This window comes from Ruegeria lacuscaerulensis, from assembly GCF_013033355.1.
GTDB classification, from domain to species: domain Bacteria; phylum Pseudomonadota; class Alphaproteobacteria; order Rhodobacterales; family Rhodobacteraceae; genus Ruegeria; species Ruegeria lacuscaerulensis_A.
Genome location: NZ_WQDY01000001.1, coordinates 225,466 through 454,228 on the forward strand (window position 1 = coordinate 225,466; position 228,763 = coordinate 454,228).

The 228,763-nt window shown below is 57.1% G+C and carries 216 protein-coding genes and 1 tRNA gene (2 of these 217 running past the window's edge); 103 read left to right on the plus strand and 114 right to left on the minus strand.

Annotated features, from left to right (window positions below; all coding sequences use genetic code 11):
* A protein-coding gene (locus tag GOW48_RS01110; RefSeq protein WP_170750696.1) for an alpha/beta fold hydrolase crosses the window boundary here: on the minus strand, positions 1–589 show its 5' portion. The gene continues 377 nt to the left of window position 1, outside the view; 589 of the gene's 966 nt are visible here — the first part of the coding sequence; it begins with the start codon at positions 587–589; its stop codon lies beyond the left edge, outside the window.
* Positions 589–879 carry an SCP2 sterol-binding domain-containing protein gene (locus GOW48_RS01115; protein ID WP_170750697.1) on the minus strand — a complete coding sequence of 97 codons (291 nt, stop codon included), beginning with the start codon at positions 877–879 and terminating at the stop codon, positions 589–591. The genes GOW48_RS01110 and GOW48_RS01115 overlap by 1 nt, the downstream gene beginning before the upstream one ends.
* Before the next feature lie 31 nt (positions 880–910).
* Between GOW48_RS01115 and GOW48_RS01120 the strand changes: the two genes are divergently transcribed.
* From GOW48_RS01120 to GOW48_RS01145, 6 genes are all read left to right on the plus strand, one after another.
* Entirely contained in the window at positions 911–1,519 is a 609-nt protein-coding gene (locus tag GOW48_RS01120) for a tetratricopeptide repeat protein (RefSeq protein WP_170750699.1), read from the plus strand.
* Between the two features lie 16 nt (positions 1,520–1,535).
* A complete protein-coding gene (locus tag GOW48_RS01125; protein WP_170750701.1) occupies positions 1,536–4,346 on the plus strand; it encodes a helicase-related protein in 2,811 nt (936 codons plus the stop codon).
* Between the two features lie 6 nt (positions 4,347–4,352).
* Complete coding sequence (locus GOW48_RS01130) at positions 4,353–4,718, plus strand: RNA-binding S4 domain-containing protein (RefSeq protein WP_170750703.1); 366 nt, start codon at positions 4,353–4,355, stop codon at positions 4,716–4,718.
* Between the two features lie 66 nt (positions 4,719–4,784).
* A complete protein-coding gene (fdxA, locus tag GOW48_RS01135; RefSeq protein ID WP_170352843.1) occupies positions 4,785–5,123 on the plus strand; it encodes a ferredoxin FdxA in 339 nt (112 codons plus the stop codon).
* A gap of 283 nt (positions 5,124–5,406) precedes the next feature.
* On the plus strand, positions 5,407–5,916 hold the full coding sequence (locus GOW48_RS01140; protein WP_170750705.1) for a CarD family transcriptional regulator: 510 nt from the start codon (positions 5,407–5,409) through the stop codon (positions 5,914–5,916).
* 114 nt (positions 5,917–6,030) lie between these two features.
* Entirely contained in the window at positions 6,031–6,801 is a 771-nt protein-coding gene (locus GOW48_RS01145) for an ion channel (protein ID WP_170750707.1), read from the plus strand.
* Here GOW48_RS01145 and cobS read toward each other — a convergent pair.
* Complete coding sequence (gene cobS / locus GOW48_RS01150) at positions 6,798–7,562, minus strand: adenosylcobinamide-GDP ribazoletransferase (protein ID WP_170750709.1); 765 nt, start codon at positions 7,560–7,562, stop codon at positions 6,798–6,800. The two genes, GOW48_RS01145 and cobS, sit on opposite strands and share 4 nt — an antisense overlap.
* Positions 7,563–7,641: 79 nt before the next feature.
* Between cobS and cobT the strand changes: the two genes are divergently transcribed.
* Positions 7,642–8,655, plus strand: a complete 1,014-nt coding sequence (gene cobT, locus GOW48_RS01155; RefSeq protein WP_170750711.1) for a nicotinate-nucleotide--dimethylbenzimidazole phosphoribosyltransferase — start codon at positions 7,642–7,644, stop codon at positions 8,653–8,655.
* Positions 8,656–8,677: 22 nt separating this feature from the next.
* Here cobT and GOW48_RS01160 read toward each other — a convergent pair whose 3' ends face one another.
* Both GOW48_RS01160 and GOW48_RS01165 read right to left on the minus strand, forming a co-directional pair.
* Entirely contained in the window at positions 8,678–10,558 is a 1,881-nt protein-coding gene (locus GOW48_RS01160; protein ID WP_170352848.1) for a monovalent cation:proton antiporter-2 (CPA2) family protein, read from the minus strand.
* Between the two features lie 15 nt (positions 10,559–10,573).
* Complete coding sequence (locus GOW48_RS01165) at positions 10,574–11,029, minus strand: Lrp/AsnC family transcriptional regulator (RefSeq protein WP_170352849.1); 456 nt, start codon at positions 11,027–11,029, stop codon at positions 10,574–10,576.
* A 146-nt stretch (positions 11,030–11,175) separates the two neighbouring features.
* Here GOW48_RS01165 and hppD point away from each other — a divergent pair, with 146 nt between their 5' ends.
* Positions 11,176–12,273 (plus strand): 4-hydroxyphenylpyruvate dioxygenase, encoded by a 1,098-nt coding sequence (gene hppD, locus GOW48_RS01170; protein ID WP_170750713.1) that lies wholly within the window; start codon positions 11,176–11,178, stop codon positions 12,271–12,273.
* 48 nt (positions 12,274–12,321) lie between these two features.
* Here hppD and GOW48_RS01175 read toward each other — a convergent pair whose 3' ends face one another.
* Positions 12,322–14,220 (minus strand): hypothetical protein, encoded by a 1,899-nt coding sequence (locus tag GOW48_RS01175; protein ID WP_170750715.1) that lies wholly within the window; start codon positions 14,218–14,220, stop codon positions 12,322–12,324.
* Between the two features lie 165 nt (positions 14,221–14,385).
* Between GOW48_RS01175 and GOW48_RS01180 the strand changes: the two genes are divergently transcribed.
* Positions 14,386–15,081, plus strand: a complete 696-nt coding sequence (locus GOW48_RS01180) for an SIMPL domain-containing protein (protein WP_170750718.1) — start codon at positions 14,386–14,388, stop codon at positions 15,079–15,081.
* A 3-nt stretch (positions 15,082–15,084) separates the two neighbouring features.
* Here GOW48_RS01180 and GOW48_RS01185 read toward each other — a convergent pair whose 3' ends face one another.
* The 3 genes from GOW48_RS01185 to GOW48_RS01195 all read right to left on the minus strand — a co-directional run bounded on the left by GOW48_RS01185 (position 15,085) and on the right by GOW48_RS01195 (position 18,159).
* On the minus strand, positions 15,085–15,795 hold the full coding sequence (locus GOW48_RS01185) for a GNAT family N-acetyltransferase (RefSeq protein WP_170750720.1): 711 nt from the start codon (positions 15,793–15,795) through the stop codon (positions 15,085–15,087).
* Between the two features lie 3 nt (positions 15,796–15,798).
* Positions 15,799–17,091, minus strand: coding sequence for an O-acetylhomoserine aminocarboxypropyltransferase/cysteine synthase family protein (locus GOW48_RS01190; RefSeq protein WP_170750722.1), 1,293 nt, complete (start codon positions 17,089–17,091; stop codon positions 15,799–15,801).
* 72 nt (positions 17,092–17,163) lie between these two features.
* Entirely contained in the window at positions 17,164–18,159 is a 996-nt protein-coding gene (locus tag GOW48_RS01195) for a hypothetical protein (protein WP_170750724.1), read from the minus strand.
* 152 nt (positions 18,160–18,311) lie between these two features.
* Here GOW48_RS01195 and GOW48_RS01200 point away from each other — a divergent pair, with 152 nt between their 5' ends.
* The 3 genes from GOW48_RS01200 to preA all read left to right on the plus strand — a co-directional run bounded on the left by GOW48_RS01200 (position 18,312) and on the right by preA (position 21,788).
* Entirely contained in the window at positions 18,312–18,944 is a 633-nt protein-coding gene (locus tag GOW48_RS01200; RefSeq protein WP_170750726.1) for a cupin domain-containing protein, read from the plus strand.
* A gap of 160 nt (positions 18,945–19,104) precedes the next feature.
* On the plus strand, positions 19,105–20,439 hold the full coding sequence (locus GOW48_RS01205) for an NAD(P)-dependent oxidoreductase (RefSeq protein WP_170750729.1): 1,335 nt from the start codon (positions 19,105–19,107) through the stop codon (positions 20,437–20,439).
* Positions 20,440–20,483: 44 nt separating this feature from the next.
* Positions 20,484–21,788 (plus strand): NAD-dependent dihydropyrimidine dehydrogenase subunit PreA, encoded by a 1,305-nt coding sequence (gene preA / locus GOW48_RS01210; protein ID WP_170750731.1) that lies wholly within the window; start codon positions 20,484–20,486, stop codon positions 21,786–21,788.
* Positions 21,789–21,822: 34 nt separating this feature from the next.
* Here preA and GOW48_RS01215 read toward each other — a convergent pair whose 3' ends face one another.
* Positions 21,823–22,431, minus strand: coding sequence for a TetR family transcriptional regulator C-terminal domain-containing protein (locus GOW48_RS01215; RefSeq protein WP_170750733.1), 609 nt, complete (start codon positions 22,429–22,431; stop codon positions 21,823–21,825).
* Between the two features lie 171 nt (positions 22,432–22,602).
* Here GOW48_RS01215 and GOW48_RS01220 point away from each other — a divergent pair, with 171 nt between their 5' ends.
* The 9 genes from GOW48_RS01220 (at position 22,603) to GOW48_RS01260 (ending at position 31,899) form a co-directional block, all read left to right on the plus strand.
* Positions 22,603–23,853: a Zn-dependent hydrolase gene (locus tag GOW48_RS01220; protein ID WP_170750735.1), complete on the plus strand. Its 1,251-nt coding sequence runs from the start codon at positions 22,603–22,605 to the stop codon at positions 23,851–23,853.
* Between the two features lie 92 nt (positions 23,854–23,945).
* A complete protein-coding gene (hydA, locus tag GOW48_RS01225; RefSeq protein WP_170352863.1) occupies positions 23,946–25,400 on the plus strand; it encodes a dihydropyrimidinase in 1,455 nt (484 codons plus the stop codon).
* Positions 25,401–25,862: 462 nt separating this feature from the next.
* Positions 25,863–26,660 (plus strand): ABC transporter ATP-binding protein, encoded by a 798-nt coding sequence (locus GOW48_RS01230; protein ID WP_170750737.1) that lies wholly within the window; start codon positions 25,863–25,865, stop codon positions 26,658–26,660.
* Between the two features lie 4 nt (positions 26,661–26,664).
* The gene (locus tag GOW48_RS01235) at positions 26,665–27,582 is read left to right on the plus strand and encodes an ABC transporter permease (RefSeq protein ID WP_170751378.1); all 918 of its coding nucleotides are present in this window, start codon (positions 26,665–26,667) and stop codon (positions 27,580–27,582) included.
* Positions 27,579–28,424 carry an ABC transporter permease gene (locus GOW48_RS01240; protein WP_170750739.1) on the plus strand — a complete coding sequence of 282 codons (846 nt, stop codon included), beginning with the start codon at positions 27,579–27,581 and terminating at the stop codon, positions 28,422–28,424. The genes GOW48_RS01235 and GOW48_RS01240 overlap by 4 nt, the downstream gene beginning before the upstream one ends.
* A gap of 53 nt (positions 28,425–28,477) precedes the next feature.
* Entirely contained in the window at positions 28,478–29,467 is a 990-nt protein-coding gene (locus GOW48_RS01245; protein ID WP_170750741.1) for an ABC transporter substrate-binding protein, read from the plus strand.
* A gap of 152 nt (positions 29,468–29,619) precedes the next feature.
* Positions 29,620–30,333 (plus strand): ABC transporter permease, encoded by a 714-nt coding sequence (locus GOW48_RS01250; RefSeq protein WP_170750743.1) that lies wholly within the window; start codon positions 29,620–29,622, stop codon positions 30,331–30,333.
* Positions 30,326–31,060, plus strand: a complete 735-nt coding sequence (locus GOW48_RS01255; RefSeq protein ID WP_170750745.1) for an ATP-binding cassette domain-containing protein — start codon at positions 30,326–30,328, stop codon at positions 31,058–31,060. The genes GOW48_RS01250 and GOW48_RS01255 overlap by 8 nt, the downstream gene beginning before the upstream one ends.
* A gap of 20 nt (positions 31,061–31,080) precedes the next feature.
* Complete coding sequence (locus GOW48_RS01260) at positions 31,081–31,899, plus strand: ABC transporter substrate-binding protein (protein WP_170750748.1); 819 nt, start codon at positions 31,081–31,083, stop codon at positions 31,897–31,899.
* Here the strand turns inward: GOW48_RS01260 and GOW48_RS01265 are convergent.
* From GOW48_RS01265 to GOW48_RS01305, 10 genes are all read right to left on the minus strand, one after another.
* The gene (locus tag GOW48_RS01265) at positions 31,896–32,768 is read right to left on the minus strand and encodes a helix-turn-helix transcriptional regulator (RefSeq protein ID WP_170750750.1); all 873 of its coding nucleotides are present in this window, start codon (positions 32,766–32,768) and stop codon (positions 31,896–31,898) included. The two genes, GOW48_RS01260 and GOW48_RS01265, sit on opposite strands and share 4 nt — an antisense overlap.
* A complete protein-coding gene (locus tag GOW48_RS22600) occupies positions 32,769–32,894 on the minus strand; it encodes a hypothetical protein (protein ID WP_269149587.1) in 126 nt (41 codons plus the stop codon).
* A gap of 17 nt (positions 32,895–32,911) precedes the next feature.
* The gene (locus tag GOW48_RS01270; RefSeq protein WP_170750752.1) at positions 32,912–34,171 is read right to left on the minus strand and encodes a c-type cytochrome; all 1,260 of its coding nucleotides are present in this window, start codon (positions 34,169–34,171) and stop codon (positions 32,912–32,914) included.
* Positions 34,172–35,377, minus strand: coding sequence for a formate dehydrogenase subunit gamma (locus GOW48_RS01275; protein WP_170750753.1), 1,206 nt, complete (start codon positions 35,375–35,377; stop codon positions 34,172–34,174). It lies immediately after the preceding gene.
* A 73-nt stretch (positions 35,378–35,450) separates the two neighbouring features.
* Positions 35,451–36,044 carry a formate dehydrogenase FDH3 subunit beta gene (fdh3B, locus tag GOW48_RS01280; protein ID WP_037307340.1) on the minus strand — a complete coding sequence of 198 codons (594 nt, stop codon included), beginning with the start codon at positions 36,042–36,044 and terminating at the stop codon, positions 35,451–35,453.
* Between the two features lie 12 nt (positions 36,045–36,056).
* Positions 36,057–38,951: a formate dehydrogenase subunit alpha gene (locus GOW48_RS01285; RefSeq protein ID WP_170352881.1), complete on the minus strand. Its 2,895-nt coding sequence runs from the start codon at positions 38,949–38,951 to the stop codon at positions 36,057–36,059.
* Positions 38,952–39,057: 106 nt separating this feature from the next.
* Complete coding sequence (locus GOW48_RS01290; protein ID WP_170750755.1) at positions 39,058–39,246, minus strand: ubiquinol-cytochrome c reductase iron-sulfur subunit N-terminal domain-containing protein; 189 nt, start codon at positions 39,244–39,246, stop codon at positions 39,058–39,060.
* Between the two features lie 63 nt (positions 39,247–39,309).
* Complete coding sequence (locus GOW48_RS01295) at positions 39,310–39,921, minus strand: TorD/DmsD family molecular chaperone (RefSeq protein ID WP_170750757.1); 612 nt, start codon at positions 39,919–39,921, stop codon at positions 39,310–39,312.
* Between the two features lie 4 nt (positions 39,922–39,925).
* Positions 39,926–40,510 carry a DUF3306 domain-containing protein gene (locus tag GOW48_RS01300; RefSeq protein WP_170750759.1) on the minus strand — a complete coding sequence of 195 codons (585 nt, stop codon included), beginning with the start codon at positions 40,508–40,510 and terminating at the stop codon, positions 39,926–39,928.
* The gene (locus GOW48_RS01305) at positions 40,507–41,061 is read right to left on the minus strand and encodes a DUF3305 domain-containing protein (protein ID WP_170352885.1); all 555 of its coding nucleotides are present in this window, start codon (positions 41,059–41,061) and stop codon (positions 40,507–40,509) included. The genes GOW48_RS01300 and GOW48_RS01305 overlap by 4 nt, the downstream gene beginning before the upstream one ends.
* A gap of 264 nt (positions 41,062–41,325) precedes the next feature.
* Between GOW48_RS01305 and GOW48_RS01310 the strand changes: the two genes are divergently transcribed.
* The gene (locus GOW48_RS01310; protein WP_170750761.1) at positions 41,326–43,278 is read left to right on the plus strand and encodes a 4Fe-4S binding protein; all 1,953 of its coding nucleotides are present in this window, start codon (positions 41,326–41,328) and stop codon (positions 43,276–43,278) included.
* Here the strand turns inward: GOW48_RS01310 and GOW48_RS01315 are convergent.
* Positions 43,272–44,000 (minus strand): hypothetical protein, encoded by a 729-nt coding sequence (locus GOW48_RS01315; protein ID WP_170750763.1) that lies wholly within the window; start codon positions 43,998–44,000, stop codon positions 43,272–43,274. The genes GOW48_RS01310 and GOW48_RS01315 overlap by 7 nt on opposite strands.
* Before the next feature lie 109 nt (positions 44,001–44,109).
* On the opposite strand from GOW48_RS01315, the gene GOW48_RS01320 reads away from it, so the two are divergent.
* Genes GOW48_RS01320 through GOW48_RS01330 form a run of 3 tightly spaced genes read left to right on the plus strand, consistent with a single transcriptional unit; the run spans position 44,110 to position 46,339 of the window.
* Positions 44,110–45,171 carry an Mrp/NBP35 family ATP-binding protein gene (locus GOW48_RS01320; protein ID WP_170750764.1) on the plus strand — a complete coding sequence of 354 codons (1,062 nt, stop codon included), beginning with the start codon at positions 44,110–44,112 and terminating at the stop codon, positions 45,169–45,171.
* A complete protein-coding gene (locus GOW48_RS01325; RefSeq protein ID WP_170750766.1) occupies positions 45,168–45,857 on the plus strand; it encodes a biotin/lipoate--protein ligase family protein in 690 nt (229 codons plus the stop codon). Before GOW48_RS01320 ends, GOW48_RS01325 begins: the two co-directional genes overlap by 4 nt.
* 2 nt (positions 45,858–45,859) lie before the next feature.
* The gene (locus GOW48_RS01330) at positions 45,860–46,339 is read left to right on the plus strand and encodes a DUF6505 family protein (RefSeq protein WP_170750768.1); all 480 of its coding nucleotides are present in this window, start codon (positions 45,860–45,862) and stop codon (positions 46,337–46,339) included.
* Here the strand turns inward: GOW48_RS01330 and GOW48_RS01335 are convergent, their stop codons facing one another.
* The 9 genes from GOW48_RS01335 to acs all read right to left on the minus strand — a co-directional run bounded on the left by GOW48_RS01335 (position 46,340) and on the right by acs (position 56,488).
* Positions 46,340–47,041 carry a sulfotransferase family 2 domain-containing protein gene (locus GOW48_RS01335; protein ID WP_170750770.1) on the minus strand — a complete coding sequence of 234 codons (702 nt, stop codon included), beginning with the start codon at positions 47,039–47,041 and terminating at the stop codon, positions 46,340–46,342.
* A 54-nt stretch (positions 47,042–47,095) separates the two neighbouring features.
* Positions 47,096–47,596, minus strand: a complete 501-nt coding sequence (locus GOW48_RS01340) for a flavin reductase family protein (protein ID WP_170750772.1) — start codon at positions 47,594–47,596, stop codon at positions 47,096–47,098.
* Between the two features lie 88 nt (positions 47,597–47,684).
* Positions 47,685–49,097, minus strand: a complete 1,413-nt coding sequence (locus GOW48_RS01345; protein WP_170750774.1) for a 3'-5' exonuclease — start codon at positions 49,095–49,097, stop codon at positions 47,685–47,687.
* Position 49,098: 1 nt separating this feature from the next.
* On the minus strand, positions 49,099–49,617 hold the full coding sequence (locus GOW48_RS01350; protein ID WP_170750776.1) for a hypothetical protein: 519 nt from the start codon (positions 49,615–49,617) through the stop codon (positions 49,099–49,101).
* A gap of 25 nt (positions 49,618–49,642) precedes the next feature.
* Positions 49,643–51,466, minus strand: a complete 1,824-nt coding sequence (locus GOW48_RS01355; protein ID WP_170750778.1) for a DUF294 nucleotidyltransferase-like domain-containing protein — start codon at positions 51,464–51,466, stop codon at positions 49,643–49,645.
* Between the two features lie 110 nt (positions 51,467–51,576).
* Complete coding sequence (locus tag GOW48_RS01360) at positions 51,577–53,361, minus strand: sodium:solute symporter family protein (RefSeq protein WP_170750780.1); 1,785 nt, start codon at positions 53,359–53,361, stop codon at positions 51,577–51,579.
* A gap of 5 nt (positions 53,362–53,366) precedes the next feature.
* Positions 53,367–53,651 (minus strand): DUF4212 domain-containing protein, encoded by a 285-nt coding sequence (locus GOW48_RS01365; RefSeq protein ID WP_170352909.1) that lies wholly within the window; start codon positions 53,649–53,651, stop codon positions 53,367–53,369.
* A gap of 181 nt (positions 53,652–53,832) precedes the next feature.
* Entirely contained in the window at positions 53,833–54,516 is a 684-nt protein-coding gene (locus GOW48_RS01370) for an adenylate kinase (protein WP_170750782.1), read from the minus strand.
* A 7-nt stretch (positions 54,517–54,523) separates the two neighbouring features.
* Entirely contained in the window at positions 54,524–56,488 is a 1,965-nt protein-coding gene (gene acs, locus GOW48_RS01375) for an acetate--CoA ligase (RefSeq protein WP_170750784.1), read from the minus strand.
* A gap of 428 nt (positions 56,489–56,916) precedes the next feature.
* Here acs and dctP point away from each other — a divergent pair, with 428 nt between their 5' ends.
* The 3 genes from dctP to GOW48_RS01390 all read left to right on the plus strand — a co-directional run bounded on the left by dctP (position 56,917) and on the right by GOW48_RS01390 (position 60,030).
* The gene (gene dctP / locus GOW48_RS01380; protein WP_170352915.1) at positions 56,917–57,933 is read left to right on the plus strand and encodes a TRAP transporter substrate-binding protein DctP; all 1,017 of its coding nucleotides are present in this window, start codon (positions 56,917–56,919) and stop codon (positions 57,931–57,933) included.
* A 63-nt stretch (positions 57,934–57,996) separates the two neighbouring features.
* Positions 57,997–58,626, plus strand: a complete 630-nt coding sequence (locus GOW48_RS01385; RefSeq protein WP_170750786.1) for a TRAP transporter small permease — start codon at positions 57,997–57,999, stop codon at positions 58,624–58,626.
* A complete protein-coding gene (locus GOW48_RS01390; RefSeq protein ID WP_170750788.1) occupies positions 58,627–60,030 on the plus strand; it encodes a TRAP transporter large permease in 1,404 nt (467 codons plus the stop codon).
* A 132-nt stretch (positions 60,031–60,162) separates the two neighbouring features.
* Here GOW48_RS01390 and GOW48_RS01395 read toward each other — a convergent pair whose 3' ends face one another.
* Entirely contained in the window at positions 60,163–61,206 is a 1,044-nt protein-coding gene (locus GOW48_RS01395) for an ornithine cyclodeaminase (RefSeq protein WP_170352920.1), read from the minus strand.
* Complete coding sequence (gene rocF, locus GOW48_RS01400) at positions 61,206–62,126, minus strand: arginase (RefSeq protein ID WP_170750790.1); 921 nt, start codon at positions 62,124–62,126, stop codon at positions 61,206–61,208. Before rocF ends, GOW48_RS01395 begins: the two co-directional genes overlap by 1 nt.
* A gap of 86 nt (positions 62,127–62,212) precedes the next feature.
* On the opposite strand from rocF, the gene GOW48_RS01405 reads away from it, so the two are divergent.
* Entirely contained in the window at positions 62,213–62,641 is a 429-nt protein-coding gene (locus GOW48_RS01405; protein WP_170751380.1) for an Lrp/AsnC family transcriptional regulator, read from the plus strand.
* 86 nt (positions 62,642–62,727) lie between these two features.
* Positions 62,728–65,337 carry a bifunctional lysylphosphatidylglycerol flippase/synthetase MprF gene (mprF, locus tag GOW48_RS01410; RefSeq protein ID WP_170750792.1) on the plus strand — a complete coding sequence of 870 codons (2,610 nt, stop codon included), beginning with the start codon at positions 62,728–62,730 and terminating at the stop codon, positions 65,335–65,337.
* A gap of 3 nt (positions 65,338–65,340) precedes the next feature.
* Here mprF and GOW48_RS01415 read toward each other — a convergent pair whose 3' ends face one another.
* The 6 genes from GOW48_RS01415 to GOW48_RS01440 all read right to left on the minus strand — a co-directional run bounded on the left by GOW48_RS01415 (position 65,341) and on the right by GOW48_RS01440 (position 70,079).
* On the minus strand, positions 65,341–66,903 hold the full coding sequence (locus GOW48_RS01415; RefSeq protein WP_170750794.1) for an efflux transporter outer membrane subunit: 1,563 nt from the start codon (positions 66,901–66,903) through the stop codon (positions 65,341–65,343).
* Between the two features lie 11 nt (positions 66,904–66,914).
* Positions 66,915–68,060, minus strand: coding sequence for an HlyD family secretion protein (locus GOW48_RS01420; protein WP_170750796.1), 1,146 nt, complete (start codon positions 68,058–68,060; stop codon positions 66,915–66,917).
* 21 nt (positions 68,061–68,081) lie between these two features.
* Positions 68,082–68,444, minus strand: coding sequence for a DUF3302 domain-containing protein (locus GOW48_RS01425; RefSeq protein ID WP_170750798.1), 363 nt, complete (start codon positions 68,442–68,444; stop codon positions 68,082–68,084).
* A 34-nt stretch (positions 68,445–68,478) separates the two neighbouring features.
* Positions 68,479–69,048: a disulfide bond formation protein B gene (locus GOW48_RS01430; RefSeq protein WP_170750800.1), complete on the minus strand. Its 570-nt coding sequence runs from the start codon at positions 69,046–69,048 to the stop codon at positions 68,479–68,481.
* Between the two features lie 9 nt (positions 69,049–69,057).
* On the minus strand, positions 69,058–69,213 hold the full coding sequence (locus GOW48_RS01435) for a DUF5993 family protein (protein WP_170750802.1): 156 nt from the start codon (positions 69,211–69,213) through the stop codon (positions 69,058–69,060).
* Between the two features lie 104 nt (positions 69,214–69,317).
* Complete coding sequence (locus GOW48_RS01440; protein ID WP_170750804.1) at positions 69,318–70,079, minus strand: DeoR/GlpR family DNA-binding transcription regulator; 762 nt, start codon at positions 70,077–70,079, stop codon at positions 69,318–69,320.
* Between the two features lie 202 nt (positions 70,080–70,281).
* Between GOW48_RS01440 and glpD the strand changes: the two genes are divergently transcribed.
* Positions 70,282–71,850 (plus strand): glycerol-3-phosphate dehydrogenase, encoded by a 1,569-nt coding sequence (glpD, locus tag GOW48_RS01445; protein ID WP_170750806.1) that lies wholly within the window; start codon positions 70,282–70,284, stop codon positions 71,848–71,850.
* Between the two features lie 36 nt (positions 71,851–71,886).
* Here glpD and GOW48_RS01450 read toward each other — a convergent pair whose 3' ends face one another.
* From GOW48_RS01450 to GOW48_RS01500, 11 genes are all read right to left on the minus strand, one after another.
* Entirely contained in the window at positions 71,887–75,024 is a 3,138-nt protein-coding gene (locus GOW48_RS01450) for an efflux RND transporter permease subunit (protein ID WP_170352941.1), read from the minus strand.
* A gap of 3 nt (positions 75,025–75,027) precedes the next feature.
* Positions 75,028–76,206 carry an efflux RND transporter periplasmic adaptor subunit gene (locus tag GOW48_RS01455; RefSeq protein ID WP_170750808.1) on the minus strand — a complete coding sequence of 393 codons (1,179 nt, stop codon included), beginning with the start codon at positions 76,204–76,206 and terminating at the stop codon, positions 75,028–75,030.
* A 250-nt stretch (positions 76,207–76,456) separates the two neighbouring features.
* The gene (gene metG / locus GOW48_RS01460; RefSeq protein WP_170750810.1) at positions 76,457–78,175 is read right to left on the minus strand and encodes a methionine--tRNA ligase; all 1,719 of its coding nucleotides are present in this window, start codon (positions 78,173–78,175) and stop codon (positions 76,457–76,459) included.
* A 106-nt stretch (positions 78,176–78,281) separates the two neighbouring features.
* On the minus strand, positions 78,282–79,517 hold the full coding sequence (locus GOW48_RS01465) for an MFS transporter (RefSeq protein ID WP_170750812.1): 1,236 nt from the start codon (positions 79,515–79,517) through the stop codon (positions 78,282–78,284).
* Between the two features lie 70 nt (positions 79,518–79,587).
* Entirely contained in the window at positions 79,588–80,184 is a 597-nt protein-coding gene (locus GOW48_RS01470) for a YceI family protein (RefSeq protein WP_170750814.1), read from the minus strand.
* The gene (locus tag GOW48_RS01475; protein ID WP_170750816.1) at positions 80,181–81,395 is read right to left on the minus strand and encodes an MFS transporter; all 1,215 of its coding nucleotides are present in this window, start codon (positions 81,393–81,395) and stop codon (positions 80,181–80,183) included. The genes GOW48_RS01470 and GOW48_RS01475 overlap by 4 nt, the downstream gene beginning before the upstream one ends.
* 65 nt (positions 81,396–81,460) lie before the next feature.
* Complete coding sequence (locus GOW48_RS01480) at positions 81,461–82,081, minus strand: ImuA family protein (RefSeq protein WP_170750818.1); 621 nt, start codon at positions 82,079–82,081, stop codon at positions 81,461–81,463.
* A gap of 48 nt (positions 82,082–82,129) precedes the next feature.
* Positions 82,130–82,711 carry a retropepsin-like aspartic protease family protein gene (locus GOW48_RS01485; protein ID WP_170352955.1) on the minus strand — a complete coding sequence of 194 codons (582 nt, stop codon included), beginning with the start codon at positions 82,709–82,711 and terminating at the stop codon, positions 82,130–82,132.
* Between the two features lie 40 nt (positions 82,712–82,751).
* A complete protein-coding gene (locus tag GOW48_RS01490) occupies positions 82,752–83,372 on the minus strand; it encodes a MarC family protein (protein ID WP_170352956.1) in 621 nt (206 codons plus the stop codon).
* Positions 83,369–83,761: an ACT domain-containing protein gene (locus tag GOW48_RS01495; RefSeq protein ID WP_170750820.1), complete on the minus strand. Its 393-nt coding sequence runs from the start codon at positions 83,759–83,761 to the stop codon at positions 83,369–83,371. Before GOW48_RS01495 ends, GOW48_RS01490 begins: the two co-directional genes overlap by 4 nt.
* Positions 83,758–85,608 (minus strand): ABC-F family ATP-binding cassette domain-containing protein, encoded by a 1,851-nt coding sequence (locus GOW48_RS01500; protein WP_170750822.1) that lies wholly within the window; start codon positions 85,606–85,608, stop codon positions 83,758–83,760. Before GOW48_RS01500 ends, GOW48_RS01495 begins: the two co-directional genes overlap by 4 nt.
* A 104-nt stretch (positions 85,609–85,712) precedes the next feature.
* Here GOW48_RS01500 and GOW48_RS01505 point away from each other — a divergent pair, with 104 nt between their 5' ends.
* Both GOW48_RS01505 and ndk read left to right on the plus strand, forming a co-directional pair.
* Entirely contained in the window at positions 85,713–86,915 is a 1,203-nt protein-coding gene (locus GOW48_RS01505) for a multidrug effflux MFS transporter (RefSeq protein ID WP_170750824.1), read from the plus strand.
* 102 nt (positions 86,916–87,017) lie between these two features.
* Positions 87,018–87,440: a nucleoside-diphosphate kinase gene (gene ndk, locus GOW48_RS01510; protein WP_170352964.1), complete on the plus strand. Its 423-nt coding sequence runs from the start codon at positions 87,018–87,020 to the stop codon at positions 87,438–87,440.
* 53 nt (positions 87,441–87,493) lie between these two features.
* Here ndk and GOW48_RS01515 read toward each other — a convergent pair whose 3' ends face one another.
* Entirely contained in the window at positions 87,494–87,841 is a 348-nt protein-coding gene (locus tag GOW48_RS01515; RefSeq protein WP_170750826.1) for a TfoX/Sxy family protein, read from the minus strand.
* A 140-nt stretch (positions 87,842–87,981) separates the two neighbouring features.
* Between GOW48_RS01515 and GOW48_RS01520 the strand changes: the two genes are divergently transcribed.
* Genes GOW48_RS01520 through GOW48_RS01530 form a run of 3 tightly spaced genes read left to right on the plus strand, consistent with a single transcriptional unit; the run spans position 87,982 to position 90,713 of the window.
* A complete protein-coding gene (locus tag GOW48_RS01520) occupies positions 87,982–89,490 on the plus strand; it encodes a CHAD domain-containing protein (RefSeq protein ID WP_170750828.1) in 1,509 nt (502 codons plus the stop codon).
* Positions 89,491–89,493: 3 nt separating this feature from the next.
* Positions 89,494–90,249 (plus strand): ParA family protein, encoded by a 756-nt coding sequence (locus GOW48_RS01525; protein WP_170750830.1) that lies wholly within the window; start codon positions 89,494–89,496, stop codon positions 90,247–90,249.
* Positions 90,246–90,713, plus strand: a complete 468-nt coding sequence (locus GOW48_RS01530) for a CYTH domain-containing protein (protein ID WP_170750832.1) — start codon at positions 90,246–90,248, stop codon at positions 90,711–90,713. Before GOW48_RS01525 ends, GOW48_RS01530 begins: the two co-directional genes overlap by 4 nt.
* On the opposite strand, the gene GOW48_RS01535 is transcribed toward GOW48_RS01530, so the two are convergent.
* The 9 genes from GOW48_RS01535 to GOW48_RS01575 form a co-directional block, all read right to left on the minus strand.
* Positions 90,694–92,004: a sensor histidine kinase gene (locus GOW48_RS01535; RefSeq protein ID WP_234899405.1), complete on the minus strand. Its 1,311-nt coding sequence runs from the start codon at positions 92,002–92,004 to the stop codon at positions 90,694–90,696. The genes GOW48_RS01530 and GOW48_RS01535 overlap by 20 nt on opposite strands.
* Before the next feature lie 49 nt (positions 92,005–92,053).
* A complete protein-coding gene (locus GOW48_RS01540) occupies positions 92,054–92,734 on the minus strand; it encodes a response regulator transcription factor (RefSeq protein WP_170352976.1) in 681 nt (226 codons plus the stop codon).
* 182 nt (positions 92,735–92,916) lie between these two features.
* Positions 92,917–94,353 carry a Do family serine endopeptidase gene (locus GOW48_RS01545; protein ID WP_170750836.1) on the minus strand — a complete coding sequence of 479 codons (1,437 nt, stop codon included), beginning with the start codon at positions 94,351–94,353 and terminating at the stop codon, positions 92,917–92,919.
* A gap of 758 nt (positions 94,354–95,111) precedes the next feature.
* Complete coding sequence (locus tag GOW48_RS01550) at positions 95,112–95,705, minus strand: nucleotidyltransferase family protein (protein ID WP_170750838.1); 594 nt, start codon at positions 95,703–95,705, stop codon at positions 95,112–95,114.
* A 31-nt stretch (positions 95,706–95,736) separates the two neighbouring features.
* Positions 95,737–98,154 (minus strand): GcvT family protein, encoded by a 2,418-nt coding sequence (locus tag GOW48_RS01555; protein ID WP_170750840.1) that lies wholly within the window; start codon positions 98,152–98,154, stop codon positions 95,737–95,739.
* A 91-nt stretch (positions 98,155–98,245) separates the two neighbouring features.
* Positions 98,246–99,553 carry an HlyC/CorC family transporter gene (locus tag GOW48_RS01560; protein ID WP_170352984.1) on the minus strand — a complete coding sequence of 436 codons (1,308 nt, stop codon included), beginning with the start codon at positions 99,551–99,553 and terminating at the stop codon, positions 98,246–98,248.
* A gap of 63 nt (positions 99,554–99,616) precedes the next feature.
* On the minus strand, positions 99,617–100,570 hold the full coding sequence (locus tag GOW48_RS01565) for a tyrosine recombinase (protein WP_170750842.1): 954 nt from the start codon (positions 100,568–100,570) through the stop codon (positions 99,617–99,619).
* 2 nt (positions 100,571–100,572) lie between these two features.
* Positions 100,573–102,096, minus strand: coding sequence for a hypothetical protein (locus tag GOW48_RS01570; RefSeq protein ID WP_170750844.1), 1,524 nt, complete (start codon positions 102,094–102,096; stop codon positions 100,573–100,575).
* Positions 102,086–102,235: a hypothetical protein gene (locus tag GOW48_RS01575; protein ID WP_170352987.1), complete on the minus strand. Its 150-nt coding sequence runs from the start codon at positions 102,233–102,235 to the stop codon at positions 102,086–102,088. Before GOW48_RS01575 ends, GOW48_RS01570 begins: the two co-directional genes overlap by 11 nt.
* A gap of 79 nt (positions 102,236–102,314) precedes the next feature.
* On the opposite strand from GOW48_RS01575, the gene GOW48_RS01580 reads away from it, so the two are divergent.
* Complete coding sequence (locus tag GOW48_RS01580; protein WP_170352989.1) at positions 102,315–102,902, plus strand: shikimate kinase; 588 nt, start codon at positions 102,315–102,317, stop codon at positions 102,900–102,902.
* Positions 102,903–104,015, plus strand: coding sequence for a 3-dehydroquinate synthase (aroB, locus tag GOW48_RS01585; protein WP_170750846.1), 1,113 nt, complete (start codon positions 102,903–102,905; stop codon positions 104,013–104,015).
* Here the strand turns inward: aroB and GOW48_RS01590 are convergent, their stop codons facing one another.
* The gene (locus tag GOW48_RS01590) at positions 104,016–105,086 is read right to left on the minus strand and encodes a site-2 protease family protein (protein ID WP_170750848.1); all 1,071 of its coding nucleotides are present in this window, start codon (positions 105,084–105,086) and stop codon (positions 104,016–104,018) included.
* 18 nt (positions 105,087–105,104) lie between these two features.
* On the minus strand, positions 105,105–105,611 hold the full coding sequence (ssb, locus tag GOW48_RS01595) for a single-stranded DNA-binding protein (RefSeq protein ID WP_170750850.1): 507 nt from the start codon (positions 105,609–105,611) through the stop codon (positions 105,105–105,107).
* A 207-nt stretch (positions 105,612–105,818) separates the two neighbouring features.
* On the opposite strand from ssb, the gene GOW48_RS01600 reads away from it, so the two are divergent.
* Positions 105,819–106,397, plus strand: coding sequence for a lytic transglycosylase domain-containing protein (locus GOW48_RS01600; protein ID WP_170750852.1), 579 nt, complete (start codon positions 105,819–105,821; stop codon positions 106,395–106,397).
* A 59-nt stretch (positions 106,398–106,456) separates the two neighbouring features.
* On the opposite strand, the gene GOW48_RS01605 is transcribed toward GOW48_RS01600, so the two are convergent.
* From GOW48_RS01605 to miaA, 5 genes are all read right to left on the minus strand, one after another.
* A complete protein-coding gene (locus GOW48_RS01605; RefSeq protein WP_170750854.1) occupies positions 106,457–108,544 on the minus strand; it encodes a dipeptide ABC transporter ATP-binding protein in 2,088 nt (695 codons plus the stop codon).
* Positions 108,545–108,638: 94 nt separating this feature from the next.
* On the minus strand, positions 108,639–110,102 hold the full coding sequence (locus GOW48_RS01610; RefSeq protein WP_170750856.1) for an ABC transporter permease: 1,464 nt from the start codon (positions 110,100–110,102) through the stop codon (positions 108,639–108,641).
* Positions 110,103–110,115: 13 nt separating this feature from the next.
* The gene (locus GOW48_RS01615) at positions 110,116–111,162 is read right to left on the minus strand and encodes an ABC transporter permease (RefSeq protein ID WP_170353001.1); all 1,047 of its coding nucleotides are present in this window, start codon (positions 111,160–111,162) and stop codon (positions 110,116–110,118) included.
* A gap of 121 nt (positions 111,163–111,283) precedes the next feature.
* Positions 111,284–112,954 (minus strand): ABC transporter substrate-binding protein, encoded by a 1,671-nt coding sequence (locus GOW48_RS01620; RefSeq protein WP_170750858.1) that lies wholly within the window; start codon positions 112,952–112,954, stop codon positions 111,284–111,286.
* A gap of 324 nt (positions 112,955–113,278) precedes the next feature.
* Positions 113,279–114,172 (minus strand): tRNA (adenosine(37)-N6)-dimethylallyltransferase MiaA, encoded by an 894-nt coding sequence (miaA, locus tag GOW48_RS01625; protein WP_170750860.1) that lies wholly within the window; start codon positions 114,170–114,172, stop codon positions 113,279–113,281.
* Between the two features lie 96 nt (positions 114,173–114,268).
* On the opposite strand from miaA, the gene pyrH reads away from it, so the two are divergent.
* The 9 genes from pyrH to GOW48_RS01670 all read left to right on the plus strand — a co-directional run bounded on the left by pyrH (position 114,269) and on the right by GOW48_RS01670 (position 124,509).
* Positions 114,269–115,012 carry a UMP kinase gene (gene pyrH, locus GOW48_RS01630; RefSeq protein ID WP_170353007.1) on the plus strand — a complete coding sequence of 248 codons (744 nt, stop codon included), beginning with the start codon at positions 114,269–114,271 and terminating at the stop codon, positions 115,010–115,012.
* 209 nt (positions 115,013–115,221) lie between these two features.
* The gene (locus GOW48_RS01635) at positions 115,222–116,448 is read left to right on the plus strand and encodes an aminotransferase class V-fold PLP-dependent enzyme (RefSeq protein ID WP_170750862.1); all 1,227 of its coding nucleotides are present in this window, start codon (positions 115,222–115,224) and stop codon (positions 116,446–116,448) included.
* A 47-nt stretch (positions 116,449–116,495) separates the two neighbouring features.
* The gene (locus GOW48_RS01640; protein ID WP_170750864.1) at positions 116,496–117,920 is read left to right on the plus strand and encodes a cryptochrome/photolyase family protein; all 1,425 of its coding nucleotides are present in this window, start codon (positions 116,496–116,498) and stop codon (positions 117,918–117,920) included.
* 69 nt (positions 117,921–117,989) lie between these two features.
* Positions 117,990–119,198 (plus strand): SAM-dependent methyltransferase, encoded by a 1,209-nt coding sequence (locus GOW48_RS01645; protein WP_170750866.1) that lies wholly within the window; start codon positions 117,990–117,992, stop codon positions 119,196–119,198.
* A 16-nt stretch (positions 119,199–119,214) separates the two neighbouring features.
* Positions 119,215–119,655 carry a TrgA family protein gene (locus GOW48_RS01650; protein ID WP_170353015.1) on the plus strand — a complete coding sequence of 147 codons (441 nt, stop codon included), beginning with the start codon at positions 119,215–119,217 and terminating at the stop codon, positions 119,653–119,655.
* Positions 119,656–119,683: 28 nt separating this feature from the next.
* A complete protein-coding gene (locus tag GOW48_RS01655) occupies positions 119,684–120,799 on the plus strand; it encodes an NUDIX domain-containing protein (RefSeq protein WP_170750868.1) in 1,116 nt (371 codons plus the stop codon).
* Positions 120,800–120,868: 69 nt separating this feature from the next.
* On the plus strand, positions 120,869–121,903 hold the full coding sequence (locus tag GOW48_RS01660; protein WP_170353019.1) for a cysteine synthase A: 1,035 nt from the start codon (positions 120,869–120,871) through the stop codon (positions 121,901–121,903).
* Positions 121,903–124,329, plus strand: coding sequence for a DUF3772 domain-containing protein (locus GOW48_RS01665; protein WP_170750870.1), 2,427 nt, complete (start codon positions 121,903–121,905; stop codon positions 124,327–124,329). Before GOW48_RS01660 ends, GOW48_RS01665 begins: the two co-directional genes overlap by 1 nt.
* A 90-nt stretch (positions 124,330–124,419) precedes the next feature.
* Positions 124,420–124,509: transfer RNA gene (locus GOW48_RS01670), tRNA-Ser, on the plus strand.
* A 41-nt stretch (positions 124,510–124,550) separates the two neighbouring features.
* Here GOW48_RS01670 and GOW48_RS01675 read toward each other — a convergent pair.
* From GOW48_RS01675 to GOW48_RS01695, 5 genes are read right to left on the minus strand one after another with little or no spacing between them, the layout of a single operon-like run.
* On the minus strand, positions 124,551–125,237 hold the full coding sequence (locus tag GOW48_RS01675) for an ABC transporter ATP-binding protein (protein ID WP_170750872.1): 687 nt from the start codon (positions 125,235–125,237) through the stop codon (positions 124,551–124,553).
* Positions 125,234–125,983, minus strand: coding sequence for an ABC transporter ATP-binding protein (locus GOW48_RS01680; protein WP_170750873.1), 750 nt, complete (start codon positions 125,981–125,983; stop codon positions 125,234–125,236). The genes GOW48_RS01675 and GOW48_RS01680 overlap by 4 nt, the downstream gene beginning before the upstream one ends.
* Complete coding sequence (locus tag GOW48_RS01685; RefSeq protein ID WP_170750875.1) at positions 125,976–126,962, minus strand: branched-chain amino acid ABC transporter permease; 987 nt, start codon at positions 126,960–126,962, stop codon at positions 125,976–125,978. The genes GOW48_RS01680 and GOW48_RS01685 overlap by 8 nt, the downstream gene beginning before the upstream one ends.
* Positions 126,959–127,879 (minus strand): branched-chain amino acid ABC transporter permease, encoded by a 921-nt coding sequence (locus GOW48_RS01690; RefSeq protein ID WP_170750877.1) that lies wholly within the window; start codon positions 127,877–127,879, stop codon positions 126,959–126,961. The genes GOW48_RS01685 and GOW48_RS01690 overlap by 4 nt, the downstream gene beginning before the upstream one ends.
* Positions 127,880–127,933: 54 nt before the next feature.
* Positions 127,934–129,064: an ABC transporter substrate-binding protein gene (locus tag GOW48_RS01695; protein ID WP_170750879.1), complete on the minus strand. Its 1,131-nt coding sequence runs from the start codon at positions 129,062–129,064 to the stop codon at positions 127,934–127,936.
* A 400-nt stretch (positions 129,065–129,464) separates the two neighbouring features.
* Between GOW48_RS01695 and GOW48_RS01700 the strand changes: the two genes are divergently transcribed.
* The 6 genes from GOW48_RS01700 (at position 129,465) to GOW48_RS01725 (ending at position 134,818) form a co-directional block, all read left to right on the plus strand.
* On the plus strand, positions 129,465–130,424 hold the full coding sequence (locus GOW48_RS01700) for a glycosyltransferase family 2 protein (protein ID WP_170750881.1): 960 nt from the start codon (positions 129,465–129,467) through the stop codon (positions 130,422–130,424).
* On the plus strand, positions 130,421–130,807 hold the full coding sequence (locus GOW48_RS01705; protein ID WP_170750884.1) for a GtrA family protein: 387 nt from the start codon (positions 130,421–130,423) through the stop codon (positions 130,805–130,807). Before GOW48_RS01700 ends, GOW48_RS01705 begins: the two co-directional genes overlap by 4 nt.
* Positions 130,808–130,816: 9 nt before the next feature.
* A complete protein-coding gene (locus GOW48_RS01710; protein ID WP_170750886.1) occupies positions 130,817–131,563 on the plus strand; it encodes a methyltransferase domain-containing protein in 747 nt (248 codons plus the stop codon).
* Complete coding sequence (locus GOW48_RS01715) at positions 131,563–132,972, plus strand: hypothetical protein (protein WP_170750888.1); 1,410 nt, start codon at positions 131,563–131,565, stop codon at positions 132,970–132,972. Before GOW48_RS01710 ends, GOW48_RS01715 begins: the two co-directional genes overlap by 1 nt.
* A 170-nt stretch (positions 132,973–133,142) precedes the next feature.
* Positions 133,143–133,745: a YrbL family protein gene (locus GOW48_RS01720; RefSeq protein WP_170353040.1), complete on the plus strand. Its 603-nt coding sequence runs from the start codon at positions 133,143–133,145 to the stop codon at positions 133,743–133,745.
* Between the two features lie 68 nt (positions 133,746–133,813).
* Entirely contained in the window at positions 133,814–134,818 is a 1,005-nt protein-coding gene (locus GOW48_RS01725) for a GlxA family transcriptional regulator (protein ID WP_170750890.1), read from the plus strand.
* Here GOW48_RS01725 and GOW48_RS01730 read toward each other — a convergent pair.
* From GOW48_RS01730 to GOW48_RS01750, 5 genes are all read right to left on the minus strand, one after another.
* Complete coding sequence (locus GOW48_RS01730; protein ID WP_170750892.1) at positions 134,815–135,375, minus strand: sarcosine oxidase subunit gamma; 561 nt, start codon at positions 135,373–135,375, stop codon at positions 134,815–134,817. The two genes, GOW48_RS01725 and GOW48_RS01730, sit on opposite strands and share 4 nt — an antisense overlap.
* A complete protein-coding gene (locus GOW48_RS01735) occupies positions 135,368–138,310 on the minus strand; it encodes a sarcosine oxidase subunit alpha family protein (protein WP_170750894.1) in 2,943 nt (980 codons plus the stop codon). Before GOW48_RS01735 ends, GOW48_RS01730 begins: the two co-directional genes overlap by 8 nt.
* Positions 138,307–138,594, minus strand: coding sequence for a sarcosine oxidase subunit delta (locus GOW48_RS01740; protein ID WP_170750896.1), 288 nt, complete (start codon positions 138,592–138,594; stop codon positions 138,307–138,309). Before GOW48_RS01740 ends, GOW48_RS01735 begins: the two co-directional genes overlap by 4 nt.
* A 15-nt stretch (positions 138,595–138,609) precedes the next feature.
* The gene (locus GOW48_RS01745; protein ID WP_170750898.1) at positions 138,610–139,860 is read right to left on the minus strand and encodes a sarcosine oxidase subunit beta family protein; all 1,251 of its coding nucleotides are present in this window, start codon (positions 139,858–139,860) and stop codon (positions 138,610–138,612) included.
* A 77-nt stretch (positions 139,861–139,937) separates the two neighbouring features.
* A complete protein-coding gene (locus GOW48_RS01750) occupies positions 139,938–140,777 on the minus strand; it encodes a LysR family transcriptional regulator (RefSeq protein WP_170750900.1) in 840 nt (279 codons plus the stop codon).
* 105 nt (positions 140,778–140,882) lie between these two features.
* Here GOW48_RS01750 and GOW48_RS01755 point away from each other — a divergent pair, with 105 nt between their 5' ends.
* From GOW48_RS01755 to GOW48_RS01780, 6 genes are read left to right on the plus strand one after another with little or no spacing between them, the layout of a single operon-like run.
* On the plus strand, positions 140,883–141,482 hold the full coding sequence (locus GOW48_RS01755; protein ID WP_170750902.1) for an amino acid synthesis family protein: 600 nt from the start codon (positions 140,883–140,885) through the stop codon (positions 141,480–141,482).
* Complete coding sequence (locus GOW48_RS01760; RefSeq protein WP_170750903.1) at positions 141,454–142,230, plus strand: alpha/beta fold hydrolase; 777 nt, start codon at positions 141,454–141,456, stop codon at positions 142,228–142,230. Before GOW48_RS01755 ends, GOW48_RS01760 begins: the two co-directional genes overlap by 29 nt.
* Entirely contained in the window at positions 142,227–143,144 is a 918-nt protein-coding gene (locus GOW48_RS01765) for a flavin reductase family protein (protein ID WP_170750904.1), read from the plus strand. Before GOW48_RS01760 ends, GOW48_RS01765 begins: the two co-directional genes overlap by 4 nt.
* On the plus strand, positions 143,144–144,178 hold the full coding sequence (locus GOW48_RS01770; RefSeq protein WP_170750905.1) for an LLM class flavin-dependent oxidoreductase: 1,035 nt from the start codon (positions 143,144–143,146) through the stop codon (positions 144,176–144,178). The genes GOW48_RS01765 and GOW48_RS01770 overlap by 1 nt, the downstream gene beginning before the upstream one ends.
* A gap of 8 nt (positions 144,179–144,186) precedes the next feature.
* The gene (locus tag GOW48_RS01775; RefSeq protein WP_170750906.1) at positions 144,187–145,665 is read left to right on the plus strand and encodes an aldehyde dehydrogenase; all 1,479 of its coding nucleotides are present in this window, start codon (positions 144,187–144,189) and stop codon (positions 145,663–145,665) included.
* Positions 145,666–145,692: 27 nt separating this feature from the next.
* Complete coding sequence (locus tag GOW48_RS01780; RefSeq protein ID WP_170750907.1) at positions 145,693–146,559, plus strand: urea carboxylase-associated family protein; 867 nt, start codon at positions 145,693–145,695, stop codon at positions 146,557–146,559.
* Here GOW48_RS01780 and argE read toward each other — a convergent pair.
* Entirely contained in the window at positions 146,556–147,713 is a 1,158-nt protein-coding gene (gene argE / locus GOW48_RS01785) for an acetylornithine deacetylase (RefSeq protein WP_170750908.1), read from the minus strand. The two genes, GOW48_RS01780 and argE, sit on opposite strands and share 4 nt — an antisense overlap.
* Positions 147,710–148,894, minus strand: a complete 1,185-nt coding sequence (locus GOW48_RS01790) for a M24 family metallopeptidase (protein WP_170751382.1) — start codon at positions 148,892–148,894, stop codon at positions 147,710–147,712. The genes argE and GOW48_RS01790 overlap by 4 nt, the downstream gene beginning before the upstream one ends.
* Positions 148,895–148,978: 84 nt before the next feature.
* On the opposite strand from GOW48_RS01790, the gene GOW48_RS01795 reads away from it, so the two are divergent.
* The 8 genes from GOW48_RS01795 (at position 148,979) to GOW48_RS01830 (ending at position 158,230) form a co-directional block, all read left to right on the plus strand.
* Complete coding sequence (locus tag GOW48_RS01795) at positions 148,979–150,022, plus strand: pyridoxal-phosphate dependent enzyme (protein ID WP_170750909.1); 1,044 nt, start codon at positions 148,979–148,981, stop codon at positions 150,020–150,022.
* Positions 150,019–151,164, plus strand: coding sequence for a M24 family metallopeptidase (locus GOW48_RS01800; protein WP_170750910.1), 1,146 nt, complete (start codon positions 150,019–150,021; stop codon positions 151,162–151,164). Before GOW48_RS01795 ends, GOW48_RS01800 begins: the two co-directional genes overlap by 4 nt.
* Positions 151,161–151,868 (plus strand): maleate cis-trans isomerase family protein, encoded by a 708-nt coding sequence (locus GOW48_RS01805; RefSeq protein ID WP_170750911.1) that lies wholly within the window; start codon positions 151,161–151,163, stop codon positions 151,866–151,868. Before GOW48_RS01800 ends, GOW48_RS01805 begins: the two co-directional genes overlap by 4 nt.
* A 148-nt stretch (positions 151,869–152,016) precedes the next feature.
* Entirely contained in the window at positions 152,017–153,108 is a 1,092-nt protein-coding gene (locus GOW48_RS01810) for an ABC transporter ATP-binding protein (protein ID WP_170750912.1), read from the plus strand.
* Between the two features lie 99 nt (positions 153,109–153,207).
* The gene (locus GOW48_RS01815; RefSeq protein ID WP_170353070.1) at positions 153,208–154,296 is read left to right on the plus strand and encodes an extracellular solute-binding protein; all 1,089 of its coding nucleotides are present in this window, start codon (positions 153,208–153,210) and stop codon (positions 154,294–154,296) included.
* Positions 154,297–154,361: 65 nt separating this feature from the next.
* Positions 154,362–155,633 (plus strand): ABC transporter permease, encoded by a 1,272-nt coding sequence (locus tag GOW48_RS01820; RefSeq protein ID WP_170750914.1) that lies wholly within the window; start codon positions 154,362–154,364, stop codon positions 155,631–155,633.
* Positions 155,634–155,638: 5 nt separating this feature from the next.
* Complete coding sequence (locus tag GOW48_RS01825) at positions 155,639–156,850, plus strand: ABC transporter permease (protein ID WP_170750916.1); 1,212 nt, start codon at positions 155,639–155,641, stop codon at positions 156,848–156,850.
* Between the two features lie 162 nt (positions 156,851–157,012).
* Positions 157,013–158,230, plus strand: coding sequence for an aminopeptidase P family protein (locus GOW48_RS01830; RefSeq protein WP_170750918.1), 1,218 nt, complete (start codon positions 157,013–157,015; stop codon positions 158,228–158,230).
* Between the two features lie 21 nt (positions 158,231–158,251).
* On the opposite strand, the gene speB is transcribed toward GOW48_RS01830, so the two are convergent.
* Positions 158,252–159,226 (minus strand): agmatinase, encoded by a 975-nt coding sequence (speB, locus tag GOW48_RS01835; protein WP_170750920.1) that lies wholly within the window; start codon positions 159,224–159,226, stop codon positions 158,252–158,254.
* A gap of 139 nt (positions 159,227–159,365) precedes the next feature.
* On the opposite strand from speB, the gene GOW48_RS01840 reads away from it, so the two are divergent.
* The 3 genes from GOW48_RS01840 to GOW48_RS01850 all read left to right on the plus strand — a co-directional run bounded on the left by GOW48_RS01840 (position 159,366) and on the right by GOW48_RS01850 (position 161,753).
* Positions 159,366–160,208 (plus strand): glycosyltransferase family 25 protein, encoded by an 843-nt coding sequence (locus GOW48_RS01840; RefSeq protein WP_170750922.1) that lies wholly within the window; start codon positions 159,366–159,368, stop codon positions 160,206–160,208.
* A 121-nt stretch (positions 160,209–160,329) separates the two neighbouring features.
* A complete protein-coding gene (locus tag GOW48_RS01845; RefSeq protein WP_170750924.1) occupies positions 160,330–160,698 on the plus strand; it encodes a group I truncated hemoglobin in 369 nt (122 codons plus the stop codon).
* Positions 160,695–161,753: an adenylate/guanylate cyclase domain-containing protein gene (locus tag GOW48_RS01850; RefSeq protein ID WP_170353077.1), complete on the plus strand. Its 1,059-nt coding sequence runs from the start codon at positions 160,695–160,697 to the stop codon at positions 161,751–161,753. The genes GOW48_RS01845 and GOW48_RS01850 overlap by 4 nt, the downstream gene beginning before the upstream one ends.
* 6 nt (positions 161,754–161,759) lie before the next feature.
* Here the strand turns inward: GOW48_RS01850 and GOW48_RS01855 are convergent, their stop codons facing one another.
* The 9 genes from GOW48_RS01855 to guaA all read right to left on the minus strand — a co-directional run bounded on the left by GOW48_RS01855 (position 161,760) and on the right by guaA (position 171,022).
* Complete coding sequence (locus tag GOW48_RS01855) at positions 161,760–162,374, minus strand: TetR/AcrR family transcriptional regulator (protein WP_170750925.1); 615 nt, start codon at positions 162,372–162,374, stop codon at positions 161,760–161,762.
* Between the two features lie 89 nt (positions 162,375–162,463).
* A complete protein-coding gene (ppk2, locus tag GOW48_RS01860; protein WP_170750927.1) occupies positions 162,464–163,333 on the minus strand; it encodes a polyphosphate kinase 2 in 870 nt (289 codons plus the stop codon).
* A 49-nt stretch (positions 163,334–163,382) separates the two neighbouring features.
* A complete protein-coding gene (locus tag GOW48_RS01865) occupies positions 163,383–164,336 on the minus strand; it encodes an alpha/beta fold hydrolase (RefSeq protein ID WP_234899392.1) in 954 nt (317 codons plus the stop codon).
* Entirely contained in the window at positions 164,326–165,243 is a 918-nt protein-coding gene (metA, locus tag GOW48_RS01870; protein WP_170353081.1) for a homoserine O-acetyltransferase MetA, read from the minus strand. Before metA ends, GOW48_RS01865 begins: the two co-directional genes overlap by 11 nt.
* A gap of 38 nt (positions 165,244–165,281) precedes the next feature.
* On the minus strand, positions 165,282–166,154 hold the full coding sequence (locus GOW48_RS01875) for an ATPase (protein ID WP_170750931.1): 873 nt from the start codon (positions 166,152–166,154) through the stop codon (positions 165,282–165,284).
* A gap of 49 nt (positions 166,155–166,203) precedes the next feature.
* The gene (locus tag GOW48_RS01880) at positions 166,204–167,100 is read right to left on the minus strand and encodes a DMT family transporter (protein ID WP_170750933.1); all 897 of its coding nucleotides are present in this window, start codon (positions 167,098–167,100) and stop codon (positions 166,204–166,206) included.
* Between the two features lie 99 nt (positions 167,101–167,199).
* The gene (locus tag GOW48_RS01885) at positions 167,200–168,330 is read right to left on the minus strand and encodes an OmpP1/FadL family transporter (protein ID WP_170750935.1); all 1,131 of its coding nucleotides are present in this window, start codon (positions 168,328–168,330) and stop codon (positions 167,200–167,202) included.
* Between the two features lie 128 nt (positions 168,331–168,458).
* A complete protein-coding gene (locus GOW48_RS01890) occupies positions 168,459–169,364 on the minus strand; it encodes a DMT family transporter (RefSeq protein ID WP_170353085.1) in 906 nt (301 codons plus the stop codon).
* Positions 169,365–169,462: 98 nt separating this feature from the next.
* Complete coding sequence (gene guaA, locus GOW48_RS01895) at positions 169,463–171,022, minus strand: glutamine-hydrolyzing GMP synthase (protein WP_170750937.1); 1,560 nt, start codon at positions 171,020–171,022, stop codon at positions 169,463–169,465.
* Positions 171,023–171,103: 81 nt separating this feature from the next.
* Between guaA and GOW48_RS01900 the strand changes: the two genes are divergently transcribed.
* Positions 171,104–171,550, plus strand: a complete 447-nt coding sequence (locus tag GOW48_RS01900) for a GNAT family N-acetyltransferase (RefSeq protein WP_170750939.1) — start codon at positions 171,104–171,106, stop codon at positions 171,548–171,550.
* On the opposite strand, the gene GOW48_RS01905 is transcribed toward GOW48_RS01900, so the two are convergent.
* Entirely contained in the window at positions 171,547–172,248 is a 702-nt protein-coding gene (locus tag GOW48_RS01905) for a DUF2270 domain-containing protein (protein WP_170750941.1), read from the minus strand. The genes GOW48_RS01900 and GOW48_RS01905 overlap by 4 nt on opposite strands.
* Before the next feature lie 155 nt (positions 172,249–172,403).
* On the opposite strand from GOW48_RS01905, the gene GOW48_RS01910 reads away from it, so the two are divergent.
* Complete coding sequence (locus GOW48_RS01910) at positions 172,404–173,948, plus strand: trimethylamine methyltransferase family protein (protein ID WP_170750943.1); 1,545 nt, start codon at positions 172,404–172,406, stop codon at positions 173,946–173,948.
* On the opposite strand, the gene GOW48_RS01915 is transcribed toward GOW48_RS01910, so the two are convergent.
* The gene (locus GOW48_RS01915; RefSeq protein ID WP_170750946.1) at positions 173,949–174,248 is read right to left on the minus strand and encodes a DUF6477 family protein; all 300 of its coding nucleotides are present in this window, start codon (positions 174,246–174,248) and stop codon (positions 173,949–173,951) included.
* 242 nt (positions 174,249–174,490) lie between these two features.
* On the opposite strand from GOW48_RS01915, the gene GOW48_RS01920 reads away from it, so the two are divergent.
* Both GOW48_RS01920 and GOW48_RS01925 read left to right on the plus strand, forming a co-directional pair.
* On the plus strand, positions 174,491–175,597 hold the full coding sequence (locus GOW48_RS01920) for a DUF6456 domain-containing protein (RefSeq protein ID WP_170750948.1): 1,107 nt from the start codon (positions 174,491–174,493) through the stop codon (positions 175,595–175,597).
* Between the two features lie 49 nt (positions 175,598–175,646).
* Positions 175,647–176,570 carry a hydrogen peroxide-inducible genes activator gene (locus tag GOW48_RS01925; RefSeq protein WP_170353092.1) on the plus strand — a complete coding sequence of 308 codons (924 nt, stop codon included), beginning with the start codon at positions 175,647–175,649 and terminating at the stop codon, positions 176,568–176,570.
* 48 nt (positions 176,571–176,618) lie between these two features.
* On the opposite strand, the gene GOW48_RS01930 is transcribed toward GOW48_RS01925, so the two are convergent.
* A complete protein-coding gene (locus GOW48_RS01930; RefSeq protein ID WP_170750950.1) occupies positions 176,619–177,167 on the minus strand; it encodes a peroxiredoxin in 549 nt (182 codons plus the stop codon).
* A gap of 264 nt (positions 177,168–177,431) precedes the next feature.
* On the opposite strand from GOW48_RS01930, the gene lipA reads away from it, so the two are divergent.
* Both lipA and GOW48_RS01940 read left to right on the plus strand, forming a co-directional pair.
* Complete coding sequence (gene lipA / locus GOW48_RS01935; RefSeq protein WP_170353094.1) at positions 177,432–178,382, plus strand: lipoyl synthase; 951 nt, start codon at positions 177,432–177,434, stop codon at positions 178,380–178,382.
* The gene (locus GOW48_RS01940) at positions 178,379–179,521 is read left to right on the plus strand and encodes an amidohydrolase (protein WP_170750951.1); all 1,143 of its coding nucleotides are present in this window, start codon (positions 178,379–178,381) and stop codon (positions 179,519–179,521) included. The genes lipA and GOW48_RS01940 overlap by 4 nt, the downstream gene beginning before the upstream one ends.
* A gap of 4 nt (positions 179,522–179,525) precedes the next feature.
* Here GOW48_RS01940 and GOW48_RS01945 read toward each other — a convergent pair whose 3' ends face one another.
* Positions 179,526–179,885, minus strand: coding sequence for a hypothetical protein (locus GOW48_RS01945; RefSeq protein WP_170353096.1), 360 nt, complete (start codon positions 179,883–179,885; stop codon positions 179,526–179,528).
* A gap of 133 nt (positions 179,886–180,018) precedes the next feature.
* On the minus strand, positions 180,019–180,561 hold the full coding sequence (gene hpt / locus GOW48_RS01950) for a hypoxanthine phosphoribosyltransferase (RefSeq protein WP_170353097.1): 543 nt from the start codon (positions 180,559–180,561) through the stop codon (positions 180,019–180,021).
* A gap of 73 nt (positions 180,562–180,634) precedes the next feature.
* Here hpt and GOW48_RS01955 point away from each other — a divergent pair, with 73 nt between their 5' ends.
* Positions 180,635–181,081, plus strand: a complete 447-nt coding sequence (locus tag GOW48_RS01955) for a type II toxin-antitoxin system RatA family toxin (RefSeq protein WP_170750955.1) — start codon at positions 180,635–180,637, stop codon at positions 181,079–181,081.
* Between the two features lie 38 nt (positions 181,082–181,119).
* Complete coding sequence (locus GOW48_RS01960) at positions 181,120–182,415, plus strand: MmgE/PrpD family protein (RefSeq protein WP_170750957.1); 1,296 nt, start codon at positions 181,120–181,122, stop codon at positions 182,413–182,415.
* Here the strand turns inward: GOW48_RS01960 and pyrC are convergent.
* Positions 182,412–183,449, minus strand: a complete 1,038-nt coding sequence (gene pyrC / locus GOW48_RS01965) for a dihydroorotase (protein WP_170750959.1) — start codon at positions 183,447–183,449, stop codon at positions 182,412–182,414. The two genes, GOW48_RS01960 and pyrC, sit on opposite strands and share 4 nt — an antisense overlap.
* Before the next feature lie 151 nt (positions 183,450–183,600).
* On the opposite strand from pyrC, the gene GOW48_RS01970 reads away from it, so the two are divergent.
* Together GOW48_RS01970 and GOW48_RS01975 are read left to right on the plus strand one after the other, a co-directional pair.
* Positions 183,601–184,509, plus strand: a complete 909-nt coding sequence (locus GOW48_RS01970) for an AAA family ATPase (protein ID WP_170750961.1) — start codon at positions 183,601–183,603, stop codon at positions 184,507–184,509.
* On the plus strand, positions 184,509–185,765 hold the full coding sequence (locus GOW48_RS01975; RefSeq protein WP_170750963.1) for a vWA domain-containing protein: 1,257 nt from the start codon (positions 184,509–184,511) through the stop codon (positions 185,763–185,765). The genes GOW48_RS01970 and GOW48_RS01975 overlap by 1 nt, the downstream gene beginning before the upstream one ends.
* A gap of 2 nt (positions 185,766–185,767) precedes the next feature.
* Here the strand turns inward: GOW48_RS01975 and GOW48_RS01980 are convergent, their stop codons facing one another.
* Complete coding sequence (locus GOW48_RS01980) at positions 185,768–186,268, minus strand: hypothetical protein (RefSeq protein WP_170353103.1); 501 nt, start codon at positions 186,266–186,268, stop codon at positions 185,768–185,770.
* 224 nt (positions 186,269–186,492) lie between these two features.
* Between GOW48_RS01980 and GOW48_RS01985 the strand changes: the two genes are divergently transcribed.
* From GOW48_RS01985 to GOW48_RS02005, 5 genes are all read left to right on the plus strand, one after another.
* Positions 186,493–187,461 (plus strand): XdhC family protein, encoded by a 969-nt coding sequence (locus GOW48_RS01985; protein WP_170353104.1) that lies wholly within the window; start codon positions 186,493–186,495, stop codon positions 187,459–187,461.
* Entirely contained in the window at positions 187,458–188,459 is a 1,002-nt protein-coding gene (locus GOW48_RS01990) for a molybdopterin-binding protein (protein WP_170750965.1), read from the plus strand. The genes GOW48_RS01985 and GOW48_RS01990 overlap by 4 nt, the downstream gene beginning before the upstream one ends.
* Positions 188,460–188,568: 109 nt before the next feature.
* Positions 188,569–189,054, plus strand: a complete 486-nt coding sequence (locus tag GOW48_RS01995) for a (2Fe-2S)-binding protein (RefSeq protein WP_170750967.1) — start codon at positions 188,569–188,571, stop codon at positions 189,052–189,054.
* A 75-nt stretch (positions 189,055–189,129) separates the two neighbouring features.
* Entirely contained in the window at positions 189,130–191,490 is a 2,361-nt protein-coding gene (locus GOW48_RS02000; RefSeq protein ID WP_170750969.1) for a xanthine dehydrogenase family protein molybdopterin-binding subunit, read from the plus strand.
* A gap of 95 nt (positions 191,491–191,585) precedes the next feature.
* A complete protein-coding gene (locus GOW48_RS02005; protein WP_170356923.1) occupies positions 191,586–192,377 on the plus strand; it encodes an FAD binding domain-containing protein in 792 nt (263 codons plus the stop codon).
* Between the two features lie 35 nt (positions 192,378–192,412).
* On the opposite strand, the gene GOW48_RS02010 is transcribed toward GOW48_RS02005, so the two are convergent.
* Positions 192,413–193,312, minus strand: a complete 900-nt coding sequence (locus tag GOW48_RS02010) for a MurR/RpiR family transcriptional regulator (protein WP_170750971.1) — start codon at positions 193,310–193,312, stop codon at positions 192,413–192,415.
* An 89-nt stretch (positions 193,313–193,401) separates the two neighbouring features.
* Between GOW48_RS02010 and GOW48_RS02015 the strand changes: the two genes are divergently transcribed.
* From GOW48_RS02015 to GOW48_RS02025, 3 genes are all read left to right on the plus strand, one after another.
* Positions 193,402–194,160, plus strand: coding sequence for a beta-keto acid cleavage family enzyme (locus tag GOW48_RS02015; RefSeq protein WP_170750973.1), 759 nt, complete (start codon positions 193,402–193,404; stop codon positions 194,158–194,160).
* Entirely contained in the window at positions 194,157–195,473 is a 1,317-nt protein-coding gene (locus GOW48_RS02020; RefSeq protein ID WP_170750975.1) for an aspartate aminotransferase family protein, read from the plus strand. Before GOW48_RS02015 ends, GOW48_RS02020 begins: the two co-directional genes overlap by 4 nt.
* Positions 195,474–195,544: 71 nt before the next feature.
* On the plus strand, positions 195,545–195,946 hold the full coding sequence (locus GOW48_RS02025; RefSeq protein WP_170750977.1) for a hypothetical protein: 402 nt from the start codon (positions 195,545–195,547) through the stop codon (positions 195,944–195,946).
* Between the two features lie 35 nt (positions 195,947–195,981).
* On the opposite strand, the gene infC is transcribed toward GOW48_RS02025, so the two are convergent.
* The 7 genes from infC to cobA form a co-directional block, all read right to left on the minus strand.
* Positions 195,982–196,572: a translation initiation factor IF-3 gene (gene infC, locus GOW48_RS02030; protein WP_331251861.1), complete on the minus strand. Its 591-nt coding sequence runs from the start codon at positions 196,570–196,572 to the stop codon at positions 195,982–195,984.
* 117 nt (positions 196,573–196,689) lie between these two features.
* Positions 196,690–197,523, minus strand: a complete 834-nt coding sequence (locus GOW48_RS02035) for a ferredoxin--NADP reductase (RefSeq protein WP_170750979.1) — start codon at positions 197,521–197,523, stop codon at positions 196,690–196,692.
* Between the two features lie 105 nt (positions 197,524–197,628).
* Positions 197,629–198,036 carry a DUF934 domain-containing protein gene (locus tag GOW48_RS02040; RefSeq protein WP_170750981.1) on the minus strand — a complete coding sequence of 136 codons (408 nt, stop codon included), beginning with the start codon at positions 198,034–198,036 and terminating at the stop codon, positions 197,629–197,631.
* Entirely contained in the window at positions 198,033–198,794 is a 762-nt protein-coding gene (locus tag GOW48_RS02045; protein WP_170750983.1) for a phosphoadenylyl-sulfate reductase, read from the minus strand. The genes GOW48_RS02040 and GOW48_RS02045 overlap by 4 nt, the downstream gene beginning before the upstream one ends.
* On the minus strand, positions 198,784–200,448 hold the full coding sequence (locus GOW48_RS02050; protein ID WP_170750985.1) for a nitrite/sulfite reductase: 1,665 nt from the start codon (positions 200,446–200,448) through the stop codon (positions 198,784–198,786). Before GOW48_RS02050 ends, GOW48_RS02045 begins: the two co-directional genes overlap by 11 nt.
* 65 nt (positions 200,449–200,513) lie before the next feature.
* Positions 200,514–200,828, minus strand: a complete 315-nt coding sequence (locus GOW48_RS02055) for a DUF2849 domain-containing protein (protein WP_170354009.1) — start codon at positions 200,826–200,828, stop codon at positions 200,514–200,516.
* Positions 200,828–201,604, minus strand: a complete 777-nt coding sequence (gene cobA, locus GOW48_RS02060; protein WP_170750987.1) for a uroporphyrinogen-III C-methyltransferase — start codon at positions 201,602–201,604, stop codon at positions 200,828–200,830. Before cobA ends, GOW48_RS02055 begins: the two co-directional genes overlap by 1 nt.
* A 141-nt stretch (positions 201,605–201,745) precedes the next feature.
* On the opposite strand from cobA, the gene GOW48_RS02065 reads away from it, so the two are divergent.
* Complete coding sequence (locus GOW48_RS02065) at positions 201,746–202,225, plus strand: Lrp/AsnC family transcriptional regulator (protein ID WP_170354013.1); 480 nt, start codon at positions 201,746–201,748, stop codon at positions 202,223–202,225.
* Between the two features lie 4 nt (positions 202,226–202,229).
* Here GOW48_RS02065 and GOW48_RS02070 read toward each other — a convergent pair whose 3' ends face one another.
* Positions 202,230–203,411: a cytochrome P450 gene (locus tag GOW48_RS02070; RefSeq protein ID WP_170750989.1), complete on the minus strand. Its 1,182-nt coding sequence runs from the start codon at positions 203,409–203,411 to the stop codon at positions 202,230–202,232.
* Positions 203,412–203,458: 47 nt separating this feature from the next.
* Here GOW48_RS02070 and GOW48_RS02075 point away from each other — a divergent pair, with 47 nt between their 5' ends.
* The 5 genes from GOW48_RS02075 (at position 203,459) to GOW48_RS02095 (ending at position 209,944) form a co-directional block, all read left to right on the plus strand.
* Positions 203,459–205,192: a sensor histidine kinase gene (locus tag GOW48_RS02075; RefSeq protein ID WP_170750991.1), complete on the plus strand. Its 1,734-nt coding sequence runs from the start codon at positions 203,459–203,461 to the stop codon at positions 205,190–205,192.
* On the plus strand, positions 205,189–206,418 hold the full coding sequence (locus tag GOW48_RS02080; protein ID WP_170354019.1) for a sigma-54-dependent transcriptional regulator: 1,230 nt from the start codon (positions 205,189–205,191) through the stop codon (positions 206,416–206,418). Before GOW48_RS02075 ends, GOW48_RS02080 begins: the two co-directional genes overlap by 4 nt.
* Positions 206,419–206,781: 363 nt before the next feature.
* Entirely contained in the window at positions 206,782–207,783 is a 1,002-nt protein-coding gene (locus GOW48_RS02085) for a DctP family TRAP transporter solute-binding subunit (RefSeq protein ID WP_170354021.1), read from the plus strand.
* Positions 207,784–207,890: 107 nt separating this feature from the next.
* Complete coding sequence (locus GOW48_RS02090; RefSeq protein ID WP_170750993.1) at positions 207,891–208,568, plus strand: TRAP transporter small permease; 678 nt, start codon at positions 207,891–207,893, stop codon at positions 208,566–208,568.
* A complete protein-coding gene (locus GOW48_RS02095) occupies positions 208,568–209,944 on the plus strand; it encodes a TRAP transporter large permease (RefSeq protein ID WP_170354025.1) in 1,377 nt (458 codons plus the stop codon). The genes GOW48_RS02090 and GOW48_RS02095 overlap by 1 nt, the downstream gene beginning before the upstream one ends.
* Positions 209,945–209,982: 38 nt before the next feature.
* Here the strand turns inward: GOW48_RS02095 and GOW48_RS02100 are convergent, their stop codons facing one another.
* Entirely contained in the window at positions 209,983–210,798 is an 816-nt protein-coding gene (locus GOW48_RS02100) for a hypothetical protein (protein ID WP_170756476.1), read from the minus strand.
* A gap of 224 nt (positions 210,799–211,022) precedes the next feature.
* Here GOW48_RS02100 and GOW48_RS02105 point away from each other — a divergent pair, with 224 nt between their 5' ends.
* The gene (locus tag GOW48_RS02105) at positions 211,023–211,334 is read left to right on the plus strand and encodes a DMT family transporter (protein ID WP_170750997.1); all 312 of its coding nucleotides are present in this window, start codon (positions 211,023–211,025) and stop codon (positions 211,332–211,334) included.
* Between the two features lie 2 nt (positions 211,335–211,336).
* Here GOW48_RS02105 and tpiA read toward each other — a convergent pair whose 3' ends face one another.
* On the minus strand, positions 211,337–212,086 hold the full coding sequence (gene tpiA, locus GOW48_RS02110) for a triose-phosphate isomerase (RefSeq protein WP_170750999.1): 750 nt from the start codon (positions 212,084–212,086) through the stop codon (positions 211,337–211,339).
* A 123-nt stretch (positions 212,087–212,209) separates the two neighbouring features.
* Between tpiA and GOW48_RS02115 the strand changes: the two genes are divergently transcribed.
* Entirely contained in the window at positions 212,210–213,124 is a 915-nt protein-coding gene (locus tag GOW48_RS02115; protein WP_170751001.1) for an isopenicillin N synthase family dioxygenase, read from the plus strand.
* Here the strand turns inward: GOW48_RS02115 and GOW48_RS02120 are convergent.
* Positions 213,121–213,486 carry a HesB/IscA family protein gene (locus tag GOW48_RS02120; protein ID WP_170354037.1) on the minus strand — a complete coding sequence of 122 codons (366 nt, stop codon included), beginning with the start codon at positions 213,484–213,486 and terminating at the stop codon, positions 213,121–213,123. The genes GOW48_RS02115 and GOW48_RS02120 overlap by 4 nt on opposite strands.
* Before the next feature lie 190 nt (positions 213,487–213,676).
* Between GOW48_RS02120 and GOW48_RS02125 the strand changes: the two genes are divergently transcribed.
* Complete coding sequence (locus GOW48_RS02125) at positions 213,677–214,003, plus strand: hypothetical protein (RefSeq protein ID WP_234899467.1); 327 nt, start codon at positions 213,677–213,679, stop codon at positions 214,001–214,003.
* A gap of 50 nt (positions 214,004–214,053) precedes the next feature.
* Here GOW48_RS02125 and GOW48_RS02130 read toward each other — a convergent pair whose 3' ends face one another.
* From GOW48_RS02130 to GOW48_RS02140, 3 genes are all read right to left on the minus strand, one after another.
* Complete coding sequence (locus tag GOW48_RS02130) at positions 214,054–214,416, minus strand: SUF system Fe-S cluster assembly protein (protein WP_170354039.1); 363 nt, start codon at positions 214,414–214,416, stop codon at positions 214,054–214,056.
* 94 nt (positions 214,417–214,510) lie between these two features.
* Positions 214,511–214,789: an NfeD family protein gene (locus GOW48_RS02135; protein ID WP_170354040.1), complete on the minus strand. Its 279-nt coding sequence runs from the start codon at positions 214,787–214,789 to the stop codon at positions 214,511–214,513.
* A complete protein-coding gene (locus GOW48_RS02140; RefSeq protein ID WP_170751003.1) occupies positions 214,789–215,679 on the minus strand; it encodes an SPFH domain-containing protein in 891 nt (296 codons plus the stop codon). Before GOW48_RS02140 ends, GOW48_RS02135 begins: the two co-directional genes overlap by 1 nt.
* A gap of 176 nt (positions 215,680–215,855) precedes the next feature.
* Here GOW48_RS02140 and GOW48_RS02145 point away from each other — a divergent pair, with 176 nt between their 5' ends.
* From GOW48_RS02145 to GOW48_RS02165, 5 genes are all read left to right on the plus strand, one after another.
* Positions 215,856–216,767, plus strand: a complete 912-nt coding sequence (locus GOW48_RS02145) for a nucleoside hydrolase (protein WP_170751005.1) — start codon at positions 215,856–215,858, stop codon at positions 216,765–216,767.
* Between the two features lie 63 nt (positions 216,768–216,830).
* On the plus strand, positions 216,831–217,961 hold the full coding sequence (gene tgt, locus GOW48_RS02150; RefSeq protein ID WP_170751007.1) for a tRNA guanosine(34) transglycosylase Tgt: 1,131 nt from the start codon (positions 216,831–216,833) through the stop codon (positions 217,959–217,961).
* Between the two features lie 211 nt (positions 217,962–218,172).
* Complete coding sequence (gene lon, locus GOW48_RS02155) at positions 218,173–220,581, plus strand: endopeptidase La (RefSeq protein WP_170751009.1); 2,409 nt, start codon at positions 218,173–218,175, stop codon at positions 220,579–220,581.
* A gap of 597 nt (positions 220,582–221,178) precedes the next feature.
* A complete protein-coding gene (locus tag GOW48_RS02160; RefSeq protein WP_170751011.1) occupies positions 221,179–222,633 on the plus strand; it encodes a hypothetical protein in 1,455 nt (484 codons plus the stop codon).
* Between the two features lie 437 nt (positions 222,634–223,070).
* Complete coding sequence (locus GOW48_RS02165; RefSeq protein WP_170751013.1) at positions 223,071–223,616, plus strand: hypothetical protein; 546 nt, start codon at positions 223,071–223,073, stop codon at positions 223,614–223,616.
* Between the two features lie 230 nt (positions 223,617–223,846).
* Here GOW48_RS02165 and GOW48_RS02170 read toward each other — a convergent pair whose 3' ends face one another.
* From GOW48_RS02170 to GOW48_RS22370, 4 genes are all read right to left on the minus strand, one after another.
* Positions 223,847–225,631, minus strand: coding sequence for a Na/Pi cotransporter family protein (locus GOW48_RS02170; protein ID WP_170751015.1), 1,785 nt, complete (start codon positions 225,629–225,631; stop codon positions 223,847–223,849).
* Between the two features lie 328 nt (positions 225,632–225,959).
* Positions 225,960–227,399 carry an arylsulfatase gene (locus tag GOW48_RS02175; RefSeq protein WP_170354048.1) on the minus strand — a complete coding sequence of 480 codons (1,440 nt, stop codon included), beginning with the start codon at positions 227,397–227,399 and terminating at the stop codon, positions 225,960–225,962.
* Between the two features lie 43 nt (positions 227,400–227,442).
* On the minus strand, positions 227,443–228,264 hold the full coding sequence (locus tag GOW48_RS02180; RefSeq protein WP_170354049.1) for a hypothetical protein: 822 nt from the start codon (positions 228,262–228,264) through the stop codon (positions 227,443–227,445).
* A gap of 283 nt (positions 228,265–228,547) precedes the next feature.
* A protein-coding gene (locus tag GOW48_RS22370) for an alpha/beta hydrolase (RefSeq protein ID WP_414478960.1) crosses the window boundary here: on the minus strand, positions 228,548–228,763 show its 3' end. It continues 648 nt past the right edge of the window; only the last 216 of its 864 coding nucleotides appear in the window; its start codon lies off the right edge, out of view — the gene reads right to left on this strand; the stop codon is at positions 228,548–228,550.

Below are 228,763 nucleotides of genomic sequence, written 5' to 3' on the forward strand. Positions count from 1 at the left end.
GTTGCGACAGGACGTAGCTTTCCAAAGATGTCGTGGGCGGGGTTTTCTCACCCAGCCCGAACCGAGGGCCCCAATAGGCGGTCAACCTGCTCAGCGGTTTCATCAATGGGGTGAAGAATATTCCCCACATGGGCCCGGTAAACGCGCAGGTGGCAAAATTGTCAGTTTCAAGTACAGCCCGCAGGCCAATGGCACCGCCCATCGAGTGACCGATGACGTGCCACGGTTTGGGTAGGTCCAGCTCTGTGGCCAGCGCAAAAGCGGCCTGAGCATCCATCTGATAATCCGGTATCGTATCGACATGTCCGACACGCGGGTCGTCCAGAGGGCGATCGGCCAGCCCCTGACCACGCCAGTCGATCGCCAGAAATGCAAATCCACGCCCGACAAACTCAGTCGCGGCATTGCCGTACTTCTCAATATATTCTGTACGGCCAGGAAACATGAACACTGTCCCGACCGCATCACCCTGTGGCAGCCAGTGAGCCACTCGGATGCGAACCCCGTCAGAGGTCGTCAGCCAATGGGCCTGTCCACCGGCGGGTGCGCCGGCCACGTCTTCGAACAAAGGGGCCGACGACATTTCCATCAGGCCAGCGCCGATGCCAGTTGCATGGCGACACCCATGTCACCATCGACGGTCAGCTTGCCGGACATGAAAGCACCGGTCGGGTTCAGCTCACCGCTCAGGATTTGTTCGAACGTGTCGACATCCGCGTTCATGGTGACGTCAGCTTCTTCGTCGCTGACACGCGCGCCGCTGCCGTCCAGAACAATCGAACCCACACCTTCAATGGCGAACTTGGCGGATGCGCCAAAGCCGCTGTCGGCCAGTTTTTCGTTCAGCGCCGCTGCGGCTTTTTCCAGAGTGTCGCTCATGGTTCTCCTCACTTTGATTTGAGCACAGGGAATGGACATCCTCCTGCGCTACGCTACACTGACCGTTGTTATGAGCATTGCAAGCACCAATCTCAAAGGTATCGTCGCGGCAACCGCGCTGCTAGTCACGTTTTCCATCCCTTGTCTTGCACAGCAGGCAGATTCACGGGATGAAGCCGAGCTATTGCAGCAACTGGCGCAATCAACACCCGATCAAGCGATTGGCATTGATCGTCAACTCAAGTCTCTGTGGTCGCTGTCGGGTTCAGCCTCGGCTGATCTTTTGCTGGAACGGGGACGTGAGGCGCTGGATGACGGTGATACAAAGGCGGCTATCGAACATCTGACGGCGCTGACCGATCATGCGCCTGACTTTGCAGAAGGGTGGCACGTACGCGCGTCGGCATTTTTCGGGGTTGAACGGTTTGGCTTGGCCGCCGCTGATCTGGAATATGCGCTGACACTTAACCCGAACCATTACGAAGCGATCTACGGTCTTGGCCTGATCTTTGAGATTGTTGGCCAACCGGACAAAGCGCTGGCTGTCTACGAGCGTGCATTGGCTATACATCCCCATCATGAAGAAGTAACCAATGCGGTGAACCGACTGAAGCCTCAGGTCGAGGGCTCGTCCCTCTAAGGGGCAGGGGGCAAGAGTGAGCGGGTCATCCCGAATCGTGGCCGTACTGGGCCCAACCAATACAGGCAAAACTCATTACGCGATCGAGCGGATGCTGGGCCACCGGACAGGTGTTATCGGCCTGCCGCTGCGTCTGCTGGCGCGCGAGGTTTATGACAAGATCGTCGCCATTCGCGGGCCGTCCGTCGTGGCGCTTGTTACGGGCGAAGAACGGATCGTGCCGCCGCGCACCCAATACTGGGTCTGCACGGTCGAGGCGATGCCCGAAGGCATGGGTGCCGATTTCGTGGCAATCGACGAAATCCAGCTCTGTACCGACCCCGAGCGCGGCCATGTTTTCACCGACCGTCTGCTGCGGTCTCGCGGTACAAGCGAGACGCTGTTCCTAGGCTCGGACACCATGCGTGGTCCCATATCAGCGCTGGTGCCCGAGGCACAGTTTGTGCGGCGCGAACGGATGTCTCAACTGGTCTATGCCGGGTCGAAAAAGATCAGCCGGATGCCTCCACGCAGCGCCATCGTCGGGTTCTCGGTTGATAACGTCTATGCCATCGCCGAACTGCTGCGTCGTCAAAAGGGCGGGGCGGCCGTGGTCATGGGGGCACTCAGCCCGCGCACGCGGAATGCGCAGGTGGATCTCTATCAGAATGGCGAGGTGGATTATCTGGTCGCCACCGACGCCATCGGTATGGGCTTGAATCTGGACGTGAATCACGTGGCGTTTTCTTCGCTGACCAAGTTTGACGGTCGGCGGATGCGGCCCTTGGCCCCAAACGAACTGGCCCAGATCGCGGGCCGGGCCGGGCGTGGGATGTCGGATGGCACGTTTGGCGTCACGGGCGAGGCCCCGCCGTTGGACGAAGGCACAGCACAAGCGATCATGGACAGCCGCTTCACGCCGATGAAAAAGCTGAACTGGCGGAATGCTGCCTTGCGGTTCGGATCCATCGAGGCGCTGATCGACTCGCTAGAAGTCAGTCCCGACAACGAAAACCTGCTCAAAGCACGGCCCGCCGACGATCTGAACGTGCTGAAATCGCTGTCACAAGTGACTGAGGTCATGGCCCGCGCCAGCGATCCTCAATCCGTGCGCTTGCTGTGGGATGTGTGCCGAATCCCCGATTTTCGCGGCATCAGCCATTCGGAACATGCCAGCCTGCTCGAGGTGATCTACGGGCATCTGCACGAACGCCAGTCGATCCCCGATGACTTTATGGCGCGGCAAATCCGCCGGATTGATCGGACGGACGGAGATATTGATGCGCTCTCCAAACGGCTAGCATATATTCGCACCTGGACATATGTTGCGCAACGAAACGGATGGGTGCGTGACGAATCCCATTGGCGTGAGGAAACGCGCACTGTAGAAGACAGGCTGTCAGATGCATTACATGACCGTCTGACCCAACGATTTGTGGACCGGCGCACATCCGTTTTGCTGCGGCGGCTCAAACAGAAGGAGGCCCTTTTGGCCGAAGTAAATGACAAGGGTGAAGTGACCGTCGAAGGCGAATTCGTCGGTCGTTTGGAAGGGTTCCGGTTTAGCCCGGACAAGGCTGCGCAGGGGACCGAGGCGAAAGCTTTGAAATCGGCGTCCTTGCAGGCCCTCGCGCCGCAATTCCATCTGCGCGCCGATCGCTTTTACAACGCGCCCGATACCGAAATTGATTTCACCGAACAAGGTGGCCTTATGTGGGGCGAATATGCCGTCGGCAAGCTGGTTGCCGGGGCAGAACCGCTCAAGCCCATGGTCGAGGTCTTCGTGGATGAAGCCGCAGGCCCCGACGTCGAACAAAAAGTGCAGCGCCGCTTGCAGCACTTCATCGACCGCAAGGTGGCCGCGCTGTTTGAACCGCTGCTGAACTTGTCACGGGACGAGGAGCTGAGCGGTCTGGCCAAGGGCTTCGCCTTCCGCATGGTCGAGGCATTGGGCATTCTGCCTCGCGCGCAGGTCGCGCAAGACGTGAAGGATCTGGATCAGGACGCCCGCGGCGCGCTGCGCAAGCACGGTATCCGGTTTGGCCAGTTCACCATCTTCATGCCGCTGCTGTTGAAACCTGCGCCGACGCGCCTTCGTCTTGTTTTGTGGGCGCTTGCGGGTGGCTTGCAGGAATTTCCCGAAGCGCCACCTCCGGGCCTGGTCACCGTGCCCGTCGCCAAGGACGCGCCGCGGGGCTATGACACAATGTGCGGTTACCGCGATGCCGGTGAGCGTTCGATCCGTATCGATATGCTGGAACGTCTGGCCGACATGCTGCGGTCTGAGGACAGCCGTGGTGGGTTCGAAGCCAAGCCCGACATGCTCTCGATCACCGGTATGACGCTCGAGCAATTCGCCGACCTGATGCAAGGCTTGGGTTACAAGGCCGAGCGTGGCGAGCGTCAAAAGGTCAAAGCCGCTCCTGCTGAACAACCTGCGGCAGAAGCGTCCGAGCAACCTGTGATTGAGGAAACCTCGGCCGACGCAGGTGCGACGGATGAGGCCGCCGCACCCGCCGAGGCGCCAGCCGAGGCCACCGAAAGCACCGAGGCGGCAGCCAAGGCTCCGGTCGCAGGACCCGCAACTGATGAGCCCGAGGTTGAGGTGTTCTACACCTTCACATGGGGCCGCCAGCGCCAGCAAAACCGCGGTCCGCGCCGCGAACAGGGGCAGGGCAAGGGCAAGCCGCGTGGCAAACCTCTGGACAACCGCCGCCCGCAGGGCAAAAAGGGTGGCAAGCCGCAAGGCGCGAAATCCTTCTCGGCCCGTCCGCCCAAGAAAGAGAAAGCCATTGATCCCGACAACCCCTTCGCCGCTGCGTTGATGGGTCTGAAGGACGGCAACTAAACGCGCATGTCCGAGGCCAAGCTGCGGATCGACAAATGGCTGTGGCAGGCGCGGTTCTTCAAGACCCGCAGCCTGTCGGCCAAACAGGTCAGCGGCGGCCTTGTGCGCTTGAACGGCAACCGGGTGCTGAAACCGGCGACAGCCATCAGCCCCGGAGCCGTTCTGACCTTTCCGCAGGGCCGCATTGTGCGTGTTGTGCGGGTGGAAAAACTGGGTGACCGCCGCGGCCCGGCCCCCGAGGCACAAACGCTATATACGGATTTGACCGAAAAGCAGGACAAGCCGCCGCGAAATCCAAGCTTTGAAGGAAAAGGTCGTCCAACCAAGAAAGATCGGCGCGCGCTTGATCTTTCTCGCAATCTCGATAGCTGATCCTATCTTGAAGCTGACGCCATACTGATTTAGCTAGACGTCCAAAGCGCAAACGGGAATCCGAACATGACCTACGTTGTCACTGAAAACTGCATTGGCTGCAAATACACCGACTGTGTCGAAGTGTGCCCGGTGGATTGTTTCTATGAAGGTGAAAACACGCTGGTCATTCATCCGGACGAATGCATTGACTGTGGCGTTTGCGAACCCGAATGCCCCGCCGACGCCATCCGCCCCGACACCGAGCCGGGCATGGACCAATGGGTCGAGTTCAACCGGAAATACTCGGAAATGTGGCCGGTTATCATTACCAAAAAAGACCCGCTGCCCGAAGCCGAAGAACGCGACGGTGAAGAGGGTAAAATGGAGAAGTATTTCTCGGAAGCACCGGGTGAAGGCGGTTAAGCGATTCGCCGCCTAAACTCTTTAGTTTAAGAGCAAGAAATCCTCTTAACATTTTGTTTTTAGTTAAATTTAATGCTTTGTCTATCCACGCTGCTTTCGTGTGTCGCATTTTTGTGATATACTTGGTAGCTGAATGATGACTGAGCTGGGGATGACTCCGTAAGTATGTACGCTTTGGAGTTTTGATTTTTAGACAAACAAACCGCCTGACCGGGCCAGAGTGGCGCGGGTTGGGGCGTATTGTTGTCTGTTGTCCAGCTCATTTAACCAAGGATGAACCTGTATGTCTAAGTCGAAAAAGCTTGAGTTCCGCCCGAACGATTATGTTGTCTACCCAGCCCATGGCGTGGGACAGATCATCTCGATCGAGGAGCAGGAAGTCGCGGGATATTCGCTCGAGCTGTTCGTGATTTCTTTTGAAAAAGACAAGATGACCTTGCGCGTTCCGACCAACAAGGCAACAGAATCTGGCCTTCGGTCGCTGAGTTCACCGGACGTCATTAGCCAAGCGATGAAAACCTTGAAGGGTAAGGCCAAGGTCAAGCGCGCAATGTGGTCGCGTCGGGCGCAGGAATATGAACAGAAAATCAACTCAGGCGACCTGATCTCGATCGCCGAAGTTGTCCGCGATCTGCACCGCACCGATGATCAGCGCGAACAAAGCTATTCCGAACGTCAGCTGTACGAGGCTGCGCTTGAGCGTCTGACCCGTGAAGTTGCCGCCGTTTCAGGGGCAGGCGAGGTGTCTGCGGCCCAACAAGTGGACGAAGTCCTGACATCGCGCGCCGCCTAATCGACCTACTACAAATTTCGATGGGCCGCCTGTATCACAGGCGGCCTTTTCCGTTTGACGGGCTTGGTGAACTGAGGAAAATCCGCTAATTTCCGTTTTGGTAGAGGCGGATAGATGGCAAGGATAAAGAAAACTCTCAGGTATCTATATATCGGCCACGATCCGGTGTCGGTCTGGTTCCGATATTGTCTGATCCTGTTCGACGCCGGAACTATCGTTTTCTTTATTGCCACGGCGCATATTCCTCATGGTCCCGGAATTTCAGCCGCCAGCATGATCGTGGGCTTTTTGATCCTGTTGGATTTTTCTGCCCGTCTGTGGATCGCAAAGAAACCCTGGCAGCTTTTCTTCAAGGTTTACACACTGGCGGATGTGGTAGTCATTCTGTCTTTGATGCTTGACCCCCTGATCACTGGTAATCTGGCGTTTTTGCGTATTCTCAGGGCTTTGCGCTTGATTCATTCGTATCACTTGCTGCGAGACCTGCGCCGTGACAGCTCGTTTTTCCGCACACATGAAGATGCGGTGATCGCGGCGATCAACCTTTTGGTTTTTGTGTTCGTGACCTCGACAGCTGTTTTGGTATTCTTCATCCCTGAGAACAGCCAGACAGCCTATATCGACGCGCTGTATTTTACGATGGCAACGCTGACCACCACTGGCTTCGGGGACATCACATTGGCCACTCCGGGTGGTAAACTCTTTTCAGTTTTCATTATGGTGGTCGGTGTTGCGCTATTTGTGCGTCTCGCGCAGGCAATTTTCATGCCGCAGAAGGTGCGCTACAAATGTCCGAGTTGCGGACTTTTCCGTCACGACCCCGATGCAGTTCATTGCAAACACTGCGGCGAGGTGCTGCGGATTGAGACAGGTGGCTCGTCCTAAAGCAAAGTAACCAATGTCAGCAGCATAGCGATTTCAGAGATTTGCTGAGTCGCGCCCAGTACGTCGCCTGTCTGACCGCCGATCTTGGACCTTGCGACCATTGCCAGAGCCAAAACTGCCAGAGCGCTCAACAGAACGGCTGCTAACGCGGAAATCCCGATCAGAACTGCGCAAATGCCAAACGCCAATCCGACGCCGCCTGCGACAATAGATATCTTTGGGGCGCCAACCGATTGGCTCAGCCCCGATCCTCGTGCATTCGGTAAGCTGGCCATAACAGGAGGCATCATCGCGCGCGACCAGACACTTGCGGCCAAAATTGCCGAGAAATACTGGGCCGCGAGCAGCGTCTCGATCAAGGTGACGCGTAAGAACAGCGATAGGATCAACGCCAAAACGCCATACGTGCCAATGTGGCTGTCCTTCATAATCTCCAGCCGACGTTCGGGGGTGAAGCCGCCCCAAAACCCGTCAACTGTATCTGCCAGGCCATCCTCGTGCATGGCGCCAGTGGACAGAATTAGTGCGGTTACCACCAAAATGGCGCTGGCCGTGGCGTTCAGCCCGATCGACATCGCAGCCCAACCTACACAGCAGGCCAAAGCGCCAAGAATGGTTCCGACGAAAGGAAAGGCCCATGCAGCGTTGGCCTGTCGCGCAAATACCTGCGAAGGCAGTTTGGGGACGGGCAAACGCGTCAACAGGACAAAAGCCAGCGGAATATCCCACAAGGAAATGGGCACCGTGTCGTTTTTTGCCATTTCCACGCCTTTCAGGGTCTTGTTGGATGGATAGCTTCGGTTAAACACACAGGACCACTCTGATGCAACGAGGCTTTGGATGCTGCCTGAACTTAAAGACCTAAATTCCTTTCGAGATGCCCTTCTTCGTGCGCCGGGCCCTGATCAGGACGCTGTGAACGGAGCCGCAGACCGAAATGGGCAACTGACCAAGCCACCCGGCGCATTGGGGCGGCTTGAGGATCTGGCCATCTGGTATGCGGGTTGGCGCGGGGATGCGCGGCCACAGATTTCGGCACCGCAGGTGATTGTTTTCGCCGGAAACCATGGCGTAACGGCGCAGGGTGTGTCTGCATTTCCACCGGAAGTCACCGTTCAGATGGTGATGAACTTTGAGCATGGCGGAGCGGCCATCAACCAGCTTGCCAAGTCGGCTGGAGCGACCATGGATGTACATGCGCTTGAGTTGGACCGTCCAACAGCGGATTTCACCGCGGGTCCTGCGATGTCTGAGGCCGAGGTGTTGGCCGCGCTTCGCACAGGGTGGGACGCGGTAGACGCAACCGCCGATCTGTTGGTGGTTGGCGAGATGGGAATTGGCAACACCACCCCGGCTGCCGCAATTGCCTGCGCCTTGTTTGGCGGTGACGCTGCGGACTGGACGGGCAGGGGCACCGGTGTAGACGACGCTGGTCTTGCGAATAAAACCCGTGTTGTGGCCGAGGGCGTTGCGCTGCATGGCGGCACGGGTGATGGGATCGAAATTTTGCGCCGTCTCGGCGGACGCGAGATCGCCGCCATGGCTGGAGCGATCGCGGCAGCGCGGGTACTGCGCATCCCGGTCATCTTGGATGGTTTCATCTGCTCCTCCGCCGCTGCGTGCTTGGCGGATATCGCCGATGGCGCGTTGGATCATTCCGTCGCTGGACATCAAAGTGCCGAAGGCGCCCATGGCGCGGTTTTGGCAAAGCTGGGCAAACGGCCGCTGCTGAACCTTGGTCTGCGACTGGGCGAAGGATCGGGTGGTGCTCTGGCGATCAATATCCTCAAAAGCGCAGTGGCCTGTCATTCCGGCATGGCAACTTTTGCCGAGGCGGGCGTATCAGACGGTTGATCTTATGGCCTGACCCTTTGGGTCAGGCTGACTTTTTGGCGTGTTTTTCCGCCAGTTCCAACAGCTCGGTTTCGAGATCCTTTTCGAACTGGCGGGCCCGTTCGATGTATTTCTTGTTCTCGGCTGTCGGCATTCCGGGAATCCAAAGCTCGGCCAACTCGCGTACCGACATCCTGTCGTGATGATAGAAAGTCTGTTCGGCCTGCGCGGCCTCGTATTCGCTCAGGCCGATGTTTTCCAGAACATACCGACCAGCACGCAGTGATCCGTCAAACATTTCGCGCACGATATCATTGGCGCCAGCCTGATACAGTTCATAGACATGGGTTCTGTCTCGGGCGCGGGCGATAATGTGCAAATCGGGTCGCTGACGACGTGCGAACCCCACCAGACGAGTAACCTGTTTGGGATCGTCCATTGCAGCCACCAAAACAGCAGCTTTTTCTAGGCCAGCGGCGCGCAGCAGTTCAGGACGGGTGGGGTCGCCCAGAAACCCTTTGACGCCGAACCGACGCATCAGTTGGACCGTCTCAATGTCGTGGTCCAGAACGACCGTCTTGGTTCCACTGGCCTGAACCAGCCGGTTGACGATCTGACCGAAACGGCCAATCCCGGCAATGATCACAGGACCTTTTTCATCTATCTCATCGGGTTCGGGTGTCGGAGCGCCGTCGCTCATCCGGCGCGACAACAGGTCATAGATGATGAACAGAAGCGGCGTGATCAACATGGTCAAAGCGATGATCATCAGCAGCTTTTGTGACAAATCAGGAGGGATGACGTTCTGCTGGGTCGAAAAGGCAAGTAGAACAAACCCGAACTCGCCCGCTTGCGCCAGCCCCAGCGTGAACAGCCAATGATCGCGACCACGTAATTTAAACGCGCGGCCGACCAGAAACAGAATGATCCCTTTGACGAGGATGACTAAAAGGGCCAGCCCGATCAGATCGAACGGATCATTGAAGAAATAGGCGACGTCAATTCCGGCCCCGACGGTGATGAAGAACAGGCCCAGAAACAAACCCTTAAAGGGTTCCAGATCGCTTTCCATCTCATGCCGGAATTCCGAGCTGGCCAGCACTACCCCCGCCAGAAACGCACCGAGGGCCGGGGAAAGGCCAACCAACGTCATCAAAAAGGAAATCCCGACAACGATCATCAATGCCAATGCCGTATACATCTCGCGTAGGCGCGTGGCGTGGATAAAGCGGAATAGGGGGCGGGTCAGGTAGACACCAGCCAGAATAACAAAGGCAATGGCACCGATAGTGACCAATGTGACGGCCCAGCCCGGCAGGCCTTCGACCAGTGACAAGCTGTGATGCGCCTTGTCGTGAAGGTCCGTTGCGGCCCTGTTTATGGAACCGTCATTCTGAATTTGCGGAATCGCCGGCAGGGCCAGCAACGGTAGCAGCGCAAGGATCGGGATCACTGCAATGTCTTGCGTCAAAAGCACCGAGAAAGTCGCGCGCCCTCCGTTCGTTTGCATCAAGCCTTTTTCGGACAAGGTTTGCAAAACGATCGCTGTTGAGGACAAAGACAAGGTCAAACCGACTGCCAGTGCCACGGACCACGGATGATTGGCGTAGATGGCAACGCCCGCGATCACTCCGGTAGACAGCAAAACCTGAAGGCCACCCAATCCCAGCAAGCGCTCGCGCATGTCCCACAAAGCGCGGGGTTCCAGTTCCAGCCCAATCAGGAACAGCATCATGACCACGCCGAACTCGGCCACATGCTGCAGGCTTTCGGTTTCGGCGCCGACCAGTCCAAACATGGGCCCTATGACGATCCCTGCAGCTAGGTATCCCAAGACCGAACCAAGCCCCAGGCGCGCCGACAGCGGCACAGCGATCACGGCGGCAGCCAGATAGATCGAAGCCTGGTAAAGGAAATCGTCCATATTATCCTCTTTGGGTCAGGTAGGCAGGGGCGCGTCGCGCTTGAGTTGGTCCATAACGATCTGGCTTTGCACACGTGCTACCGCAGGATGCGGCAGTATCACCTGATGAAGCAAGCGATTGAGGGCGGATAGATCGTCGCAATAGACATGAAGCAGGTAATCTGCCTCACCTGTCATCGTCCAAGCGCTGGTGATTTCGGGCCGGGTGTCGACCATGCGGGCAAAGCTTTCGGATTGTTCCGGACCGTGAGTGCCGAGATGGACCTGAACAAAGCCTTGTACCTGCAGCCCCAGCTTCAGCGGGTCCAGGCGCGCGGCGTAGCCGGTGATGTATCCTTCAGCCTCCAGCCTTTGACGACGGCGGCCGGCTTGACTGGGCGACAGGTTCAGCATCTCACCCAGCTGATGCGCCGTCAGATGCGCATTTGTCTGAAGTGCTGATAAGAGTCGCGTATCGGTGGAATCCAGCATATGCGGACTTCTTTCGTAAAAATCTGTTTTGGTGCGGACATCGCGCGTTTCCACCTAGTTTACTCGAAAACAATGCGCAGAAACAGCGCCGAATAAGGCGTATTTTGGAATCAGCAAAGAAATTCCTGTTTTCACGGAGACGCGCCATGGGACCCTTCCCGCATAACGCCCCGAAATCTGCCATCAGCAACGAAAACCCCGCCGGAACCGACGGTTTCGAATTTGTCGAATTTGCCCATCCCAACCCGCAAGAGCTGCGTGATCTTTTCACCAAGATGGGATTTGAGTTGGTCGGTCACCATAAGACGAAGCCATCGGTCGAGCTTTGGCAGCAAGGCGATGTGACTTACATCCTCAATGCGGATGCGGACAGTTTTGCAGCTAAGTTTGTTACAGAACATGGCCCTTGTGCACCGGCGATGGGGTGGCGCGTCGTGGATGCGCAAAAAGCCTATGAACACGCGGTCAGCAAGGGCGCCGAGCCCTATGATGCTGCGGACAAAACGATGGACGTACCTGCGATCAAAGGGATCGGCGGGTCTTTGATCTATTTCATCGACCAATATTATGAGACGTCTCCCTACAACCAAGAGTTCAAGTGGACCGAACAGTCCAAGCCGCGGGGTGACGGGTTTTATTACCTCGATCACCTCACCCACAACGTCTACAAGGGAAATATGGACAAGTGGTTCAAGTTTTACGGCGATTTGTTCAACTTCCGTGAGATCCGCTTTTTCGATATTCAGGGTAAGTTCACAGGGCTTTACAGCCGCGCGCTGACATCGCCCTGTGGCCGTATTCGCATCCCGATCAACGAAGATCGCGGCGAGACCGGGCAGATCGTCTCTTATCTGAAAAAGTACAAGGGTGAAGGCATCCAGCATATCGCCGTCGGCAGCGAGGATATCTATGCGTCGACGGATGCGATTGCCGAAAAGGGTTTGAAATTCATGCCCGGCCCAAACGAAGCGTATTACCATATGTCCAAAGACCGCGTGGTCGACCACGAAGAGCCACTGGATCGGATGATGAAACACGGCATTCTGATCGACGGCGAAGGCGTTCTGGACGGTGGCGAAACGCGGATCTTGCTTCAGATTTTCTCAAAAACAGTGATTGGGCCGATATTCTTCGAGTTCATCCAGCGCAAAGGTGACGATGGATTTGGCGAGGGCAACTTTCAGGCGCTGTTCGAATCCATCGAGCGCGAGCAGATCGAAAGTGGTGAAATATCAGCGGCTTGAGCTGGTTATCAAATGCGTAAATTGGGCGGCGCATCACCTGTGCCGCCTTTAACTTCTGGGCATTTTCAGCGTAACGTTCTGACCGCGTTTTTGATATCGCAATTCGCTGTCACTGATCGCGACAACGTTGCCGCCATCAAGACGATCCCCAACCTTCAGCTTTTTGTAGCGCCCGCTGGGCAACCGCACCAACGCTCGACGGTTTGCTGGGGTGCCATACACGCCTATGAGATTCAGTTTTCGCAGGTTGATTGCGTTGTCGATGGTTGCCTGCCGCGCAACCGACGCCGATGACGGAATTTTCGGGGCCACCGCCCGCGGTTGGAAAGTGTCAGGTTCGTTGGTGCTGCGCTCTATCGCGGCGGTCGACCCAAGACTGACTGCGGTGGTGCTTGCAGGTCGGTTAACACCGGCAGGGCGCGGTTTCGGGCGTGGGACGCGAACAACCGCCAGCGCGGTTGGTGTTTCGTCTACCTGTGGGCTTTGTTGCAACGACGCCGGACGTAGCTTGGGCCGAAGAACCGCCAATTCGGCAAGAGTTCGACCGCCAAGTTGCTGCCGTTCGAACCGTTCTATCAGATCGGATGGACGAGGGTTGGGCCGCAGCTCTGCCAGTCTGGTCGTTGGGTCTTCTTCAATTGGTTCCTGTTCGAAACGGACTGGTACTTCTGGCGGGACTTTTGACGGTCGGCCAAGGAAAACTAGAACACCGTCCGGATTCAGCGTGCCTTCTGCTGTTGCGCTCACAAGTCCGCGTTCGTCCAGATCAAACCGCGTCCCTGAGGCGCTGGGTTCGCTCGGTTGGGAGTATACGTCTCCCATCGCAAAGCTGGCCACCAATGGCGGAGCCACGGCATCGCGCGACAGGTCTGATCGATCGGTTGACGCTATAAATTGGGCATCAGGCGATTCCGACGCAGGACCAGACAGAGGCTCAACCGAGCCTATTTGCGCGCCAGCATGCAGCTGCTCTGGTTCGGGGGTTGTTTCAATCGGCTCGACTTCGGTGGGTGCAATCTTCAAAGCCTCAAGAATGGCGGCATCGGTCGGAGAAACCTTGGGCGCTTTGGGATCGGTGTCTTCAACTGAGGTTTCTGGTGCCGGTTCGACAACGGTCAATTCCGTTGGCTTTTCAGCTGGTTCGGGTTCGGCTGTGATTGGGGACGATTCCGGGGTTTCTGCCTCAGACACGGCGGTTTTGGGTGGTGTCTCCTGCGTTGCTTCTTCGACAAGTGCCGTTTCCGGTAGAGTGGCATCATCATCACCCGACCCAAAGAAGGCCCACATCAAAACGGCGGCGATACCCAGAGCAGCCGCGGCGCCGATAGGTATACCGTATCCTTCAAGACGGTTTGAAAGTGACACCTCATGGTGCTCTGCGGCCGCCGCTGCGCGGAATTCCATTGGCTTTTCTTCGGCCGCGATCGCGTGCACCGGAAGCGCCGAAACGGGAGTCTCTTCTGAGGGGGCCGGGTTTCTTGGTGCCAGGAATTCAGGCTCGGATGGGTAGTCCTGTCCGTCGGTGTTGGTCGTGACTTGGGTCGGAACAAAGCCGTAGTCGTTGGCGAATGCCAATGCCTCATCCAGCGTCTGCCGGGCGATCGCTGCCACATGTATCAGCGCGCCGTCGGTTGCGGTGTCGAATCTCAGGTCTTCAAGCGTATAGGGCGTCGCATCCGTTAACGCGGTCTGAACCAATAGGCTCTGTCCTTCGGCATCTTCATCGCCGGTTCCAAGGCTAAGGAACCGAACCTGATCGGCCGGCAGGACCAGCTTGCAATTCAGGTCATTTTCCAGCGCGAATCCTTTGTCGCGCAGTGTTTTGACCTGATCCGAAAAATCCGGGGCATCCAGCGAAACATCACCAACGCAGAACCAGTCACCATCCGAAAAGTGGTGCAAAGAAATTCCGGCAGTAGAAAAAGACAGCGCAAAAGCGGGTTTCATAATCCGGAAGAACCATAATTGTCATCGTCTAAGCAGACAGTCATTCTGTCCGCAGACTGACATTAAAGCAGGATCTTGCCGAGGGAAAGAAAAAGCCGGGTTTCCCCCTTGTTCGGCAGACCGTTGCCACCCCATGTTTATGACAAAGAGATCGGAGGGAAGACCTTGAAGAAATACGCTTTTTTAGCGGCTTTGATGGCTGCAACGGCGGCAGGGATGGCCCATGCGGAAGAACGTCGCATTACTGTCGATGCCCTTGGGACCGCTCTGGCGGTGCCCGATATGGCGACCATAACACTAGGAGTGACACATGAGGATGCCGAGGCCGCGGACGCGATGCAGGCGACGTCCGACGCGGTGTCGGCAATATTGGCGCGTCTGGAGCAGATGGGCATTGAAGCACGGGATGTCCAGACAAGGGATCTGTCGCTCTCGCCGGTTTGGTCGGGCCGAAATAACCCCAATGGCGACCGACCCGAGATTTCGGGCTTTTCGGCTTCAAACCGAGTATTCGTACGGGTTCGTGACCTAACACAACTGGGTGCCGTAATGGATGCCGTCATCCAAGATGGCGCAAATGATTTCGGGGGGCTAAGCTTTGGTGTTCAGGACCCTAAACCGCTTGAGGCGCAAGCCCGCGCCAAAGCTGTGGCAGAAGCAACTGCCAAGGCAGAGCAATTGGCGCAGGCTGCCTCGCTGACTTTGGGACCTGTGCAACAAATCAACGAGCATGTCGGAGGTATCCGCCCTGCCGCGCAGATGCGCGAATTCAAAGTTGCGGATTCGGCGGGGGTTCCGGTGGCAGGCGGTGAGATTTCAGTCTCGGTCAATGTCACGATGGAATTTGCGATATCCGAATAAATACTACTCAGCCGCTCGGGCCTGCAGTGTGTGACGCTGCTGGCCCGATTGGTCGAAGTTTTCTGGCGATAGCCATGTTTCGAACGCACTCTGGATGCGTGGCCATTCACTATCCAGAATTGAATACCACGCGGTGTCCCGGTTGCGCCCCTTGTAGTGGGTTGCCTGGCGAAAAACACCTTCGAAGGTAAAGCCCAACCGCTCGGCCGCACTACGTGAGGGGGCATTCAGGGCGTCGCATTTCCACTCATAGCGCCGATAGCCAAGCTCATCAAAGACGCGGCGCATCATCAGATACATGGCCTCGGTGGCCAGAGGGGTGCGCTGCAACAAGGGTGAGAAATGAATGTATCCCACCTCGATGACCCCTGCGTCGGGCTGAATGCGCAGATATGTGGCATGCCCAACCGGAGCTCCATCGCCGTCAAGCACCGTGTGAAACAACGGGTCTGCGCTGTTCTCAGCCCAAACCATCCAATCTGCGAAAGCCACTTCAGATGTTATTGGTTCTTCGGGCAGATAGGTCCAGTTTCGACCGTCCTTGTCTTCGGCAAACGCCCGGTACAGACCTGACGTATGCTGTTTCGCGTCCAAAGGCACCACTGAACAGAACCGACCCTGCATGCCCGTGCGAGCCGGCGTCGGGCGAGGAAACTCACCCGAGACCGGCATGCCCACGGGTTGGCCAAGTGCGTTCACCGTGTGCTGCGGCATGATTTAGGCATTCGCCTTTGCCAAAGCCTGGTCCAGATCCGCGATCAGGTCATTGACGTCTTCGATCCCGATCGAAACGCGAACAACCCCCGGACCGGCCCCTGCGGCCTCTTGCTGTTCGGGTGTCAGCTGACGGTGCGTGGTCGAGGCCGAGTGGATGATCAGCGACCGCGCATCGCCAAGGTTCGCGACGTGGCTGAAGATTTCTAGTGCGTTCACAAGTTTGACGCAGGCGTCATAGCCGCCCTTTACAGCAAAGGTGAACAGGGCACCGGCACCCTTGGTGTATTGTGCCTTGACCCGGTCGTGATAGGGCGACGAGGGCAGGCCCGCATAGGTCACATAATCGACGCGGTCGTCCGCCTCGAGCCAGGCCGCGATCTTTTGTGCGTTCTCGACATGACGCTCCATCCGCAGCGACAGGGTCTCGATCCCCATCAGCGTGTAGTGGGCGGCTTGCGGGTTCATGGTCATGCCCAGATCGCGCAGACCGATTGCTATGCCGTGGAAGGTAAAGGCGAGCGGGCCAAAGGTCTCGTGGAATTTCAACCCGTGATAGGCTGGCTCGGGCTCGCTGAGCGAGGGGAACTTGTCATTCGCTGACCAGTCGAATTTGCCCGAATCCACGATGCAGCCGCCGGTGACGGTGCCGTTCCCGGTCAGGTATTTGGTGGTCGAGTGCACCACCAGTGTCGCGCCCTGTTCGATGGGGCGGCACAGGTAAGGTGTTGCCGAAGTGTTGTCGACAATCAGCGGTACGCCGGCTTCGTCGGCGATGTCAGCCATCGCCCGAATATCGGTCACATAGCCGCCGGGGTTCGAAATGGATTCACAAAACACAGCACGGGTGTTGTCATCAATCGCGGCTTTTACCGCCTCGGGATCGTCCATGTCGACGAATTTGGCGGACCAGCCAAAGCGTTTGATGGTCTGGCTGAACTGAGTGACCGTGCCGCCATAAAGGCGGGTCGAGGCAATGACGTTACACCCCGGTCCCATCAGCGGGAACAGCGCCATGATCTGCGCGGCGTGACCCGAGGAACAACACACAGCCCCAACGCCGCCTTCCAGCGTGGCGACGCGTTCTTGCAGAACGGCCACGGTCGGGTTGGTCAGGCGGGAGTATATGAAGCCCACTTCTTGCAGGTTGAACAGCGCAGCGGCGTGATCGGCGTCGCGGAACACGTAAGCGGTGGTTTGGTAGATTGGCGTTTGGCGCGCACCTGTCGCCGGATCGGGACGTGCGCCCGCATGAATCTGAAGCGTGTCGAAACCGTAGCTTGGGCCGTCAGACATTCTGGAAATCTCCCGTTGATTTTTTGGTTGCAGACTCTGTAGGCGATTGACGGGCTGCGCACAACAATCCTGTCAGCGCATCCATAGGCCCTTTGCCTTGATTTTGTTACGTATAGCCTGCTCGCGTTGGGGCAGGTTGTCTCGGTCGAACATCTCGCGGATCTTGTGACCCTTGCGCTGAATGACCAGCTTTCGGATCGGCTCATACCCTTTGAGCACTTTTTTGATGCGGTTTGGCGCTACCACCGTCTCCAGCAGCTCGACCACATGGTCGCTTTCACGTGCGTAAAGCAGTGGGAACAGGCGATAGTGACAGCTCACGGTACCATCCAACAGGCCGTGGGGCAGGGCGTCTCGCCCCCCGCCAAGGGAATGGATCACCAAGGGCAGAGCGATCTGGTCAAGCCAGGGGTCCAATGTCTGGCCCGCCAGCTCTGGGATATCTTCATCACGGATAGTGCGCGCATAGTCACGGAACCTGTCGCCAAAGATGCGAGGGCAGGAATGGAAGAAATAGCCAGCGTTAAAGTACAAATACCGCCGCCAATAATCATGCGGTTGGCTTGTGTCGACCGAACTTTCGAAATCAAGATTGAACCTGTGATAAAGCGCCTTCCAGATACCATCATAACCGGGCCCATAAAGCGTTGGGCGTGGCCATGTCCCCTCGACTTTCAGCGATGCACCGGGGTGGGCAAAGTCGAAGGGAACGGCGTTCAAATCTCCGGTGATCAGCGTGTCACTGTCGAAGAACACAAACGGCTCGCCTTCTGGCAAAGCCGACAACGCCTCAATCTTGTTCCCATGCGGGTAAGTCTGGCCAAAGACCTGATTTTCAAAAGGCAGCAGCTCGGCATCCAATTGGCGCAGCGCTTTAAGGATATCTTCGTCCTGGATGCTGGGATCTTGTGACCAACGTTGGCTGGGTTGTGGAACAGCGATAAACAGGCGGCCGGCGAAATTGGGGCTGCTGTGGCGCAAAGAGGCGGCAAACAGCAATGCCTCGTATTGCAGCCGGTTGTTCTGGCCAATGATGACAATATTGAATTTCGAAGGGGTGGCCTGCATCGGTCGGTGGTCGTCGCTCGTATTATCTATTGGCGGCACAGTACGCAGGGTATGCAGACAAAACCAGATGTGAAGACGATCGCATGATGCAAAAATTGAAAACCGGCGTGATGCCCCCATCTTAGGCTGAGATGTCCAGAAGGAGATACCGCATGAGGGTCAACGCAGATTTCACAAAGCGCGTCGCCGTCCACTTTGATCAGAACGAATGGGTCGCGTCCCCCGCAGCCGGGGTCGAGCGAAAAATGCTGGACCGTATCGGTGAAGAAGTTGCCCGCGCCACTACAATCGTACGATTTGCGCCGGGCAGCGCGTTCGCTGCGCATACCCATGATGGCGGCGAGGAATACCTGGTTCTGGATGGAGTGTTTCAGGACGAAACAGGCGACTTTCCGGTCGGCAGCTATGTGCGCAACCCGCCGACGTCCTCTCATACGCCCTCGGCCAAGGACGGCGCGACGATTCTGGTCAAGCTGCATCAGTTCGACCCTGCAGACAGAACCGAAGTGCGCCGGTCAATCGAGGGGGCAGAAAAACTCCAGCTGTTCAAGGACGACCTTGAGGACGTACGGGTTCTCAGTTTGGCGCCGAATGAAGCGCTGGATTTGAATGCCGAAAAGGGGCTCGAGTTGTTTGTCATCGAAGGCACTGTTCGGGAATCGGATGAGGCGTTTTCCGATTGGGATTGGCTTCGCTTGCCGCCCGGCACCCACTCCGTCGCCACGGCAGGAGAGGCCGGCGCACGGGTCTGGATCAAGTCTGGGCATCTATCGCAGATGGTTTGAATTTCGCTGCTGCATCAAAAACAGGCATATTTTTCCGAAAACCGGGCCGCTGAGCCCGGTTTTTTGATTTTTTGACCATTTGGCAAATTTTACCAATTGATAAAATTTCAGACTGTGGCAAGCTGATCCCATAACAACCATATCTACAGGGAGTAGAGCGATGGCACAGGGCCAGATGGCCCCCGGCATTGTCTCCGGGCGGCTTTCCAGCGATGAGCTGACCTCGAATTTCACGGATCTGCATCCACCACTGGCCCCGCACGAGGCTGCCGTGGCTGCTGATCGGTGCTATTTCTGCTATGACGCGCCGTGTGTGGCGGCTTGTCCGACCGAGATCGATATCCCGCTGTTCATGCGGCATATTCAGGCCGGGCAGCCCGAAGCAGCGGGCGAGACCATTTTGGCGCAAAACATTCTGGGCGGTATGTGCGCCCGCGTATGTCCGACCGAGACACTGTGTGAAGAAGCCTGTGTACGCGAGGCTGCCGAAGGGGCTCCGGTCGAGATTGGGCGCTTGCAGCGTTATGCGACCGATAGTGTAATGGCGGGCGGGGCGCATCCGTTCGACCGTGCCGCGCCGACCGGAAAGACCGTCGCGGTGATCGGGGCAGGGCCCGCTGGGCTGGCCTGCGCGCATCGGCTGGCGATGCTCGGGCATGACGTTGTCATTCACGAAAGCAAGCCCAAGCCCGGCGGCCTGAACGAGTACGGGATCGCAGCCTATAAATCGACCAACAACTTCGCGCAGGCCGAGGTGGATTGGCTGATGCAGATCGGTGGTATCACGATTGAGACGGGATCGGTTCTGGGCGAGACGATCTCGCTGGATGGGCTGTCCACTAATTACGACGCGGTGTTCCTGTCGATCGGTCTGGCAGGGGTGAATGCCCTGCGCGCCGGTGGCATCGACAAAGACGGCGTGCGCCCGGCGGTCGAGTTCATCTCGGACGTGCGGCAGGCCAGTGATCTGGCGGCATTGCCCGTGGGGCGCAATGTCGTTGTCATCGGTGGTGGCATGACCGCTGTTGACGCGGCGGTAAAGTCCAAGCTGCTGGGGGCCGAGCATGTAACCATTGCCTATCGCCGGGGGCGCGACGCTATGGGCGCCAGCCGGTACGAGCAGGACTTGGCGGCCTCGCATGGGGTCAAGATCATGACCAATGTGCAACCCGTGGCTGTGCACGGAAACGGCGCAGCGGCTGAGATTGAGCTGGAGTATACATCTAGCGAAGGTGGGCAACTGACCGGCACGGGCGAGGTAATCCGCCTGCCAGCAGATCAGGTGTTGAAAGCGATTGGTCAGACGCTGGAGGGCGCGCCCGAAGGGCTGAAACTCGACGGTAACAAGATCGCTGTCACGGGCGCGGGGCGTACCTCGATCACGGGTGTCTGGGCCGGAGGCGACTGCGCTGCCGGCGGCGAAGACCTGACCGTGACCGCTGTAGCCGAGGGCCGCGATGCGGCAATGGATATCCACGCAAATCTGACCGCGTGAAAACTGGATTTGGGATGCTGAGTGGCATCAGGAGGGCCGGATAAATGGCTGATTTAAAAACGAACTTTCTGGGAATCGAAAGCCCGAACCCGTACTGGCTGGCCTCGGCGCCGCCGACCGACAAGGAATACAATGTCCGCCGCGCGTTCGAGGCCGGATGGGGCGGTGTGGTCTGGAAAACGCTGGGGTCCGAGGGGCCTCCGGTGGTGAACGTAAACGGGCCTCGGTACGGCGCGATCTATGGCGCGGATCGGCGGTTGCTGGGTCTGAACAATATCGAGTTGATCACCGATCGTCCGCTTGAGGTGAACCTTGAAGAGATGGCGCGGGTCAAGGCCGATTACCCGGATCGCGCGCTGATCGCTTCGATCATGGTTCCGTGCGAGGAAGAGGCGTGGAAAGCTATTCTACCACGGGTCGCCGAAACCGGGGCAGATGGGATCGAGCTGAACTTTGGCTGTCCGCACGGCATGAGCGAGCGTGGCATGGGATCTGCTGTCGGGCAGGTGCCGGAATATATCGAGATGGTCACGCGGTGGTGCAAAAAATACTATGACCGCCCGGTGATCGTGAAGCTGACGCCTAACATAACGGATATTCGCAAACCTGCCGAAGCCGCAAAGAATGGCGGCGCTGATGCCGTGTCGCTGATCAACACGATTAACTCGATCACCAGCGTCAATCTGGATACGTTCAGCCCTGAACCGTCGATCGACGGCAAAGGCAGCCACGGAGGGTATTGCGGCCCGGCGGTGAAACCGATTGCTCTGTCGATGGTGTCCGAGATTTCGCGGGCTCAAGCGACGCATGGCCTGCCGATTTCCGGCATCGGGGGCGTGACTACATGGCGCGATGCGGCCGAGTTTATGGCGTTGGGTTGTGGTACAGTTCAGGTCTGCACTGCTGCGATGACCTATGGCTTTAAAATCATCGACGAACTGACCGCCGGGCTGTCGAAATGGATGGATGAAAAGGGGTACAAAGACGTCTCTGAAATTGTCGGTCTGGCTGTGCCAAACGTGACGGATTGGCAGTATTTGAACCTCAACTACGTCGCAAAAGCAAAGATCGATCAGGACCAGTGCATCAAATGCGGCCGTTGCTACGCTGCGTGCGAAGACACCAGCCATCAGGCGATTTCAATGTCTGAAGACCGTGTTTTTGAGGTGATGGACGATGAATGCGTTGCCTGCAACCTGTGTGTGGATGTGTGTCCTGTAGATGGGTGTATTTCCATGGAGCCGATGGCCGCGGGAGAGGTAGACCCACGCACTGGCCGCGAAGTGCAGCCCAACTATGCGAACTGGACGACGCACCCGAACAACCCGATGGCCAAAGCGGCTGAGTAATCACAAAAAAGGGGCCGGCAATCGGCCCCTTTTATCAGGGCGTCAGAAGTTTGCGATAAAGTGTATCGATAAAGGGTTCAGCGCCTTCGAACGGGTCTTCATCAGCTAGTATCGCACGGACCTGAACATCAAAATCCGCATAGTGCTGAGTCAGTGCCCAGATCGAAAAGATCAGGTGATAAGGATGCAGTTTTGCAATTTTACCCTGCTCCATCCATCTGATCAGAATAGCGGTCTTTTCATCGACCAGCGACTTGAGGTCACTCGACAGAGCCGCATGAATTCTGGGGGCACCCTGAACCAGTTCGTTGGCAAACAAGCGGCTTTCTCGCGGCAGGTCGCGGCTCATTTCCAGCTTGCGGTGGATGTACGAGAGCATCTCTTGCATCGGATCGCCCGCTTCGTCCAAATCGTGCAAAGGGGCCAGCCAGACGTCTAGCAGGCCGGACAGCAGGGCGGTATGAATCGCTTCTTTCGACGGGAAGTAATATAGCAGGTTTGGCTTGCTCAGACCCGCTTCGGCCGCGATTTGATCCACGGTTGCACCCCGGAATCCGTGCGCTGAAAACACGTTTAATGCGGCCTCGAGAATCGCGGCGCGGTTCTTTTTCTGAATACGGGTCGGGGCGCGGTCTTTAGGCATGTTTTCAGGCTGTCTCTTTTTCCGGCATTCGGGCGTGAAATAGGTCAAAAAATCTGGCGGTGTCCTGCAATTTCTTGACTGATCTCGAACCCGTGATAGCGTGAGTTTGACCAGATGGTCAAATCAAGACACCAAAAGCGAGCCAAATCGCAAGCGACAGGGAAGAACAAGATGGCAGCTCCGGCGCAGAACCTACGGATTAATGGCGACAGGTTGTGGGACAGCCTGATGGAGATGGCCAAAATCGGCCCCGGCGTAGCAGGTGGCAACAATCGTCAAACCTTGACGGATGAGGATGCCGAAGGCCGCGCCTTGTTTCAAAAATGGTGCGAGGATGCGGGCTGTTCGATGGGGCTCGATCAGATGGGCAACATGTTCGCCCGGCGCGAAGGGACAGACCCGGACGCGCTGCCGGTTTACGTAGGCTCGCACCTGGATACGCAGCCGACGGGCGGCAAGTATGACGGTGTGCTGGGGGTTCTGGGCGGACTGGAGGTCATCCGCACGCTGAATGATTTGGGGATCAAGACGAAACACCCCATTGTTGCAACCAACTGGACCAATGAAGAGGGTACCCGGTACGCGCCAGCCATGCTGTCATCGGGCGTGTTTGCCGGAGTGCATACGCAGGATTGGGCGTATGCGCGCGAAGATGCCGAAGGCAAGGCTTTTGGTGATGAGCTTCAACGGATTGGCTGGCGTGGAGACGAAGAGGTAGGCGCGCGCAGGATGCATGCGTTCTTTGAGCTGCATATCGAACAGGGCCCGATCCTTGAGGCCGAGGGTAAGGATATCGGTGTGGTCACTCATGGTCAGGGCCTCAGCTGGACGCAGATCACGGTGACGGGCAAGGATGCACATACCGGTTCGACTCCGATGCCCATGCGCAAGAATGCCGGGCTGGCGATGGCGCGCATACTTGAGAAAGTGGATGAGATCGCGTGGTCCCATGCGCCTCATGCCGTTGGGGCGGCGGGGCATATCGATGTCTTCCCGAACTCGCGCAATGTGATTCCGGGCAAGGTTGTTTTTACTGTAGATTTCCGCTCGCCCGATCTGGAGGTGATCAAGGATATGGAGGCGCGTCTGCGGGTCGCGGCTGAGGATATTGTGGATGAAATGGGCCTGCAGATCGAGTTCGAGAAGGTGGGTGGGTTCGATCCGGTGCAATTCGACGAAGGGTGCGTGGCCGCAGTGCGCGATGCGGCTGAGCGGCTGGGCTATTCGCACACGGATATCATCTCGGGCGCCGGGCATGATGCGTGTTGGATCAATCGTGTGGCACCGACGGCCATGGTGATGTGTCCGTGCGTGGATGGGTTGAGCCATAACGAGGCCGAAGAGATCAGCAAGGACTGGGCAGCAGCCGGGACGGATGTTCTGTTTCATGCGGTCGTTGAGACGGCGGAGATCGTGGAGTAGGGGGCGCTGCCCCCGTCGCCCGCTGGGCGACTCCCCCGAGGTATTTTTTGCCAGATGAAGCAAGCGGCGCAGACCGCGTCAGGGAGATTAGAATGAGCACTGTTATCAAGAATGGGACCGTCGTAACCGCGGATCTTTCCTATAAAGCAGACGTCATGGTCGAGGACGGGGTGATCACCGAAATCGGCTTGGATCTGAAGGGCGACAAAGAGCTTGATGCGACTGGCTGCTATGTCATGCCGGGTGGGATTGATCCGCATACCCATCTTGAGATGCCGTTCATGGGCACCTATTCCAGCGACGACTTCGAAAGCGGGACGCGGGCGGCTTTGGCCGGAGGCACCACGATGGTGGTGGATTTCGCGCTGCCCAACCCGGGTGAAAGCCTGCTGGATGCGTTGAAGCGTTGGGACAACAAGTCGACGCGGGCGAATTGTGATTACTCGTTCCACATGGCGGTGACCTGGTGGGGCGAGCAGGTGTTTGACGACATCAAGACCGTGATCGAGACGCGCGGGATCAACACGTTCAAGCATTTCATGGCCTATAAGGGTGCGTTGATGGTGAATGATGATGAGCTGTTTGCCTCGTTCAAACGTCTGGCTGAGCTGGGCGGGATCGCCATGGTTCATGCTGAAAATGGCGATGTGGTGGCTGAGCTCAGTGCCAAGCTGCTGGCCGAAGGCAATACAGGGCCCGAGGCGCATGCCTATTCCCGCCCGCCTCAAGTTGAGGGCGAGGCCACGAACAGGGCCATCATGATCGCCGACATGGCAGGTGTGCCTTTGTATGTAGTGCATACCTCTTGTGAAGAGGCGCATGAGGCCATTCGTAGGGCCAAGATGAATGGCAAGCGGGTGTGGGGCGAGCCTCTGATCCAGCACCTGACCTTGGATGAAAGCGAGTATTTCCATCAGGATTGGGACCACGCGGCGCGTCGGGTCATGAGCCCTCCGTTCCGGAACAAGCAGCATCAGGACAGCCTGTGGAACGGGCTGCATTCAGGAACGCTGAGCGTGGTGGCCACCGACCATTGCGCCTTTACGACCGATCAGAAACGCTATGGCGTGGGTGATTTCACCAAGATCCCCAACGGGACCGGCGGGTTGGAAGATCGGATGCCAATGCTGTGGACCTATGGTGTAAACACCGGGCGTCTGACGATGAACGAATTCGTGGCTGTCACTTCAACAAACATCGCTAAGATTATGAATTGTTATCCGAAAAAGGGTGCGATTCTGGTTGGGGCTGACGCGGATATCGTTGTTTGGGATCCCGAAAAAACCAAGACGATCAGCGCCGAGACGCAGCAGTCCTCGATCGACTACAACGTGTTCGAAGGCAAAGAGGTCAAGGGCTTGCCTCGCTTTACTCTGACACGCGGTCAGGTGGCCGTGCATGATGGGGAAATCCGTACGCAGGAAGGTCATGGCGACTTCGTAGCGCGCGAGCCGAACGGGCATGTGAACCGGGCGCTGAGCACTTGGAAAGAGTTGACCGCACCGCGTCCGGTCGAGCGGACGGGTATTCCGGCGACGGGGGTTTAAGAGTTGACGCAAAGCACAGAATACCCAACTGCGATTCAGTTTATTGCGTTCGCGGTTCTCGCCACGCTAATCGCTGTGCTCGCGTTTTGGGTAATTGGTGCAATGTTCGCACCGCCCGAAATTGGGCTAGCGAACTTGCTTCCCAGCCTGCCGTCCGTGTTAACTCTTACTTTGCTGCTCGGATGGCCAATATGGGGTCCGATACTGCTTTGCGCGCTATTCCCGGGTTGCGTTGTTTTTGTGGCGATGCGTCGCGTCGCCACCAGACTTCCAATCGGTCGCCGCGGGCCTACACTGATCGCGGCAGCAGCTGTATCCGTGTTTTCCTGGACTGGCGCTGGCATACTGTTTTGGGCTTTCAGTTCAGCTAGTCAGCCCTTTGGGAATGCCTTCCTGTTAATTTTCGGAGTCCCTGCCGCAATGATTGCGGCGTGTGTCACACTGCCTATTCCTGAGTAAGAAATGCCAACCGATCCAAACAACAATTCCGCAGTCGTAGAAGCTGCCAATCTCGACCTCACCTTCCAAACCAATGATGGCCCGGTTCACGCGTTGAAAGATGTGAACCTGACCATCGACAAGGGCGATTTCGTCAGTTTTATCGGCCCCTCGGGCTGTGGCAAGACCACTTTCCTGCGCTGTATTGCGGCGCTTGAGACGCCAACCGGGGGAACACTGACCGTCAACGGCATGACCCCGGATGAGGCGCGGCGGAAGCGGGCCTATGGCTATGTGTTTCAGGCCGCTGGGCTGTATCCGTGGCGGACCATCGCCAAGAACATCAAACTGCCGCTTGAGATCATGGGCTATTCGGCGGCCGAACAGGAAGAACGGGTCAGCAAGGTTTTGGAACTGGTCGATCTGGCGGGCTTTGGTGGCAAATTCCCGTGGCAGCTGTCGGGCGGGATGCAGCAGCGGGCCAGTATCGCGCGAGCGCTGGCCTTTGACGCCGATATCCTGCTGATGGATGAACCCTTTGGCGCGCTCGACGAAATTGTGCGCGATCACTTGAATGAACAGCTTTTGGCGCTGTGGGCGCGGACGGGCAAGACCATCGGATTCGTGACGCATTCGATCCCCGAGGCGGTCTATCTCAGCACCAAGATCGTGGTGATGAGCCCGCGGCCGGGGCGGATTACGGATGTGATCGACAGTCCTCTGCCCAAGGAACGCCCCTTGGATATCCGCGACACGCCCGAGTTTATTGAGGTCGCTCATCGCGTGCGTGAAGGGCTGCGGGCGGGGCATTCGGATGACTAGCGGCCTGAAAGCCTTTTGGGCGGTGCTGACCGTCCTGACCGTGATCGTTGCGTTCTGGTACGCGGCCTGCGTGCCGATGAACATCAAGGGCGTGTTGACCGAACAAGAGCGGGCAGGGGCCAAGGTGCAGCCGCCCTCGGCTAAGGATCGGCGCGACATGTCCGAGTTCGGCCTGGTGCTGAACAACAGCTTTGCCATCCCCGCCACGTGGGAGCAGGACCGCCCCCGTCTTCCTGCGCCACATCAGGTCGCCATTGAGATGTGGGAGACGACGGTGCAGAAAAAGATCACCTCGAAACGGTCGCTGATCTATCATGGCTGGGTGACGCTGAGTGCGACGATGCTGGGATTTGCCATCGGCACCGGGTTGGGCATTTTGCTGGCGGTGGGGATTGTGCATAGCCGGGTGATGGACCTGTCGGTGATGCCATGGGCCATTGTCAGCCAGACCATCCCGATCATCGCGCTGGCGCCCATGATTATCGTGGTGCTGTATTCGGTGGGCATTCAGGGCATCATTCCCAAGGCGGTGATCTCGGCCTATCTCAGCTTTTTCCCGGTGGTCGTAGGTATGGTCAAAGGTCTGCGCAGCCCCGACGCGATGCAGCTGGACCTGCTCCGCACCTATGGTGCCAGTCGGTCGCAAGGCTTCTGGAAACTGCGCCTGCCAGCCTCGATGCCGTATCTGTTCACTTCGCTGAAAATCGGCATCGCTGCTTCGCTGGTCGGGGCCATCGTTGGTGAGCTGCCGACCGGGGCCGTCGCTGGCCTGGGCGCGCGTCTGCTGGCGGGCAGTTATTATGGTCAGACGGTACAAATCTGGTCGGCCCTGTTTGCAGCGGCCATTCTGGCGGCCGGTCTTGTGGCGCTGCTGGGCTTGATCGAACGGACGGTGCTGAAACGAATGGGAATGGCGCAATGATCTTGGTTATTGGTGCAATCCTTCTGTGGCTGCTGGGCTGGTGGGTGAATGGCCGTCTGGCCAGCGGGCCTTATGCTGACACGCGCATTGTGGGCGTCGTGGCCCCGCTGATCTTTGGCCTTACGATCATCGGTATGTGGGAGCTGCTGGTGCGTGGGCTCGAAGTGCCGCTGGTCATCCTGCCCGCACCCTCGGTGATTGCGGTGCGCTTTGTGGACAGTCTGCCGATCCTGTGGGCGGACTTCGTGCAGACAATAGTCAAAGGGGCGCTTAGCGGTTACATCATCGGGTGTGGTGCCGCGTTTCTGATGGCGATCGCCGTGGACCGCTGGGATTTCCTGCGTCTGGGTCTGCTGCCCGTGGGGAATTTCGTTGCCGCTCTGCCCATCGTCGGCACGGCCCCCATTCTTGTGATGTGGTTTGGGTTCGACTGGCATTCCAAGGCCGCAGTCGTCGTTGTGATGGTGTTCTTTCCGATGCTGGTGAACACCGTGGCCGGCCTGCGCGAGGCCACGGCGATGCAGCGCGACCTGATGGAGACCTATGCCGCAACCTATTTGCAGAGCTTTCTGAAACTGCGCCTGCCTGCGGCGATGCCGTTTGTGTTCAACGGGTTGAAGATTTCCACCACATTGGCGCTGATCGGCGCTATCGTGGCCGAGTTCTTTGGCTCTCCGACCCTTGGTATGGGCTTTCGGATTTCCACCAGCGTCGGTCAGCTTTCGCTGGATATGGTCTGGGCCGAGATCGTGGTAGCCGCACTAGCCGGAACCGCATTCTATGGCGCGGTCGCGATGATCGAAAAGGCGATGACCTTCTGGCACCCGTCACAAAGAGGATAACACTTCAACAGACCCCGAAAACGGGGCACCAACAGCAACTAGGAGACATGAAGATGAATAAGCTACTTAGCGGGGCGCTTGCTGCCTTTGGACTTACAGCCGGTGCGGCATGGTCGGCGGATGAGGTGACATTGCAGCTGAAATGGGTCACGCAGGCGCAGTTTGCGGGTTACTACGTGGCGGCAGACAAAGGGTTCTACGAGGAAGAGGGGCTGGACGTCACCATCCTGCCCGGCGGCCCCGATATCGCACCCACGCAGGTGATCGCAGGGGGCGGCGCGGATGTAACCGTTGAATGGATGCCCGCCGCGCTGGCCGCGCGCGAAAAGGGGCTTCCGCTGGTCAATATCGCCCAGCCCTTCAAAAGCTCGGGCATGATGCTGACCTGCTGGAAGGATGCGGGGATCACTTCGCCCGAGGATCTGAAGAACCGTACGCTAGGTGTCTGGTTCTTTGGCAACGAATTTCCGTTCATGAGCTGGATGAGCCAGCTGGGCATCGACACCAGTGGCAAGAGCGAAAGCGGAGTTGAGGTTCTGAAACAGGGCTTTAACGTGGACCCTCTGTTGCAGCGTCAGGCCGATTGCATCAGCACCATGACCTACAACGAGTATTGGCAGGTGATCGACGCAGGCGTTAGCCCTGATGAGCTGGTGACGTTCAAATACGAAGATCAGGGCGTCGCCACGTTGGAAGACGGTCTCTATGTGCTTGAGGAAAACCTCAGTGATGCGGCCTTTACGGACAAGATGGAACGCTTTGTGCGCGCATCGATGAAAGGCTGGAAATACGCCGAGGAAAACCCGGATGAGGCGGCCGAAATCGTGCTGGAAAACGACGCGACCGGTGCCCAGACTGAAGAGCACCAAAAGCGCATGATGGGTGAAATCGCCAAGCTGACCGCTGGTTCGAACGGTGCGCTGGACCCTGCGGATTTTGAACGCACGGTGGGCACACTGCTGGCTGGCGGGTCGGATCCAGTGATCACCAAGCAGCCTGAGGGCGCTTGGACACATCAGATCACGGATGCAGCCCTGAACTAAGTCGTCTGTCAGACGCATTTGACGCGGTCCCTTCGGGGGCCGCGTTTTGCGTTTGAGATGCCGGAAAAGTGTGTGCCATTCGTTGAAAAATGCCTTAGTATTACTATGAAATTAAACGCATTTGGTTCCGATTGCGTGGGTATGGGGAGATTATGCAAGGATTTGCAGCAGAATTTACATCGGCTTTGGCTCTGATCCTGAACGGGGATGCCGAGTTGTGGGCGATTGTTCTGTTGTCCCTGAAAGTTTCGATTTTTGCCGTGCTGATCGCTGCATTGATCGGGATGCCTGTTGGGGCAGCGCTGGCCGTTGCGCGCTTTCCGGGGCGGAGGGCGATGATCGTGTTGATGAATGCTTTGATGGGGTTCCCTCCGGTCGTTGTGGGGCTGTTGGTTTATCTGATGCTGTCGCGCTCAGGGCCATTGGGTGTGCTGGAACTGCTGTATACGCCCACGGCCATGATCATCGCACAGGTCGTGCTGGTGACACCGATCGTAGCTGCTCTGACACGACAGGTGATTGAGATGCTAGCCGAGGAATATTCGGAACAGTTGCGATCGCTGGGCGTGTCGCGTCTGGCCTCGGTCCCGGTGCTGCTATGGGACGCGCGGCTGGCGTTGATCACGGCGCTGCTGGCCGGGTTTGGCCGCGCTATCGCCGAGGTGGGCGCGGTGATCATCGTGGGCGGCAACATCAATCACGTGACGCGGGTGATGACCACGACCATCGCGCTTGAGACCTCCAAGGGCAATCTGGCGCTGGCATTGGCGTTGGGCGCGATCCTGATCGGAATTGCAATCGCTGTAAACGCTATGGTCAGCGCAGTCAGCCTACGCGCTGAACAGGAGGGGCTGCGTCATGCGTGATATGCTATGTGATACAGCCAGCAGCCTGTTTGTGCGAAATTTGCGCGTTGTTCGAAACGGCAAAGCGCTGCTTAATGTTTCGCGCCTTTCGCTGGACGGGCCGGGTCCGACACTGATCCTAGGGCCGAACGGGGCTGGTAAAAGCCTACTTTTACGTTGTTTGCATGGCTTGATCGAACCGGATCAGGGACGGGTTGAGCAGGACGGGACTCCGCTGACCGATAGGCACAAAGCGCAACAGGCGATGGTGTTTCAACAACCTGTGCTGCTGCGCCGCTCGGTTGCGGCCAATCTTGATTTCGTTCTGAAACGTCAGGGGCTGCCGCGCGGTGCCCGCAAGCTACGGATCGAAAGCCTGTTGGCTGAGGGCGGGCTGGAAGGCAAGGCGCGTCAGCCCGCGCGATCCTTGTCCGGGGGCGAGGCTCAGCGGCTGGCCATCCTGCGCGCGCTGGCGCTGGACCCCGAGACGCTGTTTCTGGACGAACCCACCAGCGCGCTGGACCCAAACGCGACCCAGATGATCGAGCGGATGATCCTGCGAGCATCAAGTCGCGGCGTGCGGATTGTCATGGTGACCCATGACATTGGGCAGGCTCGCAGACTGGCTGCGGATATCGTCATGATGCAGGGTGGGCATGTGGTTGAACATGGGTTGGCTAAACAGGTCTTAAACGCGCCTCAAAGTGATGCCGCACGCCGCTATCTGGCGGGCGGGCTTGTGACTTAATCAATAAGACGGAGATCGAAATGATCCGGAATTTTCTTCGGGCAGCATTGCTTTCGCTTGGCCTGGCCGCACCTGCGTTCGCCGAGGAGCCCTTTATTGTCGTGCAATCGACCACGTCCACGCAGAACTCGGGGCTTCTGGACTATATCCTGCCGGGGTTCGAGGCCGAAACTGGGATAGACGTGCGTGTGGTGGCTGTGGGCACCGGGCAGGCGATCCGCAATGCGGTCAACGGGGACGGAGACGTTCTGCTGGTCCATGCCAAACAGGCCGAGGATCAGTTCGTCGCCGATGGTTGGGGCGTCGAACGCTTTGACGTCATGTATAACGATTTTGTTCTGGTTGGGCCGAAATCCGACCCGGCCAAGGTGAAAGGCGGCGCGGATATCGTGGCGGCTTTGACCGCTGTGGCCGAGGCCGAGGCCCCCTTTGCCTCGCGCGGGGATGACAGCGGCACGCATAAGGCCGAGATGCGCCATTGGACTGCGGCCGAGGTTGATCCCACGGCTGCATCGGGCGCATGGTATCGCGAGACGGGCTCGGGCATGGGGGCGACGCTGAATGTGGCCAGCGGGATGGATGCCTACGTGCTGACCGACCGCGCCACGTGGCAATCCTTTGGCAACAGGGGCAATCTTGAGGTGATGGTCGAGGGCGACCCGCGTTTGTTCAACCAATATGGCGTCATTCTGGTGAATCCGGACAAGCATCCACGTGTTCGGGCTGCAGCGGGCCAGCGGTTCATCGATTGGCTGACCGGGCCAGACGGGCAGGCGGCGATTGCGTCTTACAAGCTGGACGGCCAGCAGTTATTCTTTCCCAATGCCAGCGGGTCTTAACCGCTGGCACCGTTGTGATGGATCGTGCCCAGATGGCTTAGGTCATAGCCACCAAACTCGGCAGCGCGGGCGGCAAATCGGTCGGATTGCACAAAGGCCAGCAGTTTGAGCATTGGTTCGTCGAAATAGGTCCGCCGCCAGATGGCCAGGTCCAACCGTTCAGCATGGGTCGGACAGAAGCCCAGATCATACAGCCCGGCCAGCGCGCCCAGACCAAACCCGGCCTCTGCTTTGCCGTCATGCAGCGCGATGGCCAGCTCTTCCTCGGTACGGGCGCAGGTGGGCAGGGCGTCCAGATCCGCGCGGGTGAGGCCATGTGCCTCCAGTTGCCCGTCAAACAGGCGCTGGCTGGCGGCCGACTCCTGCCGCAGGATCACGCGGCGGCCTTTCAGGTCGGCAAATCCTGAGATGTCACTCACACCCGGAGCCAACAGCAATCCACGCTGACGATGCGCAACTTCATACAAAACCACCGGCGCCTCGCCCAACGCACCGCGCAGAGCCCCAAGATTGAACCCGCCGTCTTCGTGAATATGCAGCGCGGCGGCCTGCGCAGTCCGGTCTTTCAACCGGTTCAGGCCATCGAACGAGCCGTCATAGTACGTCGCCAACCCCGAACCGCTTTCGCGCAGCGCCCAGTCCAGAAGTGGATCATGGCTACCCGCGACAATCGGAGGCAAGGGCGGTTCTGCCACCTGCGGGCCACTGCGCGACGCGTTCAGCCAGGCGATGACCTCGGCGCGGGGAAACAGCAGCTTTCCCATGGCGCGTACGCAGGGCACCTCGCCCGACGAGGCCAGATCATAGGCTTTACGCTCGCCGATACGCAGCAGGTCGGCCAGTTCCTTTGTGGTCAGGAATTCAGGCATTCAGTCGAGGCGCACCGCTGAACCGGTTCCAGCATCGGCGGCACTGAATCCGATCTGATTCAGCACAAAAGGCGCCGCTATTGCAATGACGACCATGGCGGCCACGGCGGCAAGGAAGGCTTTCATCTGTCTCCTCCGGTCTTTCAGTTTTCCGGTGCCGTGGCGCGGCGCAGAAAGGCGATCAAATCGTCCCGGTCGCTGGGCTGCGTGATCCGCTGCATCGGCATCTTCGACCCCGGAATGTAGTGGTCTGGCCCCTCGTCGAAAAGGGCATTTATGGTCTCGTCATTCCAAATGATATCAGAGTCTTGCAGCGTGTCCGAGTAGAAATATCCCGGCAGTGACCCGGCCTTGCGTCCGAACACCCCATGCAGCGTCGGCCCGGCGCGGCGCTGGCCGTCTGGTGTCAGGCTATGACAGATTGAGCATTTACGGGCAAACTGCCGCTCACCATTGCTCATCTGATCGGGGTTTTTCAGGAAACTGGGCTCTGCGGCGGCCATCTGTTCCTGTTCGCGGAGGGTGGTGATGGGCCAGCTATACATAGCCTCGTCAATCCCGCCTGCATGGATGTTCTGGCCGTCCGGCGAAAAGGCCAGCGCCCAAACTGGCCCGCGCAACGTCGCGCGGAAATCCTGTGCGATGCGCCAATCGACCGTGTCGATGAGCATGATATAGCCTTCGCCATCCCCGACCGCCAACAAGCTGCGATCCGGGCTGAGCGCCAGCGCCAGAATAGGACGGCGGTCGAGGGTGAAATCTCGTTCCTCACCCGTGGTCAGATCGCGAATGCGGGTCACGCCATCGACCGCGCCATAGGCGATCCAGTTGTCTTGCGCGTTCAGGACCAGCTCATTGATGCCAAAGCCATGCTCGACCACACGCAGAGTTTCCTGCCCGCTTGCGACATCCCACAGGCGCAACGCCCCGTCGACCCCGGCGGAATAGAGCTGTGATCCGTCGGGCGTAAACACAACCGCATTGACGCCGCCGCCCGCAGACAGAACCGTGGGGTCCGACCCATCCGCCGGCCAAAGGCCAATTGTGCCGTCCCAACTGGCCGTCGCCACATGGGTTTTCGACGCTGCGATGTGGACGATCTTGCCCTTGTGCTGGCCCACAACCTCTCCGCCCGGCCAGCGGCGCAGGGTGAAATCATCACCTGCGGAATAGATCGCGGTGCCGTTGAAGGCGACTGCGTTTACCGCCGCCTCGTGGCCTTCCAGCCATTCGGGCATCTGGTCGAACCAGAGGCCGACCGAGTTGTCGAAGCTTGCCGTGGCGATCCGCCCATCCGGGGCCGTCGCGATCCCCATGATCGGCCCGCCATGGCCTTTTAGCGTAAAGAACTCGGACCACGCGGGCAGGGGGATCAGCGCAAGGATCAGCGCCAGTACGCGCATCTATTCGGCAGGCGAGGCTGCGCCCTTGGCAGCCTCTTTTTCCTGCACCTCTGCCAGCCACAGCGAATGGTGTTCACGCGCCCACTGTTCTTCGACCTCGCCGGTTCCCATGGCGTCGAACGCGCCCTCCATCCCCACCGAGCCCAGATAGATATGCGCGATAATGATGGCGATAAAGACATAGGCGATCATCACGTGCCAGACTTGGGCGTATTGCATTTCCTCTTGCGGCGACATTTGCACCGGCAGATTCAGTCCCATTGCCTGAGGCAAACCGGTTGCATTGGCGATCTGGAAAGTTTTGGCAAACAGGGGCATCTCGAACGGAAACAACAGGGACAAACCCGACAGGCTGATCGACACGCCCAGTAAAATGCAGGCCCAGAAAATGACCTTTTGCCCTGCATTGAATTTCTTGGCTGGAGGATGACTGTTTTTGGTGAAAAGCCCACCGCCAGCGGCCAACCACTTTAGGTCAGTACGGTTTGGGATGTTATGGGCGATCCAGTTTACAGTGACGATGACGAGGCCCAGCATGAAGGCCCATGCCAAGTTGTTATGAAGCCATTTGCAGGCTTGCGCGATCGTCGCAAAGCCTTCTTTTCCAAAGATTGGGATTAGAAAGTCTCGACCGTAAAGCGTCAGCAATCCAGTGAGCCCGAGGATCAAAAACGATCCGGCGAAAAGCCAGTGGCCAAACCGTTCGAAACCGTTGAAACGCGTGACTGTGCGGCCTGTTTTTTCGCCATCAATGCGGATTTTTCCGCGGATCAGGAAAAACAACAAGATTACTGCAGCCATGCCTGCGATGATGTAAGTGCCGTATTCGCGCAGAGGTCCGGTGCGGAAAGCCCACCACCACATGCCACCGTCTTGGATCAAGACGCTTGCAGCAGGTCCTTTTGACGAAACGGTCACATCCGCCGAACCGTATCGAAGAGCGCGATAGACGTCACTGTCGGACGCCACGCCGCGTGTTCCAAACTGGCCCAACAACCCTTCGACGTTACCCTGTCCAGTGTTTTCAGACCGATAGGTATTGTCGATTTTCTCACCACGTTGACGGGCAAGAATGTCTTCAAGCGTTGTCGCTCCACCGGTCGACGTGCGCTCGTGCGCGGCAGGAGCGTCGGCGTCACTTGATTGTGCAATGGCTATGTTTGCCATCGTAAAAGTTAGCAACAATGCGGTGAGTAAGCGGAACATCTGAACCTCGGTCATAAATCCAGTTCAGACGACCCACGCATGCGGGTCGTCTGTTTGGTTCAATAAGACGAACTTAGCCGTCTTTCTGGTCGTAGGCGGTGCCCCAACCCCACGCGCCCGAGCCAAAGCCGCGCGCCACAACGCGTTCGCGGTAGATGGCCGAGACCACGTCGCCGTCACCGGCCAGCAGGGCTTTGGTGGAACACATCTCGGCGCAGATGGGCAGTTTGCCCTCGGCGATCCGATTGCGACCATATTTGGCGAACTCTGCGGTCGAGTGCGTTTCCTCGGGACCGCCGGCGCAGAAGGTACATTTGTCCATCTTGCCGCGTGACCCAAAGTTGCCCGCCTGCGGGTATTGCGGCGCGCCGAACGGGCACGCGTAGAAGCAATAGCCGCAGCCAATGCACAGGTCCTTGGAGTGCAGGACGACACCTTCTTCGTTTTGATAGAAGCAGTCGACCGGGCACACCGCCATGCAAGGCGCATCCGAACAATGCATACAGGCCACCGAGATCGAGCGTTCGCCCGGGTTGCCGTCATTGATCGTCACCACCCTGCGGCGGTTGATGCCCCATGGCACCTCGTGTTCGTTCTTACACGCGGTGACACAGGCGTTGCACTCGATGCAGCGTTCAGCGTCGCAGAGAAACTTTGCTCTAGCCATTTTCGTCCTCCTTTACGCTGCCGAGATCTTGCAGAGAGTACACTTGGTCTCCTGCATCTGGGTTACTGAGTCGTAGCCATAGGTCTGGGCGGTGTTAGAACTTTCACCCAAGACATAGGGGTCTGCACCTGCGGGGTATTTGTGCCGCTGGTCCTCGCCCTGGAAATGGCCGCCAAAGTGGAACGGCATAAAGGCCACGCCGGCGCCAACCCTGTTGGTCAGCATCGCCATCACCTTGACCTTTCCGCCCTCAGGACCTTCGACCCAGACCTGTGATCCGTCACGAATACCAAGGTTGTTGGCATCGCGGGGGTTGATCTCGACGAACATGTCCTGCTGAAGCTCGGCCAGCCACGGGTTCGACCGGGTTTCATCACCACCACCTTCATATTCGACCAGACGACCTGACGTCAGGATTATCGGATAATCCTTTGAAAAGTCGTTCTTTTGGATCGAAGCATAAAGGGTGGGTAGACGATAAGCCTGACGGTCCTCGTAGGTCGGATAGTCCTCCACCAGATCGCGCCGGTTGGTATATAGCGGCTCGCGGTGCAGTGGGATCGGATCCGGGAAGGTCCAGACGACCGCGCGGGCTTTGGCGTTCCCGAAGGGCGCACAGCCATGCTTGATCGCAACCCGCTGGATACCGCCGGAGAGGTCGGTCTTCCAATTGGTTTCAGGACCCGCAACAGCGTCAATCGCCGCGCGTTCCTCGGCTGTCAGATCGCCATCCCAGCCAAGATCCATCAGCATCTGCATCGTGAATTCCGGATAACCATCCTGAATTTCCGATCCAACGCTATAGACCCCTTCGGCCAGCAGGTTGTCACCATCGCGTTCCACACCGAAACGGGCGCGGAAAGTCAGGCCGCCTTCGGCCACCGGTTTGGACATGTCATAGAGGTTCGGTGTCCCCGTATGACCCATCTCCGGCGTGCCCCAGCAGGGCCACGGCAGTCCGTAATACTCGCCGTCGTTGGGTCCACCGATGGCTTGCAGCGTGGTTCTGTCGAACGTGTGCTGGTTGGCCATGTGGCTTTTCAGACGTTCCGGCGACTGCCCGGTATAGCCGATGGTCCAGAGGCCCGAGTTGAATTCACGCGTGATGCTTTCAACATTCGGGGTCTCGGCATCTTCCATCTCGATATTACGGAAGAAGCGGTCCGCCCAGCCGAACTTGTTGGCGAACTTGGCCATGATGACCTCGTCCGGCAAGCTTTCGAACAGCGGATCAACCACCTTGTCGCGCCACTGCAGCGACCGGTTCGATGCCGTGGCCGAGCCACGTGTTTCGAACTGCGTACAGGCAGGCAACAGGTAGACGCCGTCGGTGCGGTCATGCAGCACGGCCGAGACGGTGGGGTACGGGTCGATCACGACCAGCATGTCCAGCTTCTCCATCGCCGTCTTCATTTCCGTCATCCGGGTCTGCGAGTTGGGCGCGTGGCCCCACAGAACCATGGCACGGACATTATTGTCCTGATCCATGTTGGCTGGGTCTTCCAGAACACCATCGATCCAACGGGAGACCGGGATGCCGCGCTCGTTCTGAAGCGGCTTGTCCTTGCCTTCCTTGTCCTTGATCGTGGCGAACTGACCCGCGAGCCATTCAGGGTCTTCACCCCAGACACGCGCCCAGTGGCCCCAAGCACCCTTGGACAGGCCATAGTAGCCGGGCAGGGTGTGGGACAGAACACCAAGGTCTGTTGCGCCCTGCACGTTGTCGTGGCCGCGGAAGATGTTGGTGCCACCACCCGATGTGCCCATGTTGCCAAGCGCAAGCTGAAGCACGCAGTACGCGCGGGTGTTGTTGTTGCCGTTGGTGTGCTGTGTACCACCCATGCACCATACGACGGTTCCAGGGCGGTTGTTCACCATGGTCCGGGCGACGCGGCGCAGCTGCGAGCCGGGCGTACCGGTGACGCGCTCAACCTCATCCGGGTTCCACTTGGCAACCTCTTCGCGGATCTGGTCCATACCCCAGACACGGGTGCGGATGAACTCTTTGTCCTCCCAGCCGTTGTCGAAGATGTGCCACAGGATGCCCCAGACCAGTGCAACGTCGGTGCCAGGGCGGAAACGGACATATTCATCCGCGTGGGCCGCGGTGCGCGTAAAGCGCGGGTCGCAGACGATCAGGGGCGCGTTGTTTTGCTCTTTCGCACGCAGGATATGCAGCAACGAGACGGGGTGCGCCTCGGCCGGGTTACCACCGATGATAAAGATGGCCCGGCTGTTGTGCATGTCGTTGTACGAGTTGGTCATGGCGCCATAGCCCCATGTGTTCGCAACGCCCGCAACAGTGGTCGAATGGCAGATACGGGCCTGATGGTCCACGTTGTTCGTGCCCCAGTAGGCGGCGAACTTGCGGAACAGATAGGCCTGTTCGTTATTGTGTTTCGCAGAACCCAGCCAGTACACGCTGTCCGGCCCGGATTCCTGGCGGATGTTCATCATGCCGTCGCCGATCTCGTCGATCGCCTGTTCCCAGCTGATGCGCTTCCACTCTCCGCCTTCCTTTTTCATCGGGTACTTCAGGCGGCGCTCACCATGGGCGTGCTCGCGGACCGAGGCTCCCTTGGCGCAGTGTGCGCCCAGGTTGAACGGGCTGTCCCAGCCGGGTTCCTGCCCGACCCAGACGCCGTTTTGCACTTCGGCAACGACGGTACAGCCAACCGAGCAGTGGGTGCATACGGATTTGATGTTTTCAACGGCCGTGTTCGCCGCTGTTTGGGCACTGGCTGGCGTCACGGTTCCACCCGTGGCGCTGATCGCGGCAAGGCCGCCGATCGTCAGGCCCGAGCCACGCAGGAATGCGCGGCGATCGACGGTTTTCTCGCCGACCTGGGACAGGATACTTGTCCGCTGGGGGCGTCTCGCAACCCCGTTGGTCTTTTTCCTAAGCATTACTTTCCTCCCTTGCGTGCCGTGTCAGCCACGGCTGCTTGGTACTTCGCAAAACCGACGTCAGGGCCAATCGCAACCGTCTGTCGGGTGGTGAAAACGTCCGATCCTAGAACCGGGTGCTTTCCAGATATGCGCGTGTATGCGCGGTGTCCTGCATCCGGGTTTCGTCCGTGGGCAGCGCGGCTGCTTCGGCCTGTCCGGTCAGGCTGGCTGCGGCGACAGCAGCGGGTGCTGCGGTTCCGGCCAGTTTGAGGAAGTCGCGGCGCGTTGCACCTTCTTCCTTGGTCTTGCTCATGGGGTTCTCCTTTCCCATTTGCAGTTTAACGCCCCGCAAGGGACGCTGGCGAATGACAACGTCTCACGCTGCCGACATTCGGAAAGCTTCGCGCTCGATCTCCATGAAGACCCGACCGGCAGTGCCGACCGAGGCATAGAGGACCGAGTTCTCGGCGCCTTCCAAATCCGAATAGAAATGCGTGGCCCAAGGGCCGATATGTTTGTTCCAGAACGCTTTCTGGTCTTCCAAAGACGCGGGCGTGCCGAACCGGCCGACGATCATCCCCGCCATCATCTCCATCAACGAGGCGATGTTGTCTTCAGGTTCATAGACGTTTTGCGCCCGGGTAATACCGCGCACGGCCATGTCATTGCGCAGCTGAGCCAATGGTTTCTCGTTCAGGAATCCGGTCAGGTAAAAGCTGGCATAGGGCAGAAGCTCTCCGCGTCCCAGCCCAATGAACAGTGCGTTGAACTCACGTTCAGCAGCCGCAGGTTTGGTGACTTTGGCCACCCGCGCCATCGCTTGGATGGCCTGACCCAGATCGCTGTCATCGCCACTGAGGCCCACCATCTGGTCCAGCAGCATCTGACCTGGCGGACCGGCCAGCAGCAGGCCCAGAAAGTTGTAGAAATCCGCGCGCAGGCGATCCTCGGCCGAGACATCCATCTGTTGCGCTTCACTTGCTGTCATTCGGTTATCCTTCGAATTCAAATTTCATGCGGCGCGGGGCAGGGGCGGCTTCCGCCTCCTCCGGCGCGTCTGGTTCTATTTCAGCCAAGAGAACGGGCTCTGGGTCGGGGGTGTCGATCTCTTCGGGTTCAGGCTGAGGCTCCTCGGCCTCGACCTCGATATCGGAGTCTTCCGCCTCGACTTCGGCCTTGGCGGCCAGCGCTTCGACATGAGCCAACATGCCCTTGCCGACCTGATAGGCGGTCTGCAGGTTTTCGATCACACAGGCCGCGTCGGTATAGTCTTCGCCATAATCGACCAGCCCATCGACATTGGCCAACACCGGGTTAAGCCGCCACAACCTGCGCAGGGCGCGGCGGCGCAGACGATCGGGAACGGCTTTGGCCATAAAGCCCGAGACGTCATCGCCCGCTTGTAACTGATCGGGATCGGGGAGGTTAAGCTCGGCCAGAATCTCGACGTCGGTCTTTTCCTCAAGCTCGGCGCGCTGGTCTGCGATCACCTGTTCTTCGGCTGCGATTACTTCGGCCTGAGCCTCGGCCTGAACGGCGGCTTTGCGGCGGGACCAGAAATCGCGGGCTTCAGTCATTGGATGATCCTCCGCGGGGCGCGGTAAACATCGGACTCTTGCCGTATGCGCGCATCGCCTTTGCCATCTTCGACCAGATCAGTGCGTTTCTTGTCGCGCTTGCGTTTAACGAAGACTTCATCGCGGTGATGTTCCAACGCAAAATCCCGTACCCAGGCGATCAGCCCGTCGGTCATTGGAATTTTCTCGACAATCTCTTCACCGGTATCCGCGTAATCCTGCCCTTCATAGGGTGAGGCAGTAACCAGCACAGCATCCATCGGGCGCTGCCCGTCCAGCGCATCGCGCAGCACAAGGTATATCGAGGGCGTGCCGTCGGACAGGTTGACCATATACGCCTCGGTCTCATCCGCCCACAATGTGAGGGGGAGGGTTGCAGCGTGGTATTCCACAGCTTCGCCTTCCCGGCGCATTTCGTGCCAATCGGCAGGGCCCGCACCGGGCAACACCGCAATCGCACGCCAGTTCCATTTCGCCCAGCGAGTGACACCGGGTGTTTTGCGCACAACAACGCCTATCGGCATTTCAATCTGAGTAGCGGCCTTCGCCACGTAGATCCTCCCCGGAAGGCTCTCCCCTGCCTTCCCCGTGTCCACTATGGTACACAAAATGATCTTCTGCCAAGTCCAAGCACTACGACTTTAGTCGCATACGTCGATAGCGAGTTCGTGAGGGGCCTTGTTCCCGGGTAGAAAAACAGGGTTGTGTAGCGCGTCCGGGGGTTGGATTTGGCGTGTTTGCGATGGGGTTTACATTGCCGTCCCCCGAATACAGCCTACTGTGCTGTGAGATGGCGCGACATCCGGGGAGGGGATATGAGCACCAAACTACTATTATGCGACTGCGCGGGCACTCAGCGCGTGGACGCAGACAAGATGGCATCCGCCTGCGATGCGACATGTTCCAAGGTCCACACAGCGCTGTGTACGCGCGAGTTGGAGACAGCTGCGAAGCTTATGCAAGACGGTGATGTGATCGTCGCCTGTGGGCAAGAGCAGGAAGTTTTTCGCAACTTGGCCGATGAGCTTGGGGTCGAGGCACCGGGTTTCGTCGATCTACGTGACCGCGCGGGATGGTCGGATGAGGGCGCGGATGCCGCCCCCAAGATGGCAGCGCTGGCGGCCGAGGCGCTGTTGCCGCAGCCGATCACGCCCAGCGTGGATGTCGTCAGCGAAGGCACGTGTTTCATCATCGGCCCCGGCGCGGTGGCGTTTGATCTAGCCGAGCGTCTTTCGTCGACCTTGGCCGTCACGGTCCTGAGCATCGACGATAGCGAGCCGATGTCGCGCGCCTATGATGTGGTGCGCGGGCGCGTTCGGTCGCTGACTGGTGCTTTGGGCGGATTTTCTCTGCGGCTGGATGCACTACAACAGTTAGAACCCGGCGGGCGCGGAGCCTTTGCATGGTCGGAACCGCGCGACGGGGCGGGCTCCTCCTGCGATATCGTGCTGGACCTGGCCGGGGATACGCCGTTCGTGCAGGCCCCCGCCAAGCGCGAGGGGTATCTGAGAGCCGATCCCAAGGATACGGTTGCCATAGAACGTCTGGCCTTTGAGGCCGCGCAACTGGTCGGCACCTTTGAAAAACCTCTCTATGTGCGGATGGAGGAAACCCTCTGCGCCCATTCCCGCGCCGAACAGGTAGGGTGTTCGAACTGTCTGGACATCTGCCCGACTGGTGCGATCACCTCTGCGGGTGAACATGTGGCGATCGATCCTATGATCTGCGCCGGATGCGGAGAATGCGCGGCGGTTTGCCCCTCGACGGCGATCACCTACGAAGACCCGCCGGTTGCAGCACTTTTGTCCCGGATGCACATTCTGGCGCGTACTTATCGACGGGCCGAAGGACAAGCGCCCCGGCTGCTGGTTCATGATGCCCACGGGGCTGAAATGATCCGACTGTCCGCCCGCTTTGGCCGCGGTTTGCCTGCCGATGTGATCCCATTGGAACTGAACGTGATCTCGGGGTTTGGCCATTCCGAAATGCTGGCCGCTCTGGCCCATGGATTTGCTCGGGTTGATGTATTGCTGGCGCCAACGACCGAGCGGGATGCGCTGGATCGTGAACTGGCACTGGCCGAGGCCATCGCAGGCGCTGGGAAGCTGGGCCTGATTGATCAGGCCGATCCGGATGCGATGTCTGACGAACTATACGCACAGCACGTACCAGAGCCTTTGGCTGATCCGGTGCTGCCCTTGGGAAACCGGCGTCAAATCGCACGCTTGGCCGCGCAGGCGCTCAACCCTCAGGCCGAAGCTCCGTTGCCATTGCCCGAAGATGCGCCTTACGGAGCGGTGGCGGTGAACACAGACAGTTGCACGCTGTGTCTGAGTTGCGTGTCGCTCTGCCCGTCGGGGGCGTTGATCGACAACCCCGACATGCCGCAGTTGAACTTCCAGCAGGATGCCTGCCTGCAATGCGGTATGTGCCGAACAATCTGCCCCGAGGACGCGATCACGCTGATCCCGCAACTGGACCTGAGCGATGCGGCCCTGTCTCAGCAGGTGTTGAACGAAGAAGAACCCTTTGCATGCGTCGAATGTGGCGCGCTGTTCGGTGTGAAATCCACAGTTGAAAGGATCATGGAGAAGCTGTCGGGCACGCATCCGATGTTTGCCACCTCGGACAAGGCGCGGATGATCCAGATGTGTGACAATTGCCGTGTGAACGCGCAGTTCCAGCAACAGGACAACCCGTTCCAGTCTGCGCCGCGTCCCAAGGTTGTTACGACCGAGGATTATTTCTCAAAGCGCAAAGATCATTGAAGCTGCAACGGTGCGCCCAGATCCGCGGCTTTGATGACCGATACAAAGGCCAGTATCGCCTCCAACTCGTCCAGCGTCATCTGGACGGGGTGGATGGGCGAGGGGCGTTCGGGGTCAAAGGGCAATGTCAGCCCGTCGATCTGGGTAAAGGCGGGGTGTGGGTTAAGGGCAAAGAACGCCTCGAATCGTTCCGACCAGTCGGGCATGGCGCGCAGGACTGCAAAGGATGGCGTCGAGCCCAGCCCATTCATGCGGTTTTGCGGGCCGATCACGTGACACCGCCCGCAATGAGTCATCGACAGTTCTTCGCCCCATGCGGCGTCGCCATCAACCACGACCTCTTCCTGCAGCGCCGCAACTTCGAATTCGGCCGAGAAGGGCGCGCCGGTTTCCGGAGCAAACCCTTCAACCGTGCGCTTGCCGATATCGGACAGCAGCCAGTCGCGGAAACGTTCGTGTTTGGCATCCTCGCCGATCCTGAGGTGATAGATCACACCGTCGCGGGCAAAGACCGGATCACCCGGCGGGCCGCTTTCCAAAACCAAAACGCCGGTATCATCCGCAATAACGCGTATCCCGGTCTTGAGTGAGAAGCGCGGAAGAATATGTTGCAACAGACCAGAGTCGGCAACCTCGGGCGGGGCAGCCAGTCCCAGCGCCTCTTGCGACCAAGAGGGGGTGGCGGAGAGCGTCAGGCTCAGGCACAAAAGGATAACGCGCATGGGGTCAGCCTAACGGCAGCGCCCCGATTGCGTCAAATAAACTGAATGAGACGGAGACACATGCAATGAAAATCAACCACTTGGTTGGATCGACACACGGAGAAAAGGCATGAGTGTTCGTGACGCAGTTCTGGCGAACCTGAAGAAAATCACCGATCCCATGTCCGGACAAGACATTGTCAGCGCCGGGATCGTGCGTGCCCTGAATGTCGAAGGTGACACCGTACGCTTCGTGATGGAGATCGACCCTAAGAACGCCGAAAAGATGGAACCCGTGCGCGCGGCGGCCGAGCAGGCTGCTCAGATGGTTGATGGTGTGTTCAAGGTCTCGGCCATGCTGACGGCGCATTCCGACAAGGCGCCGCCGGATCTGAAGCCGAAACCCAAACCCTCGCAAACCGGCCCGCAACCGGTGGCGGGCGTGGATCGCATCATCGCCGTGGCCTCGGGTAAGGGGGGTGTCGGTAAATCGACCGTGTCCGCGAACCTCGCCTGTGCGCTGGCCGCCGAGGGGCGGCGCGTGGGTCTGTTGGATGCGGATGTGTACGGCCCTTCGCAGCCCCGGATGCTGGGTGTCTCGGGGCGTCCGGCCAGCCCGGATGGCAAGACCATTCTGCCGCTGCGCAATCACGGCGTCACCATGATGTCCATGGGGCTGATGACCAACGAAGGGCAGGCGGTTGTCTGGCGAGGTCCGATGCTGATGGGCGCGTTGCAGCAGATGATGAACCAGGTGCAATGGGGCGCGCTGGATGTGCTGATCGTCGACCTGCCGCCCGGCACAGGTGATGTGCAACTGACGCTCAGCCAGAAGTTCCAGGTGGATGGCGCGATTGTTGTGTCGACCCCGCAGGACGTAGCCCTGATCGATGCCCGCAAGGGGATCGACATGTTCAACCAGTTGAAAACGCCCATCGTCGGCATGATCGAGAACATGTCCACCCATATCTGTTCGAATTGCGGGCATGAGGAACATGTGTTCGGCCATGGTGGCGTGAAATCCGAGGCTGAATCTCTGGGTGTGCCGCTGCTGGGGGAAATCCCTCTGCATCTGGACATTCGCGTGGCCGCTGATGGGGGTGCGCCCATCGTGGTCAGCAAACCCGACAGCCCGCAGGCCGACGCGTTCCGCAAAATCGCCCGCGACTTGATCGCCAAGGGCAACGCATGAGCGAGCCGGTTTTTCCCCCTCTGTTGGTCGGTCACCCGGTGCAGGGGGGACAAGATCCGTTTCAGCGCGCGCAGGCCATGGCCGCGCTGGGATGTGATGCGGGCACCGTGGTTTACAACATTCAGGCTGACCGCTTACGCGTGGCTATCGTCTTTGCACCCGAAGTTCCGCTGCAGGACGCGATGGCGATGTTGCCGCTCTGCGCCGTGGGGTTTCAGAACGCTCTGGGCGCGCTGGCCCCGCCCGAGGTGGCGGTCCATCTGGACTGGGACGGCCCGATCTGTGTGAACGGGGCTAAATGTGGGATGTTTCAGGTCGCGGCCTCAAGCACCGCGCCCGAGGAAGAGCCCGATTGGCTGATCGTCGGCTGGGAACTGGCACTGCTGCAAACCAGCGATGCGCCCGGCGAAAACCCAGATATTACAGCGCTTTACGATGAAGGTTGCGCTGAGGTGTCGCCGACTCAAATGGTTGAAAGCTGGTCAAGGCATATGCTGACATGGCTCAACCGCTGGCAAGAGGACGGAAATGCGCCGCTTCATGCCGAATGGATGGGGCTGCTACGCGGGGTGGGCGAACCCTATGACACAGGTGTCTTTCTGGGCGCCGACGAGCGGTTCGGAATGCTGATCCGCGACGGTGCCGAAACAACCCTGCGCCCCTTGACGGATCTACTGGAGAACTAAAGATGAAACTGGCCCGCGCGATCCATTTCGACGAAAGCGACATGAACGTATTTCATTCCCCGGCCCGCACGGGCGAGTGGTGCATCTCGGGCGGGTTCGAGTTTTCGAACTGGGGCGAGGGCGATCTTGAGGGCAAGGCCCGGCAGGCTTTCGCGAACGGATGGCTGGGTGTCGAGACCTTTGGCCGGGTGACATTCGTGGCAGTGACGCAAGTGGAACCAGCCGAGATCGACCAGATTGCGCAGAACCTGGCCGAGCATTTCGTACAAATCTACGGCGCGCCTTCGGTTGAGGCGGCGATGGGCGTCGCGCAAGCCGAAATCACTCATATGTCCGAGCTATGCGAAGAACATGCGCCAAACACCCTGCTGACCGTCGCGCGTGAACTATCCGAGACGGGTGTGCATGAGGCTTTCCGCATCATCACCCCGCAGGAAACCCAACTTGAGGCACTGGCCGTGCATGGGTCGCTGGACGAGTGACTAAATTGGTTTCAGCTTAGGGTGCTTCAGCAACTCCATCTGGTCTATGGATTGGTTATTCGGATCAGTGCTGTAGCCTAGTAAGTTGAAATCCGAGCGGAACGTTTCGACGACAATATCTATCATCTCGGAGTTGTAGTGATCCGCAACTACCCTTGATCTATTGGACTTGTTTTGGTGGCTTAAACTGGCTTGGATGTCGACTTTCGCACAAAAACTCTGGAAGTTGGTGCCTAGGTTTTCCATTCGGCCAACATAGCTGACAAGACATCGGTTCTGTTCGTCCAACAGAAAACTTGTTTGTCTGTAAGGTGAAAGCTCGCCTCCGCAGCGCGTCAATATAAACTCTTCAAAAGAAATACCTTTGACCGCCTGGTGGTCATGATGAATTTCGGTTTGTTGGATGTAGCTATAAAGTGAAATCAACAAGTCGAATGGATTACGAACGAATGCAACCGAGCGCATTGTCCAATACACTGGGCCCAAGCGTTCCAGATAGTCTATCGCCTTGGCATGATCTGGAAGCGGCTGGAACCGCGACTTTTGGTAGATGCCCCTGTTTATCGTTCGACCGTCCAAGCTTTTTAACATCCGCTGCAACGGATTCGGCCGATCAAATTCCTTACGTAACGCCCATGCGACCGAGCTTCCGCCGGTTTTGGGTATGTGGACGAAGACTATTTTATTCCTGGTGCCGATCATCGCACTACATTGCTATATTATTCAGATATAGCAATGTAATTTGGGCTTATTGATCTATATTAGATCGGCAAATCCCCCAAATTGTCCACGCTTGAAAATCAACCCCTTGCCTGTGCGGTACATCACCTTTTCGACCTGGCCAATCAGGATAAGGTGATCTCCGGCATCGTGTTGGGCGTTTAGCGTGCAATCAAACCGAGCAAGGCAATCAGACAGGTGCGGACGCTTGGCATGGTCAGCTATCCAATCTGCGTGCGAGAAGTCTTCGCCATTTTCGGCAAACTTCAGTGCTTGATCCTGCTGATCTTCGGCCATGACATGGATCGAATAATGCTGGCAGTTATGGAACGCGCCGAACCGGTTTGAGTTCTTTGCAAGGCACCAAAGAACCAGAGGTGGGTCCAGCGAGACCGACGAAAACGAATTCACCGTGATCGCCCGCGGCCCCATTTCGGTATGTGTTGTCACAACGGTGACCCCTGTTCCGAAACAGCCCAAGGCTTCGCGGAAAGCGATGCTTTGGTCGGGGGATGGGGTGAAAGTGGTCTCGGTCATCACGCGCTCATTCAGTGGCCGCGCCTCAGGTGCCACGGCCCAGTGAAATTGTCCACGAAAAGCTGCGCTTGAAACTGTATTTTTCAGCCTAGTTCAGATCTTCCAGTAAGCGTCCGTGCTGACGGGTCGCCTCGATCACCGCGCCAAAGGTGGTCATGCCGCGCGCCTCAAGCATCGGTAACATACGAACCAGCGCCTCGGCCGTTGCGACCGCATCCCCCAGCGCCGTATGGCGCAACTCTGGCGGGATAGTGATGTCGAGCCTGTCGCACACGGCGTCCAGCGTGTGTGTGTCACTGGCACCGAACAGAACGGCGGACAGCAGGACAGTATCCAAAATTGGGTGGTTCCATTCAACACCCATCCGGTTCGCATGACGGCGCAGAAAGGCCATGTCGAATGGCGCATTATGGGCCACGATCACCGCGTCCTGCGCAAATTGATGAAAGACCCTGCCAGCCTCGGCGATTCCAGGCGCGCCCGAGACCATATTGTCTGTGATCTTGTGAACCTTGGTCGAGGCAGCAGGGATTGGCATACCGGGGTTGACCAATATATCCAGCCGTTCGCCTTCAATGATCCGGCCATTTACGACACGCACTGCTCCGATCTGCACAATTTCGTCCTTGTGTGGCAGCAGCCCCGTGGTTTCGGTATCGAACACAACAAAGCAAAGCTCGCGCAGGTCAAGTGTACGCAGTTCCTTATTGGCAGCCGAGTTCAATAGGGCAAAGTCATAGACCAGCGGCCGCGCGGCCTCGGGCGCGATGTTTGTGGCACTGTCGTCAAAAATCAGCATGTAACCTGGTGCGTCGCCCAAGGGTTTCATACGCGTCATATAGTTTTGTGTGCCGTCGATACTTGTAAGAGTGCAACCGACCTCAAGCCCTGTTTTGGTAAGTTTGGCAAAGGCTTGTTCCAAGGGACCAATCTGAAAATACTCGGACATCGACGCATTCAGGCGGGGATGTGAAATCTGCGCCAGAACTTCGGCCGCCTGACCATCATAGAGCACGATCTTATGCGTCGGGCTGGCCAGCAGCATGGCCACCGGAATGTCGGTCAGCAAGGCTGTCAGCTTCTGCTTTTCGGCAGCCAGATGGGCGGTTTCAGCAGCGACGGCTTCGGCTACGCTCATAGTCTTCTCTGACAGTTGGTCGGCCAGACCAGCCGCAGCAGGGGCTAGATCACCCAGGTAACGCGCGGCCTGAACATCCATTTCCCGGTTGACGCCTGCGTGCGCGCGCGCGCGCAGCTCAGCCGAAAGACGCTCGATCGGCTTGGCGACGTTGTCATCAAACAGCAACCAAACGGCGGCTATCAGCGCCACAAAGCCAAAAGCCATAAGGATTTCAGCAAAGATGAAGGCGTTGACCAATTCAGGATCTGCAACGCGCCGATAACTGATCCACAAGGCGAGAGAACTGACAGCTAACCCGCCAACAGCCAGCAGGCAAAAAAACAGGAAGATGCGTAAGCGCAGGCTTAACCGGGTCAGCATGTTACACTCCGCAGGTGGCCTCGATGATGGGGTCGTTGGTTTCTGCGTTGATCCAGTCGGCGTTCAGCAGCTGACCTTCGGATCCGAATTCGGCCCCGTCCGCCAGATTGGCGCGCTGGTTTCGTGCGCAATCCACAGCGACCGGCAGCTTGGAAACCGGGGACCAGCGCCCAAAAAAGTAAAGGTCTACCAACCGTTGCTCGGGCACCTGTTCGTTGGTCCGAACCGAGGCTGTGTCAATCGCGGCAAAACGTTCAACAAAGGGGACCGCATAGGTCCAGGGGCGATAAAACGCGCGACTTTCGATTTCTTGAATAATCGCCATGCCTTCAGGCAGCGTATCTTTGGTGCGGTCATACCAGGAATACTCACTGGAAATGGTCATTCCGATCATCCCCAAACCGGCTGCAACAGGTGCAGCCCACCTTGGCAAGCGACCGCCCGTCACCTTGTTCACCAGCATCACGACGCCTGCAAATGCGACGCCTGCGAAGAGTGTGGCGATCAGTTCCAGGAACATTGCGTTTCTCCCAATTTCGGCTGGTTCAACCCAGCATACCTTTTCCGTGGCCCACCGCCGATTGCATCGTCTTGACCACGACGAACGCGTCCCGAAGATGGCTGCGTTCGAAATCGGACAGGGCCGTGGGTGGCATGAAGTTGTCCGGCTTTTCGCCACTTTTTACAAGCCGCACCTGGTGTTCCAGACGGGTTTCAGCAATCAGATCATATGCATCCAGCAGATCCCGCGCTCCTGACTCGCTTAGGATACCAGCCGCTCCAGCCGCCCGTAAACGCGCGCGCGTGTTCGCCTCGGGAAGCTCGCCCTGCAAACTGTAAATCCGGGCCAGATCGACGACGGGAACGACACCGTTGTGCTTTAAATCCAGTGTATTGCGGTGCTCACCTGACCGGATCGTCGCAAATCCCCGTAACAAGCCAAGCGGAGGCGTATGTTTCAATGAGTTTGAAATCATGTGCGCCACAAAGATCGAATTCGCCCGGGCTACAGCCAGCGTATCGGCTTGCAGCTTGTCGAACAGCTCGAATGCGCCACCGATCGGGCGTAGGTCAAACATGACTGATGCCAGCATTTGTGCTTCGGGGTTCGGCTTGGCGATCCAACCTTTGAAATAGTCGCGCCACACCTGTACCGGTTGGCACCAGCGCGGGTTTGTCGCCATCATGTCGCCGGGGCAATAGAAGTATCCGCATGTGTCCAACCCGTCCGATACAAACTGTGCCATCGCATGGAAATAGGGCATGTCACCGTCGGTCACGTTGTCGTCCAGCATCAAGCAATTGTCCTGATCAGAGACACCAGTCTGTTCCTGCCGCCCTTGCGATCCGCAGGCCAGCCACAGATAGGGCACGGGGGGCGGGCCAAGCTTGGCTTCGGCCAAGGCTAACAGTCGACGGGTGGCTGTGTCAGCGATATCCGTGATCAGGCGCGTGACGATCTCGTGCCGGTTTCCAGCGGCAACAAGCTGTACCAGAAGCTGTGGAATTTCATCGGTCACAGTAGCCATTTGTTCCGCTGTCTGCGCGGCTGCAATCTGGCGCACAAGTTCGGCCGAATTGACGGCCTGATAATGGGTCAGGTCGGTTTGAGTAACGATACCGACTAACCGTCCACCTTCGGAGATTGGAACATGGCCAATCCCTCGTTCCATCATGATATGCAGAACATCCGAGCCGATATCGGAAGGTGACAGGGTAATCGGGTTAGCGGTCATGATTGAGGCAACGGGCGTGTCCGCTGGCATTTCGTCCGCGACAAACTTGCCAGACACGTCGCGCAGGGTCGCGATGCCAAGAAGAGTTTCCTGATCCGTCACGCACAGCGATGAGATATGCTTGTCACGCATCAGCTGCGCGGCTTCGCGGACCGGTGTATCAGGCGGGCAGGTGGCTGGGTTGCGCGCCATCAGAACGTCGATCGAACTGGTGGCCAGACTCTGTGGGCCCGCGCGTGTGGTACGGCTGCGGTTGAAGAACTTTGCGACGACTTCATGTCCGGCGATCAATTCGCGCACCAGATCCGGAGGCAAAAGCAACAGCACCGATGAGGCGTCGGCGCGTGCCTTGGTGATTGCCTTGCCATCCTTCAAAAGCCCGCGTTCACCGAATGAGTTTCGTAGACCAAGATGCGAAACGACGACATCGTTCCGGTCTTTGATCTCAATCTGTCCCTCATAGATCACAAAAACACCGGGTAAAGAATGACCCAATTTGTAGACTGTGAAGTCCTCTTCGACCTCCCACACCTCGATCTGGTCTGCGATGGCATCCAAGACATTAGCTGGCAGGGCGTCATAAGGGTGTACGGATTTCAGAAACCGGGTGATCTCATCATGGGACAGGGGCATGGAATACTCCTCGGTTTCCGGTTTAAAAATCCCGCCCGGTGGAGTGCCGGGCGGGAGTAGTCAGTCGAAAGACGCGGCCTTTGGCAAGTAGGCTTTGGGCCGCATCGTGCTCATTTATTCTGAGCTGCACCCGCGCCACGGGGAATGCGGACGCTTTCGACCAGATCTTTGATCTCCTGCGGAGTTTCCTTGGTCGCACCGGCCACGAAGTAGGCGACGGCAAAGTTGACCATGGCACCGATCGCCCCGAACGAGGTCGACTTGATCGGACCAAGCAGCGGATCAGCATCAGTGAAAGAGTTGGTGCCCGGAATGAACAGCCAGCCCTTGTGCAGGAAGATGTAGATCAGTGTTACAACCAGACCAGCCAGCATACCCGCGACCGCACCGGTGTTGTTGATGCGGGTCGAGAAGATACCCATCATCAGCGCCGGGAAGATCGAGGCTGCCGCCAAGCCAAAGGCCAAGGCCACCGTCTGCGCCGCGAAGCCCGGAGGATTCAGGCCCAGCCACGTTGCTACAGCGATGGCTACAGCCATTGCAATACGCGCCGACAAAAGCTCGCCTTTTTCCGAGATCTGCGGGTTGATCGCACCCTTGATCAGGTCGTGGGACACCGCCGACGAGATCGCCAGCAACAGACCCGCGGCGGTCGACAGCGCGGCCGCAAGACCACCAGCCGCGACCAGACCGATCACCCAACCCGGCAGGTTGGCAATTTCGGGGTTGGCCAGAACCAGGATGTCACGGTTGAACTTGGTCAGCTCGTTTCCAACCCAGCCTTTTTCCTCGGCAATTGCCTGCAAGTCGGCGTTTGCGTCGTTGTAGTACTGGATTTTACCGTCACCGTTCTTGTCTTCCCAGTCCAGCAGACCGGTTTTCTGCCACGTGGCCATCCAGTCGTAGCGCGGGTCGGTGTCGATTGCTTCGACAGAAACAGCGCCGCCCTCGATACCACCATTAGGCCACATCATGTCGGTGATGTTCAGACGGGCCATTGCGCCAACCGCAGGGGCGGTCAGGTACAGCAGTGCGATGAACACCAGCGTCCAGCCAGCGGACCAGCGGGCGTCAGACACTTTGGGAACGGTGAAGAAGCGCATGATGACGTGCGGCAGACCCGCAGTACCGATCATCAGCGACAGGGTGAACAGAACCATGTTCAGCGTATTCGAGTGGTGGGCTGTATATTCGTTAAAGCCCAGCTCGGTCACGATGGCATCCAGCTTGGTCAGCAGGGGTTCACCGCTTGCGGTGTCACCAAACAAACCCAGCGCCGGAACAGGGGTGCCGGTCAGCTGCAGCGAGATGAAGATGGCCGGGATGGTGTAGGCGGTGATCAGCACGCAGTACTGAGCAACCTGAGTGTAGGTCACACCCTTCATCCCACCAAACACCGCGTAGGCGAACACCACACAGGCACCGATCAGCAGACCGGATGTGTTCGACACCTCAAGGAAACGACCAAAGGCCACGCCAACGCCGGTCATCTGACCGATCACGTAGGTCACAGACGCAACGATCAGACAGATCACCGCAACGATACGGGCAGTCTGGCTGTAGAAGCGGTCGCCGATGAACTCGGACACGGTGAACTTGCCGAACTTACGCAGATAGGGCGCAAGCAGCAGAGCCAGCAGCACATAGCCACCGGTCCAACCCATCAGGAAGGTCGAGTTGTCATAGCCGGTAAAGGCAATCAGGCCCGCCATCGAGATGAACGAGGCCGCGGACATCCAGTCCGCCGCTGTCGCCATACCATTGGTGACCGGGTGAACGCCGCGACCGGCGGCGTAGAATTCCGATGTGGAACCCGCACGGGCCCAGATCGCGATGCCGATGTATAGCGCGAAGGACGCGCCAACAAACAGCAGGTTGATGGTAAACTGGTCCATGGGGTTTACTCCTCATCCACGCCGTATTCGGCGTCCAGCTTGTTCATGCGCCAGGCGTAGTTGAAGATCAGCACCAAGAAGACCAGGATCGAACCCTGCTGAGCGAACCAAAAGCCCAGATCGGTGCCGCCAACGGAAATGCCCGACAGCAGCGGACGCAGCAGAATGCCGAATCCAAACGACACCAGCGCCCAGATCACAAGGCTGATGTAAATTAGGCGCAGGTTGGCCTGCCAATAGCCCTTGTCGGACTCGGCAGCCTGCGCGGAGTTTGATGATTGATCCGCCATTGCGGGTTCCTCCTTCGCTTTTTCGCCGTACGGCCTGGCACACAACTCCTCATGCGCGTCAGGTCGCTTTGCGATTGTGCCCAACGCCCCGTGACGTCAGGTAAAACTTCTCGGTTCTGCCAAGGCAGTTCCTTCGAAGTATTCTGATTTAGGATTAAAGCCCTGCGCTTTGATCCACCCTTTAAGTCATGACCTCTTGCACATACCCTTGCAGGTCGATTGAGATGTCATCTATCTGGCCCATTGCGTCGATACCCTTCAGCACTCCCTGGGCCTGATAGTAGTCAATCAGCGGTGCCGTCTGCGCGTGATAGGCCGTCAGCCGGGACGCAACAGTTTCAGCGTTATCATCTGCGCGCCGTTTGAACTCTGAGCTGCCGCATTTGTCGCATTTTCCTTCAACCGCGGGCAGCTTGAACGTGTCGTGGTAGCCTTCACCGCACATGCCGCAGGTGTAGCGACCCGAAATCCGGATCACCATTTCAGCGTCTTCTACCTCGAGGCTGATGGCCGAATTGATCTTTTGCCCAGATTCGGCCAACAAAGTGTCCAGCGCCTGTGCCTGAACCGTGGTGCGGGGAAAGCCGTCAAGGATGATTCCTTTCGCGCAGTCCGGCTCGGCCAGTCGATCGCGCAGGATCGCGATGACAATATCGTCGCTGACCAGATCTCCGGCCTCCATCACGGCTTTGGCGGCCAAACCTGCTTCAGTCCCGGCCGCGACGGCGGCACGCAGCAAGTCTCCGGTGCTGAGTTGAACCAACCCGAACTTCTGTTCAAGCATACGAGCCTGTGTACCCTTCCCGGCACCCGGAGGGCCGAGAAGGATCAGGACGACGGGTGTGGTGATCGTGGCAGCGTCCATCACATCCTCACTTGTTCGCGCGGTTTTCAATCAGGTCTTCGACCACCGACGGATCGGCAAGCGTCGAAGTGTCCCCTAGCGCGCCAAAGTCATCCTCGGCGATTTTGCGCAGGATGCGGCGCATGATCTTGCCCGAGCGCGTTTTCGGCAAGCCCGGTGCCCACTGGATCACATCCGGCGAGGCAATCGGTCCAATCTCGGTCCGCACCCAGGTGCGCAGTTCTTTCAGCAGCTCATCCGAGGGGGTGCGATCATTCATCAAGGTGACATAACAATAGATGCCTTGTCCTTTGATTTCATGCGGATATCCCACCACGGCGGCTTCGGCCACAGCGGCGTGGGCAACCAGCGCGCTTTCAACCTCGGCGGTGCCCATGCGGTGGCCCGAGACGTTGATCACGTCATCGACGCGGCCTGTGATCCAGTAATCGCCATCTTCATCCCGACGGCACCCATCACCTGTGAAGTAGTAGCCTTTGTAATCCGAGAAATAGGTCTTTTCGAACCGCTCATGATCACCCCAAACGGTACGCATCTGACCGGGCCAGCTATCCTTGATGCACAGCACGCCTTCGACCCCGTTGCCGCTGATTTCCACACCCGATTGCGGGTCCAGAACCACTGGCTGAATGCCAAAGAACGGCTTCATTGCCGCGCCGGGCTTCATAGCGTGCGCACCGGGCAGGGGGGTCATCAGATGACCGCCGGTTTCGGTTTGCCACCAAGTGTCCACGATAGGGCATTTGCCCTTGCCGATCACCTCATTATACCAGTTCCAGGCTTCTGGGTTGATCGGTTCGCCGACAGTGCCCAGAAGGCGCAGGTCGCTCAGGTCGTGCTTCTCGACAAACTCGTTGCCCTGACCCATCAGCGCGCGGATCGCGGTGGGGGCTGTATAGAATTGGTTGACCTTGTGCTTCGCGCAAACCTCCCAGAAACGGCCTGCATCGGGGTATGTTGGGACGCCTTCAAACATCAGCGTTGTAGCGCCGTTGGCCAGCGGACCGTAAACGATGTAGCTGTGGCCTGTGACCCAGCCGACGTCCGCAGTACACCAGTAAACATCACCCTCGTGATAGTCGAATGTTACCTCATGGGTCAGCGCGGCGTAGACCAGATAACCGCCGGTCGTGTGAACGACGCCTTTGGGCTGGCCGGTCGAGCCAGAGGTGTAAAGAATGAACAGCGGGTCTTCGGCATTCATCTCGGTGGGGGCGCAATAGTCGTCGGCCTCCAGCGCCATTTCGTTGTAGTCGTAGTCGCGACCGTTGATCCATGTGGTTTGACCGTTAGTCCGCTTGACGACGAGGCATTTCACCGTGTCCTTACAATGCAGCAGCGCCGCATCTGCGTTGGATTTCAGCGGGGTCTTGCGGCCGCCACGCGGGGCTTCGTCCGCTGTGATGATGACCTTGGCGTCACAGCCATTGACCCGTGCCGCCAGCGCATCGGGCGAGAAGCCGGCAAACACGATCGAATGAATTGCGCCGATACGGGCACAGGCCAGCATTGCGTAAGCAGCCTCGGGGATCATCGGGAGGTAGATGACAACTCGATCACCTTTGCGCACACCCATTGATTCCAGGATGTTGGCCATTCGGCAGGTGCGACGGTGCAGTTCGGCATATGTAATGTGCTGAGCGGGATCAGTTGGATCATCCGGCTCCCAGATGATCGCGGTTTGATCTCCACGGGTTTTCAGATGGCGATCCAGGCAGTTGGACGAAACATTCAGAGTGCCGTCGGCGTACCAGTTAATACCGACCGAGCCGAAATCGAAGCTGACGTCCTTGACTTGGGTATAGGGTTTGATCCAGTCGATACGCTTGCCCTGTTGGTCCCAGAAGGCAACAGGATCGTTGACGGAGGCTGCATACATCTCGTTGTATTTGTCGGCATCGACATGTGCACGGGCAACAGTGTCTGCTGATGGCGGATAGGTTTTGGCATCTGCCTGGGCAGCGGTTGTCATTCTGAGGCTCCTCCCTCTGGACTAAATTTCGTGGGGCCGAATTTTGCCTGCTAAACTGACAATGTCGACCCGCTTCCTCCCCATACCGAATAATACGGAGAACAGAAAACAAGGGAATAAATTACCGGAAACTATGGATTAGTTTGTAAAAAAATTTCTCTAAATGCCGTTGCGGTGAAAACATTTTTGGAAAAAGGTGGTAATTATATATTAATATCAATACGATAATTGTAACGGATTTCGATCCTCGTGTTTGCGTTGGTTCGGCCCAAAAATGGCATCGGAAATTCATCTTTAGCGTGTTAGCGGTCACTTGATCTGATGATCTTGGTTCCGTGAAATCTTCCGGGGGTTGGCACACTCAGATGTTGGCGCTAGCTTTGGCATCAAGCGCTTCGACAAGGGGCGCAGATAAGGGAGAGATCATAATGAAAAAGATGCTGAGCGGTGCCGCTGTCGCCGCCCTGACCGTTGCCTTCGTATCCGAGGCCGCGGCAACCGAATGGAGCGCCTCGGTCTGGGGTAAACGCCGCGCCTTTACCGAGCACGTTGAAAAGCTGGCCGAGCTGGTCAGTGAAAAAACCGGCGGTGAATTCACTATCAATGTAAGCTACGGGGGCTTGTCCAAACCGCGCGAGAATCTGGACGGCATTGAAATCGGTGCGTTCGAGATGGCGCAGTTCTGCGCGGGCTATCACCGGGACAAAAACCGCGCCATCACTGTGCTCGAACTCCCATTTCTGGGTGTAAGTAACCTTGAAGAAGAGGTTGCTGTTAGCCACGCGGTTTACGATCACCCGGCGGTGAAAGATGAGATGGCACAGTGGAATGCGCGCATCATCATGACCTCACCCATGCCACAGTACAATCTTGTCGGCACAGGTGACCCGCGCGACGAGCTGGCCGATTTTGACGGTATGCGTGTGCGCGCCACCGGCGGTCTGGGGCAGGCGTTTGAAGCGGTTGGGGGTGTCCCGACCTCGGTTCCTGCGACTGAGGCGTTCAATGCGATGGAATCGGGTGTTGTGGATACTGTGGCTTTCGCCCAGCACGCTCATCTGTCCTTCGGCACCATCAACGAGGCGGATTGGTGGACCGCGAACCTCAATCCCGGCACGGTGAACTGCCCGGTCGTGGTTAATATCGACGCTTATGAAGCGCTGCCTGCCGAGCACCGCGAGGCGCTGAACAGCTCGATTGATGAGGCGATTGACCATTACCTCGCCAACTATGGCGGCCTACTGGAGCAATGGGACAGCGTCCTGTCCGAGAAAGGCGTCGCCAAAGTTGAAATCGACGATGCCGTAATCGAGGAGTTCCGCACAAAAGCCGCGGATCCGATCCGCGAGCAGTGGATTGCGGATATGTCAGCACAGGGTCTGCCTGCGCAAGACCTCTATGATCTGGTTCAGGCAACGCTGAAGCAACAGCGCGGCGGTAACTGATCACTAAGTCCGGGTGCCTGTTCGGCGCCCGGACACCTATAAAGACAACAGGGGAACACCGGCATGGCAGGACAGGCCACGGTGCTTGAAGACGGCAGCCGTCTCAGCCGTCTGGATCATCATCTATTGCGATTGGAGAAGCTCCTAGCGCTCATCAGCGGGATTGCTGTCTTTGGGCTGATGGTTCTGGCGGTGGTATCCGTCAGTGGGCGCAATGCGTTAAACGCGCCTTTGCCGGGCTATGTGGATTGGATCGAACAAGCCATGCCGCTGATCGCGTTCCTTGGCATTTCCTTTGTCCAACGGGATGGAGGTCACATCCGAATGGATATCGTCATCTCACGCCTGCACGGGCGTGCGCTGTGGCTGTTTGAGCTGATCTCGGTCGTGTTGATCCTTGTGCTTATGCTGGCGCTGGTTTGGGGCAGCTGGTCCCATTTCGACCGCTCATTCGATTTCGGCGCACCGTTGTGGAGCCGCGACAGCTCAATCGACATCGGTATCCCGCTTTGGCCTGCGAAACTGTTGGCTCCGGTTGCGTTTTCGGTCCTGTGTCTGCGGCTGATCCTACAAATCTGGGGCTATGGTCGCGCTTTTGTATTGGGGCTGGAAAACCCCGTAGCTGTTCCTCTGATACAGGATGTCGCCGCCCAGGCGGCTGCCGAGGCCGAGCAATTCGAAGGGCAGGACTAGATGGACACGATTGATATCGGCCTGTGGGTCACAGGCGGCCTTCTGGTTCTGGTCGTCACTGGAATGCGCGTGGCCTTTGCAGCAGGTTTGGCAGGTCTGGTTGGGTTGGTTTGGATTTTCTGGGCCAAGTTCGGCTATGACCCCGACCGCTTTGGCAAAGCACTGACCGTGGCGGTCAAAACGGCAGGGCAGGTGCCGCATTCCAAGGTTGCAGCCCATACGCTCAGCCTGATTCCGACCTTTATCCTGATCGGATATCTGGCCTATTACGCAGGCCTGACCCGCGCGCTGTTCGAGGCTGCCAAGCGCTGGGTCGCGTGGGTGCCGGGCGGGTTGGCCGTGTCCACCGTCTTTGCCACGGCTGGCTTTGCGGCAGTGTCGGGCGCTTCGGTCGCCACTTCTGCCGTGTTTGCGCGCATCGCCATCCCCGAGATGCTGAAGGTCGGCTACAACAAGCAATTCGCGGCAGGCGTCGTCGCTGCTGGCGGAACGCTGGCCTCGCTGATCCCGCCCTCTGCGATTCTGGTGATCTACGCGATCATCGTCGAACAGGATGTGGGGAAATTGCTGTTGGCGGGTTTCATTCCGGGCGCATTCTCGGCAGTCATATACGGCCTGTTGATTGTGGGTATCGCGGTTGTTTTCAAATCTGTCGGTCCGCCCGTAACCGGGTTCACCTGGAAACAGCGCTTTGCCGCTTTGCCCGGCGCGTTCCCCATCGTCGCCGTGATCCTCATCATCATCTGCTTCGTCTACAACCCGTTCGGAGATAAGGCTTGGGGCACCCCCACCGAAGGCGGCGCTATCGGAGCCTTCATCGTCTTCTGTTTTGCCCTGTTTCACGGAATGCGTTGGACTGAACTGAAATCCGCTCTGCTGGAAACAGCCAAACTGACGGCGATGATCTTCTCGATCATCTGGGGGGTTCTGATCTACGTGCGGTTCCTTGGTTTCGCTGATCTGCCCGGCGCATTCTCGGATTGGATCACATCGCTTGAGATGTCGCCCATGCTGATCCTAATCTGCATCCTGTTGGCCTATGCGGTTTTGGGAATGTTCATGGACGCCATAGGGATGCTTCTGTTGACCTTGCCGGTGGTTTACCCTGCGGTGATGGCCTTGAACGGGGGCGAGACAGTCAGCGCGGCTGACAGCGCTTTTGGTATGTCTGGTCCAATGTGCGCGATCTGGTTCGGGATACTGGTTGTAAAAATGGCAGAGTTCTGTCTGATCACGCCGCCCATTGGTCTCAACTGTTTTGTTGTCGCCGGAGTACGTCCAGATTTAAGCGTTCAGGATGTATTCAAGGGCGTGACACCGTTTTTTATCGCGGACGCAGTCACTATCGCGCTTCTGGTCGCGTTTCCCGGTATCGTGCTCTACTTACCATCGTTGGCGGGATAGAGAGCTCTTTGCGAGGCTCTGCCTCGCGCTTCGGGATATTTGCTGCCAGATGAAAATAGGATCCCTAGCTTCATCTGGCGAAAAATATCTCGGGGGAGTCGCCCGCAGGGCGGCGGGGGCAGCGCCCCCGGTTTAGCCGGCACGCATCAACATGCCGAACAGATCTCTGGGGTCGTCCGGGTCCGCCAACATGTCCAACGGTTCATAGAAATTCGTGCCTTCGATGGCTGTTTTGATAAACCTTAGCGCCGAGAAATCCTCGATTGCGAAGCCGACACTGTCAAACAGGGTAATCTGCCGGTCGTCTTTACGGCCTGTGGCTTGACCGGTCATGACCTGCCACATCTCTGTCACGGGATGATCCGAGGCCAAGGCCTGAATTTCTCCTTCTATCCTTGTCTGCTCAGGATACTCGACAAAAATCTCCGAGCGGAGAAGGATATCCCGGTGGAGTTCGGTTTTTCCGGGGCAATCTCCTCCGATTGCGTTTATGTGAACGCCGGGCCCAACCATGTTATCTGTAAGTATGGTTGCGTATTTCTTGTCTGCTGTGCAGGTCGTAATAATCTGCGCGCCTTCGATGGCATCCTCGGGCGTTTTGCAGAGAACAACGGTCAGTCCTGAATTCTTGAGGTTCGCGGCGCATTTTTCGGTGGCGTTGGCGTCAGTGTCGTACAGGCGAACGGTGTTGATGTTGCACATCGCCTTGAAGGCGAGGCATTGGAACTCGGATTGCGCACCGTTTCCAATCATGGCCATCGTTGTGGCGGATTTGGGGGCAAGGTAACGACCCACAAGGGCCGACGTGGCCGCTGTTCGCAAGGCTGTCAGCAATGTCATTTCCGTCAGCAGGGTAGGGTACCCGGTGTAGACATCTGCCAGCAGTCCAAATGCTGTGACGGTCTGAAGGCCCTCAGATGTGTTTTTGGGATGGCCGTTGACGTATTTGAACCCATACGCCTCGCCGTCAGAGGTGGGCATCAACTCAATAACCCCATGCGGAGAATGGGCGGGAATGCGTGGGGTCTTGTCGAAGCTTTCCCACCTTTTGAAATCAGCTTCGATCTGCGCCGCGATCTGAGTGATCATGTGTTCCACTCCGATGTGGTGCACCAGTCGCATCATGTTGTCGACAGATACAAATGGAACGAGGGCTTTATCGGACGGTTGGGTCATCAGAAACTCCGGGTCGGTCGGTCGAAGATGCGCCGCCCCAGAAGGGACGCGGCCAGATCGACCATCAATTTTGCAGTGCGGCCGCGCTCATCAAGAAACGGGTTGAGCTCGACCAGATCAAGCGAACAGACAAGGCCGCTTTCGTGCAGCAGCTCCATGACCAGATGCGCTTCGCGTTCGGTCGCTCCGCCGGGTACGGTCGTTCCGACAGCCGGCGCGATGGAGGGGTCCAGAAAGTCGACGTCTAGTGACACGTGCAGCATCCCGTTTGCGGCGCGAACGCGTTCGAGAAAGGCCATAAGTGGTGCTTTGATGCCGTGTTCGTCGATGCTGCGCATGTCTGCCAACATGACGTGATCTTTTTCCAGCTGGGCCCGTTCGGCAGGGTCGACCGAGCGCAGCCCAATCATGCCAACTCGGTCCGTCGGGACTGGTGCAGTGATCGGTGGGAAAGCCTCAAAACCCGATTGGCCGGTGAAATAGGCAACAGGTGTTCCGTGCAGGTTGCCACTGTCGGTACTCTGCGGCGTGTGAAAATCGCTGTGTGCGTCAAGCCACAGCACGAATAGGGGGCGGCCAAGCTTCTGTGCGTGTTCGGCCATACCAGAAACGGTCCCCATCGACAGGGCGTGATCTCCGCCCATGAATATCGGCATGCCCTTTTGCGCCGCCGCCTGAGCGGCCCGGGTCAATGCACGGGTCCAACCGATACATTCAGGCAGCGCGAATAGGTGCGAGTGTTCAGCCACATCCAATTGGTCGGGGACGACGTCGCCAATATCCTGTACAGCATGCCCAAGACTGTTGAGAGCGGTCTGCAACCCTGCGACCCGATAGGCGTCGGGGCCCATCCGACAGCCCTGTCGGCGTTTGCCCGAATCCATGGGGCTGCCAACCAGTATGATATTTGTGTTTTTCATGTGCTTATTTACGCAGTCATAGTGGGTTGCGAAAAGTCATCAAAATGCTCAAAAAGAACTTTGATATCTCGAAATGGGAAGTTGATATGGACGAACTGGACAATCGGTTGTTAAGTGCACTGCATCGCGATGCGCGCGCATCCTTGTCTGAACTTGCTGAAACGCTTGGGGTAACACGCACGACTGTTCGCAGTCGATTGCAGCGGCTCAAGCAATCGGGCGAGATCGTGGGTTTCACAGTCCTGACCCGACAGGATGTGGCCCAAAGTCCGGTTCGCGGGTTAATGATGCTTGAGATCGAGGGCCGCGGCACCGAGCGTACGATGGCCCGTATATCAGCCATGCCCGAAGTGCGCGCCGTTCATTCAACCAACGGTAGCTGGGACCTCATAGCTGAGATCAGCACAGATACGTTGGCCGAGTTGGACGAAGTCCTGTTTCAAATCCGCCGGATGGAGGGGATCACCCGATCGGAAACCAATCTGCTTTTGTCCACACGTAAGGGCCGGATGTAAGAGCCGTAGTGCTTTGAGGTTCAACGAATTTGTGTAAAACTGCTACAGCACGCAAGCAACCAAAACCTCAAGAGCAGAGAACAGATATGACCGATCAGGATACCGGCCACGACCTCTGGGCTGTTCGTTTGGCTGAACGTGTGGCCGGGTTTCTGGAACGTCCCTGGATTAAAATCCTGGTCCCCGTTCTGGTTATGCTGGTGGCTTTGACTGTCCTGCACGAGTTGTCTTCGCACGTAAAATGGTCCGATGTGCAGTCGGATGTAGCTAACACTTCTTGGAAATTGATGTTTTTTGCGCTGTGCTGGACGATGGTCAGCTTCCTGTCGCTGTCGCTCTATGACGTGTTTGCTGTGCAAAGCGTAGCGGATGGCGAAGTGCCGTTGCCAGTGGCGGGAATGGCCGGGGCTTGCGGATACGCAGTGTCGAACTGCCTAGGGTTCTCTTATATTACAGGGACCGCGATCCGGTATAGGATTTATGCATCTTTGGGTCTGGATCTGAGCAGGGTTGCGGGGGTCATCGCGACCTCGTGGATCGCCTTCTGGTCAGGCATGGTGCTTCTTCTGGGCATCCTTTTGACACTGCATCCTGATGGGATATCCAAGGTTATTCCGATAAGTGACACAACCGAAACGGTGATCGGCCTGTGTATGCTTGCCGCATTGCTGGGTCTGTTCCTGTGGCTTGCCAATGGTGGGCGACGTCTGGCCTATGGGGGCGTAGGCTTCAACCTGCCCAACGGCAAATTGGCCAGTCTTCTGACGCTTGCTGCGCTGGGGGATTTGTTTGGTGCGTCGATGGTGCTTTATTCGTTGATGCCCAGTGATCTGGGCGTCGGTTTTCCGTATTTTTTCACCATATTCATTGCGGCAATCGCAGTCGGGATTGTCAGCCACGCTCCCGGCGGTATCGGCGCGTTTGAGGCCACCATGATCGCGGGTTTGGGGGCCTCGGGTCGTTCGGATGTGATCGCCGCATTGCTGCTGTACCGTCTGGTTTACACGTTTCTGCCCTTCGTGATCGCCAGCCTCTCGATTGCGGTCGCCTCGGCGCTGAGCCACCGGCACCACATCACAGGTGCCGCCACGTGGGTGTATCGCGTTATCCGACCCATCGTTCCAATGGTCGCAGCCGGCGTTGCTGCGGTTGCAGGTGTCATTTTGCTGGTGTCTGGTGCTCTGCCAGCCAGCAGTGAGAACCTTGGGGTTTTGCGGGATGTCCTGCCGCTGTCATTTGTTGAGGCATCGCATCTGGTCGGTAGCGCGGTGGGCGTATTGCTTTTGCTGGTGTCGCGCGGCCTGTTCCGCAAGCTGTACCGCGCGTGGGTGGTTGCGATGTTGCTTATGGTGGCCGGCTTTGGGGCCTCGATTGCGAAAGGGTTGGATACGCATGAAGCGATCAGCATGTTGGCCACGATTGGGCTGCTGGCCATGTTCCGCGATGCCTTTTATCGGGTAAGCGGCGCGTCGATTTTTCGTTTGAATATTCCGTGGCTGGTCAGCGTCGTGGCCCTGTTGGCCGTGATTTTCTGGATCGGTCTGTTTGCCTATTCCCATGTCGAATATCAGAATGCCCTATGGTGGGAATTCGCGTGGAACGGCGACGCCTCGCGGTTTTTGCGCTCTAGTCTTGTGGTGGCATTAATCCTTGGGGTCGTGGCCGTGACCTCTCTGTTCGGACGCGAAATTCCTGTGCCGGAACGCACCGAGATCCCCGCAGTTGTTGAACGGTTGGTGATGGAGAGCGAGGATACCGAGGCGCAGATTTCCCTGACCGGGGACAAGCAGTTCCTGATCGCCCCCGATGACAGCGCGTTTCTGGCCTATGCCGATACCGGCAACGCACTGATAACCAAGGGCGAGCCGGTGGGCGATGAAAAAGCCGGACAGCAACTGATCTGGCAGTTGCGCGAAATGGCCGACCGCGAGGGCAAGCTGTGCGCATTTTACAGTGTGTCCACGAAATACCTGCCGACCTTTCTGGACCTTGGCCTGTCGATCCTGAAAATAGGTGAGGTCGCGCGCGTCCCGCTCAAGGATTTCTCGCTGGATGGTAAATCGCGCAAACGGTTCCGGCAGGCGAAAAACCGAGCTGAGCGTGAGGGCTGTGTCTTTGAGATCATTCACAAGGAAAACCTTGCGCCGATTCTGCCAGAGCTGCGGAAAATCTCGGATGACTGGCTGGCCCAGAAGGCCGGAGAGGAGAAGGGGTTCGCGCTTGGGGGATTCGATGACGACTATCTGTCCTATTTCGACCACGCCGTGCTGCGTGAAAGCGGAGGCGGGCGGATCGTGGCCTTTGCCAACCTGTTTCAGGGCGGCCATAAATCGGAGCTGTCACTGGACCTGATGCGATATGAACCTGACAGCGCCAGCTTCGTCATGGACGCGCTATTTGCCGAGATGATGGCATGGGGTGCCGAGCAGGGGTTCCAGTGGTTCTCATTGGGGGCTGCACCGTTTTCAGGGATCGAGAACCGGCAACTGGCGTCATTCTGGAATCGCGTCGGTGGGTTTGTCTATGAACATGGTGAGCAATTCTATCACTTCGAAGGGTTGCGCAGTTTCAAACAGAAATTTGACCCGGAATGGAGCCCGAATTATCTGGCCAGCCCCGGTGGGCTGGCGGCTCCGCGCATCTTGTACGAAGTGAACATCCTGATCTCGGGCGGGTTGCGAGGGCTGACGAAATAGCCCTTAGTTCAGGCTGGCGCGCGTGGGGTCTTGTTCCAACAGGTCGCCCCAATCGGTGCGATAGGCCATTTCAGCTAGTACCGTTTCAGGCAGGAATTCCTGAGTTTGCCGGATCTGCCAGCCGCCGCCCAGACCTTTGTAAACAGCGACCAGATTGCTGGACACCTGCTGGCGTGCCTCGATCAGATTGGCTTGCGAATTCAGCAATGCCGTCTGCGTGTTCAGGATGCGGGAATAATCCACGATGCCGTCCCGGTATTGGTCGACCGCAATCTCGGCCGCGCGGCGCGAGGCGGCGACGCTGTTTTCAAAAAACCCTACCTGCTTGCGCGATTGGGTATAAGCGACCATGGCGCTTTCAACCTCGGAATAGGCGGTCAGGACGGTGTTCTGATAATTCGCGATCAACGCTTGATAGGCGGCGTCCTGCGCGCGGACATTATTCTTGATCCGCCCATAGTTTAGCACGTTCCACACCACGCCCGCATTGGCCAGACCGGTTGAACTGGCTGATGTGAACAGGTCACGCCCACCGGACGCCTGCACGCCGATCGAGCCTGACAGGATAAATTGCGGATACAGGTCTGCGATCGCGATCCCAACCTGCGCCGATTGTGTGGCTGCGGCCAGTTCCGCTGCGCGCACATCGGGACGGCGGCGTAGCAGTTCGGCAGGAACACCCACAGCGACGTTTGACCGGGCCGAGGGGATACGCCCGGAATTGCCCAACAGACTGGTCATGCGCGATGGTGTCGTGCCCAGCAGAACCGCCAGCGCATTCTTGGTCTGTTGCAGATCGCTTTCCAGCGCGGGCACCAGCGCTTTGGTGTTGTTCAAAAGGGCCGTGGATTCCTGGACGTCCAATTCGGTCGTGACGCCATTGTTGAAGCGCAATTGGGTCAGGTCGGCCGATTCCTGTTGAAGCTGGAGATTGTCCCGTGCGACCGCCAACGACTCCTGCAGGGCGCGAATATTGACATAGAGCGCGGCCACATCGCCCGTCAGCGTCACCAGCGCATCATCATAATTGGCCACCTGCAACGCAAGATTGGACCGCGCCGCCTGCACGCCGCGCCGTTGCTGGCCCCAGACGTCCAGTTCCCACTGCGCGTCAAACCCGGCTTGCGATGTTGAAAATTCGGTGTCCAGCGGGATGATCTCGCGAATATCGGCAATCGGGCCGAGGTTTTCGCTGACCTGACGCCGCTCGATCGAGGCGCCGATGGCTTGTGATTGCGGGTACAACTCGCCAAATGCGATGCCCAACTGCGCTCGGGCTTGCAACACGCGAGCCCCGGCAACCTGCAGGTCGAGGTTTTGGGCATAGGCCTCGTTGATCAACCTGTTGAGAGTGGGGTCATTGAATGTCTCCCACCATTTGACCACGGGCGCGCTGCGCGAGGTCAAACCGCTGGGGCCGACTCTGGGGCTGTTAACCTCGATCCATTCCTTCACGACCGGAGAGTTCGGGCGCACAAAATCCGGCCCCACCGGTGCGCATCCGACCAAAAGGGCGGCGCATAGCGCGGTGCCCATCATCTGGCGGGTCAGGCGGGTTCGTTTCATGCGCTATGTCCTCAGATATCCAGCGGGCGAATGAAGTTCGCAAATGAGTATAGGCGAATGTTGATGCGCCGCAGGAACTCAAAGCTTTTGCCCTGACCGGTATAGATCGCGACCGCCGCGTGGCCGCCTGCGGGGAAGGTGTGACCATCAGGAATATCGACCGAGATTTGCACCGCAATGCGACCCGGCAGCTTGGGCAGCTCAAAGCCGGGCAGGCGGCCCGAAGGTAGGTATTGCCCCTGACGAGTGGCCCACCAGATCGCCTCGACCTTGCCGGTGAGGATTTCACCGGGATAAAGGTCCAGTGCCACCTCAACCTCTTGCCCCGGTTCAACGAATTTCAGGTTCTGTTGGCGGTAAGTGGCCAAAATATAAGGATTATCCGTGGTGACGAAACTGGCAATAGCGCCCAGCCGGATTTCCCCCACAACCATGCCAGGACGTGCCTGCTGCGAGACGATCATGCCGTCTTCAGGGGCGTAAATCGTCGTGTTGTCCAAGAAATACTGCGCTTTGTCCAGCTGCGCTTGCGCTTGCAGAATGCCTGTGTTGACCCCGTTAATTTGGGAATCCAGCGCCAGTTGGGCTTTTTCCAGATTGGCCTCGGCCTCTTTGATCTGGGCCTGATCCTCGGTCACCTGTTCATTCCAGCGGTCCAGCTCATCCTGCCGTGCGCCACCTGCGGGCACCAGGTTTTCATAGCGGGTCTGCTGCGTCAGTGCATAAGCCAGCTGCGCATTTGCGCGCTCGACATTTTCGGCGGCGACGATCACGTCCTGTTCCAAAATTTTCGCGTTTTGCTGGGCAGCGACCAACTGCGCTTTGGCTTCATCGACCTCAAGCGAAAAGACAGTATCGTCAAAGCGATAGAGTGGATCGCCTTTTTTGACCTGCGTATTCGGCTCGACCAGTACCTCGGTCAGGATGGTCGGTTGCGTCAGGCGGGGGACGATCTGAATGGTCGAGCGGATCACATGGCTGTCGATGGAAAACGGCTGAAAGAACCGCAGGGCCACCAGAAAGATCAACAGCAGATGCGCCCCTACCCAGAACGAGACGATGCCCCAGGCGATATTGAATTTGAGCCATTGCAGTTTGAAAAAGATCAGCCAAACAAAAATGAGGTAAAAAAGCGTAATGCCCAGGGCGACAAACATAGTGTGAGAGTTCCTTTGGCCTTAGCTTTTCTGACTGTCTTCAGGATCCAGCGTGTCGCGGTATTCTTCGGTCAGAGTTCCGCCTAACCGTTTGATTTCCTTGCGCACCGCATCGCGTTCGTCGTCGGGCATACGGCGGATATCGACGGTGGTGCCATCGTGGAACGCCCAGATAAACGCGTGAACCCAAGGCACGATGGCCAGAAACCCCATCCACCCCATGATCTTAACGGCCTCGGCATGGGGGTGGTTGCGCTTGATAGCAATGCGCCCTGGCAGTCCCATGATGAACAAAAACAGTGCCATCACTGCAGCCAGCAGCAAAATGAGCGCGACAAATGTCAGGTAGTCATAGTAGCCTAGTGGCTGCCCCAATAATCCCATGCTCGAGCCTCCTTATGGGAAGGTTGACCCATCCTCATTTGTTAGCATCCACTTCGTCAATCAATTTATAGCTTGTCGGAGGGTCAGCGCAGATACCGGGACCACATTCCAGCAGGGCCGACACTGTGTTTAGAGCTCCGAGGCCCAATAGGGTAAAGAATGCGACTTTCGCCAGTATATTGCCGCCAAATCGGGGTTGCTCATTCGGCACGTCGGTGTATTGGCGCGAAAACAACAGCATAATGGCGGTTCCCAGCAGGATCAGGAAAAAGCAGACCGCGGCCCATGTGTAGTAGTGGTAGCCGAGAACCGGCGACCCGTAATGGCCGGTTCCCGGCACGATGTGCAGAAAGATCTGTCGGATCGAAACACTGATTCCAAACAGCGCCGAGATCAGCATTAGCGCATAGTGTTGCGGTTGCGCGCCGTATATCAGGTTTAGCGCCAAGCCGACCCCGACCGCCATGAATCCCACGCGCTGCAACAGGCATAAAGGGCAGGGCAGTTCGTACAAGGCTAACTGATAAACGAAAGCCAGCAACAGTATCAGGCTAACCGCTAAGGCCCCAATCGCGTTTAGGCTGCGAGACAGTTCGGGTGTCACTGCCGTCTCCTAAAGCTGAATGGTCAGTTGACTGGTCGCGTGATAACGAAACCAGTAGACGCTTAGCGCCAGGGTTAAGAAAAAAACCGCGTTGGCAGCCTTTTTCATCCGGTAGTAGATCAGCCCCATAGCGGTTGTAAGCAGCGCGAATAGTAGTGCGATCATGTCTCGCACCCCTCTAATCATAAGAATTGCAATATGTTTAAATATTGTCAGCTTAGCTCGCGTCTGGCAAGAACTTGACGGTCAAAGTTCGCCTAAAGTGGAAGTCAGGCGCAGATTTCCAATCGCGTGCCCCAGTCAGCGCATTTCTGGACCAAGCTGCGTTGCAGCTGAGCATCGGTATAGAAGACATCCACGTCAGACAGGGATGCGATGCGCGCTGGTGCTGAGCGCTGGAATTTCGAACTGTCTGCCGCAAGCATGACATGCCGCGCCTGTGCTATGATCGTTTGACTGACATGGACCTCTTGAAAGTCGAAATCCAGCAAGTCGCCCTCGGCGTCAAGCGCAGAGCAACTGATCACAGCGTAGTCAAATTTGAATTGCTCGATCGTCGAGGTCGTAAGGTTGCCAATCAGCCCTCCGTCCGACCGGCGCAGCACGCCACCTGCAACCACGATCTGACAGTGCGCGTTTTCGACAAGTATGTTTGCTACGTTCATGTTGTTCGTCACCACCATGAGGTCTTTGTGAGACAAAAGTTGGCGCGCGACCGCCTCGGTCGAGGTTCCGATGTTCATGAATACCGATGCACCGTCTGGAATGTCACGCGCGCAGGCCTGCGCGATCCGGGTCTTGATCTCGGCATTTAGGGCGCGTCGATCCTCGTAGCCGATGTTTGACACGCCGGACCGCAACACGGCGCCACCGTGAACGCGGTCCAATTTCCCCATGTCCGCAAGATCGGACAGGTCGCGTCGGATGGTCTGAACAGTGACCTCAAAACGCGCGGCAAGGTCTTCAACCGCGACACGGCCATCTTGCTTGGCGATTTCCAGAATATCGGATTGTCGAAACGAAAGGGACACGTGATCCTCCGGTTGGAATGCTTTTTCGGTTTTCTTCTCTTTTTGAAAAATATCAACCTTTGAAACAGGCCAGTGTGCAATTTGTACAGAAATGCGACAAATAAGAACGAGCCAAAACGAACATAAACGACAAATATCGTTGACGACCCAAGGTCACACCGGGTTAATGGCGGCAGATTTTCAACATCGGGACTCACCGGGTATGACAGTGCAAACAGACGATGTGGCCGACCTTTTCATTATCGGCGGAGGGATCAATGGTTGTGGCATTGCCCGCGACGCGGCCGGGCGCGGATTGTCGGTTACTTTGGCCGAGATGAACGATCTGGCGTCGGCCACTTCGTCAGCCTCGACCAAGTTGTTTCATGGTGGTTTGCGATATTTGGAGTACTTCGAATTCCGCCTTGTACGCGAGGCGCTGATTGAACGCGAAACACTGCTGCGTGCGATGCCGCATATCAGTTGGCCGATGCGCTTCGTCCTGCCGTATCACGAGGACATGCGGTTCGACTCGGATACGCCGACTTCGCGGCTGTTAAGCACTGTAATGCCATGGATGCGGGGGCGTCGTCCGGCCTGGCTGATCCGGCTAGGCTTGTTCATGTATGATCACCTTGGAGGGCGCAAGATTTTGCCCGGCACCTCCTCCTTGGATCTGCGATCTGCGCCTGAAGGTGCCCCGCTGAAAAGCAAGTTTGAAATGGCCTATGAATACTCGGACTGCTGGATCGAAGATTCCCGGCTGGTTGTATTGAACGCCCGCGACGCCGAAGCCCGAGGTGCAAATTTCATGGTGCGGACCGAGGTTCTTTCGGCCGAACGTGTTGCGGACCTCTGGCACGTCACGATCCGCAATAAGGGAACCGATGAAACCCGCGTCGTCCGCGCGAAGATGTTGATCAATGCGGGCGGGCCGTGGGTCGGGGATATCATACAGACCAAGATACGTGTGAACTCTCGCGAGGGGGTTCGTCTGGTCCGAGGCAGTCATATTGTAACGCGCAGGCTGTTTGACCACGATAAGTGTTACTTTTTTCAGGGCGAAGATGGCCGCATCATCTTTGCCATACCGTATGAGAGAGATTTTACCCTGATTGGAACCACTGATCAGGACCACCCCAATCCATCAGAGCCGCCAGTCTGCACCGAGGTCGAGCAAGAATACCTCTGCACCTTTGCGACGAAGTATTTCGAGCAGCCGATCACGCGTGACGACATCGTCTGGACCTATTCCGGCGTGCGACCTTTGTATGACGATGGGGCCAGCAGCGCCACTGCTGCGACCCGTGATTATACGCTTAAGGTCGATGCGACAGGTGGTGCCCCGGTTTTGAACGTGTTCGGGGGAAAAATCACCACCTATCGACGGCTGGCTGAAAGCGCGATGGAGAAGGTGGCAGAGCATTTCTCTGATCTGCCGGGGCCATGGACGGCTGGTGTGTCCCTGCCAGGAGGTGACTTTCCCGTTGATGGTGTGCAGGATGTGATAGCAGGTTTGGAAGCTGATTATGCCTTTCTAGACAGGGCATGGGCAGAACGCTTGGTTCGCGCGTATGGCACTGAGGCTCGTACAATTCTGGGTGACGCGCAAATCGCCGAGGATTTGGGAGAAGATTTCGGCGCGAATCTGACCTCGAAAGAGTTGGAGTGGCTGGTCGAGAAGGAATACGCGCGCAGCGCCGAAGACATCGTCTGGCGGCGCAATAAACTGGGCCTAAGACTGACGCAGGATCAGATCGCCCATATCCAAGACTGGATCGAAAACCGCTAGAAAAAAAGCCCCGCTCAAATGGCGGGGCTTTTGGGTTCAGGCGGTTTCCTCAGCGGGGCCAGGATCATCCTTGGTGCCCTTTAACCATTCTCGCAAGCCTTGCAGCAGGGCGTAGAGAACTGGAACGAGGATCACGCCGATCAGGGTAGCGGCCAGCATTCCGCCGAACACAGCCACACCAATCGCTTTCTGGCTGGCTGCACCTGCTCCGTTAGCGGCCAAGAGTGGAACGACCCCCAAAAGGAAGGACAGCGCTGTCATCATCACCGCGCGGAAACGCTGATGGGCAGCTTCGGCGGCGGCTTCTTTGACTGATAGTCCTTTGGCGCGCTGTTCCATCGCGAATTCCACGATGAGGATGCCGTTCTTAGACGCCAGCCCCACAAGCATGATCATCCCGATCTGCGTATATAAGTTGATGTCGCTGCCAACGATAGCTACGGCAGCAACCGCTCCGAAAAGCGCGACAATCACAGACAGCAGAATGGAAACTGGAAGCGACCAGCTTTCGTATTGTCCGACAAGGAACAGGTATCCGAACAAGATCGCCAGTCCAAGGATCACGATCACCAGACCGCCCGAGGCCAGCTGCTGCTGGGCCGTGCCGGTCCATTCAAACGCGTATCCAGGGGGCAGGGCGCTCGCAGATTCTTCGGTCATGACAGAGATGGCGTCGCCGGTCGATAGCCCCTCGGCGGGGACAGCCGTGACCGTGGCCGAACGGAACAGGTTGTGACGTTTCAGCAAAACCGGGCCCAGAACGTTTTCAACGTCGATCAGAGTGCCCAGAGGAACCATTTCACCCTTTTGCGACCGCACATACAGGTTCGAGATATCGTCGACATTGTCCCGATACGTCCCGTCCGCCTGGATCATCACACGATACACCCGTCCGAACAGGTTGAAGTCATTGACGTAGTAGGATCCCAATTGCGCTTGCATGGTCTGGAACACTTCGGCGACTGACACTTGCAGTGTCTTGGCCTTTTCACGGTCCAGATCGACGAACAGCTGCGGCACGTTTGCCCGGAAGGTCGTGTAAGCTTGCCCAATCTCGGGGCGCTGGTTCGCGGCATAGACGAAAGAGCCAACGGCCGAGGCTAGGTCCTGAGGAGTACCCCCACCGGTTTGCTGGACTTCCATCTCGACCCCGGCCGAGTTGCCAAGGCCCTGAATGGGGGGTGGGTTAAAGGCCACGATGGATGCAGCGGTCTCGCCATATGCAATGGCCAGCACCTTCTCCAGAATGGCATTTGCGCTCAGGTCGTCTTCCTGACGTTCGTCCCAGTTGTCGAGGTTCACAAAGATCGCAGCACCGTTGGTCGACGTCCCGTTCAGGATCGAGAAGCCGTTAATCAGAACCGTGTTGGCCACACCCGGAATTTCCCGGATTTGGTCATCCACGCGCTTGGTGACAACTTCGGTACGTTCCAGAGTTGCCGCATCGGGCAATTGCACATCGACGAACAAATAGCCGTTATCTTCAAGCGGCAGGAACCCGCTGGAGGTTTTGGACATGATTGTCCCGGTCCCCATCGCCAAAGCTACGATGATCCCCAGCGCAACGATCGGCAGGATCAGCAACCGGCGTACGATGGCGACATAGCCCGAACGTACCGAACCGATGAACCGCTCGAACACAGCCAGCAACCCTGTCGGTGGGCCAGATCGTGCGCGCAGCACAAGACCACAAAGCGCTGGCGACAGCGTCAATGCGTTGATCGATGAGATCACAACCGCAGTCGAGATCGTAACGGCGAACTGCGAGTAGAGCCGCCCCGAGATGCCGGGCATGAAGGTCACGGGGACGAAAACCGCCAAAAGAACCAGCGTTGTCGCGATGACGGGACCGGTGATCTGGCCCATCGCCTTGCGGGTCGCCTCGGCCGGAGGCAGGCCTTCTTCTGCGATGATACGCTCGACGTTTTCGACCACCACAATGGCGTCATCGACCACGATCCCGATGGCCAAAACCAAGGCGAACAGCGAAATCGTGTTCAGGGACATTCCAAATAGCAGCAAGAAGGCAAAGGTCCCGATCAAAGACACGGGGATTGCGACCGCTGGAATGATGGTTGCTCGCCAACTGCCAAGAAATACAAACACCACCGAGATCACCAAAATGAATGTCAGGATCAGGGTGGAGACCACATCGTTCAGCGATTGTTCAACAAAGTCGGTGGTATTGAACGGCACAGCATATTCTACATCCGTCGGGAATGACCGAGACAGCCGGTCAAGTTCAGCCTGCACCCGTTCCGAAACAGCCAGCGCATTCGCGCCGGGGGCCTGATAGATGCCTATTACGGTCGCAGGAACGCTTTGGAAATAGCCCGAAGCGGCGTAGTACTGTGCCCCAAGCTCGACCCGGGCGATGTCTTTGACACGCACGATGGCGCCAGCGTCTCCGGTGCGAATGACAATCTCACCGAATTCGTTGGCGGATGTCAGGCGTCCCTTGGTTTTGATGGTATATTGAAACGTTTGCCCTTCAGGCACCGGAGGTGCGCCGATTGAGCCTGCCGAAACCTCGACGTTTTGTTCACGAATGGCGCTGATCACATCGCCGGGTGTGATGGACAGGCCGGCCATTTTGTCAGGGTCCATCCAGATCCGCATCGCGTATTCCAGATTGGTCAGAACATCCGCCTTACCGACCCCCTGAACCCGCGCCAGCGCGTCTTTGAGATTGATTGAGGCATAGTTGGAGAGGAAAACACTGTCATATGTCCCGTTTGGCGACGTTAGCGTCACCAACAGCAGCATATTGGTGGATGCTTTTTGGGTCACCACACCGGACGCGGTCACTTCCGTCGGCAACGACGACATCGCTTGCGCCACGCGGTTCTGCACGTTGACAGATGCGATATCGGGGTCGGTGCCGACCTCGAATGTGACATTCAACGAGTAGGAGCCGTTATCCGATGAAGTCGACGTCATATAGATCATGTCGTCCACACCATTGACCTGAGCCTCGATTGGCGCGGCGACGGTGTTTTCTACGGTTTCGGCATTGGCGCCGGTGTACGTGGTCGAAACGCTGACCACAGGCGGTGTGATGTCAGGAAATTGCGCAACCGGCAGAACCAGATAGCCGATACCGCCCATGATGGTCAGCACCAACGAAATAACAAGTGCCAGCTTGGGCCGGCTAATGAACAGGGCAGAGAACATTCTTTATTCTCCCGGCTGCTGAGAGGCGACTACAGCATCTACAGCCACGCCGGGACGCACGCGCTGGAGGCCCTCAACGATCACGCTTTCACCTTCACGCAGACCATCCTTTACAATGATCGCTGTCTCTACGGTCGTGCCTGTGGTGATGTAGCGCTGTTCAACCATCTGCTGGTCATTCACCACCAGAACAAAGTCACCACGCTGATCGCGCTGCAAAGCGGCTTGCGGGATCAACACCTCAGTCGTTGGTTTCAATGCCTCGATCTGTACGCTTAAGAATGCACCATCGACGATCAGACGCTTGGCGTTGTCGAATTGAGCGCGCACCCTGATCGCCCCGGTCAGCGGGTCTATTCGGTTGTCGACAAAGACGATTGTACCTTCCTCATCCAGTTCGGTCCCGTTGGGCAGGACAACTTTCACCACTGGGCTTTTATTGCTTTCCGCAAGCGAGGCGGCGTTTTCACCCACCGCTTGCAGAACCGACGTGAATTCCTTTTCGTTCAGCGAAAAATTCACATAGATCGGGGCTTCGCTGACGATATTAACTAGCGGCGGGTTATTCGGCCCAACAACATCCCCGACACTTGTCGTAGCGCGACCGATACGTCCGTCAAAGGGAGCGTGGATTTCCGTATAGCTGAGATCAAGTTTGGCTTGTTTAATCGCGGCCTGCGCGGACTTGACCTCGGCTTCGGCCACCAGTTCGTTGGCGCGGGCAATGTCGCGTTCAGATTCCGGGGTCGCGTCACGCTCGTACAATTCCTGTTTACGTGCGAGCTCCACCTTGGCCAGTTCCAGATTGGCCTGCGCCCGGTCCAGATCGGCATTTCTGGCATCCAATGTCGCTTGGTAAAGGTCGGGTTCAATAGTGAACAGCAGATCGCCTTCGTTTACCAAAGCCCCGTCTTCGACGTTCTGGCTGTCCAGAAAACCACCGACGCGGGCAACAATATCGGCTTTGTCCAGCGCCTCGGCGCGGCCGATAAACGTCGCTTCCTCGGTTATTTCCTGAGTGTAAGCCGCAGCAATAGAAACCTTAGGCGGCGGGGCTTCGCTTTGGTCTTGCGCCGTGGCTGTTGATGCCACCCCGATCAAAGCCGCCGCTGTCGCGCGCCGCACGAAAGCCGGCGTCACGCTGGATAGGCAGAGTCTGGAAATCGTCTGTGAAAGGGGCATTGCAATCGCCTCACTGAAGTAAACTTTACGCGCCTCGGCACTTGCAGGGCGGCCGAGTCGACTAAACTCTCTGTGAGGATGGCGGTTTTAAGTTGATTTCTCAAGCATGTTGAACGCTGCGACCCGGCTTTTGGTTGCGGAAATTATGCTGATGATCCTTATATTTACTCACTGATGCGCCGAATTGAGGCGACCCTAAACGAAAAAGGGGCCATCAAGGCCCCCTGTGTTCTTGTGATGTCGTGAACCGTCAGTCGCGGGTGCCAGCAAAACGAGTTTGCCAGTCTTCGCGCTGTTCATCCGTAATCTTGGCGAAAAGAACATCTGGAACAGCAAATTCATGACCAGCGGGCAGGGCGTTCAACGCGGCTGCGATGTCTTCTGGCCAATCGGTGTCCAGCGTGTTCATCGCGCTCAGCATCCGAGCCGAGGTGATCGGGATGAACGGTGCGCTTAACACGGAGTACAGTCGGATCAGGTTCAGACCAAGGCGTACTTGTGCGGCAGCCTGTGCCGGGTCTTCCTTGAAGGTTGCCCACGGTGCGGCGGATTGCAGGTATTCGTTGCCTGCGACCCAAATCGCACGCAGTTCTTGCGCTGATTTGCGGACCTCCATCGATTCCATAAAGCCTTCATAGGCGCGCACCCGGCGGGTAAGCTCTGCGATAAGCTCCTGTTCACGCTCACCAAAAACGCCACCCTCAGGCACGGCCTCACCGAATTTCGAACGGCAGAACTTGGTGATCCGGCTGACAAAGTTGCCCAGCACGTCGGCCAGGTCCTTGTTCACCGACTGCTGGAAGTTTTCCCATGTGAATTCGCTGTCGCTGCTTTCGGGCGCATGGCTCAGCAGCCACCAGCGCCAGTAATCGGCGGGCAGGATCTCAAGCGCCTGATCCATGAACACGCCACGACCCTGAGAGGTCGAGAACTGGCCGCCATCATAGTTCAGATAGTTGAAGGATTTCAGGTGATCGACCATCTTCCACGGCTCGCCTGATCCCAGAATGGTGGCCGGGAAGCTGAGCGTATGGAAGGGCACGTTATCTTTGCCCATGAACTGCACATAGCGAACGTTATCTGCGCCTTTGTCGGTGCGCCACCAGCGTTCCCACTCGGCATCCGGTTTTCCACAGGCATCGGCCCATTCCTTGGCACAGGCGATATATTCGATCGGCGCGTCGAACCAGACATAGAAGACTTTGCCTTCCATTCCCGGCCAGTCCTGATCGCCTTTCTTGACCGGAACGCCCCAGTCCAGATCGCGGGTGATACCACGATCCTGCAGGCCGTCTCCGTCATGCAACCATTTCTTGGCAATCGAGGTGGTCAGGATTGGCCAGTCAGCTTTGCTGTCGATCCACGCATCCAGCTGATCTTTCATCGCGGATTGACGCAGATACAGGTGCTTAGTCTCGCGGACTTCAAGATCAGTCGAGCCGCTGATCGCGCTGTGTGGCTCGATCAGGTCGGTGGGGTCCAACTGTTTGGTACAGTTCTCACACTGATCGCCTCGTGCGCGGTCATAGCCGCAATTGGGGCAGGTGCCCTCGATATAGCGGTCGGGCAGGAACCGGCCATCGGCGTTGGAATAGACCTGTTTTTCGCTAACCTCACGGATCAGCCCGGCCTCGTCCAGTTTGCCCGCGAAATGCTGGGTCAGGTGCTTGTTCTGATCGCTGGACGACCGGCCAAAGTGATCAAAGCTCAGTCCGAACCGGTTCGCGATATCGGCCTGAACGCCATGCATCTCGGCGCAGTATTCGGCCACAGGCTTACCCGCCTTGGCGGCCGCGAGTTCCGCCGGGGTGCCGTGTTCGTCGGTGGCGCACAGGAACATCACCTCATTTCCGCGGCCACGCTGATAGCGCGCGTACAGATCAGCCGGCAGCTGCGAGCCGATCAGGTTGCCGAGGTGCTTGATCCCGTTGATGTAGGGGATCGCCGAGGTGATGAGAATCCGAGCCATTTTGCGTGTCCACGTAACTGTCTGCGCGCCCGTCTACCTTATGTAACCGGGCAGCAAAAGCCCGGCTTTTGCGTGTGGTGTTATTTGTTAACTCAATTCGACCGGTTCAGCGGCTGTTTTTATCGGCCTCACGTGACCGTTTCAGCAGTCGCCCAATCGTGAAGGATGTTCGTGGAGCGTAGACATAGTTTGTTCGCTCATCCGGTGTCGGACGCGACCGCATTCGTGCCAGGCCAAATACGATCAGGAAGACATGACCCAAAGCAACAAAAGCAAACAACGCGCCGGGGCCGAACTGCTGAATCAGGTTAGACGATACATAGGGTGAGGCAATCGCACCCAGCGCAAACCAGAACATCAATGCGGCTGAAAGCTCGACCCGTTCTTCGGTTGTGGCAAAGTCGTTTGCGTGCGCAGACGAGACGGAAAAGATCGGGAAAGTCGTCAATCCAAAGATACCCGCAGCCAACATCACGCCTATTGTTCCCGCCCCGCCGGCTGCCATTGTGATGCCGCAACTCAGGACCGCTGCGGCAGACAGCCAGATCAACACCCAGCGACGGTCATACTTGTCTGCCAACCAACCTACCGGGTATTGCGCCAGTGCCCCGCCCAGAACGAAGGACGCCAGAAAGAAAGCAATCTGGTCGACGCCAAGTCCGACCTCTTGTCCATAGACCGGTCCGACCATACGGAAGGATGCCGAACTGAGCGCCGCGACGATCACGCCCGCCACAGCCAGCGGCGAACTGCGCCATGCCAATTTAGGACGCAGCCGAGGGGCGTCGGGCGTTTTAGGTTGGCTGGCCTTGGTCAAGGTCAGCGGCAACAGCGAGGCACAGCATAAAATGGCCAGCAAGTTGTATGAGACATAAGATGCGGGCGGCAGCACGGCGATGATCAACTGGGCACAGAGCGACGCGCCCAGATCGGCGATGCGGTAACTGCCCATGACACGGCCACGCGACTCGTTGGTGACCTTGGCGTTCAGCCAGGCCTCGATCACTGTATAGCACCCAGCGACACAGGTGCCTGACGCGATCCGTAGCACGGCCCAGACGTTCGGGTTTTCTGTCAGAGTATGCCCCAGCAGCCCCATGGCGCCCAATGCCGTACAGACAGCAAAGGCGCGGGAATGCCCCACGCTGCCCATAAGACGAGGCGCCCACCAGCAACCCACAAAAAAGCCAATGAAATGAGCCGATCCGAGCATACCAATCTGCTCGGTTGAAAAGTCCAGCGTCAGTCCCGAGATGGCGTCAAGCGGCCCCACGCCGCCGGTCGACAACTGCAGCAGAATAACCGAAAGAAACAGGGCGGCAAAAGAAATCATCGTGCGCATAACGACACCACCTTGGGACATCCGCAGCTAGATGCGCGCAGCTTATCGACCTTGACGCGTCGTTTTTCGGCTATTGTGAGCTTTGGATTTCCGCCCGGATGTCCAAGCCTACGGTGTCCTGTACAAGATCAGCATAGCCTGACGCTCCGAAATCGTGCCGGTTCAACTCTCCGGTCAGGCGGATGGACAGATCGTTCAGATTGTCAGCGGCACTGCCGGGTGGGCGAAACAGATCGGCTTTCAACTCGATCGGGCGGGTGACCCCACGAACGGTCAAATCCCCGCTGATCTTGGCACCCTGAGAGATGCGGCCGCTTTCACCAAGTTGTATGCTTGTTGACACAAAATGGATGGTTGGAAACCCTTCGGCATCCAGGACGCTCTCGCTCAGCATGGGTTTGCGGGCGAATGGCAGCTTGGTCCGCGCTTTGGCGACGTTCAGGATCACGTCCACACGGCTGTTCAGCAGGTCGTTCAGGTCGATCCGAATGTCGGCGGATTCGATGGGCATGGTGCCGGATTGTGAGATGCCGGAAAGGTCAAAGGTGAAATCGACCGATGTTCCATCCGGCACCAATTGGTACGTGCGTGGCGCAGCCAGTGCTGAACCCGCAAGGGTCAGTACAGCCAAGCCTGCCAGGACGGCGCGTCGTGTTACTTGGGTCATGCCATGACCTCCTGCCTGCGGGGGCGCGAGCGCTTCAGCAACATCAGCAGGATTGCGATGTTCAGCCCGTTCCAGAGAATGCCGTTGATAAAGGCCAATTGATAATTTCCGGTTACGTCGTAAATCCAACCTGACATCCAGCCGCCCAGAGCCATCCCCATGATGGTCATCATCATCACAAAGCCCACGCGGGCTCCGGCCTCATGCGGGGGCATGTATTCGCGCACAACCAGCGCATAGCTGGGCACGATCCCGCCCTGTGCCAGTCCGAACATGAGGCTGATGATGTAAAGCGAAACCATCCCGTCATAGGGCAGGAACAGAAACAGGGCGATGCATTGCAGTATTGACCCGATCAGCAGGGTCATCAGCCCGCCCAGCTTGTCGGCCACCATCCCGGAAATCACGCGGCTGACCACGCCACCTAGCAACATAAGTGACAGCATCTCGGCCCCGACGGCGGGCCCATAGCCCAGCCCGACGCAGTATGAGACGATGTGAACCTGCGGCATCGACATCGCCACGCAGCACCCGATACCAGCCAGACCCAGTATGTACTGCAACGCGCGTGGTGAGATCCCGACGCTGCTTGCCTTGATGCTGGCGCTCGCGGCTGCGGTTTGATGCGCCTCGGCCGGAACCTGACGTCGCAGCAAAAGGGACAGGGGGATGACGATCACCGGAGTTATTAGAGCCAGCGTCAGATAGACCTGCTGCCAGCCGTCGCGCGCAAGAATATCGGACAGAAGGGTGGGCCAGATCGCGCCCGACAAGTAGTTGCCGCTGGCCACCAGTGCCACGGCAATGCCGCGCCGCTTCATGAACCAGTGCGAGATATCGGCGATTAGCGGACCAAACCCGATCGAGGTGCCTAGTCCCACTAACAGATGTGCCAGCGACAGCATGACCATGTTCGGCGCTAGGGTTGCCAGCACATAGCTGACGGTGCTGAGCACGGCCGCTCCGATCAACGCTTTGGTCACACCCAGCCGATCGACCAGTTGCCCCAGCCACATGTTCCCCAGCGCAAAGCCGATCATGGTCAGAACGTAAGGCAGCGAGGCTTCGGCCCGCCCCGCATCGAACTGTGTCTCAATCGCGGGCATGACCACGATGACCGCCCACATGCCCACATTCGCCACCATCGCGATGGCAAGCGTGATTGCAAGGCGTAGCCAAGAATAGCGGCTGTCGTGGATTGCGTGGCTCATTCCCGGAACGCTAGGGCGCAGGTTAGGGGTTGGCTAGTCACTTCTTTCGTGATCACGCTGTGGTGTCATGTTGATACCTCGTCGGTTGCCGTTCTTTGCAGGTTCAATCCGGCGCGCGGTTTGGTCTGGGTGGCCTGCCATGTGACCGGGGGCAGGGCGCGGGCACGGCGGCGGGTTAGGGTCCAGCGGCGGGCCTCTTGAGTATGGTTCGCGGCCATGTGCCAGCGCGTCTCAACCCCCTGCGCGCCGCCATCACCCGGTGTCAGCAACAGCCCCAGCGGAGCCCGCCCCAGCGTGCCCCCCTGTTCGGCGGCCAGATGCATTCGGCGCACGGGCGTCAGGCTGGGCGCACCAGGCAGGTCACCGATGATCAGCGGGATCGCCCCGCTGCGCAGGGCCTCTTCCAGACACCATAAAATATCCTCGGCGCGGGTTGGGTGGACAAAGATGAAGCGGCCGGGATCGACAAAGGGCATCATGCCGTCAGGGTTTAACTGGCCCGGCTCCCACGCGGGGGAAATCCACAGCACGGGACCTTGCGTCTGACCGGCCAGCCAGGTGGCGAAACTGCGTCGAGCAGGGCCACAGGCTTCGTGCACGCGGCCCAGTTGTAAGGTGATCTGAGGATGCAGTGCAAGGCCCGCTGCTGTGCGTTTGGCTTTACGATCAAGAAGATGTGCAGACATGCATTCATGTTAGCATGTTCTTATTTTGTTCTCAATGGTGGATTGAAGTCAGCGAGACAGGATCATGCGCCCATCCGCAAACTGGATGTTCGAGAAAAGATGCAGATAGTCCATGCCCAGCAGCGACTGGAACAGCTCTCCTTCATTTACCCAGGCCGAGACATTGCGATCTGTAACCGGGCCCAGCGTCAGCGTATCCAGACGCACCGGTGCCGTCCGGACCTCGCCATTCGCCGTTGCGGCGCGGCCGATATAGTTCAACTGATCAGTATCAATGCCCAGACGTTCGGCGTCGCGCTGGGCCAGCACAATCTGGCTGGCTCCTGTATCAACAAGAAAGGTGATCGACTGGCCGTTAACCTCGACCGGCAGATAGTAGTGACCATCATACGCACGGGGGACCTCGATCACCTCGCCGGTTACGGTCATCTGAGGAGACGGACCAACAGTTGAGCGGATATCTTCCCATAGGCCGACCACGGCGATAACGCCAATGAAAATGAACACCCAGGCCATCGCCTGTTGCAAGGTTTTGTTCAGGGATTGCCGGTTTTGCGAAAAAAACCACGCCACAACAGCCGCGCCAAGCAGGCTCAAATATGCCAAACGTGCAAAGCTGTCGCCGTCCATACCATCATCCTATCCAATTCTATTGAAAGATATATGGGGGTCAGGACGCAAAACCAAAGGCTTTGAGACCATCCAATATGAACTGAACAGACAGAGCCGCCAGCAGCATTCCCAACAAACGGGTCAGCACGTTCAAACCGGTTTTGCCCAGAATGCGCGCGATCACGCCACCCGACAGGAAAAAAATGAAAACAACGGCCATGACGGCCAGCATGACGATGCAAGCCTCGACGATACCCAAAACGCCGGGGTGCTGCCCGGCCAGCAGAATGATCGTGGCAATCGAGCCTGGCCCCGCGATCAACGGAATGGCCAACGGGAACACGGACGGGTCGGGGTGTTCCTCTTCCTCGGCCCGGTCCTCGCGCCGTTTGGTACGGCGGTCAAACAGCATGTCCAGCGCGGTCAGGAACAGCAATGCGCCACCAGCGACGCGGAACGCCTCCATCGAGATGCCAACAAAGCCCAGCACCGCCTCGCCAAAGGCCGCAAAGGCGATCAGGATGCAAACGGCGGTCAGGCAGCTACGGATCGCGGTTTTGCGGCGGGTTGCGGCATCCATATCCTGTGTCAGCGCCACGAAGATGGGCGTGGTGCCAAAGGGGTCGATCACCACGAACAGGGTGGTGAATGCGGTGACGAAAAAGGCTAGGTCGATCATTCTGTGGCACCGCCCTGAAGTTCTGTCAGGATTGCCACGGCCTTATCGGCCTGATCGCTGGGAACATAAACATGGTCATGGTGATACCCCGCAACCATGTTTGCCGGAATGTCAGCTTGCGCAAGCGCACTTGAGACGGCAGCGGTTAGGCCGACACCTTCAAGCGAGGAATGCACCTGCAGGGTAATGCAGCGCATAGGTACAGCGCCGTTCTGCGCTGCCTCGAAGGGAACGATCAGCGAAAGGCCCTCGGCCTCGATACAGCTGGCCCGTGTGCCCCTTGGCCATTCTGCGTCGGGCGGCCAGACAACAAAGGCATATTCACCGGGCTGAAGCGCGGGGCGCATACCGGCAATCATATCTTTAGTTTCGGTGACTGGGGAAGTCATGACGCTTCGGCTTCCTCCAGACGTTCTGCGGCGGACACCCAAAGGGCTTCGGCTTTTTGCATCGCTTCAACCACCTCGGCGAATTTGCGATTCCAGGTTTCCAGATCGTTGATCCGATCGTCTTCATACAAGGCCGGATCGGCAAGTTTTGCAGACAGCTTTTCATGCATATCCGTCAGCTTCTCAATCCGGTCTTCGCATTTGCGCAGATCGGCGCGAAGGGCCAGCATAGCATCCCGCGAGGGGCGTTTTGGTTTCGCGGCGGCAGGCTTTTCCTTGACCGGCTTGTCGCGGGCCAGCAGCAGGGCACGATAGGATTCCAGATCGCCCTCGAACGGCTTGACGGACCCGTCCGAGACCAGCCACAGCCGATCCGCAACCAGCGACAGCAGGTGCATGTCGTGGCTGACCAGAACCACCGCGCCGGAATAGGCAGTCAGCGCCTCGACCAGTGCCTCGCGGCTTTCGATATCCAGATGGTTGGTCGGCTCGTCCAGGATCAGCATGTGCGGCGCGTCGATGGTGGCCAGCAGCAGCGACAGGCGTGCTTTCTGGCCGCCCGACAGACGCCCGACCTCTGTATCCGCCTGGTCGGCATTCAGGCCAAACCCGGCCAGACGGGATCGCCACTTGCCCGGTGCTTCATCCGGGCGCAGGCGGCGCAGGTGGTCCAGAGGAGTTTCGTCCACATACAGCTCATGCACCTGATGCTGCGCGAAATAGCCGATCCGCAGCTTTGAACTGCGGGTCATCTTGCCCGCCATCAGGGGTAGGCGATCGGACAGCAGTTTGGAGAGCGTCGATTTACCCTGACCGTTCTTGCCCAGCAGGGCGATGCGATCATCCTGATCGATGCGCAGGTTCAGGCGGCGCAGCACTTCGGTGTCGCCATAGCCTGTGATACCGCCCTCAAGGTGAATGATCGGGGGCGACAGCTCCTCGGGCTCAGGGAAAGAGAACGCGCGCAGGGCGGCCTCTTGCGGGGTCGAAACAAGCTGAATACGCTCGATCATCTTCAGGCGCGACTGGGCCTGCACCGCCTTGGTCGCCTTGGCGCGGAAGCGATCCACGAAGCTTTGCAGATGGGCGATGCGGGCCTTGGCCTTGGCGTTCTCCGATTCCGCCTGAGCAATGCGTTCGGCGCGGCGTTCGGCGAATTTGTCGTAAGGCACCGCGTAGTAGGTCAGCTTGCGATCTTCCAGATGCAAGATCGACCCCACCGCGCGGTTCAACAGCCCGCGATCGTGGCTGATGATGATGACCGTGTGCGGGTATTTGGCCAGATAGCTCTCCAGCCACAGAGCGCCTTCGAGGTCCAGATAGTTGGTCGGTTCGTCCAGCAGCAGCAGGTCGGGCTGCGAAAAAAGCACCGCTGCCAGCGCAACCCGCATCCGCCAGCCGCCCGAGAAATCCGAGCAGGGTTTCAGCTGATCCTCATCATCAAACCCCAGGCCCTTCAGGATCGAGGCTGCGCGGGCTTCGGCGGACCAGGCGTCGATATCGGCAAGGCGAGTCTGAATCTCGGCAATTCGCGAGGGGTCGGTGGCGCTGTCGGCCTCGGCCATCAGGGAACTACGCTCGGTATCAGCCGCCAGAACGGTATTGATCAGCGAGACATCGGACGAGGGCACCTCTTGCGCCACACCGCCGATCCGCGCGCGTTTGGGCAGCACGATATTGCCCGATTCCAACGCCAGTTCCCCTCGGATCAGGCGGAACAGAGTTGTCTTGCCGGTGCCATTTCGGCCCACAAGCCCAACCTTGTGCCCATCGGGAATGGTTGCACTGGCCCCATCGAACAAAGGGCGGCCTTCGACGGCGTAATTGATGTCTTCGATCCGTAGCATGGGCCGCTCTTAGCAGAGCCGTGATGCCGCCGCCAGCGGCTTGGCATGTTCATCATGCGATCAGTGTGATAGCGCTGACATGTTTGAGTGAACTGGAACCCTCGATGAAGCCCGCGCAGACACCACCGTCGATGATCACACTGGTCCTGTTGACCGGGTTGTCAGTGCTGTCACTGAACATGTTCCTGCCGTCTCTGCCCGCCATAGGCGTATCGCTTGAGGCGGACTATGCGTTGGTGAACTTGTCGGTCGCGGGTTATCTGGCGCTGTCGGCGGTGCTGCAGTTGATCATGGGACCTTTGTCCGACCGCTTCGGGCGCAGGCCGGTTTTGCTGGTCTGCATGGTTATCTTCGTGGTGGCCTCAATCGGCTGTGCGCTGGCAAATTCGATCTGGGTGTTTCTTGGGTTCCGAATGCTGCAGGGCGCGGTGATCGCGGGGCAGGTGCTGGCCCGCGCCGCGATCCGCGACATGCACCCACCTAATGAGGCTGCCGCCAAACTAGGCTATGTCTCAATGGCCATGGCGCTGGCCCCCATGCTGGGGCCGATGCTGGGCGGTCTGCTCGAGATGCTGTTTGGCTGGCGCGCGGGGTTTGTTTTGTATGTTCTTCTGGGCACGGGCCTCTTGGCGTTGATCTGGGTCGATCTGGGCGAGACCAACACAAACACAACTGCCACTTTCGCCGCGCAGATGAGGCTTTATCCGCAGCTCTTCAACTCACGCCGGTTCTGGGGCTATTCCTTCTGCGCCGCGTTTTCGATTGGCGGGTTCTACGCCTTCATCACCGGCGCGCCCTTAGTTGCGGCGACGTGGTTCGACCTGAACCCCGCGCTGCTGGGATTGGGGATTGGGATCATCACGCTGGGGTTCATGGCGGGCAGCTACCTGACCGGGCGTCTAGCGGCGCGGATCCGGTTGAACTCCATGATTTTGACGGGGCGGGTGATAGCCTCGGTCGGGCCATTGATGGGGTTCGTGGTTTTCGCGGCCGAAGGCGGCAGCGTTTGGACCTTTTTCGGCTCGGCTATTCTAGTGGGGTTCGGCAACGGGTTGACGGTGGCCAATGCGACTGCCGGGCTGATGTCAGTGCGTCCGCAACTGGCGGGCAGCGCGGCGGGATTGTCGGGCGCGATGACCGTGGCGTTGGGAGCCGTCCTGACCATGGCCACTGGGGCCTTGGTTACTGCCGAGAATGGTCCTTATCTCGTTCTCGGCATGATGTGTCTCAGCAGTTTCGCCGGGCTTCTGTCCATCCTCTATGTTCGCAGGGTCGACCAGTTGGACCCATTGCCGGACACGATCTGAGTGCCGCGCCATATAACACTTTTCTTGGGCCACATACCGTGCTAGGCGGCGCGCGATGGATTTCGGCGCACACCACGCGCCACATTGTAAGGAGAGGCCGATATGGCACTGGAACGCACATTCTCGATCATCAAACCCGATGCAACCCGCCGCAACCTGACTGGCAAGATCAACGCCAAGTTTGAAGACGCAGGCCTGCGCATCGTTGCGCAAAAGCGCATCCACATGACCAAAGAGCAAGCTGGCAAGTTCTACGAAGTTCACGCCGAGCGTCCGTTCTATGACGAGCTGTGCGAATTCATGTCGTCGGCTCCGGTCGTTGTTCAGGTTCTGGAAGGCGAAGGCGCCATTGCCAAGAACCGCGAAGTCATGGGCGCAACCAACCCTGCAGACGCAGCGGCCGGCACCATCCGTGCCGAGTTTGCTGAATCGGTTGGCGAAAACTCTGTCCACGGTTCCGACGCACCTGAGACCGCAGCGGTAGAAATCGCCTATTTCTTCTCGGGCATTGAACTGGTCGGCTAAACCTTAGCCACAGTAGAATTCAGGGCCGCTCCCGTCACCGGGGGCGGCCATTTTCATTCGGGTTTGAGGTCCGCAGCCGAGACCCGCACGCCGATCACATCCAGATCAGCGATGATCTGCATCTCAGGCGCGGTACTGACCCCGGCCTTGATCGCATCGAACCGTTTGCGCAGCGCCTTCTTCTCCTCGCCTTTGCAGTCGTTCCATGGACGCCCCTGCAGCCCCATCACCAGCACGTAATAGCCGATGAAATGTGGGCGCGAGCCATTGCGCAGCAGGCGCGTATAAGCTGCATCCGCACCCAGATCGCGCAACTGCTGTGCCGAATGGATGCCGGCGCGGGCACAGGCTTGTTCGAATGCAGGGCCAAGGTTTCGGATCGAGGAAACAGGATCAGACATAGTCTCGTCTTAGCCCGATGCGCCCGCTCTGTCATCGGCAAGTTCTTCAAGCCCAGTGCAGTCGTGAGAAAGGGTTGATTTCGGGGCGGAATCGCCATCTCCTGACAGTGTCTTGTCTCATCGGGCAGGGGTTGTTTGCGATGACGGATACTGACGCTGTTTTCATTTTGGCAGGCGGCTTCGACGCGCGGCGTATTTCGTCACGCCTAAAAGGGTATGTTTTATCGGTCGAAAAAGGGCTTTCGCACCAGACTTTTCATGTCTTGGATTGTCACGACCAGTCAATCCGGGCCTCGGGTCGCGTACTTTTCCAGATATCCGATGAACTGAAATTGGTCGGCGACGGTATGGTCTTGGCGCAGAAAGGTCGGGCAGAAGGCTGTTTTCTAAGCGATCTTACTGCTGGCCCCGTTCGCGATGCACTGGGTGATTTTCCGAAACTGCGAGCGTTTATGCGCATCGGATCAGGTGTGATGTCGACCCAAGATTTATCTGTCTTAGACGACCTGCAAAAAACGCAGGTGCGGGGGGTGTTGACAACGTTGACGTCGGAGCGCGGCCAAGCCTGTATTCTGACATTTGGGCGCATGAAAGGCTATGATCGAACATTTAAATTATTGCGTAATAACATAGATTTGGACGTGAATGTTGGACTGAAAACTCTGTGCGTTACCCTCTTTCCAGACGCTGTTCCTTACCGGGCAAAGCCAGAAATAAGACTGGGAAAGACCGAGCCTTCGGTCGAGGTGGCGACTGACCTGATCCATACCTTCCTGACCGTCGCGCGGCAGAATGAGGCGGGGTTGCTTGCGAACATCGACACCGAGTTTCTTCACGACTACCGCGTATCCCTGCGGCGCGTGCGGTCAGTTCTCAGCCTGTTTAAAGGCGTGTTTTCCGAGCGGCAAACCATCAAGTTGAAACGAACGTTTTCTGATCTTATGGCGCCAACCGGACGGGTGCGGGATCTGGATGTCTATCTGCTAGAGAAATATAATTATTTCAAATTGTTACCGCCAAGTCTTCATGAGGGTGCGGGTATCATGTTTACAATGCTCGAAGACGAGAGAAAGCAGGTACAGGCCGCGTTGTGTAGGCGTTTGCGATCGGCGAAATACAATAAACACGTCAGCGCGACTTTGAAGCTGTTTTCAGATGCATCCAACTTCGAGCTCGGCCCCAACGCGCAGCTCGGCGCTTACGATTACGCCTGTGCGTTGATTTGGAAGCGTTATCGCAAAGTCTGTAAACGCGCACGCATGATCACTGGGGAAACACCAGACGCTTTGGTTCATGATCTTAGGATTGACTGCAAAAAGTTACGCTACCTGATGGAGTTTTTTGGCCCGCTCTTTGATCAAATTGCTTTCAAAAGAATCCTCAAGCCTCTGAAAAAATTGCAAGATAACCTAGGGTTTTTCAATGACGCCGCGGTTCAGCAAGAGGCGTTAATTGACTTTATCCAGCAGCGGACAAACACCCAGCACCGAGCGGATGCGCAATTGGCGATGGCAGTCGGAGGCCTTATTGCGGTCTTGGATCAAAGGCAAAAAGTCGAGCGCGCGCGTGTGATTGCTAACTTCCAGAACTTCGATAGCCCACAAGTCAGAAACACGTTTCGCAGCCTGTTTCACCAAAAGGAGGATTAGGGCGTGAAAATCATTGCCTGTTACAGCAACAAGGGCGGGGTTGGTAAGACCGCGACGTCAGTTAACCTAGCTTACGCTTTTGCCAAGGACGGGAACACTGTTCTTTTGTGTGATCTTGATCCGCAGGGCGCATCCAGCTTTTATCTGCGCGTAAAACCGTCCAAAAAGCTGACTGAGGCCACGTTCTTCGAAGACGTTGAGAGGTTTACAAAATCCATCCGTGCCAGCGACTTCGACGGGCTTGATGTTCTGCCTGCCAACATGACTTTTAGAGACTTCGACGTGTTTCTGTCGCGTATGCGCAACAAGCGCTCGCGGTTGAAAAAGGCCTTGGTTGGTGCAGGGAGCGACTACGACGTAATCATACTGGATTGCCCACCGAACCTTTCGACCCTGTCCGAGAACATTTTCAAGGCAGCGGATCAGATCGTCGTGCCCGTTATACCCACTACTTTGTCTGAACGAACTTTCGATCAGTTGGTTGGCTTCTTTGAGCAAAAGAAGTTGCCCAGAAAGAAGATAAAGGCTTTCTTTTCGATGGTTCAGCAACGCAAGTCCTTGCACCAAGAAACGATGGAAAGCATGCGCAAACAGTACCGTAAAAGGTTTTTGCAGACCGTAATTCCGTTTGCCGCAGATATTGAACGCATGGGCCAGAACCGCGCACCGATCAGTATCTACGCTCCGCGCAGTCAAGCCTGTGCAGCTTATCAGGCATTGTTCGATGAACTGGAAGATGTATTGGTTTCAAAAAGATGAGCGCCGAGATTGAACGTAAATTCCTGGTGGCGGAACTGCCCGATCTGAGTAGGGCTGAAAGGGCAGTGGTGCGTCAGGGTTATTTGACTGCACCTGATGATTCCACCGAGCTGCGCCTGCGGCAAAAAGGCGACCGCTACTACCTGACGTTAAAGGGCGTTGGGTCATTGGTACGGATCGAACGTGAGGCAGAGATATCGGCAGAGCAATTTGAGACCTTCTGGCCTGAAACTGACGGACGTCGGGTCGAAAAAGAGCGGTACACGGGCCGCATGGAAGATGGTCGGGTGTTCGAGTTGGATATCTTCTTCGGCGATCTCGCCCCGTTGCGCCTGGTCGAGGTGGAATTCCCTTCTGAACCCGAGGCGCTAGCCTATGTGCCTCCGGACTGGTTTGGCGCGGATGTCACGGAAGATAAACGCTACAAGAACAAAATAATGGCGATTAATGGCGTGCCAGTTTGATTGTCGCCTCAAGGCCGGGGTTGCAATTACGCGCAGTGAAGGCACCGCCATGCATATGTGAAATCGCGGCGACAAGGGCCAATCCAAGCCCTGCGTTACGCTCGGTACGGGCAGGATCCAGCGTGACAAATGGTACCTGCAAGCGCGGCAGATCTTCTGGTGGAACTCCGGGGCCGTGGTCACGAACGCTAAGGATGGCGTTAGGGCCATCTTCGCTGACTGTTACAGTTATCGCTGTGTGTTCAGGAGCATATCGCAGGGCGTTCTCGAGCAAGTTGGACAGCGCCTGAGACAACAGTGGACGGTGACCCTGTATCGGAGCGACCGACCCCACAACTTCAAGATTTGACCCCTGATCAGCGGCGACCGGTTCATAGAGTTCCACAACATCTCCGACAAGCTGCTGCAGATCGACGGTTTCGAACTGTTCACGCCCGACACCGGCTTCGGCGCGTGAAATCTCGGTCAATTGACCCAGCACACGCAAAACATGGTCGATTTCAACGGATGCACGGGCGACATCGATTTCTCTTTCGTGATCCGTTTTAGCGGGGTCCGACAACGCCTCGACCCTTTGTTTGAGACGCGACAGAGGGGAGCGGAGGTCATGAGCAATGGAATTCGAAGTCGTGCGCAGATTGCTAATCAATTCCTCGATGCGGTCCAGCATCGTGTTCAGTGTTCCAGCCACCTGATCAAACTCGTCTCCGGTCCCGCGCATTGGCATTCTGCGGGACAAATCCCCAGAGACTATGTTTTCCGCGGTGCTGGCAATGTCGGACAGGCGCGAAAAGACCAACCTGGTAAACAACCATCCGGTCAAAACACTCAGCGCCAGGGCAATTCCCAGCGCTATTCCAACCGAACGTAACAAAACCCGGTCAAATTGTTGCCGCGCCAACGCGTCTCGACCGACCAAGAGCCGTTCTCCACCAGGAAGGCGGATCGAAGCCGCCGAAATCGGTACCAACTGGTCATTGTCCGCCCGGTGGAGCTCAAGTTCGACCCAACCGCTGCCCGCGGTGATATCGACTGGCCACTGTTTCAGGTTACCAGCAAGTTTCACGCCAAATCGGTCAGTTAGCAGGTAAAGCGCATCTCGTTCTGAGGCCGAGGGCAGGCGGCGCTCAATGGCTGTTAATAATCCGATCAATCCCCGACGCTCGTACTCATCCGCCAAGCCAGTCAATTCTGCAGACACAACCGACCGCGTTTCGCCCTCGATGCTTCGATTTGCTGTCACATAGACCAGCGCAAGCACCGTCGCCGTCAGCAATGTGCTGAGGATCATACTGGCCAAGACAAGGCGCGTCCTGGAATTGTTGAACGAAAGCCGTATGTTATCCATCAGATATCATGTAACCCGCACCGCGGACGGTTTCAATCAATGGTGTCCGACCGTCCTCATCCAACTGTCTCCGCAGTTTTGAGATATGGACGTCTACAACATTGGTGTTCGGGTCGAAATGATAATCCCACACACCTTCTAGCAACATGGTGCGGGACACCACCCTGTTCTTGCGTCGCAGGAAGTATTCGAGGATCTGAAATTCGCGCGGTGTCAGCGTGATCTCGTGTCCTTCGCGCGTTACTTTGCGGGTCAGCAGATCCATTTCGAGATCGCGACAGGTCAGTGTCGCGCTTTCCTCAGATTCCTGTGGTCGCCTTAAAAGTGCTTCAATGCGGGCATGTAACTCTTGGAAAGAAAAAGGTTTTACCAGATAGTCATCTGCGCCCGACCGCAGCCCTTTGACCCGCTCATCCACGGCGCTCATTGCGGTGAGCATCAACACCGGGGTTTTCATTCCGGCAGCCCGAAGGGAACGGATCAGAGATAATCCGTCCAGCCCCGGCAGCATTCTGTCCAGCACGATGGCATCGAACCCGCCATCGGTGGCATGGTACAGGCCCTCGCGGCCATCTGCGGCCTGTTCGACCACATAGCCTTCCTCGCCAAAGCCTTTGGCGATGAACTCGCGGGTGTCTGCGTCATCTTCGACGATCAACAGGCGACGGCTCATGATGCGAACTCCTTTCACTTTGAATTTAACCACAGAATGCCGGGTCACGCACTGTGTTTGGAGAAAAACGTGCCGGGTGCGTCGTTGCGCACCCGGCAGTCCCGGCGGAGAGCGGACAAATCAACCCGCCGGGGAGGCGCACGCCAGATATTCCCCATCACGTGGCGCGCGCGGGTGTCAGATCAGGCGATTTCCACCGCAACAAAGATCTGGTTGCCTGCTCGGTTGATCAGAACCAACGCAGGGCCGGTTTTTTCGCTGTCCAGTGCAGCCTTCAACGCATCCGGTGTGGTTGTGTTCTGACTGCCCAGTTTTACGATCACGTCGCCACGTTGCAGTCCGGCTTTGGCGGCTGGACTACCGGCTTCAAGCGCGGTGACCACAACACCGCTGACGTTTTCGCTTAATCCCATCTCGGTGCGGTTGGCATCGGTCAGTGGGGCAACCGTCACACCCAGAGCGGTGCCTTCGATCGCATCGTCTACAGACGTGTCGATGTTGGCCGAGGCGCTTTGATACTGGCCGACGGTCAGCTCAAGCTGCTGTTCCTTGCCGTCACGCAGAACGGTCAGAGTGCTGTCGGTACCAACCTTGGTTGTTCCAACAAGAATTGGCAGGTCGCTGCTGGATTCGACGGGTTCGTCGTTGAACGTCAGAATAACGTCGCCTTGCTTGAGGATACCCTCTGACGGGCTGCCATCAACCACGTCAGACACCAGCGCGCCTGTTGAAGCATCGATACCCATCGCGGCGGCGATTTCGGGGCTGACATTCTGGATCGAAACACCCAACCAGCCGCGGCTAACCTGACCGTCATCGCGCAGATCAGAGGCGATGTGGTCCACGATGTTGGACGTTACTGCAAAGCCCAAGCCCACCGATCCGCCGGTTGGCGAGTAAATGGCCGAGTTCACCCCAATGACCTCTCCATCCATGTTGAACAAGGGTCCACCCGAGTTACCCTTGTTGATCGCGGCATCCGTCTGGATGAATTCGGCGTATGGCCCCTGCGAGATGTTGCGACCCTTGGCCGAAACGATCCCCGTAGTCACGGTCGAGTTGAGCCCAAACGGGTTTCCGATGGCGACAACATCTTCGCCCACACGGATAATATCGCTGTCGCCCAGTTCGACGGCTTGCAGGTCCTCACCCGCGTCGATTTTGAGCACGGCGATATCCGTCAAAGGGTCGGTCCCGATGACTTCGGCCTCGAACGTGCGGTCGTCGCTTAGGCGGACGGTCACAGACTCGGCATTGTCGACGACATGGTGGTTGGTGATAATGTAGCCTGCCTCATCAAGTACAAATCCCGATCCCAGACCCTGTGTCGGACCGCGTTGCGGAGCATCGAAGCCTTCAGGCGCGCCGAAACGTTTGAAAAAATCACCGAACGGATGTCCTTCAAAATCAAAGTTCTGTTCCTGGGTCGGGATCTGGCGCGCTTTCTGTTCCGCGACAATGGTCACGACTGACGGCGATACGCTCTCGACCAGATCCGCCAGCGCTTCGTCTGCTTTGGAGGGCAGGGCGGTCGTCGCAAGAAGCGCGGCGCTTAGGGCGCTGACGCCAACCCAACTGGTTGTGCGCGGGATGAGAAGAGAAGATTTTCGGATGCTCATTTTGGTCTCCTGTTTATATCGCGCGGATGCGGTCGCGCGTTAAGACAGCAGATGCGGCACCAGTCTGATCATTTCCTTTAACAAAGGTTAAGAAATCTTAATTTTGCCATAAATCGGATGTCTTATTCGCCGATCTGAATGGATGGAAGGTGCAAAACGGGACGAATCAAACCAGCGAATCTTCCAAATTGTTTCCCAATGAGGGGCTAGAAAGAGAAAAGTGAAGAATTGAGACAAATTCGATAACAAATGATGCAAGGGGGTTTTTACATCCCCCAAGATCGCCCTTAGGTTGTGGGGTGTTCTCGTGAAGAGACCACTTAAACGCAAACAACCATGAACAACATAAATCAATTTTCATATAGATCTGATCATATTCGAATTTCCCTGCATTCATCGGGGGTTAATAAACATCTTTAGGTAGATTGCCGATTTCAGAGATGTTGCGGAAAAACCATTCTGATATGTCGAAAATTAACCGAAATTCCCGTTTTAGCGTTGTTTGCGCGGGGCGGATCGGTGACGATAGGCATGCCCAAGCGAGGGGAAGCTGATGGCACTAGGGGGTGCCAAAAGCTCGTCACTGTTACCAGAAGCGCTCAGCGGCATGTTAACGAGGGGGTCTTGTTTAGGTTCGGCAGCGGAATAGCCAAGGTGCTACAGGCATTTTTGGCTGCGCTTTTGGAACGTGTGAAACGTGGTAGTCCCGCTTTGGGTACCGGCCCGGTCTGGAAAGACCGGGCCGTGTTACTTTTGACTTAACGTTGATTGCGCCATCTTGCCCAATCCTCGGGTGTGTCCAAATCCAGTAACGCATGTTCGCCGGGTAGGGGCCGCAAGAAAACCTTGTCCAAATGGGCACGCACAACGGATTGGGCTCCTTCATCACCGGACAGGGTGCTAAGCTCGGAAAACAGACTTTGGTCAAAAACCACCGGATGACCGGGCTTACCCGAGGCTGTGGCTCCGCGCCAAATCAGGTGGTCAGGGTGATCGGTCACGGCGGACAAGACTGCGGTTATGTCCTGCGCCGTGATCTCGGGCAGATCGGCCAATAAAACCATGACCGCCGGGACATCGTTTGGGATTTGAGCCAATGCACGGCGTAAACTGGCATTCATCCCTTCCGCGGCATCGACAACCTCGATCCTGTGCAGGTCCAGCCCGTCCAATGCGGCATACCGATCATGTGGCCTTGGGGGCAGCGCGACGAACACCTCTCCGGCATCCATTGCAGTTAGCGCAGATCGGCGCATCAGGGTCATGCCGTCCACTGGTTGCAGCAATTTGTCCAGTCCACGCATGCGCTTGGACTGACCGGCAGCCAGCAAGATAATTGGTATTTTTTTCATGTGCCTAGAATGACGTTCTGGCTGGCTGATGTCATCCCCGCATTCGGGTTCCGTCACCATCAAACAAAGGCGTCGACACCATCCGGGCTTTACGCATTTGACCAAGAATTTCGATCTCGACCTCTGTTCCCTCCGCGATGTGTTCAACAGGAAGGAAACCCAAAGCAACCGATTGTTGCGCATGGTGGGAATACCCACCCGAGGTGCAGAAGCCCACAACCTCACCCTGTAGCCAAATCGGTTCATAAGCATTCACGTCGGCGTCTTCGGCATCAACGATGAAGGAAGCCAACCTGCGCGCAGGTTTTTCCGAGCGCTCTAGCTCTGCGGCGGCACGTCCGATGAAATCATCAGGTTTCGAGAATGAAATGAACCGATCCAACCCGGTTTCACCTGGGGTGTAGTCGGGCGAATATTCTCGCATCCACGACCCAAAGAACTTGTCCAGACGCAGGCTCATCATGGCCCGCATACCGAAAGGGGTCATGCCGAGCGGCTCTCCGGCTTGCCAGAGCGTCCACCAAAGCTGCCGCTGCGCCATCGGATCGCAGTAGATCTCGTAACCCAGATCTCCGGTGTAGCTTACACGTTGCACGATACAGTCAGTCATGCCGAAGGTCACTCGGCGGACATCCATGAAACGCAGGTCCGAGAGGTCGTCTCGGGTACACGCCGCTAGAACTTCCGTGGCCTTGGGGCCAGCAATCTGAAACCCGTTCAGGCGATCGCTGATGTTTTCGATGTGAACATCGCCTTCCTGATGCTGCAGGAACCACCGCATATGAAATGCTTGCGCGCCATAAGACGCGGTCAGGCGAAACTCGGTCTCATCCAGGCACGATACGGTGAAATCCCCGATCAGCTTGCCTTTGGGTGACAGCATCGGCGTCAGTGACAGGCGACCAGGCTGCGGGATACGCCCGGCCATGATCCGATTAAGCCATGTTCGCGCATCAGGGCCGGTGATACGGTATTTGCCGAAGTTGTGGACCTCGTTGATACCCACTGCATTGCGCACCGCATGCACCTCGCGTCCAGTGGCCGCAAATGCGTCAGACCGGCGGAACGAAGGTGTTTCGTATTCGGGCTCACCATCCTGGGCGAAATAGTTTGGAACCTCCAGCCCGTATTGCTGACCCCAGACCGCACCCAGATCGGTGAAGATGTCATACATCGGCGTGGTTCGATTGGGGCGCGCGGCGGGCAGTTCCTCGTTCGGGTAGGAAACGCTAAAGCGTTTCTGATAGTTCTCGATCACCTTGGGGCGAGTATAGCCGGGGCTGATCCAGTCGCCGAACCGGGCCACGTCCATTGCAAAGACATCGCGCTCGGGCTCGCCTTCGATCATCCATTGCGCCAGCGTCAAACCCACGCCACCGCCCTGGCTGAAACCCGCCATTACACCACAGGCAGACCAGTAGTTGCGCAACCCGGGGACGGGGCCGACCAGAGGGTTCCCGTCCGGCGCAAAGGTGAAAGGCCCGTGGATTACCGACTTCACCCCGGCTTCGGCCAGGACCGGGAAGCGGCGATAGGCGAACTCGATACTATCGGTGATCTTGTCATAGTCGTCGGGCAGTAATTCATGCCCGAACTCCCAAGGCGTTCCATTCACGGCCCAAGGCTTGCAGGGTTGTTCATAAAACCCGATGCAAAGCCCGCGCCCTTCCTGCCGCAAATAGCTTTCTCCGGCTGGGTCCATCACATGCGGATGCTCTCCGCCCGCATCAATAATAGCTTCTATCTGAGGGATCGTGTCGGTGACCAGATACTGATGCTCCATCGGGTGCAGCGGGAAATAAACGCCCGCCATCGCCCCGACCTCGCGCGCCCATAGGCCGCCTGCATTCACCACGTGCTCCGCGTGAATGATGCCCTTGTCGGTGACCACATCCCAAGTGCCATCCCGCCGTTGCAGGGTTTCGTGCACCATGCAATGGGTTTCAATCGTGGCCCCACCCAAGCGCGCAGCCTTGGCATAGGCATGAGTTGTGCCGGATGGGTCCAGATGCCCGTCCAGGGGATCATAAAGCGCGCCTATTATGCCGTCCGTATTGGTAATTGGCGCAATTTTCCTGATTTCATCCGGTCCGACGATCTCGGTTTCCAGCCCCATGAAGCGGTGCTTGGCGCGTTCGGCCAACAACATGTCAAACCGGTCCTGATTGTCCGCCAAAGTGATCCCGCCAACATGGTGCAGGCCACATGACATGCCGGTAATCTCTTCCAGTTCTTTGTACAGGCGGATCGTATAGCCCTGCAGCGCGGCCATATTGGTGTCGCCGTTCAGCGTGTGAAACCCGCCCGCCGCGTGCCACGTGGACCCGCTGGTAAGTTCCGAGCGCTCCAACAGCATGACGTCGGACCATCCCAGCTTGGTCAGGTGATAAAGGACTGAACAGCCGACGACGCCGCCGCCGATAACTGCCACTTGCGTTGTCGTCTTCACGTCCTCGCCTCCATCCGCATTTACCCGAACCTGCAAGGGCGGGTGCGGGTTTACTGTTCCGTTCCCGACACGAGGTGTCGCGGATTGTTCGTTACAACGGTCGGATTTTGAGCTCGGTGATCCGATTACCCTCGCGTGCGGTGACCTCGAAACGGAAGCCGTGGAAGGAAAAGACCTGACCTACGATGGGGATCATCTGCGCCTCGTGAATGACAAGACCCGCGACGGTGTTTGCCTCTTCGTCCGGCAGGGACCATTCCATTGCCCGGTTCACGTCACGGATCGTCATCGCGCCTTCAACCAGGTATTGACCATCATCTGTGCGCGTGACGGGGACATCTTCTTCCAGATCAAACTCGTCCGCGATCTCACCAACGATCTCTTCCAGAATATCCTCGAGCGTGATCAATCCGCGCAGCGAACCATACTCATCCACGACCAGCGCAAAATGGCTGTGCATCCGCAGGAATTCTCGCATCTGATCGTCAAGAGTGGTAGTTTCGGGCACGAAATACGGATCGTTGGCCACCTTCGAGATATCGAAACTCTCCAACTGGTTCGGCTGGCTTTCGCGATCCCCGGCGTGGGCATACATGGCACGAAACAGGTCCTTGGCGTGGACGACGCCTACGATGTTCTCGGGTTCGTCCCGAAAGACGGGCAGGCGGGTGTGAGGGCTTTTCAGACATTGTTGAAGGATCGCCTCGGGCGCGTCGTCTGCGTCAATCATCTCGATGTTCGAGCGGTGCAGCATGATCTCTTCAACTGCGCGGTCACCCAGATCGAGCGCGCCAAGAATTCGGTCGCGGTCTTCCTTTTCGACCACACCTTCCGAGTGTCCCAGTTGCAATGCACCGGCGATCTCTTCCCGGACAGCCAGAATGTTGCTGTCGGGATCGATCCGAACGCCGAAGAGGCGCAAAACGCCGCGCACCAACAGACGTACTGCTGCCACAACAGGCGAGAATACGGTGACGACAACACTGATAATGGGCGCCACCAAAGATGCCGCTTTTTCCGCGTTTGTGATGGCATAGGTTTTTGGTAGCACCTCGGCAAAAATCAGCACCAGAAGGGTCATCACCAGCGTCGCCAAAGCCACGCCACTTTCCCCGAACAGTTTGGTGAACAAAGCAGTCGCCAAAGATGCCGCCAGGATGTTGACCAGGTTGTTGCCAAGCAGGACCGAGCCGATGAGACGTTCGTTGTCGTCGGTGATATCCAGCGCCTTTTGTGCGCCGCGAGACCCTTTGTCGGCCTGCGCCCGCAACTTACCGCGCGATGAGGCGGTCAATGCTGTTTCAGAACCCGAGAAAAAGCCCGACAGGACAAGCAAAAGCAGAATAGCGCTAGTGGTAAACCAGAATGCGCCGTCGATCATAGAGGGTGAGGGTTCCATTGGTCCTTGTGGGTTGGTGTTGCTTCATTCGTTATGGGGGCGCGGCCCCGGCGGATCAAGGGGTTAGCCTTTGTCCTGCGGCTCTTTGGCAAGCGGGTGATGCTCCAACACCAACTCGGCAAGGCGTTCGTCCAATACATGCGTGTAGATTTCCGTGGTCGCGACATCGGCGTGACCCAGTAACGTCTGGATCGATCGCAGATCGGCCCCGTTTGCCAAAAGATGCGTGGCAAACGCATGACGCAGCGTGTGCGGAGTGACTTTTTCTGGCGACACGCCGCCCTGAACCGCAAGCTCTTTGATCAGGTGAAAGAACATGTGCCTCGTCAGATGACCCGATTTGCCGCGCGAGGGAAACAGGAACCGCGACCTTTGCCCGCCATCGGCCACCAATTGATCTTCGGCCTCGTCCCTCGTTTTCAGCCATAGCGCCAGCGCCTCGCGGGCTGGGGACGACAGCGGCACCATCCTCTCTTTCCCGCCTTTACCCAGAACCAACAACATTCGTGGGTCACCTCGTGCGGAAGACACCGGCAGCGAGACTAACTCGGTCACGCGCATGCCGGTTGCATAAAGGACTTCCATCAAACAAGTGTTGCGGATGCGGTCGGTTTCGGTGCGACCAGTTTCACGCGCGGCTTGCAGCAAACGGTCAACTTCCGGCACGTCCAGAGTTTTCGGTAGGCGTTTTTGGCGACCCGGTCCTTTTATTTGGATGGCGGGGTTGGTCTCACGCCAGCTTTCCTCGAATGCAAAACGGTAAAGCTGCTTGATCGCGGATAGCCGTCTTGCGCGGGTGGATTGGGACAATCCCTGCGCGTCACAATCGATCAGATAACGTTCGATTCTGTCGCGGTCCGCTTGATCAAAGGTGGTTTTTCGACGCTCGAGCCACGCGGCGAAGTCTTTCAGGTCGCGCCCATATGCCAGCAATGTATTGGGTGACGCCCCAAGCTCGGCCGCTTGCGCCTGAAGAAAGGTTGAAATCCAAAGGTCGTGCGAGGCCGGGGCTACCATGGTCACGTGCCCTGTAGGATCAAAAGGTTCAGCGCAGCGCGACGGGCCGTGTCTTCAAGGCCAACCCTCCGCAGGGTTGCGATGGCGGCTGAAAGGTCCACGAGGTTGCCGCGTGACCCATGTGCGAACAACTCCATCGTCTCAAGGACGGCTTCACCCAGTTGTCCGTCGCTTAGCAAACGGTCGATATCGGCGGGAACGGGTGCGGCCCAGGCAAAACCCTGCGCGACAGCATCTGCCAATGGCGATGGAGAGCGCGCGCGCCCGGGATCACCCTGAGCCAAAGCGGCGAGGAATTGGTTCTCTTCTCCTTGGTCAGGAACAGTCAGGGCAGCGGTTTCGTAAAGATCAGACAGCAACAGAATACGCCAGCGCAATTCCTCGGCGGCTGGGTCGGTCAATGTGACTTTTGACAGCCGGTTCGCAAAAAGCTCGGCGAATGGAACTTCAAGCCCCACGCTGCGCATCTGCGCCCACACGGTGGGCAGGGACTGCGCGATCGCGCCGGTTTTGCCGGAGTCCAACGCACTTTCGAAACGTTGAACAGCGGCGACGCGGTCCCAGACCGCTCCGGATGCAGCCGGAGAGCGTTCTGTATATAGCCCAAGCAACTGGTTGGGCGTCAAAGCACCGACGCGAGTCAGTCGTTCGGCTGCTTCGATCTGTGCTTTCCAACCGGCTACATCTCGCAGATCGGCATTGGCAAAGGCGCGCGGCAGCGAAGTCGAGGGCAAGCGCTCGCCAATTGCCTCATACAGTCGGAATGTAAGCGGGTCGGGGCGCTCGGGTTGCGGTAGGTATTCGGCGTCTTCGAACAGCTCGGGGCTGAGGAACCTGTCCAGCAAGGCAAGGTCCATTTCCGGAAGAATCTGCAACGCATGAGCTGCCTCGAGCGTCAGCGCGGCTGAGGTCCAATCGCCACGCCGGGCCTTGCAGAATATCTGGGCCTCGTAGTCCTGAGACAAATGCGGTTGCGCGATCAGCGCTGTGCAACTTCTATCTTCGTCTCCGGTCAGAAGGGTGGCATCAAACCAGCGTTGGAACCGGTCGCGGCTGTCCGTCGGACCGGCAAGTTGCACCAGAGACTGCGCGGGATCAGCTGCGCCAAGCTGCATCAACCGGTCCAGCCGCGCCAGCAGCAAGGTCTCTTCGGCATCGGGTCCGGATGGCGCACGAGCTTCGGTAAGCAACAGAGTGAAAAGCAGGCGTTGCATGGCCGGGTTGTATTTGACTGGCACGTGACCGATCAGTTCCGCCAACCGTGCGGGATCGCTGTTTTGCCACACATCCACCGGAAGGCCTGTCACCGACGACGAAACCAATCCCAAGGGCTGGGACAACGCTTCAAGCGGAGTGACTTCCACACCCGGTTGCAACCCGGAATCCGATACAGGCGGTTCCAGCAGAACAGTGCCGGGCAGGTTGTCCGGTGGCTGGCTCAACCAGTCGATCACAGATAAAGGTTCCTGCTGCGCCTGTGCCGCACTGGCCAGCAGCATCGCAGCCGCTGCGGCCTTAATCCACATTCAGAATGACCGGCTCGCGCACTTCTTCCTGCGGGGCCGAAAAATCAACGCCAAAGAAAGGACCTAGATACGCGTAGCCCACCAACCCGATAAAACACAGGCAGATCAGATATATCAGAAATTTTATCAGACGGCCCATCGCTCAACATCGCCTCATTTTTCTGTTTTGTCCCAGTTATAGCTGGCATTTTTCTTAAGATCACGTCATTCACGTTGAAATGAGCGAAATTAAGCATAATACCGATGCGAAAGTCCGTGCTCCGGGCCTTCTATTGCACAAAACGGTTGTTCTGGTGGGCATGATGGGGGCGGGAAAGACCGCGGTCGGCCGCGCTTTGGCGGCGCGATTGGCGGTTCCGTTCCTCGACAGTGATGCCGAAATCGAATCGGCGGCCAACATGACCATCCCCGAGATTTTCGAACGCGACGGCGAGCCGTTCTTTCGTGACAAGGAAAGTCAGGTGATCGGGCGGCTTCTAGACGAGGAAAAAGGCATCCTTTCAACGGGCGGGGGGGCGTTCTTGGCCGGGCATAACCGCCAGATGATCACAGAGAGGGGCGTATCGGTCTGGCTCAGGGCCGATCTGAACGTGCTCTGGAACAGGGTCAAGCACAAGGACACGCGCCCTTTGCTGCGCACCGCAGACCCTTATGCGACATTGCGTGCCCTCTATGAGGATCGCGTGCCTGTTTATGCGCAAGCGGATCTGACGGTCACGTCGGACGGAGAAATCTCGATAGATAATATGGTGGACCGGGTTGTGGACGCATTGCTGACGCGACCCGATGTTTTGGAACGGACTTAAATGCACCAAACCGTACATGTTGAACTGGGCGAGCGCTCGTATGACGTCGAAATAGGGCCGGATCTGCTGGCGCAATCCGGGACACGGATCGCTCCGCTGCTGCACAGGCCCAAGGTCGCCGTTTTGACCGATGAAAATGTGGCTGCCTTGCATCTGGATGCCCTGCGCGATGGGTTGGCCTCGGCGGGGATCGAGATGTCGGCATTGGCCCTGCCTGCGGGTGAGGCAACCAAAAGCTGGCCTCATTTTGAACGCGCGGTCGAGTGGCTGCTGGCCGAGAAGGTCGAGCGCCGGGATGTTGTCATCGCGTTTGGCGGCGGCGTGATCGGAGACCTTGCGGGCTTTGCCGCAGCCGTTTTGCGGCGCGGTGTCCGGTTCGTGCAAATCCCGACCTCGCTGCTGGCGCAGGTGGACAGTTCGGTCGGCGGCAAGACTGGCATCAACGCGCCACAGGGTAAGAACCTTATCGGGGCGTTCCATCAGCCTTCGCTGGTGTTGGCCGACACCTCGGTTCTGAGCACAATGACGGATCGGGATTTCTTGTCCGGATATGGCGAGGTGGTCAAATACGGGCTGCTGGGTGACGCCGATTTCTTCGAGTGGCTTGAAGAAAGCGGGACCAAGGTCTCGGGTGGTGATATGGCAGCACGTGTGCGTGCTGTGACCCGTTCAGTGCAAATGAAAGCTGATATCGTGGAAAGGGATGAGACCGAGCAGGGCGATCGCGCCTTGCTCAATCTGGGTCACACTTTCTGTCATGCGCTTGAGGCTGCGACTGGGTATTCGGACCGCCTGTTGCATGGAGAAGGCGTGGCCATCGGCTGCGCGCTGGCCTTTGAGCTGTCCTCTCGTTTGGGCCTCTGTTCGCAAGAAGACCCAAGCCGCGTGCGGGCGCATCTGCGCGCGATGGGGATGAAGACCGACTTGGCCGACATTCCCGGAGAGCTTCCGGGGGCCGAGGCATTGGTCAATCTGATGGCGCAGGACAAGAAGGTCATAGACGGCCAGTTGCGATTCATTCTGGCGCGCGGGATTGGTCAGGCTTTCGTTACGTCGGATGTGCCGCGCGACGCCGTGTTGTCGGTGCTTCAGGACGCGCTGGCAACAGCCTGATCAGCGGCTTCGGATCACCATCAACTCGCCGATATTTTCGCGCGTGATATATCCGACCATTGCTCCCGTCTGTGTACAGACCGCAATGGCCGGAGCACCTTTGTGCAGCCCATCCAACACTGCCTCAAGCTCGTCGGTCAGGCGGACTGTTGGAACGTCCGTCTCCATGATTGACGTTGCTGGGTTGGACCGGGGCGTTTCATCAGCAAGCGCGGCAAACAATCGGTTGCGTGTGACAAAGCCGAGTAATTCGCCGACGTCAGACAGTACCGGAAACTCGTGTTGCGTCGTGTGGATGACAGCTTGGGCGGCGGTCGCTAGCGTGTCGTTTGGTGATAGCGCGTGGAACTCGGTAATCATGGCGTCGCGCGCCTGTACCTGCCGCGCGACTGCGCGCATGGTCACATCCTGACTTTCTGCATTGGCGGCAACAAAGACGAACACTGCGATCAAGACCAGCAGCGGATTTCCTGTGCTGAGACCCAGAAAGCCAAACCCCACCGCAACCGCCTGACCAGCTAACGCAGCGACCCTTGTGGCTTTGACCCGGTCCATTTTTAGACACAACAAAGCGCGGAACACGCGCCCGCCATCCATTGGAAAGGCGGGGATCATGTTGAACACAGCCAGCAGCAGGTTCACATAGGCCAGACGGTTCATCAGACCCGGCGTCGTGCTGTCAATCTGCGCCATCGTTTCAATCGGCATGTTGGCACCAAGCAAGACCAAAACGATCCAGATCACGATATTCACCGCGGGGCCTGCCAAAGCGACCCAGACCTCTTGAAACGGGTTTTCCGGCATCCTCTCGAGACGCGCCAAACCGCCGATCGGTAACAGAGTGATGTCCGGAGTCTTGATCCCGTACCGCCTTGCCATCAGGGCGTGGCCAAATTCATGAGCGACCACACAGGCAAACAACGCCAACACGAAAATCAGGTTTTCAACGGCCGCCTCGAGGCCTCCTTTGGAGTACGCGGCGAAACCGACCCAGGCGAGCAGTAAGAAAAAGGTGACATGGACCCTCAATTCCGACCCCAATATCCGGCCGAGTGAGAAGGACCATGTCATGATATGTCTCCGTTTTACTTAGAACGGAATCTCGTCGTCGTCGATTCCGCTAGAGGCCGGGGCAGGAGCGCTGGATGGTGCGACGTACGGATCACCATAGCCGCCGCCAGCCTGACCGCCGCCATATCCACCTGACTGGCCACCACCATAGCCGCCGCCACCGCCACCTTCGCCTCGGGCATCAAGCAGGGTCAGCTCGCCCCGGTAGGGACGCAAGACAACTTCGGTCGAGTAGCGATCCTGACCCGATTGGTCCTGCCACTTCCGGGTTTCCAGTTGGCCTTCGATATACACTTTGCTGCCTTTACGCAGATATTGCTCGGCAATCCGTGCCAGAGGCTCCGAGAAAATGGCGACCGAGTGCCACTCGGTACGCTCGCGGCGTTCGCCGGTGTTGCGGTCTTTCCAGGTCTCTGAGGTGGCGATACGCAGGTTACACACTTTGCCACCATTCTGGAATGAGCGCACTTCAGGATCGCGACCTAGATTTCCTACCAGAATGACCTTGTTGACTGAGCCTGCCATATACGTCCCCGTTCTTTATCTAACAGTATGCGTCCGAATCTGACGCCAATTCTCACTGCGACCCTATACGGCCTGCGTCATGGTTAAAACACAGTTGATGGGTATTGAGATAAGCAGGAATTTACCAAGGCTGGATTAACCATGCTTTCATTATTGGCTGAAATACCTATACTCAATCGGGTTCGTGAAAATGCAGGACTGGCGTTAATGCGGTTTTTGGTGATTGGTTTTTCAGTTCTTTTTCTGGCGCTGGTTTCCGTTTCAGCATCGGCTGACACGTTGTCAACCAAGAGCCGGAAAGACATTTTTCTGAAACAATCCAAGGTTTTGGATGCACGCGCCGCGACACAGTACCGAGATTCAGAGCGTCTAAAGCCCAAAAGGCCCAAAGGCCAGTTCAATCAGCGTTATACCGGAAAATACAAAGGTGAATTTGTGTCACTCGCACGGCAAGCTGCGCGAAAGCATAACGTTCCGGAGGATCTGTTCCTACGGCTTGTTCAGCAGGAAAGCGGGTGGAACCCCCAAGCAGTGTCGCACAAAGGCGCGCTGGGGTTGGCCCAACTTATGCCCGGAACAGCACGGTTGTTGGGCGTAAATCCTCACGACCCGAAACAGAATTTGGAAGGCGGTGCGCGCTATCTGTCTTGGCAATACCGCAAGTTTAAATCCTGGCGCCTTGCGTTGGCGGCATATAATGCCGGACCAAAAGCCGTTGAAAAACATGGTGGCGTGCCGCCTTACAAAGAGACGCAGAACTACGTTCGCGTAATCTGGGGAAGTTAACTTTACTTCTCTATCCTAGCCTAGACCGGCATTGCTGCCGGTCCAATTGGGTTTATGATTTACTCCGCCGCAACTTTGATGACGGGTTCCATCCGCGCCAGAATATCTTCCGCCAGGTGACATTTGACCTGATGGCCTTCGGCCAGAGTTTTCACAGGCGGTACTTTTTCTTCGCACAAGCCGCCGGGTACTTCGGATTTCCAACGACACCGCGTTTGGAATGGGCAACCGGGGGGTGGGTTCATGGCTGACGGGATGTCGCCCTCCAACACGATATGCTGCTTTTCGACCGAGGTGTCCGCAATCGGAACCGCGCTCAGCAGCGCCTCGGTATAGGGGTGGTAAGGAGGAGCAAAAACCTGATCTGTTGTGCCCAACTCGACCACATGGCCCAGATACATCACCATCACCCGGTCGCTGAGATAGCGTACAATCGACAGGTCATGGCTGATGAACAGCAGGGTGGTTTTGTGTTCGCGCTGAATCTCCATCAACAGGTCTGTCACTGCTGCCTGCACCGAGACATCCAGCGCCGAGACCGGCTCATCTGCCACAACAATCCTCGCATCTCCGGCAAAGGCCCGGGCAATGCCCACGCGCTGTTTTTGTCCTCCTGACAACTGGCGCGGCATCCGATCTGCAAATGCGCGTGGCAGTTTCACAAGATCCAGAAGCTCGAGCATCCGCTTCTTGCGTTCAGCCTCCGAGTTGCCAACACCGAAAATCTCAAGCGCCCGAATGATCTGGCGACCAACAGTCATTGAGGGATTCAGCGTGTCGAACGGGTTCTGGAAGACCATTTGAACCTCGCCAACGGTCTTGGCATCGCGTTCCTCGATGGGCACGGCCTCGATATTGCGGTTGTCCAGAAGGATCTGCCCATCCGTCGCGGTTTCCAACCCCATCAGAACCTTGGCAAAGGTGGACTTACCGCAACCGGATTCTCCAACAATGGCAAGCGTCTCGGATTCATGTGCTTCGAAGCTGAGCGTTTCATTGGCTTTAACCACCTTTGTGGCACCACCACCAAACAGTGCATTCGCCGCAACTTCATAGTATTTCTTGAGGTTGTCCATCTTCAGAACGGTCCGACCGATTTCAGCCTTTTCCTTCTGCTCAGACACGGTGATCGGCGCGTTCCAGTCGATTTCCTTGAACTTTAGGCAACGTGTGTGATGGCGATCATTGCCGGGTACGGCCTCCATCAGAATGTCTTGTGCGTCGCAACGACCTTCTTCGAAATAATCGCAACGTGGTCCAAAGTTACATCCCGGAGGACGCTCATGCGGCAACGGGAAGTTCCCGGGGATCGCCACCAAAGGCCGCGCGTTCTTGTCTGCACCTGGCAGGGGGATCGACCGGAACAGTGCCTGCGTATACGGGTGCTGCATCTCGTCGAACACGTCATGGATTGAGCCGCGTTCAACCGCCTCGCCGGAATACATCACGCACAGACGGTCACAGGTCTCAAGCACCAGTCCCAGATTGTGCGAGATAAATAGCATCGAAGTGCCATATTTCTTGCCCAGATCCTTGACCAATTCGACTACGGCGGCCTCGACGGTCACGTCCAGTGCTGTTGTTGGTTCGTCCAGTATCAGCAAAGCCGGTTTAGACATCAGCGCCATCGCAATAACGATCCGCTGCTGCTGACCGCCTGAAAGCTGATGTGGAAAAGAGTTCAGCATCCGTTCAGGGTCGGGAAGGCGGACATCTGTTACCACTTCAAGCGCTCGGGCATAGGCCTCATCCGTGCTCACGCCTTCGTGGATCATCGGCACTTCCATCAACTGCTTGCCGATCTTCATGGCCGGGTTCAGCGACGCCATTGGTTCCTGATAAATCATCGCGATCTCATTGCCGCGAATGTCGCGTAACTCGTCCGAGCTCATCTCGGCTAGATCACGTCCCTTGAACTTGATCGTTCCACCCACGATCCGCCCGTTCTTGCCAAGGTCCTGCATAACACCCAGAGCCACAGTAGATTTGCCGCAGCCGGATTCGCCGACCAGACCAACCGCTTCGCCGGGCTGCACACTGACCGAGAAGTCCATGACAGCGGGGATTTCCCTCAGACGGGTGAAAAACGAAATCGACAATTTATCGATCTCAAGAATTGGCCCATCATAATCCGCCAGTTTATTCATCTTGTTTTCTCCTCGCGAGAGTCAGGGGATCCCCTTCATCTGGCTGAAAATGTCTCGGGGGGTCCGGGGGGCTGGCCCCCCGGCCGCTTTCACATCAATCCTTCAGACTTTCTTCGCGCAGACCGTCTGCCAGCAGGTTCAAACCGAGAACCAATGACAACAGCGCCAGCGCCGGAGGAAGGGCAGGGTGCAGATAGACCGACAACAGCTTGCGCCCTTCATTGATGGTCGACCCCCAATCCGGACTTTCTGGCGGCAGACCCAGGCCAAAGAAGCCCAAGGTACCCAAAAGGATCGTGGTATATCCTATCCGCAGACAGAAATCGACGATCAGAGGGCCGCGCGCGTTGGGCAGGATTTCCCACAGCATGATGTACCATGGTCCTTCACCCCGCGTCTGAGCCGCGGCCACATAGTCGCGGGTTTTGATGTCCATCGCCAACCCTCGCACGATGCGGAACACCGTGGGTGAGTTCACGAAGACCACCGAAACGAAGACCACAAGGATGCCAGCGGGAACGTCGAAAAGGTCCAGGAAGGTTGGCAGACCCCAAATGCCGTAGGCGTCGGTGTTAACCACATACCCACCTGTCGAAATCAGCGATAGGTACAGCCAGAGCGCGACACCCAGAACACCAATCAAAAGAGGCGTGCGGAATGTCGGCCGTGTGTAATAGCGCGAGTTCAATAGCACCCCAAGAAAGATGATCGGAAAGATGAAAAGAACAGCGGCCATGTAGTTTGGAACACCGGTTGCCACGATCTCGGGCGTCACCAGTAAGTAGAACAGCAAAATGACCGGGAAGGCGAGGATCAGGTTCGCAAGGAAAGACAGCAACGTGTCCAGCCGCCCACCGTAGTAACCTGCAGGCAAACCCAGCGTGATCCCGACCATGAAGGCAAACATCGTCGCCAGAGGCGCGATCTGCACCACAATCCACGCGCCCTTGACCATTCGGCTAAAGACGTCGCGGGCCAGGTTGTCGCCCCCCAGCAGGTACCACGCATATTCTCCGTCCTCCACGCTGGGCAAAGGCGTTCCGGGCACTTTGTTCTTCATCCCTGAGACTTGTGATAGCGAGTCATGCGTCACGATCAGGTCAAGCGCGCCAAAAATCCCGGTGAAAACCCAGAACATCACAAGGCCAAAACCGATCATGCCAATCGGACTGTCAAACAGCTTGCCATAGAGTCCCAATTTGCGTTTGAACGCGATGGACATTGCGTACAGCAGGATCAACGAAAACCAGACGGGCAGGAATTGCTGCATCATTGCGCCGATTATACCTGCGCTGGTTCCCATCAAAATGCCCAAGACGATATAGGCAACAGCAAGCCCGACACTTGCCAGAAAGCTGTATCGCATCAGGGCTTGGATTAGGTTTCGTATGCCAGATCCCGATGTCAGCGTTCCGTCGGGGTTCACCGTCATCTGAGGTTCGGGCAGAACGATACTGGCCAATATCCAAGCCAGGATCGATGCGGTCATAAGAACGAGCGCAATCGCCAAAAGCGGGTTCAGGAAGGCAATAGAGCCGGTCCAGGTTAATGGTTCCATGATCTCTGCCTCCTCACGAAATACGAATACGCGGGTTCAGGTAGACATAGCCGATATCGGATATCAGCTGGGTCACCAGCACCACAAAGACTGACACGACCGAAATCGCCAGCAGCAATTGGATGTCGTTGTTGCCTGCTGCCTGAACCAACGCCCAGCCAAAGCCCTTGTAGTTGAACAAGGTCTCGACGATCACCACACCGTTCAGCAGCCATGGGAACTGCAGCATGATGACGGTGAAGGGGGCGATCAGCGCATTGCGCAACGCATGTTTCATCACGATGTTGGGGAACGAGACACCTTTCAGGCGCGCGGTTCGGATGTACTGCGCCGTCATCACCTCGGTCATCGAGGCGCGGGTCATCCGGGCGATATAGCCCATCCCATAAAGCGCGATTGTCAGCACGGGTAAGAAGAAATTCTCAAACGTCGGATTCTCCATCGCCTGTGTGGCCGTGCCCTTGAACCATTTCAGCCCCACGGCAGAGGACGTGAAGATCGCGATGAAGATCACGCCTGATACGTATTCCGGCGTTGCCGTTGTTGTGATGGCAAAGGTGGAAAGCGTCCGGTCGGTGGCCGAGCCTTCCTTCATACCCGCCAAAATACCCAAGATCAGAGCTGACGGCACCATTAGCAGCATCACCCAGAACATCAGCCGTCCGGTCAGGGCAAGACGTGTCCCGACAACGGTCGAGACCTCTTCTTTGAAAACGGTGGAATAGCCCCAGTACCCCTGCAGAATACCACAGAAATTCGGAGACTCTTCGGCTGTCTTGCCGGGCAAGATACATCTGCCCTGAACTGTGCCGTCTTCATTCGTGTGCCGATAAGATGGCAGGATTCCCAACCATTCACCGTATTTCACGGGGGTTGACTGCAGATACCCACCTTTTTCCAGAAAGCTCTCGACCTGCTCGTCGGACATACGGAAGTTGCCCTGCGTCTTAGCAAGTTTTTCGAGGTTCGGATAAAGGTTCGTCAGGTAGAAGACCAGAAAGGTAAGGCACAGCGCTGTCAAAAGCATGATGCCGACGCGCCTTAAGATGAATAATCCCATGTTAGCCCCTGTTGGTAGGCTCGCGCATCGGTCGCCGGACCGTGCGCATCGCTGTTGTTTTGGTCGCCGTCGTCAGGATGAAAAGGCCGCGCCCGTCAGGCGCGGCCTTGTGTTGTTCGGCTTAGGAAACGAGGCCGAATTTATAAAGCTGCGGAAGGTCCGCGATGTGCTTTTCGACACCGACCATGTTGTCGCGATGGTGACGCATCGCTGTGCGCCAGTAAGGCTGGATGGTCACGCCTTCTTCGATCATGATCGCCTGCAGCTTGGCCATCACTTCGCGGCGTTTGTCCACATCTGCGATCGAGTTCGCCTCGGCCAGCAGTTTGTCGAACTCTTCGTTGGCGAAACCGGATTCGTTCCATGCAACACCCGACTTGTAGGCCAATGCCAGAACCTGCGTGCCCAGAGGACGGTGGTTCCAGTTGGTCGAGGAGAATGCGTATTTCGTCCAGTCGTTCCAGAAGGTCGAGCCCGGAAGGATCGTGTGTTTGGCCTTGATCCCGGCATCGTTAAGTTGTGCAACAACAGCCGCAGTGGTGTTCCGGCGCCAGTCATCGTCGATGGACTGAACTTCGTGCTCGAAATCAGCCATACCCGCTTCTTCCATCAGGGCTTTTGCACCTGCCGGATCATACGGGATACGGGTCACGGCCGAGTCGTACTCGGGGTGCATCGGACCCACGTGGCAGTTTTCCGCAGGAATACCATAGCCAGACATGCCCAGCTCTAGGCAGACCTCATTGTTGACGGCCATTGCCAGCGCCTGACGAACCCGCTTGTCGCCGTAGATCTTGTTGCCGCTATCGTCCTCGGCCAGCTGGTTCGGGCGGATGACGATGGTAAAGCCAGACGGGATTTCCGAGCGCACCAGGCCGATACCATCAAAGATGTCGACGAATTCGCCCACCGACTCCCAATTCATATCGATTTCTTCGGCTTCGTATGCAGCTAGAAACGCGGCAGGGTCGGTGCCGTAGTCGATGAACTCGATCCGGTCGATATAGCCGCCTTTGCCGGCCTCATATCCCCACCAGTCAAAGCCTTCGTTACGCACCAGCACGCCCTTAACGCCAACTTCGTGGCTTTCCGGGATCATAAATCCAGTACCGATCGGGTTGGCCAGCATGTTGTTTGCGTCAAAGCTGCTGTGAACAATGGCACCCGGATAGTCTGCCATGCCCGGGATGATGGTAATATCCGGGGCGTTGCATTTCAGTTTTACAGTGTGCGAGTCGACCACGGTGATGGCACCGTCCGCCGCCTTTTGGGTGGCTTCATCGACCAAAGACGCCATGCGTGACGCCATGGAATTGCCCTCTAGGGTCGCATCGCACCAGCCGGTGATATTGCGCGCGACGTCTTCGGCGGTGAAATCGTCACCGTTGTTCCACTTGACGCCTTTACGCACGTTCAGCGTGTATTCGGTCGCGTCAGCATTGGCTTCCCAGCTTTCCAGCAACATGGGTTTGAATGAGCCGTCATTGTTGTATTCAACCAGATATTCAAGCCAACCTGCGGTGAAGGTGGCAATCTGTGTCCAGTCGTAGGTGCGCGGATCTTTCAGCGCACGCACTTCCATCTGGTAGCGGATCGTGCCGCCGCGCTGTGGTTCTTGCGCGACTGCGGGTGAGCTTAGGCCGATCATTCCATAGGCGGCAGGAACAGCGACACCCAATGCCGTGGCGCGGGCCATGAACTCCCGCCGGCTGAGCTTGCCGTCACGAAATTCCTGTGCATGCATTTCCGCCGCCCAGTGCATCGGTGCTCCGGTCAAGGTTTGCTTTGTCATTAATGTCTCTCCCTGTGACATAGATTTTTATGATTGAATGTAGAACCGCTCAGGCCCGGCAGGCGCGGGTGGCAGGCTCTCGGGTTTCCGTTTTTGTGATACTGAACATCCCCATGCGTTCATTCGGCACCAGAAATCGGGTCAGGTCAACGTTCGAAATCGTCATTCAGGGTACAAAAACGACATTCGTCGGGGTCGGTTGCCGCTAACACCGATCGAGTCTGGACCTGCGTTACATTGGCTGATCGGTCTGAAGGCAGGGGATTCGACATATTCGCGCGGGGCACAAAACACGCCTGAGTAGTCAATCAAAAAAATGTGGTATCACTTTGAGAAATCAACGCGATTCCAGTCTTTCATGCGCGCACGGAACCATGTCCGCTGACGTTTGGCAAATTGTCGGGTCGAGATTGTGGCGCGTTCACGGGCGGCCTCGAGTGTCATGTTGCCGTCAAGGTAGGCCATAAGCTCGGGAACTCCGATGGCCTTGAAAGCAGAAAGCGACGCATCGTAGTGCGCACGCATGGCTTTGACCTCTTGCAATGCGCCGGTGTCCAGCATCAGATCAAATCGCAGGTTGATCCGGTTCAGCAACCACTGTTTGTCCACGTCGAAAACGATGGGCACTGTATCCGCGATGTTCAAAACCGGAGGCGGTGTGTCGTTCTGCCAGTCGCGTAGGCCGCGACCGGTCGCGCGCAGAACCTCCCACGCGCGCTGAACTCGTGCGCGGTTCTGCGTGTCGATCCCCGCCAGAGTTTCGCGGTCAACGCCACGGATCAGATCGGGTAGGGTAAGCTGATCCGCCTCGGTCCTGATGTCGGATGGGGTTGCCGGTATGTCAGCCATACCTTCTGTCAGAGCGGAGAAATAGAGCCCGGTTCCACCCACTATGATGGGGCGTTGAGGTCCGCTCAAAAATGGTTTGACCTCGCGTAGCCAATGGCCGGTGGAATAGTCCTGATCATAGGCGATATGCCCATACAACCGATGGGGTGCGCGCGCTTCGTCGTCGGCGGATGGCCGGGCTGAAATTACCTGCCAGCACGCATAGACCTGACTGGCATCGGCATTCACGATGACACCGCCGAAGGTTTCAGCGATCCGCAACGCCAGTTCGGATTTGCCCGAGGCTGTGGGCCCGGCAATTAGCACAGGTTTATCGGTGGGAATGGGGGGCAGGCGGTCCCAAATCTGCGATGTGTTCGTGTTGGCCATCCAAGAGTGCCTTGTTCCTCATGATCCGCATTGAACCCGCAGAGGTTTTGCTTCATTTTGCGGCGAAATAAAACCCGTGCCAGCCCGGAGCGCAACATGAGCCTTTCCCCCGAAACCGACACCCCGAAAACCAAATACAGTCGCGTGATGCTGAAAATTTCAGGCGAGGCGCTTATGGGCGATCAGGGCTTTGGCCTGCACCCGCCGACGGTTCAGCGCATCGCGCAAGAGGTGAAATCCGTGCACGATCTGGGGGTCGAAATCTGCATGGTCATCGGCGGAGGTAACATTTTCCGCGGTCTGAGCGGCTCAGCGCAAGGGATGGAACGGACGACCGCTGACTATATGGGGATGCTGGCGACGGTTATGAACGCGCTTGGGATGCAGTCAGCACTTGAGGAAGTTGGGGTTTTCACGCGTGTGATTTCGGCCATTCGCATGGATGAGGTTTGTGAGCCCTATATCCGCCGCCGCGCTGTACGCCACCTTGAAAAAAAGCGTGTGTGCATCTTTGCTGCCGGAACGGGTAACCCTTATTTCACGACAGATACCGCCGCCACGCTACGCGCGAATGAAATGGCCTGTGAGGCGATATTCATGGGCAAGAACGGTGTGGATGGGGTGTATGACAAGGACCCCAAGGAACACGCGGATGCAGTGCGCTATGACACGGTCAGTTATGATGATGTTCTGGCAAAGCGTCTGCGGGTCATGGATGCCTCGGCTATTGCGCTGGCGCGTGACAATAACCTGCCGCTGATCGTGTTCGGCCTGGATGAACCGGGCGGGTTCCGCGGTATTCTTGCAGGTGAAGGAACCTATACCAAAGTTCAGGGATAAGCCTCGTCCCCAAAGACCGGACATTCTGTATTCAAGTGCTTGACGCGGACGCGAACGCTGGGCAACTTGGCCTGGTCTTTGCGACCGCAGGGGCTGCCATCGCGAACGCGAAGGCTTGGCTGGAAGACCCGCCATGATTTCCGAGGTACCCGGAATCATGCACCGGTGTCCTCATGGATTGACGTGCATGATCTAAGGAGCCTCGTGCCATGAGCACTCTCGATATCGATTTCGTTCGGTCGCAGTTTCCGGCCTTTTCCGAACCTAGCCTTCAAGGGCAGGCGTTTTTTGAGAATGCAGGCGGATCCTATACCTGCAAACCGGTTTTGGATCGCCTGTTTCGTTTTTACACCCAGCGCAAAGTGCAACCCTACGGTCCTTACGAAGCAAGTCGGCTGGCGGGTGAGGAAATGGACGAAGCCCGCGTCCGCATGGCAGCGATTCTGGGGGTCGATACTGACGAGCTGAGCTTTGGTCCCTCCACAACTCAAAACACCTATGTATTGGCGCAGGCGTTCCGGCGCTGGATGCAACCCGGAGAGGCGATCATTGTGACCAATCAGGATCACGAGGCCAACTCAGGTCCCTGGCGCCGCCTTGCTGAGGAGGGTATCGAGGTCCGGGAATGGCAGATCGACCCCGAGACCGGATCGCTGAACCCGCATGATCTGGAAAACCTGTTAGATGAAAAGGTGCGTCTGGTCTGTTTTCCGCATTGTTCGAATGTGATCGGAGAGATTAATCCGGTAACCGAGATCACTGCGATCGCTCATGCCGCTGGCGCGTTCGTGTGTGTGGATGGTGTTTCTTACGCGCCGCATGGGTTCCCCAATGTTGGAGATATGGGGCCGGATATCTATCTGTTCTCGGCCTACAAAACCTATGGCCCTCATCAGGGGTGCATGGTCATGCGACGGTCGCTGGGTGAGTTGCTGCCAAACCAGGCGCATTATTTCAATGCGGACAGTTTGTACAAAAGGTTTACGCCTGCCGGGCCTGATCACGCTCAGATCGCGGCCTGCGCGGGGATGGCGGATTACGTCGACCTTCTGTGCGATCATCATGGCGGCCCACAAAGCGGCGCGACCGAGCGGGGTGCGTTTGTGCACAACTTGATGCGAGGGCAAGAGGTTGCAATGCTGCAACCTGTTTTGGACGCCGTGAAGGATCGCAATTCGGTCCGGCTGATCGGGACCTCTGACGCGACCTGTCGTGCGCCAACCGTAGCTTTGGCTTTGGAACAAAATGCCGAAGATGTGGCGAGCAATCTGGTCAAGCACGGGATCATGGCCGGGGGCGGAGATTTCTACGCAGTTCGCCCACTTGAAGCGATGGGTGTCGATCTGACCCGCGGTGTGCTGCGTGTCAGTTTCACTCATTACACGTCTGAGAACGAAATCAACCAGTTATTGGAAAGTCTTGACACCGTTTTGTGATCCGGTTTTCGCCCTGTTTCGTATAAAAGAAAATACAAAGGGCGATCATGGAAAACGAGCAGTCACCGATCATCATTTGGTACCGGCGGGACTTGCGCCTGTCGGATCACCCAGCTTTGAACGCAGCAGTTCAAAGCGGTCGTTCCGTCATTCCCGTTTACATACTCGACAATCTTGCTCAGACGCTGGGTGCTGCGCCTAAATGGCGACTGTCGCTAGGGCTGGAAGCGCTGCAGCAGCGTTTGACGCAAGTTGGCAGTCGGTTGATCCTGCGGCAGGGAAACGCCATCGAGGTTTTGCAACAACTTGTCCGCGAAACCGGAGCATCTGCAGTGTACTGGACCCGCGCATATGATCCGGACTCCATTGAGCGGGACAGCAGCATCAAGACAACGCTGAAGGACCAAGGGGTCGAGGCAAAGTCGTTTTCCGGCCATCTGCTGTTCGAGCCCTGGACAGTAGCGACGAAGAGTGGACAACCTTTCCGCGTGTTCACGCCGATGTGGAGAGCTGTGCAACACAGGGACGTTGACCCACCGGTGCCAACTCCGAACCGCCTGATTGCGCCGCCAGCTTGGCCAAAGTCGGATGACATTGGGAGTTGGGCCATGGGGGCGGCAATGAACCGAGGCGCCGGAGTGGTCGCGCAGCATGTGCGCGCAGGTGAAGAGGCCGCCTTTGACGTTCTCGAAGCGTTTGTTGGTCGTGTTTCTGACTATTCCAACGATAGAGACCGGTTGGATTACAACGGAACATCGGCCTTGGCCGAATATCTCTCACTGGGTGAGATAAGCCCACGGTCGATCTGGCATCGTGTTCGGATCTCTGAGATGAATGGCGTGTCGGGTACGGGTGCGTATCTGCGCCAACTTGTGTGGCGCGAATTCGCGTATCACCTGATGTTTCACACTCCGCATCTGCTTGGCGACAACTGGAAACCAGAGTGGGACGCATTTCCGTGGCGTTTCGATGAAGATAACCCAAAGGTAATTGCCTGGAAAACAGCAAGAACGGGTATTCCCGTCGTAGATGCCGGCTTGCGCGAGATGTACGTAACCGGGCGGATGCACAACCGGGCACGGATGATCGTCGCAAGCTATCTGACCAAGCATCTGATGACTCACTGGAAAGTCGGCTTGAGGTGGTTCGAGGATTGTTTGGTGGACTGGGATCCTGCATCGAATGCGATGGGATGGCAATGGGTGGCAGGCTCGGGGCCTGACGCGTCGCTCTTCTTTCGGATTTTTAACCCCGTGACACAACAAGAGAAATTTGACCCATCATCCGCCTATGTACGCAAATGGGTGGCCGAGGGCCAGACTGCTCCGCCCGATACCGCCTTGGCGTATTTCGAAGCGATCCCTCGGGCCTGGGGCCTGGAGCCAACGGATAACTATCCGGCTCCCATCGTTTCATTGTCCGAAGGACGAGCACAGGCACTGGCCGCCTATGAGCACCGGAAAACCCAGTAAGGAACTGAAAACTTGCCAGAAACACAAACTCGGCCTAGCCTGAAACAACAACCGCACAGGGGAGAGCGGATGATCCTGACCACCACAGACGGACAGAAAGGCCTGCCACGCTATTTTGGGCAGGTTGTAAAAATGCTGAACAAGATGGAATACGGCCGCCTGGATATCGCGCTGCCGGATGGCCGTGTTTTCCGAGCCGAAGGTACAAAGCCCGGGCCAATTGCGCGGGTCGATATTCACAACCCGGACGTCTTTGCCCGGCTGATCCGAGAGGGCGAATTGGGGTTCTCGGACGCCTATTTGGAAGGCGACTGGAGCACACCGGATTTGCGGTCTTTCATGGATTTGGTCCATTTGGGAACCGAGACCGTTTACGACGATTTCACCGGTAAGTTTCTGGTTCAAGCCTATGAGAGGCTTCGCTTTTGGTTGAACGGAAATAGCCGTAAGCAAGCCAAAAAGAATATCTCTTATCACTACGATTTGGGCAATGAATTCTATGCCATGTGGCTGGATGATACGATGACCTATTCCAGCGCGCTGTTTGAGACTGGGCAGGAAAGTCTTGAGAAGGCGCAAACCGCCAAATACGCCAGTATGGTTGATGAGATGGGGGCAAAGCCCGGTGATCACATCCTTGAAATCGGCTGTGGCTGGGGGGGATTTGCTGAATATGCAGCAAAAGAGCGTGGCCTACGGGTCACAGGCCTGACGATCAGCGAGGAGCAGTTGAAGTATGCCCGGCAACGCATTGATAAAGCGAGATTGTCCGATATGGTCGAGTTCAAGTTGCAGGACTACCGTGATGAGCGTGGCCAGTATGACGGCATCGCATCAATTGAGATGTTCGAGGCGGTTGGTCAAAAATACTGGCCAGTCTATTTCGAAGTTGTGCGCGAACGTTTGAAGCCGGGTGCTCAGGCGACTTTACAAATTATCACCGTGGCAGATCATCGTTGGGAGATTTACCGCAATGGTGTTGATTTCATTCAGAAATATATCTTTCCCGGCGGTATGCTGCCTGCACCTTCGGTGCTGAAAGAGCAGGTCGCTCAGGCAGGTTTGAACGTGGTGACGTCCAAGGAATTCGGCAAAAGCTACGATCTGACTCTGCGCCGCTGGTATGACACGTTCAATGATAAATGGGACGTCATTTCTGAGATGGGCTTTGATGAGCGTTTTCGCCGCATGTGGAATTATTATTTGACTGCCTGCGGCGCAGCCTTTGACACCGGCAATTGCGATGTGACACAGATTACTGTAGCAAAACCAATGTAATGAACGGACCCACCTGATGCCCACTGCTGCGCGACTTGTAGCCTCCATTTGTCTTTTGGTGGTGGCCTTTTTAGTTTCGAGCATGATCATCGCTAATGGGGAAGATGGTAAGGACTACGGTATCTTTACCTACGTGAACATGATCATTGCGGTTGCGTGCGGCTGGAAAATCATGGGAAAGCGAGCTGGCAAAGGGTGGACGTCCGGACTGAACAACGGTTTGACCGGGGTTGTCTCATTGGTTTTCTGGGGCCTGTTTGTTCAAGGGTGCAACGAAATGTTCCGATTGGCTATGCGCCATCGGTATGACGGACCATTTGAGGCACTGTTGGCCATTTTCCAGATTGGCATTGAATTTGGTCAGCAGTTGTTAGCACCAGAAATCCTGTGGACGCTCGGGATCGGTGCTGTGATCGCGGGTCTCGCCACGGAAGAGGCCAGTCGCCGCTGGCGGTGAGGGCTACTGGCACTACGAGGGTAATTTTGTGTCCGCATTGTTTTTCTATGGAACGCTTCGCCATCTGCCTTTGTTGGAGACCGTTCTGGATCGACCGCTCACCGACTTGCAGATAAGAGACGCAGTTCTGCCAGACCACGCGGTCTATGATGTTCGGGACGAGCATTTTCCGATGATTTGCTCTGAAACAGGCCATAATGCCCCGGGGCTGGTGGTTGAAGGGCTCGGGCCAGAAGACCTGAAGCGGTTAAAGTTTTATGAGGCCGGTTTCGACTTTGATATGGAGCCTCACACTTTGAACCTCACTGATGGTTCTCGCATTTTGGCAAGCGTGTTCTACCCGCAGCCGGACTTGTGGACCTCTGACGGTCCCTGGTCCTTGCAGGATTGGGTGGACGACTGGGCGGAAATGTCAGTGTCAGCGGCGCAAGAGGTGATGGGCTACTATGGCAAGGTCGACGCTGACCAGATTTCCCGCAGTTTTCCTGCCATTCGTACGCGGGCTTGGGCAAGGCTCGCCGCGCGCAAGCGGCACACTGGCGATCCGCGCGATGTGCGCAAAGACGTGGTCCTGCAACAACACGCGCGAGAGTATGTCGACTATTTCGGGATGGAAAGAATCGAGCTGCAGCATCGGCTGTATGATGGCTCGATGGGGCCGGTCGTACATCGTAGCGGGCTGATGCAGGGCAGTGCGGTTGTCGTTCTGCCCTACGATCCGATCCGCGATGCAGTCCTATTGGTCGAACAATTCCGGGCACCGGTCTTCATGGCCGAAGATCCGGAGCCTTGGATGTGGGAACCCGTCGCTGGAATGATTGACCCCGGCGAAACGCCGAAACAGGCGGCTCGGCGCGAGACACTTGAAGAGGCTCATGTAAATCTGTTGGTGTTGGAAAGCGCGGGATCAGCCTATTCGTCAAGCGGATCATCCACCGAATACCTTCATCTCTATGTTGGGCTGGCTGACCTAAATCAGACAGTCAACAATGGCGGCCTTGCTTCCGAGGGCGAGGACATTCGCACACAAATCCTGCCGTTTGTGGACTTCATGGACAGAGTTGATGCCCATGGGTTCAAAGATTTGCCGTTGCTGGCGCTGGCTCATTGGCTCGCGCGACATCGGAACCGTCTGCGCTCGTGATGATCGCTGCTTGTGGTTGGCGCGCTGCAACTGTAAATCTGCCTTGATCCGTAATGAAATGAGGGCGCCATGCGCATTGCGAAAGACCTTGCCGACGCAGTCGGAAAAACCCCGCTGATCCGATTGAAGCGCATTAGCGAGGAAACCGGATGCGAAATCCTTGGAAAGGCCGAGTTTATGAACCCCGGCCAATCGGTCAAGGACCGCGCGGCGCTCTATATCATCAAAGACGCCATCGCGCGGGGCGAGTTGAAGCCCGGTGGTACGATCGTTGAAGGAACTGCAGGCAACACAGGTATCGGTCTGGCTTTGGTCGGAGCTTCGATGGGCTTCAAGACCGTGATCGTGATCCCGGAAACGCAGTCCGAAGAAAAAAAGGACATGCTGCGCCTTGCCGGTGCGCAATTGGTGCAGGTGCCTGCCGCGCCCTATCGCAACCCTAACAATTTTGTCCATTACTCGCGCCGTCTGGCCGAGGAACTGGCGCAGACCGAACCCAATGGCGCGATCTGGGCAAACCAGTTTGATAACGTGGCCAACCGTCAGGCGCATGTGGAAACTACGGGCCCCGAGATTTGGGAGCAAACCGGGGGCAAAGTCGATGGCTTTGTCTGTGCCGTGGGTTCCGGCGGAACGCTGGCCGGTGTCGCCGATGCTTTGCAGCCCAAGGGCGTTAAGATCGGTCTGGTCGATCCGATGGGGGCGGGGCTTTATTCCTATTACACCACTGGCGAAATCGCGATGGAGGGCAGCTCGATCGCCGAAGGCATCGGGCAGGTGCGCATCACGAAGAACCTCGAAGGCTTCAAGCCCGATTACGCCTATCAGATGACCGACAATGAGGCGCTGCCGCTCATCTTCGACCTGCTGCGCGAAGAGGGGCTGGTCATGGGCGGTTCGACCGCGATCAACATGGCGGGTGCTGTGCGTTTGGCCAAAGACCTAGGGCCGGGCCATACTATCGTGACAATCCTGTGCGACTATGGAACGCGCTATCAGTCCAAGCTGTTCAACCCGGAATTCCTGCGTGAAAAAGAGCTGCCGGTGCCTGATTGGATGACCGAAGCCCCGCGCAGCATACCCGGCGTGTTCGAGGACGTGTGATGCTGCGACAGGTCCGCCTGCTCCTAGCGCTTGTCTCAGTTTGTCTGGCGGTTCTCTGCGGCCCTGCGGCTGCTCAGCTTTCCGACCGACAGAGCGAGTACTATCAGGGTTGGGTCAAAACGGCGGACCGAGCAGAAGTAGTGATCGAGGCCGACCGGGCCTCGAATGCATCGCTTGAAAACCTACGTTCGGAAATTCATGCCTATCGCGATGATTTCAATCGTGCGCGTGGTGCAAATACCGAACGCATACAGACGCTTGACGCTCAGATCGAGGCGCTTGGGCCGAAGCCCGAAGGGGATGCGAGCGAACCCAAAGACATTGCCGCCCTGCGCGCGCATCTTGAAGAGCAACTGAATGCGCTTCAGGTTCCTAGGATTATCTCGGAAGAAGCGTTCAGCCGCGCCAACGGTTTGATCGCAGAAATCGATCAGCTTCTGCGTAACCGCCAGACCAAAGAGCTGTTAGAGCGCGGTCCGTCTCCGATTAACCCAATCTATTGGGGGCCAGCATGGACAGATGTTACCGAAGCAGCCCGCGGCCTGTTCAACGAAGCCCGAAGGAATCTGCAAACTGATGTAGCCCACGGGAAGTTGCGCAATCAGGGCTTGGGTATTTTTGTACTGGTGGTTCTCGCCGGGGTACTGTTGTTCTACGGCAAGCATTGGTCCGAGCTTGCAGGGAGCTACTTGCGTAAGCTGGGCGGCCGAGGCAGTGGTGTTTGGACGTTCCTGACTTCACTACTGCGTATTATTTTACCCTGGCTTGGGGTCTGGTTGATCGTCAAGGCGATCGTAATGACCGGGGTGCCGGGCTTGCGTGGCACTTTGCTGTTGGAAAACATCCCGTATTGGGCTGCGATCATCCTCTACTATGACTGGATTGGCCGACAGGTTTATGTCCTGCAAGAGGCGCAGGGATTTAAGCGTCTGACCGCGAAGCGGGTGGCCGAACTGCGGGTCTATCTCGATCTGCTTGCAGTCCTTTTGATCCTGCACGAATTGGTGAATCTATTCGAGCAGATCGAGAATATCTCGGACGCGACGCGCGCGGTTGTGGGTTTCCCTGTGACAATCATTACGGCACTGGTTCTTTTGCGGGTGCGTCAGGTGCGCAGCACCGAGGTCGTCGTGGACTCGGATGAGACCGGCGCGACCCGAGGCGCGGGTTTGGCGCAGTTGATAGAATTCCTGCGTCGTGCCCTGTTTCTGCTGGGTATTGCCAGCCCGGTGCTGGCAGTGGTCGGTTATACCAACGCCGCCGAGGCGATTGTTTATCCTGCTGTCAAATCCCTTGTTCTCATTGCGGCTCTGGTCATCGTTCAGCGGTTCCTGACTGCTGTTTACGGGTGGGTCACGCGACAGGGCGACGCGGCCAAGGATTCCCTGTTTTCCGTCTTGATCGGCTTTGCGATGGCCATTTTCGCCATCCCTGTTCTGGCAATCTACTGGGGCGCGCGCCAGACGGATTTACTTGAGGTTTGGTCGCGTATCCTGCTGGGATTCGATGTCGGTGGCGTGACAGTTTCACCGAAGAATTTCTTTACCTTCCTGATCGTCTTCTTGATGGGGTATGGCCTGACACGGATGCTTCAAGGGGGGCTGCGCAGCTCTTTGCTGCCAAAAACCAAGATCGATCCCGGCGGCCAAAACGCGATTGTCGCGGGGACAGGCTATGTCGGCATATTCCTTGCCGCCCTTTGCGCCATCATGGTCGCCGGGTTCGACCTTTCTTCGTTGGCCATTGTGGCCGGTGCGTTGTCGGTCGGAATTGGTTTTGGCCTGCAGACCATTGTTTCGAATTTTGTTTCAGGCATCATCCTTCTGGTCGAGCGTCCGATCTCGAAAGGCGATTGGATCGACGTCAACGGGATGATGGGTTATGTGCGCGATATTTCGGTCAGGTCGACGCGGATCGAGACCTTCGACCGATCCGATGTGATCGTCCCCAACTCGGATCTGATTAGCGGTGTGGTGACCAACTACACCCGCGGCAACACAATCGGGCGGGTGATTGTTCCTGTCGGCGTTGCCTACGGAACCGATACTCGCAAGGTCGAAAAAATCCTGGGCGAAATTGCAAATGCGAACCCGATGGTTCTTGCCAACCCTGCTCCCAGTGTTGTGTTCCAGGGCTTCGGCGCGGATTCTCTGGATTTCGAAATCCGTGCTATTCTAAGGGATGTGAATTGGATGCTGTCTGTAAAGTCAGACATGAACCATGAGATCAACCGTCGCTTTGTTGAAGAGGGCATCGAGATCCCGTTCGCGCAGCGTGACGTGTGGTTGCGCAACCCTGAAACTCTGCGCAACACCGGTCCAGAGGTGAAGGCTACCCCCAATTCCGAAGAGGGCTCCGCAGCCAAACCTGCGCCGATTAAAATGACAGAAGCCGACATGTCGGATGGCGACGGGGACGAGATTTGATCGGTTTTCCGGTCCCGCTCAGGAAGGTTGAATTTTCACCCTATTGGGGCCTTGCAAATCTGCAAGCGATAGTCCAAATATCGCCCGCACGGAGAGGTGGCCGAGTGGTCGAAGGCGCACGCCTGGAAAGTGTGTAGGCGGGAAACCGTCTCCAGGGTTCGAATCCCTGTCTCTCCGCCACATACCTCAAAAGTTGATTGGCGATGCTTGGTCTAACAAGTTTAGACACCTATGTGCTTTTCGCTCACCTCGGACGTCAAGTCGGACATGGCGCCACTCCAGACTGTGCGCCCGCGTGCTAGGATGGTTGCGGTGTCTGATACAGTGGCTAATTCTTTCAAGGACTTGTCGATCAAAAGGATTGCGACGCTGGTGTTCTGCTTTAACTGCCGCATTGCAGCCCAGATTTCCTGTCGGATGATGGGTGCGAGACCCTCGGTTGCTTCATCCAGAACAAGAAGACGTGGGTTCGTCATCAATGCACGACCGATAGCCAGCATTTGCTGTTCACCGCCAGACAATGAGGCGGCTCGCTGGTTTCCACGTTCATCCAGCCTTGGGAACAGACTTGCGACCCTGCGCAGATCCCATTCTCCGGGGCGGGCTGCAGCGATTAGGTTTTCGTGCACGGTTAAGTCCATGAAACACCTGCGCCCTTCGGGAACCAGACCTACACCGCTCCGCGCAACTTTGTGACTGGGTAGACCCTGCAAGTTCTTGCCATCTAAGGTGATCGTGCCTGAGGAACGGATCATCTGACAGATCGCCTTGACGGTGGTTGTCTTGCCCATGCCATTCCGCCCCAGCAATGCGGTAACTTCGCCCTCAGCCACGCGCAGATCGACACCGAAAAGCGCTTGGCTTGGACCATAGGCTGCCTGAAGGTTCTCGACCGTGAGAAAACTCATACTTCTTCTCCCAGGTAGGCCTCTCGGACATCCGCGCTTTGGCGGATGTCATCTGCTGATCCTGTGGCGATCACCGCGCCATAAACCATCACGCTGATGCGGTCTGCCAAAGCAAAAACGGCATCCATATCGTGTTCGACCAGCAGTATTGGGGCTTCGACGCGAAGTCCGTCGAGTAGAGCAGTCAGGTTCCGGGACCCCTCTGCTCCGAGACCGGCCATGGGTTCATCCATGACAAACGCGCGGGGTGAAAGCGTAAGCGCAACGGCGACTTCCAACTGTCGGCGCTGCCCGTGGCTGAGGCTGGAGCACTGTGTGTCGCGAAAATTCGCAAGGCCGACACGATCCAGTGCACCTTCTGCACGGGACCGTAAAGTTTTTGATTTTTGAGCGGCCCCCCAGAACCGCCATGAGGCCCCTTCGATTGCCAGACAGCCTAGAATCGCGTTTTCTAAAACAGTGTCTTCCATGCATAAGTCGGAAATCTGGAACGTCCGACCCAAGCCAGCGCGTGCGCGAACGTGGGGGGGCAGGGCCGAAACATCCCGATCATCCAACAAAACACGACCGGAATCGGGGTGGATTTCACCGCATATCTGCTTGATCAGCGTGGACTTGCCCGCTCCGTTCGGGCCAATGATTGCGTGGATTTCCCCTGGGTTGAGGTCGATTGACACATCGTGTGTCGCTGTCAACGCGCCGAACTGTTTGCTAAGTGCATCAGTGGCAAGGATGGGCTTAGACATGCGCACCCTCTTTCCCCGTGAGTAGGCCGATCAGTCCACCACGCCCGAACAGGACAATGCACAACAGGACGACTCCAAGGTAAACATGCCAATAATCGGTCAATGCTCCTAAAAAATGCTCGAGTGCTACAAAGACACAAGCCCCGATTACCGGCCCCATCAGCCGTCCAACGCCGCCAATCACGATCAATACGATAAGCTCTCCGGACAATTGCCAGCTAAACATTGTGGGCGACACAAACCGGTTGAGGTCAGCGAAGAGTGCGCCCGCCAATCCAGTTATTGCGCCTGAAAGAACAAAGGCCAGCAAACGAATTCGCGTAGGGTTCAGACCGACTGCCTGAACACGTGATCTGGTTTGGCGCGTGGCGTTCAGTGCCAAACCGAAGGGTGAAGCCTGAAGGCGGGCAAACAGGAACAACACGATGCAAAGAAGAGTGAAACAGATGCCGAAGAACTGAATTGGCACCAGCGTGTTTAAGCCGGGAAAACCGTTGCGCACATAAATGGACAATCCGTCCTCGCCGCCATATTGCGCCCATGAGATAGCAAAGTAGAAAAACATCTGGCCAAATGCGAGGGTGATCATGATGAAATAAACCCCGGTTGTGCGCAGTGACAGCATGCCGATGAAAAACGCGACCAGCGCCGAGATGACCATAGCCGACAGCCAGATCAACGGCATCGACGTTGTCCCATCAGTGCTGAACAGACCAAGGTTTAAGGTTGAATACGTCTGCGCGTGATAGGCAAGAATACCCATGGTATAGCCGCCAAGGCCAAAGAACGCAGCGTGGCCCAAGCTGACCATTCCGCCCAGACCCAATGCAAGGTTCAACCCAACGGCTGCTAGTGCAAGGACAACCGCTCGGGTGGCCAACGTGATCGTGAAAGGTTCGTCCATCGCCAATGCCCAAATGGGTAATACGAGCAGGCCAGTCAGAACGACGCCATTGATGTATCTTTCCGTAACTCTCATGCGCGGGCTCCGAACAAGCCAGTAGGGCGCCAGATCAGAACAAGCCCCATCAGTATGTAAATCCCCATCGAGGCAATGGCTGACCCGCTTTTTTGCGCTGCACCGGGCTCCATGAACAAGCCAAGGAATTCAGGAAGGAAAACGCCGCCCAACGTGTCGGTCAAACCGACCAGCAATGCACCAATGAACGCCCCTCGGATCGACCCGATACCGCCGATTACGATAACCACAAAGGCAAGGATCAGAACGGGTTCACCCATGCCGACCTGCACCGATTGAATTGCTCCAACCAAAGCGCCGGCCAGCCCGGCCAGAGCAGCTCCTAGGGCAAAAACGAGGGTGTAGAGTTTTGAGATATCAACGCCAAGTACCGCGATCATCTCTCGGTCGTTTTCACCGGCCCTGATCTGAATGCCTATGCGTGTACGTTCGATGAACAGCCATAATCCGCCCGCGATTGCCACACCGATGACGATCAGGCTTAGACGGTAAAGGGGGTATTCGATACCGCCGGGCAGGGTGACAGGCCCCGAAAGAGCTTGCGGGATATTCAAAAACAAGGGGAAAGACCCGAAAAACCAGCGGGTTCCCTCCGAAAATATAAGTATCAGGGCAAAGGTAGCTAGAACCTGATCCAGATGAGGTGCATCGTATAGCCTTCGTATGACAACAATTTCAATGATCGCTCCGGCAAGCGCAGCTGAGGCGAGCGCCGCAACTAGACCCAGAAAGAACGATCCTGTGGCACCGGCCACAGCGGCTGCTGCGAAAGCCCCGACCATGTAAAGCGAACCGTGGGCAAGATTGATCAGCCCCATGACGCCAAAGATAAGTGTCAGGCCCGCAGCCATCAGAAATAACATGACGCCAAATTGCAGACCATTGAGGATCTGCTCGACAATCAGGATCGAGGACATGGGAACTCCGGTGGTCTGCCTGCCGTCTGGTTGACGGCGGGCAGCAGTCGTTTCTTACATTTTGCACTCGGCGGCGTAGGCGTCCGAATGAGCTTCAAGCGCGGTGCCGATGATCTTGTTGGTAAAAACATCACCTTCCTTGATCACTTCACGCGCATAGATCGTTTGTACCGGGTGGTGGTTCGGGCCAAATGCGAAATCACCGCGCGTACTGTCGAACTCAGCGGCTCGCAGGGCTTCGCGGAACGCATTTGCGTCCGACGGATCGGCTTTCTCCAATGCGGATAAAAGCAGGTTCGCGGTGTCGAAGCCCTGGCTGGCATAAAGCGACGGCAGGCGGCCGTATTCGGCCTTGAAGCTATCGACAAAAGCCTTGTTGGTTGGATTGTCGATATCTTTGTTCCATTGCGAAGTGTTCACAACACCCAAGGCTGCATCACCCACTGCCTGCAAGATACCCTGATCAAAGCTAAAGGCCGGGCCGACGACAGGCAGATCGATTCCGCTGTCAGCATATTGCTTGAGAAAGGAAATCCCCATGCCGCCGGGCAGAAAGAAAAAGACACTGTCGGCGTCACTCGCGCGGATTTGGGCCAGCTCGGCGGCATAGTCCGTTTGACCAAGCTGGGTGTAAATCTCTCCGGCCAGGTCGCCATCGAAGAAACGTTTGTACCCGGTCAGTGCATCCGTACCCGCCGGGTAATTCGGAGCCAGAATGAAAGACTTCTTGTGGCCAGCATCATTTGCGTATGCTCCGGCCGCTTCGTGCAGGTTGTCATTCTGCCATGCCACGTTGAAATAATTCTGATGGCATCCTTTTCCCGCCAAGGCCGAAGGGCCTGCGTTGGGGGATAAATAGAACACGTTCTGGTTCACCGCTGCTGGAACGACGGCCATGGCAAGGTTCGACCAAATAATGCCTGTCATGACATCGACGCGTTCTGATTGAATCATCTTGTCTGACAGTTGCACCGCAATGTCGGGCTTGCGCTGGTCGTCCTCGATCACGACTTCGATGTCGTCACGTCCTGACTGTTCAATCGCCAGAAGGAACCCGTCGCGCACGTCAAGACCCAGGCCGGCGCCGCCGCCCGAAAGGGTAGTGATCATCCCGACCTTGACCTCAGCGAATGCTGATGTGGCTAGCAGCGATGCAGCTGATGCAGCCAGCAATAGCTTTTTCATTTTTCTCTCCCTCGTTGGTTAGCCACAGTTGATACTAAAAACGCGGGTCATGACCAGCCGAAGGTTTGAATTTCGTTGGAAAAACTGTTCAGACCTGCAATCAAGTTGCGGTTTTGGGTCATCAGACAACGCTTTGTCTTAAGATGGGCTCATTGCTGCCACATCGTACAGGCAAGAACGGCGCGAATATTTTGCGTGCAGCCCGTCTGCACGGGTGATTGAATGTGTCGCATTGGTAACTACGGTCTGAAAACTGGAACTTACCGATTAGCGGCGACCGGGTGTTAAGATATCAAGGGTTCCGACCCAATACGAAGAAGCTAAACCAAAGCGACGTGTTCCAACAGAAGCGAAATATTCGCCACAAAATCGAGCAGGACAGATCGCGTTCGGAGGTTAAATGTTACTGTCTGTAGTCGTTCCATGTATGAACGAAGAGGACTCATTACCAGCTCTGGTAGAGCGCTTGATCGCAGCAACAGACGCATGGTCTGACGACACCGAGATCCTGTTGGTCGACGATGGTTCGACCGACGACACCTGGGATGGGATTTGTTTGCAAAGCCAGAAGCATCCGCGAGTGCGTGGTCTTAAACTGTCCACCAACAGGGGGCATCAAGTGGCTTTGACAGCCGGGTTGATGGCCGCAACGGGTGAGCGCATCTTTATGTTGGATGCTGACCTGCAAGACCCGCCCGAGTTGTTGTCTGACATGATGGCGATGATGGATCGCGGATACGATGTGGTGTACGGCCGCCGCAGCGAGCGCAAAGGAGAAAGCTGGTTCAAAAAGCTGACCGCTCATGGGTTCTATCGCATTCTCAACCGGTTGTCGGATGTCCCGATCCCGAATGACACAGGTGACTTCCGATTGGTCAGCCGCCGGGTGTTGAACGCGGTGTTGGATATGCCCGAACGTGCACGTTTCATGCGCGGGATGTTCGCCTGGGCTGGGTTCCGGCAGATTGGTATCGAATACGTGCGGGATCCGCGCGTAGCTGGTGAAACCAAGTACCCAATGTCCAAGATGATCCGCCTGGCCTTTGATGCATTGTCCAGTTTTTCGATCAAACCGTTGCAGATTGCCACGCGCCTTGCATTCTTAACCCTGATCGTTGCGGCGCTGATGCTGGTTTACGTATTCTGGTCGCTGATCCTGTACAACACCGTTGCTGGTTGGGCCTCAACGGTTTTGGTGATCAGCTTTTTCTCGGGTATCCAGTTGCTGACATTGGGAATTATGGGCGAATACCTCGGACGGCTTTACATCGAAGCCAAAGGGCGCCCCTTGTTTTTCATCGACGAACAAGTCGGCGGCGTGGTTGAGAACACGCCGGAAACAATGAGCAAACAAGCATGAGCGAACGCCGCCGGATAGTCCGCTTTGCTGTCGTGGGAGTAGGTGTGGCCGTCTACTATATCCTGGCGTATCTGGGGTTGCTCAGGTTGTTCGGATCGTCTTGGGTTGCCAACTTTCTGGCGTTTGGGTCGGCCATCCTTATCCAGTATGTCGGCCAAACCAGTTGGACCTTTGAAAAGAAGCTGGCCGTTCCGGCTCAGTTTGGCCGATTTATGTGCATGATCGGCATCGGATTGATCGTGTCTTCGGTTCTGACTTCGGTTCTCGGCCCCAGACTGAACATGTCCGAGCTTGCAACGGCTGGGGTGGTGGTCGTCGTTCTACCTGTCATCAATTTCGTGATCCTGCGGCTGTGGGTCTATCGCGAAGAGAATTCAATTTAGAGAGTTGAGATGTCACATATCTATTCCAACGAGTTCTTCGACTATATCGACCGCGGCGCAAGGCAGTCGGCTGTTCGGTTGATTAAGCGCCTGCACGCTTGGGTTAAACCAGAAAGCGTCGTGGATTTCGGATGTGGACGAGGTGTATGGTTGTCCGAATGGGCAGCTGCCGGTTGCCCGGATGTTGCCGGGGTCGATGGTGACTACGTTGACCGGGATCGGTTGGCTATAGCGCCCGAGTCTTTTTTTGCTGAAGACCTGAGCAAGCCCGTTGATCTGGGGCGAAAGTTTGGTTTGGCGCAATCGCTTGAAGTCGGAGAGCACCTTCCCAATGCGGCGTCCGCCAGCCTTGTGCAAAGCCTGACAACCCACAGCGATCTCGTACTTTTTTCGGCGGCAGTGCCCGGGCAGGGAGGGGAGTTCCACGTCAACGAGCAGCCTTTGGCATTCTGGCAGGGCCTGTTCGCCGAGCGTGGTTACACTGCCTATGACTGCTTGCGCCCCGTTCTGTTCAATGACAGCTCGATTGAGCCTTGGTATCGCTACAACAGCGTTCTTTATGCCAGTGAGGCAGGAGCCGAAACTCTGCCGTCCGAGGTTTTGAACACTAAAGTCGCAGCAGGTGCTCTGAAAGAGGTCGGCAGCTTCGGATGGAACCTGCGCAAGATGATCGTTCGCCAATTGCCGCAAAAAACCGTTACCTCGATCGCGCAGGCTCGCGCCTCGGTCATCGCCCGCGCTCACCGGAGTAAATGATGAGTACACAGTCTTTGGGACGCGATGTCATCCGGTTTTCGTTGCTGGGACTGGGGGCGCTTGTTTTGGTTTACGCGCCTTTAATGTTCGATCCGCTGGTGCGGCATGATGACTTTCCGGCTTTGCTTGGAACCAAAGAAATGGCGTATGTAAAAGCGCTGGATGAAGGGCGTTGGTTGAATTATTGGTGGCAGTTTCGCCCGTATCTTTGGCCTGCGCCCGTCAGTTTTGCACTTTACCTTGTCGCTTGTGCCGTTTTTGCGGCATCGACAGCCTTAATCTTATTTGGCCGGGATGCTCCGGGTTGGTACCGCGGCTACTTTACCTTGTTCGTAGTGCTATCGATCCCGACTTTTAAGATCAGCTTTTGGTTCAACACGTTGTTGCCTGGGGCTTGGGTTATTGCGCTTTTTGCACTTGCGGTTGTGTTTTTGCGCCATCGCATCGCGCTGACCCTGATGTTGATCGCAGTGCCACTGTCCTTCATGGCCTATACGACCTATCCGTTTCTGTTGCTGACGCTGCTGTTATTGTCGCACAAAGCGCCACAGACTTACGAAAGCATGGTCACCACGCTGTTTGTCTTTTTTGTCAGTCTCGTCCTGGCGGTCGTGTCGGTTTACTCGCTCAACTATCTCTACCACGGGGTTTTCGGTATCCCCATAGCCGAGTGGCGGGCCCCGACAGAAGCCAAAACGCTGGATGACCTGGTAGTAAATCTGGGCAAGCTAAAACGGTTTCTAATGATGACCGTCCGCCAATTCGGGGGTGGGACTGCAGGAACCGGAGCTGTGCTGTTGCTGTTTTTCGGTGGGGCATGGGTTTGCTTGTTTCGATGGCAACGGTTCACTGCCATAGCCGTTTTGGCCGCGGCGCTGGCCGGTCTTGCACCTTTGTTCGCAAAGACACTGATGTCTGGCGTGTTGGTGCCTGTGCGCGCCTATGGCTGGATTTGGATCCTCATCGGATTTACCTTTACCGCAGCAACCTTGCACATGGCCAAAACGCCAGGCAGGTGGGCGAGTATCGCGCGGATTACAATAATGTATGTGCTGTTGATCAAGTTGATCCTATTTGGACGCGCGACTTACCTTCAAATTCCGGAATGGCAAAAAACCACCCGCGATTTGGCAGCGTCCATTCCTGAAGGCACGAGCGCGATCCATATTTATGGTGAATTTCTTGGCTTGAACGGCGCGCGTTCGGCTGGAATCCAGTTTTCGCGTGGGCTGCAACTGCGCTTGGCTTATCTAACCGGGGCCGAGGTTTTCATCTGTCATAAGCAACCTGAAGATTGCGAAAAGGAAACGCCTCCTTTCGACCCTAGGGATTGGACACATGTTCCGGTAGTTGAAAGCCGGGGCGAGGTCAGCTTTCTTCTGTTGCCTTCGCCTCCGGTCGGGCCGTAACAGGACGGTATGAACTAACTACGCCCCGTATTTCCCGACGGGGCGTTTTTCGTTTGGTGTGGGCAAAAGTCATTTGTAACAATTCTAAGAAGGTTTTATTAAGCCAATTCCGGTTTGACACTTTATTCCGAATGACGCGACCGTCGTCTTCTATCATAGGGCAACACTAAATGATTGATCTCAGTGGGCGTAAGCCTTTGCGAGAAAGTCGCAACTACCTGATTTTCGAGCACCCGGATCACGAAGACGCGCTGCTAAAGGTCAGAGCGGACATTCCTGTCAGAAATCACGCTGTCCAGCGCTATGCCGAAAGACGATACGGCAATTTACGCCAATGGAACCGCGAGGCTAACGAATACCTCGCCGCGCTGCACAGGGGGTGTCCAGAAATTGAGCGCCTTGCGCTGTTTATGGGTTATGCACCAACCTCATTAGGGCCAGCCATGGCCGTAGAAAAACTGACAGGTCCCGATGGCGGGTTGGCGCCGACGGTTTACAGTGAGTGGCTGTTGGTCAAAGACGATCCCGTTGGTCTGAAGCGTTTGCACGATGATTTCGCCGAGCTAATGGACGATCTGGAACGTGGACGGATCATCGTCGGAGACATGAGCCATGAAAACGTAGTGCGCGCTCAAGAGCGTGGCGGAAAGTTGACTGTCATCGACGGCGTCGGTGAGAGGGTTCTGCTTCCGCTGGCTCTGGTCAGTGATTTAGCTTTTCGCAAGTCGATACAACGTCGACGTGAGAGGATGCTTGGCATGCTGCGCCCGTAATTCGTCAGGGTTATTTCCGTTCGTGAAGAATATGTTCACGGATGCGGACTTTCGGCCAGGATAATCCAATGTGCAGAGATGACAGAATCGAGATTGGTTTTCTGCTGTTTGATGGCTTTCCGATGGCTTGCCTGACTTCGGTTATCGAGCCTTTGCGTGCCGCCAACGAGATCGCAGGGCAGGAGACCTTTTGTTGGACGTTACTGTCCGAGCGCGGACAAAAGGTACGTTCTAGCGCCGAGGTGGGATTTGACGCAATGCGTGGCTTGCTGGATCACGGTGAAGTCGACATTCTGTTCCTTCTTAGTAGCCCGACCTCGAGGTTTGAAAACGCCAGCGCAGGAAATGCCGCTCTGCGCAGCCTTGGGCGACACGGTACAATTCTGGGTGGGATCAGCGGTGGTGTGTTCCCGCTTGTTCGCTCGGGCACGATGCAAGGGCAACCGGTCTCGGTCCATTGGTGCTATGAAGCGGCGTTCGAGGCCGAGTTTCCCGATTTTGATGCCCGGAGTGAAGTCATCGTCAGAACCGCAACGCGCTACACCGCCGCCGGGGCCGCAGCAGGGTTTGATCTGGCATTGCATCTGATTCAGGATCGTCTTGGAGCGGAAATAGCGCATGAGGTTGCGTGTTGGTTTCAGCACCCCATGATGCGTGGAGCCGGGGTGCGCCAACAGGTGCCCAGTGCCACACAACCGGAAACAGGCGACAGTCTTCCGCCGCTTGTCGCGCGTTGCGTTACGCTGTTTGGGCAGGATATGAGCGAACCAGTCTCGATCGCCGACGTCGCACGGGAAATAGGCGTCACGCCGCGCCAAATTGAACGTGCCTTCAAACGGGCAACCGGCAAAAGCCCCAGTCACTACTACAGGGCCATGCGTATGAAGGCCGCGCGGCAGATGGTGATGTATACAGCGGATCCGATCCCCGAGATCGCTGCATCGGTCGGCTATAGTTCCGCCGCGCCTTTGGTGACACATTACCGGGCTGCATTCGGACTCAGCCCGGCCGAGGATCGCCGTCGGATCAACCGGTTCCGGGTCGAGGGCAATGCGCCACTGCCATCAGTTTAGTAGACCGATCGCATCGAGGTCAGCACAGCGTGATGTAGCGACCCGGCTGAGGATCGTGGGCCGTATATGCTGTAATGATTTGCATCGCGGCACAAAAGGTAGCACCCGACATGGTGGATCGAACAGCGTGCTGCGGTGCCGGAGGACAGGCAGCGCAGGTCCAGTTGGCTTAGCAATTCTAACACTGACGGAATGCCATCACCGCGCAGGTCAAACCGTACCCAGGCGTCGGTCTGTTCGGTGACGGACGCCGTATTCCCCACGGCTGCCTTAACCTGATCCGCAAGGTCGTGGTGGCCATTATATGGGGCCTCGACCATCCATTGATCGGGGCCGGACCAAAAGGCGGTTTTTTCGCCACCTGCTATGCGCTGGATGTCGGGTGCAGGCGCGCCGATCACGTTGGCCAGTGCCTCACGTGCCTTGGCTTCCTGTCCCAACCGGGCCGCGACCGAGGTCAGCGCCACGTCGGGCACCTCGGTGAATGTTACCGGCCCGACCGTGTCGACGCGCGGCGCGGCCCCGCCGAGGGCGGTTATTGCTACAAGATCATGCACGCAGACGTTCTCCTTCGGGGTCTATGAAATGGGCCGAGACAATTTCGACCTCGACCGTCAGCGCGGTCAGTGGCGAAACAAGGCGCATCTTCTCACCCATCCGCGCATCACCGCGTTTCAGCAGGCCCAGCCCGATATTGCTGTTCAGATTGGGCGAATAGGCCGCCGAGGTCACATAGCCCTGATCATGCGCGGAATCGACCGGCCCATCCGTGTTCATCAAGTGGCCGCCAGCGGTGATCTTTTCCTCGGGGTTGACCGGTTTCAGCCCGACCAGTTTAAGCACATCGTGCGCGATCAGGGCCTTGCGTTCGCATAGAACCGATCCAATGCTGTCTTTCTTCTTTGATACCATCTTGCCCAGACCAAGATTCAGCGCCGTGGTGGTGCCGTTCAACTCATTGCCGACCGGGTGGCCCTTTTCGATGCGCATCACGCTCAGCGCCTCGGTGCCATAGGGGGTGACGTCGAACTCTTTGCCTTCGATCATCAACCGCCGCATCAGTGCGTCGCCATAGCGCGACGGGACGGCGATCTCGAACGCCAATTCGCCGGAGAACGAGATACGGAACAGCCGCGCCCGTAATCCACCACAGACGGTGATCTTGCCGCAGGCCATGAAGGGAAACGCCTCGTTCGAAATATCAAATTCCGGGTCCACGATCTTTTGCAAAAGCTTGCGGGAATTTGGCCCTGCCACCGCGTATTGAGCCCAGCCATCGGTGGTCGAGATAAGCTGCACATCCATATCCGGGAACAGGCATTGGCGCACAAATTCCATGTGGCGATAGACACTTACAGCATTTGCGGTTGTGGTGGTGACGACGAAATGATCCTCGGCCAGCCGTGCGGCGGTGCCGTCATCCATGACCATGCCATCCTCGCGCAGCATCAGCCCATAGCGGGTTTTGCCCACCGCAAGCTTGGCAAAGCCGTTGGCGTAGACGCGGTTGAGGAACGCGGCGGCATCCGTGCCCTGCACGTCGATCTTGCCCAGCGTGGTGCAATCGCACACTCCGACCGAGGCTCGGGTCTGGCGTACCTCGCGGTCGACGGACTCGCGCCAATGCGTCTCACCGGGCAGGGGGAACCACTGCGCGCGCAGCCAGTTCCCGGCCTCGACAAACACTGCGCCACGTTCCTTGGCCCAATGGTGTGACGGGGTCAGGCGGGTCGGGTGAAACTCTTTGCCCGTCATCCGACCGGCAAACGCGCCGATGGGAACGGGTGTGTAGGGCGGGCGGAAAATGGTGGTGCCGGTTTCGGGGATCGACTTGCCCGCAACCTCGGCCATGATCGCAAGACCCGTGATGTTGGAAGTCTTACCCTGATCAGTTGCCATGCCCAGCGTGGTATAGCGTTTCAGATGCTCGACCGAGCGGAAGCCTTCCTGATAGCTGAGTTTCACATCCTTGACAGTCACGTCGTTCTGTTGATCGACCCAGGCGCGTTTGCAGCCCTGCACATACCAGAACGGCTTTAGCGCAATGGGCGCGTCCTCGGCTTCTGGCAGGTCGGGCAGGGTGGTCAGGTCCAGCACGGCAGCGGCCGCTTCGGCTCCCGAGCGCAGTGCGCCATGGGTTGACATGACGCCATTGGCAGAACCCGCGACGGACATGCCAACCGGTAGGTTTTCTCCCGGAACGAAAGCAGCAAGGGCTTCGTTCCAAACAGGGCGTCCGCGTTGGTGGCAAGTCAGATGAACATTCGCGTTCCAGCCGCCCGACACGCCCAGCGCGCCACAATCCAGTGTCCGGGTCGAACCATCGGGCAAGGCGACCTCGACAAAGCTCAAGCCCAGACGGCCTTTGGTGTTCACGACCTGCGCGCCTTTCAGCACCTCATAGTCATAGCTGAGGGGGGCATCTTCGCGCACATCGACCACGGCGGCGATCTTGACGCCTTTGGCGTGAAGGTCCGAGGCCGTGCGGTGGCCGTCATCATTGTTGGTAAAGATCGCAACCCGAGGCGAAGCTGTAACCGCAAAGCGATTGACATAAGTCCGCAGCGCGCTGGCTGTCATGATGCCTGGTCGGTCATTGTTTTCAAACGCAATCGGCCTCTCGGTCGCCCCGGCACAGAGCAGCGCCTTTTGGCTATAGATCCGCCACAGGATCTGGCGCGGTTTGCCGGTGGGCAGCGAAGGCAGGTGATCTCCGGTGCGTTCGACGGCCCCGTATATGCCGTGGTCGAAAGCTCCGATCACCGTGGTGCGCGGCATCAGCCGGACGTTCGGCATTGCCGACAGTTCGGCCACAGCCTGTGCTGCCCAATCGGGCGCGCTGTGGTCGCCGACCGAGAAGGTCTCGCTGTTCAGACGTCCGCCCAGCGTGAAATCCTCGTCTGCCAGTATGACATCTGCGCCCGCACGCCCGGCGGTCAGCGCTGCCATCAGACCCGCAGGCCCGGCACCGATGATCAGCAGATCGCAGTGACGAAACCCTTTGTCGTATTCATCCGGGTCCGCCTGCATCGACAGTGAGCCAAGGCCAGCAGCGCGGCGTATGATCGGCTCGTACAGCTTCTCCCAAAACGCGGCGGGCCACATAAAGGTTTTGTAGTAGAACCCCGCCGACAGGAAGTTAGAAAACATGTCATTCACGGCCAACGCGTCGAACCGAAGACTTGGCCAGCGGTTTTGAGCGTTTGCGATCAACCCGTCGAACATCTCAATCGTCGTGGCGCGGGTGTTGGGTTCCTTACGCGCGCCTGCGCGCAGTTCCACCATGCCGTTGGGTTCCTCGGATCCCGCCGTCAGCAGCCCGCGTGGGCGATGGTATTTGAATGACCGTCCGATCAGCCGCACATTGTTGGCCAGCAGCGCAGAGGCCAGAGTATCTCCGGGATGCGCGGTATAGCTACGCCCGTCGAAATAGAAGTTCAGGGTCGAATTGCGGTCGATCTGCCCGCCGGTCAGCCGGTTCACTTGTGTCATTTCGTACGCCCCCGCGCGCGGGCCACATCGCGGGCCAGTTCAACCTTGGAAATCTCGTGGGTCAGAGTGTTGCGGGTGACAACCAACCAAGACCGGTCCCCGGCTTCGTGATACCACAGCTCGCGGTGTTCACCGGCGGGGTTGTCGCGCAGATAGGCATAGTCGTAAAACGCGTCGGCGGCATTCTCGGCCATCCCGTCGGGCCGGTCGATCAGGGATGCATCGCCCAGATAGGTGAACTCTGAGGCATCGCGAGGTCCAAGCAGAGGGTGGTTGATGATCATGTCCCTAAGTCCCCTCTAGTGCAGGTTGGGCTGGTTGCCCGCGCCTTTTTCGTCGATCATCCGACCAGTGCGGAACCGGTCCAGACGATAGGCGGTGGCAACGGGGTGTGGTTCATCTTTTGCCAGCAAATGCGCAAAGCAATAGCCCGAGGCAGGCGTGGCCTTGAACCCGCCGTAGCACCAGCCGCCGTTGAAATAGAGTCCTTGAACCGGTGTGCGGTCTATGATGGGCGAGCCGTCCATCGACATGTCCATTACACCGCCCCACATCCGCAGCAGGCGCGCGCGGCCAATCATGGGCATCAGGGCCATGCCGCCCTCGCACACATCCTCGACCACGGGCAGGTTGCCGCGTTGGGCATAGGTGTTATAGCCGTCGATATCGCCGCCAAAGACAAGCCCGCCCTTGTCGGATTGGCTGACATAGAAATGGCCCGCACCAAAGGTGATGACGCTGGGCAGAACGGGCTTCAGCCCCTCCGACACAAACGCCTGCAACACATGGCTTTCAATGGGTAGCCGCATCCCGGCCATGCCCATCACGCGGCCCGAGTTTCCAGCGACCGCACAGCCCACTTTGCTGGCTCCGATAAAGCCTTTTGAGGTTTCGACGCCCAAGCAGGTGCCGTTTTCAATCCGCAGGCCCGTGACCTCGCAATTCTGGATAATGTCCACCCCGTGCAAATCTGCCGACCGCGCATAGCCCCAAGCCACCGCGTCGTGGCGGGCCGTGCCCGCGCGGCGCTGGACGAGACCGCCTTTGATGGGAAACCGGGCGTCTTCAAAATTCAGATAGGGATGCTCGGCCCGGACCTGATCGGCGTCCAGCAGTTCCGCGTCCGCACCGTTCAGGATCATCGCATTACCACGCCGTATGTAAGCGTCGCGCTGGCCGTCCGTGTGGAACAGGTTGATGATCCCGCGCTGGCTCATCATAGCGTTATAGTTGACGTCCTGCTCCAGACCCTCCCACAGTTTCAGCGAGAACTCATAGAAGGGCTCATTCCCGTCCAGCAAATAGTTCGAGCGCACAATGGTCGTGTTGCGCCCCACATTGCCGCCCCCGATCCAGCCTTTCTCGACCACGGCTACATTGCGCTGACCGTAGACTTTGGACAGATAGTGGGCCGTGGCTAGCCCGTGACCGCCGCCGCCAATAATGATGACGTCGTAATGGGATTTGGGCTCAGGCTCGCGCCAGACCGGTTTCCAGCCTTTGTGGCCGGTCAGTGCCTCTTTGATGACTCGAAAGCCGGAATATCGCATGAATCGGACCTTTTTCGCCAGAATTCACTATTTTGGCGCGGTTTGATATCCTCGGATGCGACATAGACATGTCTGAATCAGACCCTTAGCAAGTCGTAAAACCACGCGGTGAAGGCGTCTATCTCGGCTGACCGGCGTTGGACGGCCAGAAAATACCCCTCGGTCGCGGGGGCAGTATGGTCCGAGGCCCGCACCACTTGACCAGAACCCAGCGCGTGGGCGGCGATCAGTTGGTTGACCAAAGCGACCCCGTTGCCGGACGCCGCCATCTGCAGCGCCAGACCATAGGAATCCACGAAATAAGTCGGGGTGCCTATGGTTTGGCCTGTTGTCTCGGCCCAAGTGACCCAGCTGTCCGAGGTGCCCACGGATTCGATCAGCGGCAGGGCCTCGCCCGCAAGCGCCGGGGATTTCACCGGCACAAGCCGATTAGGTTGTAGGGCCACCGCGTCCTTGCCCACCTGTTTCGCCGACCCAAAGCGGATTTCCACATCAGCACGCGCAGCGGCGTATTCGTCGGGCCAGATCGTGCTGACAAAGCGAACCGATGTCTCGGGGTGTTGCGCCTGAAACGCGGGCAGGGCGGGGGCGATCACCCATTCGATGATACTGATCGAGGCAGCAACTGTGATGTGGCGCGCTTTCTCCTCGGTCAGATAGGGAGAGGCCGCGGTTTCCAGCATCTCAAGCGCGGCCTCGACCTGCGGCAGCAATTTGCGCCCTTCGTCCGTCAGAGACAAACCGCGCGCGTGGCGGTGGAACAATACAACGCCCAGCCGCGTTTCCAGCGCTCGGATCTGCTGGCTGACGGCGGATTGCGTCAACCCGATCTCATCGGCAGCGGCGGTAGAACTCAGCCGCCGTGCGGCGGCCTCGAAGGATCTGAACCATGTCAGCGGGGGCAGTGTTTTGGCCATCGGTAATCTACCTAGTAGTGATGGTAATACCTAAGGCTGAACTTCTTTCATTTGTCAAAACATGACTCTGCCGTGGATATTCCGCGCAACACGCAGGAGGACACCGTGCAGCCAGAAATCCGCAAAATTGTGACGTATGACGAAGAGGTTCTGATCGAAGGCTTCCGCCCGGCGGACCGCCCGTGGCGGATGTTCGCCGTGGCCGCCGTGATCAAGAACCCCTGGGCCGGACGGTATGTCGAAGACCTGCGCCCCGAAATTCTGGCCTATGGTCCGGTGCTGGGCGAGATGATGACCGACCGGATGGTGGCGCTGGCCGGTGGCGGTGAGGCGATCGAAGCCTATGGCAAGGCGGCCGTGGTGGGTCTGGATGGTGAGGTTGAACACGCCTCGGGCCTGATCCACACGCTGCATTTCGGCAATTTCTACCGGCAGGCAGTGGGGGCCAAATCCTACCTGTCCTTCACCAACACACGCGGCCCGGCGAATACGCCGATCATGGTGCCGATGATGGACAAGAACGATGCGGGCCGCCGGTCGCATTACTTGACGCTGCAATTCTCCATCCCTGATGCGCCTCGCGCAGATGAGGTCGTGGTGGTGCTGGGCGGGGCGACGACGGGGCGGCCACATCATCGCATCGGAGACCGCTACAAAGACCTGAAGGATCTGGGACATGACGTGGACAACCCGGCCTCGGTCTGAGATCGGCGGCCTCGCCGCGATTGACGCGGGCGAGGGGCCGCTGGTCGTCTTGCTGCACGGTGTTGGCCTGCGGGCCGAGGCGTGGGGCGCACAGATTGGCGCTCTGGTCGCGGCGGGGTTCCGGGTGCTGTGCCCGGACATGCCGGGGCATGGGGCATCTGCGTTTCACCCGGTCGATGGATTGGCGAGCTATATCGCACCCGTGGCCGCGCTGATCGACCAACCGGCGGTTTTGATCGGGCATTCGATGGGCGCGCTGATCGCAACCCGGATTGCGGCAGAGGGTGGAAACGTCAAGGGGGTGGCCGCGCTGAACGCGATTTTCCAGCGCTCGGAAGAAGCCCGTACGGCGGTTCTGGCGCGGGCTCAGGCGCTGGATGGCGAGCGGGCCAATGACCCCTCGACCACGTTGCAGCGCTGGTTCGATGACAAGGCATCCCCCGAGCGGGACGCCTGCGATAGCTGGCTGCAACAGGTCGGGCCACGCGCCTACAAGGCCGCCTATACCGTCTTCGCCGAAAGCGACGGACCGACTGCTGAGCAACTTGCCGCGATCACCTGTCCGGCCCTGTTTCTGACGGGCGAGGATGAGCCGAACTCGACCCCGCGCATGTCGCGAGACATGGCCGCGCTTGCCCCGAACGGGCGGGCCGAGATCATCCCGAACGCGGCTCACATGATGCCGATGACACATGCCCAACAGGTCAACGCGGCTCTGTTGTCGTTTGTTAAGGAGTGCCACTCATGACGCTTGATCCCCGCGCGCTGCGCGACGCTTTCGGCAGTTTCATGACCGGTGTGACCGTGGTGACGACCCGCGATGCATCAGGCAACCCAGTCGGGTTCACGGCCAATTCGTTCTCGTCCGTCTCGCTGGATCCGCCTTTGTTGCTGGTCTGTCCGGGCAAGTTTCTATCCAGCTATGAGGTGTTTGCGGGCTGCAGCCACTTTGCCGTCAACATTCTGGCCGAGGGGCAGCAGGACGCCTCGAACACGTTCGCAAGCTATAAGGGCGACCGTTTCGCCAAAGTGGCCCACAGCACAGGGGCCCATGATCTGCCGCTGGTCGACGGTGCGCTGGCGCAGTTCTGTTGCTCGACTCATCAGACGATCCCGGCGGGTGACCATACGGTGCTGATCGGGCAGGTCACGGATTTCTCGCATGCCGGGGGGCGGGGGCTCGGTTATGTGGGCGGCTCGTATTTCAGCCTTGGGCTGGAACAGGAGATGGACAGCGATCAGCCCACCATCTGCGGCGCGATCATCCGGGCCGGCGACGCGGTTCTGATGGAGCGGCGGGGGACCACGCACAGCCCCTTCCACATCGCCGGTGCCGAGCCCGGCGGGCAGCGTCTGCGGTTGGCGCAGGGTCTGGCGGACCGGGGGATCAAGGCGCGGCTAGAGCAGGTCTATTCCTCGTTCAACGATGCGACGACCAAGCTGCATTACACGTTCTTTCTGGCGTCATTCGCCGGGGCAGCGATCCCCGAAGGGACCGAGTGGATCGCCATCGAACACCTGCCCAACCTGACATACGCCACCCCGTCGGTGGGCAAAATGATGAGACGCTTTGCGCTGGAAGCGCGCGAAGGGGATTTTTCGCTCTACCTTGGCGATGCCGACCGGGGTGAGCTGCACAGTTTCGACAAAGGAGCCGGTTGATGGAGTTTTCTCTCTTTGCCCATATGGAACGTCTGACACCCGATCAGCCCCATGACGTGTTGCATGATGAGTTCGTGAGCCTCGTGAAAATGGCCGATGATGGCGGCATGCGCGCGGTCTGGACGGGTGAACATCACGGGATGGAATTTACCATCGCGCCGAATCCGTTCCTGTCTCTGGTCGATCTGGCGCATCACACCAAGAATGTGCGCTTGGGCACTGGTACGGTGATCGCGCCGTTCTGGCATCCGATCAAGCTGGCCGGTGAGGCCGCGGCGGCGGACCAGATGACCAAGGGCCGGATCGAGCTGGGGATCGCGCGCGGGGCCTATTCCTATGAATACGAGCGACTGATGCCCGGCATGGACGCGTGGGAGGCCGGGCAGCGCATGCGCGAATGCACCCCCCTGGTGCCGCAAATCTGGCGCGGGGATTGTGCGCATGAGGGCGAGTTTTATTCGTTCCCGGCGGCCACCTCGGCCCCGAAACCGTATCAGGAAGGTGGCCCCCCGATCTGGATCGCCGCGCGTGATCCCAACAGCCACGAATTCGGAGTTCACAACGGGTTCAACATTCAGGTCACGCCGCTGTGGCAGGGCATGGAAGAGATTGAGACGCTGATGGGCCGTTTCAATGCCGCCTGCGAAAGCTATTCCGGCCCACGCCCCAAGATCATGCTGTTGCATCACACCTATGTAGGTGCGGATGAAGATGACGTGGCGCAGGGTGTGCAGGAATTGCGCCGTTATTACAACTACTTCGGCGCATGGTTCCTGAACAAGCGGCCCGTGCAGCAAGGGTTGATCCAGCCGATCTCGGATCAGGAGATGGACGCCAACCCGATGTATACGACCGAGAAACTGGGCCAGGATCTGACCGTTGGCACAACGCAGCAGGTGATCGACAGGATCAAACGGTACGAGGATTTGGGATATGATGAGTTCTCGTTCTGGGTCGATAGCGGCATGACCAATGACCGCAAGCGCGCCTCGTTGGCGCGGTTCATCGACGAAGTCATGCCAGCCTTTCAGTGAGGAACACCATGGGAAACCTTCCACATTTTCAGCTTTTCATTGACGGCGCATGGTCCGAGGGCGCGGATGCGCAGGTCATGACTTCGGAAAACCCGGCCACCGGGCAGGGCTGGGCCACGTTCGCCTGCGCCGCGCCCGATGACGTGAACCGCGCTGTGGCCGCAGCCAAGCGCGTGTTGGACGACCCCGCATGGCGCGACATGACGGCGACAGCGCGCGGTAAGTTACTGTACCGGCTGGCCGATCTGGTGGCGGAGCACGCGCAGAAGTTGGGCGAGCTGGAGACCACCGACAGCGGCAAACTGCTGGCGGAAACGGCAATGCAGACGGGCTATGTGGCCGACTATTATCGCTATTTCGCGGGGCTGGCGGACAAGGTCGAAGGCACTGTCTTGCCCATCGATAAGCCCGACATGCATGTGTTCACCACGCGCGAGCCGATCGGTGTTGTTGCCGCCATTGTGCCGTGGAATGCGCAGATGTTTCTGACGGCCACCAAGCTGGGGCCGGCGCTTGCGGCGGGGTGTTCGGTGGTGCTGAAAGCCTCGGAAATCGCCCCCGCGCCGATGTTGGAATTCGCGCGGCTGATCGAACAGGCTGGGTTCCCGCCCGGCGTTGTTTCTGTCATCACCGGCGATGCCCAGAACTGCGCGATCCCGCTGACCCGCCACGCGGATGTGGACCGCATCGCCTTTACCGGAGGACCCGAGACCGCCCGCCACGTGGTGCGCAACTCGGCCGAGAATTTCGCGGTGACCTCGCTGGAGCTGGGTGGGAAATCTCCGATCCTTGTGTTTGACGACGCCGATCTGGACGGGGCCGCAAACGGGCTGATCGCCGGGAATTTCGGGGCCTCGGGTCAAAGCTGCGTGGCGGGAACACGGGGGTTGGTGCATCGTTCGATCCTTGAGCCGCTAATCGAAAAGATTTCACAAAAGGCCAGCGCCATTCGGCTGGGCGATCCGCTGCAGCCCGACACCCATGTCGGCCCGCTATGCACCGCCGCGCAGGTCAGAAAGATTGAGGCGACACTGGCCACAGCCCAAGGGCAGGGGGCGAGGATTCGCTTTGGCGGCGCGCCCGCAGATCGTCCGGGCAATTACATGACGCCCACGCTGGTCGAATGCGCAGTGCCTGAGACCGAGACGCTGAAGGTGGAGATGTTCGGTCCAGTCATGTCTCTGCTGCCGTTCGAGACCGAAGAAGAGGCCATCGCGCTTGCCAATTCCACGCCTTACGGTCTGGGGTCCGGCGTCTTCACGCAGAACCTTGCGCGCGCGCATCGGGTGTCGAAACGCATCCGCGCGGGGATTTGCTGGGTGAATACCTATCGTGCGATTTCCCCGATTGCGCCCTTTGGCGGGTTCAATCAGTCAGGTTACGGGCGCGAGGCCGGGGTTGAGGCGATCCTGGATTACACCCGCACCAAAACCACGTGGATCAGCACCGCGCAAGAGCCGATGGCGAACCCGTTTGTGATGCGCTAAACCTGTGGAAACACAGGGAGAGCGCGCATGAAATTGAAGACACCCCACTTCCCAGCCCCCGCAGATGCGGGGGCGCGTAAGGACATTCCTCCGATCGTCTGCTATCCGCCGGATACGCTGCCCCAACCCGATATCGCCGGGCTGAACACCCTGCGGCAAAGCGCGGTCAAAACGTCTGAGGCCACGGCGGCCCCGCGCGATGCGGCCTGTATCGAGGTGCCCGCCGGGGCCTTTGTGCGCGTGGTGTCGGTGGATGGCCCGCAGGTCGGCGATCTGAACATGTGGAACAAGCATGACCTGACCGAGCGGTTCTATTCCGGCAAAACCCGCGCGTTGCACGGTACGCACCTTTCGACCGGCGACCGCATGTGGTCCAGCTTTCCCAACATGCGCCCGATGGCAACCATCGTGGGGGACACGCTGGATTGGTACGGGTTCGATGCCTATGGCGGCTCGGTCCATGATGTGATCGGGACGCGCTGTGATCCCTATACGGGGCGGCTGCTGTCGGGGGACGACTATCACTATTGCTGCCATTCCAACCTGACCCGCGCTTTGGCCGATCATTGCGATCTGCCGCTGCACGAGGCCGAGATGCATGTGCATGACGTACTGAACGTCTTTATGTGCACGGGCTTTACCCGCGATACCGGTCAGTACTTTATGAAGGCCAGCCCGGTGCGTCCGGGCGACTACCTTGAATTCTACGCCGAGATTGACCTGATCGTGGGCCTTTCGGCCTGTCCCGGCGGCGATTGTTCCTCCGAGCATTCCTCGGACGCCGCCGCCTGTTACCCTCTGTTGATGGAGGTCTATGACCCCGGAGAGGATGCCCGCGCGGCCCATGTTCAGCCGCCGCGATCCGCCTATGACCGGACCCACGGCACGGGCTAGGCGATCAGGCGGCGGCCCAATCGGTCGAGCATCCGGCAACACAGGTCCAGCTGCTCGATCTCGACATATTCGTCGGCCCTGTGCGCCTGTGTGATCGAGCCCGGGCCGCAGACGATAGCGTGAACGCCAAGCTGCTGGAACAGACCGGCCTCGGTGGCGAAGGCGACGGTGCCGGTGCCATTGGCGCCGGTCAGCTCGGCCACCAGTTTGCGGGCGGCGTTGTCCTCCATCGGCTCGAGCCCTTGCACCTCAGCCACCACGTCTTGGGTGATGCTGGCCTCGGGGTGGACGGCCTGCATCTCGGGCAGCAGGGTATGGGTCACGTAATCGCTGAGCGTTTGGTTGACGAGGTCCGCGTCACTGGCCTGCACCGGGCGCATTTCCCAACCGATCTCGGCTTTGCTGGCGATCACGTTATGGGCCACGCCGCCGTTGAAGAACCCGACATTGATCGTGGTCCATGGGGGTTCAAACAAGCTGCCCGCAGGGGCGCGGGACTTCAGAACATGGCGTAATTCCAACAGCTTGCTGACATAGCGCGCGGCGTATTCGGCGGCGTTCACGCCGTCATCCGGGGCCGAGCTGTGACCCTCCAGACCGGTAAAACGCGTGGTGTATTCAAAGCAACCCTTATGGCCTTCGATCACCCGCATTTCGGTCGGTTCGCCGATGATGGCAATGTCCGGAACAATGCCGCGTTCGGAGAGGTCATTGACCAAATTCTGCGCGCCTAGACAGCCGGTTTCCTCATCATAGGTAAAGGCGAAATGCAGCGGTTGGGTCAGTTTTTCAACGTCTAACGCTTCGGCAAAGGCCAGAGACGCCGCGATAAACCCCTTCATATCGCAGGTGCCGCGCCCATACAGGCGGCCGTTACGCTCAACCATTTCGAACGGGTCCGAGGTCCAGTCCTGATCGGCCACCGGCACCACATCCGTGTGGCCGGATAGCAGGATGCCGCCGGTCTTGTCGGGGCCAAGGGTGGCAAAGACATTGGCCTTCTTGCCCGTTGCATCGCGTGTTTCGATACAGCGCGCACCCAAGGCCTGAAGGTGGTCGGTCAGGTATCGGATGGCCTCAAGATTGCTGTCCGCAGATACAGTTTCAAAGGCGATCAGATCGGCGAGGATTTCGGTGGTTCTGGTCAGGGTCATGGTTTCACGAACAGTTTGCGGGGCCGGTTACACAGACATTCTGCACGGCCGGAATCGGTGATCAGGATGGTCTCAGTGATCTCAAGGCCCCAATCGTCCATCCAAAGGCCGGGCATGAAGTGGAACGTCATGCCGGGTTCCAGCACCGTCTCATCCTCGGGGCGCAAGGAGATCGTCCGTTCACCCCAGTCCGGCGGATAGCTGAGGCCCACCGGATAGCCGCAGCGCGCGCCGCGCTCGATCCTGGCGCGCTCTAGCGGCGCGGCCAACGCCAGCGCGATATCGCGCGCCTGATTGCCCGCACGGGCGGCATCCAGCCCGGCCTCAAGCCCTTCGACAAGCGCGGCCTCGGCCCGCAGCAGGTGGTCGGGCGGCTGGCCCAGAAAGACCGACCGGCAAAAAGGCGCGTGATAGCGGCGATAGCAGCCTGACAGTTCGAAAAACGTGCATTCGCCGGATTTGAAGGGCGCGCCGTCCCATGTCAGATGCGGCGCGGCGGCATCGGGCCCCGAGGGCAGAAGGGGCACGATGGCGGCGTAATCGCCCCAATCCTCACCCACGCCCGAGATCGCGTCATGGTAAATCTGCGCCACCAGTTCGTTCTTGCGCAGGCCGGGTTCGATCCGTTCTATCACCCCATCAATCACATGTTCCGAAATCCGCGCAGCTTTGCGCATCAGGGCGATTTCTTCACCGGATTTCACGGCACGCTGCCAGTTCACCAAAGCGTTGCCATCGACCAACGTGGCCTGAGGCAATTCGGCGGCCAATGTCAGATGCGCCTTGGCCGAGTAATAGTAATTGTCCAACTCAACCCCGAAACGCGCCTGCCCAAGGCCATTTTCAAGCAGCAACTTAGCAAGGTCTTGCATTGGGTGCCGCTCGGTCGATTGAACATAGTTATCTGCATAGCCGTGAATGCGGTCATCGCTCATCCAGACCGTGCGCCGCGCGCCGTTGGCGTCCTGATTGCGGCCCCACCAGATTGGATCGGCATCGTGTAGAACGACGACGCCCTGATGCACGTAGAAGGACCAGCCCTCATACCCGGTCAGCCACGCCATATTCGATGGGTCCTGCACAAACAGGGCATTTAAACCAGCGGCTGCCATTGCGGAACGCGTCTTGGCAAGCCGGCGATCATATTCGGCGCGTGAAAAGGCCGGATTGGCATGAGGCATAGCAGCTCCAGTCGTGTTCGAGTTATGTTGACAGAACTGGACGAATGCAGTCACGTCAATGGGCAACTCAGGAAAGACGCCCCATTGAAGATCACACTCAATCCACATCGCGGAGGCCGGAAACTTGCCGCTTCTGCTCCGTACCCGTCCATTGATGCAGCCCGCGTAGCCGATCTTCTGTCGCAATGCCCCGCTGCGGGTGAAACTCCATTGGTCGATGCAAAAGAGCTTGCCGACGTGGCCAATCTTTGGATCAAGGACGAGCGTGGCCGCATGAATCTTGGGTCTTTCAAGGCGCTTGGGGCGGCCTACGTAATCGCGCGACATGCGGCCGAGGCAACGGATGCGCCGGACTGCAATACATTGAACAGTCGAACCTATGTGACGGCCAGTGCAGGAAACCATGGCATGAGCGTCGCCGCAGGCGCGCGGGTATTTGGCGCGCAGGCGGTCGTCTATATCGCCGAAACTGTACCGGAGAGTTTCGCGGACCGCCTCCGTGCGCAAAAGGCGCAGGTTGTGCGGCAAGGCGTCGATTATGCCGCCAGTATGGAGGCCGCCAGCCAAGCCGCGCAGGATAACGGGTGGACGCTGCTGTCCGACAGTTCTTGGGACGGATATATCGAAATTCCGCATATGCTTATGGAGGGGTATCTGCAGATGGCTGTCGAGGCCGTGCGTCAATGTCCGGAAATGCCCAGCCATATCATGCTGCAGGCAGGGGTTGGCGGGCTGGCGGGCGCGGTGGCGGCCTATGCGCGCCATGTCTGGGGTGACGCGCCCAAAATCATCGTGGTCGAGCCCGAGTCCGCCCCCGCGCTACAAGCGAGTATCGAGGCCGGGGCCTGCGTTTTCGCGGATGGCCCTGACAGCATAATGGGACGTCTGGATTGCAAAGAACCTTCGTTGATCGCTCTGAACGGCTTGGCCAGAGATGCCGACGCGTTTTTGACTTTGACCGATGACGAGGTTGTTCAGCATTTGCCTGCGATGGCGGCGGCTGGGGTGGCAACGACGGCATCCGGTGGGGCAGGGATTGCCGCTGCCATGAATGCCCAAGTGCTGCAGCGTTTAGGAATTGGTGCGGACGCCAAGGTTCTGTGCTTTCTGTCCGAGATTGCGGAATGAGAGGGTTCGACACTGCTGAGTTCACCGCTCGGTTGCAGCGTGCGCAAAAGATGATGGTCCAAGCGGACTTGTCTGCCTTGCTGCTGACAACTGAACCCGAGATTCGGTACTTTACCGGCTACTTGACCCGGTTTTGGGAAAGCCCGACCCGACCTTGGTTTCTGGTGGTTCCGGTCAGTGGAAAACCGATTGCCGTTATCCCCTCTATTGGTGCTGCACTGATGGGGCAAACCTGGATCGACGATATCCGAACCTGGAGCTCTCCGGACTTGTTGGATGACGGCGTTAGTCTGTTGGCGGAAACCCTAATCGAGGTCACTCCGACGGATGCCACTATTAGTTTGCCTGATGGGCACGAAACCCATGTCCGTATGCCGATGGCCGATTTGTTGCGCCTTCAATCGCTATTGGGCTCGCGGAGGGTTGCTGGCGATGCGGAACTTATGCGCGGCCTTCGGATGATCAAATCAACGGCGGAGATCGCGAAAATCGAAACCGCCTGCGCGATTGCCGCGCGGGCTTTTCAGCGTGTTCCTGAAATCGCAGGATCTGGCATTGCCGTTGATGAGGTGTTTAGAAAGTTCCAAATGCTGTGTCTGGAGGTAGGCGCCGATTGGGTGCCCTATCTTGCGGGCGGTGCCGAGCAGGGGGGATATACGGATGTAATCTCTCCGGCCCGAGATACGGCGATGGAGGCCGGAGATGTCCTGATGTTGGACACTGGTTTGGTGTGGGACGGGTATTTTTGTGACTACGACCGAAACTGGTCGATTGGTCCGGCCTCGACGTCAGTGCGTTCTGCGTATGCAACCTTGATTGAGGCGTCTGATGCAGCATTCGAGATTGCAAAGCCGGGCGCGACCGCTTCCGACCTGCATCACGCAATGAACAGTGTTCTGTCACGTCAAAATGCGGATACGGGGGCTGGGCGTCTGGGGCATGGCCTGGGGATGTCCCTCACAGAATGGCCTTCGTTGATTCCCGACGATCATACTGTGTTGCAACCCGGCATGGTTTTGACGCTCGAACCCGGAATAGCCGTTGGCGATAAAATTCTGGTTCATGAAGAGAACATCGTGATTACCGAAGATGCGCCGCGGTTCATCAGCCCTCGGCTTGGGCCGGAGTTGCCTGTGATATGAGCTATTTACCCTATGAACTGGAAGAGGACGACCCGCAGCTCAACCCGATGGGCTTGATCGTCTTGCAGACGGACGAAACGATTGAACCGGAATTCAGCGCTTACTTCGCAAATTGCCACGCGCCGATTTACGTTTCCAGAATTCCCAGCGGCGCAGAGGTGACAACGGACACGCTGGCCCAGATGGAGAACGCCCTTCCTGCAGCCTCAGATCTATTGCCCAAAGTCCGGCCTTATAAGGTTGTGGGGTATGGCTGCACCTCGGCCAGCTCCGTGATCGGTTCAGCTATGGTCGAGCGCATGGTTCAAAAGAACTGCAACGTTGCGACCGTCACGAATCCGCTGCGTGCAGCTTCCGCCTGCGCTGCGGAAAAAGGTGTTTCCAAATTCGCTTTGCTGTCGCCCTATATCGAAGAAGTGAACGATCCATTACGCCGTGCCTTCGCAAAAAACGGAGTGACAATGGACGTTTTTGGCTCATTCGGTGAGTCCGAGGAATCCAAGGTTGTTCGAATATCCCGCCAATCGCTAGTCGACGCGGCGCTTAACCTGGGCTCTGATTCGGCAGTTGAGGGTGTTTTTATAAGCTGTACGAATCTAAAGACTTTTGATGCTTTGCCAGAAATTGAAAGTCGGTTGGGAAAGCCGGTTCTTTCAAGCAATCAAAGCCTTGCGTGGCACATGCGACGCTTGAATGACGCCTGAATATCAGGCGTGTGGCGCTTTCTTTGTCATTCTCCTGACATATTTTGGTTGCGTCGCCCGTCCTGCTTGTCCTTAAATGGGCTCTGACAGGTCCTTGAGATCCGGATAAACCGGGCAAGCAAGGACAGACAGGGGAGCCAAGTTGGTAATGTCTAATGACGCAGCGTTCGTCGAGTTTCAACGTGTCCAGAAATCTTACGACGGCGAGATCCTTGTCGTAAAAGATCTAAATCTTTCAATGCCTAAAGGTGAGTTCCTGACAATGCTCGGCCCATCCGGGTCAGGCAAAACCACTTGCCTTATGATGTTGGCCGGGTTCGAAACAGCAACCCATGGCGAGATCATGTTGGATGGTCGTCCGATCAACAATATTCCGCCCCACAAGCGGGGGATCGGCATGGTTTTTCAGAACTATGCGCTTTTCCCGCACATGACGGTTGCCGAAAATCTCGCTTTCCCGCTGGAAGTTCGAAAAATCGGGAAGGACGAGCGCGAAGAAAAAGTGAAACGCGCCCTAGATATGGTTCAGATGGGGGCATTTGGCAGCCGGCGCCCCGCTCAGTTGTCCGGTGGTCAACAGCAGCGGATCGCATTGGCCCGCGCACTAGTTTTTGAACCCGAGCTTGTTTTGATGGACGAGCCGTTGGGTGCGTTGGATAAACAGTTGCGCGAGCATATGCAGTTCGAAATCACGCGTCTGGCGCATGAGCTGGGTATTACCACTGTTTACGTAACCCACGACCAGACCGAAGCGTTGACCATGTCGGACCGTGTGGCTGTTTTCGACGACGGACGAATTCAGCAACTTGCGCCGCCCGATTTGCTTTATGAAGAGCCGGAAAACAGCTTTGTGGCTCAATTTATTGGTGAAAACAACACATTGGAAGGTGTCGTTAAGTCGATTGACGGCGACTCGTGTGTTGTTGCGCTGGACGATGGGTCTGAGATTGACGCTAAACCGGTGAATGTGACAGCTGCGGGTGAGCGCACCAAAGTGTCGATCCGTCCCGAACGGGTTGAATTCAACAAAGATCGTCTGCACGCTGATGCACATACGCTTAAAGCAACGGTGAAAGAGTTCATCTATATGGGCGACGTGTTCCGCTTTCGTCTGTCGGTTGCTGGGAACGATGACTTCATCATCAAAACCCGCAACGCGCCGGATGCGGTACGCCTGTCTCCCGGTCAGGAGGTCGAAATCGGCTGGCTGGCCCATGACTGCAGGGCGCTGGACGCCTGAGTCACAAATACCCCGAATGTTTGGGGTAAGAGTTGGCTGGTTTGCCCCGTGATCCGGCCTAAGCAAAGTAAAAGTAACGGGTATAACAGGGAGTTAAACATGAAAGTTAAAACCACTCTTATGGCAAGTGCGGTTGCTGCCGTAGCCGGTGGTGCGATGGCCGAAGAAATGACCATCGTGTCCTGGGGCGGCGCTTATTCCAAGTCGCAGCTGAAAGCATATCACGAGCCCTATTCGGAAAAGACAGGCGTCACCATCCTGAACGATGACAGCTCGGCTGAGGCGGTGGCTAAACTGCGCGCGATGAACGAAGCGGGCAACATCACTTGGGATGTAGTGGATGTTGTTGCAGCGGATGCGATCCGTTTGTGCGACGAAGGTCTGGCGATGGAGATCGATTTCGACAGCCAACTGGCTGCCGCACCGGACGGGACACCAGCATCCGAAGATTTCGGCGATCTGTTGGTCAGTGACTGCTTTATCCCGCAGATCGTGTACTCGACCACTTTCGGCTATCGTACCGATCTGGTGGGCGACACGCCTCCGACCGAGATCTGCGCCGTGTTCGATCTGGAAAACTATCCCGGCAAACGTTCGCTGGAAAAGCGTCCGATCAACAATATGGAATGGGCGCTTCTGTGTGATGGCGTAGCCAAGGACGACGTCTATGACGTTCTGGCGACACCGGAAGGTCAGGATCAGGCTCTTGCCAAGCTGGATACTATTAAGGACAGCGTAGTCTGGTGGTCTGCCGGTGCCGACACACCGCAGTTGCTGGCCGACGGCGAAGTCATCATGGGCTCGACCTATAACGGTCGTTTGTTCAGCGTGATCGAAGAGCAGAAACAGCCCGTCGCCATGCTGTGGGACGCGCAGGTATTCGATCTGGATGGCTGGATCATCCCTGCCGGTCTGAGCGAAGAGCGTCAGCAGCGCGCGCTGGACTACATCATGTTCGCAACTGACACCCAGCGTCTGGCGGATCAGGCCAAGTACATCTCGTACGGTCCGGCCCGTGCCTCGTCGGCGCCGCTGGTTGGTCAGCACGCCGATCTGGGCATCGACATGGCACCGCACATGCCGACCGACCCGGAAAACGCCAAGAATACGTTCCTGTATAACTACGAGTTCTGGGCGGACTACCGCGACGACATCGACGCCAAGTTCCAGGCGTGGCTGGCACAATAAGCCTTTTGTGACAAATGGTTGGGGCCGGTTTTGGCCCCAACCCACCAAAAGACCAAGGGACGCAGATGACTGACGCAACTCAATCAGGTCCGATGCTGGCCGCTGACGGCACGCCTCTGAAAAAATCGCTGGCGCGGTCGTTAAGACGTCGCAAACTTAGGGCGCTGGCCCTTATTGCGCCGTTGCTGCTGTTTGTGCTGTTGTCCTTTGTGATCCCGATCGTGTCCATGTTGTTCCGTTCGGTCGAGAACGGGATTGTGGCTGATACGCTGCCCCTGACCGTGGTCGAATTGAAGAACTGGGATGCGGAAAGCGGCGAACTACCGGATGAGGCATTATACGCCGCGTTCACGAAAGATATGGTCGTTGCCATTGACGAAAAGACACACACACGGCTTGGCTCGCGCCTGAACTATGAGCAGACGGGTATGTCCTCGATGTTCCGTCGCTCGGGCCGCCAGATTAAAAAACTTGACCCTGAAACCGATGGCCCGTTCAAGGACAGGCTGATCGACATTCACGACGGTTGGGGGGATGTCGAAACCTGGCGCGCCATCAAGACCCACGCTGTTCCGATCACCAACGGATATTTCCTGAACGCAATCGACATGCGCCGTACGCCTGAAGGTGCGCAGGCGCAGCCTGAGGACAAACAGATCCTAATCAAGCTGTTTGGGCGTACGCTGATGATGTCGCTGATCATCACTGCTTCGTGCATCCTACTTGCCTATCCGGTGTCATATATTCTGGCGACCCTGCCGATGCGGGTGTCTAACCTGCTGATGATCCTTGTGTTGCTGCCGTTCTGGACATCACTTCTGGTGCGAACGTCTGCGTGGAAGGTGATGTTGCAGCAGCAGGGGGTGATCAACGAAACGCTAGTCTGGCTGGGGTTGGTCGCGGATGACGCGCGATTGGTGATCATCAACAACCAGTTCGGCACTATTATCGCGATGACGCATATCCTGCTGCCGTTCATGATATTACCGATGTATTCGGTGATGCAGACCATTCCTGAATCCTACACCCGCGCTGCGAAATCCATGGGCGCAACGAACTGGACGACTTTCTGGCGCATCTACTTCCCGCAATCCATTCCGGGCATCGGCGCGGGGTCGATCCTCGTGTTCATCCTTGCCATCGGCTACTACATCACGCCGGAAATCGTTGGCGGGACCAAGGGTGTCTTCATCTCGAACCGGATTGCGTACCACATCTCATCCTCGCTGAACTGGGGATTGGCGGCTGCGCTCGGGACGATCCTGCTGGCGGTCGTTCTGTTACTCTACTGGTGCTATGACAAGATCGTAGGCATCGACAACGTGAAGCTGGGATAAAGACGATGGCAGCACTAACACCAATATCCCGCAAACCCATGTCGGTGGTTCTGCCCGCTGTGGCCATCGCCGGAGGTTTCGTCGGTATGTTCGTCGGCGCCGGGCAGGGCAGTGTCCTGCTGGGTATCGTGATCGGAGCCGCTCTGATGGCGGGTCTGGCTTGGCTTTACATGAATGTCCTGGACAATGAGCGTGTCGCCCGCTGGATCACGATCCTTGGGATGGGCGTGCTGGGCATTGTGTTCGCTGGGGCGACTGGCCTGATCATCGGCCTTCTGGTTGGGTGGTTTTTTGCCTTCTTCATCTTCTGGCTTTACGAAGGACGATACCGCCAAAAACTGCTGCCTTATATGACCGGTCGACAGGTGTTCTGGCACTATACTTTCCGGGTGATCTGCGGTGCGATATTTGTGTTCCTGATCACACCGATCCTTGTGGTTTTGCCACTGTCGTTCAATGCGCAGGATTTCTTTACCTTCACGCCTGAAATGCTGCGGCTGGACCCCGAAGGCTATTCGCTGAAGCATTACCGCGACTTCTTTACAAACAATGAATGGCAGCGCAGCTTCAAGAACTCGCTGATCATCGCGCCGATTGCGACGATCATCTCCGTGTCGCTGGGCACACTGGCGGCCATCGGCCTCAGCCAGAGCCACGTTCCGGGCAAACGGGCGATTATGGGTATCCTGATTTCACCCATGATCGTGCCGCTGATCATCTCGGCCACCGGCATGTTCTTTTTCTACAGCGATATCGGCCGGTTCCTTGAAGGAACGCTGGGCATGGACAAGAACTTTGTGGGCTATGTTAAGGTTGTTCTTGCGCACGCGGTTCTGGGCATTCCGTTCGTGATCATCACTGTGACGGCGACCTTGGTCGGCTTTGACCAGTCGCTCACCCGTGCAGCGGCGAACATGGGGGCAGGGCCGGTGCGGACCTTCTTCAAGATCCAGATGCCGCTGATCCTGCCGGGTGTAATCTCAGGTGGCTTGTTCGCCTTTATCACTTCGTTTGATGAGGTGGTTGTGGTGCTGTTCGTCGGTTCGGCCAGCCAGAAAACGCTGCCATGGCAGATGTTCACAGGTCTGCGCGAACAGATCAGCCCGACCATTTTGGCGGTGGCTACGATCCTTGTCGTGATCTCGATCGCGCTGTTGACCACGGTTGAATTGCTGCGCCGCCGGTCCGAGCGTCTGCGGGGTCTTTCCCCCGCTTGACGCGCGCCGCGGCGTGATTTAGCCATTGCGATATGCAGTCCGGTCACGATGGCGTCGTGACATCTATACGGGCGCATGGCTCTCGGTTCCCGAGGCCGCTTGTCCTGAACGCCGGGACTTGTGGCCGGGCACCTTTCGTCCGGCATTGCAGGAGAGAGCATGATGACAGACCTGACAAACCGCCCCGAGTTCTTCACCAGCCACAATGGCGATAAGGCCCCGCTGCCGTTCAGCAAAGCCGAATACGCCCGCCGCCTGTCGGGCCTACGCGCCATTATGGCGGCACGGGATATTCCGGCGGTGTTGCTGACTTCGATGCACAATATCGCCTATTACTCGGGCTTTCTGTATTGCGCCTTTGGCCGTCCTTATGGCTGCGTGGTGACGCAGGACGCATGTACGACGGTGTCGGCGAATATCGACGCGGGCCAGCCGTGGCGGCGCTCGGTCGAGGAAAACGTGATCTATACCGACTGGAAGCGCGACAATTACTGGCGCGCGGTGGCCAGCCTGATCGGGGGTGCCAAGCGGATCGGGATCGAAGGCGATCACATGACGCTGGCCGCGCGCGACACGGCGCTGGCGATGCTGGGGCAGCCGGAACTGGTGGATGTGGCCGGTGATACGATGGCCGCCCGCATGGTGAAATCGGCGGAAGAGATCGAGCTGATCAAGGGCGGGGCCCGCACTGCAGATGTGGGTGGGGTGGCCATCCACGCCGCGATCCGCGAAGGCGCGACTGAGATTGAGATCGCCATGGCCGGGCGCGACGCGATGGAGGCCGAGATCGCCCGCGCCTACCCGGATGCCGAATACCGGGACACCTGGGTCTGGTTCCAGTCAGGCCTGAATACGGACGGCGCGCATAATCCCGTAACCAAGCGGGCGCTGCAAAAGGGCGATATCCTGTCGCTGAACACCTTCCCGATGATCTCGGGCTATTACACCGCGCTGGAACGTACCCTGTTTCTGGGCGAACCCGACGCCGACAGCTTGCGCATCTGGAAGGCCAATGTGGCCGCGCATGAGCTTGGCCTAAGCCTGATCAAACCCGGCGCGACTTGCTCGGGCATCACCGCCGAGATCAACCGCTTCTTTGCCGATGAGGGGCTGCTGCAATATCGCTCCTTCGGCTATGGCCACTCGTTTGGCGTCCTCAGCCACTACTATGGGCGCGAGGCAGGGCTGGAGCTGCGTGAAGATATCGACACGGTGTTGGAACCCGGCATGGTCGTGTCAATCGAGCCGATGTTGTGGATTCCCGAAGGTCAGCCCGGTGTGGGTGGCTATCGTGAGCATGATATTCTGGTTGTCGGCGATGATGGGGCCGAGAACATCACCGGGTTCCCCTATGGGCCGGAACATAACACGATCAACTGACCCGAAGGGCAGGAGGGGCGCTTAGCCCCTCTTGCTACGTTCGTGGAAAATGAAGCCGATGAAATTCAGCAGTACCTGCGCCGCCAGAATCTGCGTGCTCTCAGTAGGGTCGTAATTCGGCGCGACCTCGACCAGATCAATGCCGACCACATCGCCGCGTTGCGCCAGACCTTGCAGGATTTCCAGCACGTCATAATACAGAAACCCCCCGTGGCTGGGCGTGCCGGTGCCTGACGCAATCGATGGGCAAAAAGCGTCGATATCAATCGTTACATAATACCGCGCGCCTTCGGGGATTCGGGCCAAGACACCCTCGGTTCCCAGTTTGCGGACCTGTCGCACAGACAGGATATCGGACCCTCGGGCGCGGGCATCCTCATAGCCTTCCTTTGCGGTTGAGGACACATTGCGGATGCCCAACTGCGTCATGCCCGAGACATAGTCTTTCTCAATCGCGCGCCGCATCGGATTGCCGTGACCGGCAGTGACCCCGTGGCGTTCATCCACGAAATCCAGATGGGCGTCGATCTGAACCACATGGATCGGACCATTTTCCGCGCAATCGTCAGAAAAAGCATTGATGCAGGGGATGTTGATCGAGTGATCTCCGCCGATGGTGACGGGCAGGGCGCCTGCGTCCAGAATCTTCTGGACCCCGAACTGGATATTGGTGTGGCTTTCCTCGGTCTTGGTGTGGATGATGTCCGCGTCGCCGATATCGACCATGCGGACCGAGCTATCCAAATACGTCACGTCATCCTCGTGATCATACGCCCCGGCATGGCCAAAGCTGAACAGTGTCGACGCCTCACGCACCGCACGTGGCCCGAACCGAGCGCCGGATCTCCATTGTGTGCCAAAATCGAAGGGTGCGCCTATGATCGCCACATCAGCGTCGATCTGGTCCCAATCCTCGACATAAGGTGACTTGCCAAAGGTCGAAATACCGACGAATGGCAGGTTCAGACGGCCACTTGCATACCCATGAGACGACATAGCGCGATTCCCGTTTCTTGTTTGTCCGTTGCAGCTTAGAAGCGTTGTCTTAAGCAGGATAGGTTTCTTTGAGGGGTGGATGGGTTGAATATCGTCCGCCAAGGGTGTCTATCTGAGCGAAGGTTGGAAAGGAATTGCCGTGGGACAGCACGAACTGCCACCCAAGACAGGTGTGTTCTACATCAATCTGGATCGTGTCCCCGCCCGTCGGGATTTTATGGATCGGCAGTTTGCGCATGCTGGCCTGTCCGCTGCCATCCGTTTCAGTGCCGTTGACGGGCAGCGAACCGGCGCGTTGGACCAGAACGGCTACGTTCCTGGCACTGGCAGCCGTTGGGGGCTGAAGCAAAGCGAGATCGCCTGTTTCGAAAGCCATCGTGCCGTTTGGCAAGCCGCCGTCGATCAGGACTTGAGGGCTGTGGCCGTTTTTGAGGATGACGTGGAAATGTCCAGCAGTGCAGGGCGCGTTGTGACCAATATTCTGAATGAAAGTTCCAAGTTTGATTTTGTGAAGCTTGATTATTCCCCCCGAGAGTTGCGATTTGGGACCCTTCAGACCGTTGGCGCAGTTGACGTGCGACCGATGTTGGAGATGGCACCAAGCGCTGCTGCGTATGTCTTGTCGAATGCCGCCTGCCGTAAGCTATTGGCCTGGTCCAACGCCTATTCCGACCACCTGGATGACTTCGTCTCGATCCCGCGTGCGGATTGGCGCATGTTTCAGTGCTTTCCGGCCGTCGGTGTGCAGGTTATCTGGTCTCAGCATCAGGAACAGACGCAAGAGGATGTTAAGGTCAGCGAACGCTCTAGGGATCGAAAAACCAACAGCGGCCTGGACAAAGGGCCCACTTGGTTCCGCTTGCGACGAGAGCTTTTGGCCGCACAGCGGAAACTGTATTGGCGGATGGGTGGCCAAAGGCGGCTGATCCGGAAAGGTGGCTTTGTTGGCTTTATTCCTTGTGCGGGCGATCTCAACGTTTAGACGCGTCGTTTTGTGGCGCCGCGAGCCTATTCGGTGCTTTCTGCACGTATTAGCGTTAACAAAACTGTCAGTTTGATATAACGTTGTGGTGTTGTTTACGGGTGGCGCACGGGTTCGCAGCATGAGTCAGACGATTTACGAACGCTACGGTGGGTTCAAAACGATCAGTCGGATCGTTATGACGTTCTATGAAATGGCCTTGGATTCCGATCAGATCGGAGGGCATTTTGAAGATATCGATATGCCACGTCTGATCGATCACCAGACCAAATTTGTATCTTCTTTGGTCGGTGGACCCGCTTCGTTCAGCGATGAGCGTATCGAGGCCGTGCATCGGCACCTCAATATTTCACACGAGGATTTTGATGAGATGGCTGCGCTGTTTGCGCAGGCGCTTGAAATGCACGGGATGGATGACTCTCATGTTAAAATCGCGCTGGGAGCCATTGAATCGAAACGCAGAATAATCGTTACACGCAGCGCGGCATGAGCATTTTAGCAATAAATGAGCAACTGTTGCGCGCTATCGGAGTCGGTGTTGCGGTTGTTCGCGCCTCGGACCTTGGCTTTGTTTTTTACAATGGTCCGTTTTCAGAATGGTTCGGCACACCGGCTGAGGGTCAAACTCTGTTGGACGTTTTCCCGACCCTTGATCAGCGTGAGTTGGAAGACGTCAAGCAATCGGGGTTGCGCTATTCCTTCGAAATGCAACTGAAGCCAAAGCGCAGGACTTTGGTCTTCGCGACGGCCATTTCATTGGCCAACGGCGCGGAAGAGCAACTTTTGGTCATTGAGTGCCAGAACATCACCCGCATTCGTGAACTGGAAAGCATGATCGACAGCTACTCGACCATGGTGGAACGCAATACGCGCGAATTGGAGCGGGAAAAAGAACGGGTCGAGCGGCTTTTGCTAAATCTGATGCCGCGCGCTGTGTATGAAGAATTTAAGACGTTTGGCGTTGTCACGCCTCAGCTGTACGATCAAGTTTCAGTTGTAATGCTTGATTTTGTCGGGTTCACAGACTTTGCCGCCAAGACGGATCCGACGGTTACACTGAGTGAATTGAACGACATTTTCACAGCTTTTGACCGCATCGTCGAACAATTTGGCTGCGAGAGGATCAAGACCATCGGCGACGCGTATCTTGCTGTATCCGGGATGCCGGATGCTACGCCGGACCATGCGACCGCAGTTGCACATTGTGCAGTCCGGTTCTTGCGGTACTTGGAACGTCGCAACGAAAGCCACCCGCACAAGTGGCAGGCAAGAATTGGTCTGGGAATGGGCCCCGCCGTGGGATCTGTGGTTGGGATTCAGAAATACGTCTACGATGTGTTCGGACCTGCGGTTAACATTGCGTCTCGGCTGCAAGTCTTTGCCAACCCAATGAATATTGTCGCTCCGGAAGAGATGAAATATGCGTTGATCGACGAGTTTCAGGTCTCCGACTTAGGACGCGTTGACATCAAGGGTATGGGCGAGATGGATCTGATCAATGTGACGTCGGGGTTGAGCATGCCACAGCCCCGGCATTTGTTTTAGTCATCGTCATTCGTCGGGTGGCACCAGTCCCAGTCCGCGCAAATAGATGCCTATCCCTGATTCCAACAAGTCCTCGGGCGGGAACGGAGAGCTTGCACCAGTATTGCGCGCAAACAGCTCTACCACCCCGTGGCTCATGGCCCAGATATGAGCGCTGAACATCGAGGCCGGAGGGCGCTTTTCTGGTGGGATATGTTGGGACAGGTCAGAGGCGGCCTTTTCAAGTACGCTTTTGGCGCGGTTCGCCGCCATTGACAGTTCCGGCGTGCGATTGAGTGAAATGCCACTTTCGAACATCGCGATATAGTGACCCGGATGCTTGCGAGCAAAGGCCAGATAGGCCCGCCCGGTGGCCTCGAACGCGGCCAAAGCTGACGGTTGCCCCTTGTCGTAGGCATATTGCATCAGATCCGCGAACATCTCGAAACCCTGACGAGCTGCCTCGGCAATCAGATCCTCGCGACCCTGATAGTGCCTATACACTGCAGCGGGTGTAACCCCGGCAGTCTTTGCGGCCTCGGATAAGGTGAAGCCGGTCGGACCCTTCTTTTCAATCAGCGACAAAGCAGCCTCGATCAGCGCTTGTTTTAGATTGCCGTGGTGATACCCGCGTTTCGTCATCTCCTGATCAGCTGCCTTTGTTGTCGTTGTTTGTTGTTATTTCGACATAATCCGTGACCGGGCTTCGTCCAATAGCAACCGTGGAACACTCATGCATCCCAGATGTCCGGACCGCCACAGATTTTCGGGTCATTTTCACCGATGGCATCTGCGTCTTTTTCATCATAGTCGACCGCGTGCAGAACCGTCCGGATTGCAGCCAAACGCGCGCGTTTCTTGTCGTCGGAACGAACGATCGTCCAGGGACAGTGGTCAGAATGGCTGCGGGTCAGTGTTTCGCTGATCGATTGCGTGTACTCGTCCCACTTACTAAGCCCAGCGACATCAATTGGACTAAGTTTCCATTGTTTGAGGGGGTCAGTTTCGCGCGCAAGAAACCGGTTCAACTGTTCGGCGCGACCGACATTCAACCAGAACTTAAACAACTGGATACCGTCATTTACCAGCCCGGTCTCAAGCGGCAAGACCTGTCGGAAAAATCTTTCGCGTTCAACAGCTTCGCAAAAACCGAAAACGTTTTCGACAACGCCGCGGTTGTACCAGCTGCGGTCAAAAAACACGATTTCTCCCGCCGCAGGTAGATGTTGGATATAGCGCTGGAAATACCACTGGCTGCGTTCCTGATCCGAGGGTTTACTGAGCGCAACATTGCGTGCCCCGCGCGGGTTAAGGTTTTCTCGGAACCGTTTGATTGTACCGCCTTTACCTGCGGCATCGCGGCCTTCGAAAATAAGCGCGATGCGGCTGCCGGACTCTTTTACCCAAGATTGCATTTTGACCAGCTCGACCTGCAGAGCCTCCATCTGCTTGTCATAATCCTTACGCTTCATGCGTTCGTTGTAAGGGTATGATGGATTGAGGATGTCGTCTTTGTCGGATTTCTCGATGGCCGAGCGGACATCCTTTGGCGCTTCTTTACGAAAGTATTTTTCAATAGAGCCTTTTTCAGACCGGGCCATACCTCACCTCACAATAAAACCCATAACTTACTATGGATTAGCCGGCGAATTAACGCAAACCTGCCCTTTGGGCTGCGCGATCAATGGCTGCGGCGACTTCGGGGGCTGCGACGACCTGCGGCATGTGGCCAATGCCCTCAAGCTCGATCAGCTCTGCGCCGGGAATCTGTTCGATCAAGCGATGTGAGTGCCAACCAAGACCCACGGTGTCATCCGCAGTGCCGTGTACGATCTCGGTCGGTACGTCGATGTTCTTATAGCTGGGTTGCAAGGCGCGCACTTCTTCCAGAAGGTTGGCACGTTGCTTGGCGTTGGCGTGCATCGAAGCACGACGGATCGTTAAGCCGGTGCCAAAATGGTCTGCATATCCTTCAGGGGCCGTTTGAGGCGCGAAGACGCGATCCAAAGTTTGTTCGACATACCATTCCGGAACAAACGCACTGATCAGCGGCAGCGCCAGCACATTTCCTGTTGGTGTTGACGCCATCTTGTTGAACCCATCAAGTGGTGTCTCCCACGGGATGGCAGCAGGCGCGATCAGGACCAGCGCTGAAAGGTTATCAGGACGCGTCACTGCCCATGCCAGAGACACAGCCCCCCCATAGCTTTGCCCCGCTACTATAGGTTTCTTGGCGCCAAGTTTTTCAGCCGCTTTTTGCAAGATTTCCGCTTGTTCTACAATAGTTTCCCCGTCGGGATTAAAGCTATCGCTATATCCCAGGCCGGGACGGTCGAATATGATAACCCGGTAATTTTTGGCAAGGATCGGCGCCAGCGCAAAGGTCATGTCCCGTGTGTTGCCACTCGATCCATGGATCAAAACAACATCGGGGCCATTACCCATTATGACAGAGTGAATGCCGATGCCATCAACGTCGATGATCTGGCCCTCTGGTGGGAAAGCAGTTTCCGCGCGCGCCTTGTTGTGCGACTCGCGCCAAGTGGTGATGACGGTAAGCCCAATGACGAGCAAAAGAACTGCTATAAGCGCTTTAACGGCCAATGTTTTCCATCTCGAACGGGGTGGACTGATAAATTTCGTTGACCCAGTTACCGTAGAGCAAATGCGCATGGCTGCGCCATCGGTTCTGCGGCGGGCGACTTGGATCGTCGTCAGGGTAGTAGTTCATTGGCACGTTGATTGGGGTACCGTTGGCCACGTCGCGGTCATATTCCTGTTTCAGCGTATCACTGTCATATTCGAAGTGATTGAAGATATAGATCGCGCGGTGGGCTTGATCCTCGACAAGGCACGGTCCGACTTCGTCACTGCCCAAAAGCGTTTTTAACCCCGAGGCGGTGTCGATTTCGGATTGCTTCATTTCTGTCCAACGGCTGACAGGGATAACGCAATCGTCCGAAAACCCCCGTAAGAAGGGCGACGCGGGTGCAAGATTACTGTGACGGAAACAGCCAAACGCCTTAGCGTCCAGGATGTGCTTTTTGACGCCGTGGAAATGATTGATCATCGCCATTCCCCCCCAACAAACGCCAAAAGTCGAATGGACATTGGTCTGAGTCCACTCAAAGACTTCGCTGATTTCGTCCCAGTAGGTAACATCATTGAACTCAAGATGTTCGATAGGTGCACCGGTGATGATCAGGCCATCAAATTTCTGATCTTTGACCTCCTGAAACGGGCGGTAGAACTCAGCCATGTGTTCGGCCGCAGTATTTTTCGTGCGATGCTCGGTCATGCGGATCAACGACAGGTCGATCTGCAAAGGCGTCGCGCCAATCAGGCGGGCGAATTGGTTTTCGGTCTGAATCTTTTTCGGCATCAGGTTCAGCAACCCGATCCGCAAAGGGCGAATATCCTGACGCATTGCCTGATCCTCGGCCATGACCATGACACCCTCTTTCGAGAGGACGTCAAATGCGGGCAGGTCGGAGGGAATCTTGATTGGCATCAGTGCAAGCCTTTGGAGTTACAGTGTAGAAGCGGTAATTAAGCGTGGTTAGCGCGGGTCTCAAGGGTACGTTCGATCAACTCATCGAAATCACCCGCGTCACGAACGCTGTGCATATCATTTGCAGTGACCGTCACGCCCCAATTGTCGGCCATCGCCTGATAGCGCGGTTGCCGATGCGCTAACGCGCGCGCATAGGTCCACCGAACAAAAGCATCTGGATCGACCTCGGTCGCGCTGCAGCCTTGTTCTGCAAGATATTCCTCCCAAACTCGTGTCAGGAACTCTGGCTGGTAGGACATCGGTTTAGGGGCTTTGTCAAACCTGCGGACCAACTCGGCGGTGTGATCCTCATCGCCTTTTAACCAGATCATCAATGTCTGGCGCGACAATTCCGACAAGACCGGATCGCGCGCATCATCGGGATCAACCCACTCGCAAATAGAACCGCCCGTGTCGCAAATGAAATGCGGATATTGGTACAGGCGCTTGGCACGATCAATGAAATACTCGGTGTCCAGAAGAGCGTGAATTTCGGCCAGGCGAAACTGCTCTTGTCGGCGGCGATACTCCGACAGCTCCAACCCGCCGAGCGCAGGATTGCCCGGCTTGCCCAGGTAAGCGGCAACAGGGGTCAGGTTTTCGAACGAGATATTCGAGCCAATGTAAATCGAATCCGACAACAGAAGATCGCGCAGAAAAGGGACCTTCATGGCTTGGGCTTTGGCGTTATCGATAATGTATTCGCCCATGTAGCGTGTGCCGATGCGATAATCGATCGAGTAGTGAAACCAGTCTCCAGAATCCCTCAGGACATTCGAGACATAGGTTTTGCCAAGCCCTGACATGCCGAAGAAAAGCACTTTCTTCCGCTCTGCGTCCCGCCACTCTTTCGCCGAATTGTAGATCATCGACCGCTATCCCTTTTTTCGACCTTGCTAATTCGGGGCAGCGGCGGCGTCAATCGCGCGCAGCGGATCGGTTAAGTATTAGCAGCCCAAGCCCGAGAACCGCAAAACCTAGATATGCTTGTACCGGAAGGGCTTCGTCCCTCAGGACACTGCCCAGCAGAATGGCGATGGGCGGAATGACAAGTGTTACTAACATCAGGTTTCCTGCACCCGCCATAGCCAGAACGCGGTAATACAAAAGGTACGCACCTGCGGTCGCGACCAGGGCGTAATATGTGATCGCGACCCACGTTATCGCAGGCAGATTGAGCACGGGTATCCCGTCGGTCATCAAGGTTATGGGAAGGATCACCACCGTAGCTCCAGTTAACATCCCCGCTGCTGCAACGGTTGGGGGAAGATGCGAAAGCGCAACTCTCGCCCATGCGCTGGCGAAAGCGTATGACAGGGCGCCGGCAATGATCGCCAGTTGGGCGACGTTTTGTATGTTAAAGCTCGCAAAGTTCCGCCAGCCAATGGCGATAGTGACACCCAGAAAACCTAACCCGACACCAAGGGCGCGGGCTTTAGTCAGCCTTTCGTCCCGGAACAGCATAGCGGCAACCAATACACCGAAAACCGCCGTGGCCGCGTTGAGGATCGAGGTCAGCCCGGTGTCGATATACAACTGACCCCATGCCATAAGGGTGAATGGGATAGCGTTATTCAGCAGCCCCATGACAAGAAACGCACCCCATGTACGCAGGTCGGTCGGGACGCTTTGTTGTTTTGCCCAGACTATTAGCCACAAAGCTAGCATCGCCCAGAACACACGATGCAGAACAGAAGTCATCACAGGGATTGTGTCCAAAGCGATGCGGATCGCCAAAAAGGATGCACCCCAGATCAGCCCCAGAAGTAAAAGCTCGGCCCATGCGCGGCCAGAGAGATGTTTTTGATCAGCCATATGTTTGTTTCTCATATCGCCAAGGCTGGAGGCGACCCGAAACATGCGAAAAAGCCCCACCGATTGGGCGGGGCCTTTGAATGGTTTGGATTAATCTGATTAGTCCAGCGCGTAGGTCAGCTGCAGACCGACGCTCCAGGCCGAGTTTCCGCTGAACTCGCCGCCAGTGGTTGTGGTCGCGTCGCCGATATCAGTGTAGCGAATACCGCCCGAGATCTGAGCTTTCTCAATCGAGTAGGTGCCACCGACGCCGACGCTCCAGAAACCGTTGGTCGGGCCCAGGTTGGACACCTCGGAGCCTGTGTCTCTTTCATAGCCCAAGGAGAATGCTCCGGAGAATTCATCCGAGAACTGATAGCCCACACCCAGCGTGTATGTGAACGTTTCGTCAGCAAAGCTCACAAGTGGATCACTGTTGGGCGGCAGCGCTGTGAACGCCTGAGGCGAAACGTCAGCCTGCGGCCAATCAACCCAACGCACGGAGCCGAAGACCAGAGTTTTAGGTGCAACGCCGGTTTGGAAATCCAAGTTGATGGACTGAGGCGTCTCGACTCTGGTTGTTGAGTCCTCGGTCAGGAGAACAACACCTGTCGGTCCCAACGCATTGAAAGATTCAGTAGTGCCTATGTCGTGGGTGATCTTAGAATTGTAGACCAAAGAAACACGCGCGGCAATTTCAGGACGCTCCCAAGCAACACCTACCAGATATCCAAAGTCCGTAGTGTTGTCGAAATCCACCTCGTAACCCAAGACGGCGGGAACAGCTACGTTTGCATCAATTCGCTGACCTCGGATACCACCAAGCGCGCTGAAACCGTTTCCAACTTTGTAACGCAGGACGGCGGTGATGGCATCAACATCGGCTTCTGCACGCAGAACATCAGTTCGACCACCAAACTGCGCCAATGGGTTCTGAGAGAGCGGGTAGTTCGATGGATATTCAACGTCTGCGCCAAAAGGTTGGTCGTAGATAAGAGCAAAATCCAATTTATCCGTCAGGGCCCGTTTGTAGCCCAGACCCGGAGAGAAAAAGCTTTCACCGACGTTTCCGGAATCCACACCATTCTGCTCACCGCTGATATCTGGGTTTGCGTAACCCAGGCGCGCCTGGACCACCGAACCGTCTTCGAAAATCAGGTTGATGCCCTGACCGCTGCGATCAAGTCCTGCAGCATGCACGCCAGTCGCGCCAACGCACAAAGCGCACGCCTGTAGAAGCGCCTTTTTCATGAAATTCCTCCCTTATACTTTCCTGTATGCTGCGCAGTGCTGTGATGTGAGTGCGCGCAGTGTGGTGTTTACTTATGATGCTCAATATTCACTCGGGGTTCATTTTAGCGTCAACTGGTGACGGTGCGTTACTTGCGCTGAGTGTCGCGAGGAACTGTTGCTAAACTGTTACGATTTTCGGCGTGAACGTTCAGAAAGATACCTGCAAAGATCACAACGGCCCCTAAAAGCGTCCAGTGATCCAGTGGTTCTTGGTAGAGAATCACCCCGACAATCGCGATTGTCGGCAGTCTGGCGAAGTCGAAAGGCACCACAACTGTGGCCGGAGCAATCGCCAGAGCGTTCGTAATACAGAAATGCGCAAGCAACCCAGCCAGCCCGACGAGCAGCAGGAAAGGGGCGGTTGATAATGTCGGCAAAGTGATCTGGCCATCGAATGCAGAAGCGGCAAACCCGAGGCCGGCCTGAATAACAGTCAGCCAGAACATAATGCACCCGATGCTTGCGAATTGGGTCAGTTTTTTTGTCGAGATCGTCGTCAGGGCAAAGAAGATCGCAGACATGGCGGCGGCCACTACGCCCGCGCTGAGGGGAACGGCCCCCGGACGCGCCACAATGAGGATACCGAGGAACCCGATCAGGGCCGACAGGACGCGAATTGTGGTCAAACGCTCACCCAGCAGGAGCGGGGACAACAGGATCACCCAGATGGGCTGCGTAAATTCCAGTGCAAACACTTGCGCCAGCGGAACTACCGAAACGGCGTAGAACCACAGATTTTGCCCGGTGAAATGCAACACGTTCCGAACGCCGTGCAGCCCCAGCCTGTGCGTTGAGACCTGATGCCAACTGCCGGTTGCCGTAAGAACAAGGCCGACCACCAAGATGCCGACAATGCTGCGGTAGAACATGATTTCGAACGTGTCATGCGTCACGCTCAGCTCGCGTCCGGCTACCGCCATTGAGGAAAACGAAGCGATTGCACCGAGCATCCATAAAGCGGCCTTGCCGATTTGCGGTCTGGAAGTTTCCATGCAAGGCCCTGTTAACTCTGATGTGTATTGTTCTGATACGTAACCGGAAATCCGTCGCGCAGAAACAAAAAAGCCGGGCGATGGCCCGGCTTTTTGCGTCATTCCCACTCGATTGTGCCCGGAGGCTTCGAGGTGATGTCATAAGTGCATCTGTTGATCCCCTTGACCTCGTTGATGATCCGCGTGGCCGTCTCGCCCAGGAATTCATGGGTGAAGGGATAATAATCTGCGGTCATTCCATCGACAGAGGTCACAGCCCGCAGGGCGCAGGCATAGTCATAAGTGCGCCCGTCACCCATTACACCCACGGTGCGCACGGGCAGGATCGCCACGAAGGCCTGCCAAATCTCGTCGTAAAGGCCATGTTTACGAATTTGGTCGATATAGACGGCATCTGCCTCGCGTAGAATTTCCAGCTTTTCGCGGGTGATTTCGCCAGGGCAGCGGATCGCCAGGCCGGGGCCGGGGAAGGGGTGACGACCGATGAAACTCTGAGGCAGGCCCAGTTCGCGGCCCAAAGCGCGGACCTCGTCCTTGAACAGTTCGCGCAGGGGTTCAACCAGCTTCAGGCCCATTTTCTCGGGCAGGCCGCCGACATTGTGGTGCGACTTGATCGTGACCGAGGGGCCGCCAGAAAAGGACACCGATTCAATGACATCCGGGTAGAGCGTACCTTGTGCCAGGAACTCGGCCCCGTCGATGGTGTCGGCGTGTTTCTGGAACACGTCGATGAACAGCTTGCCGATGATCTTGCGTTTGGTCTCGGGGTCGGACTGGCCTTCCAGCTCACCAAGGAACAGCTCGCTTTCATCGGCGTGGATTAGCTGGATGTTATAGTTGTCGCGGAACATGCCGACGACTTCCTCGGCCTCGTTCTTGCGCAGCAACCCATGGTCGACGAACACACAGGTCAACTGGTCGCCGATCGCCTCGTGGATCAGGATCGCAGCGACCGAGCTGTCGACGCCGCCGGACAGACCGCAAATGACTTTCTTGTCGCCCACCTGTTCGCGGATTTGTTCGATCATCTGCTCGCGATAGGCGCCCATGGTCCAGTCGCCGCTGAACCCGGCCAGTTTGACGAAATTCTCATACAGTTTCGCACCTTTGGGGGTGTGGTGCACCTCGGGGTGGAACTGTACTGCATAGAAATGGCGCGCGCTGTCGGCGGTGATGGCAAAGGGCGCATTTGGAGACGTCCCGAACACCTCAAACCCCGGAGCGATTTCACTGACGTGATCGCCATGGCTCATCCAGACCTGCTCGTCACCCTCGGCGAACCAACCGTCCAGAATGTCCAGCTGACCCTTGGGAGTGACGAAGGCACGACCGAATTCGGCAGTACCGTGGCCGCTTTCGACCTTGCCACCCAGTTGGTGCATCATCACTTGCTGGCCGTAGCAGATGCCAAGGATCGGCACGCCATAGTCGAAAATTTCTTGCGGGGCGCGGGGTGAGCCCTCGCGTGTGACGCTGTCCGGTCCGCCTGAGAAGATTACAGCCTTGGGTGCCATCTGGCGCACAAAGTCCATAGTAACATTCTGGTAGGGGTGGATTTCGCAGTAGACGTTAAGCTCGCGCAGGCGACGGGCGATAAGCTGCGTTACCTGGCTGCCGAAGTCGATGATCAATAGGCGGTCATGGGATGTCTGGCTCATGGTTGGCTCTTAGGTCGCGCGGCGGCTATGTGCAAGCGTTATGAGGTGTTTCTGACCAGATACGAGAGGGAGATTGGATCAATGACTGCCATTCGTTTCGCGAACGCGACTCAGAAAGACGCCACGGCGATCACTGATTGCATAAATGCGGCTTATTTAAGCGCGCGTGAATACCTTACCGATTTACCGGATGTGACTGCGGGTATTGATCAGGATATCGCTGACAATAGGGTGGTTATTGCCGTTTCAGATGACCGATTGGCGGGGGTGATCATTTTTGCACGGCATGGCGCCGAGATGAAGGTTTTCAATCTGGCCGTGTCACCAAAGGCGCAAGGGCAGGGAATTGCCGGAAAGCTGCTTGCCCGGGCCGAAGCCGAAGCGCGCGAAGCCGGATGCACCCTGATGGTATTGCGCACGCACCGGCTGATGCGAGATACCCGCGCGATCTATGCGCATCTGGGTTGGATTGAATCAGAAGTCAGCGGAAATTCCGTGGCCATGCAAAAAACGCTTGAAGCAGATTAGCCCATCGATTCCGATTTTTCGCGACCTCGATGAGAGGCACGGCTGACATCTGCCCGGTAACTCCAGATCGCGATGAGGGACCAGCAAAGTATGTAGAAAATGCCTGTGATAATAAGAAACTCACCGGGAATGGGGCCGACATCCGCTCGATCGAGGGCCTGATGAAAACTTTCAACTGGTGTCGGATGGACCGAAATCTTGACGCAAAAGGCAAGGCTCTGGATCAATAAAATCCACAGATAATTCCTTCGGATTCGCCGCCCGATCGCGATCATCAGGCTGACGTGGTAGCGTGGGTGCAAATAGTCCTGAGCCAAAACCTTTTGCCAGTTCTCTTCCATGTGAAGATCGCCGTCATACAGAAGTGGTGCGTAGAAATGGGTTTCCAGCCATCTGGCCCGGGCGCGCCAAACATTGAAATACCGGTAGCGCCGCGCTTCGAGCATCAGGAAAAGGATAATCAGTACGCCAACAAGTACCAGTGGAAGCGGCGAAGCCTCGGGCGATGAAAAAGAAATCGACAGTGCAACGCCCAACGTGACAACTGCCCAGTTGGTCGTGGTGTCCAGCCGTGTGCGCCAGATCGTGCTCCGGTAGACTTCGCCGCGGTATAGGTGCGCAACTGCACCAATCTCGGCCGCGTCCAGACTTTTTCGTTCCGCAGATGGGCCCGCGGCGTGAGGCGTTTCCGAATCCATGCTTACATCTTGAGCATTCGTGAAATTGGGTCAAAACAAAAGCGAATGGCTGATCATGTCGCTTTTACCCCTATTGCGACGTAATCCACGTCTGGTGACTCCGGCTGTTCCGGTAACACAATGTCCAACGTGAACATGTTTAACGGGATCATCTCATGACAGAGGCAAACACCCGACGCAGAGCCAGAAGCGGTGGCGGGGCCGCCCGCCGGGCCGAGCGTACCGCGGTTCGTATCGAAACGGCGAAGTATATCGAGCGCAATATTCCGAACTTTGAAGTTCTGAACGAGGAAGCGCTGGAAATTATCGAAAGCAACGCTGAAACCATTCTGGCCGAGGTTGGCGTCAACTTTGTCGACAACCCCGCTGCACTAGAGCGCTGGAAGAACGCCGGTGCCGACATTGATGGCGAGCGTGTGCGTATCCCCCGAGGGTTGGCGCGTGAACTGATCAAAACCGCGCCCAGCGAATTCACGCAGCACGCGCGAAACCCCGAAAAATCGGTGGTTGTCGGCGGCCGCAACTTGGTTCTTGCACCAGTTTATGGCCCTCCATTTGTGCGTGATGCTCAGGGTGGTCGTCGTTATGCGACCATGGATGATTTCAACAAGTTCGTGAAACTGGCCTACATGTCCAAGTGGTTGCACCACTCGGGTGGTACGGTCTGCGAACCAACAGATGTGCCGGTGAACAAGCGCCACCTGGATATGTTGATGGCGCACATGACTTTGTCGGACAAACCCTTCATGGGTTCGGTTACTGATCCAAGCCGCGCGCAGGACTCGGTCGAGATGTGCGAGATTCTGTTCGGTAAAGAGTTCGTGCAGGAAAACACCGTCATGACCTCGTTGACCAACATCAACTCGCCGATGACCTTCGACGATGTGATGATGGGCTCGCTGGAGGTGTACGCCGCGAACAATCAAGCCTGCATCATTTCGCCCTTCATCGTGGGCGGTGCGATGGCTCCGGTTTCGGTAGCGGGGACGCTGACGCAAGTTCTGGCCGAGGTTCTGGCCGGTGTCGCCTATAGCCAGATCATCCGTCCCGGCGCACCAGCGATCTTTGGCGCGTTTGTGTCGTCGATTGACATGAATTCGGGCGCGCCAACCTTCGGGACGCCTGAGGCGTCTTTGGTTACCTATGGTGCGGGTCAGTTGGCGCGACGCCTTGGGTTGCCATACCGGTCAGCAGGGTCGTTCTGCGGCTCGAAACTGCCTGACGCGCAGGCCGCATATGAAACCGCGAACTCGCTGAACATGGGGCTGATGGCCGGTGTTAACTTTATGCTGCATTCCTGCGGCTGGCTGGAAGGTGGTCTGGTGGCGGACTTTGAAAAGTTCGTCATGGATGCTGACCAGTTGGGTGTTCTGCACGGCGTGGCCAAAGGCGTCGCCTTTGACGACAACGCACAGGCGATGGATGCGATCCGCGAAGTGGGCCCCGGTGGTCACTACCTTGGCTGCGCCCACACGCAGACCAACTTCAAGGACGCGTTCTGGAAATCGGAACTGCTTGACTACAAGCCATTCGAAACCTGGGAAGATGAAGGCGGTCGGGATACACGGCAACTGGCCACTTCGCGGGTCGAACATCTGCTGGCAAACTACCAGCAGCCGCAGCTCGACCCGGCGATCCATGCCGCTCTGAATGAGTATATCGAGAAGAAAAAGGCCTCTATGCCGGATGCCTTTGCCTGATCACTTATATTGCGCGGCGCGGCTGGCCTTGTACAGCTGCGCCTCGCCCAGTAACGCGATCAACAGGTCCAGATGGCGGACCAGAGAATAGGCGGCGTCTTCGGCCAGCCTTTGCGCGTTTACATCTTTCTCCATTTCCATCAACTGCATGAGTGCCGCGCCAGATCCGGGCAGTGCACCATAGCCCAACAGACGTTGAAGATGACGATCTCGATCGTAGTCCTGCGCTCCGTGTTTTGCAGCCCGCGCAAGCAAACGAGGGCGGCGAAGGGCAGCTATCATGGTCGTCAGGTCCTGCATGTCGGGGTTCCTTGGTCCGAGTAAAAGTTGCCCTCTTTGTCACACAACCTAAGCGGGCGTTGCCTTAACAGCATTCCCTCCGAACGATGGTTTCATGAGTGTTTATGATTTTGAAGCAAATCTGGTTTTCGTCCCTGTTGGTTAACGAACGAGTAACGAAAGCGGCTCTAGTTAGAATTGGTTAACACATTTATCGGGGGCGATTGGGAACGGAATTGTTTTGTCGACGAGGGCAAGTAACTATGGAAAATAACGTGGCTTTTACCATTCCGGCTTGGGTACCCGAAGGGGCGCAGAGGTATCTCGCGCATACCGAAACCGGTCAGTCGATCCGCGATATAGCGCGGTCAGCGGGGTGCCATGCGTCGACCATACTCAGACAAATTCGCCGGATTGAGATGCGGCGAGACGATCCGCTGGTGGATGCTGCGCTTCAGACGCTGGCGGAAGCTCATTTTTCGGACACAGCTCAACAGAGTTGCACCTTTCCGGCCGCTCAGGAAGACGATCTTGCTGCGGCCGAGGAAAAATTCAATCGAGAGGCGATGCGCGTTCTCAGGCGGCTTTGCGAAACTGGGTCAGTCCTAGCCGTGGCCGAAGAAATGGATAAGGCCGTTGTGGTGCGCGATGCGGGTGACAGCGGTACCACGCGGACGGCTGTAGTGGATTGCAAAACCGCTCAAGCCTTGGCTTTAAAGGACTGGATCACGTGCGATAACCCCGGACGAATTTCACGTTATCGGATTTCGACTTCGGGTCGTGCTGCGCTAAGCCAGCTTGTGGCCGAGGCGGAAAACAAGGCACGTAACCGAAATGATTTCGGGTTGGCCGAGGCACAAGCGCCGTTTCAGCCGGCCTCATCCCTTGCGCAAGTGGGCGCTGCAAAGACAGAACGTCCGCGGCGCATACGGTACAGCGCCGCTGAAAGCCCTCTGATCGCCTTGGCGCGGCGTCGGGATCGGGACGGAAAACCTTTTCTGGACGAAGCACTGGTTCGGGCGGGTGAGAGGCTGCGTGAGGATTTTGAACTTGCTCAGATCGGTCCTCAGGTCGCGCAGAACTGGGATCATTTCCTGACGGCAGGAGGGCGCGGCGGTTTTGGCGCGGGTGTGAAGGACGGGCGGGGCTCGTCCGATGCGCGCGATCGGGTCGAGCGGGCTCTGTCCGATCTGGGGCCGGGACTCAGCGATGTTGCACTGCGCTGCTGCTGTTACCTGGAGGGTTTGGAACTGGCCGAGAAACGCATGGGTTGGTCGGCACGCTCGGGCAAAATTGTGCTGCGGATTGCACTTCAACGGTTGAAACGCCACTATGAGAGCCAAGCCGAAAAGAGCCGGATGATAGGCTAGCGCTATAATTTGCGGTTGCGAAAAACGGGCATTGAGATAATCAGGGGTTATGAATTTTACACTCCGACAACTTCAATATTTCAGCGCAGTGGCCGAACAGCGAAATTTCGGCAGGGCGGCGCAGAAATGCAACGTGTCACAACCCGCCCTGTCAGTTCAGATCAAAACGCTTGAGGAAACGCTGGGCGGCCCGCTGTTTGAACGGCAAGCGCGGGACATCCTGTTAACCCCGTTGGGGCGGGATGTTCTGGACTATGCGCAGCAGGTTTTGGGGGCCGCTAGTCGTCTCGACCAGTTTGCTCGGGATCATTCGGGCGGTCACCGTTCGTTGTCGATCGGGATCATCCCGACGATTGCACCCTATATTCTACCCGGTGTCTTAGCAGGATTGCGGACGATGGACGTTTCGTTGCGCGTTCAGATTCGCGAGGCGCGCACCGATCGACTGTTGGACATGCTACGGGCTGGTGACATTGATGCGGGGGTCATGGCTCTGCCCTCGGGCGGCTCTGAGTTGTTCGAGCAGCCTTTGTTCGAAGACAGGTTTTTACTGGCGGGCAGTGCTGGCCGGTTGCAAACCATGCAGCGCGACACCGAGGCTTTGCGACCGGTAGACCTTCAAACCACTCAGTTGATGCTTTTGGACGACGGGCATTGCCTGACAGATCAAGCGCTGGAGGTCTGCGGTCAGGACCGCAGCAGCGGCTTGATTAATATGGGGGCTTCTTCGCTGGCGACATTGTCGCGTCTTGTTGCCGAGGGATTTGGTTTGACCTTGATGCCGGAACTGGCCGCGCAGGCTGAGATTGGTGCTGTGCGAGGTCTAAGCTTAAAGCGTTTCGGCGCACCACAACCCTTCCGGACCGTAGGGTTGGTGCGCCGGATTTCCACCCGGGGTGAAGACTGGTTTGACAGTCTGGCCGGGGTCATCCGAGCTGTCGGAACGGATATCGTTTCGGCAACGCGGACATGAAAAGACCCGCCAACAGGGCGGGTCTTGCAGAGGTACTCAAAGTCGCGATCAGGCCAGAGTTAGTTCTTTCTCTGCTTCCAGATGCGTCATCAGATTTTCCGGAGATGACACGCCATAGGGGTCTTCGGGGCAGTTATCCATCAGTCCGGGCTCTTCGAACCACGCTTCGACGACGCCGTCGGTGATGATGGCCGCATAGCGCCACGAACGCATTCCGAATCCCAGATTGTCTTTGTCGACCAGCATCCCCATCTTTCGTGTGAACTCACCCGATCCATCGGGAACGACCTTGACGTTCTTCAAGCCCTGATCTTGCGCCCATTTGTTCATGACAAAGCTGTCATTGACCGACATGCAGTAGATCTCATCAATGCCGTTTTTCTTGAAGTCGGCAAAGCCGTTTTCAAAACCGGGCAGTTGGTAGGTCGAGCAGGTTGGCGTGAATGCACCGGGCAACGAGAACAGGATCACGCGCTTGCCGGCGAAGTAATCTGCGGTGGTCTTGTCTTCCCAGCGATAGGGGTTGGGGCCTTCGACGTCCTCGTCACGCACTCGGGTGCGGAAGGTCACTTTCGGCAGCTCGGTCCCGGTCTTCATGTTCAAATTCCTGTGATTCCTGTGTGAATTTAGGCGGATTTAAAACAGTTCTAAATGTGCTTCAATGCGATTGGTTTCGCAGATGCGAATTTTCTGATATTTAATGGAAGACGCTGAAATATCGCAATAATCGATTGAATCAGTACAGTCAGTATTCTGCGGATGCATGGTGCGCGGTCATGGCAGCTATGCACGGTTGGGCTAGCTTGTTACACAGGAATGTACTAAATCCCACTCAAGTGACCCTAAGTCAGGAAAGCCGCCGTGCGTGATCTGAAGATCCCCGAACAACGTCATCCCGAAAAAGCGCATCGTCAGGACAATGCGCAGCCGAAAAAACCGAAATGGATTCGGGTGCGGGCACCAGGGGGCAAGGGCTATGCAGAAACGCACAAGATTATGCGTGAAAACAATTTGGTCACCGTGTGCGAAGAAGCGGGTTGCCCCAATGTCGGCGAATGCTGGAGCCAGGGCCACGCCACCATGATGATCATGGGCGAAATCTGTACCCGTGGCTGCACCTTCTGCAACATCGCCACTGGCCGCCCGGATGAACTGGACGCGTTCGAGCCGGGCCGCGTGGCCCATGCGGTGCAAAAGCTGGGGCTAAACCACGTGGTTATCACTTCGGTGGATCGTGATGATCTTGCCGATGGTGGGGCCGAGCATTTTGCGCAGACCATCCGCGCCGTGCGTCATCGCTCGCCCAAGACCACGATCGAGATTCTGACCCCCGATTTTCTGAAGTGTGATCCTGCGGTTCTGGAAACCGTGGTCGAGGCCAAGCCGGATGTGTTTAACCACAATCTGGAAACCGTTCCCGGCCTCTATCCGCAAGTTCGCCCCGGTGCGCGCTATTTCCACAGCCTGCGCCTGTTGCAGCGGGTTAAAGAGATGGACCCCTCGATCTTCACCAAATCCGGTATCATGGTCGGTCTGGGTGAGGGCGAGCAAGAGGTTCGGCAGGTCATGGATGACATGCGCGCTGCTGATATCGATTTCCTGACCATTGGCCAATACCTACAGCCGACGCCAAAACATCACGGTGTTGACCGCTTTGTAACGCCCGAGGAGTTCGCTTCATACGAAAAGGCTGCTTTTGGTAAAGGTTTCCTGATGGTATCGGCGACTCCGCTAACGCGTTCGTCCTATCACGCAGGTGACGACTTTGCGCGCCTGCGTGACGCTCGTCAGGCAAAGCTCGAACAAGGGTGAGCCCCGAGGCGTTGGCCCGGCTGACCCGGCTGCGGCACGAATTGCATCAATATCCTGAATTGTCCGGGCAGGAGACCGAAACGGCCGCCCGGATCGCTGATGAATTGCGCGCGCGCGATGCCGATCAGGTATTGACCGGGATCGGCGGGCATGGCGTGGGTGGAATATTCGACAGCGGCCAGCCCGGGCCCACAGTGGCGATCCGGTGCGAGCTGGACGGGCTGCCGATTCAGGAAATATCGGATGCAAGCTATGCCTCGCGCGTGGTGGGCAGGGGGCATCTTTGTGGACATGATGGCCATATGGTCATGGTTTTGGGCGTAGCGGATCATCTGGCGAAAGCCCGCCCGCAAAAGGGCCGCGTGGTTCTGATCTTTCAACCCGCCGAGGAGACCGGGCAGGGCGCCGTAGCCTTTCGCGCTGATCCCCAGTTCGCGCCCATCGAGCCGGACCATGTATTTTCGTTGCACAATCTACCCGGCCTTTCGCTGGGTGAGGTTTTGCTGTGTGCAGGCCCTGCCAACTGTGCGTCACGCGGGATGAGAGTGGTGCTAAAGGGTAAGACCTCGCACGCAGCGGAACCGCAGGATGGAGTCTCTCCGGCAAAAGCGCTTGCGTCTTTGATTCCGCAACTGGCAGGTTTGGGATCGGGCGGCGCACTAAATGCCGATTTCGTCCTGACCACTGTGACCCACGCCCGACTGGGCGAACGCACGTTCGGCGTAGCCCCGGGTGCGGCCGAGCTGTGGGTGACGCTGCGTACCGTATCCGACGCTCGGATGCAGAACCTGATCGCCGAAGCCGAAGGGCTTGTCACTCAAACCGCAGAAACCCAGGGTCTTGCGGTTGAAATCACCTATGAGGACGTGTTCGAGGCCTGCACAAACAACGCGCAGGCTGTAGCCACTGTAGCTGAGGCCTGCGCCGCGCTCGGCGTTCCTTGTACTTTTACGACAGAACCCCAGAAATTTTCCGAGGACTTCGGCCAGTTTGGCAAAAGCGCCGCGGCGGCGATGTTTTGGCTGGGTGCCGGACAAGCGCACCCGCAATTGCACAACCCGGACTATGATTTTCCGGATGCGCTGATCCCTGTAGGGGTAGATGTATTCAGTGCGGTAATTCGATCTCTTGTAGGCTGAGCCCTCAGTTTACAAGATCACCGACGATTCCAACGGCATCAATAACTGTCTTTGTGTCATCGGATATCGACAGGATTTCGTCGTCTACGCGGATATACCTCTGACCGGCGGGCAGGGGTTTCAACTTCCAACCATCCAGATCGTCAAGATAGTCAAAATCCAAGTCATTAGGGATTTTCTGACCTCGTGTATAGCGCTTGATTTGTCCGGGCGGTACACCGACGCCTTTATTTGTTTTTAGCGACTTTTCAATTTTCGACTTGTCGGGGCCTTTACCTTTGCCTTTGTTGTCTTTTGCATCCGCAATTCCAACTGTTGCGCCTAGCGCGAAAGCCGCCAGAATCCCAATAGACAGTGTTTTCATATGTATAAAACCTCCCAAAGTACTCGAATGGTAGTCTCTTGCTGGGAGAAATGTCCAATAATATTCCGATAGATGAATTTTTAGGAAGCTTAACCACTGCTACTTGCACAAGATGGATAGGTCAGAAGGCCGCTCAGTCTTCGACAAATCGAACCTTACCGATAAACGGCAGGTTGCGATTGCGCTGCGCGTAGTCGATGCCGTAGCCCACGACAAACTCATCAGGTATTTCAAACCCGATCCAGTCTGAGCGGAAATCGACCTCGCGCCTGCTGGGCTTGTCGAGCAAGGCGATGGATTTCAGCCGCGCGGGTTTACGGCTGCGCAACAGTTTGGTCACGTGGTTCAGGGTATGGCCAGTATCGACGATATCTTCGACGACCAGCACATCGCGTCCTTCAATTGCGCCGCGCAAGTCCTTGAGAATGCGTACTTCACGGCTGCTCTCCATCGAGTCGCCGTACGAGGACGCCTCAAGGAAATCCACCTCAATTGGCAGATCCAGCTCGCGCACCAGATCTGCGATGAACACAAAACTGCCGCGCAACAGACCCACAACAACCAACTTGTCGGTGTTGCCGAATTCCTGCGTGATCTCGCGGCAAAGTTCTTCGATCCGGGCGGCGATGGCCTTGGCCGAGATCATCTCATCTATCACATATGCGCGGTCTGTCATCACTGCCCCCTTGATCTTTGGCGCGCAACATACGACATGACGCGCCATTGTCACCTGCAAATAGCGGACCGCCATGCCGACCCATTCCGAGACACGTCACCTGCCGTATACCGCTCAGCAGATGTATGACCTTGTCGCAGATGTGGCGAAGTATCCGCAGTTTTTGCCGTGGTGCGCGGCGGCCCGGATCAGGCGCACTTATGCGGCGGGCGAGGCCCAGGTGCTAGAGGCCGATCTTGTGATTTCCTTCAAAGTGTTCCGCGAACGGTTCGGCAGCCGTGTGACGCTACACGCCGAGGATCGCCGGATCGACACCGAGTACCTGGACGGGCCGTTCAAATATATGAAATCCGACTGGCAGTTCGAAGACGCGGCTGATGGGGGCTGCAACATCTCTTTTCATGTGGATTTCGAGTTCAAGAATGCCATCCTGCAGGGCATCATCGGCGTCGTGTTCAACGAGGCCATGCAGCGAGTGGTCAAAGCCTTCGAGGCCCGCGCCGCAGATTTGTACGGCTGAGGCTTTACCCATCCCCGGCGCACGCTAGACTGCGCCGCATGAGTGATTTTACCAACGCCTTGGCCGGGTTCGCGGCCAGTCCCGTATCCACGTCGCAGCAGGCTCGGATTGTAACGTCTTTGTCCGTTTTGGATTGGCTGGCCGTAGGGCGGGCTGGAGAAGATGAGCCCGTTTCGAAATCCGTACGCGCGCTGGTTCTTGACGAGGGCGGCGCAGCACAGGCGCATCTGTTCGGCGGTAGGGCCGCGCCCTTGCGAGGTGCGGCACTGGTCAACGGGACGGTGTCCCATGCGCTGGATTATGACGACACCCATTTCGCCCATATCGGGCATCCGTCCGTGGCTATTCTGCCTGCGGCCCTTGCGGTCGGCGAGTGGGATGACCGCATTCTGGTAGATGTCCTCGAGGCGGCTTTGGTGGGGATGGAGGTCTCAATCCGTTTGGGTCTCTGGTTGGGGCGCGACCATTATCAGGCCGGGTTTCATCAGACCGCGACTGCCGGGGCATTTGGGGCAGCTGTCGCAGCGGGCCGAATCCTTCGGTTCGATGAGGGTCAGATGCGCAAGGTTCTGGGTCTGACGGCCACACGTGCGGCAGGACTCAAGGCGCAGTTCGGGACAATGGGTAAACCCTATAACGCCGGGCTTGCCGCCTCGACCGGGGTCGAGGCCGCGCTGCTGATCGCCAAAGGGTTCGACCCTAACGCGGATGCGCTAGAGGGCCCCCATGGGTTCGGGGCTACGCATCAGGGGCAAGGTGACGCACAAACTGCGCTGGACGGATTGGGCGAGGACTGGCTGTTTGAATCCGTCAGCCACAAGTTCCACGCCTGCTGCCACGGTCTGCACGCGGCACTTGAGGCCGCGCGCGCTTTGGACATTGCAGAACCCGAAGTGGCTGAGATCACAGTCAAGACACATCCGCGCTGGATGAGCGTGTGCAATCAGATATCTCCGTCCACCGGGCTGGGCGCAAAGTTCTCATATCGGACAGTGATTGCGATGCAGGCGCTGGGATATGACACCGCCTTGCCCGCCAACTATTCCGAGAAAACCTGCGCCGATCCGCGCCTGACATCGCTGCGCGACCGCGTCACGGTCGAGGAGGATGAAACGCTTTCCGAGACGCAAGCCCACCTGACTCTGCTGCGCCGCGACGGCGCGCGGAAAGAGGCCAGCCATGACTTACTGGCCCCAATGCCTCTGTCCGAGCGTGAGGATCGGGTGCGTGGCAAGGCTGCCAAGCTGATCGGAGGTGACGAGGCGGACGCGATCTGGTCGATGCTGCGCACCGGAGGCCGCGCCCGCGATCTGGCGGCATTGCTAGCGGATTAGTCCACTCGCCAATGCAGCGGGAATCCTGGGTCGAACACCGTGACAGGCCCGTCACCAGAGTCGATTTTTTCGGGATACACGACCGGTTCGCCCTTGGTCAGTGTGATCGTGTCCTCATTCACCGGCAGGCCATAGAAGCCGGGGCCATTGAGCGAGGTAAACCCTTCCAACTTGTCCAACGCCCCTTCACGGTCGAACATCTCGGCCACTAGTGACATCGTGTTCGTCGCGGTGAAGCACCCGGCACAGCCACAGGCCATTTCCTTGTTCGCATCCGTATGCGGCGCGCTGTCGGTGCCCAAAAAGAACCTTGCATTACCCGAGGTCGCAGCAGCCAAAAGTGCCAGCCGGTGTTCCTCGCGCTTGGCGACGGGCAGGCAGTAGTAATGCGGCTTGATCCCGCCGACCAGAATATGATTGCGGTTGATGATCAGGTGATGCGCCGTGATCGTCGCGCCCAGATCAGTGTCATTGGCTTTGACATAGTCCACGCCGTTCGCGGTGGTGATATGCTCCATCACCACGCGCAAGCCGGGGGTCGACTTTCGGATCGGGTCCAGAACACGGTCGATGAACATGGCCTCGCGGTCGAAAATGTCGATATCCGCATCCGTGACCTCGCCATGCACACACATGGGCAGGCCAATCTCGGCCATCTTTTCCAGCACCGGGCGTATCTTGCCGAAATCCCTCACGCCCGAGGCCGAATTGGTCGTGGCCCCAGCCGGATACAGCTTGCACGCTTTGATCAGCCCGCTGGCTTGGGCTGCGGCGACGTCTTCGGCATCCGTGTCCTCGGTCAGATAGAGGGTCATCAGCGGCTCAAACGTCATGCCTTCGGGCAAGGCGGCCAGAATGCGGTCGCGATAGGCGGCGGCCTGATCGCCGCGCACCACGGGCGGCACGAGGTTCGGCATGATGATCGCGCGGGCGAAATGACGCGCGGTTTCGGGCAGGACGGCCTCAAGCATCGCGCCATCGCGCAGATGCAGGTGCCAGTCGTCGGGGCGGCGGATCGTCAGGGTATCGGTCATGGCCCCCGGCTAGCACAGTGCGCGCAGCCGTGAAAGGCCCCGAATGCACGGCTGCCCCTTGTCAACATGCCCGAACGTCGTAACTCCTTGCAAAGCCCCGGCCTTGACGCGCGCCCGCCGTCGTGACCTCTTGGGCGCACAGGAGGGGACCATGACGCAGCCAAATTCCATCGACGCCGTTCAGACTATGCTGGGCGATCAGGGCTATGTCTGCGGGCGGGCCTTGGCCACGGTCGTCTTCCTGTCGCTGAAACTGGGCCGCCCGTTGTTTCTGGAGGGTGAGGCCGGTGTCGGCAAGACCGAGATCGCCAAGGCGCTGGCCGCCGGGCTGAACCGCCGTCTGATCCGACTGCAATGTTACGAGGGGCTGGATGCCTCTTCGGCTGTCTACGAATGGAACTTTCCGGCGCAAATGGTGGCAATCCGCACCGCCGAAGCCTCGGGCGGCGCCGACCGGGGCGCGTTGCAATCCGAGCTGTTCTCGGACGACTACCTGATCGAACGCCCGCTGTTGCAGGCTATGCGCACTGATGAACACGGCGCGCCGGTCCTGCTGATCGACGAACTTGACCGCACGGATGAACCGTTCGAGGCGTTCCTGCTGGAGGCGCTCAGCGATTTTCAGGTTACAATCCCCGAACTGGGCACTGTTAAAGCGCCGGAACCGCCCATTGTCATCGTCACCTCGAACCGCACGCGCGAGGTGCATGACGCCCTGAAACGCCGTTGCCTCTATCATTGGGTCGACTACCCCGATTTCGAGCGCGAGATCGAAATCCTCCACGCCCGCGCACCCGAAGCGGCACAGGAACTCAGCCGCGAAGTGGTGGCCTTCGTCCAGCATTTGCGCACCGAAGACCTGTTCAAGAAACCCGGCGTTGCAGAGACGATCGATTGGGCCAAATGCCTCCTGGCGCTTGATGTGATCAACCTCAGCCCCGAAGTGATCGGCGATACGCTGGGCGCGATCCTGAAGTACCAGGACGACATCCAGAAACTCCAAGGGTCTGAGGCAAAACGTATTCTGGACGAAGCCAAAGCCACGCTCGAACCGGTGTGATGGCGGAGCAGCTTCCCCTAGATATCCCAGATGACCCCAAACTGGCGCAGAACATCACCCATTTCGCGCGGGCCCTGCGCAAGGCGGGATTGCCCATAGGTACGGGCCGTGTTGTCGATGCCATCCGCGCGGTGCAGGCTGCCGGGTTCTCGGAAAAGCAGGATTTCTACTGGACCCTGCACGCCTGTTTCGTGAACCGTCCCGAACATCGCACAGTGTTCGCGCAGGTCTTTCGCATGTATTGGCGCGACCCGCGGTATATGGAGCATATGATGGCCATGATGCTGCCTGCGATCCGTGGTGTTCAGGAAGACCGCAAGGCCGACGCGGGCGAAAAGCGCGCGGCCGAGGCGCTGCTGGATGGTGTCGAACGCGATCAGCCAGAGACGCAAGACACGGGCGAAGAAACTGAGCTTGAGATCGACGCCTCACAAACCGCCTCGACCGAGGAACGCCTGCGCAGTCTGGATTTTGAACAGATGAGCACCGCCGAGATCGCTCAGGCCAAGCGCATATTGGCCCGTATGACGCTACCCGTAAAACCAATCGAATCCCGGCGCGGTCAAGCCAGCCATGTTGGGCAAAGGATCGACCGCGCCCGCACCTTGCGCGCCGCCATGCGCCAGGGCGGAGAGTTGCACGAAATCGCCCGTCAGAAACCCCGAACCCGCTGGCCAAATCTGGTGGTGCTGTGTGATATCTCGGGCTCGATGAGCCAATACAGCCGTATTATCCTTCATTTTCTGCACTCGGTCTCGAACGCGAAGGGCGCGGGATGGGCCAAGGTTCACTCGTTCACTTTCGGGACGCGGCTGACCAATATCACCCGCCACCTGCATCAGCGCGATGTGGACGCCGGTTTGGCCGCCGCTGGGGCGGAAGCGCAGGATTGGGAGGGCGGCACCCGCATCGGCGAATGCCTGCACGCGTTCAACCGCGACTGGTCGCGGCGCGTCATGGGGCAGGGTGCGGTGGTTCTGCTGATCTCGGACGGATTGGACCGGGGCGAACCGCAAGCGCTGGGGAAAGAGATGGAGCGTCTGCACCTTTCCGCCCGCCGTCTGATCTGGCTGAACCCACTGCTGCGCTGGGACGGGTTTGCACCTAAGGCGCAGGGCGTGGCCGCGATGCTGCCGCATGTGGACAGCTTTCGGGCCGGGCATTCGATTGCCTCGCTCGAGGATCTGGCCGAGGTCATCTCGAAACCCGATGACATGGGTGAGAAAGCGCGGCTGATGACCGCGCTTTCGAGTTAGGGTTAACTCAGCTGTTCTTCATTGCACTTGCGGGCCATTTCCATGGCCTTGTAGGTGCCAGTCAGATCCACGGTGAAGGCAAATTCCTTCTCGGGGAAGACAAGCATCACCTTTTGCTTGGCAATGTCTTCAGCGAATTGGGGATCATTGGACAGAACGTAACCGCCCGAATACCCCTTGGTGATGTTGCCCTTCATGCCGGTGGCTTCACCGATATAGAGGTTGTCGCCCAGCAGAATTGCCACAGCCTCGGTATCGCCGCGCTTGATGTCGGTTTTTTCTTTGGTGAAGACGCCCACATAGCCAACGCCGCGATCTTCGGTTAGCCCCATCTGAACCACGTTTTCGGAGTCATCTATAGCCTCAATCAGGCAGGATTTTTTGTCCTGATCAATGAATACCTTCCAGCCCTCGACCTCGCCATAGCGCAGGAATGTATCTGCACTGACTGCCGTGGATGCCAAAAGTCCGATTGCTGTTCCGAGTGCAAAAATGCGTTTCAACTCTTTGTCTCCCTTGTGAAAATTAAATATGCGCATACTGGAATGCAGCAGATGTATGTGTAGGCTAGAATCTGCTCTGTAGACAATCAATGCTTTGCAGAAAATGGTAAAAACTCAGCCAATTCGCGCCGAAGCCTGACTGCGGCGTCTGACCTTAAAGTCGGGGTTCCTTTTCATCTGGCCAAACCTGCCTATGTTGGGTCAAAGCACTATGGGAGGGCGCAATGGACAGATTCGACAACAGCCCAGAAACTGCGCTGCGCTGGTTCAGCAATGGCAAAAAGGCCGCGCTCGCCACCGTGGTTGAGACTTGGGGAAGCGCCCCGCGCCGTGTAGGCGCGCAGTTGGTCATTGGCGGCGATGGTCGGATCGAAGGCTCGGTTTCGGGCGGTTGTGTCGAAGGCGCTGTGATCGTCGAAGCGCTTGAGGCCATAGATGAAGGCGAAGCACGTCTGTTGGAATTTGGTGTCAGCGACGAAGATGCGTTTGCCGTTGGTCTGGCCTGTGGAGGGACGATCCGGGTGCTGGTCGAGCCCATCGGAAGCGTTCTGCCCGAACCCATGCTTCGTGATCTGGTCGAGGCGCGGGCCGCGCGAGTACCACTCGCCTATGAGGTCAATGTCGAGACCGGCCACCGCGCGCTGCGTCGCAACGCGTATGCCGACCGGCTGCGCATGGATCGCTCAGGGTTCGAAGAGGACGGCAAGACCTTTGTGGCTGTTCACAACCCACCTTTGCGCCTGATTGTCGTGGGTGCAGTTCATATTGCGCAGGCGCTGGTGCCGATGGCACGGATTGCAGGGTATGACCCCGCGATTATAGACCCACGGGATGCTTTTGCGTCCAGCGCCCGTTTTCCGGGTGAAAACATACTGACCGATTGGCCGGATGAGGCTGTTGCCAAGCTGGGTCTGGATTCGCGTACCGCTGTGGTGTTGTTGACCCACGACCCCAAGCTGGACGACCCGGCACTGGAATCAGCGTTGGCCGCCGGGGTGTTTTACATTGGTGCTCTGGGCTCGACCCGGACCCATGCCAAACGCGTGGCTCGTATGACCGAGGCCGGGTTCACCGAAGATCAGATTGCCCGCATTCATGGTCCGGTTGGTCTGGATATCGGGGCTGCCGATCCGTCCGAAATTGCAGTCGCCATATTGGCACAGATGACCGCCGTGTTACGAGGCAAAGCGTGAAGTTCGGTCCTGTCCCCATTGCCGAGGCCGTCGGCACGATCCTAGCCCATTCGATCAAGGTCGGTGACCGTAAGCTGCGCAAAGGCATCGCGCTGAAGGCAGACCACATCGAAGACCTGACCGAGGCTGGCTTTGGCTCCGTCACTGTCGCGCGACTTGAACCGGGTGACTGTCACGAGGATGAGGCCGCCCAGATGCTGGCTGCCGCTCTGGCTCCGAACCCAACCGAGGCGGGTTTACGCGTGACCCAACCTTTTACCGGTCGCGTGAATCTGCTGGCGGATGGACCGGGCGTCGCCGTGCTGGATGTTGAGGCGTTGGAGGCCTTCAATCGCGTCAACCCGATGATCACCGTGGCGACTGTTCCGCAATACCAGCAGATGGGCGAAGGCGGCATGGTGGCGACGATCAAGGTTATCTCTTATGCCGTGCCCGGAGGCGATGTGATGCACGCGGCACGTCTGGCGCAGGCATCGATCCGTATGGTCTCGCCGATCCACAAAACTGCGGGTCTAGTGGTGACTGATATTCCCGGCGGCCCGTCGAATGACAAAGGGATTGCCGCGATCAGGGGGCGTGTCGAAGCCTTGGGGATGGAACTGTCAGACGTTCGGATCGTCCCGCATCAGGCGGAACCTTTGTCCTCGGCTGTGTCCGACGCTGAGGGGGATATCGTCATGATCCTGACCGGCTCGGCCACGTCTGACGTGTACGACGTGGCACCCGAGGCGGTACGCGCCGCCGGAGGGCAAGTGGACCGGTTCGGAATGCCGGTCGATCCGGGCAACCTTCTATTTCTCGGAGCGCTTGGCGAGCGGCCCGTGATTGGCTTGCCGGGCTGCGCGCGTTCACCTGCACTGAACGGGGCCGATTGGGTTTTGTCCCGCGTGGCCTGCGGGATCGAAACAACGGGGCTCGACATCGCAGGGATGGGTGTCGGTGGGTTACTGAAAGAGATCCCGACACGCCCGCAGCCCCGGTCTTCGCGAAAGCCCTGATGCGGTGGGCTTTCCCGACAATCCTCTGAACCGTCTCAGATTTTTGTTCTCAAATGAAAACCCGCGTGTTTAACTCGACCCGAGAACCAATATGAAACGGGAGGATTTCATGGCACAGGTTTCGATGACTGTGAACGGCGTAGCTGTGAGCGGTGATGTTGAGGGTCGGACGTTATTGTCTGGATTTTTGCGTGATCATTTGGGGATGACCGGGACGCATGTTGGGTGTGACACGGCGCAATGTGGTGCTTGTGTTGTGCATGTTGATGGTCAGGCTGTGAAGTCGTGCAACATGCTTGCGCTTGAGGCGGACGGGTCTGAGGTTGGTACGATTGAAGGTCAGGCGACTGCGGATGGGTCTTTGAACACCATTCAGCAGGCGTTTCAGGATCATCACGGTCTTCAGTGCGGGTTCTGCACGCCTGGCATGGTGATGAGTGCGGCGGCCTTGCTGAAGGACAATCCGCGCCCGACCGAGGCCGAGATCCGGCATTATCTGGAAGGCAACCTGTGCCGGTGCACGGGCTATCATAACATCGTCAAGGCGATCATGGCCGCATCGGGTCAGGACGTCGGCAGCATCGCTGCGGAATAAACGCCACTGCGGGCCTGTAGCGCCCGTGGAAGGACAAGGATGCGTTAGCATCCGTTTATGGGAGGAGAACAAGCAATGCCCAAAGACAGTGGCATCGGAGCCAGTTCCAAGCGGCGCGAGGACGTGCGCTTTCTGACCGGAGCGGGCAATTACACCGACGACATCAACGTGGCCGGACAGGCCTATGTGTATTTCCTGCGCTCGGATATCGCGCATGGCCGGATCACCAGCATTGACACTTCGGCGGCCGAGGCGATGCCCGGTGTGGTCAAGGTGTTCACCGGCAAGGATTTCGAAGGGGTGGGCGGCATCCCCTGCGGCTGGGAGGTGACGGACAAGCATGGCGCGCCCATGCAGGAACCGGCGCACCCCATTCTGGCACAGGGTAAAGTGCGCCATGTGGGTGATCCCATCGCGGCCGTGGTGGCTGACAGCCTGGAACAGGCGCGCGATGCCGCCGAGGCGATCGATCTGGATATCGAAGAACTGCCCGCCGTGATCGACATGAAGGCCGCCGCGCAGGATGGTGCAACGCTGGTCCATGACGATCTGAAGAACAACATCTGCTATGACTGGCAGCTGGGCGAGGCGGATGACGCCAAGGTCAACGAGGTCTTCGCCAATGCGGCGCATGTGACAACGCTGGATCTTGTGAACAACCGTCTGGTTGCCAACCCGATGGAGCCGCGCGTGGCGGTGGCGGAATACAGTCGCGGGACCGAGGACTATACGCTCTATACCACCTCGCAGAACCCGCATGTGATCCGCCTGCTGATGTGCGCCTTTGTGCTGGGCCTGCCCGAGCATAAGGTCCGCGTGGTGGCCCCGGATGTGGGCGGCGGCTTTGGCACCAAAATCTTCCACTATGCGGAAGAGGCGTTCGTGACCTTTGCCGCCAAGGCCTGCAACCGTCCCGTCAAATGGTCGGCCAGCCGGTCCGAGGCATTCATGTCCGATGCCCATGGCCGCGACCATGTCAGCAAGATCGAGCTGGCGTTGGATGCGGACAATAACTTTGTCGGTCTGCGCACCAACACCTATGCGAACCTTGGCGCCTATCTGTCGACCTTCTCAAGTTCCGTGCCCACATGGCTGCACGGCACGCTGATGGCGGGCAATTACAAGACGCCGGTCATTCAGGTGAACGTGAAGGCAATGTTCACCAACACGGTGCCGGTGGATGCCTATCGCGGTGCTGGCCGGCCCGAAGCGACCTATCAGCTGGAGCGCGTCGTCGACAAAGCCGCGCGCGAGCTGGGTGTCGATCCGATTGCCTTGCGCCGTCAGAACTTCATCACCCAGTTCCCCTATGACACGCCGGTCGCTCTGACCTATGACACTGGCGATTACCACGGGACCATGGACAAGCTTGAGGCCGCCGCCGATCTGGCCGGCTTTGCCGCGCGGCGTGCGGAAAGCGAGGCCAAGGGCAAGCTGCGCGGTCTGGGCATCAACTGCTATATCGAGGCCTGTGGTATTGCGCCGTCGAACATCGTTGGCATGCTGGGGGCGCGTGCGGGTCTCTATGATGCGGCGACCGTGCGGGTGAATGCCACCGGCTCGATCAGTGTCATGGTGGGTGCGCACAGCCACGGGCAGGGGCATGAGACCGCCTTTCCACAGGTTGTGGCCGACATGATCGGCATCGACGAGTCGATGGTCGAGATCGTGCATGGCGACACCTCGAAGATCCCGTTTGGGATGGGCACCTATGGCTCGCGTTCGCTGGCGGTCTGTGGCTCGGCCATGGTCAAGGCCACCGAGAAGGTGATCGACAAGGCCAAGAAGATCGCCGCCCACCTGCTGGAGGCCTCCGAGGCCGATATCGAGCTGAAAGACGGTCAGTTCAGCGTCGCGGGCACCGACAAGTCAGTGGCCTGGGGCGATGTGACCCTGACGGCCTATGTGCCGCATAACTACCCGCTGGAGGTCGAGCCCGGGCTGGAGGAGACCGCGTTTTACGACCCGGCCAACTTTACCTTCCCCTCGGGCGCCTATGCCTGCGAGGTCGAGCTGGACCCCGAGACCGGCAAGGTCAGTATCGAGGCCTTCACCGCCGCCGATGACTTTGGCAATATCGTCAACCCGATGATCGTGGATGGTCAGGTGCATGGCGGTATCGGTCAGGGTATCGGTCAGGCGCTACTGGAGAACTGCGCCTATGATGAGAATGGCCAGCTGCTGAGCGCGTCCTTCATGGATTACGCCATGCCCCGCGCCGATGACGTGCCCTTCTACGGCGTCGATCATTCCAGCCAGACGCCCTGCACGCATAACCCGCTGGGGGTGAAGGGCTGTGGTGAGGCTGGGGCTATTGGCTCACCCCCTGCGGTGGTCAATGCGGTTCTGGATGCGATGAACTCGGGCGGCAAAGCGGTGGATCACATCGACATGCCGGTGAGCCCGTCGCGCGTTTGGGCGGCGATGAACAGCTGAGAGGTTGGGGTAGCTGGGGGCTCTGCCCCCAGACCCCCGAGGTATTTATAGCCAGATGAAGAGCGGATCTGTGTTCTTCGGAAAGGAAAAGCGGAATGTATAATTTCGAGTTTGAGAAGCCCTCGACCATCGCCGATGCGGTGGCTGCGTTGGGGGCTGAGGATGCGCAGGCGTTGGGAGGTGGTCAGACACTGATCCCGACGTTGAAGCAGCGGTTGGCGGCGCCCTCGGCGCTGGTGTCGCTGAGCGGGATTGCCGAGATGCAAGGGGTTTGCATCGAGGATGATGGCTCGGTCGCTATCGGTGGAGCGACGACCCACGCCACGGTGGCGCGCGAGGCGGCGGCAAGCTATCCGGCGCTGGCAGCATTGGCCGGTCAGATCGGGGACCCGGCAGTGCGCAATCGCGGCACAATTGGTGGGTCGGTGGCCAACAATGATCCGGCGGCCTGTTATCCGGCAGGGGTGTTGGGTTCGGGCGCGACCGTTGTGACCAATACGCGGCAGATTGCGGCGGATGATTTCTTTCAGGGCATGTTCACCACCGCGCTGGACGAGGGTGAGATCATCACCCAGATCCGCTTCCCGGTGCCGCAGGCCGCAAGCTATCAGAAGTTCCTGCAGCCGGCCTCGCGCTTTGCGTTGGTGGGGGTCTACCTGGCACGGTTCGCGGATGGTGTCCGCGTCGCCGTGACCGGCGCCAGCGAAGATGGTGTATTCCGCTGGTCCGAGGCCGAGGAAGCCCTGACCAAAGAGTTCCGCGCCGACGCCCTGATGGGTCTCAAGGTGAACCCAATGAACATGATCGGCGATCTGCATGGCAGCAAAGACTATCGCGCACATCTGGTCAGCGTCATGACCAAACGCGCAGTCCAAGCCTGTAGCTAAATCAAACGTCAGCCCTGAAAAAAACAGGGCTGACTTTAGGATCGACGAAGTCGCGGGAGTTTGGACGGTTGCCAATACGCGCCGGTATCTTCGCGCGCTTTTTGGTAGCGCTCGACTCTTTTGCGCGCATCTTCGCCACCGGTTTCAAATAGATGCCCCAAAAGGCAATCCAGAACCGCCGTAGCACCCGCGAAGTTGGAAAAATGATGCCGAGATCGGGTGCTGACCTGAAAAACAACGTCAGGTTCGATGCCTGGGGCGATCACGTCGCTTTCGGAAATCAAAATGACCTTCAGCCCCCTTTGTGTTGCAAAGCGCATCGCCGCGATTGTTTCGGCGGAATAGGGATGAAACGTGATGGCGATCAGGCAGTCCCGATCATTCGAGTCCAACAGGTCATCGATGACGGAACCCGAATGTCGCGGAGCAAGCTGTATGCCAGGATGCGCCATGCGACCCGCGTATGAAAAATAGTAGGCTAAGGCATGGCTTGCCCGAGTTGCTGTCACAAAACATCTGTTTGATTCGGTGATGTAGTGAATGGCTTTTGAAACCTTCGCAGGCTGCATAAGTCTCAGAGAGCGGGTCACGACATTCAATGAATTGTGCGCGAACTTCGCTTGTGTCCGATCCAGTTCACTTCCGGACTCTGTGGTGTCCAGCCACTCTTGGCCCAGCTGGGATTCTTGGTCGGTGACCAGAGTTTTGCGGAAGGGTGTGCGGAACGCTTCAAAGCCGTCATACCCCATGCGCTGAGCCAACCGAACCAAGACGTTTGGGCTGACACCGATATTACTGGCCGTAATCCTAATAGAGGCCAACGCGAAGTCGCCGGGGTGATCGATAATATACTTAGCCGCCGCCTGAAGGCCCGGTGGCATTGATGAGATGTCGTCTCGCAGCTTGTGCGTAATTTGGGTCGGTGTATCTGGCATAGTGTAAAAAAACATTTGTTATGAAAATTGTAAATTAAAAACATGTTCGCACACAGCTAGAGTGAGCCCAAGCAATCAAGGCCGCATCGATGAAGCACACAGCCCGTCCTTACGTTTTGGTCGCGCCAAATGGCGCGCGTCGCACGTCGCAAGACCACGCAGAACTTCCTGTTGGGATCGACGATATAGTGTCGACGGCAAAGGCATGTTTTTCTGCCGGAGCACACGGTCTCCATCTGCATGTGCGTGACGCACAAGGAGCGCATTCGTTGGATCCGGGGCGATATCTCGAAGCGATAACCGAGTTGCGGCGCGCCGTTCCCGGCATGGATATCCAGATCACGACCGAGGCCGCCGGTATTTACGATGTTGCCGAGCAATTGGACTATCTTACCAAGGTTCAACCTGAATGGGTCTCAATCTCGGTGCGCGAAATCGCTCGATCACCGGAATTGGCTGCAAATGTGTATGCCGTGTGTGCGGAAATGGAAGCGCGCGTGCAGCATATCCTTTATGATGCTGAAGATGCAGCTCTGCTGTCCTATTGGCAGGCCGACGGAACAGTCAAATCGGCTCAGACAGACCGACTTCTGGTACTGGGACGGTATACGCAGGGGCAAGAATCCGCGCTCGAAGATCTGGATCAGTTTCCCTTGGGAGTGTCGCCCTGGATGGTCTGCGCATTCGGGAAACAGGAACACGCTTTTTTGTGTCTGGCGGCCTCGCGCGGGGGAGACGTACGGGTCGGGTTTGAAAACAGTTTGTACAGGCCAGACGGAACGGTTTGGGCGGACAATGCGGCGTCCGTGTCGACTTTGGTTACATCACTTAAGAAAGGTTCGTTATGAGCAACATATTTCCGAGACACACGAAGTCGAAACTGCCGGTCGCTGTCGCGGGTGACGGGGCGTATTTGATCGATAGTCAGGGACGTCGATACTTGGATTGCGGAGATGCAGCCGTGTCGTGCCTGGGGCATTCAAACCAGTCGGTCATCAAGGCCGTTCAGGATCAGGTTGAGAAAATTGCTTTTGCTCATACGGGGTTCATGACCTCGGAGCCGGCGGAAGCATTGGCCGAGATGTTGATACAAAATGCGCCGGGAAATCTGGACCGCGTCTACTTTGTATCCGGAGGATCCGAAGCGACGGAAGCTGCGATCAAGTTGGCCCGACAGTATTTCCTTGAGGTTGGTCAGCCGGATCGACGGCATGTAATTGCGCGGCGTCAAAGTTACCACGGGAATACGTTGGGCGCGCTGTCTGCTGGCGGCAACGCCTGGCGTAGGGCGCAGTTTGCGCCCATGCTGATAGAGATGACGCATATCGCACCATGTTACGAATATGCTGAAAAAACTGACGGAGAGAGCAGCTTTGACTACGGCCAACGCGTCGCCAACGAGTTGGAAGATGAAATTTTGCGCCTGGGTCCGGACAGCGTTATGGCCTTTATGGCTGAACCCGTTGTCGGGGCAACTCTGGGTGCTGTCCCTGCTGTTGACGGCTATTTCAGGCGAATCCGTGAAATCTGCGACAAATACGGTGTGCTTTTGATCTTGGACGAAGTGATGTGCGGAATGGGGCGCACGGGTCACCTTTTCGCTTGCGATCACGACGGAGTTGTTCCTGACATATTGTGTATCGCGAAAGGCCTAGGGGCTGGCTATCAACCGATAGGCGCGATGCTTTGTACAGATGGGATTTACAGCGCGATCCGGGACGGGACGGGGTTCTTTCAGCACGGCCACACCTATGTTGGCCACCCCGTCGCAACGGCGGCAGCTTTGGCCGTTCTCCAGGAGCTAACCTCGCGCAATCTGCCCGCCCGAGCCGGGGAGATGGGTCAAAAGCTCCAGTGTTCACTAGAAGACGCTTTTGGTCAGCATCCCAATGTCGGGGATATTCGAGGTCGGGGCTTGTTCCGGGGGATCGAGCTGGTCGCTGATCAGGGCAGCAAGCGTCCATTTGACCCGGCGAATGGACTGGCTGGAAAGATCAAACAGGCCGCATTTGCCGAAGGTCTGATCTGCTACCCTATGGCTGGTACTCGCGATGGACGTGTGGGGGACCACATTCTTCTGGCGCCGCCATTTGTCATTGAAGACACACAAATCGAAGAATTAACCTGGAAGCTGGGCAAAGCGATTTCGACCGTGCTATAACACCCTTGTGAACTGACTTTTCTTTTTAACTCAATAAAGTATTAGTCAAATTTTTTATTGGGGCGAGTGTAATGGTTAACGATATTTGGGTGAGTTTTCGAAGTCTTCCAACATGGGTTCAGATTTGGGTTCTCGTAGTTTTAATCCCGGTTAACCTTGCACCTTTGGCTTTTATGGATCAACCACACGGTGAGTTAATCGCCGTTTTGGCAGTAACCGGTATGGCCCTGAATATTCCGATCATGCTAGCCGCCCGAGGGATGAGCAAGGCGATGGCTTTGCCGCACCTGTTGTGCTGGGGGCCTTTGGTGATTGTCATCGCGATGGTGTTGTCCGCAGATTCGGCGCTTTCGCCTGAATACGCCGGTTTCCTGACGTTGCTTCTTATCATTGATACGATATCGCTTGGCTTTGACCTGCACGATTCATTCCACTGGGTCAAAGCCAGATCGCAAAACAAAAGCCCCCTTTAAAAAAGGAGGCTTCTTCAGGGTTTACGCGGTCCTGATTACTTCTGAGGAAGCGGCCCGATCATCATGATCATCTGACGACCTTCCATCTTGGGCATGTTTTCGACCTTGCCCAGTTCCTTGATGTCCTCGGCGACACGTTCCAACAATTCGCGCCCAAGGTTCTGGTGCGCCATCTCACGGCCACGGAACCGCAGAGTGACTTTGACTTTGTCGCCTTTTTCCAAAAACTTGAAAACGTTCTTCATTTTGACGTCATAGTCATGCGTATCGGTGTTGGGGCGGAATTTGACCTCTTTCACCTCGATGACTTTTTGTTTTTTGCGCGCCTCGGCTTCGCGTTTTTGCGTCTCGTACTTAAACTTGCCAAAATCCATGATCTTGCAGACCGGCGGGTTCGCATTGGGCGAAATCTCGACTAGGTCAAGGCCCGCATCTGCGGCAAGTTGCATGGCTTTGGCGGGATGAACCACCCCGACGTTATCGCCGTCAGCGCCAATCAGGCGGATTTCGGGGGCACGGATTTTTTCATTGACGCGCGGGCCGGTATCTCTCTGAGGCGGCGCGTTGTGAGGTCTGCGGGCTATGGGTTCATTCCTTTGATGATTGCAGAAATTCGAGCCCGAAATTTAGACCGCTCCGGTGCCTGATTCAAGCGTGATCCACGCCAAAACGATGGAATTTCGGTGGTTTCACAGCAGGTTTATGCGCCGGTCAGGGGTAACCCGGTGACCGGCGCGGTCAGTTTAGCCTACAAAGGCTTTTTCGATCACGAATTCCTTGGGCTCGGAATTGGCGCCTTCGCGCAGGCCGAACTCCTCCAGAATCTCTTTGATATCCAGATTGAAAGCTAGCGACCCGCAGACCATGCCGCGATCGGTTTCCGGTTTAATGCCACCTTCGATGCCCATATCAGCAAAGACAGTGCCGTCTTTCAGCAGGTCGGTGATGCGGCCCATTTTGGGGCTCTCTTCCCGAGTGGTGGTCGGGTAATACCGGATCTTGTCGGCGAAACCTTCGCCCATCAACTCGGCCAGCATCTCGTCCTGACGGATGTTTTCGATCAGTTGGCGACCATATTCCAGCTCGGCCACTTCGCGGCAGGTATGGGTGATGATGACCTCATCGTAATCCTCATAGGTCTGCGGCTCGCGCAACAGCGAGGCGAAAGGGGCAAAGCCGGTGCCGGTGGCAAAGAACCACAGACGTTTGCCCGGAAGCAGAGCGTCATGGACCAGCGTGCCAACGGGCTTGGGCCGCAGGATAATCTGGTCGCCGGGTTTGATGTGCTGCAGCTTCGAGGTCAGAGGGCCGTCCTGCACCTTGATCGAGTAGAACTCGAGCTCTTCGTCCCAGGATGGCGATGCAATCGAATATGCGCGCAGCAAAGGTTTCCCATTGTCGCCCAGCAAGCCGATCATCACAAACTCGCCCGAGCGGAAACGCAGCGAGGCAGGGCGCGACACCTTGAAGGAAAACAGGCTGTCGGTCCAATGTTTGACGTCGGTTACGGTCTGCGCGTCCGGCAGAACGGGGGCCTTTACGGCGGTTGCTTCGGTCACGGGCTTCATCTCTGTCATCGTTTCACTGCCGGTTGGGTAAACCGACATCTCCGTTTAATCTTTGATCCACGTCAGGAAAAGGGGCAGTTGCCCCAACGTCGCACTGACTGATGTAAAGTTCAGTTATCCGCGCAGGCGGGATTGATAATTGTTGTCCTGCCAGTTGGCGCGGGCCAACCACTGATCTTCGGGCTGACGTTGCGCCAAAGCCTGGTCGATCTCGACTTCGTCAAAGCCGCTGCGACGGGCCATCGCAAACTGATCGGCCAACACATGGCCGCGCGCGCGCAAACGCCCTGTATAGCCTTTCAGGCGCAGAATGCGCGCTATGGTAAACCCGCGCCCATCGGCCGAGGACGGAAAGTCCACGCGAACCATTCTGGCGCTGCCGAGGCGGTCATACAGTTCATCCGGGTTGGTGTCCGAAGCCACATCCAGCGCAACCACGTCATTGGCAGCGTCTTCCAGTGTGACAAACCCATCGGTCCAGTCGTCGGGGGCAAAGCCCTCATCAGTTACGATTACGTTCATGTTGTCTCTCCGGCGCGCACCATTTTGCCATCGACAAAATGGATGCCGCATTCTTCCTTGTTCTGATCGCGCCAGCGTCCGGCGCGGGGGTCTTCGCCCTCTTTGACCGGCGAGGTGCAGGGCGCACAACCGATCGAGGGGTATCCTTTGGCCACCAGCGGATGCCGGGGCAGGTTGTTTTCTTCCATATAGGCGCGCACGTCCTCGGGTGCCCAATGGGCCAGCGGGTTGACCTTGATCCGACCGGTGCCATCCTCGACCTCAAAGAAGTCAAGCGCGGCGCGGGTGCCGGATTGGAACCGCTTGCGCCCTGTGATCCAGCCGCAATAGCCCGTCAGGGCTTTTTGCAGCGGGAAGGTCTTGCGCAGGTTGCAGCATGCATCCGTATCGCGCAGGCGCAAGGCACCATAGGGGTCTTCGCGCTGAACGTCCTCGTCCTCGGCGCGGATGATCTGCACGTTTTTCAGCCCCAGACGTTCGCTGACCTCCTGCTGGTATTCCAGCGTTTCGGTGAACAGCATCTGCGTGTCCACAAACAGCACCGGGGTCATCTTGTCGACCACAGCCGCCATATGCAGCAACACAACTGACTCGGCCCCGAAACTGGACACCAGGGCAAGGTCTTCAATCTCTTCGATGGCACCATGCATCACGTCATGCGCGCTGTGGTGCCGGAACCGGGCGTTCAGCGCCTCGACCTTTTCGGTCAGTTCGCTGCGGTCTTTGCCCAGTTCCGTCTGGATCAGATCAAGCGGCATTCGCCTGAGCCTCGGGGTACAGAGCTGCCTTGAACGGAGCCATGCCGACACGACGATAGGTCTGCAGGAACTCTTCTTCGGGGCTGTCGCGCTGTTCCAGATAGGTGTTCACGATCCGCTCGACCGCGGGAACGATCTCATCATAGGCAAAGCCGGGGCCGGTCCGATCGCCGATGGCTGCTGTTTCGGTGCCGTCGCCGCCCAGAGTGATCTGGTAGTTCTCGACGCCTGCACGATCCAAGCCCAGGATGCCGATGTGGCCCACGTGGTGATGCCCACAAGCGTTGATGCAGCCCGAGATTTTGATCTTCAGATGGCCGATATCATGCTCCAGCTTCAGATCGTCGAAACGGGTCGCGATCTCCTGTGCGACGGGGATCGAACGTGCCGTGGCTAGCGCGCAGTAATCCATGCCGGGGCAGGCGATGATGTCGCTGATCAGGCCGATATTTGCGGTGGCCAGCTCGTATTCCTTCAGCTTGGCGTGAATTGCGGGCAGGTCCGATTTGTGGACGTGCGGCAGGATCACGTTCTGCTCGTGGCTGATGCGCAGCTCATCATAAGCGAACTCTTCCGCCAGATCGGCCATCACACGCATCTGTTCAGCGGTCGCATCACCCGGCGTCGCGCCGTGCTTTTTGATCGAGATCGTGACAATCGCATGATCCGCGTTCTTATGCGGCGCGATGTTGGTGTCGACCCACGAACGGAAGACCGGATCGTTGGTATAGGCGCTTTCAAAGGACGCTACGGAACCTTCGCGGAATGCAGGCGCTGCGAAGTGCGTCTTGATTTCGTCCAGCAGAGTCATATCGGCACCTTTGAACTGCGGGCGAACCTGCAGGAAGCGCTCGTTGACCTTGGCGCGGATGGTGTCGATGCCGTTTTCATGAACGGTGATCTTGATACGCGCTTTGTATTTGTTGTCGCGGCGACCGATCTGGTTCCAGACGGACACAGTGGCCTCAAGGTATGCCAGCAGATCGTCAAAGGCGACGAAGTCCGACAATTCCTTGCCGATCATCGGAGTGCGGCCCAGACCGCCACCTACGATCACGCGGGCACCCAGAACGCCGTCACGCTCGACCAGTTGCAGGCCGATATCGTGTGCTTTGATCACGGCGCGGTCGTTTTCGCTGCCGGTGATGGCGATCTTGAACTTACGCGGCATGAACTGGAATTCCGGGTGGTCGGTTGACCATTGGCGCAGCAGTTCGGCATAGGGGCGCGGGTCGGCGATCTCATCCGCCGCAGCACCGGCGAAATGGTCGGCGGTCACGTTGCGGATTGTGTTGCCCGAGGTCTGGATGGCGTGCATCCCAACTTCGGCCAGCGCGTCCAGCATATCGGGCACGTCGTTCAGCTTGGGCCAGTTATACTGGATGTTCTGGCGGGTGGTGAAATGGCCATAGCCCTTGTCCCACTTCTCGGCCAGCAGGGCCAGTTGGCGCATCTGTGCGCTGGACAGCGTGCCGTAGGGAATGGCGACGCGCAGCATATAGGCGTGCAGCTGCAGATACAGACCGTTCATCAGACGGAAGGGTTTGAATTCATCCTCGGTCAGCGAGCCGTCGATGCGACGCTCAACCTGTGCGCGGAACTGCTTGTTACGTTCTGCCAAAAATGCTGTGTCGAACTCGGAGTAGCGATACATGATTAGCTGTCCTTAGTTGCAGCCCCGAACCTGGGGCCTTGAAAGGGGAGAGAGAGGGCCTGAGCTCAGGCCCGGGGCTGCGTTGCTGTTTCCTGCTTGCCGTGGGCATAGTTGGACGGGCCAGTACGCCGGAAGTCCTCGCGGAAATGGGTGGGTTCTGGGCCGTTTTCACCAGCCACGGCATCGGCCAGATAGGCTCCAACAATCTTGTTGGCCTGACGTGCGGCGTCCAGCAGACGGACCTGTGCGTGGGCTTCGTCGGTGATCAGTTCGGCTTCGGCCAGATCACGCGACCAGCGGTCATCTTCAGTCAGGTAGATCACGTCGCCTTCCAGCAAGTCGTTTGCGGTGACGATTTTGGGGGTAAAAGCGCGGGCCATCAGGCGTGCTCCTTATTGAATTCGGTCAGGGCCTGGGCCGCTTGGCGCGGTTCAAGGCCAATGAATGTGAGGGTAGGGCCGTCCATTTCGGCGGCGGTCAGATCAGCGGGTAGGCGATCCAAATTGGTGGCCATAACGCGTTGGTCGGAACGCGATGCGTTTTCGATCAACGTAACGGGGGTTTCTCGATCCGCACTGTGCATGATCAGTCGGCCTTGGATGAAACGGGCTGACTTCTTACCCATATAAATTGCTGCGACGGAACCTGGGCGCGCCAAAGCAGCCCAGTCGTGATCGGCAAAACCCTTCATGTCGTGCCCCGTCAAGAACCGGACCGAAGAATTGCGGCCGCGCCGGGTCAGGCTTTGTCCGATCCCAGCAACAGCTGCGGACGCCGCAGTAATACCAGGGATGATGGTCCATGTGATGCCCGAGGCTTCAACGGCCTCGATCTCTTCGTCCAGACGCCCAAACACGGTGGGGTCACCGGATTTCAACCGGACGACGCGCTGCCCGTTCAGCGCATGTTCCACCAATAGTGCGTCGATATCCTGCTGCTTCCACGAGGGGCCGAACCCGGCTTTGCCAACATCAACCAGAACGGCAGTCTTGCCGGCCAATTCCAGAACTTCGGCGCTTATCAAGCGATCATGCAAAACCACATCCGCGCATTCAAATGCACGCAACGCCTTGAGCGTCAGCAATTCAGGATCGCCCGGACCCGCGCCGACAAAGTCGACATGTCCCGCTCCGTTATGTGAATGCGCGTTCTGCATGTTTGGTTCCGGTTCGTTTGACTTGACCTGCAATATAGGAAATATTCCCGGTATTGCGCCATATGGGTGCATAAATAAGAACAAATGTTCTTTCGACGGCGCGTTGGAGAACGTGGGTTTCGAAACAAAGGAAAAATTGGGATGTCGGTGCGAATTGACGACACAGATCGGAAAATTCTGGTTGAGCTGCAGCGCGATGCCAGCCAATCACTGGACGAAATTGCCGCGCGTGTTGGCAGTTCGAAGACCCCGGTCTGGAACCGAATCCGCAAGCTGAAGGGGGCCGGTGTGATCGGTCAACAGACCGTCTTGCTGGATGCCGAGGCATTGGGTTTTGAAGCGACGTTCTTCGTTCTTATACGCACGTCCGAACACGAAGCAGACTGGCAGCGCAAATTCCTTAAGGCCCTTCGCGACCGTCCCGAGGTGCAAGAGGCGCATCGTTTGGCGGGTGACATTGACTACATCCTCAAGGTTCGGGTCAAAAATGCGCGGGCTTACGACGAATTCTACCAAACGCTGATCTCGGAAGTGCGGGTTCACAATGTGACCGCATTGCTGTCCATGGAAGAGATCAAATCGACCACAATGCTGCCGCTGAACGCTCTGGTCGCAGAATAATCCGTCAGGTCGTGACCATCAGTCGGGTTAGCCCGTGAAAGTGGTACGTGTTGGAATAGTCCGGATCGCCCTCTAGGCGCAGGGATGGGCAATGATCGAACAGGGCTTTGAGGGCGATGCGCATCTCGAGACGCGCCAGTGGCGCGCCCACACAGAAATGCAGCCCTGCGCCAAAGCTGGTATTTGTTACGACGTCTCGGCTGGGTAAGAACTGATTTGGATCGGCCCAAACGGAAGGGTCGCGGTTTGCAGCGCCAAGCAACAAGGCGACCTCATCGCCGCGTTTGAAGCTGTGGCCGAAAAGATCAACCTGTTCATAGGCGTAGCGTGTGAACATGTGTAAGGGCGGGTCATATCTGAGGATCTCCTCAACGGTGCCGTCAATCCGGTTCTCATCCAATACGTCTGGCCTTGTTTCGGTCTGAAGCAGTGTCTTCACGCCATTTCCCAACGCATGGACCGTCGCCTCATGTCCGGCATTCAACAAAAGCACACAAGTCGCAATCAATTCGTCCCGCGATAGCTTTTCGCCGTCTTCCTCGGCTGCGATCAGCTTTGTGATCAGATCTGGACCCGGCTCGACGCGGCGCAGGTCGATATAATTGCTTAGGAACTCAGTGAACTGCGCTGATGCCTGCGCTGCCCGGTCTTCGGTCTGGCGGGTTCGGTTTGCCTGGTACATCGCGACCATATCGTGGGACCATTGCAGAAGGTCAGGGGCCATATGCTCGGGTACGCCCAGCAACCGGCAAATGGTGATCACCGGCACCTGCGTGCAATATGTCTGCAGCAGATCGAACGGTTCGTCGGGAAATTCGTGGATAAGGTCGCGGCACAGTTGTTCGATGTCTGGGGTCATCGCGGCAATAGAGCGGGACGTAAAGGCCTTTATGACCAGACTACGCAATCGCGTGTGGCGCGGAGGTTCCAGTTCGAGAAGAGAATGATCCTCGATCGCCTGCCAAGCTGCCAGATGATCGGGGCCGGGGGTTTGCAATTCGGTTGGCTTCTCGCGCCCAAATCGCCGATCTTTCAGTAATGTCTGAACGGCTCTGTGCGATACTGCGGCAACCTTGTTGTAGTCTTCCCAGAAAAACAGGTCTCCGAACCTGCGCGCATGGTCATAAAAAGGATAGGGGTCCTGAACGAATACGGGATCAACCGGCGACTGCGAGATTTTCTTCATGCCGCGCAGACTTGCCATAGGCCGCGCTGAATGCAAGACCCTAGGATATGCACAGAGCATTCGTCGTCATAGGTTTTCTGTTCTCGGTCGCGCTGCTGTCGGCGGGCGTCTGGTCCTACGGGTTCAGGCAGGCGTTGTCGCAGCTTAGCGAGAAGGCCGAGGCCGATTTGGAACTGGCCGCGGACCGGTTAAGCACTCAGATGCAGGTCTATCAGGAATTGGCCGTTCTGATGGCGGGCCATCCTGCGCTGGCTACTCTGGACACACCCTCACAACGTCAGGCGGCACAAGCCATGTTGCTGGACGTGGCCGATAAGACAGCTGCTGTCAACATGTTATATCTGGACCGCAATGGTCGGGTTCTGACCGCTGCACAGCCGATCGCGCAGGGCAGTCTGGCGGGTCACCCAGCGTTCGAACGCGCATTGCAGGGCGCTTTGGGGAGTGCGCACGGGGTCCTTCCCGAAAGCGGTGCGCGCATTTATTCTTACGCAGCACCGACATTTGATGCATTGGGTCGGGTGCAAGGGGCCTTGATGGTCGTCGCCGATGTTCAGGATGTCGAACAAACATGGCGCGGCAGTACCGAGGCCGTTTTCTTTGTGGATTCCGAAGGGGTGGTCTTTATCTCGAACCGGTCCGACCTTCTGTTCTGGTATCGGTCCGAGGGTCAGCAGGGCCTGTCTCCGCCAGAAGGGAATGCGACCGATTTCGCCTCGACCATGATCGGTGGGCACGAGCTTTGGCGATTGGGGTGGGGCAGGTATCTGCCTGAACGTGCGCTGCACCTGACGCTTGATTTGCCCGTGATCGACATGACGGCCGAGGTTTTGGTCGATGTAGCTCCGGCGCGGCGTTTGGCGGGGCTGCAGGCTGCCGCGGTAGCTGCGATCTGTTTTGCTTTTGGTGCCTTGTTGTTCCTGGCGACGGAGCGGCGCAGGACGCTGGCGCAGGCCAATGTCGTTCTGGAAAGTCGTGTTGCGCAGCGAACCCGTGCTCTGACGGCTGCCAACACCGCTCTCAGGCGCGAAGTTCATGAGCGGCAAGAGGCTGAAACCGCATTAAAGAAAGCCCAGGCCGAGCTGATACAGGCCGGAAAACTAAGCGCATTGGGGCAGATGTCCGCCGGGATCAGCCACGAACTAAACCAGCCGCTCATGGCGATCCAGCAATTTGCCGATAATGGCACAGCATTTTTGTCGCGTGGGCGCGAGGGGCGTGCGGCTGAAAATCTGACACGCATATCGGACATGGCGGCGCGGATGGCGCGCATCATCAAAAACCTTCGGGCCTTTGCCCGAAACGAAAGTGAACCTATGGGTAAGGTCGACTTGGTTCAGGTGATCGAAACGGCTGTCGAACTGACCGATGCGCGCCTGCGGTCCGAAGGGGTCGAACTGGAATGGCAGCTGCCTTCTGGTCCTGTTTTTGCTTGGGGCGGCGAGGTGCGGCTTGTTCAGGTGTTTGTGAACCTGATCAACAACGCCGCCGATGCCATGAGCCAGCAGGATGACAAGTTGATCAATATTGCGATCGAGACGGGTGACAAACTGGCGGTCACGGTGCGCGATATCGGCCCAGGTATCGAAAACACTGAAAAACTGTTCGAGCCGTTCTATACCACCAAGGCTGTGGGATCGTCCGAGGGGATGGGGTTGGGCCTCTCGATCTCTTACGGGTTGGTCCAGAGTTTTGGTGGTAACATCCGTGGAACCAACGCGCAGACAGGGGCGATGTTCACGGTCGAGCTTGAGTATTACCGGGAAGATGAGGTCGCATGACACGAAAGGTCCTTTTGGTCGATGACGATGCGGCGGTGCGCGAGGCTTTGGCCCAAACGCTGGAGCTGGCAGATTACGCGCCCGTGACTGCTGGGTCTTTCGTAGCCGCCAAGGATCACATTCGGGCTGATTTTGCAGGTGTTATCGTGTCGGACATCAGGATGCCCGGACGTGACGGGTTTCACCTGTTGAACTACGCGCGTGAGGTTGATGCCGATCTGCCGGTGATCTTGTTGACTGGCGAAGGTGATGTCCCCATGGCCGTTCGTGCGATGGGGACAGGTGCATTTGATTTTCTCGAAAAACCATGCGCTGCCTCGGACTTGCTCGAGGTTCTGGAACGCGCACAGGCGGCGCGGCGACACGTTCTGGAACAGCGTACCTTGAAACATGAGTTGGAAAAAGGAGATCCAGCCGCGCGGCTTCTGTTCGGCCTGTCTGCGCAAGCCGAGCGGCTTAGGGAACGGGTTCGTACGGTTGCCCGGACAGGGGTAGAGGTTCTGGTGACCGGCCCCGCAGGCAGCGGCATTTCAAAGGTGGCTGAAGTGGTGCATTTGATGTCTCCGCAATCGCAAGGCCCGTTTGTCAAGCGCCCTGCCTCGGGGTTGACGGTGCAGGAGTTACGACATGTTTGCGAGGACGCCGCGGGGGGCTCATTGTTTTTGGATGAGATTTCGGCGATGCCGACTGAAACCCAGTACGCTGCCCTTGAAATCGTCGAGCAAGGGGTCGGCGCGCGTATCATCGCCGGAACCACTGCTGATCTCGCGCGCTTGTCTGATGCGGGACAGTTTCATGCCGACCTTTTCTATCGTTTGGACGTGATGCGGGTTCGGATACCGTCGCTTGCTGAACGCCCCGAGGATATTCCGGTGATCTTTCGCCACTATGTTGCACAAGCGGCCGAGCAGGCCGGGATTGCTGCACCGGATATCACGTCGGAACATTTGGCGTCATTGATGACGCAGGACTGGCCGGGCAATGCGCGATCCCTGATGTCAGCGGCCATGCGGTTTGTTCTTGGGATGCCGGACGAGGTCGCTTCGGCCGCAGAACTGGGGCTGAGTGAGCAGATGGCCCAAGTCGAACGTTCGCTTTTGATTGCGTCTTTGGGGCGCCACAATGGCAAGGCCTCGGACGCGGCCAAAGCGCTAAAACTGCCGCGCAAGACCTTCTATGACAAACTAGCGCGTTATGGCATTCGCCCCGAGGATTACCGAAGGTAGGTTCTCCCGCCGCCTGTCACTCCATTTTCATGCAATTCAAGGCGTTGGGCGTGGCAGTCCGCTGGTACGGACTGCGGTGGCGCCGGTGTTGTCGGGTGATTCTAACCGTACGATTCGAAATATGTGCGAAAATCCGCACAAAGGCAGATTTCCTTGTGTGGAATTTCGCACGTAGTCCAGGTTGGTTCACGGCAGACTTAGTTGAAACGCTGATACATGAAATAAAAACAAAGGCTTAAAACGAATCTCGCGCATCCCCAACAAAAAGTTGAGCGGTGGCAGGCGATTCGGTTCACTGCCCGGCATAAGGCGCTTTGGCGGCGCTCTTGAGAAGTTTCTGAGAAGTCTGGGAGGAAAAGACAGATGAAATTCCTGACAACAGCCGCGACAGCAGTTGCTCTGACTGTGACGGCAACTGCCGGTATGGCAGCGTGTGACGATGGTGAGATCGTGGTGAAGTTCGCTCATGTGACGAACACCGACAAGCACCCCAAGGGTATAGCAGCTTCGCTGCTTGAGCAGCGCGTGAACGATGAAATGAATGGCGTCATGTGTATGGAGGTTTTCCCGAACTCGACCCTCTATAATGACGACAAGGTCCTTGAGGCTATGTTGCAGGGCGATGTTCAGCTGGCTGCGCCGTCGCTGTCCAAGTTTGAAAAATTCACCAAGCAATTCCGTCTGTTTGACCTGCCGTTCATGTTCAAGAACATCGATGCAGTGGATGCGTTCCAAGCTTCGGCCGACGGTCAGGCCATGAAGGACAGCATGCAGCGCCGCGGTCTGCAGGGATTGGCGTTCTGGCACAATGGCATGAAGCAGATGTCCGCCAACAAGCCGCTGGAAACACCGGCAGATGCTAATGGCCTGAAGTTCCGCGTGCAGTCGTCGGACGTGCTGGTCGCGCAAATGGAAGCGATCGGTGGTAGCCCGCAGAAGATGGCGTTCTCGGAGGTGTATGGCGCACTGCAGCAGGGTGTTGTGGACGGCCAGGAAAACACCTGGTCGAACATCTATGGCAAGAAGTTCTTCGAGGTGCAGGACGGTATCACCGAAACCAACCACGGTATCATCGACTATCTGGTCGTGACCTCGGTTGACTGGCTGGACAGCCTGGACCCCGAAGTGCGTGATCAATTCCTGACGATCTTGGGTGAAGTCACCGAGACGCGTAACAAAGAAGCCTTTGCAGTCAACGAAGCGGCCAAGCAGTCGGTTATCGACGCTGGTGGCACCATCCGTGAATTGAACGCTGAACAGCGTCAGGCTTGGGTCGATGCCATGAAGCCTGTTTGGGACAAATTCGCCGGTGATGTAGGCCAAGACAAAATCGACGCCGCTCAGGCGATCAACGCCGGGTTCTGATCCGGATCGCCGCGCGTCGGGGGACTGGGGAGTTATCGACGCGCAGGCCGGGCGGGCCGCATCAGGCCCGCCCCAATCAATCATCCTAAAAATGTGGGGACAGAGAGATGTCTGGTGCGAATCCCGGCCAAGGCGGGCTGATCGACCATATCGAGGAAACCCTGATCGCAGTGTTGCTTGGCCTGATGACGGCTGTGACGTTTGCCAACGTGATCGCGCGGTTTGCCTTTAATTCCAATATCCTGTGGGCACTTGAAATGACCGTGTTCATGTTCGGGTGGCTGGTGCTGCTTGGCGCGTCTTATGCGGTCAAGAAACATGCGCATCTGGGCGTTGATGCGATCCTGAACATGTTGCCACCTGCACCGCGCCGCGTGCTGGCTTTGATCGCGGTGGCTTGCTGTCTGGTCTTTTCGTTGCTGTTGCTGAAGGGGTCGTATGACTATTGGGCTGTGTTTGCGGATCTGCCACCCACGTCGGGGCGCTGGTTCCCAACCGGGTTTGATACCGGGGCGCGCAGTCAGAGTTTTTATGAGGTTGACGATATTCCGATGGTCGCGCCGCTGCGCTTTCTGGAAGACCTGATCAACTATGGTGAAGGGTACGAGAAAATCCCAAAGGTCATTCCGTATCTGGTGCTGCCCGTATCCATGCTGTTGCTGGTGATCCGGTTTACGCAAGCCGCCATTCAAATCTGGCGCGGAGAGGCCGACCGCCTTGTCGCCAGCCACGAAGTCGAGGACGAGATCGAAGAAGTCCGCGCACAACAAGGGGTGCATGACTAATGGACGTCGTTCTTCTTTTCTCAATGGTCATTGGCCTGCTGCTGATCGGTGTTCCGATTGCGGTGGCGCTTGGCCTCAGTTCGACCCTGTTCCTGCTGATCTATTCTGACAGTTCGCTGGCCTCGGTCGCAGGCACACTGTTCGAGGCATTCGAGGGCCATTTCACCTTGTTGGCGATCCCGTTCTTTATCCTCGCGTCGTCCTTCATGACGACGGGTGGTGTGGCGCGGAGGATTATCCGGTTCTCGATTGCCTGTGTGGGGCATCTTCCGGGGGGTTTGGCGATTGCGGGTGTGTTTGCCTGTATGTTGTTTGCGGCGCTGTCAGGCTCGTCCCCGGCGACCGTGGTGGCCATCGGCTCCATCGTGATCGCGGGCATGCGTCAGGTCGGCTATTCCAAGGAATTCGCTGCCGGTGTGATCTGTAACGCCGGTACTCTGGGCATCCTGATCCCGCCGTCGATTGTGATGGTCGTCTATGCGGCCGCCGTTGAGGTGTCGGTCGGGCGGATGTTCCTTGCAGGCGTTATTCCAGGCCTGATGGCGGGTCTGATGCTGATGATCACCATCTATGTCATGGCCAAGGTAAAGAACCTGCCCAAAGGCGATTGGAAAGGGTGGGGTGAGATCTTTGCCTCGGCGCGCGAGGCCGGATGGGGCCTGTTCCTGATTGTCATCATTCTGGGTGGTATCTATGGCGGTATCTTCACCCCGACCGAGGCGGCAGCCGTCGCTGCGGTGTACTCTTTCCTGATTGCCAGCTTTGTCTACAAAGATATGGGGCCGCTCAGCACCGAAGAGGGCCAACAGAACCTGCCTTTGATCAAAAAGCCTTATGCGCTGGTAACCGCGTTCTTTCACCCGGACACCAAGCATACGCTGTTCGAGGCCGGCAAGCTGACTGTCACGCTGCTGTTCGTGATCGCCAACGCGCTGATCCTGAAACACGTTCTGACGGACGAGCAAGTGCCACAGCACATCGCTAGCGCAATGTTGTCTGCAGGTCTGGGTCCTGTGACTTTCCTGATCGTGGTGAACGTGATCCTTCTGATCGGTGGTCAGTTCATGGAGCCCTCGGGCCTGCTGGTCATCGTCGCACCGCTGGTGTTCCCGATTGCCATCGAGCTGGGAATCGACCCAATCCATCTGGGCATCATCATGGTGGTCAACATGGAGATCGGGATGATCACACCTCCGGTCGGGTTGAACCTGTTCGTGACTTCGGGCGTGGCCGGGATGCCGATGATGAGCGTTGTGAAAGCGGCGTTGCCGTTCCTGGCCGTGCTGTTCGTCTTCTTGATCATGGTGACGTACATACCGTGGATATCGACCTTCCTGCCCAACACCTTCATGGGGCCAGAGATCATAACGAACTAAAGAAAAAGGCCGGACCCTCTTGGGCCCGGCCTTTCTTCTTACGTGCTGTATTTCTGTAGATATGTCTCAACCCAGCCAATGCTGCCAAAGCCACGGCGGCGCTTCGTTCCCCATTCCCCGACATTCTGCCCCGCCAGCCCAAGCGCTTTCGGGTTTCCTTTGAAGATAACGATTTTAGGGCGTTTTGGCAGGTTGCGGTACTTTCGGAAAATCAGATTGAACGGCCAATAGGGGACCAGGTGTATTATCCCGATACACCAATCCTTCGGGTAGCACCGACGCCGCCACGCCCGCCCTGAGATATAGTCCTGATCATTCTTGTAAGCCTTCAGGTCGCGGGCCGCGTCAAAGTCATCATACAGGTGGAACTGCTGCTTGGGTATAAATCCGACCACAGAAGAATTCCCACGCGTGACCAGGTTCATAAGCCCCGGAACACGATCCCAGAACGCTGCGGGTATCGCACGCCACACAAAGGCGCGAAACTTTGTCATAAGGTAAAGCCCGCCGCGTTCGCGTACGCTGAGCAACAGGGGCGTGAGTTCGCCGGTTACTAAGAGATCGAGGTCAAGGAACAGCGCTGTTTCGTAGCCTTGCACAATCCGTCTGTCGAACATAAGCAATTTGGGCCATTTACCGTGAGCCCATTCCGACTGATCCAATTGGGGAAAGGACAGGGCGTGCGTCTTGATGGCGGGATCAAGCCCGGTGGTGTCATCTGTGATGCAAATGAAGTCATGGTCTACGGGCAAATGATCCCGGACAGCCGCGAAAAGCATGTTGACATCATGTGCACTGAACGGCGTACCCCATTTCATGCACAGAACACAGGCTTTGCCAGAGGTTTCCGTCATCAGGTTTCCATCCGTTTTGTTGCGGCCACCGCGCGACTTCAAGTTCACGGTGCAAAAATGCGATTTCTGCATCTTTAGAGGCGGGATGTGACGGTCAGGCTGCAGTTTTGTGAAAGAAATGCTCTTGAATGAGGGATTTTTAGTGCCCAGATTGAGGCCCGAGGACGACCTCATCTAAACCTGTGTATCGTTCGGGACGACTCGAAGATATGAGAGGTGTCCCAATGCCTTGGATTTTTCTTCTGTTCGCCGGTGTTCTCGAGATTGGCTGGGCTGTTGCCATGAAGCAATCTGCCGGTTTCACCCGTCTTTGGCCAACCGCCATTATGGGTGTTTCCATGGTCGCATCGTTCGGACTTTTAGCTTTGGCAATGCGTGATTTGCCACTTAGCACAGCCTACACGATATGGACCGGAATAGGGGCCATCGGTGCTTTTGCCGTTGGCGTTGTTTTTCTGGGCGAGGCCGTGACAGCCCCGCGCCTTATCGCAGCCGCCCTGCTTGTGGCCGGTCTGGTAACGATGAAACTGGCGTAGTCTCAGGCGTTCTGCAATGCGTCGATAATGCCCGAAAAGTCGTCAGCCTTAAGGCTGGCGCCACCAACCAAGGCACCGTCCACGTTGGACACGGCAAAGATATCCGCCGCATTGCCGGGCTTGACCGACCCGCCGTAAAGCAACCGGACGGACCGCCCCACGCCTTCGCCAAACCGCCGTTCCAGACGCGCACGGATAAAGTCGTGGACTTCTCCGATTTCGTCCAATGTGGGAACTTTTCCAGTGCCGATGGCCCAAATGGGTTCATAGGCCACGATCAGGTTCTCGCCGGTGGATTGGTCCGGGATCGAGCCCGACATCTGGCCGCCAATGATGTCCAGCGTGTTGGCCGCTTCGCGCTGTTCAAGGCTTTCACCGACGCAGATGATGGCCTTTAGGCCAGCATCCATAACGGCACGCGCTTTGGCGCGAACATCTTCGTTCTGTTCGGCGTGATCTTCGCGCCGTTCAGAGTGGCCAAGGATCACCATTGATGCCCCGGCATCCATCAGTATCTGGGCGCTTATGTCGCCAGTATGGGCACCGGATGACGCGGCATGACAGTCCTGACCGCCGACCATGATCCCGGCTTCACCGACCGTTTGCGCGGCACGGTGTATCAGCGTTGCGGGTGGACAAATCAGCACATCAACTGATGGGGAAGGGTAGGTCCTTGACAGCGCCTCCAACTCGGCTAAATCCGCAGCCGTTCCGTTCATCTTCCAATTCCCTGCCGCAAGCTTGCGCCGCATCATAGGATCCCCCATTTAAGCTATTGTTTGCACATCGGATAGCACCGTGCGGACACACTGACAATTCTGGTTGCGGATTAGCGGCCAAAACGGCACAACTCCCGCGCAATTTCCGAGGCCCTCATGATCAACAACCTGGACCTAGAAAAACTGGACCGACGCGAGCCCGATGAGTTGGCCCGCCTGCTGCACGCAATCGGTGAGGTGGGTTTCCTGACTGTGTCCAATACAGGCTTGGATGCATCACGGTGCACGTCGGTCATTGAAGCCTATCGACAGTTCTTTCACTTACCCGAGGCCCAGAAAGCGCGCGTTGATATGGCTAAGACTGGGGCAAACCGAGGGTGGGGCGCTTCGCAATCCGAGCAGGTCGACCCGAGTGCCAACCCCGACTTTAAAGAGGTTTTCGACTGCGGATACGAACTACCAGCAGGAAACCCCTATGCATCCAAGGACCTGAGCGTTTATGCGCCGAACCAATGGCCCGAGGCGCCGGCCGGCTTCCAAGATACCATCCAGACCTACTACACCGACGCCAGTGCAGTCGCGATGCGCGTTCTAAGGGCAATCGCTGTGGCCCTGGGGCGAGATGCAGCCAGCTTCGACAGCGCATTTGAAACGCCCATGGCCTTGCTGCGCGGCAATTACTACCCTCAGCGCCCCGCCTGGGCAGGGCATCAGGATTTTGGAATCGGCGCACACACTGATTATGGGTGCCTGACACTGTTGGCGACAGATGGTACCGCTGGGCTAGAGGTTCAAATGCCTGACGGAAAATGGGAACCGGCCGAAGCCCGACCCGGAACCTTCATTATCAACTTTGGTGAAATGCTGGAATTCTGGACCGACGGTCGGGTCAAAGCCACGTTGCACCGGGTGGTAGGAGGGTCTGAGGAACGGATCTCGGTGCCGCTGTTCTTCAATCCGTCCTACGACACAAATGTTGCTCCGCCGAATTCAGACAAGGTTATTCGTGCCGGAGAACACCTGACGACGCGGTTCAACGAAACCTATGTTCACCTGAAAGAAGCGTCTTAACGCTGGGCCGAGAGCGTTTCGTCAAACTTGATCGACTCGCCACAACCGCAGGCATCGACAACGTTAGGGTTGCGGAACTTGAAGCCGGATTCCAGCAGCGAAACCTCATAGTCAATCTCGGTTCCGAACAGAAACATCTGTGCCATAGGGGCGATCATCACCCGTGCGCCATCCTGTTCTACGACCTCGTCATTGGCATCGGCTTCGTCCACGTAGTCCATGGTGTATTCCATGCCTGCGCAGCCACCTTTCTTGACACCGATGCGCAGCCCGGCATGTCCACCTGATTTCATCAGGCTCACAATCTGGGTCGCAGCTTTCGGTGTGATCGTCACCGCTTGTTTGCCGGGAATGCCGAACATAGTGGTCTCCGTTGTCGCGCGTTATCTCCAATTTAGTGCTTAGGCGAAACAGTCTCAAGACATAGCAGCCGTGCTTACCTAACTTTTCCAGTAAGGTTGCCGTCAGACGGAACCCATGCTTGCGTTCAGACAATGGGTCGGCCTAGCCTGCGAACAGGGTATGGCAGTGGATAACGAAAGGTGCATGGACATGCATAAACTCTCCAAGGTGTTGAAGGCGGGCCTGTTTATCTCGATTGCAATAGTGGTCGCAGGCGTTGCATCCGCAGCTGTGGACGGCAAGCGGCACCCGGTAAACTGTGCGACGGCCGAAGGCGACTTACGCGCCATCGCAGCAGAAAAGAAACATGCACAGGACCAGCAAGTTGAAAGTGTCGTGTCGATATTGCCCGCAGGTGCGTTGTTGGGGCTGGTGACCGGGACGGAGAAGAAGCGGTTATCAATGCTTTCAGGCGACTACGTAAAAGCGCTGGACGAAAGGGCTGCCGAGATCAGGTCAACCTGCGACGTCAAATAAAAAACCGCCCGGTCAGAGGGGCGGTTTTTCAGCAAGATATCAGGTCGTGCTTACATGAAGCCCAGCTCTAAACGGGCTTCGTCTGACATCATCTCCATTCCCCAGGGGGGTTCCCAAGTTAGTTCGACATCGACTTCCTTGACGCCCGCAACCGGCTCGACGGCTTCGACGATCCAGCCGGGCATTTCGCCTGCTACCGGGCAACCTGGTGCAGTCAGGGTCATGATCACTTTCACCGCGTTCTCGCCGGAAATGTCGATGGTATAGATCAAACCCAGATCATAGATGTTAACTGGAATTTCAGGGTCATAGACTGACCGGCAGGCCTCGACCACTGCGTCATACAGGGGGTGCTCAATTGTCGAAGGCGCAATCAATGGCGTGCCTTCAAACTGTTCGCTGGGGTGAGTCATTCGTGCCTCGGGTCTGTTTCCTGAGCTTTTATATAGGGAAAGCTATGGGCAGCGTCCAGAGGTGGCGTGGTGCCCAAAGCGGGCACCAGTGGGTTCATTCGTTGATGTCGTGCCGAAAGGTCTTCACTTGACCGTGGGGCAGGGCGAACATCCGTCGCAGAACCAGCCATGCTATCAGCGACAATGCAGCAAAGATCAGCAGCAGAACCGGCAGGGACGGCGCCACACCTGGGATGATCAGCAACAACCCAGTGATCGCCGCGCCGATTGCGAAGCCCAGAAAGATGAATCCCGGCAGCACAATCTCGAGGATGCCGAGGGCCAATGCCCCCGCCAACCAAATCCACCATGTCAGCCAGAACGGGTCTGCCATTACTTGCCTCCCTTCAGCATCTTAAAGGCATCGCCAAACGCTTCCAAGGCATTTGCAGGCACAACGATTGTCTGCGAACCATTGCCAGCGCCCAGCGCGTTCAGCGCTTCGACTTGTTTCAACGCGACCTGGTATTGCGCGGCCTCGATACCATTGTCCTGAATGGCCTTGGCCACAACACCGGTGGCATAAGCTTCGGCTTCAGCTTCAATACGACGAGCTTTGGCGGTTTGCTCGGCCGCATACAGCTCGGCGTCGGCGTTCAATTCGACCGCACGTTTTTGACCCTCGGCCTCGGTGACCTGTGCCCGACGGGCGCGTTCGGCGTTCAACTGCTGCAACATCGCATCGCGCGTCGCCTGATCAAGGTTCACATCCAGAATCTCGGCACGGGTCACTTCGATGCCCCAGTCATCTACGGCAGTTTCCACACTTTCCTGAATGCGGTTGATCAACTGTGCACGGTTCGACTGAACCTCATCCAGGTCCATTTTGCCGATCTCGGCCCGGACGATCCCAGCCACAGTGGTGGCAATCGCACCATCTACGTCGCGGATGCGGTAGACGGTCTTTTCAGGCTCAAGAATGCGGTAAAAGACCGAGGTGTCGATTTGCACCAACACGTTGTCCTTAGTAATCGCGTCTTGCGTCGCATTGGGCAATTGGCGTTCCAGAATGGATATCTTGTGACGTGCAACATCAAGAAACGGAACAATAAAGTTGATACCTGGCCCAAGGACCGAGTGCAGGCGGCCAAAGCGTTCAATCACGTATTTTTCCGACTGAGGCACGATCTTAATGCCCTTGAAGATAACAACGACAATCAGAACGGCGCCAAGAACGAAAATGATGTTCGACGAAAGCAATCCTATAATCTGGTCTTCGGTCATATCTGTCCTCTCTTTATTGTGTACTATAGTATACATTTGGGGATTGACTTGCCCAATTTCAAGTCAGGTATGGCGGGTATAGGATTAGATTCAAATCTATGAACGTTCGGATGTAAGGGGGAAATTTCCGAATGTGGCCGCTTTGCATCCCTTGGTGATTGCGCTATCGGACGTGCATGAAACTTATTATCGACACCGATCCCGGCATCGACGACGCCATGGCCATATCTTATGCGGCGGCGGCCTCGGAAATTGATCTATTGGGGCTGACCACCGTTTTCGGCAACACGCATGTTCACCAATCCAGCCGAAATGCGCGTTACCTTTTGCATCGACTGGCTGTAGAAGCACCGGTCGCCGAAGGTGCACCTTTCGCGCTGGGTAGGACCGATCACGCGCCATCCGAGCGTGTTCACGGTCCCGAAGGCTTTGGTGACTTGACGGATATTCCAGAGGTAGGGACAAACCATTCGCTGGACGCCGCCGCATTCCTTGTGGAAATGGCGAAAGCGCATCGTGGTGAATTGGTGGTCTGTGCCGTGGGACCGCTGACCAACATCGCTGCGGCAATGCGCTTGGACCCCGAGTTTTCAGGCAACATCAAGCGGTTGGTCATTATGGGTGGGGCCGTGTTTTGCCCAGGTAACATTACCGAACACGCCGAGGCTAACATTTACCACGACGCTGCAGCAGCGGATGAGGTGTTCTCTTCGCCTCCGGATACTGTTCTGGTCGGCTTAGATGTCACGCTTAAAACCCTTTACGAAACCGCCGATTTCGAAGCGTTGGCGAGACGATCTACGGATATTGGCGGGTTCTTGCGGGATATCTCTCGGTTCTATCTCAATTTCTACAAGGAAATTGGGGGTCTTGAGGGGTGTGGGCTCCACGACTCCACGGCTGTGATCGCCTGTACGCATGATGGGATGTTCGACATGGTTGACACCGGGGTGAAAGTTACCACAACTGGCTCTGAAATCGGTGCCACGCGCCCCGACCCCTCTCGCCCGCCAATCCGAGTTTGCCGCGATGTGGATGGGGCAGGGGTTGTGCAGCTGTTCACCGAGCGCGTCGCCTCTCTTCCTTGACGGGTTGCATTGGGCGCGCGGATCGGGCAAACGCTGCCCGGTTCAGCGACCCCGAGGCACCGAATGACCGAACGTTTCTCTTTTGACCTGAAGGCCACCGATGGCAAAGCCAGAACCGGAGTAATCCACACTCCGCGTGGTGAAGTGCGTACTCCGGCATTCATGCCGGTCGGAACGGCGGCGACGGTCAAGGCGATGATGCCGGAAAGCGTACGTGCGACGGGTGCGGACATTCTGCTGGGCAACACCTATCACCTGATGTTGCGTCCCACCGCCGAGCGGATCGACCGCTTGGGCGGGTTGCATAAATTCATGAATTGGGATCGTCCGATTTTGACGGATTCGGGCGGCTTTCAGGTCATGTCGCTTGCCGGGTTGCGCAAGTTGACCGAAAAGGGTGTGACGTTCAAATCGCATATTGACGGCTCCAAGCACGAGTTGACGCCGGAACGGTCGATGGAGATTCAGCGGCTTTTGGGCTCGGATATCGTTATGTGCTTTGACGAATGCCCTGCGTTGCCTGCTGACCGAGACCGGATTGCCTCGTCCATGCGTCTGTCGATGCGATGGGCGCAGAGATCCCGTGATGCCTTTGGCGACCGTCCGGGCCATGCGCTGTTCGGCATTCAGCAAGGCGGGCTAGAGCAGGATTTCCGCGAAGAATCTGCCGAAGCGTTGAAGGAAATCGGCTTTGAAGGTTACGCCGTCGGTGGACTGGCCGTAGGTGAAGGGCAAGAGGCCATGTTCGATGTTCTGGACTTTGCGCCGGATATGCTGCCGGTCGACAAGCCGCGCTACCTCATGGGTGTTGGCAAACCTGATGATATCGTTGGCGCAGTCGCTCGCGGTATTGACATGATGGACTGTGTTCTGCCCTCGCGTTCCGGCCGAACAGGGCAGGTGTTTACGCGGTATGGTGTGGTGAACATCAAAAACGCCCGTCACGCCGACGATCCGCGACCGCTGGACGAGCAATGCAAATGCCCGGCTTGCTCGAATTATTCCCGCGCGTATCTTCACCACGTGTTCCGTTCGAACGAGATGATCTCGGGGATGCTGCTAACGTGGCACAATCTGCATTATTTCCAGAATATCATGCAGGGAATGCGCGACGCCATTGCAACTGGAATATTCGAGGCATGGCAGGCCGAGTTCCACGCGCAGCGCGCTCAGGGCGATATTGAACCGATTTGATGCCGCACATTGCGTCAGTTGTGTTAAAATCGGTGGATATTCCGGCGCGGTGCCTTGCAGTCCAAAAAACCTCGGGTCATTCTGGATCACGACATACGGCGATGAGGTTGAAATGGGGTATTTGAACCCCACCTTAAGCGTCCAAACAGGAGACGGTCGGGCGTTGCCTTTATAGGGACCAGTACCGTCTTGCCAATGATAAGGATTGAGCATGCAAGAGCCTCTGAATTCCTCATACCCGGTGCTTCCGCTGCGCGATATTGTGGTTTTTCCGCATATGATCGTGCCGCTGTTCGTGGGTCGGGAAAAATCTGTTCGCGCACTGGAAGAAGTGATGCAGGACGACAAGCAGATTTTGCTGTCCAGCCAGATTGACCCAGGTGACGATGATCCCTCGATTGATGGGATTTACCGGTCGGGTGTGCTGGCCAATGTTCTGCAACTGCTTAAATTGCCCGACGGCACCGTGAAAGTGCTGGTCGAAGGTCAGGCGCGGGTGCAGATCACCGAATTTTTGGAAAACGAAGATTTCTTCGAAGCTCGTGCCGAATATCTGACCGAGATTCCCGGTGACGTGACGACGACCGAGGCGCTGCTGCGCACCGTCGCGGATGAGTTCGAGCGTTACGCCAAAGTCCGCAAGAACATCCCCGAAGAAGCGCTGACCGCCGTTGGTGAAACCACCGAGCCTGCCAAACTGGCCGACCTGGTTTCGGGCCATCTGGGCATCGAGGTTGAGCAAAAGCAGGAACTGCTTGAGACGCTCTCGGTTAGTGAGCGGCTGGAAAAGGTCTATGGCCTCATGCAGGGCGAGATGTCGGTTCTACAGGTCGAGAAAAAGATCAAGACCCGCGTCAAATCCCAGATGGAGAAAACGCAGCGCGAATATTACCTGAATGAGCAGATGAAAGCCATTCAGAAGGAACTTGGCGATGGCGAGGACGGCAGCAATGAAGTTGCCGAACTGGAAGAGAAAATCGCCGAGACCAAGCTGTCGAAAGAAGCGCGCGAAAAGGCCGAAGGTGAGCTGAAGAAGCTCAAGAACATGTCGCCCATGTCGGCCGAAGCCACCGTTGTGCGCAACTATCTGGACTGGATTCTGGCACTGCCGTGGGGCACCAAATCCCGCGTCAAAAAGGATCTGGGTCGCGCACAGGACATTCTGGATGCCGATCACTACGGCCTTGAAAAGGTCAAGGAACGGATCGTCGAGTACCTTGCGGTTCAGCAGCGTTCGAAAAAGCTGAAGGGCCCGATCTTGTGCCTTGTTGGCCCTCCGGGTGTGGGTAAAACGTCTTTGGGTAAGTCGGTCGCCAAAGCCACGGGGCGCGAGTTCATTCGCATCTCGTTGGGCGGTGTGCGCGACGAATCCGAAATCCGCGGCCACCGTCGGACCTATATCGGGTCGATGCCCGGTAAGATCATTCAGGCTTTGAAAAAGGCGAAAACCACTAACCCGCTGATCTTGCTCGATGAGATCGACAAGATGGGGCAGGATTTCCGTGGCGACCCGGCTTCGGCCATGCTTGAAGTGTTGGACCCGGAACAGAACAGCACGTTCATGGACCACTATCTTGAGGTCGAATATGACCTGTCCAACGTGATGTTCCTGACCACGTCGAACAGTTACAACATGCCTGGGCCTCTGCTGGATCGGATGGAGATCATTCCACTGGCTGGCTATACCGAGAAAGAGAAATCCGAGATCGCCAAGCAGCACCTGATCAGCAAGCAGGTCAAGAACCACGGCCTGAAGGCTAAGGAATTTGCGCTGACCGATGACGCGCTGCAATCCATTATCCGCACCTATACCCGCGAGGCAGGCGTGCGGAATCTGGAACGCGAGATCGCCAAGGTTGCCCGGAAGTCGCTGACCAAGATCATCAAGAAAGAGGCTGAATCCGTTACGGTGACGCCAGACAATCTGGATGACTTCCTAGGTGTACCCAAGTTCCGATACGGCTTGGCCGAACAGGATGATCAGGTCGGTGTTGTCACTGGTCTGGCATGGACCTCTGTTGGCGGCGATTTGTTGCACATCGAGGCGCTGAAACTGCCGGGTAAAGGTCGGATGAAGACCACTGGTAAGTTGGGCGATGTGATGAAGGAATCCATCGATGCAGCCTCGTCCTATGTGCGGTCAATCTCACCGCAGATCGGTGTTAAGCCGCCGAAGTTTGACACACTGGATATCCATGTCCACGTGCCGGATGGGGCGACGCCAAAGGATGGGCCTTCGGCAGGTCTGGCGATGGTCACATCGATCGTTTCCGTGCTGACGGGTATTCCGGTGCGCAAGGACATCGCCATGACCGGCGAAGTTTCGTTGCGCGGTAATGCGATGCCGATTGGTGGTTTGAAGGAGAAACTGCTGGCAGCTCTGCGTGGTGGCATCAAAACGGTTCTGATCCCCGAGGAAAACGAAAAGGATCTGGCCGATATTCCGGATAACGTGAAGGAAGGGCTAGAGATCATCCCGGTCTCGCATGTCTCGGAAGTGCTGAAACAGGCTTTGGTCAGCGAACCAGAGCCGATTGAGTGGGACGAAGCGGCCGAGGAAGCCGCTGCCGCTGCGGCTAAGGCTTCTGATAATTCGGCGGCTTCTGCAACGACACACTAAATTGAGAGTGCTGTGGAAAGGGCGGAGTGAAAACTCCGCCCTTTTTCTATTCGGATTACCAAAGCCCTGGGGCCTTTTGATGAATCGCTAAAAGGAAAAAATGGTGGGTGATAAGAGATTTGAACTCCTGACATCTTCGATATGTAATCGCCTATCAAGACCTAGTAGTTAGGGAAGCCCATACCCAATAACATCAAAGGGTTATGTCTGTCACAACTTGACCCTCCATACATCCAATACTAGATGTTGTGGTACATAAACCCACACAGGACAATTTGCCTTCCTTGAGATGAGTCAAAAGGAAAAAGGTCAGCGAAACCAAAACTCAACACCTCTTTTTTTGTGGAAAGCCGACACTGACTAGCGGACGTTTGGTTGCGAAGATGGTTGATGAAGATCAGCCTGAAACTGGTGTCCGCACACTTCTATCGTGATCTTCAACAAAGTTAGTTGGTAAGCCTTCAACATTTAGGACAGTCTCGCCCTCTCAACGACATGCACGCTAGTCGGGTGTACACAGCAATTGTGGTCTGATTGGCGTTGCTCGAGTAACGGCTATGGCATTCAGTTTTCCAGACGTTTGGTGCCTGAAAAAGTGTGTGTTCGGATATTGAGCCTATAAAGGAGGAAGTTTCCCTAAATCTTTCCTCTCTTTTTGAAACCGCCCAATACGGAAAATGTATGCGCAAAACAAACAACGACGTAACACGTCTACTTCGACACACATTCAACAAAGCCCGGTTTGCTTCGTTAGATCGGTCTACGGTAACCGAAGCATCGAAGAACTTTGTATCCGAGTTGATAAACCGAACTATTGCTTACGAAGCACAATACCACCCCCGAAAACGTGCCAGACGACAGAACGACTTGGACAACTTCAAATTGGCAGTTGGAGCGTTGGCTGCCGATCTAATCAAGCACAGCGCGAATGAGGCCGCCAAAGGCTACATGTATCGACCATCCGACAAAGACGAACTTGCACAGACCTTGGTGAGTAGTGATGCCTTTATCAAGCTTCGAACCTACTGGATGGGAATGGGGCTGATGGAAGAAACTGGCTTTGTGCATTTCCGAGCTTCGATTGACGACAGTGACCAAAACACAACGTACAAAAAAGCGCGGAGGTTCAGAGCCACACCAGCTCTGTTGGAACTGGCCCAGAGCTACCAACTCACAGCGGCCAACGTCACCGAGCACTTTGAACGCTGTCACAGTCACGCCAGTGTCTTGCAGGTACGCAGTACCAAAGACGGCGACTACAATTTCCCAAAAGGTGGCAAGCTCATCAAGCAGAGTGGCCCCAGATTTCAGGAGCGCAGAACCGAAGTAGAGACCCTGAACAGGTATCTCGCCCGTCACAAGTTTAACCTATCAGATCAACCAATGTTGCGACGTATCTTCAATTGCGGTGACCGGAAAGGGTTCGACTTCAATCTCGGGGGCCGTTTCTATTGTGCCTCTGACGACGATTGGATGCAGATGCCGAAGGAAAAACGGAAAGCCATTATGATTGATGGTGAACCAACGTGTGAAATTGATGTTTCTTCCAGTCAGCTATCCATTCTGTACGCAATCCAAGGTGAGACCCTCGCCTATGATCCCGATCCTTATCAGATCGACGGGATATCGAGAGAGGTCACAAAACGGATCATTGTCGCCTCTATCGGGCGGGGGAAACCCCCATCCCGCTGGCCGAGGTCTTTCAACGACGACTTCATTTCCGAACATGGCTACCACCCTAGGGATCGGTACAAGCTGAAGGACGTGGTTTCGTCGATCTTGGCCCGACACCCGGTTTTGTCCAGTCTCGAACCCGAAAAACTGGATTGGGCTATTTTGCAGTTTGAAGAAGCAGAGTGTTTTCTAAAAGCAATGCAGTGCCTCTATGAGTTGCAAGACATACCGTCCCTTCCGGTTCATGACAGTCTGATCGTGAAGCAACGGGATCATGAATTGGCGTCAACTGTGCTGAAGGATGAGTATAAAGAACGGTTGGGCTTCATCCCTCAAGTGAAGATGACCTTGGACAGTGGTTTTGCCATGGCCGCCTAAGGGCTATTTGAGGCTACCTTATGTAGTCCACTAGGTAAGGTACTTTATTGGGAGGGGGTACTATCCCCCTTATTGCAAGTCATCCGACACGTTGTCCTATAAGAAGTATCTTAGGCATTACTCTGAAGCGTAAGGACAGAAATGCTGTCACTGAGAACTTCGGGTTGCCTGAGCGTGTCTGGGACCTGAGCCCATCGGAATGACTAAAAAGCGGACGAAACTGACATCGCTTCAGCCGAACAAGCGTTCTCCGCCTAAGTGCTCTAGACTAATCGTTCGATATATGGCGCAATTCTGATGCTCAAGAACTTCGGTCTTTGGTGACACTGACTGACATACATCTTTGAAACTGCTAAGCGGTGTGACAACGTTTTGCTATACTGCAAAACTGTGTGCTACTTTGCAGGCTTCAACCATGAATTTTATTAGGAGAAGACATGCTAACTAAACTTCTTGTTTCTGCATTTTTCTTGATTATGCCTGCGTTCAGTTTTGCTCAAACAGCTGAGCGCAGCGTGACCATCGAAGCCGATGCGACAGTTAAGTCGGTTGACCCGGACACTCGGCTTATAGTGCTGCAAAACTCAGAGACAGGCGAAGAAGAGACCATTGTTGCAGGAGCGGAAGTCGTAAACTTCGACCAAATTGAAGAAGGCGACAAGGTCAAAGCGGTTTACACACTGGGGGTAGCTGCAAACATGGCATTCCCTGGCGAGGTCGACAGTATGGTTGAATTGGAAGGCCGGGCGGCAGAGGGATCAACACCGGGCGTAGCCGCTGGAACGATGGTCACGTTAATTCTGACTTTTGTTTCCTTCGACGCCGCGAATTCAATAGCCACTGTGACGGACAGCAGCGGCACAGAACAAATGATCGAGGTTGAAACAGAAGTTGGTCGTGAGTTTGTTGAGCAACTTAGCCAGGGAGACAGAGTAGCTCTGAGCTTCACGGAAGGTCTTGCTGTGGGAATTGTCGAAGAATAGGTGTCCGCAGCGCAGCCTCATCAGGCGTACGTCTTGAGATTGTTATATCGCCACCGTTGGAACAACTTGTCCAACCGCTTCAAGCGCCCCAACGAAGCCCACAGTTTTATCGTTGTGGCCGTTGTGGGGGCACGTTTGGTACAGTCGTTCCATGCGGAAATATGCAAAACAAGAATTCGTGTGGACAACAAATAACTTCGCCGCATTGCCGAAATTGACCTATTAACCAATTATGCCGCCTCTGCGGCGATTTCGACTGGTAACTGTGTCTTCGCGACCCGTTTTGTCAGTGTGTACATGTGGCGCAACTGCTCAATAAAAGTCATCAGTAGTCGAACACGCTCCAAGTACCGGGGTTCGTCGATGTTTAGTCGCTTGGCGTGCCTTTCGAATAGCTGGTCGGAAAGGGTTCTAATATCGTCTTTGAGCAAGAGCACTTCTTGGGCAGAGCGTTCGTCACTATTCCCCACAGCCTGGACTGCGAGTTCAAGACTTTCTCTCACACAAGTCCAAAGACCCTGCACCATATCTCGCGTTGTTTCACTACTTTCGGAAAAATCGCCATCGATGAAGATTTTGAGCAACCCAACCATATCCGCCTCAACGATGTCAGCTGCGCTCTCGATATTCATAATCGCGGCGACAAGTTGCTGATGGGTATCGCTCTCGCTTTCCGTGAGTGAATTTTGTCGTATTCGACCAAGATACTTCATGATTTCTGAACTTAGAATGTCCACTTCGTCGTCACGCTTTGCGACCGCATCCAACGCTCCTCTTTCGTAGCGTTGAGCCCCTTCACCCAACGCGTCCATCATTTCCAAGGCGATATGTCCGGCCCGCTCAATCTCTCTTCTGGCGTTTTCAAGTGCGATCGTGGGCGCTTCCAGCGCCGCGTCATCGAGGAATTCGGACTTAATGATTTTATCCATTGGCTCAGGTCGATCTGGGACCAGTCTTTCCGCGAGGCGCGCGAAGGCCGTTGTGAAACCAATAAATATCATAGTGTTGAGGACATTGAACATGGTGTTGGCATTTGCGATCTGCCGAGGAACCTCCGCCGCAAGTTTGTCTTTTCCAACCAGACCTTCCGCAGCGGCGGGCGAAACACTTACGGCTATGTCCGCAAGAATGCTCAGAAACGGAAGCCAAATTATGACGCCTGCAATATTGAACAAGACATGGACAACAGATGCGCGAACCGCTTCGACTGGCTTGCCAAGTGCCGCAAGCAAAGCGGTGACACAGGTCCCGATATTGGCTCCTAAGGCCAAAACTATCCCGGCCTGAAGAGACAGCAAACCTTCGCTTGCCATCGCAATTGCAATACCAACAGTGGCAGCGGAGGATTGAACCAACCCAGTGAATAGTGCTCCCGCCAGAATGCCAAAAAGCGGACGTTCCATGCTAGCAAGGATTTCCAGAAAGGGTTCATAGCTGCGCAAAGGCTTCATACCCTCACTCATCAGACCCATTCCGTAGAACACCAAACCGAGGCCCATTATCATCATACCCATGTATTTGGGGCGCTCATTTTTGCTGCCAAAAGTCATAAAAAAACCTAGTGCAACTGCAATAAGGGAATACGTAGAGAGGTTGAAAGCCAGCAGCTGCGCCGTGACAGTGCTGCCGATATTTGCTCCCATGATTACGCCGACGGATTGCGCCAATGTCATGACACCGGCGGTAACAAACCCCACGACCAACACTGTCGTAACAGAAGAAGAATTCAGTACACCGGTAACAAATGCACCGGTGGCGGCGCCCGTGAATCGATTCACTGTCAACTTCTGAAGAACATCGCGCAGGGTGTTTCCTGCGGCCTTTTTTAAGCCCTCAGACAAAAGATCCAATCCAGCTAAAAAGAGCGCCAAGCCGCCAAAAAGTCCCATCCCCAATTGGAGCCAATCTACTTGCTGCTCTGTTGTTTCTGTGGGCTGTGCATAGGCTGCATTGAAACTCAAGAAAGCGAAACTGATAAAAAGATATGGCAGCAAACGAACTATCGTTTTCGGCATGGGTCACCCTCCCGTTTTCATCCGAACTGCATAGACAGGATTTAAAGTTAGCAAACTGAAGCTGGATACCTTTCTCGCCTGCTTTCCGAATCCATAAACAACAGATTGGTCCTTGGTAGATAAAGTTGCAGGAATTCGGTCAGATTCCGAATAAACGTCGGCAGTCTGACGCAATATGCGTTTTGGACCTACTTTGTTCCAGACACGTCGACGGATTAAGTAATTTCCGCGCATTGCGAACAGCTTAGCAGACCTTCAAGCGAAGCAGAATCGCGCGGCATCAAGGGAACGAAGAGTTTGTGAAGAAAGTTCAACAGAACACATTTGCTTATTCAGCGGGGATGTATGGATCCTTAGTGCCAGGCTTAATTGGAGGCTCTTTTTGAAGTGAGATTGCGTGCTGAGTAAGTTGTTTCAGAGCTGCCTGCGGTACCCAAGTCTCAGGAAACAAGACATTCTGTGTCTCACCGGGGTCTTTATAGAGATTGTAGATCCGCGGCACGCCGTAACTTACGGTACCTGTCAGAATGTTCTGCTGCTCTTTGAGGTGTACTTTCCAGTTCCGCCATTTCACGCCCCAAACGTCGTTACCCATATAAACAATTACGCCTTCCCGATTTGATTTCTCCTTATTTCCAAGGAAAAACTCGGTCTGGTCGATACCATCTATTATCCGGTCGTCTGGAACTGAGCCGCTCGCTATATTGGCGAATGTGGGGAATAAATCCATTTCATGAATAATTTCGTCACTGGTTACACCAGCCGGAATTTTGCCTGGCCAACGCACTGCGAACGGCACTCTCAAGCTGCCCTCGAACCCGGTGAATAGCGAGCCGCGCCAAGGACCTGCATTGCCCGGTATGAAATATTCAACGGAGGGAGTATTTGATCCTTCAGGCAAGATTTCAGGACCATTGTCGGCCGTGAAAATAAAGATCGTGTTGTCTCGTATTCCGAGATCGTCAATCGCGTCTAATAGCATACCATTGTAAGCATCGATCTGTGCCAGCACATCTGCAAATCTACCGTTGCCGGTAGAGCCCGCAAAATCCGGATGGGGAATGAGGGGGTAGTGTGTCATTGTGTAAGGCAGGTAGAGGAAAAAAGGCGTTTCAGATGCGGCGTGACGAGCCATAAAGTCGATCGCGCGCCTAGTTAACTCACCGTCGATCAATGCCCGCTGCTCAAGATCATAGTCCAAAACCTGCTGCGGTGTTGAACCTCGAATGCCTTCATAAATGTGGGTTCCGGCAACACCGCTTTCGGAAAACCCATCAAGGATGGACCAAGGTGTTTCGTCGCTTGAGTTTGGGATTCCGTACCACTCCTCAAAACCCTGATCAGTAGGAAATCGACCTTCTGTATGACCAAGGTGCCACTTGCCGAACATGCCAGTTGCATACCCCGCATCAGACAGCATTTCGGCCATGGTAACTTCCCACTGCACCAAGCCATATACGCCCCCTCCTAAAGGGATTGTACCATTGCCGGTCCGAACAGCGTAGCGACCGGTCATTATCGCTGCGCGTGATGGTGTGCATTGAGACTCGACGTTGAAGTTTGTGAGTCTCAAACCTTCAGCAGCCAATTGGTCTAGACGTGGAGTCGCTGCACCACGCGTTATTCCGCCGCCATTAAATCCAGGCTCGCCCCAACCGAAGTTGTCCATGAACACCAAAACAATGTTGGGTTTCTCGGACGCGTAAGCCGCCGTGCCGAACAGAGTCGTGACTGCAACTGCAAATGCTATGAATGTTCGACCCATCATCTTGCTCTCCAAAACGAAATTTGAGTAATGCAGGGGCTCAGGATCAGAATATATATTTGACCCCGCCCTCGAAGTTCCAATCCAGTGGTTCGTCTGGTCCCAAGCCGACACCAGGGCGGCCGTAAAGAGTGACGCCGGATTTCCACGTGTATCCAACCTCCGCATCGAAAACACCGCCCTGGGTATCGTTTTCCCAATCCACAATGTATTGAGGATTCAAGAGCATATAGAGCTGCTGCTCAGGCCATTGCTTTAGGAAAAAGACATCAAATCGGGTCTCATTGACATCGTCGCCGACGTTTGATCCCACATTAAAAGCATGCTGTATGCCGGGGAAGAGCCCGGAACTCTTAATGCCGAACGGATTGAAGAACGCGTAAAATAACTGCGGACCCAATACAACGTCATCGTCGCCGAGGATGTCCTCTGACGCGGTGGGCAACCATACCTCTAATCCGTATGCGAAAGCTTGCCGAGTCTCGGGATTCAGATAGGGAACGGTCAAGACGCGAAAGTTGATATCCCCAAGGCCCGCCTCATCAAAAAAAAAGCCGGGGCCAGTAACATCAACTGATCGATGAGGAATTTTTATCCGAAACTGCCATTTACCTTTGGCGAACGGCGTTCGGTATTCAAACGTAGTAACGTTTCCCGTGTTTCCGCCTCCTAAATCTTGATATTCATGATAAAGGCGGACGTCTTTCTGAAAATTAATCGGGTTTGTTCCGGTTTTGTCATCTTTAGAACGGAATTTTTCGTCGGAAGCTTGTTCTGCTTCTGAAGCTTCTTGTGCCAGAGCAGGATTGATTGTCTGCAATGCGGTTAGGCAAACAGAAAACGCTAGGGACAAAAAATAATATTTCATGACGCACTCCGAATTCCATTGGGTTCGCCACTTTCTGAAGTGGCGATCAGGAAGACTTGTAGCGGTTACGCTACTATCCTTGGTCTTAGGAAGTCGTTGCCATTTCACGACAAAATTTGCGGCACTACCAATGCAGCTTTCGCGGTTTCACATGCTAAAGTGAAGAAAACTGGCCACGCAAATTGAATATTGAGTCAAACTCTGTGGAAAGGACTACAGGCATACTCAGAAGTGAAAATGAGAAAGCTAGCGAAACAGCTTATTGAACCGCGGCAATTGGGGATCATCTTCGCGGTTCTTGGATAAGCAGAGACGGAAGGCTCACAGCCTCGCTGCCTGCGACCTCTCCGAGAGAATTAGTCTCCTTCAAGCCTCGGCCAATAAGTTGAACAACCTTAGGCGACTCAGCAAATTTTCCGTGGCTCTTCGTTCCAACGTCGTCGACTTCGCTGAGATCAATTACTGAAACACCAAGGTCTTCCAATTGCTCAATGTTTGC

What these genes read in the sequence shown, in the direction of transcription:
- GOW48_RS02015 (WP_170750973.1), top strand. Translation starts at nt 193,402, where the DNA reads ATGAAGCACACAGCCCGTCCTTACGTTTTGGTCGCGCCAAATGGCGCG.
- tpiA (WP_170750999.1), bottom strand. Translation starts at nt 212,086, where the DNA reads ATGCGGCGCAAGCTTGCGGCAGGGAATTGGAAGATGAACGGAACGGCT.
- GOW48_RS02140 (WP_170751003.1), bottom strand. Translation starts at nt 215,679, where the DNA reads ATGACCGAAGACCAGATTATAGGATTGCTTTCGTCGAACATCATTTTC.
- GOW48_RS01610 (WP_170750856.1), bottom strand. Translation starts at nt 110,102, where the DNA reads ATGGAACCATTAACCTGGACCGGCTCTATTGCCTTCCTGAACCCGCTT.
- GOW48_RS01290 (WP_170750755.1), bottom strand. Translation starts at nt 39,246, where the DNA reads ATGAGCAAGACCAAGGAAGAAGGTGCAACGCGCCGCGACTTCCTCAAA.
- GOW48_RS02100 (WP_170756476.1), bottom strand. Translation starts at nt 210,798, where the DNA reads ATGACGGAAACCTCTGGCAAAGCCTGTGTTCTGTGCATGAAATGGGGT.
- GOW48_RS01945 (WP_170353096.1), bottom strand. Translation starts at nt 179,885, where the DNA reads ATGAAAACACTGTCTATTGGGATTCTGGCGGCTTTCGCGCTAGGCGCA.
- GOW48_RS01600 (WP_170750852.1), top strand. Translation starts at nt 105,819, where the DNA reads ATGCGGTTTTTGGTGATTGGTTTTTCAGTTCTTTTTCTGGCGCTGGTT.
- GOW48_RS01920 (WP_170750948.1), top strand. Translation starts at nt 174,491, where the DNA reads ATGGAAAATAACGTGGCTTTTACCATTCCGGCTTGGGTACCCGAAGGG.
- GOW48_RS01465 (WP_170750812.1), bottom strand. Translation starts at nt 79,517, where the DNA reads ATGCGCACGATGATTTCTTTTGCCGCCCTGTTTCTTTCGGTTATTCTG.
- GOW48_RS01880 (WP_170750933.1), bottom strand. Translation starts at nt 167,100, where the DNA reads ATGGCTGATCAAAAACATCTCTCTGGCCGCGCATGGGCCGAGCTTTTA.
- GOW48_RS01420 (WP_170750796.1), bottom strand. Translation starts at nt 68,060, where the DNA reads ATGTTTGTCGCCCTGGGCATTACGCTTTTTTACCTCATTTTTGTTTGG.
- GOW48_RS01205 (WP_170750729.1), top strand. Translation starts at nt 19,105, where the DNA reads ATGGCACAGGGCCAGATGGCCCCCGGCATTGTCTCCGGGCGGCTTTCC.
- GOW48_RS02145 (WP_170751005.1), top strand. Translation starts at nt 215,856, where the DNA reads ATGAAACTTATTATCGACACCGATCCCGGCATCGACGACGCCATGGCC.
- GOW48_RS01645 (WP_170750866.1), top strand. Translation starts at nt 117,990, where the DNA reads ATGATCCTGACCACCACAGACGGACAGAAAGGCCTGCCACGCTATTTT.
- dctP (WP_170352915.1), top strand. Translation starts at nt 56,917, where the DNA reads ATGAAAAAGATGCTGAGCGGTGCCGCTGTCGCCGCCCTGACCGTTGCC.
- GOW48_RS01705 (WP_170750884.1), top strand. Translation starts at nt 130,421, where the DNA reads ATGAGCGAACGCCGCCGGATAGTCCGCTTTGCTGTCGTGGGAGTAGGT.
- GOW48_RS01745 (WP_170750898.1), bottom strand. Translation starts at nt 139,860, where the DNA reads ATGCGATATTCCGGCTTTCGAGTCATCAAAGAGGCACTGACCGGCCAC.
- GOW48_RS01115 (WP_170750697.1), bottom strand. Translation starts at nt 879, where the DNA reads ATGAGCGACACTCTGGAAAAAGCCGCAGCGGCGCTGAACGAAAAACTG.
- GOW48_RS01405 (WP_170751380.1), top strand. Translation starts at nt 62,213, where the DNA reads ATGGACGAACTGGACAATCGGTTGTTAAGTGCACTGCATCGCGATGCG.
- hpt (WP_170353097.1), bottom strand. Translation starts at nt 180,561, where the DNA reads ATGACAGACCGCGCATATGTGATAGATGAGATGATCTCGGCCAAGGCC.
- GOW48_RS02020 (WP_170750975.1), top strand. Translation starts at nt 194,157, where the DNA reads ATGAGCAACATATTTCCGAGACACACGAAGTCGAAACTGCCGGTCGCT.
- GOW48_RS01120 (WP_170750699.1), top strand. Translation starts at nt 911, where the DNA reads ATGGACATCCTCCTGCGCTACGCTACACTGACCGTTGTTATGAGCATT.
- GOW48_RS01310 (WP_170750761.1), top strand. Translation starts at nt 41,326, where the DNA reads ATGAGCACCAAACTACTATTATGCGACTGCGCGGGCACTCAGCGCGTG.
- GOW48_RS02090 (WP_170750993.1), top strand. Translation starts at nt 207,891, where the DNA reads ATGTCTGGTGCGAATCCCGGCCAAGGCGGGCTGATCGACCATATCGAG.
- GOW48_RS01495 (WP_170750820.1), bottom strand. Translation starts at nt 83,761, where the DNA reads ATGACTTCCCCAGTCACCGAAACTAAAGATATGATTGCCGGTATGCGC.
- GOW48_RS01265 (WP_170750750.1), bottom strand. Translation starts at nt 32,768, where the DNA reads ATGCCTGAATTCCTGACCACAAAGGAACTGGCCGACCTGCTGCGTATC.
- GOW48_RS01580 (WP_170352989.1), top strand. Translation starts at nt 102,315, where the DNA reads ATGAGCGAAATTAAGCATAATACCGATGCGAAAGTCCGTGCTCCGGGC.
- GOW48_RS01320 (WP_170750764.1), top strand. Translation starts at nt 44,110, where the DNA reads ATGAGTGTTCGTGACGCAGTTCTGGCGAACCTGAAGAAAATCACCGAT.
- GOW48_RS02000 (WP_170750969.1), top strand. Translation starts at nt 189,130, where the DNA reads ATGCCCAAAGACAGTGGCATCGGAGCCAGTTCCAAGCGGCGCGAGGAC.
- GOW48_RS01905 (WP_170750941.1), bottom strand. Translation starts at nt 172,248, where the DNA reads ATGGATTCGGAAACGCCTCACGCCGCGGGCCCATCTGCGGAACGAAAA.
- guaA (WP_170750937.1), bottom strand. Translation starts at nt 171,022, where the DNA reads ATGAGCCAGACATCCCATGACCGCCTATTGATCATCGACTTCGGCAGC.
- GOW48_RS02065 (WP_170354013.1), top strand. Translation starts at nt 201,746, where the DNA reads ATGTCGGTGCGAATTGACGACACAGATCGGAAAATTCTGGTTGAGCTG.
- fdh3B (WP_037307340.1), bottom strand. Translation starts at nt 36,044, where the DNA reads ATGGCTAGAGCAAAGTTTCTCTGCGACGCTGAACGCTGCATCGAGTGC.
- GOW48_RS01360 (WP_170750780.1), bottom strand. Translation starts at nt 53,361, where the DNA reads ATGGACCAGTTTACCATCAACCTGCTGTTTGTTGGCGCGTCCTTCGCG.
- GOW48_RS01165 (WP_170352849.1), bottom strand. Translation starts at nt 11,029, where the DNA reads ATGCTGGATTCCACCGATACGCGACTCTTATCAGCACTTCAGACAAAT.
- GOW48_RS01140 (WP_170750705.1), top strand. Translation starts at nt 5,407, where the DNA reads ATGTCTAAGTCGAAAAAGCTTGAGTTCCGCCCGAACGATTATGTTGTC.
- cobT (WP_170750711.1), top strand. Translation starts at nt 7,642, where the DNA reads ATGCTGCCTGAACTTAAAGACCTAAATTCCTTTCGAGATGCCCTTCTT.
- GOW48_RS02175 (WP_170354048.1), bottom strand. Translation starts at nt 227,399, where the DNA reads ATGATGGGTCGAACATTCATAGCATTTGCAGTTGCAGTCACGACTCTG.
- GOW48_RS01315 (WP_170750763.1), bottom strand. Translation starts at nt 44,000, where the DNA reads ATGCGCGTTATCCTTTTGTGCCTGAGCCTGACGCTCTCCGCCACCCCC.
- GOW48_RS01975 (WP_170750963.1), top strand. Translation starts at nt 184,509, where the DNA reads ATGGCGGAGCAGCTTCCCCTAGATATCCCAGATGACCCCAAACTGGCG.
- GOW48_RS02105 (WP_170750997.1), top strand. Translation starts at nt 211,023, where the DNA reads ATGCCTTGGATTTTTCTTCTGTTCGCCGGTGTTCTCGAGATTGGCTGG.
- GOW48_RS01520 (WP_170750828.1), top strand. Translation starts at nt 87,982, where the DNA reads ATGACGGATACTGACGCTGTTTTCATTTTGGCAGGCGGCTTCGACGCG.
- GOW48_RS01850 (WP_170353077.1), top strand. Translation starts at nt 160,695, where the DNA reads ATGAGCATTTTAGCAATAAATGAGCAACTGTTGCGCGCTATCGGAGTC.
- GOW48_RS02125 (WP_234899467.1), top strand. Translation starts at nt 213,677, where the DNA reads ATGCATAAACTCTCCAAGGTGTTGAAGGCGGGCCTGTTTATCTCGATT.
- GOW48_RS02095 (WP_170354025.1), top strand. Translation starts at nt 208,568, where the DNA reads ATGGACGTCGTTCTTCTTTTCTCAATGGTCATTGGCCTGCTGCTGATC.
- ndk (WP_170352964.1), top strand. Translation starts at nt 87,018, where the DNA reads ATGGCACTGGAACGCACATTCTCGATCATCAAACCCGATGCAACCCGC.
- GOW48_RS01490 (WP_170352956.1), bottom strand. Translation starts at nt 83,372, where the DNA reads ATGATCGACCTAGCCTTTTTCGTCACCGCATTCACCACCCTGTTCGTG.
- GOW48_RS01335 (WP_170750770.1), bottom strand. Translation starts at nt 47,041, where the DNA reads ATGATCGGCACCAGGAATAAAATAGTCTTCGTCCACATACCCAAAACC.
- GOW48_RS01715 (WP_170750888.1), top strand. Translation starts at nt 131,563, where the DNA reads ATGAGTACACAGTCTTTGGGACGCGATGTCATCCGGTTTTCGTTGCTG.
- GOW48_RS01270 (WP_170750752.1), bottom strand. Translation starts at nt 34,171, where the DNA reads ATGCGCGTACTGGCGCTGATCCTTGCGCTGATCCCCCTGCCCGCGTGG.
- GOW48_RS01325 (WP_170750766.1), top strand. Translation starts at nt 45,168, where the DNA reads ATGAGCGAGCCGGTTTTTCCCCCTCTGTTGGTCGGTCACCCGGTGCAG.
- GOW48_RS01995 (WP_170750967.1), top strand. Translation starts at nt 188,569, where the DNA reads ATGGCACAGGTTTCGATGACTGTGAACGGCGTAGCTGTGAGCGGTGAT.
- GOW48_RS01145 (WP_170750707.1), top strand. Translation starts at nt 6,031, where the DNA reads ATGGCAAGGATAAAGAAAACTCTCAGGTATCTATATATCGGCCACGAT.
- GOW48_RS01130 (WP_170750703.1), top strand. Translation starts at nt 4,353, where the DNA reads ATGTCCGAGGCCAAGCTGCGGATCGACAAATGGCTGTGGCAGGCGCGG.
- GOW48_RS01185 (WP_170750720.1), bottom strand. Translation starts at nt 15,795, where the DNA reads ATGCCGCAGCACACGGTGAACGCACTTGGCCAACCCGTGGGCATGCCG.
- GOW48_RS01735 (WP_170750894.1), bottom strand. Translation starts at nt 138,310, where the DNA reads ATGACACAAGTGAACCGGCTGACCGGCGGGCAGATCGACCGCAATTCG.
- pyrH (WP_170353007.1), top strand. Translation starts at nt 114,269, where the DNA reads ATGAGCCTTTCCCCCGAAACCGACACCCCGAAAACCAAATACAGTCGC.
- GOW48_RS01300 (WP_170750759.1), bottom strand. Translation starts at nt 40,510, where the DNA reads ATGACTGAAGCCCGCGATTTCTGGTCCCGCCGCAAAGCCGCCGTTCAG.
- GOW48_RS01545 (WP_170750836.1), bottom strand. Translation starts at nt 94,353, where the DNA reads ATGAGCATCCGAAAATCTTCTCTTCTCATCCCGCGCACAACCAGTTGG.
- GOW48_RS02120 (WP_170354037.1), bottom strand. Translation starts at nt 213,486, where the DNA reads ATGTTCGGCATTCCCGGCAAACAAGCGGTGACGATCACACCGAAAGCT.
- GOW48_RS01260 (WP_170750748.1), top strand. Translation starts at nt 31,081, where the DNA reads ATGATCCGGAATTTTCTTCGGGCAGCATTGCTTTCGCTTGGCCTGGCC.
- GOW48_RS01245 (WP_170750741.1), top strand. Translation starts at nt 28,478, where the DNA reads ATGAATAAGCTACTTAGCGGGGCGCTTGCTGCCTTTGGACTTACAGCC.
- GOW48_RS01830 (WP_170750918.1), top strand. Translation starts at nt 157,013, where the DNA reads ATGACAGACCTGACAAACCGCCCCGAGTTCTTCACCAGCCACAATGGC.
- GOW48_RS01660 (WP_170353019.1), top strand. Translation starts at nt 120,869, where the DNA reads ATGCGCATTGCGAAAGACCTTGCCGACGCAGTCGGAAAAACCCCGCTG.
- hydA (WP_170352863.1), top strand. Translation starts at nt 23,946, where the DNA reads ATGAGCACTGTTATCAAGAATGGGACCGTCGTAACCGCGGATCTTTCC.
- GOW48_RS02035 (WP_170750979.1), bottom strand. Translation starts at nt 197,523, where the DNA reads ATGACAGAGATGAAGCCCGTGACCGAAGCAACCGCCGTAAAGGCCCCC.
- GOW48_RS01775 (WP_170750906.1), top strand. Translation starts at nt 144,187, where the DNA reads ATGGGAAACCTTCCACATTTTCAGCTTTTCATTGACGGCGCATGGTCC.
- GOW48_RS01770 (WP_170750905.1), top strand. Translation starts at nt 143,144, where the DNA reads ATGGAGTTTTCTCTCTTTGCCCATATGGAACGTCTGACACCCGATCAG.
- GOW48_RS01620 (WP_170750858.1), bottom strand. Translation starts at nt 112,954, where the DNA reads ATGACAAAGCAAACCTTGACCGGAGCACCGATGCACTGGGCGGCGGAA.
- GOW48_RS02080 (WP_170354019.1), top strand. Translation starts at nt 205,189, where the DNA reads ATGACACGAAAGGTCCTTTTGGTCGATGACGATGCGGCGGTGCGCGAG.
- GOW48_RS01500 (WP_170750822.1), bottom strand. Translation starts at nt 85,608, where the DNA reads ATGCTACGGATCGAAGACATCAATTACGCCGTCGAAGGCCGCCCTTTG.
- cobS (WP_170750709.1), bottom strand. Translation starts at nt 7,562, where the DNA reads ATGGCAAAAAACGACACGGTGCCCATTTCCTTGTGGGATATTCCGCTG.
- GOW48_RS01425 (WP_170750798.1), bottom strand. Translation starts at nt 68,444, where the DNA reads ATGGGATTATTGGGGCAGCCACTAGGCTACTATGACTACCTGACATTT.
- GOW48_RS01635 (WP_170750862.1), top strand. Translation starts at nt 115,222, where the DNA reads ATGAGCACTCTCGATATCGATTTCGTTCGGTCGCAGTTTCCGGCCTTT.
- GOW48_RS01760 (WP_170750903.1), top strand. Translation starts at nt 141,454, where the DNA reads ATGACGTGGACAACCCGGCCTCGGTCTGAGATCGGCGGCCTCGCCGCG.
- GOW48_RS01530 (WP_170750832.1), top strand. Translation starts at nt 90,246, where the DNA reads ATGAGCGCCGAGATTGAACGTAAATTCCTGGTGGCGGAACTGCCCGAT.
- GOW48_RS01350 (WP_170750776.1), bottom strand. Translation starts at nt 49,617, where the DNA reads ATGTTCCTGGAACTGATCGCCACACTCTTCGCAGGCGTCGCATTTGCA.
- GOW48_RS01330 (WP_170750768.1), top strand. Translation starts at nt 45,860, where the DNA reads ATGAAACTGGCCCGCGCGATCCATTTCGACGAAAGCGACATGAACGTA.
- GOW48_RS01275 (WP_170750753.1), bottom strand. Translation starts at nt 35,377, where the DNA reads ATGTTCCGCTTACTCACCGCATTGTTGCTAACTTTTACGATGGCAAAC.
- GOW48_RS01535 (WP_234899405.1), bottom strand. Translation starts at nt 92,004, where the DNA reads ATGATCCTCAGCACATTGCTGACGGCGACGGTGCTTGCGCTGGTCTAT.
- GOW48_RS01590 (WP_170750848.1), bottom strand. Translation starts at nt 105,086, where the DNA reads ATGACATGGTCCTTCTCACTCGGCCGGATATTGGGGTCGGAATTGAGG.
- rocF (WP_170750790.1), bottom strand. Translation starts at nt 62,126, where the DNA reads ATGAAAAACACAAATATCATACTGGTTGGCAGCCCCATGGATTCGGGC.
- GOW48_RS01340 (WP_170750772.1), bottom strand. Translation starts at nt 47,596, where the DNA reads ATGACCGAGACCACTTTCACCCCATCCCCCGACCAAAGCATCGCTTTC.
- GOW48_RS01560 (WP_170352984.1), bottom strand. Translation starts at nt 99,553, where the DNA reads ATGGAACCCTCACCCTCTATGATCGACGGCGCATTCTGGTTTACCACT.
- preA (WP_170750731.1), top strand. Translation starts at nt 20,484, where the DNA reads ATGGCTGATTTAAAAACGAACTTTCTGGGAATCGAAAGCCCGAACCCG.
- GOW48_RS02075 (WP_170750991.1), top strand. Translation starts at nt 203,459, where the DNA reads ATGCACAGAGCATTCGTCGTCATAGGTTTTCTGTTCTCGGTCGCGCTG.
- GOW48_RS02180 (WP_170354049.1), bottom strand. Translation starts at nt 228,264, where the DNA reads ATGAAATATTATTTTTTGTCCCTAGCGTTTTCTGTTTGCCTAACCGCA.
- GOW48_RS01505 (WP_170750824.1), top strand. Translation starts at nt 85,713, where the DNA reads ATGAAGCCCGCGCAGACACCACCGTCGATGATCACACTGGTCCTGTTG.
- GOW48_RS01765 (WP_170750904.1), top strand. Translation starts at nt 142,227, where the DNA reads ATGACGCTTGATCCCCGCGCGCTGCGCGACGCTTTCGGCAGTTTCATG.
- GOW48_RS01855 (WP_170750925.1), bottom strand. Translation starts at nt 162,374, where the DNA reads ATGACGAAACGCGGGTATCACCACGGCAATCTAAAACAAGCGCTGATC.
- GOW48_RS01900 (WP_170750939.1), top strand. Translation starts at nt 171,104, where the DNA reads ATGACTGCCATTCGTTTCGCGAACGCGACTCAGAAAGACGCCACGGCG.
- GOW48_RS02025 (WP_170750977.1), top strand. Translation starts at nt 195,545, where the DNA reads ATGGTTAACGATATTTGGGTGAGTTTTCGAAGTCTTCCAACATGGGTT.
- GOW48_RS01740 (WP_170750896.1), bottom strand. Translation starts at nt 138,594, where the DNA reads ATGATCATCAACCACCCTCTGCTTGGACCTCGCGATGCCTCAGAGTTC.
- GOW48_RS01685 (WP_170750875.1), bottom strand. Translation starts at nt 126,962, where the DNA reads ATGAGAGTTACGGAAAGATACATCAATGGCGTCGTTCTGACTGGCCTG.
- GOW48_RS01540 (WP_170352976.1), bottom strand. Translation starts at nt 92,734, where the DNA reads ATGAGCCGTCGCCTGTTGATCGTCGAAGATGACGCAGACACCCGCGAG.
- GOW48_RS01200 (WP_170750726.1), top strand. Translation starts at nt 18,312, where the DNA reads ATGAGGGTCAACGCAGATTTCACAAAGCGCGTCGCCGTCCACTTTGAT.
- GOW48_RS01930 (WP_170750950.1), bottom strand. Translation starts at nt 177,167, where the DNA reads ATGAAGACCGGGACCGAGCTGCCGAAAGTGACCTTCCGCACCCGAGTG.
- GOW48_RS01710 (WP_170750886.1), top strand. Translation starts at nt 130,817, where the DNA reads ATGTCACATATCTATTCCAACGAGTTCTTCGACTATATCGACCGCGGC.
- GOW48_RS01470 (WP_170750814.1), bottom strand. Translation starts at nt 80,184, where the DNA reads ATGACCCAAGTAACACGACGCGCCGTCCTGGCAGGCTTGGCTGTACTG.
- argE (WP_170750908.1), bottom strand. Translation starts at nt 147,713, where the DNA reads ATGACCCTGACCAGAACCACCGAAATCCTCGCCGATCTGATCGCCTTT.
- GOW48_RS01355 (WP_170750778.1), bottom strand. Translation starts at nt 51,466, where the DNA reads ATGCCCCTGTCCCATGATGAGATCACCCGGTTTCTGAAATCCGTACAC.
- aroB (WP_170750846.1), top strand. Translation starts at nt 102,903, where the DNA reads ATGCACCAAACCGTACATGTTGAACTGGGCGAGCGCTCGTATGACGTC.
- GOW48_RS01220 (WP_170750735.1), top strand. Translation starts at nt 22,603, where the DNA reads ATGGCAGCTCCGGCGCAGAACCTACGGATTAATGGCGACAGGTTGTGG.
- GOW48_RS01885 (WP_170750935.1), bottom strand. Translation starts at nt 168,330, where the DNA reads ATGAAAAAGGCGCTTCTACAGGCGTGCGCTTTGTGCGTTGGCGCGACT.
- ssb (WP_170750850.1), bottom strand. Translation starts at nt 105,611, where the DNA reads ATGGCAGGCTCAGTCAACAAGGTCATTCTGGTAGGAAATCTAGGTCGC.
- GOW48_RS02130 (WP_170354039.1), bottom strand. Translation starts at nt 214,416, where the DNA reads ATGACTCACCCCAGCGAACAGTTTGAAGGCACGCCATTGATTGCGCCT.
- GOW48_RS02165 (WP_170751013.1), top strand. Translation starts at nt 223,071, where the DNA reads ATGCTAACTAAACTTCTTGTTTCTGCATTTTTCTTGATTATGCCTGCG.
- GOW48_RS01815 (WP_170353070.1), top strand. Translation starts at nt 153,208, where the DNA reads ATGAAAGTTAAAACCACTCTTATGGCAAGTGCGGTTGCTGCCGTAGCC.
- GOW48_RS01450 (WP_170352941.1), bottom strand. Translation starts at nt 75,024, where the DNA reads ATGTTCTCTGCCCTGTTCATTAGCCGGCCCAAGCTGGCACTTGTTATT.
- GOW48_RS01250 (WP_170750743.1), top strand. Translation starts at nt 29,620, where the DNA reads ATGCAAGGATTTGCAGCAGAATTTACATCGGCTTTGGCTCTGATCCTG.
- GOW48_RS01255 (WP_170750745.1), top strand. Translation starts at nt 30,326, where the DNA reads ATGCGTGATATGCTATGTGATACAGCCAGCAGCCTGTTTGTGCGAAAT.
- GOW48_RS01750 (WP_170750900.1), bottom strand. Translation starts at nt 140,777, where the DNA reads ATGGCCAAAACACTGCCCCCGCTGACATGGTTCAGATCCTTCGAGGCC.
- GOW48_RS01890 (WP_170353085.1), bottom strand. Translation starts at nt 169,364, where the DNA reads ATGGAAACTTCCAGACCGCAAATCGGCAAGGCCGCTTTATGGATGCTC.
- GOW48_RS01915 (WP_170750946.1), bottom strand. Translation starts at nt 174,248, where the DNA reads ATGCAGGACCTGACGACCATGATAGCTGCCCTTCGCCGCCCTCGTTTG.
- GOW48_RS01370 (WP_170750782.1), bottom strand. Translation starts at nt 54,516, where the DNA reads ATGGACGCTGCCACGATCACCACACCCGTCGTCCTGATCCTTCTCGGC.
- GOW48_RS01825 (WP_170750916.1), top strand. Translation starts at nt 155,639, where the DNA reads ATGGCAGCACTAACACCAATATCCCGCAAACCCATGTCGGTGGTTCTG.
- GOW48_RS01650 (WP_170353015.1), top strand. Translation starts at nt 119,215, where the DNA reads ATGCCCACTGCTGCGCGACTTGTAGCCTCCATTTGTCTTTTGGTGGTG.
- GOW48_RS01615 (WP_170353001.1), bottom strand. Translation starts at nt 111,162, where the DNA reads ATGGGATTATTCATCTTAAGGCGCGTCGGCATCATGCTTTTGACAGCG.
- GOW48_RS01415 (WP_170750794.1), bottom strand. Translation starts at nt 66,903, where the DNA reads ATGAAACGAACCCGCCTGACCCGCCAGATGATGGGCACCGCGCTATGC.
- pyrC (WP_170750959.1), bottom strand. Translation starts at nt 183,449, where the DNA reads ATGACCGATACCCTGACGATCCGCCGCCCCGACGACTGGCACCTGCAT.
- GOW48_RS01485 (WP_170352955.1), bottom strand. Translation starts at nt 82,711, where the DNA reads ATGGACGGCGACAGCTTTGCACGTTTGGCATATTTGAGCCTGCTTGGC.
- GOW48_RS01160 (WP_170352848.1), bottom strand. Translation starts at nt 10,558, where the DNA reads ATGGACGATTTCCTTTACCAGGCTTCGATCTATCTGGCTGCCGCCGTG.
- lon (WP_170751009.1), top strand. Translation starts at nt 218,173, where the DNA reads ATGCAAGAGCCTCTGAATTCCTCATACCCGGTGCTTCCGCTGCGCGAT.
- GOW48_RS01665 (WP_170750870.1), top strand. Translation starts at nt 121,903, where the DNA reads ATGCTGCGACAGGTCCGCCTGCTCCTAGCGCTTGTCTCAGTTTGTCTG.
- tgt (WP_170751007.1), top strand. Translation starts at nt 216,831, where the DNA reads ATGACCGAACGTTTCTCTTTTGACCTGAAGGCCACCGATGGCAAAGCC.
- GOW48_RS02070 (WP_170750989.1), bottom strand. Translation starts at nt 203,411, where the DNA reads ATGAAGAAAATCTCGCAGTCGCCGGTTGATCCCGTATTCGTTCAGGAC.
- GOW48_RS02085 (WP_170354021.1), top strand. Translation starts at nt 206,782, where the DNA reads ATGAAATTCCTGACAACAGCCGCGACAGCAGTTGCTCTGACTGTGACG.
- GOW48_RS02040 (WP_170750981.1), bottom strand. Translation starts at nt 198,036, where the DNA reads ATGAACGTAATCGTAACTGATGAGGGCTTTGCCCCCGACGACTGGACC.
- GOW48_RS01565 (WP_170750842.1), bottom strand. Translation starts at nt 100,570, where the DNA reads ATGGTAGCCCCGGCCTCGCACGACCTTTGGATTTCAACCTTTCTTCAG.
- GOW48_RS01810 (WP_170750912.1), top strand. Translation starts at nt 152,017, where the DNA reads ATGTCTAATGACGCAGCGTTCGTCGAGTTTCAACGTGTCCAGAAATCT.
- ppk2 (WP_170750927.1), bottom strand. Translation starts at nt 163,333, where the DNA reads ATGGCCCGGTCTGAAAAAGGCTCTATTGAAAAATACTTTCGTAAAGAA.
- GOW48_RS01285 (WP_170352881.1), bottom strand. Translation starts at nt 38,951, where the DNA reads ATGCTTAGGAAAAAGACCAACGGGGTTGCGAGACGCCCCCAGCGGACA.
- hppD (WP_170750713.1), top strand. Translation starts at nt 11,176, where the DNA reads ATGGGACCCTTCCCGCATAACGCCCCGAAATCTGCCATCAGCAACGAA.
- acs (WP_170750784.1), bottom strand. Translation starts at nt 56,488, where the DNA reads ATGACAACCGCTGCCCAGGCAGATGCCAAAACCTATCCGCCATCAGCA.
- GOW48_RS01190 (WP_170750722.1), bottom strand. Translation starts at nt 17,091, where the DNA reads ATGTCTGACGGCCCAAGCTACGGTTTCGACACGCTTCAGATTCATGCG.
- GOW48_RS01435 (WP_170750802.1), bottom strand. Translation starts at nt 69,213, where the DNA reads ATGATCGCACTACTATTCGCGCTGCTTACAACCGCTATGGGGCTGATC.
- GOW48_RS01700 (WP_170750881.1), top strand. Translation starts at nt 129,465, where the DNA reads ATGTTACTGTCTGTAGTCGTTCCATGTATGAACGAAGAGGACTCATTA.
- GOW48_RS01680 (WP_170750873.1), bottom strand. Translation starts at nt 125,983, where the DNA reads ATGTCTAAGCCCATCCTTGCCACTGATGCACTTAGCAAACAGTTCGGC.
- GOW48_RS01925 (WP_170353092.1), top strand. Translation starts at nt 175,647, where the DNA reads ATGAATTTTACACTCCGACAACTTCAATATTTCAGCGCAGTGGCCGAA.
- GOW48_RS01395 (WP_170352920.1), bottom strand. Translation starts at nt 61,206, where the DNA reads ATGACCCAACCGTCCGATAAAGCCCTCGTTCCATTTGTATCTGTCGAC.
- GOW48_RS01970 (WP_170750961.1), top strand. Translation starts at nt 183,601, where the DNA reads ATGACGCAGCCAAATTCCATCGACGCCGTTCAGACTATGCTGGGCGAT.
- GOW48_RS01805 (WP_170750911.1), top strand. Translation starts at nt 151,161, where the DNA reads ATGAGCTATTTACCCTATGAACTGGAAGAGGACGACCCGCAGCTCAAC.
- mprF (WP_170750792.1), top strand. Translation starts at nt 62,728, where the DNA reads ATGACCGATCAGGATACCGGCCACGACCTCTGGGCTGTTCGTTTGGCT.
- GOW48_RS01475 (WP_170750816.1), bottom strand. Translation starts at nt 81,395, where the DNA reads ATGAGCCACGCAATCCACGACAGCCGCTATTCTTGGCTACGCCTTGCA.
- GOW48_RS01640 (WP_170750864.1), top strand. Translation starts at nt 116,496, where the DNA reads ATGGAAAACGAGCAGTCACCGATCATCATTTGGTACCGGCGGGACTTG.
- metG (WP_170750810.1), bottom strand. Translation starts at nt 78,175, where the DNA reads ATGGCTCGGATTCTCATCACCTCGGCGATCCCCTACATCAACGGGATC.
- GOW48_RS01675 (WP_170750872.1), bottom strand. Translation starts at nt 125,237, where the DNA reads ATGAGTTTTCTCACGGTCGAGAACCTTCAGGCAGCCTATGGTCCAAGC.
- GOW48_RS01195 (WP_170750724.1), bottom strand. Translation starts at nt 18,159, where the DNA reads ATGCAGGCCACCCCTTCGAAATTCAATATTGTCATCATTGGCCAGAAC.
- GOW48_RS02055 (WP_170354009.1), bottom strand. Translation starts at nt 200,828, where the DNA reads ATGGCCCGCGCTTTTACCCCCAAAATCGTCACCGCAAACGACTTGCTG.
- GOW48_RS01550 (WP_170750838.1), bottom strand. Translation starts at nt 95,705, where the DNA reads ATGAAAAAAATACCAATTATCTTGCTGGCTGCCGGTCAGTCCAAGCGC.
- GOW48_RS01455 (WP_170750808.1), bottom strand. Translation starts at nt 76,206, where the DNA reads ATGCCCCTTTCACAGACGATTTCCAGACTCTGCCTATCCAGCGTGACG.
- GOW48_RS01845 (WP_170750924.1), top strand. Translation starts at nt 160,330, where the DNA reads ATGAGTCAGACGATTTACGAACGCTACGGTGGGTTCAAAACGATCAGT.
- GOW48_RS01175 (WP_170750715.1), bottom strand. Translation starts at nt 14,220, where the DNA reads ATGAAACCCGCTTTTGCGCTGTCTTTTTCTACTGCCGGAATTTCTTTG.
- GOW48_RS01390 (WP_170750788.1), top strand. Translation starts at nt 58,627, where the DNA reads ATGGACACGATTGATATCGGCCTGTGGGTCACAGGCGGCCTTCTGGTT.
- GOW48_RS01605 (WP_170750854.1), bottom strand. Translation starts at nt 108,544, where the DNA reads ATGAATAAACTGGCGGATTATGATGGGCCAATTCTTGAGATCGATAAA.
- GOW48_RS02045 (WP_170750983.1), bottom strand. Translation starts at nt 198,794, where the DNA reads ATGCCGCTTGATCTGATCCAGACGGAACTGGGCAAAGACCGCAGCGAA.
- GOW48_RS01955 (WP_170750955.1), top strand. Translation starts at nt 180,635, where the DNA reads ATGCCGACCCATTCCGAGACACGTCACCTGCCGTATACCGCTCAGCAG.
- GOW48_RS01780 (WP_170750907.1), top strand. Translation starts at nt 145,693, where the DNA reads ATGAAATTGAAGACACCCCACTTCCCAGCCCCCGCAGATGCGGGGGCG.
- metA (WP_170353081.1), bottom strand. Translation starts at nt 165,243, where the DNA reads ATGCCAATCAAGATTCCCTCCGACCTGCCCGCATTTGACGTCCTCTCG.
- GOW48_RS01910 (WP_170750943.1), top strand. Translation starts at nt 172,404, where the DNA reads ATGACAGAGGCAAACACCCGACGCAGAGCCAGAAGCGGTGGCGGGGCC.
- GOW48_RS01385 (WP_170750786.1), top strand. Translation starts at nt 57,997, where the DNA reads ATGGCAGGACAGGCCACGGTGCTTGAAGACGGCAGCCGTCTCAGCCGT.
- GOW48_RS02050 (WP_170750985.1), bottom strand. Translation starts at nt 200,448, where the DNA reads ATGTATCGCTACTCCGAGTTCGACACAGCATTTTTGGCAGAACGTAAC.
- GOW48_RS01725 (WP_170750890.1), top strand. Translation starts at nt 133,814, where the DNA reads ATGTGCAGAGATGACAGAATCGAGATTGGTTTTCTGCTGTTTGATGGC.
- GOW48_RS01960 (WP_170750957.1), top strand. Translation starts at nt 181,120, where the DNA reads ATGAGTGATTTTACCAACGCCTTGGCCGGGTTCGCGGCCAGTCCCGTA.
- GOW48_RS01695 (WP_170750879.1), bottom strand. Translation starts at nt 129,064, where the DNA reads ATGAAAAAGCTATTGCTGGCTGCATCAGCTGCATCGCTGCTAGCCACA.
- GOW48_RS01480 (WP_170750818.1), bottom strand. Translation starts at nt 82,081, where the DNA reads ATGTCTGCACATCTTCTTGATCGTAAAGCCAAACGCACAGCAGCGGGC.
- GOW48_RS01720 (WP_170353040.1), top strand. Translation starts at nt 133,143, where the DNA reads ATGATTGATCTCAGTGGGCGTAAGCCTTTGCGAGAAAGTCGCAACTAC.
- GOW48_RS02135 (WP_170354040.1), bottom strand. Translation starts at nt 214,789, where the DNA reads ATGGCAGACCCGTTCTGGCTGACATGGTGGATTTGGTTGGCGGGGGCA.
- GOW48_RS01570 (WP_170750844.1), bottom strand. Translation starts at nt 102,096, where the DNA reads ATGTGGATTAAGGCCGCAGCGGCTGCGATGCTGCTGGCCAGTGCGGCA.
- GOW48_RS01790 (WP_170751382.1), bottom strand. Translation starts at nt 148,894, where the DNA reads ATGCCTCATGCCAATCCGGCCTTTTCACGCGCCGAATATGATCGCCGG.
- GOW48_RS01345 (WP_170750774.1), bottom strand. Translation starts at nt 49,097, where the DNA reads ATGCTGACCCGGTTAAGCCTGCGCTTACGCATCTTCCTGTTTTTTTGC.
- GOW48_RS01800 (WP_170750910.1), top strand. Translation starts at nt 150,019, where the DNA reads ATGAGAGGGTTCGACACTGCTGAGTTCACCGCTCGGTTGCAGCGTGCG.
- GOW48_RS01985 (WP_170353104.1), top strand. Translation starts at nt 186,493, where the DNA reads ATGGACAGATTCGACAACAGCCCAGAAACTGCGCTGCGCTGGTTCAGC.
- GOW48_RS02115 (WP_170751001.1), top strand. Translation starts at nt 212,210, where the DNA reads ATGATCAACAACCTGGACCTAGAAAAACTGGACCGACGCGAGCCCGAT.
- GOW48_RS01515 (WP_170750826.1), bottom strand. Translation starts at nt 87,841, where the DNA reads ATGTCTGATCCTGTTTCCTCGATCCGAAACCTTGGCCCTGCATTCGAA.
- GOW48_RS01820 (WP_170750914.1), top strand. Translation starts at nt 154,362, where the DNA reads ATGACTGACGCAACTCAATCAGGTCCGATGCTGGCCGCTGACGGCACG.
- GOW48_RS02005 (WP_170356923.1), top strand. Translation starts at nt 191,586, where the DNA reads ATGTATAATTTCGAGTTTGAGAAGCCCTCGACCATCGCCGATGCGGTG.
- GOW48_RS01690 (WP_170750877.1), bottom strand. Translation starts at nt 127,879, where the DNA reads ATGTCCTCGATCCTGATTGTCGAGCAGATCCTCAATGGTCTGCAATTT.
- speB (WP_170750920.1), bottom strand. Translation starts at nt 159,226, where the DNA reads ATGTCGTCTCATGGGTATGCAAGTGGCCGTCTGAACCTGCCATTCGTC.
- glpD (WP_170750806.1), top strand. Translation starts at nt 70,282, where the DNA reads ATGACAGTGCAAACAGACGATGTGGCCGACCTTTTCATTATCGGCGGA.
- GOW48_RS02010 (WP_170750971.1), bottom strand. Translation starts at nt 193,312, where the DNA reads ATGCCAGATACACCGACCCAAATTACGCACAAGCTGCGAGACGACATC.
- GOW48_RS02170 (WP_170751015.1), bottom strand. Translation starts at nt 225,631, where the DNA reads ATGCCGAAAACGATAGTTCGTTTGCTGCCATATCTTTTTATCAGTTTC.
- GOW48_RS01875 (WP_170750931.1), bottom strand. Translation starts at nt 166,154, where the DNA reads ATGATCTACAATTCGGCGAAAGAGTGGCGGGACGCAGAGCGGAAGAAA.
- GOW48_RS01365 (WP_170352909.1), bottom strand. Translation starts at nt 53,651, where the DNA reads ATGGCGGATCAATCATCAAACTCCGCGCAGGCTGCCGAGTCCGACAAG.
- GOW48_RS22600 (WP_269149587.1), bottom strand. Translation starts at nt 32,894, where the DNA reads ATGAAAGCCTTCCTTGCCGCCGTGGCCGCCATGGTCGTCATTGCAATA.
- fdxA (WP_170352843.1), top strand. Translation starts at nt 4,785, where the DNA reads ATGACCTACGTTGTCACTGAAAACTGCATTGGCTGCAAATACACCGAC.
- GOW48_RS01240 (WP_170750739.1), top strand. Translation starts at nt 27,579, where the DNA reads ATGATCTTGGTTATTGGTGCAATCCTTCTGTGGCTGCTGGGCTGGTGG.
- GOW48_RS01230 (WP_170750737.1), top strand. Translation starts at nt 25,863, where the DNA reads ATGCCAACCGATCCAAACAACAATTCCGCAGTCGTAGAAGCTGCCAAT.
- GOW48_RS01215 (WP_170750733.1), bottom strand. Translation starts at nt 22,431, where the DNA reads ATGCCTAAAGACCGCGCCCCGACCCGTATTCAGAAAAAGAACCGCGCC.
- GOW48_RS01295 (WP_170750757.1), bottom strand. Translation starts at nt 39,921, where the DNA reads ATGACAGCAAGTGAAGCGCAACAGATGGATGTCTCGGCCGAGGATCGC.
- miaA (WP_170750860.1), bottom strand. Translation starts at nt 114,172, where the DNA reads ATGGCCAACACGAACACATCGCAGATTTGGGACCGCCTGCCCCCCATT.
- cobA (WP_170750987.1), bottom strand. Translation starts at nt 201,604, where the DNA reads ATGCAGAACGCGCATTCACATAACGGAGCGGGACATGTCGACTTTGTC.
- GOW48_RS01575 (WP_170352987.1), bottom strand. Translation starts at nt 102,235, where the DNA reads ATGGGCCGTCTGATAAAATTTCTGATATATCTGATCTGCCTGTGTTTT.